The sequence below is a fragment of the Micromonospora profundi genome, from assembly GCF_011927785.1.
Taxonomy (GTDB): domain Bacteria; phylum Actinomycetota; class Actinomycetes; order Mycobacteriales; family Micromonosporaceae; genus Micromonospora; species Micromonospora profundi.
Genome location: NZ_JAATJK010000001.1, coordinates 2755856 through 2986541, shown reverse-complemented (window position 1 = coordinate 2986541; position 230686 = coordinate 2755856). Strand labels below are relative to the sequence as shown.

General features: G+C 70.4%; 204 protein-coding genes and 1 pseudogene (1 of these 205 only partly in view). 94 read left to right on the top strand and 111 right to left on the bottom strand.

All coding sequences use genetic code 11. The features are described from left to right. From F4558_RS13210 to F4558_RS13195, 4 genes are all read right to left on the bottom strand, one after another. Window positions 1–241, bottom strand: the 5' portion of a protein-coding gene (locus F4558_RS13210) for an ABC transporter permease (protein ID WP_167944316.1). Its footprint begins 2282 nt before the window's first position; the window shows 241 of its 2523 coding nt (coding positions 1–241); the start codon lies at window positions 239–241; its stop codon lies beyond the left edge, outside the window. Window positions 242–244: 3 nt separating this feature from the next. Continuing rightward, window positions 245–1018, bottom strand: a complete 774-nt coding sequence (locus F4558_RS13205; protein WP_053660855.1) for an ABC transporter ATP-binding protein — start codon at window positions 1016–1018, stop codon at window positions 245–247. 112 nt (window positions 1019–1130) lie between these two features. Next, window positions 1131–1790 (bottom strand): response regulator, encoded by a 660-nt coding sequence (locus F4558_RS13200; RefSeq protein WP_053660854.1) that lies wholly within the window; start codon window positions 1788–1790, stop codon window positions 1131–1133. Further along, complete coding sequence (locus tag F4558_RS13195) at window positions 1778–3070, bottom strand: sensor histidine kinase (RefSeq protein WP_082377727.1); 1293 nt, start codon at window positions 3068–3070, stop codon at window positions 1778–1780. The genes F4558_RS13200 and F4558_RS13195 overlap by 13 nt, the downstream gene beginning before the upstream one ends. A gap of 169 nt (window positions 3071–3239) precedes the next feature. Here F4558_RS13195 and F4558_RS13190 point away from each other — a divergent pair, with 169 nt between their 5' ends. From F4558_RS13190 to gdhA, 5 genes are all read left to right on the top strand, one after another. Beyond that, on the top strand, window positions 3240–3470 hold the full coding sequence (locus tag F4558_RS13190) for a hypothetical protein (protein WP_053660852.1): 231 nt from the start codon (window positions 3240–3242) through the stop codon (window positions 3468–3470). A gap of 123 nt (window positions 3471–3593) precedes the next feature. Then, window positions 3594–5450, top strand: a complete 1857-nt coding sequence (locus tag F4558_RS13185) for a methylmalonyl-CoA mutase family protein (RefSeq protein WP_167944314.1) — start codon at window positions 3594–3596, stop codon at window positions 5448–5450. Continuing rightward, a complete protein-coding gene (scpA, locus tag F4558_RS13180; protein WP_167944312.1) occupies window positions 5450–7675 on the top strand; it encodes a methylmalonyl-CoA mutase in 2226 nt (741 codons plus the stop codon). The genes F4558_RS13185 and scpA overlap by 1 nt, the downstream gene beginning before the upstream one ends. A gap of 11 nt (window positions 7676–7686) precedes the next feature. Continuing rightward, complete coding sequence (gene meaB, locus F4558_RS13175; protein WP_053660994.1) at window positions 7687–8694, top strand: methylmalonyl Co-A mutase-associated GTPase MeaB; 1008 nt, start codon at window positions 7687–7689, stop codon at window positions 8692–8694. Between the two features lie 282 nt (window positions 8695–8976). After that, window positions 8977–10323 carry an NADP-specific glutamate dehydrogenase gene (gdhA, locus tag F4558_RS13170; protein ID WP_053660848.1) on the top strand — a complete coding sequence of 449 codons (1347 nt, stop codon included), beginning with the start codon at window positions 8977–8979 and terminating at the stop codon, window positions 10321–10323. 79 nt (window positions 10324–10402) lie between these two features. Here the strand turns inward: gdhA and F4558_RS13165 are convergent, their stop codons facing one another. Next, entirely contained in the window at window positions 10403–12559 is a 2157-nt protein-coding gene (locus tag F4558_RS13165) for an MMPL family transporter (RefSeq protein WP_053660845.1), read from the bottom strand. Window positions 12560–12742: 183 nt separating this feature from the next. Continuing rightward, window positions 12743–13180, bottom strand: a complete 438-nt coding sequence (locus F4558_RS13160; RefSeq protein ID WP_197281671.1) for an acyl-CoA thioesterase — start codon at window positions 13178–13180, stop codon at window positions 12743–12745. A gap of 507 nt (window positions 13181–13687) precedes the next feature. Here F4558_RS13160 and F4558_RS13155 point away from each other — a divergent pair. Continuing rightward, window positions 13688–15010: a BTAD domain-containing putative transcriptional regulator gene (locus F4558_RS13155; protein ID WP_167944310.1), complete on the top strand. Its 1323-nt coding sequence runs from the start codon at window positions 13688–13690 to the stop codon at window positions 15008–15010. A gap of 109 nt (window positions 15011–15119) precedes the next feature. On the opposite strand, the gene F4558_RS13150 is transcribed toward F4558_RS13155, so the two are convergent. Next, on the bottom strand, window positions 15120–15695 hold the full coding sequence (locus tag F4558_RS13150; RefSeq protein WP_053660839.1) for a sigma-70 family RNA polymerase sigma factor: 576 nt from the start codon (window positions 15693–15695) through the stop codon (window positions 15120–15122). Window positions 15696–16021: 326 nt separating this feature from the next. Between F4558_RS13150 and F4558_RS32140 the strand changes: the two genes are divergently transcribed. After that, window positions 16022–17203 carry a cytochrome P450 family protein gene (locus tag F4558_RS32140; RefSeq protein WP_167944308.1) on the top strand — a complete coding sequence of 394 codons (1182 nt, stop codon included), beginning with the start codon at window positions 16022–16024 and terminating at the stop codon, window positions 17201–17203. Window positions 17204–17434: 231 nt separating this feature from the next. On the opposite strand, the gene F4558_RS13140 is transcribed toward F4558_RS32140, so the two are convergent. The 6 genes from F4558_RS13140 to F4558_RS13115 form a co-directional block, all read right to left on the bottom strand. Next, window positions 17435–18028: a sigma-70 family RNA polymerase sigma factor gene (locus tag F4558_RS13140; protein ID WP_167944306.1), complete on the bottom strand. Its 594-nt coding sequence runs from the start codon at window positions 18026–18028 to the stop codon at window positions 17435–17437. Window positions 18029–18172: 144 nt separating this feature from the next. Continuing rightward, window positions 18173–18841, bottom strand: a complete 669-nt coding sequence (locus tag F4558_RS13135; RefSeq protein ID WP_053660837.1) for an ABC transporter ATP-binding protein — start codon at window positions 18839–18841, stop codon at window positions 18173–18175. Further along, window positions 18838–19836, bottom strand: coding sequence for an ABC transporter ATP-binding protein (locus F4558_RS13130; protein WP_306271859.1), 999 nt, complete (start codon window positions 19834–19836; stop codon window positions 18838–18840). The genes F4558_RS13135 and F4558_RS13130 overlap by 4 nt, the downstream gene beginning before the upstream one ends. Beyond that, window positions 19833–20711, bottom strand: coding sequence for an ABC transporter permease (locus F4558_RS13125; RefSeq protein WP_053660835.1), 879 nt, complete (start codon window positions 20709–20711; stop codon window positions 19833–19835). Before F4558_RS13125 ends, F4558_RS13130 begins: the two co-directional genes overlap by 4 nt. Continuing rightward, window positions 20704–21723, bottom strand: a complete 1020-nt coding sequence (locus tag F4558_RS13120; RefSeq protein ID WP_231640236.1) for an ABC transporter permease — start codon at window positions 21721–21723, stop codon at window positions 20704–20706. Before F4558_RS13120 ends, F4558_RS13125 begins: the two co-directional genes overlap by 8 nt. Beyond that, entirely contained in the window at window positions 21693–23282 is a 1590-nt protein-coding gene (locus F4558_RS13115; RefSeq protein WP_053660834.1) for an ABC transporter substrate-binding protein, read from the bottom strand. Before F4558_RS13115 ends, F4558_RS13120 begins: the two co-directional genes overlap by 31 nt. Window positions 23283–24087: 805 nt before the next feature. On the opposite strand from F4558_RS13115, the gene F4558_RS13110 reads away from it, so the two are divergent. The 7 genes from F4558_RS13110 to F4558_RS31250 all read left to right on the top strand — a co-directional run bounded on the left by F4558_RS13110 (window position 24088) and on the right by F4558_RS31250 (window position 38118). Then, entirely contained in the window at window positions 24088–26967 is a 2880-nt protein-coding gene (locus F4558_RS13110; RefSeq protein ID WP_280844840.1) for an ATP-binding protein, read from the top strand. 151 nt (window positions 26968–27118) lie between these two features. Beyond that, the gene (locus tag F4558_RS13105; protein WP_167944302.1) at window positions 27119–28147 is read left to right on the top strand and encodes a hypothetical protein; all 1029 of its coding nucleotides are present in this window, start codon (window positions 27119–27121) and stop codon (window positions 28145–28147) included. Window positions 28148–28227: 80 nt separating this feature from the next. Then, window positions 28228–30567, top strand: a complete 2340-nt coding sequence (locus F4558_RS13100; protein WP_167944300.1) for a TOMM precursor leader peptide-binding protein — start codon at window positions 28228–28230, stop codon at window positions 30565–30567. 52 nt (window positions 30568–30619) lie between these two features. Next, window positions 30620–32074, top strand: coding sequence for a SagB/ThcOx family dehydrogenase (locus tag F4558_RS32135; protein ID WP_167944298.1), 1455 nt, complete (start codon window positions 30620–30622; stop codon window positions 32072–32074). Next, window positions 32071–32880 (top strand): HlyD family efflux transporter periplasmic adaptor subunit, encoded by an 810-nt coding sequence (locus F4558_RS13090; protein WP_167944296.1) that lies wholly within the window; start codon window positions 32071–32073, stop codon window positions 32878–32880. Before F4558_RS32135 ends, F4558_RS13090 begins: the two co-directional genes overlap by 4 nt. Continuing rightward, a complete protein-coding gene (locus tag F4558_RS13085) occupies window positions 32877–35060 on the top strand; it encodes an NHLP family bacteriocin export ABC transporter peptidase/permease/ATPase subunit (RefSeq protein WP_167944294.1) in 2184 nt (727 codons plus the stop codon). The genes F4558_RS13090 and F4558_RS13085 overlap by 4 nt, the downstream gene beginning before the upstream one ends. Window positions 35061–35085: 25 nt before the next feature. Beyond that, window positions 35086–38118, top strand: coding sequence for an ATP-binding cassette domain-containing protein (locus F4558_RS31250; protein ID WP_209273277.1), 3033 nt, complete (start codon window positions 35086–35088; stop codon window positions 38116–38118). A gap of 7 nt (window positions 38119–38125) precedes the next feature. Here the strand turns inward: F4558_RS31250 and F4558_RS13075 are convergent, their stop codons facing one another. After that, complete coding sequence (locus tag F4558_RS13075) at window positions 38126–38905, bottom strand: MerR family transcriptional regulator (protein ID WP_167944292.1); 780 nt, start codon at window positions 38903–38905, stop codon at window positions 38126–38128. 337 nt (window positions 38906–39242) lie between these two features. Here F4558_RS13075 and F4558_RS13070 point away from each other — a divergent pair, with 337 nt between their 5' ends. The 5 genes from F4558_RS13070 to F4558_RS13050 all read left to right on the top strand — a co-directional run bounded on the left by F4558_RS13070 (window position 39243) and on the right by F4558_RS13050 (window position 44836). Next, a complete protein-coding gene (locus F4558_RS13070; protein WP_167944290.1) occupies window positions 39243–39605 on the top strand; it encodes a hypothetical protein in 363 nt (120 codons plus the stop codon). A gap of 150 nt (window positions 39606–39755) precedes the next feature. Continuing rightward, window positions 39756–40130 carry a class IIb bacteriocin, lactobin A/cerein 7B family gene (locus tag F4558_RS13065; protein WP_167944288.1) on the top strand — a complete coding sequence of 125 codons (375 nt, stop codon included), beginning with the start codon at window positions 39756–39758 and terminating at the stop codon, window positions 40128–40130. A 27-nt stretch (window positions 40131–40157) separates the two neighbouring features. Further along, the gene (locus F4558_RS13060) at window positions 40158–41324 is read left to right on the top strand and encodes a YcaO-like family protein (RefSeq protein WP_167944286.1); all 1167 of its coding nucleotides are present in this window, start codon (window positions 40158–40160) and stop codon (window positions 41322–41324) included. Continuing rightward, entirely contained in the window at window positions 41317–42714 is a 1398-nt protein-coding gene (locus F4558_RS13055; protein ID WP_167944284.1) for a TfuA-like protein, read from the top strand. Before F4558_RS13060 ends, F4558_RS13055 begins: the two co-directional genes overlap by 8 nt. Before the next feature lie 10 nt (window positions 42715–42724). Further along, window positions 42725–44836, top strand: coding sequence for a B12-binding domain-containing radical SAM protein (locus F4558_RS13050; RefSeq protein WP_167944282.1), 2112 nt, complete (start codon window positions 42725–42727; stop codon window positions 44834–44836). Window positions 44837–44924: 88 nt separating this feature from the next. Here the strand turns inward: F4558_RS13050 and F4558_RS13045 are convergent, their stop codons facing one another. Further along, window positions 44925–45722, bottom strand: a complete 798-nt coding sequence (locus tag F4558_RS13045; protein ID WP_167944280.1) for a helix-turn-helix domain-containing protein — start codon at window positions 45720–45722, stop codon at window positions 44925–44927. A gap of 905 nt (window positions 45723–46627) precedes the next feature. On the opposite strand from F4558_RS13045, the gene F4558_RS13040 reads away from it, so the two are divergent. From F4558_RS13040 to F4558_RS13025, 4 genes are all read left to right on the top strand, one after another. Further along, entirely contained in the window at window positions 46628–47860 is a 1233-nt protein-coding gene (locus F4558_RS13040) for a low temperature requirement protein A (protein ID WP_167944278.1), read from the top strand. Window positions 47861–48049: 189 nt separating this feature from the next. After that, a complete protein-coding gene (locus tag F4558_RS13035) occupies window positions 48050–48349 on the top strand; it encodes an EthD family reductase (protein ID WP_167944276.1) in 300 nt (99 codons plus the stop codon). A gap of 58 nt (window positions 48350–48407) precedes the next feature. Further along, window positions 48408–48965, top strand: coding sequence for a hypothetical protein (locus F4558_RS13030; protein WP_167944274.1), 558 nt, complete (start codon window positions 48408–48410; stop codon window positions 48963–48965). Between the two features lies 1 nt (window position 48966). Next, entirely contained in the window at window positions 48967–50406 is a 1440-nt protein-coding gene (locus F4558_RS13025; RefSeq protein ID WP_167944272.1) for a dihydrolipoyl dehydrogenase family protein, read from the top strand. A 74-nt stretch (window positions 50407–50480) separates the two neighbouring features. Here F4558_RS13025 and F4558_RS13020 read toward each other — a convergent pair whose 3' ends face one another. Continuing rightward, on the bottom strand, window positions 50481–51089 hold the full coding sequence (locus F4558_RS13020; protein ID WP_053660677.1) for a TetR/AcrR family transcriptional regulator: 609 nt from the start codon (window positions 51087–51089) through the stop codon (window positions 50481–50483). Between the two features lie 224 nt (window positions 51090–51313). Between F4558_RS13020 and F4558_RS13015 the strand changes: the two genes are divergently transcribed. After that, window positions 51314–52057 carry an alpha/beta hydrolase gene (locus tag F4558_RS13015; RefSeq protein WP_245241314.1) on the top strand — a complete coding sequence of 248 codons (744 nt, stop codon included), beginning with the start codon at window positions 51314–51316 and terminating at the stop codon, window positions 52055–52057. 159 nt (window positions 52058–52216) lie between these two features. Here F4558_RS13015 and F4558_RS13010 read toward each other — a convergent pair whose 3' ends face one another. Both F4558_RS13010 and F4558_RS13005 read right to left on the bottom strand, forming a co-directional pair. After that, window positions 52217–52879: a response regulator transcription factor gene (locus F4558_RS13010; RefSeq protein ID WP_053660674.1), complete on the bottom strand. Its 663-nt coding sequence runs from the start codon at window positions 52877–52879 to the stop codon at window positions 52217–52219. Next, window positions 52876–54024: a sensor histidine kinase gene (locus tag F4558_RS13005; protein ID WP_167944270.1), complete on the bottom strand. Its 1149-nt coding sequence runs from the start codon at window positions 54022–54024 to the stop codon at window positions 52876–52878. Before F4558_RS13005 ends, F4558_RS13010 begins: the two co-directional genes overlap by 4 nt. 195 nt (window positions 54025–54219) lie before the next feature. Between F4558_RS13005 and F4558_RS13000 the strand changes: the two genes are divergently transcribed. The 5 genes from F4558_RS13000 (at window position 54220) to F4558_RS12980 (ending at window position 59975) form a co-directional block, all read left to right on the top strand. Further along, on the top strand, window positions 54220–54732 hold the full coding sequence (locus tag F4558_RS13000; protein ID WP_231640228.1) for an anthrone oxygenase family protein: 513 nt from the start codon (window positions 54220–54222) through the stop codon (window positions 54730–54732). Continuing rightward, entirely contained in the window at window positions 54729–55181 is a 453-nt protein-coding gene (locus tag F4558_RS12995; protein ID WP_167944268.1) for a hypothetical protein, read from the top strand. Before F4558_RS13000 ends, F4558_RS12995 begins: the two co-directional genes overlap by 4 nt. A gap of 293 nt (window positions 55182–55474) precedes the next feature. Continuing rightward, window positions 55475–56938, top strand: coding sequence for an endo-1,4-beta-xylanase (locus F4558_RS12990; RefSeq protein WP_167944266.1), 1464 nt, complete (start codon window positions 55475–55477; stop codon window positions 56936–56938). Between the two features lie 248 nt (window positions 56939–57186). Continuing rightward, the gene (locus F4558_RS12985; protein ID WP_167944264.1) at window positions 57187–58584 is read left to right on the top strand and encodes a family 43 glycosylhydrolase; all 1398 of its coding nucleotides are present in this window, start codon (window positions 57187–57189) and stop codon (window positions 58582–58584) included. A 14-nt stretch (window positions 58585–58598) separates the two neighbouring features. Beyond that, on the top strand, window positions 58599–59975 hold the full coding sequence (locus F4558_RS12980) for an AbfB domain-containing protein (protein WP_209273276.1): 1377 nt from the start codon (window positions 58599–58601) through the stop codon (window positions 59973–59975). 19 nt (window positions 59976–59994) lie between these two features. Here the strand turns inward: F4558_RS12980 and F4558_RS12975 are convergent, their stop codons facing one another. After that, a complete protein-coding gene (locus tag F4558_RS12975; protein WP_167944262.1) occupies window positions 59995–60435 on the bottom strand; it encodes a MerR family transcriptional regulator in 441 nt (146 codons plus the stop codon). 57 nt (window positions 60436–60492) lie between these two features. On the opposite strand from F4558_RS12975, the gene F4558_RS12970 reads away from it, so the two are divergent. After that, window positions 60493–61416 carry an oxidoreductase gene (locus F4558_RS12970; protein WP_167944260.1) on the top strand — a complete coding sequence of 308 codons (924 nt, stop codon included), beginning with the start codon at window positions 60493–60495 and terminating at the stop codon, window positions 61414–61416. A 69-nt stretch (window positions 61417–61485) separates the two neighbouring features. On the opposite strand, the gene F4558_RS12965 is transcribed toward F4558_RS12970, so the two are convergent. The 4 genes from F4558_RS12965 to F4558_RS12950 all read right to left on the bottom strand — a co-directional run bounded on the left by F4558_RS12965 (window position 61486) and on the right by F4558_RS12950 (window position 66212). After that, on the bottom strand, window positions 61486–62364 hold the full coding sequence (locus F4558_RS12965) for a fructosamine kinase family protein (protein ID WP_167944258.1): 879 nt from the start codon (window positions 62362–62364) through the stop codon (window positions 61486–61488). Window positions 62365–62639: 275 nt separating this feature from the next. After that, complete coding sequence (locus tag F4558_RS12960; protein ID WP_167944257.1) at window positions 62640–63818, bottom strand: DUF4241 domain-containing protein; 1179 nt, start codon at window positions 63816–63818, stop codon at window positions 62640–62642. 74 nt (window positions 63819–63892) lie between these two features. Continuing rightward, the gene (locus F4558_RS12955) at window positions 63893–65353 is read right to left on the bottom strand and encodes an alkaline phosphatase PhoX (protein ID WP_209273275.1); all 1461 of its coding nucleotides are present in this window, start codon (window positions 65351–65353) and stop codon (window positions 63893–63895) included. Between the two features lie 100 nt (window positions 65354–65453). Then, complete coding sequence (locus tag F4558_RS12950; RefSeq protein WP_167944253.1) at window positions 65454–66212, bottom strand: IclR family transcriptional regulator; 759 nt, start codon at window positions 66210–66212, stop codon at window positions 65454–65456. A 129-nt stretch (window positions 66213–66341) separates the two neighbouring features. On the opposite strand from F4558_RS12950, the gene F4558_RS12945 reads away from it, so the two are divergent. The 4 genes from F4558_RS12945 (at window position 66342) to F4558_RS12930 (ending at window position 71061) form a co-directional block, all read left to right on the top strand. Continuing rightward, window positions 66342–66548 (top strand): hypothetical protein, encoded by a 207-nt coding sequence (locus F4558_RS12945; RefSeq protein WP_167942851.1) that lies wholly within the window; start codon window positions 66342–66344, stop codon window positions 66546–66548. After that, entirely contained in the window at window positions 66545–67756 is a 1212-nt protein-coding gene (locus F4558_RS12940) for a fumarylacetoacetate hydrolase family protein (RefSeq protein WP_209273274.1), read from the top strand. The genes F4558_RS12945 and F4558_RS12940 overlap by 4 nt, the downstream gene beginning before the upstream one ends. Continuing rightward, entirely contained in the window at window positions 67753–69270 is a 1518-nt protein-coding gene (locus F4558_RS12935; protein WP_167944251.1) for an aldehyde dehydrogenase family protein, read from the top strand. Before F4558_RS12940 ends, F4558_RS12935 begins: the two co-directional genes overlap by 4 nt. 63 nt (window positions 69271–69333) lie before the next feature. Next, the gene (locus F4558_RS12930; RefSeq protein ID WP_167944249.1) at window positions 69334–71061 is read left to right on the top strand and encodes an IlvD/Edd family dehydratase; all 1728 of its coding nucleotides are present in this window, start codon (window positions 69334–69336) and stop codon (window positions 71059–71061) included. 104 nt (window positions 71062–71165) lie between these two features. On the opposite strand, the gene F4558_RS12925 is transcribed toward F4558_RS12930, so the two are convergent. The 3 genes from F4558_RS12925 to F4558_RS12915 all read right to left on the bottom strand — a co-directional run bounded on the left by F4558_RS12925 (window position 71166) and on the right by F4558_RS12915 (window position 73570). Next, window positions 71166–72416, bottom strand: a complete 1251-nt coding sequence (locus F4558_RS12925) for a cellulose binding domain-containing protein (protein WP_167944247.1) — start codon at window positions 72414–72416, stop codon at window positions 71166–71168. A gap of 212 nt (window positions 72417–72628) precedes the next feature. Then, on the bottom strand, window positions 72629–73237 hold the full coding sequence (locus tag F4558_RS12920) for a class I SAM-dependent DNA methyltransferase (protein WP_053652941.1): 609 nt from the start codon (window positions 73235–73237) through the stop codon (window positions 72629–72631). Between the two features lie 39 nt (window positions 73238–73276). Then, the gene (locus F4558_RS12915; RefSeq protein ID WP_053652940.1) at window positions 73277–73570 is read right to left on the bottom strand and encodes a helix-turn-helix domain-containing protein; all 294 of its coding nucleotides are present in this window, start codon (window positions 73568–73570) and stop codon (window positions 73277–73279) included. Window positions 73571–73648: 78 nt separating this feature from the next. On the opposite strand from F4558_RS12915, the gene map reads away from it, so the two are divergent. Further along, complete coding sequence (gene map / locus F4558_RS12910; RefSeq protein ID WP_167944245.1) at window positions 73649–74467, top strand: type I methionyl aminopeptidase; 819 nt, start codon at window positions 73649–73651, stop codon at window positions 74465–74467. 27 nt (window positions 74468–74494) lie between these two features. On the opposite strand, the gene F4558_RS12905 is transcribed toward map, so the two are convergent. Next, window positions 74495–75070, bottom strand: a complete 576-nt coding sequence (locus F4558_RS12905; RefSeq protein ID WP_167947428.1) for a carboxymuconolactone decarboxylase family protein — start codon at window positions 75068–75070, stop codon at window positions 74495–74497. Between the two features lie 262 nt (window positions 75071–75332). On the opposite strand from F4558_RS12905, the gene F4558_RS12900 reads away from it, so the two are divergent. Both F4558_RS12900 and F4558_RS12895 read left to right on the top strand, forming a co-directional pair. Continuing rightward, complete coding sequence (locus F4558_RS12900; protein ID WP_082377261.1) at window positions 75333–75923, top strand: hypothetical protein; 591 nt, start codon at window positions 75333–75335, stop codon at window positions 75921–75923. 58 nt (window positions 75924–75981) lie between these two features. Further along, a complete protein-coding gene (locus F4558_RS12895; protein ID WP_209273273.1) occupies window positions 75982–76515 on the top strand; it encodes a copper resistance CopC family protein in 534 nt (177 codons plus the stop codon). 21 nt (window positions 76516–76536) lie between these two features. Here the strand turns inward: F4558_RS12895 and F4558_RS12890 are convergent, their stop codons facing one another. The 4 genes from F4558_RS12890 to F4558_RS12875 form a co-directional block, all read right to left on the bottom strand. After that, a complete protein-coding gene (locus tag F4558_RS12890; protein ID WP_167944241.1) occupies window positions 76537–77586 on the bottom strand; it encodes a zinc-dependent alcohol dehydrogenase family protein in 1050 nt (349 codons plus the stop codon). Window positions 77587–77730: 144 nt separating this feature from the next. Beyond that, the gene (locus F4558_RS12885; protein WP_053652936.1) at window positions 77731–77976 is read right to left on the bottom strand and encodes a hypothetical protein; all 246 of its coding nucleotides are present in this window, start codon (window positions 77974–77976) and stop codon (window positions 77731–77733) included. Between the two features lie 11 nt (window positions 77977–77987). Beyond that, window positions 77988–79922 carry a hypothetical protein gene (locus tag F4558_RS12880; protein WP_157552281.1) on the bottom strand — a complete coding sequence of 645 codons (1935 nt, stop codon included), beginning with the start codon at window positions 79920–79922 and terminating at the stop codon, window positions 77988–77990. A gap of 444 nt (window positions 79923–80366) precedes the next feature. Continuing rightward, on the bottom strand, window positions 80367–82721 hold the full coding sequence (locus F4558_RS12875) for an AbfB domain-containing protein (protein WP_167944239.1): 2355 nt from the start codon (window positions 82719–82721) through the stop codon (window positions 80367–80369). A 262-nt stretch (window positions 82722–82983) separates the two neighbouring features. Here F4558_RS12875 and F4558_RS12870 point away from each other — a divergent pair, with 262 nt between their 5' ends. Then, window positions 82984–84000: a LacI family DNA-binding transcriptional regulator gene (locus tag F4558_RS12870; RefSeq protein ID WP_053652934.1), complete on the top strand. Its 1017-nt coding sequence runs from the start codon at window positions 82984–82986 to the stop codon at window positions 83998–84000. A gap of 75 nt (window positions 84001–84075) precedes the next feature. On the opposite strand, the gene F4558_RS12865 is transcribed toward F4558_RS12870, so the two are convergent. The 6 genes from F4558_RS12865 to F4558_RS12840 are packed head-to-tail and all read right to left on the bottom strand — an operon-like array spanning window position 84076 to window position 88906. Then, on the bottom strand, window positions 84076–84384 hold the full coding sequence (locus tag F4558_RS12865) for a DUF2470 domain-containing protein (protein WP_167944237.1): 309 nt from the start codon (window positions 84382–84384) through the stop codon (window positions 84076–84078). Further along, a complete protein-coding gene (locus tag F4558_RS31585; protein ID WP_245241313.1) occupies window positions 84381–85061 on the bottom strand; it encodes a biliverdin-producing heme oxygenase in 681 nt (226 codons plus the stop codon). Before F4558_RS31585 ends, F4558_RS12865 begins: the two co-directional genes overlap by 4 nt. Then, complete coding sequence (locus tag F4558_RS31580) at window positions 85058–85960, bottom strand: heme ABC transporter ATP-binding protein (protein WP_167944236.1); 903 nt, start codon at window positions 85958–85960, stop codon at window positions 85058–85060. The genes F4558_RS31585 and F4558_RS31580 overlap by 4 nt, the downstream gene beginning before the upstream one ends. Beyond that, entirely contained in the window at window positions 85957–87060 is a 1104-nt protein-coding gene (locus F4558_RS12850; protein ID WP_167944234.1) for a FecCD family ABC transporter permease, read from the bottom strand. The genes F4558_RS31580 and F4558_RS12850 overlap by 4 nt, the downstream gene beginning before the upstream one ends. Next, the gene (locus tag F4558_RS12845) at window positions 87057–88076 is read right to left on the bottom strand and encodes a heme/hemin ABC transporter substrate-binding protein (RefSeq protein WP_312877326.1); all 1020 of its coding nucleotides are present in this window, start codon (window positions 88074–88076) and stop codon (window positions 87057–87059) included. Before F4558_RS12845 ends, F4558_RS12850 begins: the two co-directional genes overlap by 4 nt. Beyond that, window positions 88073–88906 (bottom strand): neocarzinostatin apoprotein domain-containing protein, encoded by an 834-nt coding sequence (locus F4558_RS12840; RefSeq protein ID WP_167944232.1) that lies wholly within the window; start codon window positions 88904–88906, stop codon window positions 88073–88075. The genes F4558_RS12845 and F4558_RS12840 overlap by 4 nt, the downstream gene beginning before the upstream one ends. Window positions 88907–89090: 184 nt before the next feature. On the opposite strand from F4558_RS12840, the gene F4558_RS12835 reads away from it, so the two are divergent. The 3 genes from F4558_RS12835 to F4558_RS12825 all read left to right on the top strand — a co-directional run bounded on the left by F4558_RS12835 (window position 89091) and on the right by F4558_RS12825 (window position 92697). Beyond that, the gene (locus tag F4558_RS12835; RefSeq protein WP_167944231.1) at window positions 89091–90584 is read left to right on the top strand and encodes an HtaA domain-containing protein; all 1494 of its coding nucleotides are present in this window, start codon (window positions 89091–89093) and stop codon (window positions 90582–90584) included. 86 nt (window positions 90585–90670) lie between these two features. Next, window positions 90671–91768, top strand: coding sequence for a WxL protein peptidoglycan domain-containing protein (locus F4558_RS12830; RefSeq protein ID WP_167944230.1), 1098 nt, complete (start codon window positions 90671–90673; stop codon window positions 91766–91768). Further along, window positions 91765–92697, top strand: a complete 933-nt coding sequence (locus F4558_RS12825) for a hypothetical protein (protein WP_167944228.1) — start codon at window positions 91765–91767, stop codon at window positions 92695–92697. Before F4558_RS12830 ends, F4558_RS12825 begins: the two co-directional genes overlap by 4 nt. Here F4558_RS12825 and F4558_RS12820 read toward each other — a convergent pair. Continuing rightward, complete coding sequence (locus tag F4558_RS12820; RefSeq protein WP_167944226.1) at window positions 92687–93670, bottom strand: NAD(P)-dependent alcohol dehydrogenase; 984 nt, start codon at window positions 93668–93670, stop codon at window positions 92687–92689. The two genes, F4558_RS12825 and F4558_RS12820, sit on opposite strands and share 11 nt — an antisense overlap. Before the next feature lie 114 nt (window positions 93671–93784). On the opposite strand from F4558_RS12820, the gene F4558_RS12815 reads away from it, so the two are divergent. Continuing rightward, a complete protein-coding gene (locus F4558_RS12815; protein WP_167944224.1) occupies window positions 93785–94486 on the top strand; it encodes a TetR/AcrR family transcriptional regulator in 702 nt (233 codons plus the stop codon). A 63-nt stretch (window positions 94487–94549) separates the two neighbouring features. Here the strand turns inward: F4558_RS12815 and F4558_RS12810 are convergent, their stop codons facing one another. Both F4558_RS12810 and F4558_RS12805 read right to left on the bottom strand, forming a co-directional pair. Then, on the bottom strand, window positions 94550–95236 hold the full coding sequence (locus tag F4558_RS12810; protein ID WP_167944222.1) for an NADPH-dependent F420 reductase: 687 nt from the start codon (window positions 95234–95236) through the stop codon (window positions 94550–94552). A gap of 32 nt (window positions 95237–95268) precedes the next feature. Continuing rightward, complete coding sequence (locus F4558_RS12805; RefSeq protein ID WP_167944220.1) at window positions 95269–96300, bottom strand: LLM class flavin-dependent oxidoreductase; 1032 nt, start codon at window positions 96298–96300, stop codon at window positions 95269–95271. 98 nt (window positions 96301–96398) lie between these two features. On the opposite strand from F4558_RS12805, the gene F4558_RS12800 reads away from it, so the two are divergent. After that, entirely contained in the window at window positions 96399–96884 is a 486-nt protein-coding gene (locus tag F4558_RS12800; RefSeq protein ID WP_167944218.1) for a MarR family winged helix-turn-helix transcriptional regulator, read from the top strand. Between the two features lie 170 nt (window positions 96885–97054). Continuing rightward, a complete protein-coding gene (locus F4558_RS12795) occupies window positions 97055–97735 on the top strand; it encodes a VOC family protein (RefSeq protein WP_245241312.1) in 681 nt (226 codons plus the stop codon). A gap of 9 nt (window positions 97736–97744) precedes the next feature. On the opposite strand, the gene F4558_RS12790 is transcribed toward F4558_RS12795, so the two are convergent. Then, entirely contained in the window at window positions 97745–99322 is a 1578-nt protein-coding gene (locus tag F4558_RS12790; protein WP_167944216.1) for a DUF6194 family protein, read from the bottom strand. A gap of 55 nt (window positions 99323–99377) precedes the next feature. On the opposite strand from F4558_RS12790, the gene F4558_RS12785 reads away from it, so the two are divergent. From F4558_RS12785 to F4558_RS12765, 5 genes are all read left to right on the top strand, one after another. Further along, the gene (locus F4558_RS12785) at window positions 99378–100106 is read left to right on the top strand and encodes a TioE family transcriptional regulator (protein WP_167944214.1); all 729 of its coding nucleotides are present in this window, start codon (window positions 99378–99380) and stop codon (window positions 100104–100106) included. Between the two features lie 259 nt (window positions 100107–100365). Then, window positions 100366–101091, top strand: coding sequence for a DUF1275 family protein (locus tag F4558_RS12780; protein ID WP_053652920.1), 726 nt, complete (start codon window positions 100366–100368; stop codon window positions 101089–101091). Between the two features lie 145 nt (window positions 101092–101236). After that, window positions 101237–101662: a Fur family transcriptional regulator gene (locus F4558_RS12775; protein ID WP_053652919.1), complete on the top strand. Its 426-nt coding sequence runs from the start codon at window positions 101237–101239 to the stop codon at window positions 101660–101662. Between the two features lie 41 nt (window positions 101663–101703). Further along, a complete protein-coding gene (katG, locus tag F4558_RS12770) occupies window positions 101704–103980 on the top strand; it encodes a catalase/peroxidase HPI (protein ID WP_167944212.1) in 2277 nt (758 codons plus the stop codon). 161 nt (window positions 103981–104141) lie between these two features. Further along, a complete protein-coding gene (locus tag F4558_RS12765) occupies window positions 104142–104756 on the top strand; it encodes a dihydrofolate reductase family protein (protein ID WP_053652918.1) in 615 nt (204 codons plus the stop codon). 120 nt (window positions 104757–104876) lie between these two features. Here F4558_RS12765 and F4558_RS12760 read toward each other — a convergent pair whose 3' ends face one another. Then, window positions 104877–106241 (bottom strand): extracellular catalytic domain type 1 short-chain-length polyhydroxyalkanoate depolymerase, encoded by a 1365-nt coding sequence (locus F4558_RS12760; protein WP_167944210.1) that lies wholly within the window; start codon window positions 106239–106241, stop codon window positions 104877–104879. Between the two features lie 276 nt (window positions 106242–106517). Between F4558_RS12760 and F4558_RS12755 the strand changes: the two genes are divergently transcribed. Beyond that, window positions 106518–107534, top strand: coding sequence for a PaaX family transcriptional regulator (locus F4558_RS12755; RefSeq protein WP_167944208.1), 1017 nt, complete (start codon window positions 106518–106520; stop codon window positions 107532–107534). Between the two features lie 8 nt (window positions 107535–107542). Here F4558_RS12755 and F4558_RS12750 read toward each other — a convergent pair whose 3' ends face one another. From F4558_RS12750 to F4558_RS12740, 3 genes are all read right to left on the bottom strand, one after another. Further along, window positions 107543–107914, bottom strand: a complete 372-nt coding sequence (locus tag F4558_RS12750; RefSeq protein ID WP_167944206.1) for an ArsR/SmtB family transcription factor — start codon at window positions 107912–107914, stop codon at window positions 107543–107545. A 102-nt stretch (window positions 107915–108016) separates the two neighbouring features. Beyond that, window positions 108017–108340 (bottom strand): plasmid stabilization protein, encoded by a 324-nt coding sequence (locus F4558_RS12745; protein WP_167944204.1) that lies wholly within the window; start codon window positions 108338–108340, stop codon window positions 108017–108019. A 133-nt stretch (window positions 108341–108473) separates the two neighbouring features. Continuing rightward, on the bottom strand, window positions 108474–109499 hold the full coding sequence (locus tag F4558_RS12740; RefSeq protein ID WP_167944202.1) for a helix-turn-helix transcriptional regulator: 1026 nt from the start codon (window positions 109497–109499) through the stop codon (window positions 108474–108476). Window positions 109500–109562: 63 nt separating this feature from the next. On the opposite strand from F4558_RS12740, the gene F4558_RS12735 reads away from it, so the two are divergent. Beyond that, window positions 109563–110180, top strand: coding sequence for a DinB family protein (locus F4558_RS12735; protein ID WP_312877325.1), 618 nt, complete (start codon window positions 109563–109565; stop codon window positions 110178–110180). A 102-nt stretch (window positions 110181–110282) separates the two neighbouring features. On the opposite strand, the gene F4558_RS12730 is transcribed toward F4558_RS12735, so the two are convergent. The 6 genes from F4558_RS12730 to F4558_RS12705 form a co-directional block, all read right to left on the bottom strand. Beyond that, window positions 110283–111341, bottom strand: a complete 1059-nt coding sequence (locus F4558_RS12730) for a polysaccharide deacetylase family protein (RefSeq protein ID WP_167944200.1) — start codon at window positions 111339–111341, stop codon at window positions 110283–110285. A 564-nt stretch (window positions 111342–111905) separates the two neighbouring features. After that, window positions 111906–115124, bottom strand: a complete 3219-nt coding sequence (locus F4558_RS12725; protein ID WP_312877324.1) for an ATP-binding protein — start codon at window positions 115122–115124, stop codon at window positions 111906–111908. Further along, entirely contained in the window at window positions 115121–115825 is a 705-nt protein-coding gene (locus F4558_RS12720; protein WP_167944198.1) for a hypothetical protein, read from the bottom strand. The genes F4558_RS12725 and F4558_RS12720 overlap by 4 nt, the downstream gene beginning before the upstream one ends. Then, window positions 115822–116895, bottom strand: a complete 1074-nt coding sequence (locus F4558_RS12715; RefSeq protein ID WP_167944196.1) for an endonuclease domain-containing protein — start codon at window positions 116893–116895, stop codon at window positions 115822–115824. The genes F4558_RS12720 and F4558_RS12715 overlap by 4 nt, the downstream gene beginning before the upstream one ends. Before the next feature lie 150 nt (window positions 116896–117045). Next, the gene (locus F4558_RS12710; RefSeq protein WP_167944194.1) at window positions 117046–117921 is read right to left on the bottom strand and encodes an LLM class flavin-dependent oxidoreductase; all 876 of its coding nucleotides are present in this window, start codon (window positions 117919–117921) and stop codon (window positions 117046–117048) included. A 19-nt stretch (window positions 117922–117940) separates the two neighbouring features. Then, window positions 117941–118960, bottom strand: coding sequence for an aldo/keto reductase (locus F4558_RS12705; protein ID WP_053652907.1), 1020 nt, complete (start codon window positions 118958–118960; stop codon window positions 117941–117943). A 141-nt stretch (window positions 118961–119101) separates the two neighbouring features. On the opposite strand from F4558_RS12705, the gene F4558_RS12700 reads away from it, so the two are divergent. Beyond that, window positions 119102–119689, top strand: coding sequence for a TetR/AcrR family transcriptional regulator (locus F4558_RS12700; protein ID WP_370469132.1), 588 nt, complete (start codon window positions 119102–119104; stop codon window positions 119687–119689). Here F4558_RS12700 and F4558_RS12695 read toward each other — a convergent pair. The 3 genes from F4558_RS12695 to F4558_RS12685 all read right to left on the bottom strand — a co-directional run bounded on the left by F4558_RS12695 (window position 119679) and on the right by F4558_RS12685 (window position 122006). Beyond that, window positions 119679–120263, bottom strand: coding sequence for a hypothetical protein (locus tag F4558_RS12695; protein WP_053652905.1), 585 nt, complete (start codon window positions 120261–120263; stop codon window positions 119679–119681). The genes F4558_RS12700 and F4558_RS12695 overlap by 11 nt on opposite strands. Window positions 120264–120281: 18 nt before the next feature. After that, complete coding sequence (locus tag F4558_RS12690) at window positions 120282–121421, bottom strand: zinc-dependent alcohol dehydrogenase (protein WP_245241311.1); 1140 nt, start codon at window positions 121419–121421, stop codon at window positions 120282–120284. A 135-nt stretch (window positions 121422–121556) separates the two neighbouring features. Continuing rightward, entirely contained in the window at window positions 121557–122006 is a 450-nt protein-coding gene (locus F4558_RS12685; RefSeq protein ID WP_167944190.1) for a septum formation initiator, read from the bottom strand. 102 nt (window positions 122007–122108) lie between these two features. Here F4558_RS12685 and F4558_RS12680 point away from each other — a divergent pair, with 102 nt between their 5' ends. The 3 genes from F4558_RS12680 (at window position 122109) to F4558_RS12670 (ending at window position 124905) form a co-directional block, all read left to right on the top strand. Continuing rightward, window positions 122109–122804, top strand: a complete 696-nt coding sequence (locus F4558_RS12680) for a response regulator transcription factor (protein WP_053652902.1) — start codon at window positions 122109–122111, stop codon at window positions 122802–122804. Then, window positions 122801–124096 (top strand): HAMP domain-containing sensor histidine kinase, encoded by a 1296-nt coding sequence (locus F4558_RS12675; RefSeq protein ID WP_053652901.1) that lies wholly within the window; start codon window positions 122801–122803, stop codon window positions 124094–124096. The genes F4558_RS12680 and F4558_RS12675 overlap by 4 nt, the downstream gene beginning before the upstream one ends. 287 nt (window positions 124097–124383) lie before the next feature. Continuing rightward, window positions 124384–124905: a PepSY domain-containing protein gene (locus tag F4558_RS12670; protein WP_167944188.1), complete on the top strand. Its 522-nt coding sequence runs from the start codon at window positions 124384–124386 to the stop codon at window positions 124903–124905. Between the two features lie 60 nt (window positions 124906–124965). On the opposite strand, the gene F4558_RS12665 is transcribed toward F4558_RS12670, so the two are convergent. Beyond that, window positions 124966–126861 carry an ABC transporter ATP-binding protein gene (locus tag F4558_RS12665; RefSeq protein ID WP_167944186.1) on the bottom strand — a complete coding sequence of 632 codons (1896 nt, stop codon included), beginning with the start codon at window positions 126859–126861 and terminating at the stop codon, window positions 124966–124968. 97 nt (window positions 126862–126958) lie between these two features. Here F4558_RS12665 and F4558_RS31575 point away from each other — a divergent pair, with 97 nt between their 5' ends. Further along, window positions 126959–127642, top strand: coding sequence for a DUF5872 domain-containing protein (locus F4558_RS31575; protein ID WP_245241310.1), 684 nt, complete (start codon window positions 126959–126961; stop codon window positions 127640–127642). A 3-nt stretch (window positions 127643–127645) separates the two neighbouring features. Here F4558_RS31575 and trxA read toward each other — a convergent pair whose 3' ends face one another. From trxA to F4558_RS12640, 4 genes are all read right to left on the bottom strand, one after another. Beyond that, a complete protein-coding gene (gene trxA / locus F4558_RS12655) occupies window positions 127646–127993 on the bottom strand; it encodes a thioredoxin (protein ID WP_053652898.1) in 348 nt (115 codons plus the stop codon). Next, window positions 127963–128355, bottom strand: coding sequence for a MerR family transcriptional regulator (locus F4558_RS12650; protein ID WP_167944184.1), 393 nt, complete (start codon window positions 128353–128355; stop codon window positions 127963–127965). The genes trxA and F4558_RS12650 overlap by 31 nt, the downstream gene beginning before the upstream one ends. A gap of 140 nt (window positions 128356–128495) precedes the next feature. Next, window positions 128496–129698: a chitosanase gene (locus F4558_RS12645; RefSeq protein ID WP_167944182.1), complete on the bottom strand. Its 1203-nt coding sequence runs from the start codon at window positions 129696–129698 to the stop codon at window positions 128496–128498. Window positions 129699–129891: 193 nt separating this feature from the next. Further along, window positions 129892–131517 carry a glycoside hydrolase family 43 protein gene (locus F4558_RS12640; RefSeq protein ID WP_167944181.1) on the bottom strand — a complete coding sequence of 542 codons (1626 nt, stop codon included), beginning with the start codon at window positions 131515–131517 and terminating at the stop codon, window positions 129892–129894. A gap of 250 nt (window positions 131518–131767) precedes the next feature. Between F4558_RS12640 and F4558_RS12635 the strand changes: the two genes are divergently transcribed. The 5 genes from F4558_RS12635 (at window position 131768) to F4558_RS12615 (ending at window position 138350) form a co-directional block, all read left to right on the top strand. Then, window positions 131768–133063, top strand: coding sequence for an extracellular solute-binding protein (locus F4558_RS12635; protein ID WP_167944180.1), 1296 nt, complete (start codon window positions 131768–131770; stop codon window positions 133061–133063). Between the two features lie 52 nt (window positions 133064–133115). Then, window positions 133116–134114, top strand: a complete 999-nt coding sequence (locus F4558_RS12630; protein WP_167944178.1) for a carbohydrate ABC transporter permease — start codon at window positions 133116–133118, stop codon at window positions 134112–134114. After that, on the top strand, window positions 134111–134947 hold the full coding sequence (locus F4558_RS12625) for a carbohydrate ABC transporter permease (protein ID WP_082377255.1): 837 nt from the start codon (window positions 134111–134113) through the stop codon (window positions 134945–134947). The genes F4558_RS12630 and F4558_RS12625 overlap by 4 nt, the downstream gene beginning before the upstream one ends. Before the next feature lie 87 nt (window positions 134948–135034). Continuing rightward, entirely contained in the window at window positions 135035–136027 is a 993-nt protein-coding gene (locus tag F4558_RS12620; RefSeq protein ID WP_209273271.1) for a LacI family DNA-binding transcriptional regulator, read from the top strand. Window positions 136028–136289: 262 nt separating this feature from the next. After that, on the top strand, window positions 136290–138350 hold the full coding sequence (locus F4558_RS12615; protein ID WP_167944176.1) for a cellulose binding domain-containing protein: 2061 nt from the start codon (window positions 136290–136292) through the stop codon (window positions 138348–138350). Window positions 138351–138831: 481 nt separating this feature from the next. Here the strand turns inward: F4558_RS12615 and F4558_RS12610 are convergent, their stop codons facing one another. Continuing rightward, on the bottom strand, window positions 138832–139806 hold the full coding sequence (locus F4558_RS12610) for an endonuclease domain-containing protein (protein ID WP_167944174.1): 975 nt from the start codon (window positions 139804–139806) through the stop codon (window positions 138832–138834). Window positions 139807–140567: 761 nt separating this feature from the next. Further along, window positions 140568–143378 carry a M14 family zinc carboxypeptidase gene (locus F4558_RS12605; RefSeq protein WP_167944172.1) on the bottom strand — a complete coding sequence of 937 codons (2811 nt, stop codon included), beginning with the start codon at window positions 143376–143378 and terminating at the stop codon, window positions 140568–140570. 179 nt (window positions 143379–143557) lie between these two features. Here F4558_RS12605 and F4558_RS12600 point away from each other — a divergent pair, with 179 nt between their 5' ends. Continuing rightward, window positions 143558–143902 (top strand): effector-associated constant component EACC1, encoded by a 345-nt coding sequence (locus F4558_RS12600; protein ID WP_167944170.1) that lies wholly within the window; start codon window positions 143558–143560, stop codon window positions 143900–143902. 54 nt (window positions 143903–143956) lie between these two features. Here F4558_RS12600 and F4558_RS12595 read toward each other — a convergent pair whose 3' ends face one another. Continuing rightward, the gene (locus F4558_RS12595) at window positions 143957–145291 is read right to left on the bottom strand and encodes a glycoside hydrolase family 18 protein (RefSeq protein ID WP_167944168.1); all 1335 of its coding nucleotides are present in this window, start codon (window positions 145289–145291) and stop codon (window positions 143957–143959) included. Between the two features lie 145 nt (window positions 145292–145436). Between F4558_RS12595 and F4558_RS12590 the strand changes: the two genes are divergently transcribed. Next, window positions 145437–146321 carry a bile acid:sodium symporter family protein gene (locus F4558_RS12590; RefSeq protein ID WP_053652887.1) on the top strand — a complete coding sequence of 295 codons (885 nt, stop codon included), beginning with the start codon at window positions 145437–145439 and terminating at the stop codon, window positions 146319–146321. A 52-nt stretch (window positions 146322–146373) separates the two neighbouring features. Here F4558_RS12590 and F4558_RS12585 read toward each other — a convergent pair whose 3' ends face one another. Then, the gene (locus tag F4558_RS12585) at window positions 146374–146793 is read right to left on the bottom strand and encodes a PPOX class F420-dependent oxidoreductase (protein WP_053652886.1); all 420 of its coding nucleotides are present in this window, start codon (window positions 146791–146793) and stop codon (window positions 146374–146376) included. A 122-nt stretch (window positions 146794–146915) separates the two neighbouring features. Next, a complete protein-coding gene (locus F4558_RS12580; protein WP_167944166.1) occupies window positions 146916–147326 on the bottom strand; it encodes a VOC family protein in 411 nt (136 codons plus the stop codon). 127 nt (window positions 147327–147453) lie between these two features. On the opposite strand from F4558_RS12580, the gene F4558_RS12575 reads away from it, so the two are divergent. From F4558_RS12575 to F4558_RS12565, 3 genes are all read left to right on the top strand, one after another. Then, window positions 147454–148353, top strand: a complete 900-nt coding sequence (locus tag F4558_RS12575) for an NAD-dependent epimerase/dehydratase family protein (RefSeq protein ID WP_167944164.1) — start codon at window positions 147454–147456, stop codon at window positions 148351–148353. Window positions 148354–148632: 279 nt separating this feature from the next. Further along, window positions 148633–149811 (top strand): low temperature requirement protein A, encoded by a 1179-nt coding sequence (locus F4558_RS12570; protein WP_167944162.1) that lies wholly within the window; start codon window positions 148633–148635, stop codon window positions 149809–149811. A gap of 163 nt (window positions 149812–149974) precedes the next feature. Then, window positions 149975–150871 carry an acetyltransferase gene (locus F4558_RS12565; RefSeq protein ID WP_167944160.1) on the top strand — a complete coding sequence of 299 codons (897 nt, stop codon included), beginning with the start codon at window positions 149975–149977 and terminating at the stop codon, window positions 150869–150871. 72 nt (window positions 150872–150943) lie between these two features. On the opposite strand, the gene F4558_RS12560 is transcribed toward F4558_RS12565, so the two are convergent. Together F4558_RS12560 and F4558_RS12555 are read right to left on the bottom strand one after the other, a co-directional pair. Next, entirely contained in the window at window positions 150944–151468 is a 525-nt protein-coding gene (locus tag F4558_RS12560; RefSeq protein WP_167944158.1) for a DinB family protein, read from the bottom strand. A 99-nt stretch (window positions 151469–151567) separates the two neighbouring features. Next, window positions 151568–152329: an SDR family oxidoreductase gene (locus tag F4558_RS12555; protein ID WP_167944156.1), complete on the bottom strand. Its 762-nt coding sequence runs from the start codon at window positions 152327–152329 to the stop codon at window positions 151568–151570. 190 nt (window positions 152330–152519) lie between these two features. On the opposite strand from F4558_RS12555, the gene F4558_RS12550 reads away from it, so the two are divergent. Next, the gene (locus tag F4558_RS12550; RefSeq protein WP_167944154.1) at window positions 152520–153404 is read left to right on the top strand and encodes a helix-turn-helix transcriptional regulator; all 885 of its coding nucleotides are present in this window, start codon (window positions 152520–152522) and stop codon (window positions 153402–153404) included. 9 nt (window positions 153405–153413) lie between these two features. Here the strand turns inward: F4558_RS12550 and F4558_RS12545 are convergent, their stop codons facing one another. Then, window positions 153414–155294 (bottom strand): Xaa-Pro dipeptidyl-peptidase, encoded by a 1881-nt coding sequence (locus F4558_RS12545; protein ID WP_167944152.1) that lies wholly within the window; start codon window positions 155292–155294, stop codon window positions 153414–153416. A gap of 339 nt (window positions 155295–155633) precedes the next feature. On the opposite strand from F4558_RS12545, the gene F4558_RS12540 reads away from it, so the two are divergent. Next, the gene (locus F4558_RS12540) at window positions 155634–158978 is read left to right on the top strand and encodes a S8 family serine peptidase (protein ID WP_167944150.1); all 3345 of its coding nucleotides are present in this window, start codon (window positions 155634–155636) and stop codon (window positions 158976–158978) included. Window positions 158979–159037: 59 nt separating this feature from the next. On the opposite strand, the gene F4558_RS12535 is transcribed toward F4558_RS12540, so the two are convergent. The 3 genes from F4558_RS12535 to F4558_RS12525 form a co-directional block, all read right to left on the bottom strand. Beyond that, window positions 159038–159532: a DUF2231 domain-containing protein gene (locus F4558_RS12535; RefSeq protein ID WP_167944148.1), complete on the bottom strand. Its 495-nt coding sequence runs from the start codon at window positions 159530–159532 to the stop codon at window positions 159038–159040. 85 nt (window positions 159533–159617) lie between these two features. Continuing rightward, complete coding sequence (locus F4558_RS12530) at window positions 159618–160250, bottom strand: LysE family translocator (protein ID WP_306271777.1); 633 nt, start codon at window positions 160248–160250, stop codon at window positions 159618–159620. 2 nt (window positions 160251–160252) lie between these two features. Beyond that, on the bottom strand, window positions 160253–160999 hold the full coding sequence (locus tag F4558_RS12525) for a metallophosphoesterase (RefSeq protein WP_167944144.1): 747 nt from the start codon (window positions 160997–160999) through the stop codon (window positions 160253–160255). Between the two features lie 93 nt (window positions 161000–161092). Here F4558_RS12525 and F4558_RS12520 point away from each other — a divergent pair, with 93 nt between their 5' ends. Next, complete coding sequence (locus tag F4558_RS12520; RefSeq protein WP_167944143.1) at window positions 161093–161695, top strand: CGNR zinc finger domain-containing protein; 603 nt, start codon at window positions 161093–161095, stop codon at window positions 161693–161695. Between the two features lie 9 nt (window positions 161696–161704). Here the strand turns inward: F4558_RS12520 and F4558_RS32130 are convergent, their stop codons facing one another. The 7 genes from F4558_RS32130 to F4558_RS12485 form a co-directional block, all read right to left on the bottom strand. Further along, window positions 161705–162754, bottom strand: coding sequence for an SEC-C domain-containing protein (locus F4558_RS32130; protein ID WP_167944141.1), 1050 nt, complete (start codon window positions 162752–162754; stop codon window positions 161705–161707). Between the two features lie 393 nt (window positions 162755–163147). Next, the gene (locus tag F4558_RS12510) at window positions 163148–163984 is read right to left on the bottom strand and encodes an aldo/keto reductase (protein ID WP_167944139.1); all 837 of its coding nucleotides are present in this window, start codon (window positions 163982–163984) and stop codon (window positions 163148–163150) included. A gap of 71 nt (window positions 163985–164055) precedes the next feature. Beyond that, window positions 164056–165666 carry a hypothetical protein gene (locus F4558_RS12505; protein WP_167944137.1) on the bottom strand — a complete coding sequence of 537 codons (1611 nt, stop codon included), beginning with the start codon at window positions 165664–165666 and terminating at the stop codon, window positions 164056–164058. Between the two features lie 298 nt (window positions 165667–165964). Continuing rightward, on the bottom strand, window positions 165965–167866 hold the full coding sequence (locus F4558_RS12500; RefSeq protein WP_167944136.1) for a DUF2075 domain-containing protein: 1902 nt from the start codon (window positions 167864–167866) through the stop codon (window positions 165965–165967). 139 nt (window positions 167867–168005) lie between these two features. Continuing rightward, entirely contained in the window at window positions 168006–168341 is a 336-nt protein-coding gene (locus F4558_RS12495; protein WP_167944134.1) for a nucleotide pyrophosphohydrolase, read from the bottom strand. A gap of 63 nt (window positions 168342–168404) precedes the next feature. Further along, window positions 168405–168611: a DUF397 domain-containing protein gene (locus tag F4558_RS12490; protein WP_167944133.1), complete on the bottom strand. Its 207-nt coding sequence runs from the start codon at window positions 168609–168611 to the stop codon at window positions 168405–168407. Further along, on the bottom strand, window positions 168604–169491 hold the full coding sequence (locus F4558_RS12485; protein ID WP_167944131.1) for a helix-turn-helix domain-containing protein: 888 nt from the start codon (window positions 169489–169491) through the stop codon (window positions 168604–168606). The genes F4558_RS12490 and F4558_RS12485 overlap by 8 nt, the downstream gene beginning before the upstream one ends. Window positions 169492–169721: 230 nt before the next feature. On the opposite strand from F4558_RS12485, the gene F4558_RS12480 reads away from it, so the two are divergent. The 7 genes from F4558_RS12480 (at window position 169722) to F4558_RS12450 (ending at window position 172602) form a co-directional block, all read left to right on the top strand. After that, complete coding sequence (locus F4558_RS12480; protein WP_167944129.1) at window positions 169722–170024, top strand: DivIVA domain-containing protein; 303 nt, start codon at window positions 169722–169724, stop codon at window positions 170022–170024. Next, entirely contained in the window at window positions 170021–170272 is a 252-nt protein-coding gene (locus tag F4558_RS12475; protein ID WP_167944127.1) for a hypothetical protein, read from the top strand. The genes F4558_RS12480 and F4558_RS12475 overlap by 4 nt, the downstream gene beginning before the upstream one ends. A gap of 91 nt (window positions 170273–170363) precedes the next feature. Beyond that, window positions 170364–170786, top strand: a complete 423-nt coding sequence (locus tag F4558_RS12470) for a YbaB/EbfC family DNA-binding protein (RefSeq protein WP_167944125.1) — start codon at window positions 170364–170366, stop codon at window positions 170784–170786. After that, window positions 170783–171094, top strand: coding sequence for a WXG100 family type VII secretion target (locus tag F4558_RS12465; protein WP_167944123.1), 312 nt, complete (start codon window positions 170783–170785; stop codon window positions 171092–171094). Before F4558_RS12470 ends, F4558_RS12465 begins: the two co-directional genes overlap by 4 nt. 5 nt (window positions 171095–171099) lie before the next feature. Further along, the gene (locus F4558_RS12460; protein WP_167944121.1) at window positions 171100–171588 is read left to right on the top strand and encodes a WXG100-like domain-containing protein; all 489 of its coding nucleotides are present in this window, start codon (window positions 171100–171102) and stop codon (window positions 171586–171588) included. Further along, window positions 171581–172138, top strand: coding sequence for a hypothetical protein (locus tag F4558_RS12455; RefSeq protein WP_167944119.1), 558 nt, complete (start codon window positions 171581–171583; stop codon window positions 172136–172138). Before F4558_RS12460 ends, F4558_RS12455 begins: the two co-directional genes overlap by 8 nt. Before the next feature lie 2 nt (window positions 172139–172140). Beyond that, a complete protein-coding gene (locus tag F4558_RS12450; RefSeq protein ID WP_306271741.1) occupies window positions 172141–172602 on the top strand; it encodes a hypothetical protein in 462 nt (153 codons plus the stop codon). 56 nt (window positions 172603–172658) lie between these two features. On the opposite strand, the gene F4558_RS12445 is transcribed toward F4558_RS12450, so the two are convergent. Continuing rightward, the gene (locus tag F4558_RS12445) at window positions 172659–173003 is read right to left on the bottom strand and encodes a cupin domain-containing protein (protein ID WP_167944117.1); all 345 of its coding nucleotides are present in this window, start codon (window positions 173001–173003) and stop codon (window positions 172659–172661) included. Window positions 173004–173162: 159 nt separating this feature from the next. Here F4558_RS12445 and proA point away from each other — a divergent pair, with 159 nt between their 5' ends. Next, the gene (gene proA / locus F4558_RS12440) at window positions 173163–179114 is read left to right on the top strand and encodes an anti-phage protein ProA (protein WP_167944115.1); all 5952 of its coding nucleotides are present in this window, start codon (window positions 173163–173165) and stop codon (window positions 179112–179114) included. Window positions 179115–179156: 42 nt separating this feature from the next. On the opposite strand, the gene F4558_RS12435 is transcribed toward proA, so the two are convergent. The 8 genes from F4558_RS12435 to F4558_RS12400 form a co-directional block, all read right to left on the bottom strand. Continuing rightward, window positions 179157–179711 carry a Uma2 family endonuclease gene (locus tag F4558_RS12435; protein ID WP_245241309.1) on the bottom strand — a complete coding sequence of 185 codons (555 nt, stop codon included), beginning with the start codon at window positions 179709–179711 and terminating at the stop codon, window positions 179157–179159. Window positions 179712–179852: 141 nt separating this feature from the next. Continuing rightward, complete coding sequence (locus F4558_RS12430; RefSeq protein WP_167944113.1) at window positions 179853–180137, bottom strand: hypothetical protein; 285 nt, start codon at window positions 180135–180137, stop codon at window positions 179853–179855. A gap of 159 nt (window positions 180138–180296) precedes the next feature. Beyond that, the gene (locus F4558_RS12425; protein ID WP_209273270.1) at window positions 180297–180491 is read right to left on the bottom strand and encodes a DUF4926 domain-containing protein; all 195 of its coding nucleotides are present in this window, start codon (window positions 180489–180491) and stop codon (window positions 180297–180299) included. 14 nt (window positions 180492–180505) lie between these two features. Next, window positions 180506–180886: a hypothetical protein gene (locus tag F4558_RS12420; protein ID WP_209273269.1), complete on the bottom strand. Its 381-nt coding sequence runs from the start codon at window positions 180884–180886 to the stop codon at window positions 180506–180508. A gap of 65 nt (window positions 180887–180951) precedes the next feature. Beyond that, entirely contained in the window at window positions 180952–181344 is a 393-nt protein-coding gene (locus F4558_RS12415; RefSeq protein WP_167944109.1) for a hypothetical protein, read from the bottom strand. Then, entirely contained in the window at window positions 181341–182654 is a 1314-nt protein-coding gene (locus tag F4558_RS31240) for a WXG100 family type VII secretion target (RefSeq protein WP_209273268.1), read from the bottom strand. The genes F4558_RS12415 and F4558_RS31240 overlap by 4 nt, the downstream gene beginning before the upstream one ends. Further along, window positions 182651–182971, bottom strand: coding sequence for a type VII secretion target (locus F4558_RS12405; protein ID WP_167944107.1), 321 nt, complete (start codon window positions 182969–182971; stop codon window positions 182651–182653). Before F4558_RS12405 ends, F4558_RS31240 begins: the two co-directional genes overlap by 4 nt. Then, on the bottom strand, window positions 182958–183350 hold the full coding sequence (locus tag F4558_RS12400; RefSeq protein WP_167944105.1) for a YbaB/EbfC family nucleoid-associated protein: 393 nt from the start codon (window positions 183348–183350) through the stop codon (window positions 182958–182960). The genes F4558_RS12405 and F4558_RS12400 overlap by 14 nt, the downstream gene beginning before the upstream one ends. Window positions 183351–183519: 169 nt before the next feature. Here F4558_RS12400 and F4558_RS12395 point away from each other — a divergent pair, with 169 nt between their 5' ends. From F4558_RS12395 to F4558_RS12375, 5 genes are all read left to right on the top strand, one after another. After that, window positions 183520–185487, top strand: a complete 1968-nt coding sequence (locus F4558_RS12395) for a Na+/H+ antiporter NhaA (RefSeq protein WP_167944103.1) — start codon at window positions 183520–183522, stop codon at window positions 185485–185487. Between the two features lie 62 nt (window positions 185488–185549). Continuing rightward, window positions 185550–186530, top strand: a complete 981-nt coding sequence (locus tag F4558_RS12390; protein WP_167944101.1) for a helix-turn-helix transcriptional regulator — start codon at window positions 185550–185552, stop codon at window positions 186528–186530. 112 nt (window positions 186531–186642) lie between these two features. Further along, a complete protein-coding gene (locus tag F4558_RS12385) occupies window positions 186643–188418 on the top strand; it encodes an alpha/beta hydrolase (protein ID WP_167944099.1) in 1776 nt (591 codons plus the stop codon). Window positions 188419–188601: 183 nt separating this feature from the next. After that, window positions 188602–189825, top strand: coding sequence for an MFS transporter (locus F4558_RS12380; RefSeq protein ID WP_082377250.1), 1224 nt, complete (start codon window positions 188602–188604; stop codon window positions 189823–189825). A gap of 9 nt (window positions 189826–189834) precedes the next feature. Next, window positions 189835–191625, top strand: coding sequence for a gamma-glutamyltransferase family protein (locus tag F4558_RS12375; RefSeq protein WP_167944097.1), 1791 nt, complete (start codon window positions 189835–189837; stop codon window positions 191623–191625). Window positions 191626–191636: 11 nt separating this feature from the next. Here the strand turns inward: F4558_RS12375 and F4558_RS12370 are convergent, their stop codons facing one another. From F4558_RS12370 to F4558_RS12350, 5 genes are all read right to left on the bottom strand, one after another. After that, window positions 191637–193019: a carboxylesterase family protein gene (locus F4558_RS12370; RefSeq protein ID WP_167944095.1), complete on the bottom strand. Its 1383-nt coding sequence runs from the start codon at window positions 193017–193019 to the stop codon at window positions 191637–191639. A gap of 215 nt (window positions 193020–193234) precedes the next feature. Then, entirely contained in the window at window positions 193235–193861 is a 627-nt protein-coding gene (locus F4558_RS12365) for a response regulator transcription factor (RefSeq protein WP_053652850.1), read from the bottom strand. Continuing rightward, window positions 193858–195180 (bottom strand): sensor histidine kinase, encoded by a 1323-nt coding sequence (locus F4558_RS12360; RefSeq protein ID WP_167944093.1) that lies wholly within the window; start codon window positions 195178–195180, stop codon window positions 193858–193860. The genes F4558_RS12365 and F4558_RS12360 overlap by 4 nt, the downstream gene beginning before the upstream one ends. 4 nt (window positions 195181–195184) lie before the next feature. Then, window positions 195185–195631, bottom strand: coding sequence for an ABA4-like family protein (locus F4558_RS12355; RefSeq protein WP_053652849.1), 447 nt, complete (start codon window positions 195629–195631; stop codon window positions 195185–195187). After that, a complete protein-coding gene (locus F4558_RS12350; protein WP_167944091.1) occupies window positions 195628–196557 on the bottom strand; it encodes a hypothetical protein in 930 nt (309 codons plus the stop codon). The genes F4558_RS12355 and F4558_RS12350 overlap by 4 nt, the downstream gene beginning before the upstream one ends. 165 nt (window positions 196558–196722) lie before the next feature. Here F4558_RS12350 and F4558_RS12345 point away from each other — a divergent pair, with 165 nt between their 5' ends. Continuing rightward, window positions 196723–197475: a DUF8817 family protein gene (locus F4558_RS12345; protein ID WP_053652847.1), complete on the top strand. Its 753-nt coding sequence runs from the start codon at window positions 196723–196725 to the stop codon at window positions 197473–197475. Between the two features lie 61 nt (window positions 197476–197536). Here the strand turns inward: F4558_RS12345 and F4558_RS12340 are convergent, their stop codons facing one another. Both F4558_RS12340 and F4558_RS12335 read right to left on the bottom strand, forming a co-directional pair. Then, window positions 197537–199060 carry a TROVE domain-containing protein gene (locus F4558_RS12340; protein WP_167944089.1) on the bottom strand — a complete coding sequence of 508 codons (1524 nt, stop codon included), beginning with the start codon at window positions 199058–199060 and terminating at the stop codon, window positions 197537–197539. A gap of 858 nt (window positions 199061–199918) precedes the next feature. Beyond that, window positions 199919–200416 (bottom strand): YcxB family protein, encoded by a 498-nt coding sequence (locus F4558_RS12335; protein WP_053652845.1) that lies wholly within the window; start codon window positions 200414–200416, stop codon window positions 199919–199921. Between the two features lie 118 nt (window positions 200417–200534). On the opposite strand from F4558_RS12335, the gene F4558_RS12330 reads away from it, so the two are divergent. Both F4558_RS12330 and F4558_RS12325 read left to right on the top strand, forming a co-directional pair. Then, window positions 200535–200999: a winged helix DNA-binding protein gene (locus tag F4558_RS12330; RefSeq protein WP_053652844.1), complete on the top strand. Its 465-nt coding sequence runs from the start codon at window positions 200535–200537 to the stop codon at window positions 200997–200999. Window positions 201000–201157: 158 nt separating this feature from the next. Next, window positions 201158–202114, top strand: coding sequence for a LysR family transcriptional regulator (locus F4558_RS12325; protein WP_167944087.1), 957 nt, complete (start codon window positions 201158–201160; stop codon window positions 202112–202114). Here F4558_RS12325 and F4558_RS12320 read toward each other — a convergent pair. The 8 genes from F4558_RS12320 to F4558_RS12285 are packed head-to-tail and all read right to left on the bottom strand — an operon-like array spanning window position 202039 to window position 210456. Beyond that, window positions 202039–203277 (bottom strand): vWA domain-containing protein, encoded by a 1239-nt coding sequence (locus F4558_RS12320; RefSeq protein ID WP_167944085.1) that lies wholly within the window; start codon window positions 203275–203277, stop codon window positions 202039–202041. The two genes, F4558_RS12325 and F4558_RS12320, sit on opposite strands and share 76 nt — an antisense overlap. Further along, window positions 203274–204326: an SRPBCC family protein gene (locus F4558_RS12315; protein ID WP_053652842.1), complete on the bottom strand. Its 1053-nt coding sequence runs from the start codon at window positions 204324–204326 to the stop codon at window positions 203274–203276. The genes F4558_RS12320 and F4558_RS12315 overlap by 4 nt, the downstream gene beginning before the upstream one ends. Beyond that, a complete protein-coding gene (locus F4558_RS12310) occupies window positions 204323–205192 on the bottom strand; it encodes an AAA family ATPase (protein ID WP_167944083.1) in 870 nt (289 codons plus the stop codon). Before F4558_RS12310 ends, F4558_RS12315 begins: the two co-directional genes overlap by 4 nt. Further along, the gene (locus F4558_RS12305; protein ID WP_053652840.1) at window positions 205189–205764 is read right to left on the bottom strand and encodes a nucleotidyltransferase family protein; all 576 of its coding nucleotides are present in this window, start codon (window positions 205762–205764) and stop codon (window positions 205189–205191) included. Before F4558_RS12305 ends, F4558_RS12310 begins: the two co-directional genes overlap by 4 nt. Window positions 205765–205767: 3 nt before the next feature. Beyond that, a complete protein-coding gene (locus tag F4558_RS12300) occupies window positions 205768–206634 on the bottom strand; it encodes an XdhC family protein (RefSeq protein ID WP_053652839.1) in 867 nt (288 codons plus the stop codon). Window positions 206635–206645: 11 nt separating this feature from the next. Continuing rightward, window positions 206646–209036, bottom strand: coding sequence for an aerobic carbon-monoxide dehydrogenase large subunit (locus tag F4558_RS12295; RefSeq protein ID WP_053652838.1), 2391 nt, complete (start codon window positions 209034–209036; stop codon window positions 206646–206648). Further along, window positions 209033–209581: a (2Fe-2S)-binding protein gene (locus F4558_RS12290; protein WP_053652837.1), complete on the bottom strand. Its 549-nt coding sequence runs from the start codon at window positions 209579–209581 to the stop codon at window positions 209033–209035. Before F4558_RS12290 ends, F4558_RS12295 begins: the two co-directional genes overlap by 4 nt. Window positions 209582–209583: 2 nt before the next feature. Further along, the gene (locus F4558_RS12285; RefSeq protein WP_053652836.1) at window positions 209584–210456 is read right to left on the bottom strand and encodes an FAD binding domain-containing protein; all 873 of its coding nucleotides are present in this window, start codon (window positions 210454–210456) and stop codon (window positions 209584–209586) included. A 118-nt stretch (window positions 210457–210574) separates the two neighbouring features. On the opposite strand from F4558_RS12285, the gene F4558_RS12280 reads away from it, so the two are divergent. After that, window positions 210575–211651 (top strand): XdhC family protein, encoded by a 1077-nt coding sequence (locus tag F4558_RS12280; RefSeq protein ID WP_053652835.1) that lies wholly within the window; start codon window positions 210575–210577, stop codon window positions 211649–211651. Window positions 211652–211723: 72 nt separating this feature from the next. On the opposite strand, the gene F4558_RS12275 is transcribed toward F4558_RS12280, so the two are convergent. Both F4558_RS12275 and F4558_RS12270 read right to left on the bottom strand, forming a co-directional pair. Next, window positions 211724–212263, bottom strand: a complete 540-nt coding sequence (locus F4558_RS12275; protein WP_053652834.1) for a cupin domain-containing protein — start codon at window positions 212261–212263, stop codon at window positions 211724–211726. A gap of 284 nt (window positions 212264–212547) precedes the next feature. After that, window positions 212548–212829: a hypothetical protein gene (locus F4558_RS12270; RefSeq protein ID WP_157552273.1), complete on the bottom strand. Its 282-nt coding sequence runs from the start codon at window positions 212827–212829 to the stop codon at window positions 212548–212550. A gap of 127 nt (window positions 212830–212956) precedes the next feature. On the opposite strand from F4558_RS12270, the gene F4558_RS12265 reads away from it, so the two are divergent. From F4558_RS12265 to nrfD, 8 genes and pseudogenes are all read left to right on the top strand, one after another. Continuing rightward, window positions 212957–213184: a hypothetical protein gene (locus F4558_RS12265; RefSeq protein WP_157552271.1), complete on the top strand. Its 228-nt coding sequence runs from the start codon at window positions 212957–212959 to the stop codon at window positions 213182–213184. Window positions 213185–213311: 127 nt separating this feature from the next. Beyond that, complete coding sequence (locus tag F4558_RS12260; protein ID WP_053652832.1) at window positions 213312–214526, top strand: YcaO-like family protein; 1215 nt, start codon at window positions 213312–213314, stop codon at window positions 214524–214526. Window positions 214527–214556: 30 nt separating this feature from the next. Continuing rightward, complete coding sequence (locus tag F4558_RS12255; RefSeq protein WP_053652831.1) at window positions 214557–214763, top strand: hypothetical protein; 207 nt, start codon at window positions 214557–214559, stop codon at window positions 214761–214763. A gap of 8 nt (window positions 214764–214771) precedes the next feature. Next, window positions 214772–216013, top strand: coding sequence for an MFS transporter (locus F4558_RS12250; protein WP_053652830.1), 1242 nt, complete (start codon window positions 214772–214774; stop codon window positions 216011–216013). 176 nt (window positions 216014–216189) lie between these two features. After that, window positions 216190–216522, top strand: a complete 333-nt coding sequence (locus F4558_RS12245; RefSeq protein WP_053652829.1) for a hypothetical protein — start codon at window positions 216190–216192, stop codon at window positions 216520–216522. Window positions 216523–216616: 94 nt separating this feature from the next. Beyond that, window positions 216617–219865, top strand: a pseudogene (gene fdh, locus F4558_RS12240) (formate dehydrogenase); the annotation flags it as partial. A gap of 30 nt (window positions 219866–219895) precedes the next feature. After that, window positions 219896–220939 carry a 4Fe-4S dicluster domain-containing protein gene (locus tag F4558_RS12235; RefSeq protein ID WP_167944079.1) on the top strand — a complete coding sequence of 348 codons (1044 nt, stop codon included), beginning with the start codon at window positions 219896–219898 and terminating at the stop codon, window positions 220937–220939. Further along, window positions 220936–221994, top strand: a complete 1059-nt coding sequence (gene nrfD / locus F4558_RS12230) for an NrfD/PsrC family molybdoenzyme membrane anchor subunit (RefSeq protein ID WP_167944077.1) — start codon at window positions 220936–220938, stop codon at window positions 221992–221994. The genes F4558_RS12235 and nrfD overlap by 4 nt, the downstream gene beginning before the upstream one ends. Window positions 221995–222049: 55 nt before the next feature. On the opposite strand, the gene F4558_RS12225 is transcribed toward nrfD, so the two are convergent. From F4558_RS12225 to F4558_RS12190, 8 genes are all read right to left on the bottom strand, one after another. After that, complete coding sequence (locus F4558_RS12225) at window positions 222050–223606, bottom strand: OFA family MFS transporter (protein WP_167947412.1); 1557 nt, start codon at window positions 223604–223606, stop codon at window positions 222050–222052. Between the two features lie 492 nt (window positions 223607–224098). Next, a complete protein-coding gene (locus F4558_RS12220) occupies window positions 224099–225676 on the bottom strand; it encodes an MDR family MFS transporter (protein WP_053653701.1) in 1578 nt (525 codons plus the stop codon). 87 nt (window positions 225677–225763) lie between these two features. Continuing rightward, a complete protein-coding gene (locus tag F4558_RS12215; protein ID WP_167944075.1) occupies window positions 225764–226384 on the bottom strand; it encodes an acyl-CoA-like ligand-binding transcription factor in 621 nt (206 codons plus the stop codon). A 40-nt stretch (window positions 226385–226424) separates the two neighbouring features. After that, complete coding sequence (locus tag F4558_RS12210; protein WP_312877323.1) at window positions 226425–227267, bottom strand: alpha/beta fold hydrolase; 843 nt, start codon at window positions 227265–227267, stop codon at window positions 226425–226427. Continuing rightward, complete coding sequence (locus F4558_RS12205; protein WP_167944073.1) at window positions 227264–228136, bottom strand: SDR family oxidoreductase; 873 nt, start codon at window positions 228134–228136, stop codon at window positions 227264–227266. Before F4558_RS12205 ends, F4558_RS12210 begins: the two co-directional genes overlap by 4 nt. After that, entirely contained in the window at window positions 228126–229619 is a 1494-nt protein-coding gene (locus F4558_RS12200; RefSeq protein ID WP_167944071.1) for a flavin-containing monooxygenase, read from the bottom strand. The genes F4558_RS12205 and F4558_RS12200 overlap by 11 nt, the downstream gene beginning before the upstream one ends. Then, entirely contained in the window at window positions 229619–229918 is a 300-nt protein-coding gene (locus F4558_RS12195) for a DUF4873 domain-containing protein (RefSeq protein WP_167944069.1), read from the bottom strand. The genes F4558_RS12200 and F4558_RS12195 overlap by 1 nt, the downstream gene beginning before the upstream one ends. After that, on the bottom strand, window positions 229915–230643 hold the full coding sequence (locus F4558_RS12190) for a TetR family transcriptional regulator (protein ID WP_053653713.1): 729 nt from the start codon (window positions 230641–230643) through the stop codon (window positions 229915–229917). Before F4558_RS12190 ends, F4558_RS12195 begins: the two co-directional genes overlap by 4 nt. Window positions 230644–230686 lie beyond the last annotated feature (43 nt).

The window sequence follows — 230686 nt, the reverse complement described above, 5'->3', positions numbered from 1 at the left end:
GCAGCGGCACAGTGGTAGTGGTGGTCTGACCGTCGAGTTCCCGGCCCGTGATGCTGATCTCGCGTTGCGCGACCACGATGTCGGCGTCGGCGTACCGCTGGGGTGTGGGTTCGTAGCGCATTCCGGACTCGACGAGCAGGCCCATCGACATGAGGATCATGACGCCGACGGTGAGCGCGAGGAGGGTGGCGACCGCGCTTCCGATCCGGTGGCGCAGCATCCGTGCGGCCAGTCTCAGCATGGTTCAGCTCCCCTGCGTGGCGAGCTGACGGCGTCCGAGCAGCGCCAACTGCTCGGCGATCCGCTGCGCACCCGGCTGCGGCGTGTCGTGCACGATCCGGCCGTCGGCGAGGACCATCACCCGGTCGGCGTACGAGGCCGCCACCGGATCGTGGGTCACCATGATCACCGTCTGCTGTGTCTCGTCGACAACCGACCGCAACAGGGACAGCACCTCCGACGCGGTCTGCGTGTCCAACGCACCCGTCGGCTCGTCACAGAAGATCACCTCGGGGCGGGTCGCCAGCGCCCGGGCGATCGCCACCCGCTGCTGCTGCCCACCTGACAACTCGGCCGGACGGTGGTGCAACCGGTCGGCCAACCCGACCCGCCCGATCACCTGCTCGAGCCACGCGGGATCGGGACGGACGCCGGACAGCCGAAGAGGCAGCAGGATGTTCTCCTCGACGTTCAACGCACCGATCAGATTGAAAGCCTGGAAGACGAAACCGATCCGGCTGCGCCGCAGCTTCGTCAATTTCGTCTCCGACAGCCGCGACAATTCCTCGGCGCCGATCCACACCTGCCCGGAGGTGGGCCGGTCCAGGCCGGCAGCGGTCTGCAACAGGGTGCTCTTGCCGGAACCGGATGGTCCCATCACCGCCGTGAACGTGCCGCGGTGGAACTCCGCGTCGACGCCGGCGAGCGCGGTGACCGCCTGTGGGCCGGTGCCGTAGGTGCGGGTGAGTTGTCCGACGCGGACCGCCGTCTCGGCGGATCGTCCAACGTTGACGGCCATGAGTCTCAGCCTTTCCGTAATTCTCGACAGTTTCGAGTACACGGAAAAGCTATGGCGGCGGCCATCAATGAGCGATCCAGCGTGCGGGCCAACCGGGGTACAGCAGGCTGTACTACATCCGGCGCTGAGTGTCCTTCAGATACCGCAGGACCGCCGTCACCCGCCGGTCGGCGCGGTCGTCCGGTGCGAGGCCGAGCTTGGCGAAAATGCTGCGGATGTGCTTGTGCACTGCCCCTTCGGTGACGAACAGCCGCTCCGCGATCGCCGTGTTGCCCAGCCCTTCCGCCATCAGGGTGAGCACGTCACGTTCCCGTACGCTGAGCCGGCTCAGCGTGCTGTCGGAGCGGCTGCGGGCGAACAGTTGGGCGACGACCTCCGGGTCGATGGCAGTGCCGCCCCCGGCGACGCGGTGCAGCGCGCCCAGGAACTCCTCGACCCGGCCCACCCGCTCCTTGAGCAGATAGCCGAGCCGTACCGCACCCTCGGCGAGCAGGTCGGTGGCGAACGCCTGCTCCACGTACGCCGAAAGGACGAGCACCGCGAGGTCGGGGTGACGGCGTCGGGCCTCGACGGCGGCCACGATGCCCTCGTCGGTGTGGGTGGGCGGCATCCGGACGTCGACGATCGCCACGTCGGGCCGGAGTTCGTCCACAGCGGACAGGAACGTGTCCGGTGAGTCCGTGGTGGCGACCACGTCGAGCCCTTCGGCCCGCAGCAGCAGGGCCAGCCCTTCCCGCAGCAGGGCGTCGTCCTCGGCGATCACGATCCGCACGGCAGCTCCACGATTATCGTTGTCGGCCCACCGGGTGGGCTGGTCAGTGTGAACCGGCCGTCGTGAGCCTCGACCCGCCGGCGGATGCCGCTGATACCCGAGCCGTGGCCCTCGTCGGCACCGCCACGGCCATCGTCGGACACCGACAGGTGCAGCCGGCCGGCAGTAAGTCCGACGGTGACCGCCGCCGCGCTGGCACCGCTGTGCCGGGCGACGTTCGTCAACGCCTCCGCCACCACGAAGTACGCCGTCGCCTCGACCGACGCGGCGCATCGGCCCGGCAGGTCCACCTCCACGGTGCACGGCACGGCGGAGCCGGCAGCCAGGCCGTGCAGCGCACCGGCGAGCCCACGATCATCGAGCACCGGCGGCAGGATCCCGCGCACCACGGTACGGAGTTCCGCGAGCGCCAACTCGGCGGCGTCCTGCGCCCGGTCCAGCACCTGCGCCGCCTGCGCCGGGTCACGGGCAAGCGCGCGACGTGCCGCGCCGAGCAGCACGGTGACCGCGACCAACCGGTTCTGCGCTCCGTCGTGCAGGGACCGCTCGATGCGGCGCAGCTCGACCGCGTGCGCGTCGAGCGCTCCCGCGCGGGTGGCGGTCAGCTCGGCGATGCGCAGCGACATGTCGACGTCGCGCGGCGGCGCCAGCAACCGTCGCCCCGGCAGCGCCTGGAGGTCGGCCATCCGCGGACCGAGCGCGACGGCCACGGCGAGCCAGCCGACGCCGATCAACGCGACGACGAGCGCGTCGAGCAGCCCGTCGATGCGCCAGTAGATGAAGCCGGGGCCGCCCATGTCCGGCGGCAGCATCCAGAAGTAGAGCGGGAACAGGAAATTCTGTACGGCGGTGAGCGGCAACGACAGCCCCACAGCGCCCAGTACGAACCCGAACGTGCCGTGGAGGGCCACGAACGCGCACTCGCGGCGCACCCACGGGTCGCGCAAGGCGGCGCGCAGTCCGGTAGGAACCGGCGGCGGCATGGGCAGGTCGAACGCCCACCGCGACAGTCGGGCGCGTTCCCGGTCGGCGGCAGACCGCACGACCTTCAACACCGACGGGACCACCACGAAGCCGACGCCGACCACGCACGCGAGCGCCACCACTGACAACAGCAGGAACGCCGTCAGCGCCAGTATCGACGTACCGAGGCCACCGACGAGGTGCTCAAGAGCGTCGACAGATATCCGTACGCGCTCCCGGAGATATTGGCGCACCGCGTGCCCGCGCTCCGGTCCGGCCGGCCCCCGCACTGTGGAACCGGCGTCTTCGCCCTGCATGTGCGCACCTCCCCGGCAGAGACGATAGGCGACCGAATGCGGATCCGGCCTCGTCGGGGCGCATTGGTACAGCCTGCTGTACCTCGGTTGGCCTGGTGGCTGGATCGTCGCTGATTGATCTTCGGCATAGCGTTGCCATCAGTCGTCAACCACCACTGAGGGAGTAGTCATGACAGACCACAACCGCACCGCCCCTGTCGCGACCGGCAGCACGTCCGACAGCGCCGACCGGCGCAAGCTGCTGCGTCCCGTGCTGTGGCTGGTGCTGATCGTCAGCGCCGTCATCAACGCGACCATGTCGATCACGGGTCAGAACGTGTTCGTCGGTGGCGGTTTCGGACTGATCACCCTGGCCGCCGCTGTCGGGCTCGTCGTGCATCACTACCGGCACCGCGCGTAGGCCTGAAGGCCCGTAAGCAGGCACAACACCATCGTCAACCGTCGAAGGACGACCTCCCGGCGGCTCAGTTGATGTCGTCACACCTTCGGTGCGGTGGCGCCCGGCTGCCTCTACCATCCCGGCATGACGGTGCCGTCAGAGACGCTTCCCCTCGCTTCCGATTTCCCTGCCGCCACGCGTGAGCAGTGGCAACGGTTGGCGCTGGGGGTGCTGCGCAAAGCCGGGCTCGCCGGTGAGGACACCCCGGCCGACGCGGTCGAGGATCTGCTGGCCCACAGCGGCTACGACGACGTGACGTTGGCGCCGCTGTACGCGGGCGACGATCCGACGCCGATGCCCGGGCCCCCGGGGCTGTTCCCGTACACCAGGGGCGCCCGGGCGGCCGGCGCGGTGACGGCCGGGTGGGACCTCCGGCAGCGGCACGCCGACCCGGACCCGAAGGTCACCGCCGAGGCTGTCGTCGCGGACCTGGAGAACGGCGCCACCTCCCTGTGGCTGGTGCTCGGCGACGACGGCCTGCCGCCGGCCGGGTTGGCGGCCGTGCTGGACGGTGTCTACCTGGACCTGGCCGCTGTCGTGCTGGACGCCGGGGCCGCCGCGGTCGAGGCGGTGCCGGAGTGGTTCGCGTTGCTGAACCAGCGGCAGGTGCCGCAAGCCGAGGTGCGCGGCAACCTCGGTGTGGACCCGCTCGGGTGGCTGGCGCGCACCGGGCAGCGGTGGGAAGGCCCGGCGGACGAGTGGGCCCGCACCTGCGCCGCCGATTTCCCGGGGCTGCGGGCGCTGACTGTCGACGCGACGGCATTCCACGACGCGGGTGCCTCCGACGCGCAGGAACTCGGCTGCGCCGTCGCGACGGGCGTCGCCTACCTGCGGGATCTCACCGCGGCCGGGCTGGGCGTGCCGGCCGCGTTCGGCCAGCTGGAGTTCCGGTACGCGGCCACCGCCGACCAGTTCGCCACGATCGCGAAGCTGCGGGCGGCCCGCCGGCTGTGGGCACGGGTGGCGCAGGTGAGCGGCGTGCCGGAGCACGGCGCGCAACGCCAGCACGCCGTCACCTCCACGGCCATGATGACCGCCCGCGATCCGTGGGTGAACATGCTGCGCACCACGCTTGCCTGCTTCGCCGCTGGCGTGGGTGGCGCGGACGCCGTGACAGTGCAGCCGTTCGACCACTGCCTGGGACTGCCGGACGGCTTCGCCCGCCGGATCGCCCGCAACACCCAGTCGCTGCTGCTGGAGGAGGCGAACGTCGGTCGGGTGATCGACCCGGCCGGCGGCTCGTGGTACGTCGAGCGGTACACCGAGGAACTGGCCAGGGCAGCCTGGACGTGGTTCACCGAGATCGAGCGGGCTGGCGGGATGGCTGCGGCGCTGGACAGCGGCCTGGTCGCCGACCGGCTGGCCGCGACCTGGCAGCGGCGGGCCGACAACCTGGCGCACCGCCGGGACCCGCTGACCGGGGTCAGCGAGTTTCCCGACCTGGGGGAGCGGGTGCCGGCCCGCCCGCCCGCGCCGGCCCCGTCGGGTGGCGGGTTGCCCCGACGCCGGTACGCGCAGGCGTACGAGTCGCTGCGGGACCGCGCCGACGCCCACGCGACCGCCACGGAAACGCGGCCCGCTGTCTTCCTCGCCACGCTGGGGCCGGAGGCCGCGCACAACGCCCGCGCCGGGTTCGCCGCGAACCTCTTCGCCGCCGGTGGGATCGCGACCGTCCGGCCGCCGGTCGGGACCGACGATCCGGCCCGTCTGGCCGCCGAGTTCACCGCCAGCGGCGCCCGCGTGGCCTGCCTGTGCTCCACCGACCGGCTGTACGCGCAGTCGGCGGAGGCGGTGGCGCAGGCGCTGATCGACGCGGGCGCGGACCGGGTGTGGCTCGCCGGCAAACCGGCCGACCATTCCGGCGTGCACGGCTACCTGTACGCGGGCTGCGACGCGGTCGCGGTGCTGGAGACGACGCTTGACGACCTGGAGGTGGCGTGATGGGCGTGGGGATTCCCGACTTCTCCGAGGTCGAGTTGGGCGGGCCGGCCACCGCTGCCGACGCGGACCTGGGCCGGTGGCATGACGCGGTGCGCGCCGAGACCGGCAGCGACCCGCAGGAGCTGACCTGGCAGACGCCTGAGGGCATCGACGTCGCCCCGCTGCACACCGCTGCCGACCGGGACGGGCTGGACTTCCTCGGCACGTTCCCGGGCATCGCCCCGTACCTGCGGGGCCCGTACCCCACCATGTACACCACGCAGCCGTGGACCGTCCGCCAGTACGCGGGTTTCTCCACGGCGCAGGAGTCGAACGCGTTCTACCGGCGCAACCTGGCCGCCGGTCAGAAGGGGCTGTCGGTCGCCTTCGACCTGCCGACCCACCGCGGCTACGACTCCGACCACCCCCGGGTCGCCGGGGACGTGGGCATGGCCGGGGTGGCGATCGACTCCATCTACGACATGCGGCAGCTCTTCGACGGCATCCCACTGGACCGGATGAGCGTGTCGATGACCATGAACGGCGCGGTGCTGCCGGTGCTGGCGCTGTACATCGTCGCGGCCGAGGAGCAGGGGGTGGCGCCGGAGCAGCTCTCCGGCACCATCCAGAACGACATCCTCAAGGAGTTCATGGTCCGCAACACCTACATCTATCCGCCGCAGCCGTCGATGCGGATCATCTCCGACATCTTCGCCTTCACCTCCGAGCGGATGCCCCGGTTCAACTCGATCTCCATCTCCGGCTACCACATCCAGGAAGCCGGGGCGACCGCCGACCTGGAGCTCGCGTACACCCTCGCCGACGGCGTGGAGTACCTGCGGGCCGGGCGGGACGCCGGCCTGGACATCGACGCGTTCGCGCCCCGGCTGTCGTTCTTCTGGGCGATCGGGATGAACTTCTTCATGGAGGTGGCGAAGCTGCGGGCGGCGCGGCTGCTGTGGGCCCGCCTGGTCCGCGACTTCCAGCCGAAGAACCCGAAGTCGTTGAGCCTGCGGGCGCACAGCCAGACCTCCGGCTGGTCGCTCACCGCCCAGGACGTGTTCAACAACGCGGTACGCACCTGCGTCGAGGCGATGGCCGCCACCCAGGGGCACACCCAGTCCCTGCACACGAACGCGCTGGACGAGGCCCTGGCGTTGCCGACCGACTTCTCCGCGCGTATCGCCCGCAACACCCAGCTGCTGCTCCAGCAGGAGTCGGGCACCACGCGGGTCATCGACCCGTGGGGCGGCAGCGCCTACGTGGAGCGGCTCACCCACGATCTGGCCGCCCGCGCCTGGAAGCACATCCAGGAGGTGGAGGCCGCCGGTGGGATGGCCCGGGCCATCGACGAGGGCATCCCGAAGCTGCGGATCGAGGAGGCCGCCGCGCGTACGCAGGCGCGCATCGACTCCGGCCGGCAGCCCGTGATCGGCGTCAACAAGTACCGCCCGGACGCCGACGAGCCGATCGACGTCCTCAAGGTCGACAACCGGTCGGTACGCGCGCAGCAGATCGAGAAGCTGCGCAGGCTGCGCGAGGAGCGCGACGAGCAGACCTGCGTGGCGGCCCTGGACGCGTTGACCCGGGCGGCCGGTGCCGCGCTCGACGGCACGCGGGGGCCGGGCCTGGACGGCAACCTGCTCGCCCTGGCGGTGGACGCCGCGCGGGCGAAGGCAACGGTGGGGGAGATCTCCGACGCGATGGAGAAGGTGTACGGGCGGCACGCCGCGCAGATCCGTACCATCTCCGGCGTGTACCGGGACGAGGCCGGCGCTGTCTCGGCGATCGAGAGCGTCCGCGCCGCCACCGCGGAGTTCGCCGTCGCCGAGGGCCGCCAGCCCCGCATCCTGGTGGCCAAGATGGGCCAGGACGGCCACGACCGCGGCCAGAAGGTGATCGCCACGGCGTTCGCCGACCTGGGCTTCGACGTGGACGTGGGTCCGCTGTTCCAGACCCCCGCCGAGGTGGCCCGTCAGGCTGTCGAGGCCGACGTGCACATCGTCGGGGTGTCCAGCCTCGCCGCCGGGCACCTCACGCTGGTGCCGGCGCTGCGCGACGAACTGGCCGCGCTCGACCGCGACGACATTATGATCATCGTTGGTGGCGTGATCCCGCCGCAGGACTTCGACGCGTTGCGGGCGGCCGGCGCGGCGGCGATCTTCCCGCCCGGCACCGTGATCGCCGAGGCCGCGGCGGAGTTGCTCACCGAGCTGTCCCGGCGGCTCGGCCACCCGGGCGCGTGAGCGGCGCCGCGATGCGCACCCCGCCGGTCGACGCGTACGTCGACGGGGTGCGCGCGGGTTCGCGGGCGTGGATCGCGCGGGCCATCACCCTTGTCGAGTCGACCCGAGCCGACCACCGCAGGGCGGCGCAGGGGCTGTTGGCCGCGCTCACCCCGTACGCCGGGGGCGCCCGCCGGGTCGGCATCACCGGCGTGCCCGGGGTCGGCAAGTCCACGTTCATCGACGCGCTCGGCTGCCGGCTGACCGGCGACGGGCACCGGGTGGCGGTGCTCGCTGTCGACCCGTCGTCCACCCGCACCGGCGGGAGCATCCTCGGCGACAAGACCCGCATGGCCCGTCTCGCCGTCGACCCGGCCGCGTTCGTACGGCCCTCGCCGACGGCGGGCACGCTCGGTGGCGTCGCCAAGGCCACCCGGGAGGCGATAGTGGTGGTCGAGGCTGCCGGCTACGACGTGGTCCTGGTCGAGACCGTCGGCGTCGGCCAGTCCGAGACCACTGTCGCCGAGATGGTCGACTCGTTCCTGCTGCTCACCCTCGCCCGCACCGGCGACCAGTTGCAGGGCATCAAGAAGGGCGTGCTGGAACTCGCCGACGTCATCGCCGTCAACAAGGCCGACGGGCCGCACCAGACCGACGCACGCCGGGCCGCCCGGGAGTTGGCGGGCGCGTTGCGGCTGCTGCATACGCCCGAAAGCGGCTGGCAACCCCCGGTGGTCACGTGCAGCGCCCTGGAGGAGACCGGCCTCGACGAGCTGTGGCAGCAGATCCGCCACCACCAGGACACCTTGGCAGCGTCCGGCGAGCTGGCCGAGCGGCGACGACGTCAGCAGATCGGCTGGGTCTGGGCGATGGTGCGGGCCGAACTCCTCGACCGGCTCCGCAGCCATCCCACGGTGCGAGCCCTCACGCCGGAGATCGAACGCGACGTTCTCGCCGGGACCCTCACCCCGGCGGTCGCCGCCGAGCGGCTGCTGGCCGGGTTCGCCGATCCGACAGTCACACCGGACCTCGTCGACTGAACGGCAGGTCGCGGGGCACACCCGTCACCTGGGCAACCCGCGCAGCCGACGGTCTACCAGCAACTGGGAATGCCAGACTTGACGACGACGAAGCGCCGGCAGGGCAGGGTCAGAGAGTGGACCCGTCCTTCCGAGGCTTCCCGCTCAACGCGCCGAAGCAGTCGCGCCGGGGCAGGTCGTTGCTCACGCAACGGCGCTCTTGTCTCGGTCGTGCCGTGTGGGTGACTCGTGGGTCTCCGGGCGTGGGGCAAACCGGGCCATGGTCGCACATGAGGAGAAACAGTGCTGATACAGGACAAGCTCGAATCGATCTTCGCGTCCGTGGTGCGACGCAACCCTGGCGAGGGCGAGTTCCACCAGGCGGTGCGAGAGGTGCTCGACAGCGTGGCCCCGGCCCTGAAGAGGCATCCCGAGTACGCCGAAGCGAAGATCATCGAGCGGATCTGTGAACCGGAACGCCAGATCATCTTCCGGGTGCCGTGGGAGGACGATCGCGGTGAGGTCCACATCAACCGCGGCTTCCGGGTGGAGTTCAACAGCGCCCTCGGGCCGTACAAGGGTGGTCTCCGCTTCCACCCGTCGGTCTACCTGGGGATCGTGAAGTTCCTCGGCTTCGAACAACTGTTCAAGAACGCGCTGACAGGCATGCCGATCGGCGGTGGCAAGGGCGGGTCGGACTTCGACCCGAAGGGCCGCTCGGATCGGGAGGTGATGCGGTTCTGTCAGTCGTTCATGACCGAGTTGTACCGGCACATCGGCGAGTACACGGACGTGCCGGCAGGCGACATCGGAGTCGGTGGACGGGAGATCGGCTACCTGTTCGGGCAGTACAAGCGGATCACCAACCGGTACGAGTCCGCAGTGCTGACCGGTAAGGCCCTCAGCTACGGCGGCGCCCAGGTACGCCGTGAGGCCACCGGCTACGGCGCGGTGTTCTTCGCCGAGGAGATGCTGCGCGCTGACGGCGGCGACAGCCTCGACGGCAAGCGGGTGGTGGTCTCCGGCTCGGGCAACGTGGCGATCTACGCGATCGAAAAGGTGCACCAACTCGGCGGCACCGTTGTGGCGTGCTCGGACTCCTCCGGCTACATCCACGACCCGAAGGGAATCAACGTCGAGGTGCTCAAGCACCTCAAGGAGGTTCGCCGGGCACGGATCGACGAGTACGCCGAGGCGTATCCGCACGCCACGTTCGTCGCCGGCCGCCCGATCTGGGAAGTGCCCTGCCAGGTGGCGATCCCCTGCGCGACCCAGAACGAACTCACGGGCACCGACGCACTAAGCCTCATCGCGGGTGGCTGCACCACAGTGGTGGAGGGGGCCAACATGCCCACCACCCCGGAGGCGGTCCGGAACTTCACCGAGGCCGGCGTGCGGTTCGCTCCCGGCAAGGCGGCCAACGCCGGCGGAGTCGCGGCAAGCGCGCTGGAGATGCAGCAGAACGCCAGCCGCGACTCGTGGACCTTCGAGTATTCCGAGCAGCGGCTACGGGAGGTCATGCAGACCATCCACGCCCGCTGCCACGCCACCGCCGACGAGTACGGAATGCCCGGCAACTACGTCGCCGGCGCCAACATCGACGGCTTCCGGCTCGTCGCCGAGGCGATGCTCGCCCACGGCCTCATCTGAGGCGTCGACACGGCCGTACCCGGCGCGGCCCTTCACCGTCCCGAGGGCTGTTGCCCCCGGGACGGTGAAGGGCCCCGGATCAGCGGGCGTTCACCGGCTCCGGTGGACGGCTCGCCTCGGTCGCCGCATCCTCAGTAGCCAGCGCGTCGGGCATGACCCGGCCCCGCCCGAGGGTCGGCAGCAGCCGGTCCAGCCACCCCGGCAGCCACCAGTTGGCCTTACCGAAGAGCATCATGGTCGCCGGCACCAGGACGAGCCGGACGATAGTGGCGTCGAGGGCGACCGCCGTGGCCAGCCCCACACCGATCATCTTCGTGACGATGTCGGCGTTCGTCATGAACCCCGCGAACACCACCACCATGATCAACGCTGCGGCGGTGATGGTCCGCGCGGTGGCGGCCAGACCACGCACCACACTCTGGAACGGGTCGCCGGTGGCCAGCCACTCCTCCCTGATCCGGGAGAGCAGGAACACCTCGTAATCCATCGAGAGCCCGAACAGGACGGCGAAGAGCAGCAGCGGAACCCAGGTCGAGACCGGCACCGCTCGGTCGACACCGAGCAACTGGCTGCCCCAGCCCCACTGGAAGACCATTGTCAGCACCCCGTACGCGGCGGCGACGCTGAGCAGGTTGACCAGGGCTGCCTTGATCGGCACCAGGATGCTGCGGAACACCACTGTCAGCAGGATCAGCGACAGACCGACCACCACGCCGACCACCAGCCACAGCCGCTCGGCCAGCAGGTCGGCGATGTCGGCGAAGACCGCCGTGACCCCGGTGACCTCCGCGCCGTCCGGCAACACGTCCGCGCGGAGCTTGTCCACAAGCTCACTGGATCGCTCGTCCTGCGGGCTGAACGCCAACTGCACGGTCAGCACCGACGCCGTGGCATCGGGCGCCACAATCGGCTGCGAGACCCTAGCCACACCCGGCACCGCCTCGATCCTGTCCCGCAACGCCGGCAGGGAGCCCTGCGGCACCACTGTCAGGTCAACGGCCACCACGAGCGGGGCGTACGCGCCGGGCCCGAACTCGGCGGCGACGAGGTCGTACGCCCGCCGGACGGTGTTCTCGGTGGGCTGGCTGCCCGCGTCCTGGGGCCAGGTCCGCATTGTCAGTGCGGGGGCGCCGAGCAGAAGCAGCACCGCGAGGGCGAGCAGGGCCCAACCGGCGGGACGTCGTCCCACCCGTTGCGCCCAGCGGGCGGTCAGCGGCGGCCGCTGCCGCGGCTCGGCATCGACGACGCGCCGCCGACGACTCATGATCCGCCGGCCGCTCATCGCGCACAGCGCCGGCACCAGCGTGATAGCCGCCGTCATCACCGTCGCCACGACGATCGCCGTGGCGTACCCGTAGGTCCGGTACGCGGCGAGACCGGAGAAGACCAACCCGAACAGGGACAGCAGCACGACCGCACCGGCGACCAGGATGGACCGGCCTGCGGTGGCGGTGGCCCGGGCTGCCGCCGCCCGTGGCTCCAGACCGGCACGCAGCCCCTCGATGTGCCGGGTCACAAGCAGCAGGGCGTAGTCGATGCCGACACCCAGACCGACCATCGCGGCGGCGGTCGGCGCTGTGGTGCCGATGTTCGTGAGCGCGGCCAGCAGCAGGATTCCCGACGAGCCGATGCCGAGCCCGATCAGCGCCGCGATGATCGGCAGTCCGGCCGCCACCACCGAACCGAAGGCGATGATCAGGATGACGAGCGCGATCAGCACACCGACCAGTTCGCCAGTGTGGCTGCTGGGCTTTTCACCCTCCGGCACCTGACCCGCGTACTCCACCTGGAGGCCCGCGTCCCGCGCGGGCCCGGTGGCGGCACGCAGTTGGTCCATGGCGTCGGCATCGAGGTCGGTCACCGGCACTGTGTAGCGGACGTCGATGATCGCGGTGTCCCCGTCGGCGGAGGGCTGCGCCGGGCTGGCCAGGCCCACCTGGTCCACGCCGCGCAGCTCCCCGATCACCCGGTCCAGCAGCGCCGGATCCAGTTGGCCGCCGTCCGGGTCGTGCACCACCACCCGCGCCTCGGTGCCGGACAGGCTGGGGAACCGCTCCCGGAGCAGATCCGTGCCGGCCTGCGACGAGGTGCCGGGTACGTCGTAGTCGTCGCGGGGCGTGCCACCGACGGTGCCGGCCAACCCGAGGGCCAGCACCAGGACGGCGACCCAGGCGGAAACGGTCAGCCAGGGCCGCGCGGCGCACATGGCGCCGATCCGGTGAAGCGTCCGGTTCACCGGCGGAACCTTCCCGCGTCGGGCTTCAGAGCGCAGTCGCCTGCCAACATGTCCAGATTCGAAATCAACCGCATGCCATTGCCGACGGGCCACGCCCCGGCACGTTCACCAACCGGTCCACCGAATTCGCCGCCGCGCCGCCCGGCCCGGGCCAGCCACCGCTGAACGGGACCGTCGACAGCATCAACGCTGTTCGGTGAGCGGCAGGTCGACGATGGACGGTTCACGGAGAAACCTGCGCCAGACGGCGGCCGCGTTGTCGACGAGCTTGCGCTCGGTGAGATTCATCAGGCCGGTCAGGCTTGTCACCTCGGCGGCCACAGTGCCGTCGGAGCGGCGGATGGTCGACTGGACGACCTTGACGATCTTCGGCGACGGGTACTCGAAGCGCGTCTCGACGTCGATCTCGTCACCGAGCATGAGTTCGCGCCGGTACTTGATGGAGACGTCCAGTTCCACAGGCCCGAAGCCCGCCGCGGCGAGCTTCTTGACCGAGAGTCCCGCCTCGGCGAGTGCGGACCATCGGGCGTGTACGGCGTAGCTGAGGTACTGGGAGCCGCGAACATGCCCGTTCGAATCGATGTCGTCGCTGCGGATGATGATGTGTGTCGAGTGCGGCACAGGCGTCTCCATCGTCGGGGTGGCATCGAGTGAAGCCCTCTGACCTGTGCTGACGGGGGCGAGGCAGCAGGGTTCAATGGGGACGCCGTCGGGCCCGGCCTCGTCGTGCTGGTACGCGGCGGCCACCTGGGCGGTTCGCACCGCCGGGGGTTCAGCGGCCGAGTCGGGTTCGGCCGGCGCTACACTGGCCCAGCTTGAGCCGATGCGGCCCGTCCGATATGAGGTGGGTCAGGGCTCGCTTGTGCGGATCAGGGCTGGCCGGGTCCAACCGCGCCGAGTGCGGCGGACGAGGAGCAACATCGTGGTTGCCCTGGTCTGTGTCGCCCGCTGCCGTCCGGAACGCCAGTGTGCCGCCCTGGGGCGGTCGTGCGGCGGGCCGGGCAGCGGCTCAGAGCCGACAAGATGGATCGGCCCGGAAACGGGAACCAGGACGGTGCCGTCGGCAGGTCGTCGCCACTGAGGGCGACCTGTCGCAACGTGGGCGCCTACGAGCAGGAAGGTATATCAGTGGTTGACGACGGTGACCGATCTCCGCCGTTGCTGTTCGAGGTCCTCGGCCCGATCAGAGTGCGGCGTCACGGCCAGGAGCTCGACCTGGGCCCTCGTCAGCAGCGGTTGATCCTGGCTCTCCTGCTCGTCCGTGGCGGTCAGCCGGTGGGGACCGGGGAAGTGATCTCCATGTTGTGGGGCAGCAGCCCGCCGACGAGTGCCGTCAACATCGTCCATCGGTACGTGGGTGATCTGCGCCGTCTGTTCGAGCCGGACATCAGGCCCCGGGCGAGGGGGCGCTGGCTCGCTTCCGACGCTGCCGGATATCGCATACTCGTGGACGAGCAGAACCTTGATCTGTTGTCCTTTCGCCGGCTCGCGCTGGAGGCCCGTTCGGCGGTTGCCGCGGGGCGGCCCGATGCCGCGATGGTGGCCTACACCAAGGCGCTGGACCTGTGGCGGGGACCGTGTGCGGGCGCACCGGAGTTGCTGGCGGAGCAGTTCGAGGCGTTCAACGCTGTCGACCAGGAATGCACAGGGGTCGCCAGTGACGCCGCCGATCTGTCACTCCTGCTGGACGGCGGTCGTTCCCTCCTGTGCACGTTGCGACGCGTGGCAACGCACCACCTCTTCGACGAGCGGCTCCAGGCCAGACTGATGATGGTGCTGTCCGGCTCCGGTCAGCAGGCGGAGGCCATCGCCCGCTATCACCTGCTCCGCCGGAAGCTCCGGGAGGAGCTTGGAGTCGACCCTGGCCCCGAGCTTCAGTCGGCGTACCGCCGAGTGCTCCAGCAGAGCTCCCCGCAGGAGAACGAGGGACGTCAGCGGACCTCCACCCCGGAACGACATCGCGAGGTGGCTCCGCCCGATCGAGGGCTGCAATCCCGCTACGACGGTGTGACTCATACCGCGTCGATCACTGTGGGTGCCGAGGACATCGGCCCCAACGGGCACGTCCGCAGCTCGAGATATCTCGACTATGCGATCCGGGCCCGCTGGGCGGCGCTCGCCGATGCCGGTCTGTCGATCAAGGAGTTGGCGTCGGCTGGCGTGGGGCCTGTGGAGCTGGACGTGTCGATCAAGTTCCTGCGCGAGCTGGTTCTCGGTGACGAGATCGATGTCGTGACCCGTTTCGAATATCCTTCTCCGAAGATCGTTCGACTCGTCCAGTCACTGTTCCGGCGCTCCGACGGGGTGTTGGCTGCCATCGTGACGAGCGTTACCGGGCTCATGGACATCGCGGAACGGCGGTTGGTCGACAACGCCGCCGAGGTGTGGGCGGACTTCCTGCAAGACCTCGCCGTTGTCGATCTCGCCGATTCGGAACTCGACAAGGCGTGACGTGCGGGAGAGTTTACGTAGCGGTCAACGTTACGTCGTTTGACGCAAGAAACGACCACTGCGCCGATTTACCGTACGCGTCTGAAATCCCGCCCGCCAGATAGGTGATTCAACCTCGCAAAGCGTCACGGAGCAGCTTCATGGCGTAGTGCGCACGAGATTTGACCGTGCCTACGGGAATGTCGAGTTGCGCGGCGGTTTCCTCAAGGGAGTGCCCCTTCACGTGCAACTCGACGAGGACGGCTCGGTGGGACGAACTCAGCCGGGCGATTGCCTGCTGGAGCGTCAGCTTGGCGATCACCGTTTCCGCGGCCCCGTTCCCGGAACCGGCGGGTTCGGTGTCGAAGAGGGCGACCTCCGTCGGTCGCGACTGCCGCTTCCGGTAGGCGTCGATGGCCAGCCGGCGGCCCACGGTGAACAGCCACCGACGCTGCGACTCGGGCTCGGTCGGCACCGCGTCGATGCTGCGCCAGGCCCGCAGCATCGTCTCCTGGACCAGGTCCTCGGCGGTGTGGGCGGCGTCCGACGACACCAGGCCCCGCAGGAAACGCAGCAGGGCACGGCCGTTATTGCGGTGGATTTCCTGGAGGCAGCCCTCGGCGCGGCACGCTGGCGATTCCGCGTCGGTCGGCTCGCGCTCGCGGTCGAGCTTCTCGGCGCCCCTGATCGCAGTCGCGATGGTCATGGTGAGTCCCCCCCTAGCAGTTCCAGCGGTTCGGGGCGCAAGGCTATTGGGGGCTAGTGCAAATCTACTTAACTGCCAGTTACTTCGTTGTGAGTGGCCAGCGGGGCGCATTTTCAGTGCACGTGGCGGCTGTTCACTCACTATTCATGGATAGTTTCCGAGGCTGCCGAGATCGTTGTCCTGCCTGACGTGCGCCGGGCGAGAAAGTTCAGCAGCGGTCCACGGCTGGCCGGCGGCAGCCGCCTTGACGGATACCGGACCTGCCTGAACTCGTCGACGTCTACTACGTCGACACAGGTATGGAGTCTCAAACTCAGCAACCGTCGGTGCGGGAGCCCTTTCTGGGCTTCTTCCGGGGTGACGTGCACAGCGAACTGGCCGGATACCGTGAGCGACGGCCGGTCGCGCCGCTGCGACTGCCCGACGGACGGACCGGTTGGCTTCTGACCCGTTACGACGACGTGCGCGAGGCTCTGGCCGATCCCCGCCTCGTCAAGGACGGCCTGTTGTCCCCGCTCGGCTTCCGGCCGCAGCTGCCTCCCGACATCTACGCCGCTACCGCGCGGAACATGCTCACCGTGGACCCTCCGGACCACACCCGCCTGCGCCGACTGCTCCAGGGCGCTTTCACCGCCCGTCGTATCGAAGGTCTCACGCCTGCCATCACCGCCACCGCCGACCAGCTGATCGACGACCTCGCCACGCCGGGACCGCACGACCTCATTGAGGAATTCGCCCTCCCGCTCCCGATCACTGTCATTTCCGAGCTGCTCGGTGTCCCGGCGGAGGATCGGGGCAGCTTCATGGAGTCGGCGAGTGTCATCGTCGCGGGTCCGAGCCGCTTCCACGAGCTGCCGGGCGCCATGATCGGGATGATCGGCTACATCCGTGACCTGGTCGCCACCAAGCGCCGGCAGCCCGGCGACGATCTGACCTCAGCCCTGATCGCCGAGCGGGACGGTGGCGACCGGCTCACGGAGGACGAACTCGTCTCGACGGTGTACCTGCTGCTGCTTGCCGGATACGACACAACGGCGAACCTCATCGGAAACGCTGCCTGGCTGCTACTCGACGATCGCGCGCGGTGGGATGCGGTCCGCACGGACCCGGGCCGGTTGCCACAGGCCATCGAAGAGGCGCTGCGCCACGAGAGCCCCGTACAACTAGGGACCCACCGCCTGGCCGTCGAAGACGTCACGTACGGCGATCAGGTGATCCCGGCCGGATCGACTGTTCTGCTGTCCATCCTGGCCGCTCACCGTGACGGCAGGCAGTACGCCGAGCCCGGCGCATTCGAGCCGGCACGCGAGCGGAGCCCACACCTCGCCTTCGGCCACGGCATCCACCACTGCCTCGGCGCACCACTCGCCCGCCTGGAGGCACGGGTCGCCCTCACCACGCTGGTGTCGCGTATGCCTGAGCTGCGCCTGGTCGACGGGTTCACCCCCCGGTGGCGGGCCAGCGCGTTGATGCACGGGCTGGAGGATCTGCTCGTGACGTCGAGCTGAGGACCTGCGCTGACAGTGCTGCCCGCCGGGGAGTTCGTCACCTCACACCCGCGAACGGATGCCTCGAACCCGCGTCGGTCAGGGTATGCCCACGCTCCTTGCCATCGCGGCTGTCTGGACCCTGCGGACCGCAGGCTTCGTCTGGTGGCATTTCGTTGTCCGGCACCGGCGCCCGTAGCGTTTCAGACGAAGAGGTCTCGGCGGGAGCCGGCCGTGCGTGTCTGAGAGGCGTCACCGGCCGACCATGACGTCGGCCGGTGACGCGTCAGTCGGTGCATCCTCGACAAACGGTCGCGGGTAGATTGCCGGACGCGCCAGATCCGGATACATCCCTTGCAGCGCCCGAAGGGCGTAGTACGCGCGAGTCGTGATGGTGGCCGTGGAGACAGCGAGCGCGGCGGCGGCGTCGGCCACCGAGTAGCCGCGCAGGTAGATGAGGTCGATCACGACCCGGTGCTTGGGCATCAGCCGGCGTACGCCCTCGGTCACCACCATCGCGTTGACCACATGCTCGGCGTGGTCGTCGGTCACCGCGTCCTTCACCGCGGCAGCCCGGAGCGCTCCGGCCGGCCGGGGGCAGGCCCGAGCCGTGACGATGGTCCGCACCACGCCCAGTAGCCAGGCTCGGACGGTGTCCCTTGTTCCACTCAGGTTGTCCGGATGCCGCCACGCGTGGACCAGGGCTTCCTGCGCGATGTCCTCGGCCTCCGCGTGGTCGCGTGTCAGCTGGCCGGCGTACGCCAGGATCGCCCGGCCGTGTTTCTGCCAGATGCTCCTGACCAGAGCCTCGCCCGCCGCCTCGCGGTGGTCGGTGTGCCGCCTCATCGATGCCCTTCCTCTGCTGCGGCGCCGGCTGCGTGCGCGCCGCTACGCCCTCGTCGACATCGACGGTCAGGGAGGATCAGGATTCAGGTGGGCCGGCCGAAATATCGCTCTGCGTAATCCCTCAAGCGCTCGGAGTAACCCAGGTCACACGAGGCCGGACAGGTCGACGATCCGGTCGGCCCAGCGTTCCATCAGGGTCTGGTCGTGGGTGACGACCAGAACGCCTGCGCGCTGGGTCCGCTGGTAGTCGCTGATGACGGCGGCGACGTGCGCCTGCGTGGAGGCGTCGAGCATCGCCGTGGCCTCGTCGCAGAGCAGGTAGTCGGGACGGTGCACGAGGGCCCGGGCGAGGCAGGCGCGTTGCAGTTGCCCGTCGGACACCGCGTGCGGCCGCCGGCCGCGCAGGTCCGGGGTGAGGCCGACGAGGTCGGCGAGTTCGGCCACCCGTTCGCGGACCACCGGTTCGGGCGTACGGGTGGCGCGCAGCGGTTCGGCGATCAGGTCGGTGATGCTCAGTCGGGGGTCGGCGGCGGCGCGGGGGCTCTGGAAGAGGGCGGCGACGCGGGTCCGTACAGCGACCGGCACGGAGTAGCGGGCGGCGTCGACAGGGGTGCCGTCGATGCTGACCCGGCCGCGGTCCGGGCGGTGCAGGAGTGCCAGCACCCGGACCAGCGTCGACTTGCCACTGCCGGACGGGCCGCGGAGCCCTACCGTCTCGCCCCGGTCGATCCGCAGAGTGACGCTGTCGAGCACGACCTGACGGCCGTACCCGACTGTCACCTCGTCGGCGAGCAGGTGCTGCGCGCTTGTCACGTGACGGCTCCGGTGGGGATGGGGTGGTGGCAGGCGACAGTGCCACCGCCGGCGGCCGGTGTCGGTAGCGGCCGGGTCGCGCATTCGTCGGCGCGGCGTGGGCAGCGGGGTGCGAACGCGCATCCCGGGGGCAGTGCCGTGAGCATCGGCGGGTCGCCCGGCACCGGCCGGAAGGCCCGGTCCGGCAGGGCGTCGAGCAGCGCCGAGGCGTAGGGGTGGGCCGGTGCGGTGAACAGGCGGTCGGTGTCCCGGTGCTCCACGACGCGGCTGGCGTACATGACGGCGACGGTGTCGGCGACCCGGCGCGCGGCGGCCAGGTCGTGGGTGATGAGCACTACTGCCGCGCCGTTGTCGCAGCGGCGGCGCAGCAGGTCGAGGGTGTGGTCCACCAACGGCCGGTCCAGCCCGGTGGTGGGTTCGTCGGCGATGAGGAGCGACGGATCCGGTGCCAGCGCGAGCGCGGTGACCAGACGCTGTGCCATGCCGCCGGACAGTTCGTGGGGATAGCGGTCCAGGTCCGCCGGGTCGAGCCCGACGTCGGCCGCGAGCCGGTCGGCGTCCTGGCGGTCCCGGCCGTGCGCCCGCAGCGTCTCGGCGAGCAGCCGTCGCCCGGTGCGCACCGGGTTCAGGGCGGTGGCCGGGCTCTGCGGGACCAGGCCGACCCGTCGGCCGCGTACCTTGCGGGCCAGGTGGCGCTGGCCGCAGGTGACGAGGTCGACGGGGTCGGTGTCGTGCAGTACGGCGTGGCCGGTGACAGTGGCGTTGCCGGGCAGCAGACCGAGCAGGGCGTGGGCCAGGACGGACTTGCCGCAGCCGGACTCGCCGACGACGGCCAGCAGTTCGCCGGCCCGTACGGTGAGGCTGAGGTCGCTGACGGCGCGCACGGTCGCGTCGCGGAGCCGGAACTGGACGCCGAGACCGTCCACGGCGAGCAGTGGCCGACCGGCCACGTTGCGGGGCGGTGCCGGGGCGACGGCCGATTCGGTGGTGGTCACAGGTGCAGCTCCGCTCGGACCCGGGGATCGAGGCGGTCGCGCCAGCGGGCGGCGAGGACCGCGATGGCGAGGGTGACGACGACGATGACCGCACCCGGCGCCAGGCTTGCCCACCAGGCGCCGGTCAACAGCGACCCCTGACCGTCGTTGATCATGTTGCCCAGTGAGGCGAGGTGCGGCGGCAGGCCGAGGCCGAGGAACGACAGCGCGGTCTCGTGCCACACCGCGTGCGGGATCATGAGAGTGGTGGCCAGCGCGAGCCGGGGCAGGACATGCGGCAGCAGGTGCCGCAGCAGGACCCTGCGCCGGCTGGCGCCGCCGCTGATGGCGGCGTCGACGAACGGTCGGGTACGAAGGCTCAGCAGCTCGGATCGGACGATGCGGGCGGTGGAGAGCCAGTGGGTGAGGCCGACCGAGGCGATCACCGCTCCGAGGCTGGGACCCAGCATCGCGACGATGAAGATGCCCAGCAGCAGGTGCGGCATCGCGGCGATGGTGTCCACGATCCGCATCAGGACGCGATCGACAGGGCCGCCGAGCGTACCGGCGATCCCGCCGACCACGCCGCCGAGGACTGTGGCGACGAGCGCGGCGACCGCACCGACGAGCAGCGAGACCCGCAACCCGTAGACGGCCCGGTGTGCCACGTCCCGACCGAGGTCGTCGGTGCCCGCGAGGTGGGTCCAGGACGGCGCCAGCCGGGTCTGGTCCAGCGCCACAGCGCTCTGGTCGAGCGGCCAGACGAGCGGGGCCAGGAGCGAACCGGCGACGGCCACGAGCAGGATGAGACCGGCCGCAACGGCACCGGCCTGGCCCGGTCGCGGCCGGAACCGGGCCACCCGGAGCAGCGATGGTCGGGCAGCGAGGTCAGTCATCGAGTCGTACCCTCGGGTCGGCCGCGGCGTAGGCGAGGTCGGTCGCGAGATTCGCGGCCAGCACCACGGCGGTGGTGACGAGCGTGATCGCCGCCAACAGCGGGAAGTCGCTGCCCAGCGCGGCGGCGACCGTGACGGCACCCAGCCCCGGCAGCGAGAAGACGGTCTCGACAAGCACCGCGCCGCCGACCAGTTCCGGCAGGTGGGTGCCGACCAGGGTGAGGAACGGCAGCAACGCCGTCCGCAGCGCGTGTCCGAACAGCACGATCCGCCCGGGCAGCCCTCGCGCCCGCGCCGCGAGCACGTGGTCGTCGCGCAGGCTCTCCGCGACCGCGTCCCGGACGAACAGCACGAACCACGGCGCCTGGGACACCGCCAGCACGCCGACCGGCAGGATCAGGTGCCACGCCACGTCGGACCACGACGTACCGGTGGCGGCCACGTCGGTGAGCCCGCCGGCCGGCAACCATCCCAGGGCCAGCGCGAACACAGCGATCGCGGCCAGGCCCAGCCAGAAGACCGGCATCGACTGCACCGCGTAGGCGGCCGTCCGCAACGCCCTGTCGAACAACCCACCTCGCCGGTACGCGGCCAACGAGCCCAGCAGCAGGCTTCCGGCCAGGACAAGGGCCAGCGCCACGCCGATCAGCAGCAGTGTCCAGCCGGCCCGAGCGGCGAGCACCGAGGCGACCGGCTCGTGTCGGCTTGTCGACCAGCCCAGGTCGCCCTGCACCAGGTTGCCGATCCAGCGCAGGTACTGCACCGGCAGCGGATCGTCGACACCCCAGTTGGCGCGGATCTGCGCCAGGTTCTCCTCGCTTGTGGTGAAGGCCGCCGCGCCCGCGTACTGCTTGGCCGGGTCGATCGGCGACGCGGCGCCGAGGGCGAACATCCCGATGCTCGTCGCGAGGAGCACCGGCACGGCGACCAGGAGGCGACGCCGGACCACCGCCCCCGCACCCGCCAGTCGGCGGGAGCGGGTCACGAGCGGGTCCAGGTGTCGATGTTCCACCAGATGCTGTTTGCCACCCCGTGCTCGTGCGCCTCGACACGGGGAGTCACGCCCTGGACCGAGGCTTTCAGCACATAGGTGTGCCGCAGGTAGGTGAGGAACAGCCACGGTACGTCGGTTGCCAACTGCTGCTGGAACCGCGCGTACGCGGCCTTGCGGCGGGCCGGGTCGTACTGGTCGCGGCCGTCCTGCAGTGCCCGGTCCACCACCTCCGAGCGGTACGAGCCGGGGTTGAAGTAGCCCTGCCCCGCGAACCGCGAGCCGAACAGCTTGTACGAGACGAAGTCCGGGTCGTACGGCGTGCCGTACCCCATCAGCAGGGCGTCTGACTTCATCCGCGGGTCGATGGCGTCCCAGGTGAGCCCCGCCGGGGTGACCTCGATGCCGATCTTCTTCGCGTCGGCGGTCACCGCCAGGGCCAGGTCCTTGCGGAGCGTGTCGCTCGCCGGGTACATCAGCGTGAACCGGGCCGTCCGTCCGTCCTTGACGCGTACGCCGCCCGGGCCGGGGGTCCAGCCGGCCGCGTCGAGCAGCGCACCCGCTGCCGCCGTGTCGGCTGTCGGCTTGCCGATGATCGAGGGCTCGGCGAACTCGGAGGTCGGAGGGATCGGACCGAACGCCGGCTCGCCCGCGCCGCCGAGGATGCCGGACACCATCGCGGACCTGTCCACTGCCAGGTTGAGCGCCCGGCGGACCGCAGGGTCGGCAAGGACCGGGTTGCCCGACGGCAGCATCACGCCGCGGTAGTCGGCGGTCGGCACCCGCTGCACCTGGTACGCGGTATCGGTGTCGAAAACGGAAGCGAGCTTCGGTGGCAACTCGGCCGCGTCGAACTCGCCGGCACGCATCCGCTGGGCGCGTACGTTGTCGTCGGCGACGAAGGCGACAACCAAACGGTCGTTCGCCGGCCGGCCGCCGAAGTAGCGCTCGTTGGCCGTGAGCACCAGCCGGTCGCCAGGTGTCCAGGAGTCGACCCGGTAGGGCCCGGTTCCGACCGGCTTCCGGTTGAATCCGGCGGTGTTGATGTCCTGGCCGCTGAGCAGCTTGGCCGGCACGATGCCGAGGGTGAGCCGCTGGAGGAACGGCGCGTACGGGTAGCGCAGCCTGAACACGACAGTCGCCGGATCGGGTGCGGTCACCGACTCGACCATGTCCAGGTCGGAGCGCAGCGTCGAGTCGACCTTCGGATCGAGGACGGCCTGGTAGGTGAAGACGACGTCCTGTGCGCTCAACACCGTGCCGTCGTGGAACTGCACGCCGTCGCGCAGCTTCGCTGTCACTGTGCGCCCGTCGGCTGACAGCAGCGGCAGGTCGGTTGCCAGGCCGGCGACGAGCCGGTTGTCGGCGGCCCGGGCGACGAGGCCGTCGAAGATCAGCGAGGCGCCGTCGACGCCGTAGTTGAGCACCGGGTTCAACGCGTCCGGCTCGTCGGACGTCGCCACGACAAGCGTCGTGCCGCCGGATGAACCGTCGGGGGTGCTCGGGGCCGAGCAGCCGGCGAGGACGAGAGCCCCCGTGGCCGCGGTCGACGCCACGAGGCGCCGGAGGATCGGACGCATCCGGGTCACAGAAGGCTCCTGTGGTGTGGGAGATCATTAGGTGTCGGCGCAGCTCCGAGCGCCGCGACCTTTGTTGATCACGGTGACACAGTTGCAAGTCTTTGGCAATTACCACAGTCGTGCATCACAGTCGTGTGGTCGACGGTGACGGCACCGGCGCGTACGGGCAGTGACCCGGCGGTCGATGTGCCGAGATGCTCGAAGAAACGTGGGCACCTCGGCCGGCTCGGCGCTCCGATCGATTTCGTGAGCCGGCTACCTGCGGTTGTCCTTCAGCATCCCTCTTGGGTGCTGGTCGCCTCCGGATGCGATGCTCGCCCGTCGAGGATCGGCCGAGAGCAGCCAATTCTGATCCGGATCTTTGCCTGTCGCCGACGCGCCCTTGCGGAAGTCTTGCCGTAACGGCTCGGAGGGGTCAGGTGAAGGCACGATAGAGAATCGACCGCTTCGGCGTTCTTATAGGCGCTCATGGCTATTGACAGCATGGTGTGATTGGCCTTCGACGATCGTTCATCTGCCACAGGCTGAGGCGTCAAGGGGTCCCAGCGGCGGGCTCTACCTCGAAGGTGGGCTGGTCGGCCAGTGGGGTGGGGGTGATTTAGTGGCTTTCAGGGATATGGTTCCGTCCGTCGGGTGACCGGCACCTTCTTGCGGGTTGTGCTGCGATGTCGGAATGAACCCCTGCTCCCGGTGCCGCCTGGTCAAATAAGGGCTGGTCGCATCACCTAATTCGACATTGGACGATGCTCCGGTATAGTGCGGCCAATCCCCTTTTGACAGTGCCGGAAAGCGTCTGATCTGCGTGATGACACCTGGGCTGGGAAATGCGTCGAAAGACCCGCGCTTCGTAGGGCGGCGACAGCAGTTGGCGCGTATCGAGAGAGCCCAGGCCGCGGTGCTGAGCCACAGCCGGCAGATGGTCTGCGAGGTCGTCGGCGAGCCGGGCATCGGCAAGACCCGGTTCGTCCGCGAGGCTCTGGACCGGTGCGTCCCCACCGTCCCCTGGGCCATCGGGACCTGCGCGCCGGATGAGCGAGGCGTCCCCTTCCACGTGTTCCGGCACGCTTTCACCGAGGGGTACCCGCCTCGGCCCGGGTTGACTGCCCGGTCGTCCGCCAGGGAGGCCTGGCCGGAGCCCGCCGCCCCGGTGCCACCGGCGCAGGAACGGGCGTCGGACGCCCGCCGGTTCCGGACCTACCAGTTGGCCCGCCGGCTGATCGGAGTGGCCGCCCAGGACGGTCTGGTGCTGGTCCTCGACGACCTGCACTGGGCGGACGCACCCTCCGCCGGGCTGATCGCCCACCTGCTGCGGTATCCGGTGCCCGCCCCGCTGCTGCTCGTGCTCGTCTACCGCCCACGGCAGATGGCGACCCCGATGCCGTTCGGCCCACCGGATCCCGACGGACACGTCGACGCCGCACCGACCGCACACGACCGGATCGAACTCCGCCCCCTCGACCTCGCCGAGGTCGCACTTCTGCACCCCGACGTCGCCCAGCCGGAGCTGCGCGTCCGGTACGACCTGACCGGCGGCAACCCTGGTTACCTGGCGGCGTTGCCGGGCGGTCCCGACCCGGCCGGCACCGGCCCGAACCTCGAAGCGCCCGGCGCCCGACTGTCCGACACGGCGATGGCAGTGCTGCGGCGCGAGTGGGTGGCCCTGCCGCCCGTCGAGCTGGCCTGCCTGCGGGCCGGGGCGATCGTCGACACCCCCTTCGCCGCGGATCTGCTTGCCGAGGTCGCGCAGGTCCCGACGCCACTGGCGGTCGAGGCCGGCTGGCGGCTGGCCCGGCTCGACCTGATCCGCCGCGTCCCGGGCACCGGACGGTTCGCCTTCCGGCACCCGGTGCTGCGGATGGCGGTCGCCCAGGACACCGACCCGGCATGGCGGGTGGACGCCTGCGCGCGGGCGCTCACAGCGCTCGTCGATCGCGGCGCGCCACCTGCGGACCGGGCCCGCTACGCCGAGCGCCTGCTCGCCCTACCCAGCGGCCGCTGGGTCGAACGCTGCGTCGACGTGCTCTGTCGGGCCGCCGAGGAGATCCGCTGCGAGACACCGGACCTTGCCATCCGCTGGCTGCGGCTGGCGCTGCGGGCGCTGCGGCCTACGGCCGGTTCGGCGCAGCGTCGCCGCGAGGTGTCGCTCGTGCTGGCCCAGATCACCGGGGAGGCGGGCAACCTGGCCGAGAGCAGGGCCCTGCTCCAGGAGATCGTGCCGCTGTTTCCCGCCGACCCGCAGGGGCGACGGGCTCGGGTCGTAGCCCTCTGGGCGCGCGTGGAACGCCTGCTCGGCAACTACGCGGAGGCGGCGGCTATCAGCCGGCGCGAGCTGGCCGCCCTGCCGGCCGGCACCGGCCCCACCGGCGGCTACCGCCTCGCCGCCGAGATCGGCGCCGCCGGCATCCTGGCCGGCCGCCCCCTGCCCGGCCTCCCCGACACGCTCGGCGGCGACTCCGGTGGTTCCGGTGTGGACCGGGCCGGCCTGCTTGCCATCCGGAGCCTGGCCGCCGCGCACGATGGCGCGCTCGACGAGGCGCGGAGCCTGCTCGACGCCGGCGCCCGGATTGTCGACTCGCTGCCGGACCGGGACATGCGTGGCCACCCCGACTGCTTCACAGCGCTGGGCCTCACCGAGTTGTACCTCGAACAGCAGGCCGACGCGGCGCGGCACCTCGACCGAGGGCTGACCCTCGTCCGCGCCTCGCACCGCGACGACGGGCTGTGCCTGCTGCTGCTCGGTCGCAGTCAGGTGGCCTACCACGGCGGCCAACTCACCACAGCCATCGGCTTGGCCACCGAGGCGGGCATCGTCGCGCGGCGCATCGGCAGTCGCCACCTGCTGAGCTTCGCCCTGGCGTTCGAGGCGGAGGCGACGGCGTGGCGTGGTGGTCCTCGCGACGACGACAGAGCGGTGGCGCTGGCCCGCACCGCGGTCGGGATCGCCCCCGACATCGCCACCTGGTGCGGTCGTACCGCCGTGCTGGCGCTGGCGACCGCGGCACTGCTGTCGGGTGATCCCGCGACCTGTGCCGAGCTGGTGCACTCGGCCGGCGGCGACAACCGGCTGAGCCGGCTCCAGAGCACGCTCCGGCCGATGTGGTACGAGCTGCTGTGCGCCGCCGCGCTCGCCGGAGGTGACGTGGACGACGCGGAACGGCAGGCCCAGCGGGCGATGGCGGAGGCGGATCAGATCGGCCTCGCCGGGCAGCGGGGCTTCGCCGAGTCGGCGTACGGCGAGGTGCTGTTGGCCCGTGGTGAGATCGCGGCGGCGCTGCTGCATCTGGAGACGGCCGGCGACCTGTTCCGGGCCGGCGGAATGGTGCTCCGGCGCAGCCTCGCGCTCGCCTCCCTGGCCCGGGCGGCCGAAGCCGCGGACCAGGCTGGCACGGCGGCGCGCGCCCGCCGCCGTGCGCTGGAACTGGCCGCCTGGTGCGGGACGGAACGGGTCGGCCTGCGGCTGGCCCGCCCGGTCGGCCCACGCGAGGTCGCCGCCCTGACCGACCGGGAGTGGCACATCGCGCGGCTGGCGGCGACCGGGGCCACCAGCCGACTGATCGGGCGGCAGCTGAACATCAGCCCTCGCACCGTGGAGGCGCACCTGACCCGGATCTACCGCAAGGCGGGCGTCGCCTCCCGGTCGGCTCTGGTCGCCTGGGTCGCTCGGCTCGATGACACCGATCGGTGACCACGGCCCGGGCCGGATGACGTCGTTTCCTGCAACGCCGACGGGCCGTGCAGCACGAGGCCGCGCCGCCACCGGCCTGGCCCGTTGACCGCTCACATACTCGACTCCATCGGGCGCGATTCCCGTGCACCGGTGGTGGATGGAGGACGAGATGCTGGGCAGAAAATCCGTCAGGAGCCCGCGTATCCTCGCCGCGCCGGCGCCAGCGATGCCGTTCGCCACCGCTGCGGTGGCCGCGCTGCTCGTGTTGACCGGCTGTGGTGGCGAGCCGGTGGACGCGGCCACCCCGGTGCCCGACGGCTCGACCGCCTTCGGTCGGGACCGGGCAGCGTTGGTGCTCACCGCCTTCGACCAGGCCGACTCGGCCGCCTCGGTGGCCGGCGACGTCGAGGCGCTGAAAACCCAGGAGGTGCCCCCCGCGCTGGACCTCAGCATCGCCGCGGTCCGCCGGTCCGCCTACAACCAGCGCCCGCAACCGTCGTTCCAGCACATCAACCCGGCCTTCGCGGTGCCGCCCGGCGACCCGGCCTGCTTCCTTGCCACCGCCACCCTCAAGCTGGCCGGCTCCGAGCTCGCCCCCACCGACGTCAGCCAGTTCGTGCTCGACGCCGACGGCCACTGGAAGCTCAGCCACAACGTCCAGGTCACCCAACCGTCGCTGGTGGTCGCCCGCAGCATCGACGGCCGGCCGGCCACCGAGGGCGGCGAGGCCCTGGACGAGACCAGCCGCCGTGCCCTCGCCGCCGAGGTGTTCGCCCGCAGCATCGGATCCACGACCAGCAACAGGTCCCTCGTCGTGTCGAGCCCGTTGCTCGACGGCCAGTTCGCCGGCGGCTGGGAGGTCTACGGTCAGCAACTCGCCGGTGTCGGCGCGGCGGTCCAGCGCACCCTGGACAAGGCCGAGTGGTCGGACTGCGCGGTAGCGGTGCCGGCCGGCACGCTGACCTTCCTGACGATCCACGCCACCGACACGTTGCGCCCGGCGCCCGGCGGCCCGGCCACCGTCCAGTTGGTGCCGCAGAGCCCGGACCTCATCGCCACCGGCCACCGCGAGGCGGTGCGCGGGAAGTCGATCCGGGTCACCAGGGTGGAGACCTTCCTGTTGCTCGTACCGGCGCAGACCACCGGAGCCTCGGTGCTGGGGCTCAACGACACCGCGCTGGCAGTCACCCCTAGCTGACCGGACCGCCGGACGCCTCCGGCGTCGCCGACGGCAGAAACCTGTGGCATCACTCGGGATCGGGCCCGGGGACCACGACGATGGCAGTAGCCGTGATCGCCGGCGGTGCCGGCGGTGCCGCGGCCCGGCCACCAGGCTCGGGAGGAACCATGTGGCGTCCGCGCTTCCGATCGGACTACGTGCCGGTGCGGCTGCCCGACGGGCCGCTCGTGGTGCTGGGGGAGACCCGCAGCCTGCTCGTCGACGACCCGGTCGCCGCCGACCTGGCCGACCAGCTCGACGGCGCCGCGCCTCTTGCCGACGTGCTGGCCCGACTGGCCACCCGCCATCCGGTCGCCGCCGTCGCGGCAGCCCTCGCCCGGCTGCGCGACCACGGCCTGCTGGTGTCCGGTCCCGCGCACACCTCGCCGGCCGAGGCCGCCGGCTGGGACGCCCGGGGTGTTGCGCCCGAGGCCGGGCGGCGGTGGATGGCCGGAGGGCCGGTGACAATCGTCGACCTCGGGGCACCCCGGGCGGCCGAGACCGCCGACGCGCTGCGCGCACTCGGGCTCGCCGTGACGGTGGTCGGGCCGGACGACAGCGACCCGGGCGCCGCCCAGCTGCTGGTGCTGCCGTCGTCAATGCTCGACCCCCGGCTTGCCCCGATCAACGACAGGTACCTGGCCGCCGGCCGCCCGTGGACCCTCGCCCGGCCGCACGGCAACGTCGTTTTCCTCGGCCCGCACCTGGTGCCCGGCCGCACCGGCTGCTGGGCCTGCCTGCGGCAACGCTGGCAGGAAAACGAGCAGGTGAACGCGTACCTCGGCGGGCAGGACCTGGCCGGTGCGCTGCCGCAGCCCGGCCGGGCGGTCCTGCCCGGCCTGGCCACAATGGCCGCCGGGCTGCTCGCCGCCGAACTCGCCGTGCTGGCCGTGCGGGGAAGCTCGCCCCGCCTCACCGGCCGCATGGTCGCCCTGGACACCCGGGACCTGAGCACCGAGAGCCACCAACTGGTACGCCAGCCACAGTGCCCCGCCTGCGGCGACCCGGACCTCGTCGGCAAGGCCGAGCCACGCATAGATCTGCCACCCAGCGGCGCCCAACCCAGCCGCGCCGGGGAATCCCGCACCCGGGAACCCGCCGAGACGTACGCCGCGCTCGCCCACCACGTCAGCCGGTACCTGGGCGTGGTGAGCCGGCTGACCTCCCTGGAGGCGACCGACAACGGCGTCACGCACACCTACTCGGCCGGGCACAACTTCGCCCAACCCCGCCAGCTCGCCGCTCTGCGCCGCAACCTGCGCGGGCAGAGCGGCGGCAAGGGCCGGACCGACCTGCAGGCCCGGATGAGCGCCATCGGGGAGGCAGTGGAGCGCTACTGCGGGGTGTGGCGCGGCGACCGCCCGGTGCACCGGGCCACGTACCGGCAACTCGGTCCGGACCGCGCCGTGCACCTGCGGGAGTTGCTGCTGTTCTCCGAGCGCCAGTACGCCGACCGGGACCGGCTCAACCGCGACCTGGGGCACCTGCACCGCGTTCCCCGCCCGCTGCCGGACGACGTGGAACTGGACTGGACAACTGGCTGGTCACTGTCCCGGCAGGTGCCGCGCGAACTGCCCGCCGCGTACTGCTGGTACGGGCATCCGGAGCTGACCGGCCTCGGGGTGTGCTCGGCCGACTCGAACGGCTGCGCGGCCGGCGGAACCCTGTCCGAGGCGATCGTGCAGGGCTTCTGCGAACTCGTCGAACGCGACAGCGTGGCCCTGTGGTGGTACCACCGCTCGCGCATGCCGGGGGTGGACCTCGCCTCGTTCGGCGATCCGTGGACCGCCGCCTGCGTCGACCACCACGCCACCGCCCTGGGCCGCGAGCTGTGGGCCCTGGACCTGACCGCCGACCTCGGCGTACCCGCGTTCGCCGCGGTGTCCCGGCGTACCGACGGTGGGCCGGAGGACGTCCTGGTGGGCTTCGGCGCGCACCTTGACGCGCGGGTGGCGTTGACCAGGGCGCTCACCGAGGTGAACCAGTTCCTGCCCGCCGTCTCCGGGCCGACCTCCGCGCGCAACCGGTACGGCGTCGACGATCTGGACACCGAGCGCTGGTTCGGCGCCGTGCGGGTGGCCGACCAGCAGTGGCTGTCTCCCGACCCGAACCGGCCGCCGCGCACCGCCGCGGACCATCCGACGCTCACCACCGGCGACGTCGGGGACGACGTGCGGGAGTGCGTACGTCGCGCCGAGCGCGCCGGCCTGGAGGTGATCGTCGTCGACCAGTCCCGCCCCGATGTCGACCTGGCGGTGGTGAAGGTCGTCGTGCCCGGCCTGCGGCACTTCTGGCGTCGGCTCGGTCCGGGTCGGCTGTGGGACGCGCCGGCCCGCCTCGGCCGGAGTCCGCTGGCCGCCGACGAGACGTCGGCAAACCCGCTGAACGTCTTCTTCTAGCGAGAGGTGCGCAGATGACCACCGTGGTGGACCCGGTCGGTCGGCGACAGTCGTGAACGGCTCCGTCGGCGGTCCGCCGATCCAGGACGCGTACCGGCTGCGCCGCGACGCGGAACTGCGGCTCGGCGAGGACGGCTCGCTGACCCTGCGGCAGACCCGCTTCCAGCTCACCCTGGAGCGGCCCGGCATCGGCCGGCGGGCGCTGCTGCTGCGGCTCGCCGCCGACTGGGTGAGCGACGTCGAGGTCGGTCGACTGATCAGCGGGCTGGAGGGGGAGAACCGCGTGCTGCCGGCGCAGTTGCTGCTGCGTCGGCTGCTCGCCCACTCGTGGCTGGAGCGTCGCGTCCAGGCCGACGACCGGCCGCTGCTCGACCTGGTGCCCACCGGCCTGGGCCGGGGCAGCCTGCCGGACAGCCGCCCGCACACCCCGGGGGTCCGATACCGGCTCTCCCGCTTCGCCACCCTCCAGCACGAACGGGGCATGCTGGTGGCCTCGTCACCGCTGAGCAGCCTCACCGTCGGCTGCGCCGACGCCGCCGTCGGCGCGGTGCTTGCCGCCGCCGTGCCCGGTGTCGGACCCGACACTGTGGCCCGCACGCTCGGCGTGTCGCCGGAGGCCGCCGGCCGGGTGCTCGACGAGTTGGCCACCGCCCGGATCCTGGTCACCGCCGCCGAGTTCGAGGCGGAACGCGACGACGCGCCACTTGCCTACTGGTCGCCGGAGGAGTTGCGGCTGCACCACCGCTCCCGGGCCGGCCGGCACGCGCTGCCGGTGGGCGGCACCTACCGGATGCGGGGACGTTTCGCCCCGCAACCGCTGCGCCGCGCGTACGACGGAGGTCGGGCGGTCGAGCTGCCGCTGCCGGACCTGGCGACGATCGCCAAGGAGGACCCCGCGTTCAGTCAGGTCGTCGCGGACCGGCGCACAGTGCGCGACCACGACGACGCGGCGCCGCTGCCCCTGGACCGGCTGGCGGAGTTCCTGTACCGGTCGCAGCACACCACTGCCGTCGGGGAGGCCGGCGGGCAGGAGATCGGCCACCGCCCCTACCCGGGCGGCGGCGGGGTCTACGAGCTGGAGATCTATCCGCTGGTCGCCCGCTGCGCCGGGCTCGACCCGGGGCTCTACCACTACGACGCGGTAGGGCACCGGCTGGAGCCGGTCGCGGCCTGGGCGGCTGCCGCCGACCGGCTGCTGGCGTACGCCCGGGCGGCCGGCGCCATGCCCCGTCCGCCGCAGATCGTCCTGGTGGTCACCGCCCGGGTCCAGCGGCTCATGTGGAAGTACGAAGGGATGAGCTACGCCATGATTCTCAAGGACGCTGGTGTGCTGACCCAGCAGATGTATCTCGTCGCCACAGCCATGGGCCTGGCGCCGTGCGCCCTCGGCGCCGGGGACTCCCAGGCGTTCGCCGAGTTGTCCGGGCTCGACCCTCTGGTCGAGCCGAGCGTGGCCGACTTCCTGCTCGGTTCGCGATGCGCCGCCGCAGCGGGGGACCGGCCATGAAGTTCCGGCGGCAGGCGCTGCGCCAGTTGGAGGCGCCCGAGCAACTGGACCGGGCGGTGCGGCTGACCACGGTGCCGAACTGGCTGGCCACCACAGCGCTTGTCATAGTCGTCGTCGCCGCGGGCGTCTGGTCGGTGCGCACTGTCGTCCCGCGGACCGTCGAGGCGGCCGGCGTGCTGATCCACTCCAACGGGATCTCCGCACTCGACGCGCTCGACAGCGGTCAGGTCACGAAGGTGTGGGCGTCACCGCACCAGCGGGTGGCAAAGGGCACGCCCCTCTACAGCCTGCGCACCATGGACGGCAAGGTGCGTGTGGAGAACGCGCCGGGTGACGCGTACGTCGTTGCCTGGCTGGTCTCCGAGGGCGAGATCGTCACCCCGGGTACGCACCTGGCCGACCTGGAACGCCTCGACACCGCCGGGGACGCGTTGCAGGCCGTCGTCTACGCCCCCGCCGTGGCCGCGCCGCTGCTGCAACCCGGCGTACCCGTCGAGGTGGCCGCCGCTGCGGCGCCGCGCAACGTGTTCGGCACCCTGGCCGGCCAGGTCATCACTGTCGGCGCGTTCCCGGAGACGGAGGCTTCGCTGCGCGCCTTCCTGGGCACCGGGCCGGACGTCCGGCGGCTGCTGGCCGACGGCAGCGTGGTGCGGGTGACTGTCGCCCTGGAACCCGACCCGGCAGCCCTGGGCGGACTGCGTTGGACCAAGTCCCCGCCGCCGTTCCAGCTCAATTCGGCAAGCGAGGTCACCGCCTGGTTCACGGTGGACCAGGAGCACCCCATCGACTGGTTGCTGCGGCGATGAGCGCGCCGACGATCGCCGCCGCCGGCACACCGGAGCTGCCCAGGATCCGGCGTCGACGGGTCCGCACACCCACAGTCATCCAGATGGAGGCGGTGGAGTGCGGCGCCGCCGCGCTCGGGATCCTGCTCGCCCACCACGGTCGCCACGTGCCCCTGGAGGAGCTGCGCCGGGTGTGCGGAGTGAGCCGGGACGGCTCCACAGCGGCGACGGTCCTCAAGGGCGCCCGCCGGTACGGGATGGTGGCAAAGGGTTTCCAGATGGACCTGGGCGGCCTGGCCACCGTGGCGCTGCCGGCGGTGCTGTTCTGGCGCTTCGAGCACTTCGTGGTGCTGGAAGGGCTCGGCCGGAAGGTCCACATCAACGACCCGGCCACCGGTCCCCGCGCGGTGAGCTGGGAGGAGTTCGACGGCGCGTTCACCGGCATCGTCCTCACCATGCAGCCCGGTCCGGAGTTCCGGTCGGGCGGCACCCGTTACCGGCTGCTCCGGGCGCTGGCGCAGCGGTGGCGCGGTCCGGGTTCGGCCATCGCGCAGATGCTGCTGCTCGGGCTGCTGATCGCCGTGGTCGGTCTGACCATCCCGGTGATGGCCCAGGTGTTCGTCGACCGTGTGCTGTTGCAGGAGGATCGGGCCGCCCTCGCCGGTCTGGTGGCGGCGGTCGCTGTCGCCACAGTGCTGACCTTCCTGGCCAGCCTGCTCCAGCAGCGCCTGACCGTACGCGCGGAGACGGCGCTCGCCCTGAGCAGTGCCGCGCGGTTCTTCCGACATCTGCTGCGGCTGCCGCCGACCTTCTTCGACCAGCGGCAGGCCGCCGACCTCAGCCAGCGGGTCCGTGGCAACGAGGTGGTCGCCGAGGTGCTCACCCGCCGTGCGGCCACCACCGTTGTCGACACCGGGCTGGTGCTGGCGTACGGGGTGCTGCTCTGCCAGTACGACCTGCTGCTGGGACTGTGCGCCGTGGTCCTCGCTGGTCTGAACGTCAGCGTGCTGCGCTATGTCGCCTCGACCCGCTCGATCGCCGTCGCCGGGCTCCAGGCGGACCGCAGCAAGCTGGTGACGACCGTCTACACCACTGTCCAGATGATCGAGACGGTGAAGGCGGGCGGCGAGGAGGAACGCGCCGTGGCCCGGTTCGCGGCCCGCCATGCCACGGTCGCCAGCCGCCAGCAGCGGTTGGGGGTGCCCACGGCGGTGCTCTCCGTCCTGCCGGCGTTCCTCGCCTCGGGGACCGCCGCGGTGCTGCTGGGGCTCGGCAGCCGGCAGGTGGCGGCGGAGGCGATGAGCGTCGGCGTGCTGGTCGGCATGCAGAGCCTGGCCATCGCGATGAACCGACCGTTGGGCAACCTGACAGCGCTGGGCTCGCGCCTTCAGGACATGAGCGCCGACCTCAACCGGCTGCGTGACGTCGAGCAGTATCCGCTGCCGTCGGCCGAGGACCGACCTGCCGGACCGTTGGCGCCCATGGAGGGGCACCTGCGCATCGAGGAGGTCACCTTCGGCTACAACCCGCTGGGCCGTCCACTGCTGGAGAACTTCAGCCTTGACCTCCCGCCGGGTGCCCGGGTGGCGCTCGTCGGGCGCTCGGGCAGTGGCAAGTCGACTGTGGGTCGACTGGTCGCCGGGCTCTACCGCCCGTGGACCGGCCGGGTCACTGTCGACGGCGTCGAACGGACAGGGACCGACGACGGCCTGTGGGCGGCCACCGTCGCCATCGTGGACCAGGACCTGCGGCTGTTCGAGGGGACGGTCCGGGACAACGTCACGATGTGGGACCTGACGGTCGCGGACGAGGACGTCGTCACCGCGCTCACCGACGCGTGTCTGTACGACGAGGTGGCGGCCCGCCCGGGCGGCCTGGCCAGCCCGGTACGGGAGAACGCCCGCAACTTCTCCGGTGGGCAGCGGCAGCGGCTGGAAATCGCCCGCGCGCTCGTCCGCAACCCTCGGGTGCTGGTGCTCGACGAGGCCACAAGCGCGCTGGACGCCGAGACCGAACGCCGGATCGACATGCACCTGCGCCGTCGGGGGGCGACCTGCCTCATCGTGGCCCACCGCCTGTCCACGGTCCGCGACTGCGACCTGATCGTCGTGCTGGACGGCGGTCGGGAGGTGGAGCGCGGCACCCACGAGCAACTGGTCGCCCGGGACGGGGCGTACGCGCGCCTGGTCCGGGACCACTGACCCACGACGATCCGAGGAGACGCTGATGACCGACGCGGTGGAAGATCCCCCGGCCGGCGGCCTGATCGGCTTCTGCGGCGACGGCGTACGCCAGGTGTGTCGCCTGGACGGCCCGGTGGCGGGATGGTTGGTGACCGGCGGCGAGGCCGACCTGTTCGCGGTGCGCCGGGCCGGGATGAGCCCGTCGCGCCGCCACCATGTGGCCCGGCTGCCCGAGGGTGGCCTGGTGCCGACGTCCACGGCGATCGGCGCGTGGCAGTTGATCCTGGTGCCGCTGCCCGGCACGGAGCTGCGCGGGCTGCCCCGGCGGCACCTGTCCCTGCTGGAGCGACACGTCCGGCTCGATCGTCCGGTGGACGAGGGGCCGCCGTCGCGAGCGCGGACGGCCGCGACGGAGCTTGTCGCAGCGGTGGACCTCGTGCTGGTCACCATCGCGGATGCGTTGCGCCGGGGGCAGGCGCCCCGGGAGGCGTCCACCCTGCGCGGGCGCGAGATCGTGTCGCTGGCGCAGGGCAGCGCCCTCACCTCGACCGGCGGCGCCTGGTGGCTGCGCAGCGCGGGCGGGCAGCTGCGGCGCAACGACGGTGGCCCGGTGGAGATGTCGGGGGAACGGGAGCTGCTGCTGGTCGCCGAGCGGGACTGGGTGGTGGCCGAGTCGCCGTGCGCGGTGGAGAGCCACAGCAGCTGGGACCTGCTGGTCGGTGGTCAACTCCGGACGGCTGTCGACCAGCACGTGGCCCGGCTGCTGCGGATGGTGGAGTCCCGCATCGAGGAGGCCGACGCGGCCCTGCTGAGCGCTGTGGAGCGGCGGCGGCAGATCGACGCCGCTGTGCTCGCCGCGGCGGCCCGCCGGTCGATAGGTGTGATCGGTGCGGGTGGGGCGGTGCCGGTTCCGGATATCGAGACCGGCTTCGACAGGTACGGGCGGGCGGCCGCTGTGGTCCGGGTGGTCACCGAGGGGATGGGCGCGCCGGTGAACGAGCCGGCGGACCGCAGCCGCGCGCCGCTGTCCGACCGCGCTGCGGTGCACGCGGTGTCCCGGGCGTCCAGCCTGTTCCTGCGCGAGGTGCGGCTGCCGGAGCGGTGGTGGCGACGCGACCTGGGGCCGCTAGTCGGGTGGCGGGTCGGCGACGACCCGGAGCGGGCCGTCGCGGTGCCGCTGCTGTTCCGCCGGGGCCGCTACCACCACGTCGACCCGGACACCCGGGCGTACCGCCCTGTCGACGCCACGATGGCCGCGACGTACGCCGCCGAGGCGACCCAGGTGCAGGCGCCGCTGCCGCCCACCGCCCGGATGCGGCACCTGCTGCGGGCCGGGCTCGTCGGTGCGTCCCGCGACGTGCGGGGGCTGCTGTTCGCCGCCGCCTGCGTGGCAGTGTTGGGCCTCGGCGTGCCGTTGGCCACCGGCGAGGTGCTCGGCCAGTTGGCCCGCAAGGGCGAGGTGGACGGCCTGTTCGGGTTCCTCGCCCTGATGCTCAGCGCCGCTGTCGTCGCGGTGCTTGTCGGCGTGGTGCAGAACCTGCGGCTGCTGCGGTTGGACGGACGGTTGCAGTCCGGCGCGCAGTTGGCGATCTGGGACCGGCTCATGCGGCTGCCGGCCCGGTTCTTCACAGGGCGCAGCAGCGGTGAGATCGCCAACTCGATGCTGGGGATCTCGTTCGTCGGTGAGGCGCTGAGCGCGTTGCTGCCGCAGCTCGTCTCGGCCGGCGCGACAGTGCTTGTGGTCCTCGGCATGCTCCTGGTGGTCGAGCCCGTGCTCGGCCTGTGGGGAGCGGGGATCGTCGCGGTCACAATGCTGACCTTCGGTGCGTTCGCCGTGCTGATCGTCCGTCAGCAGCGGTCGGCGCTGCCGGCCGAGCACCGGGCGGCGGCGATGACCAACCAGTTGCTGGGCGGCATCATCAAGATCAAGTTGGCGTCCGCCGAAGCCCGCGCCCACGCCCGCTGGTCGGAGGTGGCCGCCACGGCCCGGGCGGCGCTGCAACGGGTCCGGCAGAGCCAGGCCGGCCTGGTCGCCTTCGCCACGGTGCTGCCGGTCGCCGGTCAGCTGGTCCTGTTCGCCGTGCTGATGGGGCCGCTCGCCGGCCGGGTAGCGCCGGCCGACTTCTTCATCCTCAACGTCGCCTTCGCCATGCTGCTCGGCGCGCTGCTCGTCCTGGTCTCGGGCGGGGTTGAGGTGATCGCTGCGGTGCCCCGGCTGGGCAGCCTGCGGGCGATCCTGCGCGCCGATCCCGAGGCGCGGCCGGACCGGGTGGACCCGGGCGAGCTGCGCGGCGAGGTGGCGCTGCGCCGGCTCACGTTCGCCTACCAGCCGGACGAGCCGCCGGTGCTCGTCGACATCGACCTGCACGTCCGCCCGGGCGAGTTCGTTGCCATCGTCGGACCGAGCGGCTGCGGAAAGTCCACACTGCTGCGGCTGCTGCTCGGCTTCGAACGCCAGCAGCAGGGCGCTGTGCTCTACGACGGCCAGGACCTCTCCGAACTCGACATCCACGCGGTCCGCCGGCAGTGTGGCGTGGTCCTGCAGGACGGCCAGCTCTTCGCCGGCTCGGTACGCGACAACATCTGCGGCGCCGGTAGCTTCCCGCTGGACCTGGTCTGGGAGGCGGCGCGGATGGCCGGCCTCGCCGACGACCTGGAGGCGCTGCCGATGGGGATGAGCACGATGGTGCCGTTCGGCGGTGGGACGCTGTCGGTCGGGCAGCGCCAGCGGGTGCTCATCGCCCGGGCGCTGGCGCCCCGACCCCGGATCATCTTCCTCGACGAGGCCACGAGCGCCCTGGACAACCGTACCCAGGAGGTGGTCACCCGCAGCACCGCCGCCCTGGCCGCGACCCGCTTGGTCATCGCCCACCGGCTGTCCACGGTCCGTGCGGCGGACACCATAGTGGTCCTCGACGCGGGCCGGATCGTTCAGCGGGGCACCTACGACGAGTTGATGGATCAACCCGAAGGGCTGTTCCACAGGTTGGCGCGGCGGCAACTGGTGGAGCAGCCGGAAACCTCCGACGCCGTGCTGGAGAGCCGGCAGCCGGACGGGCAGCCCGCGACGAGCTGACTGACGGTCAGCCGTTGTCGATGACCGAGCCGTCCTCCAGGCACACGTCCGCGTCGAGGTGGTTCTCCAGCAGCTCCGCGACGTGCGCCTCCGCCTGGTTCTCCACGGCGAGCCGGAACGCCTCGGCGAGCACGCTGACCACGCCCTGCGTCAGCAGCAGGGTTTCCCTGTCGAGGTCGGCCCAGGACGACCGGGCGCCGCTGCGTACGAGCTCCGGCGCCAGGGCCAGCAGCCGCGCGGTGACGGCGGCGACCAGCTCGTCGGCCACCGGCCGGAGGCTGTCCAGCACCTCGCTGAGGGTCTGCAACGCCGGCACCGTGCCCACCCGTACCCGGTGCAGGTCCAGGGCGGCGCGCAGCGGGCGTGGCCGTACGGTGCGGACCGTGCCGTCGGTGGTGCGTCCGATCACGCCGTGCCGGGTCAGCGCGTGGGCCAACGCGGGACGGTCGGCGGTCAGGCGTTGCAGCATCGCGGTCAGCCCGTCGGGCGCCTCGTCGCTGGGCCGGACCCCGAGCATCGCCTCGATGGAGACCAGGTTGAAGCCCTGCCGTTGCAGGGCGAGGATCGCGTCCAGCCGGCGGACGTGCGAGTCGTCGTAGAGCGCGGCCCGGCCGTGCCGTACCGGCGGCGGCAGCAACCGCCGCGCCTGGTGCGCGCGGATGTTGCGCGCCGACATCCCGACCTTGCGGGCGAGTTCCTCCACGCTGTACCCGGCCGGGCCGCCGGGCGTCGTCGTCACCTCGTCGATGGTCACGGTCGCCTCCGGGAGCACTCGGTGACGGAACATCCACCTCGTCGAACCGCCGTTGCGGTGAGCGGGTCGACGATCGCAGCGTATGTGCGAGAACCGGGTGGGTGACAGTCGAGGAATTACTACTTGTCGATGGTGACGTGAGTCATTAGAATCCTCGATCCGCCGTACGTCGCTGATTCCCAATTACCCGGCTTTCGCCGCAGCGCGACAGTTTCGCGGCCACATTCGATGAAATTCCCACTCGTTGGGTGGGCCGGATCGACAGGTGGCCCACGATGAAGCGAAATCGGCGGCCCGGAACCTCCCGCGCTGCCTGTCGCCGCCGCTTTGAAAGTCGCCGCCGGCGGCCGACCATCGAAGGGAGCAGGGCATGACACCTGTGGATCGGGCGGTCTTCGTGGCCGCGTACAGCCGGCTCGTCGCCGACGTCTGGGCCGACCCCGTCAAGGAGCAGGCGCTCGACCGGGACCCCCGGGCGTTCCTCGCCAGCTACGGACTCCAACTCCCCGACGACGTGCAGGTGCGGGTGGTCCGGGACGTCGCCGACACCGACCCTGACCTGGAGGTGCAGGTCGAGTCGTGGGAACGCGCGGGCGCCACCGGCACCTTCGTGCTCTTCGTGCCGTCGCTGTTGCCGGTGGCCCAGTCGGAGCTGGCCGAGGACGAGTTGGACAGCGTCGTGGCGGGCCTGGACCCCAGCTGCGCCTGCTGCTGCCCGTGCTGCTGCACCTGACACCGATGTCTGCCGCCTGCGGCCCGGCGCGGCAGATTCTGATGGCAGTCAGATGCAAATCCTTGATTGCCGAAGCTCGATCTTTCTAGCGTTCTCACCACGGCAATTAACCGACCGTCCCACAGCGATCCCCCGAGGAAGGACCGAACGATGAGCAACGACGACCAGGAATATGGCGCGAGGTTCGTGACCAAGTACTCGGAACTCGTCACCGCGGTGTGGCGCAGCGACGAGGAACTGCAACGCCTCCTCGCCGACCCGACCGGCTACGCGACCGCCGCAGGCCTGCCGGTGGCCGCCGGCGCCACTGTCGAGGTCGACCGCGCCCAGCCCGCCACGCTCTACACCAAGGAGCAGATCGTCGAGGACTGGGCCGGCACGCCCGGCCGGCACGTGCTGCACGTACCCGAGGTGCCGCTTGTCGACCTCAACGAGCTGACCGAGGCCGAGCTGGAGTCGGTCGCCGGTGGCGTCGCCCCGGTCGCCGACAACAACGTCAATATCATCGCCGTCCTCATCCTCTGACGTTCCCACCCCCCACCGGGAGCCTCGATGACTGACATGACCGAGACCATCGCGTTCCGATCCGGCACCTACCGGACGGCCACCGTGGAGCAGACCTGGGAACGGGTCGGTGGCATGCTCGACCGGTTCCGGATCACCCGGGTCGCCGACATCACCCGGCTCGACGAGATCGGCCTACCGGTGCACGTCGCCTACCGGCCGGTCGGAGCCACAATGGCGGTGAGCGTCGGCACCGGTGCCACGGCGACGCAGTCCCGGGTCAGCGCGGTGATGGAGAGCATCGAGTCCTGGCATGCCGAGAACCTCCGGCCGGGGACCGTCGTCCGGTCCCCGGCCGAGGCGCTCGACCTGCCGTACGACATCCGGTGGCTGCACCTGGCGGAACGGTCGCCCCTGACCTCCGCCGTCGAACTCGACTGGGTGGCCGGCCGTGGCCTGCTGACCGGCGCGCGGTGCCTGGTGCCCCGCGCCACAATCGAACTCGACTTCACCATCCGGCGTGGCTGGGACCGCGCCCTGTTCACCCCCAGCAGCAACGGACTTGCCACCGGCAACACCTTCGCCGAGGCCAGCCTGCACGCCCTGCTGGAGGTCGTCGAACGGGACTGCATCGCCCCGTACTGCACCTCGCCGCTGGACGAGCGCACCTACGCCGACCCGGGCACCGCCACGAACGCGATGACCCGCACCGTGCACGACGCGCTGGTGCGGGCCGGCTGCTGGGTGGAGGTCTGCGACATCACGAACGCCGTCGGCGTGCCCTGCTACGCCGCCTCGATCTGGTCGCCGGACCTGCCTGTCACATTCGGTGGCTTCGGCTGCCACCTGGACCCGGAGATCGCCGTCGGCCGGGCCATGTCGGAGGCTGCCCAGTCGCGGCTGGTAATGGTCTCCGGCGCCCGGGACGACATCGACGCCACCGCGTACCACGACGTCGGCGCACCCCCGGTGCCGCCGCCCACCGTCGACCGGCCCGTCCGGCCGGTCCGCCGGGACCCCCCGCCGGCCGGCGACGTGACCCAGGTGCTGCGCGAGCTGGCGGCGCGGGTGCAGCGGATCACCGGCGTCGAACCGTTCAGCGTCGACCTGACGCACGACGAGATCGGCATTCCGGTGAGCAAGGTGTTCGCCCCCGGCCTGCGGATGTTCGACGAGCGGGCCCTGAGTACCCGACCAGGAGTGCCCCGTGACTGACGTCGTCTTCATCGGCCCGAGCCTGCCGGCGGACGAGGTCGCCCGGCTGTTGCCCGACGCCGTGGTGCTGCCACCTGTCGCGCACGGCGACCTGCTCCGCCTGGACGTCGGCCCGGGCGACCGTGTCCTCGTCGTCGACGGGTTCTTCCTGCAACACCCGCCGGTACGCCACCGGGAGATCCTCGACCTGCTCGACAGTGGGGTGACAGTGGCCGGCGCGGCCAGCATGGGCGCGCTGCGCGCCGCCGAGCTGTGGCCGTTCGGGATGCGCGGCGTGGGCGAGGTGTTCCAGCTCTACCGCGACGGCGTTGTCACCGGCGACGACGAGGTGGCAGTGGTGCACGGCCCCGCCGAGGAGGGCCACCGCACGTTGAGCGAGCCGCTTGTCAACATCCGGGTGGCGCTGCGCCGCGCTGTCGCCGACGGGGTGCTCAGCGACGCCGAAGCCGCGCTGCTGCTGGACCTCGGCCGGGAATTGCCCTTCCGGCGGCGGTCGTACCGCGCGCTGGAGCGCACCGCGCCACCCGAGGCGGCGCCAGTGGTGGACCGTTTCCTGACCTGGCACCGGCGCGACCCCTCCGACGCCAAGGGCGCCGACGCGCGACTGCTGCTGTCGATGGCGGCGGACAACGCGCCCGAGCTGTGCCCGGCGCACGACGGCGACCAGCCGATCGACAACCTGCACACCCGCTTCATGGACAGCTGGCGATCACGGTTCGCCGGGGCGTCGGTCGGCGGGCAGTGGGTAAGCGACCGGGAAGCCGCGGCGGCGCTGATGCTGCTGCACCCCGAGACGCCGACCTGGCATCGACGCAGCGTGCTGGCCGGCCTGGCCGACGTCGACATCGCCGAGCCGACAGCCGAGGAGCGCGCCCACGAGGTGGCCCGCCAGCGAGGGCTGACCGCAGCGGCCTCCCACGGCTGGGACTGGCTCACCGACCGGGAGCGGGGTCTCGACGATCGCGAGGCGGTGCTGCGGATGCTGGTGCGGGCGTTCGGCACCACGCCGTACCGCAGCCTGGCACTGTGGATGGTCGCGGCGCCGCTGCGTACCCCGGCGCTGCTCGCGGCGGCACGGCACGTCGCCGCGACCGCCGCGTCGCTGAACGAGACAGTCGTTCCGCGTACGACGGGACACCGCCGTCCGGGTGCCCGGCTGCACTTCCGCACCGAGGTCATCGACGCGTGTTTCGCCAGCCTGTGGGGCTGCGACACGGACGGGCTGGAAGCGGCGGCGTGGGACCGGGGCTTCGTCGACCTGTCGGCGTTCCGGTACGCCGCCGAACCGTTCGTGGCGTACGTCAAGGCCTTCGGCGCCCCGCGGCTGCCGGCGGTGGCGCAGCGCGCGCAGGAGGAAAACCTTGCCGGTTCCGCGGCCAGGGTCAGCTGAGGAGGCGTCGATGAGCGGCACGGTGAAGGCGGCACTGATCTACCCCCCGCTTACCGATCCCACCTCGGGATACCACTCCCTGAACTATCTCGACTCGTACGCCCGGGCACAGGGACACCGACCCGCGGAGATCATCGACGCCAACATCGAGGCGTTCCACCACTCCTACACCCCTTCGGCGTACGAGTGGCTGCGGCGGGAACTGTCCCGCCTGTCGACCGACGACCTCAGCGGCCCGGACGCGCTGATGGCCCGGGCGAACCAGCTCGGCCTGCCCGACCCCGACCCGGAGCGGCTGCGCCGGTCGATCGGGGTGCTCCAGGATCCGACCCTGTTCTACGACTACGGGCACTACCAGGACGCCGTCGAGGGCGTGATCTCCTGGATGGACGCGCTCGGCGCCGTCGGGTTCCCGGGGCAGTTCCGCGCCGGCTTCAGGCTGCAACCACCGCCGATGATGTCCATCGGCTCGGTGGCCGCGCTTACCGACGAGGCGCTGCTCGCCCGCCTCAACAGGCCCTTCCAGCCGTACTACGAGGACGTGCTGATCCCCAGGCTCGCCGCCGGGGGAAACCAGGTGATCGGCATCAGCGCCACCTATCAGTGGCAGCTTCCGTTCGCGCTGTGGATCGCCCGACTCGTGCGGGCGGCCTGCCCGGACGTCTTCCTCGTCGCGGGCGGCACGGAGATCTCCGACGTCTGGAAATGCGCAAGCAAACCCGAGTACGTCTTCCAGGTGCTTGCCGACTTCGACGCGATAGTGGTCGGGGAGGGGGAGAGCGCGTACACGGAGGTGCTGGACGCCGTGGCGGCCGGAACCCTGCCGGCCGGGCACCCCAACGTCCGCCTGCACCCGAAGTACGGCCGACAGCGCCAGCTGCCCCTGCGCTACGAGCGCCTGGCGCAGGTGCCGGTCCCGGACTTCTCCGGCCTGCCCTGGGACCTCTACCTCAGCCCGGAGCGGTTCGTCTACTACTCGCCGACCCGGGGCTGCTACTGGAACAAGTGCACGTTCTGCGACTACGGCCTGAACACCGACGGCCCCACCAGCCCGTGGCGGCAGGACACCGTCGAGACGATGATCGCCGACGTCACCGAGCTGTCGAAGTTCGCCAAGTTCATCTACTTCTCGGTGGACGTGCTCGCTCCCGCGACCATCCTGCGCTTCGCCGAGCAGGCCGTCGAGCGGGGGCTGGACTTCCGCTGGGGCGCGGAGATCCGGCTGGAGAAGTACTGGTCGGAGGAGCGCTGCGAGCTGCTGCGGCGCAGCGGTTGCGTGGCCATCTCGGTCGGTTTCGAGTCCGGCAACCAGCGCATCCTCGACCTGATCGACAAGGGCACCAAGCCGGAGCAGGTACGGCGCACCATGACCGCGATGACAAAGGCCAACATCGGTGTGCAGATGATGGGCTTCACCGGCTTTCCCACCGAGACCCGCGAAGAGGCGCTGGACAGCATCACGTTCCTGCGCGACAACCCGGACCTGTGGACCCTCGGCGGCCTCGGTGACTTCATGCTGACCCCCGGTGCCATCGTCGCGAAGGAACCGGAGCGGTTCGGCATCACGAACGTGCGGCCGGTGGAGGGCTCGGACATCGTCCGGATCCTCCAGTACGACGAGCCGGTGACCGAGGCGGCGCAGGACGACGTCGCCAAGGCCAAGGCGGGCCTCAACCCCGGGCACTACCACCGGCCGTGGCTGGGCAGCACCGACACCCCGCACACGTTCTTCTACCACGACCGCTACGGCACAGCGGTGCGCGGCGTGCTCGCCAACGACCGGGTCCGGCACGACGGTGACGACGAGACCGAGTTCCTCGCCAACGGCACCTTCGTCGACCACGACGACGACCAGGTCCGCGAGGCGTACCGGCGGATCCGGTCCGACGAGCAGGACGGCGTCCCCGGCGACCTGCCGGCGGACCGGCACCTGTTCCGCCGGGCCGACGGCCAGGTGTACGCCCTTAACCGCAGCAGCCGGCTGTTCCTGGACCTGTTCACCGCACCGCTCACGCTCGCCGAGGCGCAGCGTCGGCTGTGGATCGTCGAACCGGCGGTCGCCGACCGGGTCTGGCGGACCTTCATCGAGCAGCGGCTGATCCGCAGGCATCTCCTCGTGTAGGGCTCGCGCGGGTCGCCGTCCGTGCGGGGCTCACGCGCCGGCCGGACACCGGGGAACCGGTGGCCGGCCGACGGGATGCCGTGGACGATCAGGCAGCGACCGGGTACCGCTGCGGCACCTGGCCGATCCGGGTCAGGGCTGCCCTGCGTACGTCGAGCAGGGCGAGCAGCACGGGTGGGTCGAGGGAGCGCATCGGCCGCAATGTGAGGTCGGCGTTCTCGATGACCGCCGAGTGCCCGACGTGGAGGGGGCCGACAGTGGCAGTGGCCAGGCCCACGCCGCGCAGCGACACCAACTCACCGGCCTGCTCTGGGCTCTCCCCGACGGAGTGGGCGAGCAGGTACCACGATCCCGGCGGGACCCTGTCGAGCAGGAACTGACCCGGCTCCGCTAGCACGGTGCAGCTCACCGGTCGGGCCTCCGGGATGCGTTCGGGGAACAGGCCGATGAAGGTGAGGCCGGGCCGGTTCGGATCGGCCGGGGTCACTGTGCCGCGGACGACGCCGGTGGCCCGCGTCGGGTCGAGGCCGGTCTCGGGCCGGATCTGCGGTGCGACGCCACGGAGCCTGCGGTAGGTGGTGGGGGAGAGCCCCACGCTTCGGGTGAACCGGGAACTGAAGGTGCCGACGCTTGTGTATCCCACCCGTAGGCTGATATCCGACACGTTGAACGACGTGGAGGTCAGCAGTTCCTTTGCCCGTTCCAGCCGTAGGGCCGACAGGAACCTGCCGGGGGACACGCCTGTCACGCGCTGGAAGATTCGCGAGAAGTGGAACTTGCTGAACATCGCGACGCGAGCCATGTCGTCGATGGTGATTTGTTCACCGAGATTGTCGTGCATGGTGGCGATGACGCGCTCGACGGCTTTTTCCGCAGAGTTACCCATGACCTCTTTACCTCCCCAGCTAAAGGTCGATGTCAGCGGCGTGAGAAAAGGCGAGCCAGTGGCGATTGCAGCCTGTCAATTCCACCGAAGGTCCGGTGGGACTGTCGGATTGCTGGCCCTGTTCCTCTGGGTGGAAAAGCGGCGCACTGCTGGTCCTTGAAGGGCCAAGTGCACAATCTTCCTCCCGTGGTAGCGCCGGGTGACGGAAAATGATGTTAGTTGCGGAGACCCCCGGCGGCAATAGCCTCTCCGGGAGGCCCGTGGACGGGACTCGCCGGGCGGGCGCTCCCGGCCGTCGTCACCCACGTTGAGCTGGGATTATGCCTCCGGGCATGCGAGGTGCGGTAGTTCAAACAGGGCAATTATTCGGAAAGAAGGAATTGGCGATTACCACTATCCGCAGATCTCTACGGAGCGTAACTGATGGCAGTTGTGGCGGCCGGCGGGAGCTTCCGCCGCAGAGGCGTCACCAGGCGACTGACCAGGGGTTTTGCCTAGTTACTGTGCGTGTTGGGAGCGCTCACCGTACGTTAAATCCGAATAGTTCCGCTACCAGCTAACTGCCCGGAATCCTCTGGCCGCATTCGGCGGCCACCTTTTTGGTGGCAGCGTTGTTGCTTCCCAGACAGGTGTGGCAGAATGGGCAAGCCGTCGCTGGGCGAGTTCGACGGAGTGTGAATGTGCGGCGCCTCCGGTATTTGGCGAGGCGCGGCGGCGACCCGCGCCGGTGGCCTGTCTTCGCAGGGCCTGATCCGGACCCTCAGGCGGCCGGTTGATCCTGCGGGGCCGAGGCGGCCGTGGCGTACGCCGAGCGCTTCACCTGCGACGAGGGCGTGCCCCGAAAGCCGACGCAACCCCCTGACAGCCAACTCGTTGGTGCGGCAGGGGGCGGACGGAGGCGGGCGATGGAGGCGGGGCGTTCCGAACTGCTGCGCCCACCTGCGAGCGCGGGCCGTGCGACGTTCCTGGAGCTCTTCTTCGATCTTGCCTTTGTTCTGGCCCTCAGCAGGGTCTCGCAACGATTCGCCGGCCTGAACGACGACACCGGCTGGGCGCTCGCCGCAGGGTTCGGTCGTACCCTGCTGCTGTTCCTGGCGCTCTGGTTGATCTGGTCGCACACCGCCTGGATCACCAGCCGCTATGAGCCAGAGCAGCCGGTCATCCAGGCGGTGGTGGTCGGCACCATGTTCGCCGGCCTGGTCATGGCTGTGGCGCTGCCACGCGCCATGGAGGAGCGGGCGCTGCCGTTCACTGTCGCGTACCTGATGGTGATGGTGGTGCGGCCGCTGGTGGTCGCCGCCGCGCTGCGTGGCCATCCGCGACGGATGGTGCCGCTCCGGCTGGCGGCGTGGTCGACGGCGAGCGCGCCGCTGTGGCTGGCCGGCGCGTTGGGCCCGGAACACCTTCGCACGCCGCTCTGGGCTGCCGCCCTCGCCGTCGACTACCTCGCGTGGGCCCTCGGCTGGCCCGTGCCGCGGCTCGGGGCCTCAGTGGTGGGACGTTGGCGGATCGCCGGTACGCATCTCGCCGACCGCTATCAGCAGATGTTTCTCATCGCGCTCGGTGAATCGATCCTGATCATTGGCGTGGTCTTCAGTGGCACGGACTACTCCGGGGAAAGAGCCGCCGCCTTCACTGTCGCCTTCGCCACCAGCGCGCTGCTCTGGCGGATCTACTTCCACCGCGCCGGTCTGCTGCTGACCGAGGCATTGGACCAGGCGGCCAGGCCCGGTCAACTGGGCGCGGCGTCGGAACGGACGCATTTGGTGATCGTTCTCAGCGTGCTCGTCAGCTCGGTCGGTTACGAGCTGGTCATCGACCATCCGTACGGGCCGCCGCAGGTCAGTTGGCTCCTCTTCGTGGTGGGCGGTCCGATGCTTTTCCTCGTCGCTCGTATGCGGCTGGATTACGAGATCTTCGGCCAGATTTTCCACCCCAAGGTGATCGGCTTCGTGGCTCTGTTGCTGGTGACGCCGGCGTTGGCCCGCTCGGAGCGGATGGTGGGGCTGAGCGTGGTGGCCGGAGTGCTGGCCCTTGTCGCGCTGCTCGACGCCCTGCGGAGCCGGGGACGGCCGGTGGAGCGCCCCGCCTCGCCGATCGGGCGGGAGGCGTCCGAGGGTCCCGTCAGCGAGGCGTGACGGCCCGGCCCCGCGCCGCGACCACCGTGTCCACGCGCTGTCGATGGAAGGCGGCCCGAACGGGCGACTGCCACGGTAGGTAGAACGATCGGTCTTGACGGTGGGGCGCCGCGCCAGTAGCGTACGGCGAGACAGAACGTTCGTTCCGCCGCTGGCGACAGTGCATAGAAAGCATCGAAGGAGAGGGCCATGCCCACCAAGATCACGCTGATCGTTGGCAATCCCGCGAACCCCGCCGAGTTCGAGAAGGTCTACGCCGATGTGCGTCGGGCCGCGGACGCGTTCCCGAAGCTCCAGCGGGTCGAATCGGCAAAGGTGTGGCCGAAGGAGGACGGCACGCCGACCCCTGCGTACCGGACGCTCGACCTCTACTTCGCCTCCTACGACGACGCGTCCGCCGCGGTCGCGACGCCCGCCGCCGGCGCCGTCTTCGGCGGGCTCCAGGGCGCTCAGGTGGAGATCACGGGGCTGTTCTCGGAGATCGAGTAGCCCCGTGCCACGCCACTCCCGTCGACGGCCGTTCGTTAAGTGATCTCGAGAGGATGACATGACCACCCTTGCCCCTTCCGGCGTCTCGACGACGGCGGACGCCCTGCGTCGCCTGTACTTCGGCCGCTTCGCGTTCGCCATCGTCTGGGCCGCCGTGACGTTCCCGCTCGCCAGGGACCTCACCCCGCTCACAGTGGCGCTGCTCGTGATCTACCCGCTGTTCGACGTGGCCGCCGCCGTCGTCGACGCCCGGTCCTCCCGGGCCACCGGAACACCCACCCTGTTGTACGTGAACGTCGCGATCAGCCTGCTCGCCGCCGTCGGCCTGGCCGTCGCGGGCACGTCCGGCATCCCGGCGGCCCTGCGTGTCTGGGGCGCCTGGGCGGTTGTGGCCGGCCTTGTGCAGTTGCTCGTGGCCGTCAGCCGACGCAAGATGGGTGGGCAGTGGCCGATGATCATCAGTGGTGGGATCTCCGTTCTCGCCGGCGGGTCGTTCATCGCCGCCGCCTCCGCGGACAACCCGGTGCTGACCAACGCGGTCGGCTACGCGATCCCCGGCGCCATCTTCTTTCTGATCTCCGCCATCCGCCTCAGCCGCGGTGCGAAGGGAAACTGACATGGACAACGCCACGTACGACGTCATCGTCATCGGCGCGGGGCCGGTCGGCGAGAACGTCGCCGACCGCGTCGTGCAGGGCGGCCTGACTGCCGCCATCGTCGAGCGGGAACTGGTCGGTGGTGAGTGTTCCTACTGGGCGTGCATGCCGACAAAGGCGTTGCTGCGCAGTCAGACCGCGCTCCAGGCGGCACGTCGGCTGCCTGGAGCCCGCGAGGCGGTGACGGGCGACCTGGACGTGGCCGCCGTGCTGCGCCGCCGCGACTCCTTCGCGTCGAACTGGAAGGACGACGGGCAGGTGTCCTGGCTCGACTCCGCGGGGATCGCGCTGTATCGCGGCCACGGACGGATCAGCTCCGACCGGGTCGTCGAGGTGAGCGGCAAGGAAGGTGTCACGATCTCGCTCACCGCTCGACACGCGGTCGTCGTCGCGACCGGAAGCGGCGCCCGGGTGCCGGACGTCCCCGGTCTGACCGAGGCGACGCCGTGGACCAGCCGTGAGGCGGCATCCGCGAGCGAGGTCCCCGGCCGGCTCGCCATCATCGGCGGGGGAGTGGTGGCCACGGAGATGGCTACCGCGTACGCCAGTTTCGGATCCACTGTGACGGTGCTGGTCCGCGACGGTGTGCTGCAACAGGCGGAGCCGTTCGTCGGCGAGCGGGTCACGCAGTCCCTGCGGGAAGCCGGCGTGACGGTACGTCTCGGTGTCGAGGCCACGTCGGTGAGCCGGGACGACGCCGGCACAGTGCACATCACGCTCACCGACGGCGAGCAGGTCGACGCCGACGAGGTCCTTGTTGCTGCCGGCCGTACGCCGAACACCCAGGACATCGGCCTGGACACGATCGGGCTGAAGCCCGGTGCCTGGCTCACCGTCGACGACACGCTGCGGGTCGTCGACGACGCCGGGGCGTTGGTCGGCGACGGCTGGCTGTACGCGGCCGGTGACGTCAACCGGCGCGTGCTGCTGACCCACCAGGGCAAGTACCAGGCCCGCGCGGTGGGCGACGTCATCGTGGCACGCGCCAAGGGCGAAGCGGTCGAGGACGGCCCGTGGGGCCGGCACGTCGCCACCGCCGACCAGCGCGCCGTGCCGCAGGTCGTCTTCACCGATCCGGAGGTCGCTTCCGTGGGGCTGACCGCAGCCGCCGCCGAGGCCGCCAGGCTGCGGGTTCGGGTCGTCGACTACGACCTGGCGGCCGTGGCGGGATCCGCGCTGCACGCCGACGGCTATCAGGGGCACGCCCGGATGGTCGTCGACGAGGACCGCAGCGTCATAGTGGGCTTCACCCTCGTCGGCCCGGACGTCGCGGAGCTGCTGCACGCGGCGACGATCGCCATCGTCGGCGAGGTTCCGCTGGACCGGCTGTGGCACGCCGTGCCCTCGTACCCGACGGTCAGCGAGGTCTGGCTGCGCCTGCTGGAGGCGTACGGCCGCTGACCTGAACCGTACCGATGGCCGGCCGTCCCGAACGGCCGGCCATCGCCGCTCTCGCCCCCGCTGTGGCCTGGAGGCTAGCGGTGTGACTGCGCCGATTGACGCTCGGAGTTGATGTCCAGAAGTCCCTCGACCCCGCGCAGGAACGTCTCCGACACCAACGCGGGGTCGAAGAGGCACCCGGCCGCCATTGCCCCGTCGCGGAGCATGACGAAGTGGCGCGCGGCAGGACCGGCCGTTTCCTCATGGACCTGCGCCATGAGCGCGGTGAGCGTGTCCAGGAACCACTGCCGGTGGCCGATGACCTCCTGGTGCACGGGATGGTTCGGGTCGGGATACTCCGCTGCGGCATTCAGGAACGCGCATCCGCGGAAGCCGGAGGACTGGATGCTCTCAGCGATCGAGCCGGCGATGGCCAGGAGAGCGCCGGCCGGCGACGGGTCGGCCGCGAGAGCCGCCTCGACCCTGCCGCGTTCCATCCCGTGGATCTCGCGCAGGTAGGCGAGGATGAGGTCGTCCTTGCTGGGGAAGTGCCGGTAGAAGGTGGCCCGGGTCACCTTCGCCTCCGCGATGATCCGGTCGACACCGACGGAGTGGATGCCCTCGGCGTAGAAGATCCTGGTCGCGGTGGCCAGGAGCCGGAGCCGCGCCTCGGAGGGCCGGGGTTCGGGTGCGCCGCGAGTCATGCACCCATCTTAGCGATAGAACGTTCGGTCTGAGCCGCTACACGATTGATGATCCACTCCGTTTCTGCGTCCCGCTGACAGCAGCCTTATCCGTGCTGAATATTGGAGGCTACGCCGCACCGGGGCCGGAAATGCGGGCCGGTGCGTGCTGCGGTGAATCGCCCGTCGACCGTCCTCGCCGACCCGTGTTCCCGGGCAGTGGGGCCTCTCGAAAGGACCGCCACATGAGCGTCGCTTCTGATATGTCCGGGCAGGGCAAGCCGACAATTGTTCTGGTCCATGGCGCATTCGCCGAATCGTCGAGTTGGAACGGCGTCATTGCCGACCTCAAGCGCCGGGGTTATCCGGTCCTGGCTGTCGCCAACCCGCTGCGCGGTGTGCAGAACGACGCGGCATACGTGCGCTCTGTGCTGGACACCGTGTCGGGGCCGGTCGTCATGGCCGCCCACTCGTACGGCGGAGTGGTGATGACCGAGGCCGCGGACGGCGTCTCCAAGGTCAAGGCACTGGTGTACGTCGCCAGTGTCAGCCCGGATACCGGCGAGAGCGTCGCCACGCTGGGGGCCAAGTTCGCCGTCAGTAAGCTCTTCGAGGCCATCAAGGGCGTGCCGTTCACCCTTCCCGACGGCAGCACGGGCATGGACCAGTACGTCGATCCGGCCAAGTTCCCCGAGGTCTTCGCCGCCGACGTGGACACCGGGACCGCCGAGGTGATGGCTGTCACGCAGCGACCGGCCTCGGCGGACGCCCAACAGGACGGCGTGACAAAGGCCGCGTGGAAGACCATCCCGTCCTGGACCCTCATCACCAAGCAGGACCAGGCCATCGCGCCGGACCTTCAGCGCTTCGTCGCCGAACGCGCCGGGTCCACTGTGGTCGAGGTCGAGGCGTCGCACGCGGTGGCGGTCTCCCAGCCCGGCGTCGTCGCAGACCTCATCGACACCGCCGCCAGCGCCACGGCGAGCTAGTCGACCGGTCCGGCCATTACGGGAATAGCGCCGGGCCCGTGATCGCCATTTCGCCGACGAATCGGCGGGAGTGCGCCGCTGACGGTGGTCTCCAAGGTCGCCACCGTTGGATTTCGTGTCGGCAATTAACAGCGGCGGACAATGCTGCCCGCCTCCGCGTCAGTTGTCACCCGGGCGGACAAGCCCGCTCTCGTACGCGATGACGACGAGTTGGGCGCGGTCGCGGGCGTTCAGCTTGTGCAGGAGGCGACTCACGTAGGTGCGGGCGGTGTCCGGGCTGAGATGCAGCGCCGCCCCGATCTCGACGTTCGACCGTCCGGTGCCGACCTGGGCGAGGACGTCGCGTTCCCGTCCGGTGAGGCCGGCGAGCCGCGTCGGATCCGCAACGGGGGAGCGGGCCGCCGCGGCGATCACCCGCCGGGTCACCGCCGGCGACAGCAGCGCGTCCCCGCCGGCCACCACGCGGACGGCGTCGCGCAGCGCGTCGGGCGGGGTGTCCTTGAGCAGGAAGCCGGAGGCGCCGGCGCGGATGGCCTCGAAGAGGTACTCGTCGTCGTCGAAGGTGGTGAGCATGACCACCCGGACGTCGGCAAGCGTCGGATCGGTGCGGATGCGCCGGGTGGCCTCGATACCGTCGCCGCCGGGCATCCGAACGTCCATCAGGACTACGTCGGGCCGCTGGTCGCGGGTGACCGCAACGGCGGCCCCGCCGTCCTGCGCCTCACCGACCACTGTGATGTCGGCGGCGCGCTCCAGCAGTGCACGAAGGCCCGTGCGCACCAGGTGCTGGTCGTCGACGAGGACGACACGTACGTCGCTCATGCGGCTGCCCCGGCCAGTGGCAGGCGGACCGAGACCCGGAAGCCGCCCCCGGCGACGTCGGCGGCGTCGAGGATTCCGCCGAGCAGGGCGACCCGCTCCGACATGCCCCGCAGCCCTTCACCGGGCTCGCCTGCCGCGCCGGTGGCGGATCCGCGGCCGTCGTCGACGATCTCCACGGACAGTCGGGCGGGCGTCGCCCGGATCGTCACAGTGACGCGGGTGGCCTGCGCGTGTCGCACCACGTTTGTCAGCGCCTCCTGCACGATCCGGTAGACAGTGCTGCCCACCACCGTGGGCAACGCGTCGACCGGGCCGTCGACGCGCAACTCGACCGGGAGCCCGCCGCGGCGGACGCCGTCGACGAGCGTGCCCAGCTGGGCGAAGCCGGGGGCCGGTGCGCGTGGTCCAGGCTCGCGACGCAGCGTACCCAGCGTCGCACGTAGTTCGGCCATGGCGCTGCCGCTCACCGACTGGATCGCGGCCAGGGCCGTGTCGACCTGCTCGGGCTCGGCGTCGGTGAGCGCCTCCCGCGCCACTGCGGACTGGAGGGTGATCACCGACATCGTGTGTCCGAGGGTGTCGTGCACCTCCCGGGCGATCCGGATCCGCTCCGCCTCGACCTCCCGGGCGGCCTCCCGTCGGCGCTCCTCGGCCGCCGCTGCCGCCTGCCGGGCCAGCGCCGCGCGCAGCGAACGCCGGTTGCGAACGGCGTCGCCGAGCGCGATGACGGCGAGCATCAGCGCCGCCTCGGAGCCCAGGCCGGCACCGATCACGACGGAGGTGTCGTCGCCCTCGACCAGCCGGGCGGCCACCGAAACGGCAAGCAGGCTTCCGCCGACGACGGCCGCCGGGACCACCCGGCCGCGTTCCGCGACCACGTAGAGGATGGCGGCGGCCGGGGCGGCCACGCCTACCGGCGGCAGATCCAGCGCGTAGTAGCCGAGGATGCCGGCGGCCGTCGCCAGCAGCGCGGGAACCGGCCAGCGCCGAGCCACAAGCAGCAGTACGGCCAACCCGACCCCGAAACCGCAGGCGATCACCGCGTGGGCGGCCGACGCGTCATCTGTCACGACCGCCGCCGTGATCAGGCCGAGGATGGCCACGGCCAGCAGCCATTCGGTACGGGTGGGTGGTGTGGCAGGCACGTCTGTGAGCCTAGGTCGGCGCTGGCCCGGGCCGCTGCCGTCCGCAGGCATCATCCCGCGCCCCGGCACGTACGTCGAGAAGCGACGCCAGTTCGCGCGTCTGCGCGGCAGACGACCCAGATGTGGCGACCTAGCGTCGACGGTGACATCACAGACCGTGCCCGCAGAGGGCGGAAACCAGGGAGAAGTGCTGCTGTGTCCCGTATCAAGCTGACGTGGATCGTCCTGATCGTGCTCGTCTGGACGGCGATGATGTCCTTTGGTGGGGTCGCCGCCGAGACCGTGATGCTCTACCCGAACGTCTTCGGCGACGCACCCGCCTCGCTGGACCGGGCCCGTGAGTTCCTGGTCGCGGGCGGCCCGAGTGACTACTTCCCGCCGCTGGGCGCCTCGGTGGTGCTGACCAGCCTCGCCGCGACCGTCCTCACCTGGCGCAACCGCCGGCTGCGCTGGTACGTCGCCGCTGCGGCAGCGGTCTTCATCGTCTGCGAGTTCCTGTTCTCGGTGGTGTTCTTCTGGCCGCGCAACGAGATCATGTTCGTCGACCCGGTCGGCACGCACTCGCCGGAGTACCTGCGCCAGGTCGCCGAGGAGTTCGTCGCCGGGCACTGGGTGCGCGTCGCTGGGGGAGCGGTGACTGCCGCGCTGGCGTTCACCGCGCTGCTGCGCTTCACCAGGGACACCGCACCGGCGCGGGTCGAGCGATGAGCCTCGGACGTCGTACCCTCGGCTTTTCCTGGCCTGCTCTGGTGGCGCTCGCCGCGCTGGCCGCGCCGCGGGTGGTCCTGCACGACCTGCACGTCGTGGAGGAAGGAAGCGTCGCCACAGTGCTGCTGGCGGTCGTACCGTCGATCTGTTGGGTGGCCGCCGTGTTGTGGCGGCGTCCGCCGCGTCCGTTCCTGACCGTTGTGGTCATCGGGGCGATCTATGGTGTCCTTCTCGCCGTCGGCCACCAGGTGCTGTGGAACCAGGCGTTCGACGGAGTCGCGCCGAGCCTCGGGGAGGTCGATCCCCGGGCGCAGGAAGGGATCCTGCGCGTGGCGGCGGTGTTCTCCAGCCTGGTCACCGGCGTGCTCGTCGGAGTGGTGACCGGGGCGGTGGCGGCGGCGCTGAGCCGGCTGCTGCCGCCGCGCTCGCACTCTGTGTGTGAGCGGTAACAGTGACGGTTCGGTGCCGTGGCGTTGATGGTGGGGCTTCGGATGGAGCGCAGCTTCAAGGCATAGGCAAGGGGCGATTCGTTACGTCTTGACGAACAACATGTTATCGCTCACTCTCGATGTCGAGGATGGCGCAGCTGTGGCTCACCGGGCGAGCCCGCTGGCACCTTCGAGCACGGCGTCCCCCAGGGCATGCGGACGTCACGTCACGATCCGGGCTCCGTCTCGGCGCGGGTTCCGCCGCGCCCGGCTCTGGCACACCACCACCGGTTCCGAGAGTGAGAAGGAACGACATGAAACCCCTGAGAACTCTGCTGTCGACGGCGACACTCGCCGTCGCCCTGACCGCGGGCATGGCGGTGGCCATGGCCCCCACCGCCAGCGCCGGGACAACCCTCAAACAGGCCGCCGCCGAGAAGGGCCGCTACTTCGGTGCGGCCGTCGCGACGGGCAAGCTCTCCGACAGCCAGTACGTCGGGATCCTGAACCGCGAGTTCAACAGTGTGGTGGCTGAGAATGAGATGAAGTGGGATGCCACCGAGCCGCAGCAGGGTCGGTTCAGCTATTCCGGTGGTGATCGTCTGGTCAGTCACGCGCAGGCCAATGGCATGAGTGTGCGGGGTCATGCGTTGTTGTGGCACCAGCAGCAGCCGGGTTGGGCGCAGGGCTTGTCGGGCAGCGCGTTGCGTAACGCGGCGATCAACCATGTGACGCAGGTGGCCACCTACTACCGGGGCAAGATCTATGCCTGGGATGTGGTGAATGAGGCGTTCGCCGATGGTGGCAGTGGTGGGCGGCGGGATTCGAATCTGCAGCGCACCGGTAACGACTGGATCGAGGCGGCGTTCCGGGCTGCGCGGGCCGCGGATCCGGGTGCGAAGTTGTGTTACAACGACTACAACACCGATGGGATCAACGCGAAGTCGACGGGTATCTACAACATGGTGCGGGACTTCAAGTCCCGTGGTGTGCCGATCGACTGCGTCGGTTTCCAGTCGCATCTGGGTACGACGTTGGCCGGTGACTACCAGGCCAACCTGCAACGCTTCGCTGACCTGGGCGTTGATGTGCAGATCACCGAGTTGGACGTGATGACCGGCTCCAACCAGGCCAACATCTTCGGCGCGGTCACCCGCGCCTGCCTGGCCGTCACCCGCTGCACCGGCATCACAGTCTGGGGCGTACGGGACAGCGACTCGTGGCGTGGCACTGACAACGCCCTGCTGTTCGACAGGTCGGGCAACAAGAAGGCGGCGTACGACTCCGTCCTCAACGCCCTCAACGCGGGCACCAACCCCACCACACCTCCGCCGGGCTCCCCTGTGGACACCAGCGCCTGGTACGTGCTGGTGAACCGCAACAGTGGCAGGGCGCTGGACGTGTACAACCGTGCCACGAACGACGGCGCGCGGATCACGCAGTGGTCCCGTAACGACGGCGCGTGGCAGCAGTGGCAGTTCGTCGACTCCGGCGGCGGCTACTACCGGCTGAAGTCCCGGCACTCCGGCAAGGTGCTCGACGTCTACAACTTCTCCACCGCCGACGGTGCGGCGATCGTGCAGTGGGGCGACGGCAACGGCACCAACCAGCAGTTCCGGATCGCCGAGTCCAGCGGCGGCTACGTGCGCCTGCTCAACCGCAACAGCGGCAAGGCGATCGAGGTGCAGGGCGCGTCCACCGCCGACGGCGGCAACATCGTGCAGTACGCCGACTGGGGTGGCAACAACCAGCAGTGGCAACTGGTCCGCATCGGGTAGCTCAGGCGCCCGGCCGACCACGCGCGAGGGCTGGGTGGCGATGGTTTACCGTCGCCGCCCAGCCCTCGTGGCGAAGGTGGACAGCAACTCGGCGCCCACCATGCGAGGTCTTGACAGCTATCTATGTGAGCGATAACACTGCGAGCCTGCGGGTGAAACACCTGCGAAATGCCGCCGTAACGGCCGTTGGACGGTGGCTACCTGTGCTCGCGGCCCCGGCCGGCGGCCCTCCGGAGGAAGGGGACCCCATGCCCTCGTTCCGTAACGGCCGGAGGCAGGTGGCCCGACTGACGGCGCTCGTCGTCGGCGCAACCCTGATCATCGTCGGCGTGACACAACAGGCTTTCGCGGCAGATCTCCCCACCGGCGCCCGGTCCCTGCAGTCGGTGAACGTGCCCGGCCAGTATCTGCGGCACGCCGACTACCTCGGCAGCATCGCCGCAGTGACATCAGGCAGTTCCACCCAGGCCCGCAGCGACGCGACAGTCACCGTGACCCCGGGTCTGGCAGGTGGCACCGGATGCGTCTCGTTCCAGGCGGCGAACGGCATGTGGCTGCGCCACCGCGACTACCGCATCCGGTTGGAGACCAACTCCGGCACGGCGACGTTCCTGGCTGATGCCACCTTCTGCGTACGGGAGGGCTCCGCCAGTGGTTCCGTGCGCCTCGAAGCGTTCAACTACCCGGGTCGGTTCATCCGCCACCGCGACTACCAGCTGTGGCTCGACCCGTCGACGACAAACCCGACCACGTTCGCCGAGGACAGCTCCTTCCGGGTCGTCACCCCGTGGATCGCCGGCCGCCGTAGCCCCGTCATCAAGGGCCTCTACGCCGACCCGAACATCGCCTTTCTCAACGGCCGCTACTACATCTACCCGACCACCGACGGGTACGAGGGCTGGAGCGGCAGCCGGTTCAAGGCGTTCTCGTCCACCGACCTGGTGAACTGGACCGACCACGGAACCATCCTCGACCTCGGGCCGCACGTCAGCTGGGCGGACGACCGCGCCTGGGCGCCGACGATCGCCTACCGCAACGATCGCTACTACTTCTACTTCAGCGCCGCCGCCAACATCGGCGTGGCAACCTCGACCAGCCCGACGGGCCCGTTCACCGACCCGCTCGGCCGACCGCTGGTCCCCGCCGGTCTCCGCAGCGGCCAGATGATCGACCCGCACGCCTTCACCGACACCGACGGTCAGTCCTACCTCTACTGGGGCAACGGCTCGGCCTACGCGGTCCGCCTGAACCCGGACATGACGTCCTTCGACCCGGCGCAGATCCGCACCTTCGGCCTGCCCAACTTCCGCGAGGCGCCGTTCGTCTTCAAGCGCGGCAGCACGTACTACCTGACGTACTCCGTCGACGACACCCGCTCGGAGAACTACCACGTCGAGTACGCCACAGGCACCACACCGTTCGGCCCCTGGACCCATCGCGGCACGATTCTCGCCAAGAACCTGAGCCTCGGCATCAGAGGCCCCGCGCACCAGTCGATCGTCAAGGCGCCGGACAGCGACACCTGGTACATCGCGTACCACCGCTTCGCCATTCCGGCGGGTAACGGCACCAACCGCGAGGTCACCATCGACCAGATGTGGTTCAACGCCGACGGCACCATCCGACCTGTCGCGCCCACCCTCTAGGAGACGACGCCCTCATGAGACTGACAGCCCGCTGGCGCGTCATCGCGTCCCTGATCGTGTCCTCCGCCGTGGTGGCCACGGCCCTGGTCGCCATGCCCGCACAGGCGGCGAACCCGATCGTGACCCGGTTCGCCGGCGACCCGTCGATGCTCGTCGCCAACAACCGCGTGTACATCTACGCCACCGACGACCAGGGCAACAGCGGCACCTACTGGGACTCCAACGCCTGGCGGGTCTACTCGTCGAGCAACCTCGTCGATTGGACCGACCACGGCGCGCCCTTCTCGGTGAGCGGATTCTCCTGGGCGACGCAGTACGCCTGGGCGCCGTCGGCCGTGCAGCGCAACGGTTACTACTACCTCTACCTGCCAGTCGACCGGACGAAGATCGGCGTGGCCCGCAGCACGTCGCCCACTGGCGGCTTCAGCGACCCCCGCGGCAGCTCGCTGGTGGAGCGTGGACGCGACGCCAACACCGGCGAGGAACCGATCGACCCGGCCGCCTTCGTCGACGACAACGGGCAGGCGTACCTGTATTTCGGTGGCGCCCGCGCGCCGAAGGTGGTCCGGCTCAACGCCGACATGATCTCGACCTCCGGCGGCGTCCAGAACCTCACGATCACCGGCACGGGCAGCAGCACCGCCTTCGGTGAGGCCGGATTCGTGCACAAGCGCAACGGTGTCTACTACTTCTCGTACTCGACCGGCTGGCCCGGCCAGATCGCGTACGCCACCGCGAGCAACCCCCTCGGCCCGTTCACCTACCGCGGGATCCTGCTGGACTACACGAACAACAGCACCAACCACCACTCGATAGCTGAGTACAACGGCCGCTGGTACATCGCGTATCACCGCAACGGGCTGCCGGGCAGCAACGACTTCCGGCGGTCCCTGGCGATGGACTACCTGAACTACAACAGCGACGGCACCATCGCGCGCGTCACCCAGACCAGCGTCGGCGTCGGTACGCCCACACTGCCGGTGAACCGCCTCCAGTCGTACAACTTCGCCGACCGTTACGTACGGCACGCCAGCTACGACGCCCGGATCGACGCGAACGTGAGCCCGGCGGCCGACGGCCAGTGGCGGATCGTGCCGGGCCTTGCCAACGCTTCAAGCGGCTATGTCTCGTTCGAGTCGGTGAACTTCCCGGGCTACTACCTCCGGCACTTCGACTACGACTTCTCACTGGCCCGCAACGAGGGCACCGCGCAGTTCGCCGCCGATGCCACATTCCGTCGGGTGGCCGGGCTGACCGACTCCGGGGCGGTGTCGTTCCAGTCGTACAACTTCCCGGACCGCTACATCCGGCACTGGGAGTACCTGTTGCGGTTAGACCAGATCACCAACGCGACCGGCCGCGCGGACGCCACCTTCCGCGTCACCAGCTGACGTCGGAGACCCCCGGGCGTCAGCCGACCTGGCGCCCGGGCCTTTCCGGCGCGGGCGGGGGTTCCTGTTGCCAGGGATCTCCGGTCGCGCCGGCCGCGAGGTGCCGCTCGTAGCTGGCCACCTTGGTGTCGACGAGGTCGAGGCAGTCGTGCAGCCGTGCGAGTTGCTCGGTGACGTGGCGCCTGTGGTCGCGCAGCAGTTCGAGCCGTTCGGCCTCGTTGCCGCTGCCCTCACGGACGAGCTGGGCCAGGCGGCTGATCGTGGTGAGGGGCATCCCGGTGGCCCGGAACTTCACGCAGTTCATAAGCCACTCGACGTCCCAGGCACTGTAGACACGCCGGCCGGCCCGGTCGCGTCGCACCTCGCCGGCCAGCAGACCCGCCCGCTCGTAGAGCCGCAGCGTGTGCACACTCAACCCGGTGCGCCGCGCCACCTGCCCGATGCTCAGGTCGTCCGTCACGCCGTCGACGGTAGTGGGTTGACCTAGACCTCGGTCTAGCACCTAGCGTCCCGGTCCATGACCAGCGACACGACCCACACCACGTTCGGTGCCCACAGCACGGCCGCGGACGTCCTCGCCGGGATCGACCTCACCGGCAGGACGGCTCTCGTCACGGGCGGCTACTCCGGCCTCGGCCTCGCCACGACCCGCGCGCTCGGTGCGGCAGGGGCCCGGGTGGTCGTCCCCGCCCGCCGGCCCGACGACGCGCGGCGCACGCTCACCGGTGTGGCCGGGGTCGAGGTCGACCACCTCGACCTGGGTGACCTCGCCTCCGTCCGGGCGTTCGCCGAGCGGTTCCTGCGAGACCATCAGGTGCTCGACATCCTGATCGCGGGCGCCGGGGTCATGGCCTGCCCGGAGACACGGGTCGGGCCGGGATGGGAAGCGCAGTTCGCGATCAACCACCTCGGCCACTATGCCCTCACGAACCTGCTGTGGCCCGCGCTCACGGCCGCCGGCACGGCCCGCGTCGTATCGGTCGCCTCCGGACGCAACCCGGCGTGGCACATCCGCTGGGACGACGTGCACTTCGAGCGCGGCTACGACAAGTGGGAGGCGTACACCCAGTCGAAGCTCGCGAACATCCTGTTCGCCCGCCACCTCGACCTGCTCGGCGAGCCGCACGGCGTCCGCGCCTTCTCGGTCAACCCCGGCTGGATCCTCACGCCCCTGCAACGGCACCTTGCCGTCGAGGAGATGGTCGCCGCCGGCTGGATCGACGCCGACGGCACTCCGGCGCCGGGCCTGTTCAAGACCGCCGAGCAGGGCGCGGCCACACAGGTCTGGGCCGCCACGTCACCCGATCTCGACGCGAACGGCGGCGACTACTGCGCGGACTGTCGCACCGTCGACGGCGAGTCCACCGACAGCAGCGCGGCGGCCCGCCTCTGGACGCTCTCGGCCCACCTGACCGGCCTGGACCTCGTCCACCGAGCCTGACCCGGCCGCCCGCTCGCATCCGCGCCACCGCGCGTCCATGCCTCGAGGGCGGCGCTGACAGTCCTGCGCTCAGGTTTGCGTACGGAACGGTGCGAGGGTCGCGCGGATCTGGTCGGCCGCGCCCCAGTCATCGTCGAACTGGGCCAGCACGGCGAGATGCTGCCGCAGTTGGACGATCGGCATACGGGCCCGCCAGTCGCTGTCGAGCGAGGTCAGTTCCGCGTACACGTCGAAGAAACGTTGCGCCTCGGGCGGGGGAGCGGTGGACCACACGTGGGCGAGGTCGACCTCGGCCCACATGTAGGACACGGCGGGGTCGATCAGCGCGGGCTGCCCGTCCGGCGTGGCCAGGATGTTCTGTGCCCACAGGTCACCGTGGGTCAGGCAGGCCGGCCGGTCGGGAAGCAGGTCGGGCAGCCGGTCGCAGAGCCGTTCCAGCGCCGCCCGGTAGCCGGGGTCGAGTGCCGCGTCGACGCGCGGCTGCCCGAGCCAGCGCAGCAACCGGTGCTGCGCGAAGAAGGCGAAGCCGTTGTCGTCCCAGGTGTTGATCTGGCGGCGGCGGCCCAGCCAGTTGTCGTGGTCCCAGCCGAAGCGCGGATGGATCGTGCTCAGGTGCATTCGGGCGAGCACGTGCGCGAGCTGCTCCCAGAAGTGCTCGCTGGGCGGCCTCGGCCGCAGCACGGACAGCACCAGCAGGTCCCGGTCGGCCAGGATCACCTCGGGTGTCGCCACGCCGCCGCGCTCGCGCAGGGCGGCCAACCCGTGCGCCTCCGTGACGAAGACGCCCTCGGCTGGTGCGTCGGCGAACGCCTTGACGAACACCGCAGGCGCGTCCCGGCGGGTGGCGATGCCGGCGAGCGCCGCGAGCCCACCCGTCACCGGCTCGACCGCCACGACGTCGCGCATCCCGGCCCGGTGCAGGCGTTCCAGCAGGATCTTCGAATCCATCGGGCCGCACTCTCCTTGGGGCCGGGGCGTTTGCCGGCCGATCCTAGGGGACGGTTGCGATCGCAGCGGCCTGGATCGATTTGTGTAGCGCGGGGCCGATCGGTCCGCTGAGCTTGGTGAGTTACTGGATGCGCTGCCAATCCGGACACTGAGCGCCGGCACCGTCCTGCGTGGGCTACTTGGGCAAGGTGCGCTGCGTTCGCCGTAGCATCGTCAGGCATCAGGGCTCGCGGCCAGAACCGGCTGACGTTTGTCGGCTCGCGAGCCCTCTCAGCTCAGTCGTCGTCCTCGTCGCTGTCGGTGGGGGACAGCAGCATGTCCGCGACAAAGCAGGTCACGCTCTCGGCAGCGTCATAGCCGATCCAGGTGGGGTAGGCACCGTCGCCCCAGCCGCTGGACCACACGACCATCGCTCCGGAGTCAATCGTGCGATGCCGGGGATCGATCAGGCCGTCGAGGGTCAGCCAGACGTCCTTCATACGCTCGCGGGCGTCCGCATCGACGAAGCAGGCCATTCCAGCGTCCACGCCGAACCCGAAGAACTCCCGATAGCCCAGATCGATCGGCTCCTGGCCATCGCGTAAGGCCAGTTCCCACCGCACGGTGGGCCGGTCGTTGACGTCAAGGCGGGCAGCGCACACCCGGCTGTGGCGCGGGTCGTCGAGGAAGGTGGCAAGGCTGATCGAGACCGGGTACGCGCCCGCTGGCACGCTGACGGTGAACGGCTCGGCGTCGAACTCCAGCGACGAGGGGTCGGCCGCCACCAGGCGGCCGGAGGTCAGGCGAAGCTCCCCGGCCTGATGAACCGACAGGTGAAGCCGCTTGTCGTGGATGTCGACGATGGCGCCGGAGACGAACAGCTCCGCAATGCCGTCGGGCCGCAGGGGACGGGGCGGTCGCCACGGCGCGCGGGTCTCCACGCGCACCGGCAGCTCGTGCTGGACGGCGTCGACAATCTCGGCGGATGCCTCCCCGGCGAGGCGCAACAGCTCGTTCCATTGGCCAAAAGCCGGGATGGGTAGCCGTGGTGGTCGCTGCTCCGACGTGGACTCCTGCCGGGCACCCCGGTCTCCGCGCGGCTCCACGATGTCGGTACGCATTCCGGAGTTGCTGTACGTCGTGGTCGTCCTGGCCGCAACGTGCGGATACTCGTACTTGCCCGCGTCGGCTGGGCCATCCCAGGTCCGGGCTTCGCGCAGGAACAGGTCGCCCTCGTCGGTGCCGCGCAGCAGGTGCCGAGACAGTTGCCTGTCAGCGGGGTCGAATCGAGTGATTCGGCAATACCCATCGCTCCAGGACAGGTCCATCACCGCACACAGCTGACCGTTGAGCAACAGCAGGACGGTGTACGGTTCGCCCACCGCGTCGCGTGCTTTCGCAGTGACCGACGTCAACGGGTTGACCACGCCGGCGTCCCACCCGTCGCAGTAGACAGCCTCAAGCCTCGCTGGCACGGCGGTGACCCTACCTGTCGCCTCGACCCGCGTCGTGGGGGCCAGGCCGATCGCCTGACCCCCACTGATGGGCGTCAGCCCAGGTACTTCTCCCACGGGCCGGTGATGGCGAGGGTGAGGCCGGGGTCCTGCATGTTGACGAAGAGCACCTTGCCGTCGGCGGTGAACGTCGGCCCGCAGAACTCGGAGTCGTTGAGCTGGTTGCGGGCGATCGCGTACGTCGGGCCGCCCGGAGTCGCGCTGAGCACGTGGGAGGCACCCGAGCCGTCCTCGGCGAGCACGAGGCTTCCCCACGGGGTGACTGTCACGTTGTCGGGGCCGTCGAAGGTGAGGTCGGTGTACTTGGCAGGCGTCCCCTCCTCCGAGGAGGTCTGGTGCGGGAAGTACGTCACCAGCTGGATGGTCTGGTCCCGGTAGTTGTAGAACCAGACCATGCCGTCGTGGGGAGCCGCGTCCGCAGGCAGGTCGCCCTCGTCCCAGGCGTAGGAGTTGACCACGTACACGCCCTCGTCGGTGCCCCACACGCCCTCGAACTTGCGGCCGCGGGTGACCTGGGCATCGGTGAACTGCTCGCGCACGGGCTTGTTCCGCGCGTCGCGGTCGGGCACCTCGATCCACCGTACGGGGAAGGGGCGGCCCAGCTGTGCGGAGGTCAGGTAGGCGACGTCCGGGAGCACCGAGCCGTCCTCCATGATGATCTGCATCGCGGCGAGGACACCGGCGTCCGGTGCGAGGCGGGTGAGCACGCCGGGCCCCAGCTTCACGCCGCGCGGCGCCGTCCAGCGGTAGAAGAGGCCGTTGGGCTCGTCGGCGTCCTCGGAGAGGTAGACCCTGGTGCGGTCCCTGTCGACCGCCAGGGCCTCGTGGGAGTAGCGGCCCAGGCATTTGATCGGCCTCGGGTCGGCGCTGCCGTCGGCCCACACTTCGAAGACGTAGCCGTGGTCCTTCTGGAAGACGCCGGACCGGCCGTCCTCACTCCACTTGTCCCCGGCCCGGTCTTCGGTCTCTTCGCAGGTGAGCCAGGTCCCCCAGGGGGTGGGGCCGCCAGCACAGTTGGCGACGGTGCCGGAGAGGGCGACGAACTCGCCCAGGTTGCGGCCGGCACGGTCCGTCTTGATCACGGTGCAACCACCGGCGTCGACGGCGCCCGGGTCGTACACAGTGCCCTTGACGTGCGGTACGCCGAACTCGGCGCCGGGGTCCATCTCGTGGTTCTGGATCAGGTGGTACCGGCCGTGACCGGCGTCGTAGACGGCCATGCCGTCGTGGTCGGCCGGGGTCAGGCCCTGGCCGTGGTCGAGCCGGGTGACCCCGGTGCGGGTGACCACCGTGTAGCTGAAGCCCTTGGGCAGGGCCAGGACGCCCTTGGGGTCGTCCACGAGCGGCGGGAACGGCACGCGGCCGGCCTTGACCGGCGGGTGAACCCGGGTCGGGCTGGCCTGCGCCAGCGACGGCAGTCCGCCGGCGACGGCGAGGCCCACGCCTGCGGCGGCACCGCCCGCGAGGAAGGTACGACGAGAGGAAGGCACGTGCATCAGCTCCTGGTCCGGTCATGTGCGACGGCTGACAGCCAACTCGCGCGGACCGACGACGACACGTCGCCGATGCGATCAACCGGTGACATCGGAGTGACGATCAGGAAGACGGAGGTGTGTAGCCGAGTTCACGCGAGATCTGGTTCGCGGTCTCCAACAGGAGGGGCAGGGCGCTCTTGAGCTGGTCGAGGCTCGCGATGACCTCGATGGCCGTCATCGAGGCGGCGGCGGTGACCTGCCCGCGCGAATCCCGGACCGGTGCGGCCACGCACATCACGTAGGCGTCGTGTTCGCCGTTGTCAGTGGCCCAGCCGCGTTCGCGGATGCCTGTGAGTTCGGCTTCGAGGGAGTCGTGGTCGGTGAGGGTGGTGTCGGTGAACCGCTCGAAGACGACGTGGGAGAGGAGGCGGTCGCGTTCCTCCGGTGGCAGGTAGGCCAGGATCGTCTTGCCGACGGCGCTCGCGTAGATCGACACGGCGCGCCCCACCCGGGACGGCAGCTTCACGGCGTCGAACGCCTGGCTGTCGACCTTGTCGATGTAGATGATCTCGTCGCCGGTCAGCTGTCCCAGGTGCACGGTGTGGCCGGTCTCGCGTTGCAACGCACGGAGGTGGGCCGCGGCGAACTGTCGTAGGTCCATCGAGCCGAGCGCGATCTCGGACAGCTCGATCACCCCGCTGCCGAGCACGTAGGTGCCCGCGCCGGTCCGGCGTACGAAGCGGGCCGCCTCCAGTGTCTGGAGGATCCGCAGAGCCGTGGACTTGTGGACGCCGAGCACGTCCGCTGCCTCGGTGAGCGACAGCGGTTGCTCCGCCGACCGGCGGATGAGGTCGATGGCGCGGCGAATTGATTGCGACAAGTTCCGGCTCCTCCCGCGACGGCCACACTCGCCGTCCTCGTTGCGTCATGTGCAATGTAATCCACGCGCTGCGCAATCACGGGTTGACACCGTTGCACATGGCGCTACGATCGTTGCAGATTGATCCCGGTGACTCCGACGCGCAACAGTGGAGAAACGGCGACACTGCCGCTCGGCACGACACCGTCCACCTTCCGATACCTGGAGATCATGGCGACGGATGTGCCCTGGCAACCCGAGATCACCAATGAACGGCTGGTCCTGACCGGCGCTGGCGACGTGCTCGTCCGCCCTCGGGTCGAGCGGCCCACCTGCGACCTGGAGACCGGCTCATGACGGTCCCGAAACCCCGAGGGCTGCCCGCTGAGGCGGACTGGTTCGGTTCCCCCACCGAGGCGCTGCCGGACGATGCCGACAACAGTGTCCTCGTCGGCCGGATCTGGGACCCGTCCGTCGACGGTCCGTCGACGGTGACAGTGCGCGGCGGCGAGGTCATCGACATCAGTCACCTGTTCCCGACCATCAGGGACGTCTGTGAGCTGCCGGACCCTGCCGCAACGGTGGCCGGGCTCGACGGGCCACGGGTTGGCGACTTCGGGGAGATCCTCGCCAATACCGGTGCCGCGTCCCCGGACCGTACCCGGCCCTGGTTGCTCGCCCCTGTCGACCTCCAGGCGCTCAAGGCCGCGGGTGTGACCTTCCCGGTCTCGCTCATCGAACGCGTCATCGAGGAGCGGGCACGGGGAGACGTGGCGGTGGCGGCGGACATCCGGCACCGCATGTCCGCCGACATCGGCACCGACCTGTCCAGCCTGGCACCGGGCTCGCCCGAGGCGGACCGGCTCAAGACCCTGCTTGTCGGCGAGGGCATCTGGAGCCAGTACCTGGAGGTGGGCATCGGGCCCGATGCCGAGATCTTCACCAAGGGGCAGATCCTCTCCGCCGTCGGCACCGCCGTCGCGGTCGGTGTGCTCGCCGCGTCGACCTGGAACAACCCGGAGCCCGAGGTCACGCTGATCGTCCAGTCCAGCGGCCGGGTCGTCGGCGCCACCCTCGGCAACGACGTGAACCTGCGCGACGTCGAGGGCCGCTCGGCGCTCCTGCTGCCCCTGGCGAAGGACAACAACGCGTCGTGCGCCCTCGGCCCCCTGATCCGCCTCTTCGACGAGCGGTTCGGCATGGACCACGTGCGTGAACTCGAGGTGGGTCTTGAGGTCTGCGGGGTCGACGGCTTCCGACTGGAGGCGGTCTCGGAGATGACGCGGATGTCGCGCGACCCGGAGGCGTTGGTACGCCAGCTGATCGGCCCGCACCACCGCTATCCCGACGGCGCCGCCCTGATGCTCGGCACCATGTTCGCGCCCATCCAGGACCGGGATCGCCCCGGCGAGGGCTTCACCCACAAGGTCGACGACATCGTACGGATCAGCTGCCCGTCGCTCGGCACCCTTGTCAATCGCGTGCGGCACGCGGAGGAGTGCGAGCCCTGGGAGTTCGGCGTCCGGGATCTCATGACCAACCTGGGAAAGAGAGGACTGCTGTGAACGTGGTCAGCACCGTCGATCCGCGCGACGGCCGACAGCGCGACACGGATCTCACCGAGACCGACGAGTCCCGGCTGGAGGCGATCGCCGACCAGGCGTACCGGGCGACGCAGTGGCTGTCCGACCTGGGACGGCTCGGCAGAGCGGGAATGCTTGACGCGATCGCCGCATCCCTGGAGTCCCACCGGGCGGCACTGATCGCCGCCGCCGAGGCGGAGACCGGGCTGAGCCACGCCCGACTCGACCAGGAACTCACCAGGGCGGCGTTGCAGTTCCGCCTGTTCGGCGACGTGCTGCGCGACGGAGCGTACGTCGAGGCGGCCATCGACCACGCTGCCGAGACGCCACTCGGGCCCGGCCCGGACCTGCGGCGCATGCTCGTACCGCTGGGGCCGGTCGCCGTCTTCGGGGCCAGCAACTTCCCGTTCGCGTTCTCGGTCGCCGGGGGCGACACCGCCGCCGCGCTCGCCGCGGGGTGTCCCACAGTCCTGAAGGCACACCCGTCGCACCCGCTCACATCGCACGCCTCCGCCGAGGCGATCGCGTCGGCGATCCGCGAGCTGGGCGGCCCCGACGGGGTGACCGGCACCGTCTACGGGGAGCAGGCAGGCCGTTTGCTGGTGCGCCATCCCGCGATGCGCGCTGTGGCACTGACCGGCTCTGTCGGTGCCGCCCGCGCCATCCAGGCGGCCATCGACGAACGCCCCGATCCCATTCCCTTGTACGCCGAGCTGAGCAGTGTGAACCCGATCGTCGTCCTGCCCGGCGCATCCGCGGACCGGGGGGACCAGATCGCCGAGGGCCTGTACGCCTCGTTCACCGGCTCGGGCGGTCAGCTGTGCACGAAACCCGGTCTGGCGTTCGTCCCGTCGGACCCGGGTGGCGCGCACCTTGTGGACGCGCTGCGGGACAGGGTCGCGGCCTCCGGCGGTGCGGTAGTGCTCAACGAGCGCATCCGGGACGCGTACGAGAACGGGGCGCGGGCGTTCGAGCGGGCCGGCGCGCACGTCTCGGCGCGGCCGACCGTCGATCCCGGTGCGGGCTTCACTGTCGCGCCGACGCTCCTGGAGGTCGACCTGCCCGGCCTGACGGCCGAGATCGCCGACGAATGTTTCGGTCCGCTCCTGGTCGTGGTCCGGTACGACGACGTCGCCGACCTAGACGCCGTGCTGGCGACCGTCGCGCCGTCGTTGACCGGCTCCATCCACCACGGGCCGGGCGACGACGCCGCTGTCGTACGCCGGATGGTCGACGTGCTCGCGGCCCGCTCCGGCCGCATCGTCTTCGACGGCTATCCCACAGGCGTGCGGGTGTCGTGGGCCCAGCACCACGGTGGGCTGTGGCCCTCGACGAATTCCGTGCACACCTCGGTGGGCGCCACCTCGATTCGGCGGTTCCTTCGTCCCCTCGCCTGGCAGAACGCCCCGGAATGGATCCTCCCCGAGGAGTTGCGGGACGGGTACACCGCGATCGCCCGGCGCGTCGACGGGAGGTTGGAGCCAGCGGCGACGTAGCCGCCGTACGGCTCCCACAGTCTGAGCCCGCTTCTGTTTCTCTCAACCCGGAGGGGTGCACCGATGTCGACCACAGATCGGCCGCTGCGCAGCGCGCAATGGTTCGGCGCCGAAGGCCGTAACGGGTTCGTCCACCGATCGTGGATGCGCAATCAGGGGTTCGCCGACGACGTCTTCGACGGTCGCCCGGTGATCGGCATCGCCACCACCTGGTCGGAGCTGACACCGTGCAACGCCCACCTGCGCGACCTGGCCGAATCGGTGAAGCGGGGCATCTGGGAGAGCGGCGGCCTGCCGCTGGAGTTTCCCGCGATGAGCCTGGGCGAGCCCCTCATGCGACCCACGACGATGCTCTACCGCAATCTGCTGGCCATGGAGTTGGAGGAGTTGGTCCGCGCCAACCCGCTCGACGGGGTGGTCCTGCTCTCCGGCTGCGACAAGACCACCCCCGGCCTGCTGATGGGTGCGGCGAGCGTCGACCTGCCGACCCTCATGCTGACCGGCGGGCCGATGCTCAACGGCAAGTTCCGCGGTCAGGACATCGGCTCGGGCACCGTCGTCTGGCAGTTCACCGAGGAGGTGCGGGCCGGCCGGATGACTGTTGCCGACTGCGCGGAGGCCGAGGTCGGCATGTCCCGCAGCCGGGGCCACTGCATGACGATGGGTACGGCCTCGACGATGGCCTGTGTGACCGAGGCGCTGGGCGTGCAGATGCCGGGGGCCGCCGCCGTACCGGCTGTCGATTCCCGCAGGTACGCGCTCGCGCACGCTGCCGGCCGCCGGATCGTCGCCATGGTCTCCGAGGACCAGCGGCTGTCCAGTGTGCTCACTCGGCAGGCGTTCGAGAACGCCATCCGGGTCAACGCGGCGATCGGCGGCTCCACGAACGCCGTCGTGCACCTGCTGGCGATCGCCGGGCGTCTCGGCGTCGCGCTGTCGCTGGAGGACTTCGACACACTCACGGCCGACGTGCCCATGATCGTCAACCTCATGCCGTCCGGGACGTACCTCATGGAGGATTTCGCCTATGCCGGCGGCGTGCCGGCGGTGATGGCGGAGATCGCCCCGCTGCTGCATCTCGACCACGTCACCGTCAGCGGACGGAGCGTGGCCGACAACATCGGCGGCGCCCGGTGCTGGAACCGGAACGTCATCGGCACCCTCGCGGAGCCGTTCCAGCCCGCCGGCTCGGGCACCGTGGTGCTGCGCGGGTCGCTCGCGCCGTCCGGGGCGGTGCTGAAGGTCTCCGCCGCCTCCGCGCACCTGCTCACGCACACCGGGCCGGCGCTCGTCTTCGACCGGATCGAGGAGTACGTCGTCGCCGCCGACGATCTGGACCTCGACGTCACGCCGGACACCGTGATCGTGGTCCGTAACGCCGGCCCACGCGGCTATCCCGGCTTTCCGGAGGTGGGAAACGTGCCGATGCCGCGACGGCTGCTCGCCGACGGCATCACGGACATGGTGCGGATCTCCGATGCCCGCATGAGCGGCACCGGGTACGGCACCTGCATCCTGCACGTGGCCCCGGAGGCGTCGGTGGGTGGCCCGCTGGCGCTGGTGCGTACCGGGGACCTGGTTCACGTCGACGCCTCCGCGCGGCGTCTGGATCTGCTTGTCGACGACGTGGAACTCGCCCGACGCCGGGCCGCGTGGCAGCCGCCACCGCTGACTGCCGACCGGGGCTGGACGCGGCTCTACAGCGAGCACGTCCTGCAAGCCGACAGGGGAGCTGACCTTGACTTCCTCGTCGGCGGCAGCGGCAGCGCCGTGCCCCGGCACTCGCACTGAGCCAGCCCGTCGACCCGCTGTGCGTGCGGGCCGGCGGCGAAAACACCTTCGGCGGGCCGGTGATCGGGCACCGGCCCGCCGAAGGGCTCACACATCTGTGGAATTCAGCTTCCGGTGCAGGTGGCGGTTGCGCCGCTGCCGTTTCCGGTGCCCTGGAACCCGAACGTGGCAGTCTGACCGGCGGCCAGCCGTCCGTTGTAGCTCTGGTTCGTGACGGTGACGGTGCCGCTGGTTCCGCTGGCGACGCCGTTCCACAGCGAGCTCACCGACGCGCCGCTCGGCAGGTTGAGGGTGACGCGCCAACCGCTGAGTGCGGCGGTTCCGGCGGTGACGGTGACGTTGGCGACGAATCCGCCGTTCCACTGGTCAGCGACGGCGTAGACAGCGGTGCAGGCGGGGCTGCCGGTCGGAGGCGGCGTGGTCGGAGGCGGTGTGGTGGGCGGGGGTGTGGTCGGTGGAGGCGTGGTGGGCGGGGGTGTGGTCGGCGGCGGTGTGGTGGGCGGCGGGTTGTCGCCGAGCGTCAGGTTCTTCTGCTGGACGGTCCACTGGGTACCGCACAGACCGCAGTTGGCGCCGACGAAGTTGGTGCCGGCGGTGGTGTCGCCCTTGAGGCGCCACTTGAGGTAGAGCACCGCCACGCGGCCGAACTCGCCGCCGTTGGTCTGGTCGTAGGTGCCGCCGTGCCCGACGTTCAGGTTGCCCATGAAGGCGGGCAGCCCGGCCGGGAGCTTGCCCCAGTCGTCAATGGCGTTGGGGTAGGCGATGTCGCTGGGGCCGCCGACGAAGTAGGCGATCGGCTTGGTCAGTCTCCGGAGCTGGTAGTCGTCGGCGTCGTTCAACAGGCCGCTGCTGAAGATGCCGGTCGTGGTGACCCGAGGGTCGCCGGAGACGGCGTACGCCTCCAGACCTCCGCAGGAGAAGCCCGCGACGGCGACTTTGGACGTGTCCAACCTGTTGAAGTACTTGCTGCCCTGCCGGGAGTTCTCCGCGACGGCCCAGTCGATGGACTGGGTGAGCATCTGGGAGTTGGTCGAGCCGGATCCGTTCGGAGCGCCGTTGGCGATGGCGAGGAAGCCGTGGGAGGCGATCTCCCGGAGGAAGTTGCCCTGGGAGAGGCCATTGGCCGAGCAGGCGCCGTTGCCCCACACGAGGATGGGGAGACGCTCGGACGGGAGTGTCTGCGGGCGGAAGATGGTGTGGTTGGCCAGGGTGGTCGACGTCTCGTAGTCGGCGGGGTAGGGCCCCGAGCCGCCGACGGCGGCATTGGCCGGTGTCGCGCCGAACGCCATGAACATCGAGGCGACCGGGACGATGAGTGCCGCCAGCCCCGCGCCGATCTTCGATCTCTTTCTCAATGGAACTCCTCCAGGGACGTGCTCCCTGCGCTGGCGGCGGCGATCGTGCGGGCACGCCTCGACCAGGGCGGTCGGCGCGGGCGCGGGCCGGGTGGATGTGGGCGGCGTCCACCATCCGGCTGCGATCCCCGCGGCGATCCGGCGGGAGCTGTGGGCAGTTGTTAACCCCAGTGTAACGAAAAGTGTCAATGTCTTCCCGGCTGGCCGCCTCGTCAGACGGCGACGGCAGCGATGGCGCCGTGCGGCCGGTGGCGGTCGTCGCCGGGCCGCCGCAGACGCTCGACCTCCGTGAAGCCGGCTCGCGCCAGTCGCGTGGAGACCTCGTCGAAAGGCCAGCGGTACGCCGTGACGACCTTGTGGTCGAAGGCGGCGACCTCCTCGGTGCCGCCGTCGAAGAGGCCGAGCACAAGCGTTCCGGAGGGCGAGATTGCTCGCCGGAACTCGGCGAGCACTCCGTCGAGGTCCGGCGGCGGCAGGTGGATCAACGAGTACCAGGCCAGGATGCCGGCCAGGCTGTGGTCGGCGGCGTCGAGGCTGTGCAGTGACCCCACGTGGTACCGACCGTCCGGATGGGTGGACCGCGCGTGGGCGATGAACTCGGGGACCAGGTCGACACCCGTCGCGTCGACGCCCAGCGAGCGGAGATGGTCGGTGAGGTGGCCGGGACCGCAGCCCAGGTCGAGCACCGGGCCGGGTCGGCCGGCCAGATGCCGCCCGATGAAGGCGAGGTCGTCGGGATCGACCTGCTCGCGGGTGCCGAACAGCCCGATGTACGCCTCGGCGGCTGACGCGTACGCCTGCCGGACCCGATCCAGGTTCACCGGACGACTATAGGAGACCGGCCCGACGTCGACCGGCTCCTAGCGGAGCACCTCGGCGGCCGGCAGCCAGGGCGACTGGCCGACGGGCATGTCGGCAAGCCAGGTGTCGGCCAGGTCGGCCAGCGGGACGTCGAGGGCCCGGCTGAGGCACACGACGGTGCCGAACGCCGGTGCGGGAAGCCGGCCCGCCTCGATCTTGCGCAGGGTCTCCGGGGAGATGCCGGCTGCCAGGGCCACCTCGACGAGGCTGCGGCTGCCCCGCGCGGCGCGGAGGGCGACTCCGAGGCGCTGACCCGCTGCGATCTGCTCGGCGGTGAGGGGTTGGCGAACCATGCCAGAAGGATAGCCCTCGGGGGAGTAGGCCGTCCGGCGTGGTATAAAAATACCGCAACCGGGAGAGGGAGATATGGCGTGATCGAACTCAAGTCCGCCGAGGAAATCCGCCAGATGGCGGTAGCCGGCCAGTTCGTCGGCGAGCTGCTCGCCGAGCTGAGCGGTGTCGCCGCCGTCGGCGTCAACCTGATGGACCTCGAACACCACGCCCGCCGCCGGATCGCCGAGCGCGGCGCCGAATCCTGCTACTGGGACTACGCACCCTCCTTCGGCCGCGGCCCGTTCCGCAACGTCTTGTGCCTGTCGGTGAACGACGCTGTGCTGCACGGCCTGCCGCACGACTACGTCCTGCGCGACGGCGACCTGCTCAGCATCGACATGGCGGTCGGCATCGACGGCTGGGTCGCCGACTCCGCGCTGTCGGTCATCGTGGGCACCCCCGACCCGGCCGACGAGAAGCTGATCGAGGCCACCGAGGTCGCACTGGAGGCCGGCATCGCCGCCGCCCAGCCCGGCGGTCGGCTCGGCGACATCTCCGCCGCGATCGGCGACGTCGCCCGCTCCTACGGCTACGGCGTCAACGCCGAGTTCGGCGGCCACGGCATCGGCCGGACCATGCACGAGGCCCCGCACGTGTCCAACGACGGCCGCGCCCGCCGTGGCCTGAAGCTCGCCCCAGGCCTCACCGTCGCCATCGAGCCCTGGTTCTGCCGCTCGACCGACAAGATCAAATTTGATGAGGACGGCTGGACGATCCGCTCCGCCGACGGCTCCCGTACCGCCCACTCGGAGCACACGGTGGCCATCACGACCACCGGCCCTCAGGTTTTGACTCGCCGCCCCACGCCCGACGCCACCTCGGGTGGCCCCACCGAACGGTCCGCCAGCGCGTCCTGACCCGCCGCCCGGACCCGGGCTCGACGCTCAGCTGACCGGGGCGGGCGGCGCCGCGGGAAGCGCCGACCCGTAGCCGACCTCGATGATCCGACGGGTGGTCTCGGCGTAGGCGTCCTGACCGACGGGTGCGAAGGTGCCGAGCCCGTCGACGTAGCGGTTGAACATGCAGAACGCCGCAGCGATCAGCACGGTGTCGTGGATCTCCAGGTCGGTGGCGCCCTCGGCGCGGGCGTCGGCGACCAGCTCGGAGGTGACGTTACGGCCGCTGATCTGAACCGCGCCGGCGATGCGCAGCAGCGCCCGCAGCTTCGCCGAGATCGGGGCGGTGTCGAGGTCCGCGCGCACCTTGTCGACGAGGTCCATGCCCTCGTCGAGCTGCGCCGCGGCGAACGCCGAGTGCGACGAGCAGCAGAACGTGCACTCGTTGCGCCCGGAGACGTACGCGGCGATCAGCTCCCGCTCGCCAGCGGGGAGCGAGTGCGGAGCGCGCAGCAGCACCTCGGCCAGCTCGTTGAGCGGCTTCGCCGTCTCCGGCCGGTACATCATCGGGCCGGTGATGCCGGGAAACTGCTTCTCGTCGACGCCGAGATCGATGTGCGCCATCGTCGTCATGCCCTTCCGCCGTCGTGACAGCCCCGACCACCTGGGCGGGGCGGCGTGACCGCCGCGCGACAATGCTCCCATCCGGCCGTCCGGGGAGCTTCTTTCATCGTGCTCTCTGTGACGCCACAGCAGCAGACTGTCACACGCCCGAGGCGGTTCGTGACGGCCCGGTAGCGCCAAGTGCGCAACCACGAAGAACAATCACTCTCCGTCAATGTCTAACGTGCTCCTTGAGATGACCAGCCACCTAGATGGAGTGCACATGAGCGTGGCCAAGGAAAGCACCGCACGTCCCGGACTTATCGGCGCGATCAACACAGCGCACCATCGCACGGTCCTCTGGTTGTACATGGCCGTCGTGCTCGCCCACTGGGCCGAGCACCTGGTGCAGGCGTACCAGATCTGGGCGCTGGGATGGGCCCGCCCGCAGGCGCGTGGCGTCCTGGGCATGCCCTACCCATGGCTGGTCAGCTCCGAGTGGCTGCACTACGGCTACGCGATCGTCATGCTGATCGGCTTGTTCCTCCTGCGCCCCGGGTTCGTGGGTCGGGCGAAGACATGGTGGACGGTCGCCCTGGCGATCCAGTTCTGGCATCACATCGAGCACCTGCTGCTGCTGTTGCAGGTCCAGATGGGCTTCCTGCTGCCCGGTGCGGCCGGCCCTAGCAGCCTCGTCCAGCTCGTCGTGCCCCGCGTCGAGCTGCACCTGTTCTACAACTCGGTCGTCTTCATCCCGATGCTCGTCGCGATGTACCTGCACCTGCGGCCGAATGATCATGAGTTGCAGCAGATGCAGTGCACCTGCGTACCCAGGGGCCAACGCCGGCTGACGCTCGCGTCGTCCGTCGGCTGAGCGGGCCGTCTTGTCCGCCGCGCGCCGTACCTTGGCGATCGCTACCGCTCTGGCCTCCGTGGGGATCGCCGCCGTCGTCTGGCTCTCCGTCCGCCAGTCGGACGCCGAACCGGCCCGGGTGCTGGCGGTGACCCCGGCCAGCGGCTCGGCCCTGGCGACCACACCGGACGCGGTCACAATGCGGCTCTCGACAAGTGCCGACCCGGTGCTGTCGCACATCACGGTGCGCGACAGCACCGGGAGCACCGTCAACGACGGACAGATCAGGGCGGCCGGGGAGAGCGGGCTACGTCAACCGGTCCGCGTCACACTGGCCGGCGACTACAGCGTCGCCTACCACATCACCTTCACCAACGGGCATGACGACAGCGGTGTGCTGCGGTTCAGCGTGGGCACCGGCACCGCACCTCTCGACACCGGCGAAATTCCCGAGGCCATTCTGGACAGTGAGGGGCATGCCCATGGCATCGACCCGTTCGGGGCCACCCTGCTGGTCGTCGACGGCATCGTGCTCGTGGTCGTCCTCGCCCTGCTGATGCGGCCCGGGCGTCGCCGTCCCGCCGTCCCGTCCGAGTCGATCGACCACGGTTAGACACCGGGCCCTGCGCGGTGCTCACCACGGGCGGATGAGACACATCCCGCCCGTGGTGGGCCTGTCCATCGTGGACAGCGCGTCCGGCACCTCGTCGAGGCCGATGGTGCGGGTGATCAGGTCAGCCGGGCGCAGCACACCGGCGGTGACGAGCCGCAGGAGCTCCGGGTAGGCGTGCGCGGCCATGCCGTGGCTGCCGAGCACCTCCAACTCGTACGCGATCACGAGTTCCATGGGCAGCGTGGGGCGGCCCTGGGCGGGGGGCAGAAGCCCGACCTGGATGTGACGCCCTCGACGCCGCAGGCTCTCGACCGACGCGGTGCACGTGGCGTGGCTGCCGAGGGCGTCGAGGGACAGGTGTGCTCCACCGCCGGTCACGTCCCGAACGGCGGCGGCCACCGCCGAGGGTCCGTCGAGGGCGCTGCCGTCCAGGCAGACGGTGGCCCCGAAGCGGCGGGCCAGGTCGAGTGCGCCGGGGGAGACGTCGATCGCCACCACCTGAGCACCGCAGGCCACGGCGATCATCACCGCGGACAGCCCCACGCCGCCGCACCCGTGCACCGCCACCCACTCGCCGGCCGCCACCCGCCCCTGGTGCACCACCGCGCGGAACGCCGTGGCGAACCGACAGCCGAGCGCCGCGGCGGCCGGGTAATCCAGCCCGTCGGGAAGGGGGATGAGGTTGACGTCGGCGTCGTGCACCGCCACGTACTCGGCGAATGACCCCCAGTGGGTGAAACCGGGCTGCGTCTGCCGTTCGCAGACCTGCTGCTGCCCGGCGAGGCAGGCCGGGCACCGCCCACACGCGCAGACGAAGGGCGCGGTGACCCGGTCGCCGGACCGCCAGCCGCGTACGCCCGCGCCGACCGCCGTGACCACACCGGCGAACTCGTGACCGGGTACGTGCGGCGGGCGGATGTCGGGATCGTGTCCCTGCCAACCGTGCCAGTCGCTGCGGCACAGCCCGGTCGCCTCGACCCGGATGACAGCGCCTCCGGGCGGCGGCACCGGGTCCGGGACGTCGCGGACCTCGGGGCGGGCACCGAACTCGTCGAAGATCACGGCACGCATGGCCGGTATCCTCACACGCCTGCTCATCGCCCGTCATGTCGATCGCGGACGCTCGGGCCTTAACCTCCGCTGCCGTCGGCGCCCCTTATGGCTGGCCCACTCGATGCAATGAGCGGCGTTCGGATCCGACTCTCTGTCTCGGCCCTACTTGTCAACGTCTTTCCTGCGCTGGTCTGCCAGGAGAGGATAGGGGATAGCATTCCGGCTGAGCTGCGCGGCGTCCTCCTCGCGGATCTTGTCCACTAACGCGTATACGATGGCGTTCAGCGCTATGTGTTCGGCTCTCGTGGTCACCACCGTCATACCGGCAATGTCACTGTCAGGCACCTCGGCACGTCGGACGACCAAGCGGCCGTCGCCCCACTCTTCAACTGCTGGATCGTCGCTCATTCGAACGCCTCCTACTGGGTCGGGCTACCGTTCTCGATCTCAAGGTCCGACTCTTTGCTCACCGCAGCGCGCTCAAGCATGTCGACGTAGTAGCGAGTCGCGTTCTGTCGCTGTCGCGCTAGAAATATCGCAAGGGTGAGCGATATGAGTGACAGGGAGAGCCAAACAGCGTCGGTGTGCACGACGTGGTCGCCGAAGGCAAGTGCCAGAGACACTTCCGAAGGAAGCTCTTTTGCGGAGTCGAGGACGTACATGAGTACGCCGGACAGGGAGAGCACCACGACCGACTGTAGCCCGAAGTAGGCTGTCAGCGAGGTGCGACCGACCCTTTCGTAGTCGAGCCCGCGACCGAGCGCGCCAGCGACGAACGCTGGGAGCGCCAGGACGAGCGCAGGCAGTCCCAGCGCCGACGCTGCACCGTCCATGCCAGCGCGCGTCAGAGTGAAGAACAGGATGATGACGGCCGTCAGGACCGCAAGCATGGCGGCGTTGCCAAGGACCCCCGGGGGCACCTCACGCAGATAGATTATCGATTTGAAGTTCCAGCGATCCAGTTCTTCTGGTGCGCTTGCTCGGAGATCGATTCTGCCGCCTTGCCTCCTGACGTAGAGGTGTGCGACCGAGCGTCCTTTTTCGTGGTGAAGCCTGACGTACTGCTGTCGATCGTTGAGTTTGAAGTTGCTCTGGCGTAGGGCGCGCCGGCTCTTGAGAGCCTCAAGGTGGTGGCTGAACACGTAGCATCCCGCAGGCGCGACCAGTTCGAAGTGATAACTGTCGGCCTGAAGGGCTCTGGTCATCGGAACATCCAAGGTGTACGGCGCCAGCCCCAATCTCGCTCTCAACTTCTCGTAGGAGCTGACGTGTATCCGCTCGGGAGAATACAGCGAGCTGTATCTTACGACGAGGTTCGTGGTCTCAGGTGCGGGAACTTCGACGATCACCACATAGCTTCGCGAAAGCGCTTTGCAGATGCCGACGATCTTGTCGCGCCATGCTGCCGAAATGTCGCCGCTCAAACTGCTGATGCGTGCGATTGAAGCGTCTACCTCGTCGACGCCACTTCTGGCCGTGTCGGCGGAGGTCCGTAACCTCCGTGGGCCCGCCGGCCTGCAAATTGCGACGATGGCCCTAGCCATTATTTCGTGATCGGACGGGCTCAGAATGGGCGGCCTCTTGCCGCCGGAAGTCTCCTGGTGGGCCAGAAGAAACAGGGACTGAATCGCCAGTGAGGTGAGCCCACGTGCCTCCCACTGGGAGAGAGCCGGAATCGTCTCGCCCTTGGAGCTGGCAGCGCTCACCAAGTCGAACAGCAGCCCTTTGCGTGCGGTGATCAACGGAATGAGGACTCGTGGGGCACGGATGCTCGACGGAACGGATTCTTGGTTTGACGTAGTCGATCGGGCATCTGGGTCCCGGGGGTCCACCTCTTGGCTACCAGGCGCGTTCGCGACACTGGCATCCTCAGTAGGGCCGGGGGTTACCGACGCCCCCCGCCCCTGCGGGCGAGGAATGTCGATGCGATACTGCAACGAGGTGTTGACCCGCCACATCCGTCCGGCCGGCTCTACTTCGTCATGCACGCGTGACAGTGATCGTGGTGGGTTAAGCAGTAGGTTTATGAAGCATGCGATGGCGTAGGAATCGTAATTGCGTGCGACGTATTTGGTGGCCTCTTCTATTTCTTCGCGGGTTGCCGGCTCGGCAACCGGCGGGCCGAGGGCCACTTCCGTCAGCTTGGGAGTCTCGCGAATCCGGATGACGAATGTCAGTGCCGCGAGGGCCAAGATGGCGAAAATGATGTGGACTGCCGTGTTTGCCCACGCCATGTCAACCAGGGCCACGTAGGTGAAGAGGAAGAGTAGTGCCGTCGCGACGAGGCTGCCCGCCCGCTTGCGCCCCAGTCCGAAAGAGTCCGGCTGGCGGACTGCTGGAAGCCTGATTCGCACGGAATCTCCTTCTAGCGTCGAAGGACCGCAAGCCTCGTGCACTCGCTGCCCTCTATGGCGTCTGGCGGATGTGCCGGCCTGTCAACCGCCGCAAGAGCCCTCCGAGCATACTTTCAAGTCTTAGCCGGATGTCAATGACTGTATGTGTTTTGCGCAGGTGCGTTCGGTGCCTCGTCGGCTCGGCTTCGCTTCAAGGTAGGGCTTTGGCAAGCTCAGGGATATGAATGCCGTGGCCACCTTGCAGATGTCTGCAATACGACACCGGCGTTGCTTGTGTTCTGCCGTGAAAGTGCGCTTCAGCGATGGCGTAGAGGGCGCAGACCGACCTCTTCCAGCTTGATTGACTTCTTGGATTGTCCTGAACGTTGGCGATCCGATGCACGGCCGCTGGCCAGCGATCCCGCCGGGGCCGGCCGCTGTGGCCGGCCCCGGCGGACACGCCGGTCAGGGTGCCCAGGGTGCGGCGATGTTCCAGGTGCTGTCGGCCGCCCACAGCGTTGGCGTGTTGTATGCGTCGCCCCCGGCACCGTTGCTGAGCCAGACCTCCGAGTTGTAGTGCCGCAGGTACTTGCCGCGGAAGTTGTACGACTCCAGCGAAACACCGCTGCCAGTCAGGCCCACCCGGGCGCACCAGGTGGCGTCCTGGCGCAGAAGGGCGGTCCCGTCGTTGGGGGAGTTGCGGACCCGGGATTCCTGGTGCCGCAGGAACTGACCGGGGAAGTTGACCGACTCGAACGAGTAGCAGGTGGCGTCGGCAAGGCCGGCCCGGATCGTGTACGTGGCGTCGTTCTTGAGCAGCGCCGAGCTGCCCGCCTCGACGACCTCGGTGAACGCCAGGCCGTTCTGGTGGCGCAGATAGCGGTTGGTGTAGCCGGGTGTGGTCACCTGCAACGATCGCCGGGCGTCGACAGGCAGCGCGACGGGCGCCGAGCTGCCGATCGACTTGGAGGCGTTGATGAGGGCGGTGTTTGCGGCGCGGACCCGGGCCTGATCCATCTTGACGACCTGCCGGTCGTAGGTGAGGAAGCCGTTCAGCTCGCCCTCCTGGTCGGTGATCTCGGTGTAGACGGTCGCACTGAGCCCTTTACCGATCATCAGGTTCTGGGTGCCCTGCACCAGCCCCACGTAGCGGTCGGTGAGCGCCGCCGACGTGGGTTGCCACTCGTACGCGAAGAACTGGCCGTTGGGGCTGTACTCGTGGCCCGGCGTGTGCAGGCCCAGGCCGCCGAACTCGCCGAGCACGGCGATGCGGCTACCCGACGGCGAGGGGGAGTCCGGCCCCAGGTAGACGTGCCAGTCGTCGATGTCGCCGTTGCCGGGGTTGCCCAGCGACTGGCAGCAGTTGTAGCCGCTGTGGGTGTTCACCAGTCGGGTCGGGTCCTGGTTCTTGATGTTCTGCCCGACCCGGCGGGTGTCGGCCAGGTTCCGCTCACCCCAACCCTCGTTGTACGCCGTGTAGGCGACGACCGCCGGGGAGCTGCGATGCTCGTCGACGATCTCCCGTGCCTCGGTCTCGAACTGCGCCTGCTGGGCGTCGGTGGCGTCGACGTTCTGCGCTGTCATCGACGGGATGTCCTGCCAGACGAGCAGGCCGAGGCGGTCGGCGTGGTAGAACCAGCGCTGTGGCTCGACCTTGATGTGTTTGCGCACCATGTTGAAGCCGAGGTCCTTGTGCTTCTGCAGGTCGAACGCGAGCGCGGCGTCGGTGGGTGCGGTGTACAGCCCGTCCGGCCAGAAGCCCTGGTCGAGGGTGCCGACCTGGAACACGAACTGACCGTTGAGCTTGGGGCGCAGCACCCCGTTCACAAGGCCCGTGGTGATCTCGCGCATGCCGAAGTAGTGCGTGGTGCGGTCGACCGTCGCGCCGCTGGCGTTGCGTAGCGTGACCCGCAGGTTGTAGAGGAACGGGTCGTCGGGGGACCAGCGTCGCGCGTTGGGCACCGGCACGCTGAACTCGCTGAATCCGCCGGTGGCCGAGCCGACCACAGTGGTGCCGTTCAGCGCCTCGGCGAGCACGCTGTGACCGCTGACGTCGCCTCGGGTGAACACCCGTACGCGCAATGTGTTGTTCGTGAGGTTCGGATAGACGTCGACGCTGCTGATCGACGCGGCGGGCACCGGCTCCATCCACACCGTCTGCCAGATGCCGGAGCTGGGTGTGTAGAAGATGCCGCTTGGTGTCTTGGTCTGCTTGCCGATCGCCGGGAGGCTGCCGTTCTGCCGGGTGTCGGTGGGGTCCCACACCTTGACGACGATCTCGTTCGAGCCGGCACGCAGCTGCGGTGTCACGTCGAAGCTGAAAGCGTCGTAGCCACCGGTGTGCGCCCCGACGCGTACGCCGTTGACCCAGACGGTGCTCTGCCAGTCGACCGCCCCGAAGTGCAGCAGTGTCCGCCGTCCCGCCCAGTTCGGCGGGACGGTGACCGTACGCCTGTAGAACAGGTAGTTGCGGTTGTCGTTGGCGGCCCGTTGGATCCCGGACAGGGCGCTCTCCACCGGGAAGGGGACGTTGACCCGCTCGGGCAGGGTGGTGCCGAACTGTGGGGCGTCGTCGGTGGCGGACTGGCGGAGCTGCCACTCGCCGTTGAGGTTGAGCCAGTCGGGCCGGGTCATCTGCGGTCGCGGATATTCCGGCAGCGGTGTGCCGACCAGCGCCTGACTGGTCCACGGGGTGGTGAGCGGGGGCGTCTTGGCCGGGGCGGCCTGCGCCGGTCCGGTGGGCGCGGCGAGTACGCCGGCGATCAGGGTGAGGACGAGCAGCAGGGGCAGGGCGGGGCGGATGTGGACTCGACGTGTCATGCCGTCTCCGGGGGACGAGTCGCCACGGGCGGTGCAGCTGGCCCGAAGCGCGCGGGCGGTGGGCATCCGGTGGTCGCTGGGCGGAGGTGGAGGATGTCGGCGGGAGTTCCAGCGGCGACCATCGGCAACATTATTGACACCCGTCGTTATCTATATAACGTTATAGAGGAGGGCGGCGGCCCGGTCAATCCTTGTTCGTCGATGCATACTCAGGTGTCCTCGCCGACCGCCATCCCAGGCGGCATCCGGAAAGGGTGAGTCGATGGGCGTCAGCCTCAAGGACATCGCCGAACGCGCCGGCGTCTCGCTGGCCACGGTCTCCAATGTGGTCAACGGATACCGGCCGGTGGGGGAGCGGACCCGGCAACGGGTGCAGCAGGCGGTCGACGAACTCGGCTACAGCCCCAACCTCAGCGCCCGGCACCTGCGTCGAGGGCGTACCGGCCTGATCGCCCTGGCCATCCCGGAACTGACGAACCCCTACTTCGCCGAACTCGCCGAGATCGCCATCCGGGAGGCGGCAGGCTTGGGCTACACACTTGTCATGGAGAACACCGCCGCGGACGGCGACGCGGAACGACTGCTCCTGGACGGCTCACGGCGGCAGACCATCGACGGCCTGATCCTCAGCCCGGTACGGGTCGGCCGCGCCGAGGTGCTCGACCGCAGGGCCGGCAACCCGCTGGTGCTCATCGGCGAGGGCGTCTACGACACGCCGTACGACCACATCGCCATCGACAACGTGGCCGCGAGCCACGCGGCGATCCGGCACCTGGTGGCCATCGGCCGTCGCCGGATAGCGTTCCTCGGAGCGCCACCCGGCGACGACAGGCAGTCCGCGCAGTTGCGCCTCCGCGGCTACCGGGAGGCCCTGGACGCCGCCGGTCTGCCGTTCCGCCCACAGTTGGTCGCCCGCACCGACGGGTTCGACCGGACAGAGGGCAGGCGCGCCATGGGCGACCTCCTCGCCCTCGACGAGCCGCCCGACGCGGTGTTCGGCTACAACGACCTGGTGGCGATCGGCGCGCTGCGCGCCCTGACCGAGGCCGGTCGCCGGGTGCCGGAGGACGTCGCGGTGATCGGCATCGACGACATCGAGGACGGGCGGTACGGCAACCCGACGCTCACCACAATCGCGCCGGACAAGGAGGCGATCGGCCGGCTCGCGGTGCGGCGCCTCGTCGCCCGGATCGAGGGCACGCCGGTGACGGGTCCGCTCACGGTGCAGACACCGTTCCGGCTGATCCGCCGCGAGAGCACCGGCGGACCGACCACCTGAACCCGCCCGTGCCCGCGCCCACCGCACCCGTCGGGCGGAGCGACAGCGCCGGTCCCGGTCGCCCGCGCCACGCTGTCAGCCGGCGGGGCGGGGCTCGATGCCGAGCTGTACGCAGGCCTCCTGGTACATCCGCACCACCTCACGGCGGATCTCGGCACGTTCGGTGAGCCGGTGGGCGAACGGGACCCGGACCGCCACCTCCACGCCGTCCACTGTGGCCACGAAGTCCACCCCGTCGGCGTCCAGGTCGGTGGTCCGAGCCCGGGTCGCCGTCGGACAGCCGCCGAGGGTGCGGCAGATCAGCAAGGTGTCCTCGGCGTGGTCGTCGTTCATGTGGCGACTGACCGCGGCGATCACGTCCGGGCCGAACGGCTGCCCGCTCATGCCGCAGCCGCCGTGGTGAGAGTGCCGCCGTCGGCCGGCGCGTGCCCGGCCAGCGCGGCGAAGACGTCGGTGTTGTGCTGGTACGCCACGAGGACCTCCGACAACAGCGCGTTCGCCGCCGCCTCGTCGAGCGGCAGCGCGTCCAACCGGGCGCGGTAGGCGTCCTTGTAGACCTTGGGGCGGGGGATGTCGTCGAAGCGGTAGAAGGCCACCCCCGCTCCGTCGAGGCCGTAGTGGCGGGCCACCGACCGTCCGATGTGCAGCCCGCCGGAGAGGTCGCCCAGGTAGCGGGTGTAGTGGTGGGCGATGAAGCGCTCCGGGGAGGCTGTGCAGACCGCGCGGATGCGGTCGACGTACGCGATGGTTGCCGGGGTCTGCGCGGCGCTGTCGGCCCAGTCGGGGCCGATCAGGTGTCGCAGATCGGCTTCGAGGGCGGGGAGCCGGATCAGCGCGTCGTCGACGAAGGGGCCGGCCAACGGATCGTCTCGCAACCGGTCACCGGCTGCCTCCAAGGCGGCGTAGATGGCGTGGTGCTGCACCACCAGCGCGGCGTATCCGGCGATGTCAAGCTCGCCGGCCAGCAGAGCGGAGACGTACCGCTGGGACTCGGCGGTCTCGTGGGCGTCCGCGCTGGCGGCCCGGACCCGGGCCGAGAACGGGGTTGTCATGTCACTCATGGTTGCTCCGAAGATACGTAGGGGTCGGTCGGCGGGTGCGCGGCGGGGCGGTGGCGGCGAGGTACGACGAGCGGCAGCTGGTTGCGGGGGTGCGGGACGACCTCGATGTCGTGCTGGTACACCTCGCTGAGCAGCGCGGCGGTGAGCACCTCGGCGGGTGGGCCGACGGCGCGGACCCGGCCCTCGCCGAGCAGCGTGACCACGTCCGCGTACGCGCCGGCCAGGGCCAGGTCGTGCAGCACGACGACGACGGCGTCACCGTCGGAGGCGCGGTCCCGGGCGATCCCCATCACCAACTCCTGGTGGTGCAGGTCGAGCGCGGCGGTCGGCTCGTCGAGCAGGAGCACGCCGGTACGCTGGGCCAGCACCCGGGCGAGCGCGGCGCGGGCCTGTTCACCGCCGGACAGCGACGGGTATGGCCGGGCGGCGAAGCGGGCCACATCGCACCGGCTCATGGCCTCGGCGACGATGGCGTCGTCCTGCTCCTCCTCGGGTCGGCCGGCCCACGGCGCCCGCCCCATCCGGACGGTCTCCTCGACGGTGAACGGGAAGCTCAGGGTGCTGCGCTGGGTCAGCACCGCCCGGCGCATCGCCAGTTCCACAGGTGACCACCCCCGCAGTGCCCGGCCGTCCACCTCGACAGTGCCGGCGGCGGGCAGGTCGCCGCTGATCGCGGCCAGCAGCGTGGACTTGCCGGCCCCGTTCGGCCCCACCAGGGCGTGCACCTCGCCAGCGCGCACCCGCAGGTCGACCTGATCCAGCACGGTCCGGCCGGCGCGTTGCACCCGCAGCCCCGCGACGTCGACGCGTACCTCCGAGGTGTGCGCGGGCGGCGGGGCAGCCCGCCCACGGCCGCGCAGTCGAAAACGTCCGGCGCCCGGCCGGTCGATCCGCGTCATCCCCACCCTCCGGACCGTTCCCGTGTGCGGCGCAGCAGCCAGAAGAACGCCGGTCCACCGACCACGGCCGTCAGCACGCCGAGGGGAAGTTCCTGGTGTTCGACGACAGTACGGGCGATGAGGTCGGCGACAACCACGACGATCGCCCCGCCGAGCGCGCTTGCCGGCAGCAGCACCCGGTGGCCCGGCCCGGCGACCATCCGCACCAGGTGCGGCACCACCAGGCCGACGAAGCTGATGATGCCCGTGAAGGCGACCGCAGCGGCGCCGAGTAGCGCGGTGACCACGATCATGCGGATCCGCAACCGCTCCACGTCGACGCCGAGGTGCCGGGCCGAGCGCTCGCCGAGGGCGAGCAGGTCGAGTCGGCGGGCGTCGGCGAGGGCGACGACCAGTCCGAGCGCCAGGCAGGGCGCGGCCAGCGCGACCGCCGACCAGCTGGCCTGGGCCAGGCTGCCGAGGTTCCAGAAGGCGATGGCCTGTACGCCGGACTCGTCGGCGGCGAACATCAGCAGCCCGATGGCCGCACCGGCGACCGCGTTGACCGCGACGCCGGTGAGCACCAGTGTCACCACCTCGGTCCGGCCGTTGGACCGGGCCAGCAGGTAGACGAGGTACGTGGTGGCGAGACCACCGGCGAACGCTGCCGCCGGCACTGTCCACGCGCCGAGGACGCTCACCCCGGCGACGATGGACAGCGCGGCGCCGAACGCGGCTCCGGCGGAGACGCCGATGACACCCGGCTCGGCAAGCGGGTTGCCGAAGACGCCCTGCATGATGGCACCGGCGGAACCGAGCGCAGCGCCGACAACGGCGGCGAGCACCACCCGGGGGAAGCGGACGATCCACAGCGCGTTCTCGCCCTGCGGAGCAGCCGGCAGGCTGCCGACATCCAGGCCGATCCGGTGCAGGATCGAGCCGAGCACCTCGGCCGGGGAGATCTGCACCTGCCCGCGACCCGCCGCTACCAGGGCGACCATCAACAGGGTGAGCGCGAGCGTGGCGAGCAGCAGCCGGCCCCGGCGGAGGTGCTTCCCGACAGGTCGTCGGAGTTCCGGCCGCGCGGCGGTGCCGGGTCGTCGGGTGTCCACATCGGTCACGACGTCGCTCCGCACATGTGCACGGCGCGGGCCAGCGCCTGGACGGCCTGCCCGGAGCGGGTGCCGAAGGTGAGCAGGACACCGTCGTCCATGTCGACGATCCGACGGGCGGCGCCGGCGGGGGTCTGCGCGACGCCGGGGAGTTTCAGCAACCCGTCGACACCGCCGACGGACGCCAGCCCACCGCTCATCACGAGGATCACGTCCGGCGCCGCGTTGATCAGCCCTTCGCTGGTCAGTGGCCGGAATTTCGACAGCCCTATCGCGCTGCCGGCGTCCTCGCCGCCGGCTGCCTCGATCATCGCGTCGGATCCGGCGCCCGCACCACCGATCAGGTACACACCGGCGGTGCCGCGCAGGTAGAGGAAGGCGATCCGGGGGGCGGTCCTTTCAGGTACGTCGCGTTGTGCCTGGGCGATCTCGTCTTCGACCCGGCTGACGAGTTGGGTCCCGGCCGGGGTGACGCCGAGCGCGGCGGCGACCGCGCGGACGTGCGCTCCCACCCCGGCGAGTGTCTGCTCGGCGTCGACCAGCACGACCGGGATCCCGGCGGCGCGGAACTGCTTCAGCGTCTCCGGCGGGCCGATGCTGTCGTCGGCAATGATCACGCTCGGGTTCAGGTCGAGGACCGCCTCGGCGGAGAGGTCGTGCCCGCCAGGTGTGACAACGGGTAGATGCGCGGCGGCGGGGAAGGTGGTGGCGGTGTCCCGGCCGATGACGTTGCCACCTAGGCCGAGGCTGAACACGATCTCCGCGATCGAGCCGTACAGGTTCACGGGCAGGATCCGGTCGGCGTTTGTAACAGTGGTGCGGACGCCGTCGGCGGAGGTGACGGTAACCGGCAGGGCGGGAACCGGGGCCGGGGTGAGCGGCTCGACGTCGGACTGGCCGACGGTGGCGGTCACCGGGCCGCAGGAGGCGACCGACGGGGCGGCGACGGTCTGCTCGGCGCAGCCGAACGCGGTGCCGGCGAGGAGGACGAGCAGGGCACAGGCGACGGCGGGGCGGCGGCTCACCGGGCCAGCTTCCGGCGGCGTCGGCGCAGTCCGATGAGGAGCGTCACGAGCAGGAGGGACGCGCCGAGCACTACCGGCCACCAGCGCCCGGCATCGAGGCTGGAAGCCGCACTGACCCGGGTGACCTGGGCTTCGGTGGGCGCGGTGCCGGCGGCCGGCGTGGTTCCGCCCGCGTCGGCCGGTACGCCGCCGGTCGTACCAGCGGAAGCGGCGGCCGACGGCAGGGTTGCGGTCGACGGCGCGGCGCCGGGGGTGCCGGTGCGGGGTGCCCCGGTGGCGGTACCGCTGCCGGTGGTGGGCGGTGCCGCGTTGCTGCGACTCGGCGCGGGGGCGGCGGCGAAGGTCACCGGCACCCGTACGTCCTGGGATCGGTCCGCGGGCCGGGTGTGGTCGGCGCGGGTGGCGACCACACACCGTCGGACGGTGCAGTCGACGTCGCCGATCGTCGGGGTGATCTTCACGGTGACCCGGAACGATCCGCCCGAGCCGTACGGCGTGGTGAGGTCTTCGGCGTAGGAGGGCGGGTCGGACGAGATCCAGTGCGAGGCGCCCAGGCTGCCACTGGTGTCGGCTCCGCCGCCGCAGGGTGTCGGCGTCTTGCCGGCGCCATTGTCGACGCAGTAGCCGACGTAGATGCCCTTTGTGGTGTCGTACCCACTGCCCGAGACGGTGACTGTCGCTCCGGCGCGGCTCACCCCGGTGCTCGGCGTAGCGGTGAGGGTCTGTCCTCCGGGGCCGCGGGCGGTGCCGGCGTACGCCGGCTGCGTACCCGCAATGACACTCACAGTGATCAGGGCGGCGGACAGAGCGGTGCGACGCAGGGCTCGCATCGGACTCCTCACATGATGGATCGCCTCGGAAGCGGGCATTAGGTTTGGCTAACCTAAGTTAGAAACACGCAGGTCACAAGGGGTTCTTCGGCTGAAGATCTTTTGGCCGAACGAGTGAGGGTGCCCTTAGTTAGGATTACCTAACCTTTGCGGGTCCGCAGTGCGCTCCGTGAAGGGAACAAACATGGTCCGATCCAGAGCCGGTGCCACCTGGCGCCGGTCGATGCGGTGGACGGCGGTCGTCGTCCTCGGCGCGTCGGCCGCCCTCGTCGGCACCGGCCCCGCCTCGGCGGCCGAGGCCGACATCACCGGCGGCAGCCTGACGTGGGGCTTCAAGTCGTCGTTCCGCAGTTATCTCAAGACCGGCAACGGCAATCCCCCGATCGCGGCGAGCGACGGCGCCACCATCAAGACCGACGGGACCTTCACCTTCCCGTCGGCCGGTGGCACCCACGACCCCGCCACCGGGGCGATCACCGCCAGGTACGGCGGGAAGATCGTCTTCTCTTATCCCGGGCACTTCTTCACCATCGCGCTGGCCAACCCGACGGTTGCCGTCTCCGGCGGCGCCTCGGAGCTGAAGGCCGATGTGGACCTGACCACCACGCAGGCCGAACCCGTGTCGGTCCGCCAGGCCACAATCGCCACAATCGCCGGCAATCCCGGCGGTAGCGGTGCCACGGTGACCGGCACGAACCTTGCGACCACGCTGACCGCGGCGGGTGCCAGCGCCTTCAACGGCTTCTACAGCGCCGGTGAGGCGCTCGATCCGCTGTCGTTCACCTTCAGCACGGGCGATGCAGAACCGGCTGCCCCGACGGTCACCGTCACCCCACCCGGCGGGCTCGACCCGAACGGGTCGACAATCACCGTGAAGGGCGGCGGATTCGACCCCGAGGCCAACAACGCCGCAGGCATTTACGTCTCCTTCGGACCCAAGGTCGCCGAGCACTGGGCCAACGCGGGAATCCTGCAAGCCACAAAATGGGTGAACAAGACCAACGAGCCGACCGACGCCCGGGACCGGCTCAACGCCGACGGTACGTTCAGCACCACCCTGTCGGTCAGCGCGGTCTACACCGCCCGTACCGGCGAGGAGGTCGACTGCACGGTCGTGCAGTGCTACGTGATCACCTTCGCTGCTCGCGGCTCGGCCGACCGCAGTCAGGACACCTTCACCCCGGTCACCTTCGCCGGCGGTGGTCCGGGCGGCGCGAACGCCAGTCAGCAGATCACCACCACAGTCACCGGCGGCCCGTTGACTCTCGGCGTGGCCGGCGACACTGTCGCCCTGCCCGCGGTGAGCAACGGCCAGGTGGCCAGCGGGGCGCTGCACGCCGCCACTGTGGCGGACCTGCGCGGCACCAACGCCGGGTGGAGCCTCGTCGGTCAGGTCTCCGACTTCACATCGGCCGGCGGCAGCATCGCCGCCGACAACCTGGGCTGGGTGCCGAGTGCCAGCGTGGTCGCCGACCCGCTTGGCGGTACGCCCGGCGTGGTCACGCCGGGTGCGGCCGCCGCACCCGGTGCCGGCCTGGGTGGGGCGCGGGCGCTCTGCACCTCGTCCACCGGTACGAGCAACGGCACCTTCACCTGCGGTGCCCAGCTCAACCTGGGGATCCCGGCGTCGGCCACGGCCGGCGACTACGCCGCGACCCTCACCCTGACCCTCTCCTAGGTCGGCGTCGACAACCGGCGGGGTGGGACCTCCCCGTCCCGCCCCACCGGTCCGACGCGCCTGTGAAAGCACCCGGAGCCGCACCCATGCACCTCGTCACCGCCGCCTCCCGGGCCTGCGCCGCGCTCGTCGCCGTGCTGGCCGCGACAGTCCCGGCCTCGCTCGCCGCCGCCGCACCGGCCACGCCGCCGCTCGCCTCCGTACCGAATCCGACTCCAGCCGCCGGCGGTTCGGTAGCGCGATGGGCGGTACAGCCGTCCAGCCCCGACGGGCCCACCGGACGCAACTACTTCATCTACGACCTCGCGCCCGGCAGCACGCTCACCGACCACCTCGGAGTCACAAACCTGAGCGACCGACCGCTCACCTTCGACGTGTACGCCACCGACGCCCACACCACTACCGACGGCGCGTTCGCCCTGCTCCCCGCCGACCGGGCCGCCGTGGACGTGGGCTCCTGGATGCACCTGGAGCGACGACGCTGGACGGTGCCGCCCGGCAAGCGGGCCGACATCCCGTTCCGACTCACCGTGCCGAAGAACGCCACCCCGGGCGACCACGCCGGAGGGATGATCGCCGCCCTGCGGCAGACCGGCACCTCCGCCGACGGCCAGCAGGTCCGGATGGACCAGCGGCTCGCCGCCCGGGTCTACCTGCGGGTGCCCGGGGAGGTGCGACCCGCCGTCGCCGTCGAGTCGGTCACGATGGAGTACGACAACCCCGTCAACCCTTTCGGCGGCGGCGACCTGACGGTCAGCTACCTGCTGCGTAACACCGGCAATGTTCGGGTCGGCGGAACGGGCTCGGTCGTCGTCGACGGGCCCTTCGGCTGGGAACTCGCCCGGACCGCCCCGGTGGACCTTCCGGAACTCCTGCCCGGCGCCACCTTCGCCGTGACCGAACGGATCACCGGTGTGCCACCGGCGCTGCGACTTGCCGCAACTGTGGACCTCGCTGCGACCACCACCGACACCGCGCTGCCTCCAGTGCTCCGCTCGGCGGGTGTCTGGGCGCCCCCGTGGCTGCTCATCGCCCTGCTCGCCGGGGCGGCCGGCTGGTTCGGCGTACGGCGGTGGCGGCCGTGGCGTCGTCGCTCCGGCGCGCGACCGACGCCGGTGGCCACCGCGTCGCGGGCCGCGAGCGCGACCGCGCCCGGCCCCGAACCGCTCAGCGGCACGCCGTGAGCCGTTTCGTCCTGCTCGCTGTCTCCGTCGTCGCCGCCCTGCTGGCATCCGCCGGGCCGGCTCCCAGCACCGACCGGCCGCCGGACGGACAACCCCGCGTGGCGCTGCCCGCCGGGACCTTCCGGGTGGGGGATCGCGTGCTTGTCGCACTGGACGGGTGGCCGGCCGGCGTGGTCCAGGTGGAGGTCTGCGGCAACGACGGCCGGCGGGGCGCACTCGACTGCGCGACGGACCGGGCCAGCGGCGGCCAGGTGCCCGCCACCGGCAACGCCCGGATGCCGGTGCTGCTCGCCGCGCCGCCGGTCGCCTGCCCCTGCCGGCTGCGCGTCCAGACCCCGAGCGGCGTGACCACCGCCTCAGTGGCACTGCCGTTGACAGGGGTGTCCGCGCCGGTCGCCAGCACGGCCGGGTCGCCGCCGGAGTTGGCACTCGCCGGTGTGCACGCTGTGGACGAGTCCGGGGTGGCCGGCTGGTTCGGTCTCCCTGGCGAACTGACAGTGCGGATCACCCTGCACAACCCGGGCCCCGTCGACGTCGTCGAGCCGCCGATCACGCTGCTCGCCGGCAGCCCCGGGCAGGTGCACACGATGGTGGCCGCCCCGCCCGTAGGCACCATCCCCGGCGGGCAGAGCCGTGAGTACGTCGTCCGAGTGCCGCTGAGCGCGACGACGCTCGGCCGGTACGAGGTGCACGGCCTGATCGAACCCGCCAGCGGGCCGCTGCCCTTCGTGGTGGCCACCGCCCGACACCCGTGGGGTCTGCTCGTGGTGCCGGCGGCGCTGCTCGTCCTGTTGTTGTTCAGCCTCCCGGGCCGACCTCGCGCGTCCGCCACGTCCAGCGCCACGCCGACCGGCACTTCCGTCGCGGGCACACCGGACCGGCGACGGGCATCGGCTGGTCGGGGGCGCCACCGGGGTGTCAGACGGTGATGACCACCTTGGCGCGGGCGTGTTCGCCTTCGAGGTACCGGATGGCGTCGGGCACCTCGTGGAGCTGATAGGTCCGGTCGACGACAGCCGTGAGGCGGCCGGCCTCGGCGTGGGCGCAAAGCGTGTCGAGGTGCTGCCGGCTGGGCGTCGTGGCGAGGGTGACGATGCGCTGCCGCACGAACGGTGCCAGCAGTCGTCCACGGGCGAGGAGCCAGACCGGCCCGAGGAGGCTGCTGCCGCGGTACACGCCTCCGCCGGAGAGCACAAGCGTCCCGGTCGCTGTCAGCGCCCGCCGCAGAGCACTGAGTGAACGGTTGCCGACCAGGTCGAGCACGACGTCGTACCGGCGACCGTCCCTTGTGAAGTCGTCGCGGGTGTAGTCGACGACGTGGTCGGCGCCGAGGCTGCGGACCAGGTCGACGTTGCGGGTGCTGCACACCCCTGTCACCGTCGCGCCGAGCGCCTTGGCCAGTTGGACGGCCAGGGTGCCGACGCCCCCGGAGGCTCCGTTGACGAGGACGCGGTGGCCGGGCTCGACACGTCCCACATCGGACAACCCCATGAGCGCTGTGACGCCTGCCAACGGCAGCGCGGCGGCCTGTTGCGGCGTGAGGTTCGCGGGGACCGGTGCGACGACGTTCGCGGGCACGCACACGTACTCGGCGAAGGCGCCGTTGGCGTCGCCGAGGTCACCGAAGACGGCGTCGCCGGGGCTGAACTGCCGGACGTTGGCGCCAACCGCCTCGACCCGGCCTGCGAAGTCGCGCCCACGGATGCGCGCCCGGGGCCGTGACCGGCCCATTGCCAGCCGTGCCATCAGTGGTTCGCCCCGCATGGCGTGCCAGTCGTACGCGTTGAGCGCTGCGGCCTCGACCCGCACGAGCACCTCGTCGGGGGCGGGCACCGGTGTGTCGACGTCCGCGAGCCGGAGTGTCTCCGGGGGGCCGTACCGGTCCTGGACGATCGCCTTCATCTCCGCCTCCTTCCAGGTGTACGGCGTACACCTCCTGGGAAACACTCTAGGTGTACGCCGTACACCAGTCAATGCGGTTATGGTTTCTACCGCTGCCGGAAGACGAGGACCGAGATGGCTGAGCAGGTGGAGACGCTGCGCCGGACGCCGCTGAGCAGGGATCGCATCCTGCGCGCCGCCGTCGCGCTCGCCGACGAGGCCGGCATCGAGTCCCTGAGCATGCGCAACCTCGCCAAGGATCTCGGCGTCGTGCCGATGGCCCTCTACAAGCACGTGGCCAACAAGGACGAGCTGCTCGACGGCATGATCGACGTGGTAGTCGCCGAGATCGACCCGCCGACGCCCGACGCCGAATGGAAGCAGACGGTCCGGGGGCGCATTCTGTCCGCGCGGCAGGCGCTGCTGCGCCACCCCTGGGCGCCGCTCGCCATCGACACGCGCAACATGGCGACGCCTGCAATCCTCGCGTACCTCGACTCGATGGTCGGCACGTTCCGGGCCGGCGGGTTCTCCGCCGACCTCACCCACCACGTCATGCACGCGATGGGCAGCCGCATCCTCGGCTTCAGCCAGGAGTTGTTCGACGACTCCCGGCGTGCCGGCCGGTCCGGCGCGATCGAGCCAGCACCGTCAGCAGCCCTGCCGCCGGAGGTCGCGGCCCGCTTCCCGCACCTCGCGGAGATCGCCACAGCGGCGTCGCACGACGACGGGTCGGTCGTCGGGCAGGGCTGCGACGACCAGTTCGAGTTCGAGTTCGCGCTGGACCTGCTGCTGGACGGCATCGAACGGCTGCACCGACAGGGCTGGACGTCGTAACGCCGCCCGCGCCGAGCCGGGACGGCCGCTGGCCGAGCGCGCTCAGGCGATGGAGGACGGCGCTCAGCGCGCCCGCGCCTCCGCGATGATCCGTCCCCGTTCCGACTCGGGGAAGCGGTCGAGCATGGCGCGTATCTCGTCGGCGCTCACGTTGGCGCCGAACAGTTCGCTACCCGGTTCGAGGCGTACGCCCTCGGCGAGGCCACCAGCGACGACCGGGTCGAAGCCCAGCGTGTCCACGAGGGAGGCGACCGTGGTGAGGTCGGCGGCGTCGTCGCCGGCGATGGCGATGGCCTTGCGGTCGGCCGCTCCCGCCGGCCGCGCCCCCTCCTCCAGGTCGTGGTAGCCCATGTGGTTGAACGCCTTGACGAGCCGCGAGCCGGACAGGAACGCCTGGACGGTCTCGCTGGACGAGGTGCCCGGGTCGGTGAGGTCGTCACGGATGCCGTCGACCTCCCACCAGTAGTTCATGGCGTCGACCACGAGCTTGCCTCGCAGCGCCTCGACGGGAAGGGCGCGGTACTTGCCAAGCGGGAGGGCGAGGACGACCAGGTCGGCGGCGGCCGCCGCGTCGACGGCTGTGGTGGCGACCGCTCCGGGCGTCAGCACCTCGACGGTGAGGGCGATCTTCTCCGGGTCGCCGGAGCCGGCGATGAGCACCCGGTAGCCGGCGGCGAGGGCGAGCCGGGCGATCACCGTGCCCACCTTGCCGGCGCCGAGCACAGCGAGGGTCTGGCCGTTGTCGTGCATGTCGTCCTCCGTTGTGCCGTCGAGCGGGCGGATCAGCTGGCCAGGATGTCGCGGACCATGGGGATCACCGTCGAGCCGTACAGTTCGACGGCCCGCATCCGGGCGCTCACCGGCTGCGCTCCCGCCGTGTAGATCAGGTCGAACCGGCCCACGCCGAGGCCGCGGATCGCAGCGGCCACCCGGCGGGCCACTGTCTGCGGCGAGCCGATGTAGAGGGAGCCGTGTTCCACCTCGGCGTCGAACTCGGCGCGGCGGATCGGCGGCCAGCCGCGCAGCGCGCCGATCCGGTTGCGCATGACCCGGTAGTGCGGCCAGTACAGCTCCTTGGCCTCTTCGTCGGTGTCGGCGATGAAGCCCGGCGAGTGCATCCCGACCGGGTGCGCGGTCGTGCCGAGTTGCTCCGCCGCCCGGCGGTAGAGGTCGGTGTAGGGCGCGAAGCGTTCGGGCGAGCCGCCGATGATGGCGAGCATCAGCGGCAGACCGTAGCGGGCGGTACGCACCACCGACTGCGGCGACCCGCCCACGCCGACCCAGGTGCTCAGGCGGCCCGACTCCGTCTTCGGGTAGACGTCGGCGTTGTCCAGTGGGGCACGCAGGGTGCCGCTCCAGGTGACCGGCTTCTCGTCCAGGAGCTTCACGAACAGCTCGATCTTCTCCTCGAACAGCGTGTCGTAGTCGCGCAGGTCGTAGCCGAAGAGGGGAAAGGACTCGGTGAACGAGCCCCGGCCCAGGATGACCTCGGCCCGGCCGTTCGACAGCGCGTCGACGGTGGCGAACCGCTGGAACACCCGGACGGGGTCGTCCGAACTCAGCACCGTCACGCCGGAGGCGAGCCGGATACGCGAGGTACGGGTGGCGATGCCGGCCAGCACGGTCTCCGGTGTCGACACCGAGTATTCCGGCCGGTGGTGCTCGCCGAGAGCGATGACGTCGACGCCCAACTCGTCCGCAAGCACCGCCTCGTCGACGACCTGCCGGATGGCGGCGGCGTGCGAGAGCGGCTTGCCGGAATCGTCCTCCGGTACGTCGCCGAAGGTGTCGAGCCCGAATTCGAGGTCAGACATCTGTGAACTCTCCCTTCGGCGGAGCCGTTGTCGACTCCCTGGTTGACGTGTCAACAGGTGCTAACTTTGCCATTGACACGTCAATTCCGGGGGAGCAGATGACGGAGGCCACACCCGAGCGGCGGCGCCAGCTACCGACCACTGACGAACTACGGATCTGGCGGAACTTCGTCGAGACGACCGCCGCGCTCAACTCCCAGCTCACGTCACGCCTCCAGGTCGAGTCCACGCTGTCACCGGGCGACTACGTCGTACTGCTCGCGCTGAGTGAGGCGCCGGACCAGCAGATGCGCTCCTCCGCACTCGCGTCCCACGTCGGGTGGGAGCGGAGCCGGCTCTCCCACCACCTGGGCCGGATGGAACGGCGCGGGCTCGTCAGCCGCCGCGAGTGCCCCACCGTTCCCCGAGGGTCGGAGGTGCGTCTCACGCCCAGCGGCGCGGAAGCCTTCCACCGGGCAACAGTCCCGCACCTGCGCGCCGTGCGTGACCTCTTCGTCGACGCTCTCACGCCGGACCAGCTCCGCGCTGCGGGCGAGATAGCGGCGGCGCTTCGCACGCACCTCGACGCGAGGCCCGAAGAGTGACCGCACGCCTCACTGAACGATAGGCAGGGTAGCCGCCGTCGAGGGCCGGCTCCGAAGATTCCACGGCCCGAAGCGACCGGGCCCCGCCCGCTCCGTCCCGTGGGCGGCCCGCCGGTTTCCGTCCCGGCGACCGGTCCGCCGTGGCGGGCCCGGCCCGCCGTGGGGTGCGCATGCGACACCGCCTACCGGGTACGCCGCTGCTCGACCCAGGGGAGGCCGCGATGTGCCCGAAGACCGCCCAGGCAGACGTGAGCGTGATGGCGAGCGTCGAGAGCATCGCCACGAAGCTTGAGGTGCTCGTCGTACCGGTGTCGGATGTCGACCGCGCGAAGGCGTTCTACGAACGCCTGGGATGGCGGCTCGACCGCACGCCGTCGGGCGTCGTCCAGTTCACCCCGCACGGCAGCGGCTGCTCGGTGCAGTTCGGCCCGGATCTCGCGGCGGCGGTGCCCGGCTCGTCAGTGGCGTACCTGGTCGTGTCCGACATCGCCGCCGCCCGCGACGCACTGGTCGCCGCGGGCGTCGAGGTGGGCGGCATCTTCCACGTCGGGCCGGACGGGCCGGTCGACGGAATCGATCCCGAGCGGCGCAGCTACGTCTCGCGGGCCTCGTTCCGCGACCCGGACGGCAACACCTGGCTGATGCAGGAGATCACGACAAGGCTGCCGGGGCGTGTCGAGGGCGGCTTGACGTCGTTCGGCTCGGTGAGCGACCTGGCGGGCGCGCTCCGGCGCGCGGCGGCCGCCCACGGCGAGCACGAGAAACGCACCGGTCAGCGGGACGACGACTGGCCCGACTGGTACGCGGCCTACATGGTGAGCGAGCAGTCGGGAGCCAGGCCGCCGGAGTGAGCCGCGCCGTCACCGCGCCCTGCGCGATGCGCGCTCGTGCCTGTCGACGGCTCGGGCGTGGGACACCGTGAGCAGTCGGTCGATCTCGGGCAGCATCTGCGGGCCGGGCATGACGATGCTTGCGAAACCGTGCAGCGCATAGCCGGGGTGCGGCACGACGGTGTCCAGCCTGGCGAAGTCGAAGCTGTCGCGGTGCGCCTCGAAGTCGCCGGGAGCGAAGCCGAACAGCCGCTCGAACTCGGCCCGGCCCAGCTCAAGGTTGAGCCGGAAGACGCCGGGTCGGTCGAGCTGCGAGGCTTCGTCGAAGCCGGGTACGTCGTGCTCGACGATCGTGGCGAACGGCTGGCGGCGGTCCGGGCCGACGTAGAAGAAGCGGTCGCCCCACGCGCCTTCCGGTGAGCCGTTCTCGGCTGTCGCGACGAACTGCTCGACGTCGGGCAACGCGAGAATCCGGTCGGCGAGCGTGGCAGGGTCGACGCCTGTCGGAATGTGCAGCACCCCGTCCGCGTGGGCGATCGTGGCCGCGTCGAGCGGGAAGTACCGGTAGTCGTGCGACCTCTTCTCGGCGGCCTCCACGTCGGCGGCGCGGACGTACCGGGGAAGGTCTGTTCCGTCCTGGAGTTTGCCCTCGTACGTCGAGGCGGGGGGCGCGTCGATGCCCAGCGTGGGGCTCGCGCCGAGGCTGCCGACGATCACCGCGTACCTGTCGCCGAGCAGCGCCCCGACGATCGCGCCGGCACCGAACCACTGCTGATCGGTCCCGGCCACTGTCATCGTGCCCGGGTCACGCTGGAGGTGCCTGTTGTGCGCGAAGACAAGCGTCGGCCCCCGGTGAGCCTCAACCTCCCGGATCGCGAGCAGGTTCTCGGCCATCAGCGCGTCCCGGACCTGTGCCAGGCGGGCGAAGCGGGCGTCCTGCGGGAGCGGCGCGGCGGCCTCGGCGTGGTAGCGCAGCAGGGCGAGCGTGCTTGTCGCCCACACCCGCGCCGCCTGCCAACCCTCGGGCCGCTGGGCTGCCCGCAGGTGCAGCTCGGTCAGCAGGTCGTCGGCGATCACCCGCAGCCGCTGGGCATCGGCGGATCGCCCGATCGACCTGCCCTGCTCCCAGATCGCGGCAGGGTCGCTCCACTGGGCGTCGGCACCGATCAGATCGTCGATCTCGGCGAACCGGTCCGAGCCGAGATAGTCACAGACCTGGGCGAGGTGCCGTCTCGGGCTCGGCGCGTGGTCCATCTCCAGCGGGGCGTCGAAGCCGTGGAACGTCAGGCGCTCGGAGGCCGGCCGGCCCGTGTTCCACTCCCGCATCCACAGCAGCAGGTCACGGTTGGCCGGGGCCGAGCCGAAACCGTGGCTGAACCCCTCGGCGAGCGCGCTGTCGAGCGTCACGCCTGCGTCGCCCCGGACGAAGTCGTCGGCGGTCAGCCCCGCCGCGCGGTCGCTCTCCAGTGCGATTGACCGGTAGCCGCGCTCGACAAGCGACGCGAAGACCTCGTTGCGTATCTGGAGGAAGGCGGATTCGCCGTGTGTGGGCTCGCCGAGCGCGAGCAGGTCCGGCGGTACGGCAGGCAGGTCCAGCGAGAACGTCATTCCATCAACCGTATCGTTGAACCACCCTTTGAAACTTTCGAGCGATCGAGCACTAATGACACAGGCAAAACCCTCAAACGCGGGGGTACGTCGACCGATCGACCTCGCGCGGACGTACGGCCTCTCCGCGCAGGCCGTACGCAACTACGAGCGAGACGGTGTCCTGCCGCCTGCGCAGCGCAGCCCGAGCGGCTACCGCCGGTTCACCGAGGCGCACGCCAAGGCGCTGGGCGCCTACCTCGCGCTCATCCCCGGCCACGGTTACGCGGCCGGTGGCGAGATCATGCGCGCGGTCAACCGGGGCGAGATCGACGCGGCGTTGCGGGTCATCGACCGGGGCCACGCCCTGTTGCAACGTGACCGGGAGACGCTGGACGCTGTCGAGGAGGCCGTTCCGCTTCTCGTCGGGGTCGAGCGCGGGCCGCAGGGCCGCGCAGCCGTGCCGATCAGCGTGCTGGCGCACCGGCTCGGCGTACGACCGGCGACAGTGCGCAAGTGGGAGCGCGCCGGACTTCTCCAGCCGGTGCGCGACCCGGTGACCGGCCACCGCCGCTACTCGCCGGACGACGTCCGCGACGCCGAACTCGCCCACCTGCTGCGCCGCGGTGGCTACCGCCTCGACCACATCGCGGGCGTGGTGCGTCAGGTGCGCGAGGCAGGCGGCACCGAACCGCTCGCCGCGTCACTGCGCCAGTGGCGGCACCGGCTCACCGAACGCGGCAGGGCGATGCTCACCGGCGCGGCCCGGCTCGCCGAATATCTCGACAGCGGCACCGGCACCTGACGTCGGTACGCCTGGTCGAACGGGACGTCAGCGTCGGGTGCTCGCCGACGCTGCCGGTCGCTCCCCGAGGCCAGGGCGATCAGCATCACGATCAGCGCCCAGGTGTGAGCCCGCCGGGAATGCCGACGGGGAAGGCGCACAGGCCGGTGAGAGTCAACCGCTTGTGGGCGGTGCGCGAAGCGGGCAAAAACTGACTCTCTGCTCTCTATGCTGCATTGGGTAAAGCGAGGTCGATACCTCACGGAACAGTGGAGAACCGATGGCCAGCACTGGATCTGGACAGCCAGCGCGCCCACCGGGCCAGGCCGATCCGCAGGATGCCTACGGCGAGTTCCGCTATCCGATTCTGGTCCTGGCGGTGACCACCACCACCGCCGGTTTCCTCGACTCCTTCGCGTTCCTCCGCTACGGCTCCTTCGTCGCCAACCAGTCCGGCAACGTCCTCTTCATCGGCGTCGGCGCGGCTGGCCGCCAACCGGCCTGGCCGGCCGCGTTGGCCTCGCTTGTGGCGTTCGGCATCGGGGCCGGGCTGGTGGCGCGACTGCGGGCGACAGGCACTGTCCGCACGTCGGCGGCCCGCGGCATCGCCGCCGTCGTGGTCGCCACCGCGGCGTGGTCGGCCGTCAACGTCCTGCTCGAGTACGGCCGCTCCGGCCCGCAGTCCCGGGCGGCGCTCGCTGCCCTCGGTGGCCTGGCCATGGGTTCCCTGGCGACCCTGTTCGTGCGCACGGCCGGGGTCGCCACCACCATCACGTACCAGTCGGGAACCGTCGCCAAGACCGGAGAGCGGATCGTCGGCTGGATCGCCGGCCCCGGAAACAGCCGGTCGCAGGCCCGGAAAGGTTCGCTGCTCGGCCTGCTGACGCTCGCCGCCTACGCCGTCGGCGGCGCGCTCGGCACGCTGGCGCAGCAGTGGCCCCTCTGGGTGCCGGTCTGGGCGACGCTGGTCCTGGCGGCTGTCGCGCTGGCGCTGCGCCGTCGCTGAGCACGGGCGGCTGGAGTTTCCCTCGATACGGCAATGCCGAGGTGCCCCTGCCGTAACCTGGGTGGCCGGTGATGTGGGGCAAGTCGGGCCGCCGCAGCCGGCCATAAACTTGATTTATTCCAAACTAGCGGGCTAAGGTCTGCACGTGACGTCCGACATCGAGGCCCAGCTGCGAGCGGTCTCGCTGCGCGTGACCCGGCCCCGGGTGGCCGTGCTCGCGGCGCTGCGGGATCACCCGCACGTCGACACCGACACGGTGATCGCGCTCGTCCGGGCGGACCACCCCACGATCTCGCATCAGGCGGTGTACGACGTGTTGCGCGCGCTTACCGACACCGGTCTGGTGCGCCGCATCCAACCGGCCCGAGCGACCGCCCGCTACGAGTCGCGGGTGGGGGACAACCACCACCATGTCGTGTGCCGCTCCTGCGGTGCGATCGCCGACGTCGAGTGCGCTGTCGGCCACGCTCCCTGTCTCACCGCCTCCAACGACCACGGTTTCGTGGTCGAGGAGGCGGAGGTCGTCTACTGGGGCGTCTGCCCCAGCTGCGCGACCGAACGCACCTCCTAGTGATCCGCCAGTTCGGAATCCGTCAGTTCGGAAGGAAGTACATGAGCGACACCCAGGACAACCGCCCTGTCAGCCCGCAGGGCGTGGACGAGAAGGCGGCCGCCGGCTGCCCCGTGGCGCACGACTCCGTGACCGCCCACGGCAGTGAGAGCGAGAACCCGGCGATCGACTCGCCGACCCCCAAGACCGGTGGTCGTCCGCGTTCCAACCGGGACTGGTGGCCCAACCAGCTCGACCTTTCGGTGCTGCACGCCCACTCGTCAAAGGGCAACCCGCTGGGAGAGGACTTCAGCTACGCCAAGGAGTTCGCCAGGCTCGACGTCGAGGCCCTCAAGCGGGACATCACCGAGGTCCTCACCACGTCGCAGGACTGGTGGCCGGCCGACTTCGGCCACTACGGCGGCCTGATGATCCGGATGAGCTGGCACGCCGCGGGCACCTACCGCATCGAGGACGGCCGCGGTGGCGCCGGCGACGGTGGCCAGCGGTTCGCCCCGCTCAACAGCTGGCCGGACAACGCCAACCTGGACAAGGCCCGCCGGCTGCTCTGGCCGGTCAAGCAGAAGTACGGCCAGAAGATCTCCTGGGCCGACCTGCTGGTGCTCGCCGGCAACGTGTCCCTGGAGTCGATGGGCTTCAAGACCTTCGGCTTCGGCTTCGGCCGTGAGGACGTCTGGGAGCCGGAGGAGATCTTCTGGGGTCCCGAGGACGCCTGGCTCGGCGACGAGCGCTACGCCTCCGAGAAGGAGATGGTGGCCGGCGTCGGCGCGACCGAGATGGGTCTGATCTACGTCAACCCGGAGGGCCCGCGCGGCAACGCCGACCCGCTGGCGGCGGCGCACTTCATCCGCGAGACGTTCCGCCGGATGGCGATGAACGACGAGGAGACCGTCGCCCTCATCGCCGGTGGCCACACCTTCGGCAAGACCCACGGCGCCGGTGTCGCCGACAACCACGTCGGCCCCGAGCCCGAGGGCGCCCCCCTGGAGGCGCAGGGCCTGGGCTGGCTGAGCACGTACGGCAGCGGCAAGGGCGGGGACACGATCACCAGCGGCCTCGAGGTGACCTGGACCGACCGTCCGACCGAGTGGAGCAACCGCTTCTTCGAGATCCTCTTCGGCTACGAGTGGGAGCTCACCACGAGCCCCGGCGGTGCGAAGCAGTGGGTCGCCAAGGACGCCGAGGCGATCATCCCGGACGCCCACGACCCGTCGAAGAAGCACAAGCCGACGATGCTCACGACCGACCTGTCGCTGCGCGTCGACCCGGCCTACGAGAAGATCTCGCGCCGCTTCCTGGAGAACCCCGACGAGTTCGCGCTGGCGTTCGCCAAGGCGTGGTACAAGCTGCTGCACCGTGACATGGGTCCGGTGGACCGCTTCCTCGGGCCGTGGGTTCCGGAGGCCCAGCTGTGGCAGGACCCGGTGCCGGCCGTCGACCACGAGCTCGTGGGTGACGCCGACATCGCGGCGCTCAAGGCGAAGGTGCTGGAGTCCGGCCTCACGACCGCCCAGCTGATCTCGACCGCGTGGGCCTCGGCCGCCACCTTCCGCTACACCGACAAGCGCGGTGGCGCCAACGGTGCCCGGATCCGCCTCGAGCCGCAGCGCAACTGGGAGGTCAACCAGCCGGAGCAGCTCGCGACGGTCCTGGAGACTCTGGAAGGCATCCAGCGGGACTTCAACTCCGCCGGTGGCGCGAAGATCTCGCTCGCGGACCTGATCGTGCTCGCCGGCTCGGCCGCTGTCGAGAAGGCGGCGCGCGACGCCGGTGTCGAGGTGACAGTGCCGTTCCGGCCGGGTCGCACCGACGCCACCCAGGAGCAGACCGACGTCGAGTCCTTCCGGGTTCTCGAGCCGCGCGCGGACGGGTTCCGCAACTACCTGCGCCCCGGCGAGAAGACCCAGCCGGAGGTGCTGCTCATCGACCGCGCCTACATGCTCAACCTGACCGCGCCCGAGATGACCGTCCTGGTCGGCGGCCTGCGCGCTCTCGGTAACAACGTGGGCGGTGCGCAGCACGGTGTCCTCACCGACCGGCCGGGCGTGCTCACCAACGACTTCTTCGCCAACCTGCTCTCCCCGGGCACCCGGTGGAAGGCGTCGGAGTCCGAGGAGCACGTGTACGAGATCCGGGACCTGGCGACCGACAAGGTGAAGTGGACCGCTACCGCTGTCGACCTCATCTTCGGCTCCAACTCCCAGCTGCGTGCCCTCGCCGAGGTCTACGCCAGCCAGGACGCGCGTGACAAGTTCGTGAACGACTTCGTCGCGGCCTGGACGAAGGTCATGGAGCTCGACAGGTTCGACGTGGCCTGATCACTGCCTCAACCGACGAGCCTCGGTCGATCCTCAGGGGATCGACCGGGGCTCGTTCGTCGTTGCGGCGCGCCGCCGTGACGGGGCCGTGGTGGACAGGCGAGTTTGGGATGCTGTGCCGGTCTACGTGCCGACATCACCCGACTCGAAGGAGCACCGCGATGGCGAAGGTCATCTCCACATTGTTCATCTCGGCCGACGGGGTGGCCGAGATCGACCCCGACTGGCATTTCCCCTACTTCGACGAGAACATGGGCCGTGCCGTCGGCGAGGACTACGACACCTCCGACGTGTTGCTCATCGGCCGCGAGACGTACGACAGTTTCGCCGGTGCCTGGCCCGACCGTGAGGCCGCGGGCGGGGAGGACGCCGGTTTCGCCAAGCAGCTCGGCGACGTCCGCAAGGTGGTCGTCTCGCGTCAGCCGCTGGAGTTCACCTGGCGCAACTCGGAACTCGTCCAGGGCGACCTGGTCGACGCGGTCACCGAGCTGAAGGCCGATGCCGGCATCAGGGGCATCCTCATCCCCGGTTCGATCTCCGTGGTGCAGCAGCTGCTCGCCGCCGGCCTCGTCGACGAGCTGCGCCTGCTTGTGCACCCGGTGGCGGCGCGCAAGGGTCGCCGGCTGTTCGACGAGGGCGAGACGCCGTACCACTTGAAGGTCACGGCGACCGAGGTCTTCCCGACCGGCGTGCTCCGCGTGATCTACGCGCCGACCGGGGCTCCCGCCCCTGTCGGCTACGACGAGGTCACCGACCAGGTCCCCAGCGGCGAATAGCCCGGCCGGGGCGAATGGTTTCGCTCCGCGCGGGACCGGCGCGTCGTGCCGGTCGGACCGCGACGGCCGGTACTCCGGGGATGTACGCCGGCCGACGCCACCCCCGGAGTACCGCCGTCCTCAGGCGAGTGTGCAGGACGCGCCGTTGAGGGTGAACGAGCTGGGCCGTGCGGTGTTACCTGTGTGCGTGGCCTGGAAGCCGATGGTGATCGATCCGTTGGCGGGGATTGTGGCGTTGTAGTTGAGGTTTCTGGCCGCCACCTGCCCCGAGGTGGGGGAGTAGGAGGCGTTCCAGCCGGAGGTGATGGTCTGCCCGCTCGGCAGAGCGAAGGCCAGGGACCAGCCGTTGATGGCGCTGCTGCCGCTGTTGGTGATGGTGATGTTCTCCGTCAGCCCGTTGTTCCAGGCGTTGACTGCCACTGTCACACCGCAGCCGCTGGCCGGCGGCGGGGTCGTCGGCGGCGGAGTCGTCGGGGGCGGGGTGGTCGGCGGCGGGGTCGTCGGGGGCGGGGTGGTCGGCGGCGGCGTGGTCGGAGGCGGCGTGGTCGGCGGGTTGGTCAGGCCGAAGAACGCGAGGGCGGCTGCGGCCATGCCGGCGCTGGGCAGGCTGTGCCCCGCGCCCTGGATGCTGTACGCCTCGACCTGGACGGTGCCGCCGCTGTCGGCGTACCGGCGGCGGTTCCAGTTGGCTTGCGGCGTGTCGGTGGAGGTGGGTGTCTGGCTGAGCCCGAACACGTTCGTCCACTGCTCGATCGTCTCCTGGAGCAGCGAGTACGGAACGAGCGTGTCGGCGGTGCCGTGCCACAACTGCACCCGGGGGCGAGGGCCGGAGTAGCCGGGGTACGCCTGGCGGACCGCGTCGCCCCACTGCTGCGGAGTGCGGTTCATGTTGCCGCCGGTGCACTGGCTGGCCCCGGGCGGGTAGTCCGCCGCGTTGGCGAAGCAGTTGAAGGGCACGCCCATGAAGGCGGCGCCGGCCTTGAACACGTCGGGGTAGAGCGCGAGCATGTGGTTGGTCATCATGCCGCCGGACGAACTGCCAGTGGCGTACACCCGGTTGGGGTCTCCGCCGTACTGCTGCTGCACGTAACGGATCATGGAGATGATCGACACCGGGTCGCTGCCGCCGCCACGGCGCTTGGCGGCGTCGGACCAGGTGTCGAAGCAGTTGCCGAACCCGGCCTGCTGGGTGGCGCTCGGGTAGATCACGACGTATCCGTACCGGTCGGCCAGGCTCGCGAACTCGCTGCCGGAGTAGAAGCCGGGGCCGGACCCGCCGCAGCCGTGCATGGCCACCACGATCGCCGGGTTGGCGGGGCGGTTGTCCGGCACGTAGACGTGCATGCGCATCCGGCCGGGGTTGTCGCCGAAGCTTGTCACCTCGGTCAGCGACGCGGCGTACGCGGGCTGGAACGCGGGGATCACCAGACCGATCGCGGCCACTGACGCAGTGAGGGCGAGCAGCAGTTTTCTTCTGATTCTCACGGGGGACGACTCCTTCGATCAGCTGTGCGGCTGAGGATCGGGCATGCGCGCTCGGATGGCGGGTGTGCCCAACTGCCCGCGGTGATCGCGCATCGCCTACAACGTGTGCTCGCCCTGTGCCCGGCTCGGTGCGGCATCGCAATGCAGATAGTGTCGTCTCCGGACCGAGAAGTGTCAATCGACGTACCTCGATCACGTGCAGGCCTCGGAATCCCCGGCCCGCCGCCGGTCCGTCTACAGTCGGTGGACCGTTCCTGAGCAGAGCCCGGAGTGCCTGTGACGAGTCCGTTCAACATCGAGGAGATCTATCCGGACGATGGGGAGCACTCGCTCCGGATGCCCCGGCGGCAGGCCGGCAGCTCACCGCAGGGCGTGGCGGTGACCCTGCTGGCGGACTACACGCTGCGGGCACGCGCCGCGCTCCCGTCCGCGGCCATCGTCGCGCTGCTCGCCGAGTCGGGCGTGACGACGGCCGGTGCCCGTGCCGCGATCAGCAGGCTGGCCCGTCGGGGAGTCCTGGAGGGCAGCCGGCAGGGACGACACAGCTCCTACCGGCTCACCCAGGCCGCCGCCATCAACCTCTCCGTCGGCGGACACTGGATCCTCACCTCCACCACCGCCGCCGAGCCCTGGGACGGATGCTGGACGACAGTCGCCTTCTCACTGCCCCAGGACCGCGGCACGCAACGAAGGGCCCTGCGGGGCCAGCTCCGCTGGCTGGGGTACGCGCCGCTGTACGACGGGCTGTGGATCTCCCCGTACGAGTTGACGCCGAGGGCCCAGGCGCGACTCGTACAGCTCACCCTGGGTGCCGTCACTGTGTTCCGTGGACGGCAGATCGCGCTCGACGCGGACAGCCAGCGCGCTCTCATCGACGCGTGGGACATCGACGCGATCAGCGGGCACTACGAGGAGTTCCTTCAGCGATGGGCGCCACTGGTGCCGCAGGTGCGATCCGGGGAGGTCGACGGCGCGGCGGCGGTGCGGGCGCGTACCGAAATCATGAACACCTACCGGCGCTTTCCCATCCTCGACCCGCAGTTGCCCCGGGACCTCCTGCCGACCGGTTGGCTCCGGCAGCCGGCCCGGGAGGTGTTCGCCGCCGTCTACGACGGTCTCGCCGACCCGGCGCAGCGGCACGTGCGTGCGGTCGTCGGGCGGTTCACCGACAGCGTGGATCCCGGCATCTCGGCGCACACCACAGCCGACCTGCTCGCCGGGGTGCATGGCGACGCGGGCTGGATCCCCCCGGCCCGACGCGAACCGCCCCCGCATCGGCGGACGGCTGTGTAGCGTCGGCGTCAGCGGGTCTTCTTCGTCGGCCGCTTGCGAGGCGGCGTCAGGAGGTCGGCGATCGCCGCGATCGCGGACGGCACGATGCGGTAGTACGCCCAGACGCCACGCTTCTCCCGCTCGATCAGGCCGGCCTCGGTGAGGATCCGCAGGTGATGGCTCACTGTCGGCTGGGACAGGTTGAGCGGCGCGGTCAGGTCGGTGACCGACGCTTCGCCCTCCGGCGCGGACTGGATCAGGCTGAGCAGCCGCAGGCGAGCCGGGTCGGCGAACGCTTTCAGCACGCCCGCGAGTCGCTCGGCATCGGCGCGCTTGATCGGCTCGCCAGCGAGCGGCGAGATGACAGGCATAGAAGTCTCTGCAGTTCCCACGTCATGCATCGTTCCACCAAGAGTCTCGCCAGACGGGCGGAACCGGACACTTCCCCGATCCAGTGTTGTCGGTATTCGGCCACCGTGAACCGATGTCACGACTAAGCCCCGCTATTTCGACAGCGCCCGCTCCAGCTCCGCCTTCGACATCGACGAGCGGCCCTTGATGCCGCGCTGCCGTGCCTCGTTGTACAACTGCTCCTTGGTGCGACCCTTGGCGCCGGTGTGCGAGCGCTTCCCACCGCGATGCCCGGACGACACGTCGGCCACTGATGACCGGCTCACCGTGCGGGCTTCGCCCGAGCGGGCCCTCTCCTTGTTCACCGTACGGGCGGCGATCTCCTTCGCCCGGCCGGTCGAGACGCCGCGCTTCTCCGCGCTCTCCTTGATGTGCTCGTACTGCCGTTCTCGCTTGGGGCTTGATCCTGCTGGCATCTGGTCCTCCCGCAGTCATCGTCGGGTGGGGACGCGGGTCGGCGCGTCACGGGCGTCACGCGCTCCCGGTTGTCGATGCCATGGTGCCCCCGCGTCCGAAGGATCAAACGGGTAGGCAACGGGCGATACGTCCTCAGGCGAGCGAAGTGCCGGCCGTGCGCTTCCGGTCGCCGACGGTCCTACACCGGGCCACCCCCCGGCCCGCGTCGGCGTAGCGGAGGGCGAGCCGGGCGAAGGCGTCGCTGAGCTCGGGCGGCCCGACCACCTCGATGTCGGCGTCGAACCTGCCGAGGGTCGCGGCCAACCCCGTCCACGACCAGGAGCTGGCCACGACGCGGCAGCGGCCCGGGCCGAGGTGCTCGACCACGCCGTCGCTGAGGTAGGGGGTGACGGCCTCGGCGGGAAGGTCGAGGATCACCTCCCCCCGGCACGGCCAACCGTCGTACCCCTGGAAGCGGCTGACGACGAAGGCGCTCACGTCCCCGCCGGGTAGTTCGCGGGGCGTGAAGCGAGGCCCGGTGGGCGTCCGCGGGCTGATCCGGTCGACCCGGAACGTCCTCCAGTCGTCGCGGTCGAGGTCCCAGGCCACGAGGTACCAGCGCCCACCCCAGGTGACGACGTGGTGGGGTTGCACCTGACGCGGCGGGATGTCGGTGCCGGGCGCCGGCGGGTGGGCCGGGGCGTAGTCGAAGCGCAGCACCTCGCGAGCGTGCACGGCTGTGCTGAGGGTCAGGAGTACGCCGCTGTCGGCCTGCGGCTTCGGTCGGCCCGACCGCTCGACGGCGCTGAGCTGCAGGGCCTCGATGCGGTGGCGCAGCCGCCCGGGCATGACCTGCCGGACGGTGGTCAGCGCACGCGCTGCCGCCTCCTCGATGCCGGCGCCGGCCGTGGTGGCGATCTGGAGTGCGACGGTGACGGCGATGGCCTGCTCGTCGTCGAAGAGCAGGGGCGGCAATCGGGTGCCCGCGCCGAGCCGGTACCCGCCCTCGGGGCCCTTGCTGGCCACTATGGGATAGCCGAGCTCGCGCAGGCGGTCGACGTCCCGACGGATGGTGCGCGGGCTGACGGCCAGCCGCTCTGCCAGCAGCGCGCCGGGCCAGTCCCGACGCGCCTGAAGGAGTGAGAGCAGCGACAGCAGTCGAGCTGAGGTCTTCGGCACAGCTTCCGATGATGTCAGGAGAAGAGGACACAACCTGACCGCTTCGGCTGCGATCGTCGTCTCGTGCCCGACACCGCGAACGACCGGAAGGACCTCGTCACCATGACCGCCACGACCACCCCGACCGCAGCCCTCGACCAGGAACGCGCCGAACTGCTCGACCAGCTCGCAGGCGCCCGTCTCGCCCTGATCAACACGACGCGCGACCTCACCGACGAGCAGGCCGGCGAGCGTCCCACGGTCAGCGCCCTGTGCCTGGGAGGTCTGATCAAACACGTCGCGTCAATGGAGGACACCTGGATGCGCTTCGTGGTCGAGGGCCCCTCGGCGATGAGCTACGAGCTGCCCGAGGGCGTCACCTGGGACGACATGACGGCCGGCGCCGCCCGGGAGTTTCCGCAGTGGGCGATCGACCACCAGAACGATCTGCGGATGCTGCCCGGCGACACGCTCGCCGGGGTCGTCGACCGCTACCGGCAGGTGGCCGACCGGAGTGCGGAGATCATCGCTGCCGTGCCCGACCTGTCGGCCCGGCAGCCGCTCCCGGAGGCGCCCTGGCACGAGCCGGGTACGGCGTACAGCGTGCGACGGGTGCTGGCGCACCTCATCGCCGAGACCGCCCAGCACGCCGGACACGCGGACATCCTGCGCGAGGCGCTCGACGGCCGGACGTCCTCGTGACGCCGGCTCTCGGCCACTGAGGATCGTGGCCCGACGACGGTAGCTCGATGAGGGGTCCTGCGGGGCGTCCGCCGCCCGCCCCGCAGGACCAGGGCCAGAAGGTCAGCCCGCGGTGCAGGAGCGGATCTGCGGTCGGGCGCTGCTGTTGCCGTTGAACATCGTGGTGAAGCCGAACGTGGCGCCGCTGCCGTTGGAGCGCACCGTCATGACGTTGCCGCTGCTGTCCCAGCTGGCGCTGCCGTTCCAGACGCTGGAAACCTTCTGCGGCGCGGTGAGGGCGACGACAACGGTCCAGGTGCCGGCACCGCTGACGGTCACCGACGTGTTGTACCTGTCACCCCAGACGTTCGTGGTGGTCGCCGCCGCCGTGCAGGTGCCGCCGGCCGGCGGTGGTGTCGTGCTGGGCGGTGGTGTCGTGCCGGGCGGCGGGGTGGTGCCGGGTGGGGGAGTGGTGCCGTCGGGCGCTACCGCGCGTCCGGTTGACGGCGAGATCATGCCGGGGCAGAGGTTGCGGCTCGTGAGGTTGGCCATGATCTGACCGATGGCGTCCCGGGTGTTCTGGATCCCGTCGTGCATGAGGATGACCTGGCCGGCCTGGAGGCGACTGGCGTTGGCCACGATCTGGCTGACGCTGGCACCGTTCCAGTCCTGGGAATCCACGTCCCAGATCACCTGTCGCATGCCGAGCGACGAGGCGACGGACTGGAGGGTCGAGTTGGTCTCGCCGTACGGGGGCCGGAACAGATTCGGCTGGACGCCGGTCGCGGACTGGATCGCAGAGTTGGTCTGGGACAGGTCGGACTGCATCTGCGACTGGCTCATCGAGGTCATGTGGGCGTGGTTCCAGCTGTGGTTGCCGATCCACATGCCGGCGGCCACCTGGGCCTGCGCCGCGGACCTGTTGTTCTGGACGTTCTGGCCGACGTTGAACATCGTGGCCCGTACGCCGTTGGCGCGCAGCACGTTCAGCAGCGCGCTGGTGCTGCCGGTCGGCCCGTCGTCGAAGGTGAGCCCGACGTAGCCGTTGCAGGTGGCGGCGCTGGACGGGGTGGCGGTGGCCGCGATGACGACGCCGCACGCCGCGACGGCCGTGGCGACGACGGACAGCAGGGCTCGGAGTCGTTTCGACCGTACGAGCGTCTGGACAGGGACAGTGCTCATCTGGTGCCCCTTCTACCGGGCCGGGTTGTGCGGTGGCGCGCGTACTCCGGCCGTCCGGGTGGTGGTGGGGAGACCGATCGAAACCCGACGAAGCGGGATCGCATCGACCGCAATGGATCGGAGTATTGCAGCGGGAATTCCGACGCGTCAACAACTTCCGGAAGCTCTCCGGAAGCGCTGGCAACCGTCCGTCCACCCGGGGCTCGACGTCATACGTGTACCTGGTCTCCGCAGGCAAAGGTCGATCATGGGGTCGGACGCGACCTCCGGATGCCGAGATCCGGAAATTCATCGGAACTATCGGCCTCGATTCGATCGCCTGACCATGTGCGCTGCGGGTCGGGGCATCACTGTGGGTGGCACCGACGGGGGCGGCGGCAACCGACCACGCCGCCACCCACCGGAGGTGGCGAGGCCCAACGGCAGCGGCAACAACTTCGGCGTCACCATCGGGGCCAACGGCCACTGGACCTGGCCGTCGGTCTCCTGTAGCGCGAGCTGACCCTCGTACTCTCGGATCGGCTCTGTGGCGCGGCGGCTCACGGCCGCCGCGCCACGCTGCCGTCACGGCCTGCCAGCGTGCGGATCACCCGCCGGGCGGGCGCGGGCGACGACCTCCTCGGGAGTCAGCGGCGCCTTCGGATGATGCGTGAGGCACAGCGGGGTGCGGACCTTGACGAACGAGAACCCCTCCCCGGCCACGTAGAACTCGCCGCTGCTCAACAGGCCGATGTCGGGCAGCCGTCCGCCCTTGGCCTCGGCCAACTGGCGAGCGGCGTCGATCTGCGCGGGCGCGTTGAGCAGCCCGAAGAACTGCGTCGTCGCGTTGCCGGAGATCTGGTTGTGCAGACCCTTGGGCGCCTGGGTGGCGAAGACCAACCCGAGCCCGTACTTGCGGGCCTGCGAGGCGAGCGCGATGGAGCTGGCCGTGCAGGCCGTGTTGCCGGTCGACGGGGCGAGCGTCTGTGCCTCGTCCATCACGAAGAGGCCGCCCAACGGACGGTCACCCGCCGGGTGCCGCTTGACCCAGGCGAAGAGCGCCATCTGCAACTGGTTGACGAAGCTCTGACGTTCCTGGTCGGAGGTGAGGCCGACGAAGCTGATGACCGAGACCCGTGCCCGCCGGCCCGGCGACGGCGTCAACAGCAACCCCGGGTCGGCCGGCGCGCCGATCCCGCCGAAGAGCGGGTCGGTGACCATCGCCGCCTTGAGCGTCTCGGCCAACTCCTGGGCGAGCTTGTCGGCCCGCGTCAGACGGCTGACCCCCTCGGGCAGCTCGGCGAGGAACTCGGTGAATCCGTGCAGGCCGACCATGCCGCTGCGCGCGTACGCCTGGAGGGCCTCGGTGAGCACGGCCTTGCCCTGCTGCGCCAGCTTGGTGGGCCGGTCGACGCCGGCCCGCGGCGCGAGGGCCTCCACGGCGGACCGGATCGCCTGGTCGAACTCGTCGGGCCACTCACGCAGCGATGTGAAGTCGGGCAGCGGTTGGAAACTCAGCGGCCGGCCGGCGGTGACCCGGGGCGTCCACACCACCACCTCGGTGTGGGCGAGATAGTCGTCGGCTCGCTCGGCGTCACCGGGGCTCCAGCCGCTCGGTGCCTCGGGCCACGCGTCGCCGAGCCGGGCGAGGTCGTTGTTGGGGTCGAGCACGATCGAGGAGACACCCTGCCGGGCGCACTCCTCGACGAGCCGGCGGATCAGCACGGTCTTACCGGAACCCGAGCCGGCGAACACGACGGCGTGCCGGCGCAGCGACTCCAGATCCACCGCGAACGGCTTGCCACCCTGGACGGTCCGCCCCAAGCCGATCGACCGCCCGTCGGCGACGACCGCCGGGTCGGGCGAATCGGTGGTGACCGGCGCGGTCGCGTCGGCCGTCGTCTCGTCGGTGCCGTCGTCGAGGTGCCCCTGCGGCGAACCTTCCGTGCTGGAGGCCGCGTGGTCAGCCCCCGGCAAGAACCTCCGGAACAGACCCGTGCCGCTGGCCGGGCGGCGGGTGAGCAGCCACTCCTGCAGGACCGCGGACGGCTCGCCCGCCAACACCCGCAGCGCCGCGAAGACCCGCAGGTCCGCCTCCGTCACCGCGCACCGAACGCCGCCGGCCGCGTCGAAGGCGGTCAACACCTCCGTCGTACGCTTGCCCGTCGGCCACGGGCCGTTACGCAGCAGCACCAGTCGCCGTTGCGGCAGGTCCCGGTCCAATCCGGCCATTGTGCACGCGGCCTTGACCCGCGCGGTGACCGCGATCGCGTTGGAGTGTGCGATGGCCCGGAAGCACCAGTGCGCCTCGTTCTCGGTCGCCTCGTCGAGCACCTCGATCAACCGCCCGTGCAGGGCGGGCTTGCGACTGGGCGGCGGATCGTACTTGTAGGCGGCACCCGTCGGCGCCTGCTCGGCGATCCAGGCGGCCAGCCCGGCCGCGAGCAATGGTGGCATCCGCTCGTCCTCGGTGGCCGCGGCGAGCGCGGCCGAAACGTCCGCCGCGTCGACCAGTTCGGCGAAGCGGGCGTCCAGTTCGCGCAGCTTCTGCTCGTCGGCGGCCTGGTCACTGGTCCGGCCGGGCACGACGGCCGGAGTCGCCGCCGTGTCGGCGCCGTCGATGAGCCGGTCGAGTTCGGTGACCTCGTCGCGGTCGCGGCACCAGGCGACGTGGCGGTCCACCCGCCGCAGCAAGGCGCGTGGTGTCAGGGTCGGCGCGTCGGCGAAGGCGGCGGGGTCGATCGGCCAGGTCGGGTGCGGCGGGACGAAGCGCGGTCCCGCGAACGCGTCGGTGAGCCGCTTGGCCACGATGGCCAGGCCGATCTCGGCAGTGGGTATCCGATCCGGCAGAGTCGCCTGCCGGAACCGGTCACTGACCGGCGTGGGCGCGCTGCGCGTCAGCAACTCCCAGGTGTCGGGCAGGCAGGAGACGACGACCAGTGTCCGACGGGTGACGTCACGGAGCTTGAGCAGGCCGTCGGCGATCGGCCCGACCACCCTCGCCTGGGCGTCCTCCAGCCCGGCGTGCTGTTCCCACAGGGAGGTGCTGCTCTGGGCGAACAGCGTGTCGAGCTGGTCCACGGCGATGACCGTCGGGTCCAACGTCAGGGCCATCAGCCGGGAGATGTCCTGCACGATCTGCTGCGGGGTCCGCAGCGCGGTGCTCAGCCCCCACGCCGCCCGCGCTTGCGGGTCGCCCGGCTCGGAGATCAGGTGGGCGTAACCCACGTCCTGCGCCTCGAAGTCGATGGCGCCGTGCAGGACCAGCGCCCGCGCGGTGTCCTGGCAGTCCCGTCCGACCTCCCGGTCACGGGTGCGCAGCCCTCGGATGAAGGTGTCAAGGTGTTCCCGGGTCACCGGCCGGGTCCCAGCGATCGCGTCCCGGACCTCGACCGGCAGGCCGAGTTGGGCGGTGAGCCGGCGCAGGAAGGTACGTAGCTGGGTGCCCCAGCCGATCGCGTCGCGACCCATGCCCTCCACCAGGGCCAGGGCGACGCTCTCCCAGAACGTCTTGCCGCTGACCATGTCCACCAGGAAGAAGTAGCCGCCGTCGCGCTGGACGCGTTCACGAACCGCGCCGAGCAGGTGCGTCTTGCCGGCGCCCGCGCGGCCCTGCATGGCCACCCCGAGCGGCACCGTCGTGTCGTCCGTGCGCGCCCGTCCCACCCCGCGCAGGATCTCCGCGACCACCTTCTCGTGCAACTCCGGGACGTTGTGCGGGCTGGCCCGCCAGACGTCGTCGGGGGTGACCGCCGGGTTGAGACTCACCGCCTCCAGGGCGGCGCGCTGCTCGTCGGAGATCACGCCGGGCCGATCGCCAGGGCGTGGTTGTCCTCGTTGCCGATCCGCACTGCCGCGGCGCGGTCGCGCGAGGTGAGCGACTTGGTGTTGGCCACCGGAATGATGCGGACGTCCTCCTGGCCGACCATCGCCCGCAACGTCGCGTCCAGGGCGGTCCGGTCGGTGTCGGCGAGCCGGTCCCGAATGTCGGCGAGGCCGACCCAGGCCCCCGGCGCCGCTGCCAGTTCCCGGTACGCCTCGCGCACCAGCGCCTGTACGTCAGCGGCGGCCGCATCCGGCGTGGCGGCGGGTTGTGGCGTGCTGACGGGGGGTTCCGGCGTGCTGGCGGCCGGACCCGCGCCGTCGGTTTGCTTGAAGAAGTCGCCGTGGCTGACCCGGAGCCGGTCCAGCGAGCGGTGCAGGTTGGCGAGGACGGTGAGCAGGGACCGCGTCGCCGAGCCCGCTCCCTTGGGCGGCGCGGCGGTGTGCAGCTGGCGGGCGACCCGCCAGCCCTCGTCGGTCAGCTCGTGGGCGAACGGCCGGTGCCCCCTGTCGGTCTCGACCAGGCCCAGGTCGATGAGCCGCTTGTTGTCCTTGCCGGTAAGGGAGAAGCCGGCCAGCTCACGTAGCTCGACGTTGGTGAGTCGGCGCGCCTCGACCATCAGCACCACGAGGGCGTTGATCTGGTTCGACGTCAGGCTCGGTACGTCCGCCGGGCTCGTCATGATGTCTCATCTCCAAGGGGATGCGTGCCGTCCGTGCGTCGGCGGGCCAGCAGACGACGGATCCCGTCGACCACCGCCGCTACGTCGGACAGCACCTGTTCATTGGTGAAGCGGAGCACGCTCAGCCCGAGCAGGTGCAGCCGAACGTCCCTCCGCCGATCGTTGGCGAAAGCGATTCGCCCTCGATGCTCCGGGCCGTCCACCTCGACCGCAAGACCTTCGGCGGGCCAAAAGAGATCCAGACGGTACGCCTCGCCGAGCGGATGCGGATCGAAGATCTGATTCCACCGCCGCCCACGCGCCCACCGGTGTGACGCGAGGGCGCGTTCGAGTGCCTGCTCGGCTGGGCTGTCGCCGCGTGGCACACCAGCGATCGGCGGCCAGGCCAGCAACGTGGGCTCCGGTGGGCCGACCACGTCGGGAATCCGACTGCTCGGGTCGGCCAGCTCGGCGAAGCGCGCCGGCACCGTCACCGGCACGGAACGGACCCGGTCCGCGTGCCGCATCGCGGTGCCGGTCAGCCACACCGTGAAGCCGCCGTGGCGCACCAGCCACTCGGCGGCGGCCACGAGCGTCCGTTCGGCGTCCGGGTCCAACTCGGGCACGGTGACGAGAAGGACGCACTCCGTGCGGTCGTACGCCTCGGCGATCACCCGGGCGAGCCCGGCGGCGCGTACCTCCGCCGGAAAGCGGAGCCGGTCGCCGGGCTGCCGGGCACCGCGTGTCGCGCGTTCGGCCAGGTCGATCAGGAACGGGCCGAAGTGCCGCGACCGGGCGGCGGTGCGGGCCGCCAGCGAGCGGGCCGCCGCCGCGCTCAGCTCGCCCTGACCGTCCAAGCCGGCCGCATCCGGCAACCAGTTGGGAAACATCGCGAGCGCCACGCTGTCCAACTGGTCGAGCAGGGTGCTCACCAGGTCACCCAGCGGACCCACGGCCACGGGCCGGTAGTGCACGACGGCCGGTGCGCCCGGGGGCAGCGGGTCGAGCGCTACCCGCAGCAGTTCGGGGTCGACGGCCGGCAGGTGGCTGACGCGTCGGGGCGGCGCCACGGCCCACCAGGTCGACGTCATCGGGCTGCGGCACCGTAATGCCGGCGGCTGCCCCCGTGCGTCCCGCAAGGCCCGACATCGGGCCGTGTGGGGTGCGCCATGCTGGCACCTTACGACAGTGATCGGCCCGGCCACCGTCCCGGGACACCACCTTCCGGTGAACTCCGGGTGCTAGCCGGCCGGGGTGATGAGCCGCTCGCTGACCCACTGCGCAACATGCGCGGGGTATGGCGCCGCCAGCCCCAGAACGATGTGCGAGAACCCGGCGCCCATCGCCGTGCGGATCGCCTCCAGGGTCGTGTCGGGCTCGTCGTAGGAGACCTGGAGGACCATGGATCGCCTGATCGACGCGGGGTCGCGACCGATCTCGGCGCAGTAGCGGTCCAACAGTGCGCTCCGGTGCACGGCGTCGTCGATGTCGCCGCCCGGGATGTTCCACAGGTCGGCGTGCTCGGCGACCACGCGCAGGACCGGCGCGGACCGTCCACCGATGAGGATCGGAGGGTGGGGACGCTGGACCGGCTTGGGGTTGCCGAAGGCGCCCGTGAGATCGACGTACGTGCCATGGAAGTCGAAAGGTTCCGCCTCGGTCCACAGGCGCCGGATGACGGTGCAGGCTTCCGCGAGGCTTCCCACCGAGTGGGCGAAGTCGTGGAAGGGCAACCCGTGCGCCGCGTACTCGCGCCGGGCCAGCGGATGACCGGGCCGTGAACCTCCGCCGATACCGAAGTCCAGCCGCCCGCCGGAGACCACGTCGACGGTCGTGGCGATTTTGGCGAGCATCGCGGGCGGCCGGAAGCGGTTGCTTGTCACCAGCAGACCGAGGCGCAGGCGCCGGGTCTGCGCGGCGAGGGCCGAGAGCAGTGTCCAGCCCTCGTACGTCGGCCCGCTGGGGTCGCCGGCGATCGGCATCAGGTGATCGAAGAGCCAGGCGTGCTCGATGTTCGGGATCGCGTCCGCCTCGCGCCAGACCCGCAGGACGTCCTGGTAGTCGACCTGCGACGGAGCGGTCATGATCCCGAACAGCGTTCGGTGTCCATGGTGCATGTGTGGCCTCCTCTCGGTGTCAGCGACGCCGCAGTGCCGGGTCGAGCAGGGCGGGCGGGGTGTCGAACTTCTCGTGGGCGGCCAGGTCGACGCCGGGAGCGACGATCGCATCGATGGCGTCGAGCACGTCGCCGGAAAGCACGGTGTCCGCCGCGGCGAGCTGGGAACGCAGATGGTCCGTGGTGCGGGGGCCGATGATCGCGCTGGTCACGGCCCGGTGCGCGGTGACGAAACCGAGCGCCAGCTGGATCATGGTGAGGCCGGCGTCGTCGGCGACCTTGGCCAGCTGCTCGACGGCGTTCATCCTGGCCTGGTTGGCCGGGATGCCGAGGTCGAAGCGTTCCGGCAGGATCGTCGAGCGGCTGGTGGTGATCTCCTGTCCGGCCCGGACCGCGCCGGACAGCCAGCCCGACGCCAGAGGGCTCCAGGCCAGCACGCCGAGGCCGTACTGCTCGGTGACCGGCAGGACGTGGGTCTCGATCCCGCGCTGGAGGATCGAGTAGCTGGGCTGCTCGGTGACGTACCGGCTGAGGTGGTGTTCCCGGGCGGCCCACTCGGCCTGCACGATGCGGTACGCGGGGAAGGTCGAGGAGCCGAAGTAGCGGATCTTGCCGGCCCGCTGGAGGTCGGTCAGAGCCGACAGGGTCTCCTCGTCGCTGGTGGTCGGGTCCCACCTGTGGATCTGGTAGAGGTCGACGTGGTCGACGCCGAGGCGCCGCAGGCTGTTGTCCAGCTCGGTGACCAGCCAGCGGCGTGAGCTGCCCTGATGGTTGCGCTCGTCGCCCATCGGCATGCCCGCCTTCGTGGCGAGCACGATGTCGTCGCGACGGCCGGCGATGGCCCTGCCGACCAGTTCCTCCGACTCGCCCAGGCTGTACCAGTCGGCGGTGTCGATGAGGTTGATGCCCGCCTCCAGGGCGGCGTCGACGATTGCTGTTGTCTCCTCCTGGGTGGTTCGTCCGATCTTGCCGAAGTTCATGGCGCCCAACGAGAGCGTGCTGACCTGGACGCCGGTGCGACCCAAGGTGCGGTATTGCATGACTGTTCCTCCATGTGGCAGGGGTGTGTTGGCCGCGGCCCACCTGATCTGGCAGACTGGGCAAGCGGAACCAGGTTCCGGTAACGAATATACGGAACCCGGTTCCGTTTGCCAAGTCGTAGTGACCGAAGGAGCGGCGCAGTGGCCGACATCGAGAGCGGATCAGCGCGTCCGGCACCCCGGAAACGGGCCGACGCGCGGCGCAATGAGGCGACCCTGCTGGACGCCGCCGCCTCGGCCTTCATCGCCTCCGGCGTCGACGTGCCCGTCCGCGAGATCGCCACCAGGGCCGGGGTCGGTGTGGGCACGATCTACCGGCACTTCCCGACGCGCGCCGACCTCATCGTGGCCGTCTACCGACACCAGGTCGAGGCGTGCGCCGAGGCCGGGCCCGCCCTGTTGGCAAGCAGCAGCACGCCGTACGCGGCGCTGACGCAGTGGATCGACCTCTTCGTCGACTTCCTCGTCACCAAGCACGGCCTCGCCGAGGCGTTGCAATCCGACAACGCCGCCTTCCAGACGCTGCACGCCTATTTCATCGACCGGCTGGTGCCCGTGTGTGCCGAACTGCTCTCCGCTGCCTCAGCGGCCGGCGAGATCCGCCCCGACGTGGGCGCCCTCGTACTGCTGCGGGGTGTAGGCAACCTCTGCATCGGCGCGGACGACCCCCGCTACGACGCCCGCCGCATGGTCGGCATCCTCATCGCCGGGCTGCGGGTTACCGGGTAGAGGACCGTCCGCGTCGGGCGAGCCCACGGAGGACCAGATAGGCGGCCCCTCCGGCCAGCACCCACGGCGCGGTGACGATGATCGGGTCGAGCGGGTGGTGCACCCGGTCCACGCGCTTGCCGCGCAGACGCGAGGAGAGCCCGTGCCGGGTGAACTCGCTCAGGACACCGGTCTCGGCCACCAGGTTGTCGGGGCGACGGGTCAGGAACGACGCGACAGTGCTCTCCGCAGCGTCCACCCGGTCCGCCGCGAGCAGGAGCAGCCAGTGCGCCGCTCGCCCCTCGCTGTACCGACGGTAGGAGTACCGGCGGATCACCCCGGAGAGCCCCTTGGGAGGGCACGAGGTGCCGAAGACCGGGGTGAGGAACTTGTGCTCGATCGACCTCTCCCGCGGCCACTTCTCGGGCTGCCGCTCGGGGAACTCCCAGTGCGCGCCGTTGAGGTTCGGATCGAACTGCTCCTTCGGCACCGAGGGCCGGTCCTTCGGGTCGAGGTCCACGCCCCACCCGGGGATACGGGCGCGCAGCTCGTCGCTGGATTCGGCCAGTTTCGGCTTGTCCGCTGTGTACGGCATGAAGGACTCCCGGTCGGGTCAGGCGGCGCTCGGAACGATAAGCGGCTTGATGCAGCCGTCGAGTTTGGCGGAGAAGATGTGGTATGCCTCGGCGACGTGCTCCAGCGGAATCCGGTGGGTGACGATGTCGCTGGGCTTGAGGTAGCCGTTGCGGACGTGCTCGAACAGGCGCGGCCACTGCCGCTTCACAGGGCACTGGTTCATCCGCAGGGTCAGCCCTTTGTTCATCGCGTCGCCGAACTTGACGGCGCTGAACATCGGCCCGTACGCGCCCATCACCGAGATCGTGCCGCCCTTGCGGACCGAGTCGATGGCCCAGTTCAACGCGATGGGGGAGCCGCCCTGCAACTTCAGTTTCGTGGCGGTGACGTGCTGGAGGAGGTTGCCGTCCGCCTCGGCCCCGACCGCGTCGATTGCCACGTCCGCGCCCAGGTGATCGGTGATCTTCTTCATGTGCACGACGATGTCGTCGTACTCGGCGAAGTTGTACGTCTCGGCGTGGGCGAACGACGCCGCCTTCTCCAACCGGTAGTCGAGGTGGTCGATGACGATGACCCGGCCGGCTCCCATCAACCAGGCCGACTTGGCTGCGTACAGCCCCACCGGACCGGCGCCGAAGACCACGACCACATCGCCCTCGACGATGTCGCCGAGCTGCGCGCCGAAATATCCGGTGGCGAGCGCGTCGGTGAGCAGGACGGCATCGTCGTCGTCCATCCACTCGGGAATCAGGCTGGGCCCGACGTCGGCGAACGGCACCCGGACGTACTCGGACTGGCCACCGTCATAGCCGCCGCACGTGTGCGAGTAACCGTAGATTCCGCCCACGGCGGTGGCGTTCGGGTTGACGTTGTGGCAGTTGCTGAACAGCCCTCGGGCGCAGAAGAAGCACGACCCGCAGTACACGTTGAACGGGACCATCACCCGGTCACCGCGCTTGACGTTGCGCACCGACGGCCCCACCTCGTCGACCACACCGACGAACTCGTGACCGAAGGTCATCCCGACCCGGGTGTCCGGCATCATCCCGTGGTAGAGGTGCAGATCCGAGCCACAGATCGCGGCCCGGGTCACCCGGACGATCGCGTCGTTGGGATGCTCGATGACCGGCCGGTCCTTCTCCTCGACGCGCACGCGGTACGGTCCGCGGTACACCATCGCTCGCATTCGTTGCCTCCCGGACCACCGTGCTCAAGGACGACCTGCCGTCCGCCGCACCGCGCTCCCTACCCTGGGCTTCCTGGGGTAAACCGGAGCATCCGGGGCGGTGACCCGGCGTCGAGGAGCGGCGGCTCAGTCGTCGGCGACGGCCACCGGCTCCGAGCCGATGCAGCGCACCTTCAGCTCGTGCTCGCCGCCCGGCCCCTCGAACGTGACCTCGACGTCGTCGTCCGGGCCCCGGTCCACGTCGCGGACCCGGAAACCCTGTGCGGGCGCCCAGGAGACGAGGCGTACCCCGTCGGCGCCGCACTCGGCCACCGCCGTGCCGCCCTCGGTGGCGAAGCCCCGGCGGAACCCGGGGCTGGCGGCCGGCGCGGCCGGGGTCGTGCCGGCCGCCGTCGTGCCGGTGGGCGTCGGCTCCGGGGAGGCGAGCGCCCGTTCGATCTCCGCCTCGCTGCGCACCCCGCCCGGAGTGCCGGTGATGCTCTCGCCCACCAGCCGGATCGCGCCCAACCCGATGAGGGTGGCCACGGCGGCGGTCGCCACCCACCCGGTGGCGACGAGAATCGAACGACGGCCCATCCTCTGACTATCCCCGATCCTCGGTTGTGGCCGGCACATCTGCACGTTAAGGCACTGCTAACGCCCGCCCCGGGCCCGGCCGCACCGGCTAGCCTGCCTGCTGTGGCCCGCCTGCTGCTCATCGAGGACGACCTGACGATCCGTACCCCATTGATCCGGGCTCTGCGGGAACGCGGGCACGCGGTGGCCGCGGCCTCGACCGCGATGGCCGGGCTGCGCGACGCCCTGGAGGACCGTCCCGACCTCGTCGTGCTCGACCTGGGGTTGCCCGACCTGGACGGGCGGGAGCTGCTGCGGATGCTGCGCGCGGTGAGTTCGGTTCCGGTCATCGTGGCCACCGCCCGCGACGACGAGACCGAGATCGTGCGGGTGCTCGACGCGGGCGCGGACGACTACGTGGTCAAGCCGTTCACGGCGGCGCAGCTCGACGCCCGCGTCCGGGCCGTTCTGCGGCGTGGCCCGACGGGCGGCGACACGCAGGACCCGGCGCTGGTTGTCGGTGGACTGCGCATCGACCCCCGGGCACGGCAGGTCACCCTCGACGGTGCGACAGTGGAGTTGACGCCCCGCGAGTTCGATTTGCTGCACCACCTCGCGGGACGGCCCGGCCAGGTGGTCACCAAACGTGAGCTGCTCACCGAGGTGTGGCAGATCCCGTACGGCGGCGCCGACAAGACCGTCGACGTGCACCTGTCGTGGTTGCGTCGCAAGCTTGGCGAGAGCGCCCAGCAGCCGCGCTACCTGCACACGGTGCGGGGCGTCGGTGTACGACTGGACGCGCCGGTGGCACAGCGGTGAGGGCACGCCTCGCGCTGCTTGTCGCGGCGGTCAGTGTGCTCACCCTCATCGCGTTCCTGGTGCCGCTGGCGTTGCTCGTGCGCACCGTCGCCGAGGACCGGGCGACAGTCCGGGCCACCGCCGACGCGCAGAGCCTCGTGCCCGTGGTCGGCACCGCCGACGCGGCCACCATCCGGGTCACCGTCGAGCAGCTCGCCGCCGAGTCCGGTCGGGAGGTGAGCGTCTTCCTGCCCGACGGCACTGTGCTCGGCGCTCCGGCGCCCCGTACGCCGGCGGTGGCCCTGGCGGCGCGCGGGCAGAGCCTCACGGGCGAGTCGGCGGCGGGGCGGGAGGTGGTCATCGCCGTGCAGGGCCGGGCCGACGGCACCGGGGTGATCCGCATCGTCGTGCCGAAACAGGAGCTGACCGCCGGGGTGACCCGGGCCTGGCTTGTGCTTGCCCTGCTCGGAGTGCTTCTGGTGCTGATCGGGCTGGCGGTCGCCGACCGGCTGGCCCGCACGCTGGTCCGGCCGATCAGCGAGCTGTCCGCCGTGTCGCACCGCCTCGCGAACGCCGAACTGGACGCCCGGGTCACGCCGGCCGGCCCGGCGGAGCTGCGCGAGGTCGCCGGCGCGCTCAACCATCTGGCCGCCCGGATCCAGGTCCTCCTGGTGCAGGAGCGTGAGCAGGTCGCCGACCTCTCGCACCGGCTACGCACACCGTTGACGGCGCTGCGGCTGGAGGCCGAGTCGTTGCGCGACCCGGACGACGCGGCCCGGATCACTGCCGCCGCCGACGGGCTCGAACGGGCGGTCACCGGGCTGATCCGGCAGGCCCGCTGGCGTACGCCGACGCCGGGCACCGCCGCCTCGGACGCCGCGGCCATCGTCGCCGACCGGGTCGCGTTCTGGTCGGTGCTGGCCGAGGACACCGGCCGGGCCGTCAGTCTCGACCTGACCCCCGGCCCGCTCCTCGTCGGTGTGCCCGCCGACGACCTGACGGCCGCCGTGGACGCCCTGCTCGGCAACGTCTTCGCGCACACGCCCGACGGGACGCCGTTCGCCGTCCGGCTGGCCGCCGAGGCGGGGGAGGTGCTGCTCACCGTCGCCGACGAGGGGCCGGGGATGGACGAGGGGCCGGGGATGCCGGCCGGCGCTGTCGAGCGGGGTGCCAGCTCGGCCGGGTCGACAGGTCTGGGCCTGGACATCGCCCGCCGCGCCGCGCAGGCCGGAGGCGGCCGGCTGGAGCTGCGTGCCGCTCCGGGAGGCGGGACGCAGGTGCTGCTGCGGCTCGGGCCGCAGCGAGAGGCATAGGCCGCCGTCGCCGCGCTGTACCGCCGTCCGGCAGCCGCCGCGCCGTCCGGCAGCCGCCGCGCCGTCCGGCAGCCGCCGCGCCGTCCGGCAGCCGCCGCGCCGTCCGGCAGCCGCCGCGCCGTCCGGCAGTCGGAGATCTTGGACAGTTTCCGTCAGGCACTGACGGAAACTGTCCAAGATCTACTGGGACGCCGCGGCTTAACCCGGTCTTATCGTCTGGACAGCGCGGTGCTATCCCGATCCGACCGATCCTCAGAGTCGACAACCGAGGAAAGGTGGACACCACGATGAAGCGCACCAATCTGCTTCTGGCGACGGTCAGCGGGTCGGCGGTGCTGGCGGTGGCCGGGGTCGCGCTCGGCGTCACCGCCGCGAACAACTCGCGGTCCGGGGGCACGACACTCGCCGCGGCAACCGTCGCCCCGACGGCCACTGACGACACCGCCACGCCCCCTCCGGGCACCAGCGGCACCCCATCGGGTACGCCGTCGGCGGGCTCTCCCTCGGCCAGCACCGCGCCGGCGGGCAGCGCGGTGGACGAGCAACGCGCTGGTGAGATCGCCCTCGCCAAGGCGGGCGGCGGCCAGATCGTCGAGGTCGAGGCCGAGGAGGAGAACGGCCGGCCGGTCTGGAGCGTCGAGATCGTCGCTGGCGACATCGAGCACGAGGTGGACGTCGACCGCGACAACGGCACTGTGGTCAAGGCCGAGCAGGAGCCGGTCGACGACGATGACGATGACGACGACGACGACGCCGATGACGACGACGCCGATGATGACGACGACGACAAGTCCGGCGACGACGACTGACACCACCTGCCGCCGCCCGTCACGGGATCACCGTGGCGGGCGGCAGCATGACAGCACTCCTCAGACGGTCGCGACGCGCTGCTGCGGCGCCTCCGGCTCGTCCTGGTCGAACTGGGTGCGATACAGATCCTGGTAGCGACCACCGGCGGCGAGCAGCTCACTGTGCCGCCCACGTTCCACGATGCGGCCGTCCTCGACGACGAGGATCTGGTCGGCCGCGCGGATTGTGGACAGCCGGTGTGCGATGACCACACTCGTCCGCCCGTCCAACGCCTCGGCGAGGGCCTCCTGGACGGCGGCCTCCGACGTGGAGTCCAGATGGGCCGTCGCCTCGTCGAGAATGACCACACGCGGGCGGGCCAGCAGTAGTCGCGCGATGGTGAGCCGTTGCCGTTCCCCGCCCGACAGGCGGTACCCCCGTTCACCGACGACAGTGTCGAGCCCGTCGGGCAGCGAACGGATCAGGGCCTCCAGCCGAGCCCGGCGCAGCGCGTCCCACATCTCCTCCTCCGTCGCGCCCGGCGCGGCGAACGCCAGGTTGGCGCGGATGCTCTCGTGGAACAGGTGCCCGTCCTGGGTCACCACGCCGAGAGCCGCCCGGATCGAATCCGACGACAGATCGCGTACGTCCACGTCGGCGAGGCGTACCGCGCCGTCCTCGACGTCGTACAGGCGGGGGACGAGTTGGGCGATCGTCGACTTGCCAGCCCCGGACGAGCCGACGAGAGCGACCATCTGGCCCGCCTCGGCGCGGAACGACACGCCATGCAGTACCTCCTCACCGCCGCGCGCATCGAGCTTCGCCACATCCTCCAGGGACGCCAGCGACACCTTCTCGGCCGACGGGTAGCCGAACCGTACCTCCTCGAACTCCACAGCGACCGGCCCGTCCGGCAGCGGACGGGCGTCGGGTTTGTCGAGGATCAGCGGCTTGAGGTCGAGAACCTCGAACACCCGCTCGAAGCTCACCAGCGCGCTCATCACCTCGACCCGGGCGCTCGCCAACGAGGTCAGCGGCGCGTAGAGGCGCGACAGCAGCAGCGCCAGCGCGACCACGGTGCCGGCGTCGAGGCTGCCCCGCAGCGCGTACACGCCGCCGAGCCCGTAGACGAGGGCCAGCGCCAGCGAGCCGACAACGGTGAGCGCGGTGATGAAGACCCACTGGAGCATTGCGGCGCGGATACCGATGTCGCGCACCCGCCGCGCCCGCGCCGCGAACTCGGCCGACTCCTCGGCCGGCCGCCCGTACAGCTTGACGAGCGTCGCGCCGGGCGCGGAGAAACGTTCGGTCATCCGGGTGCTCATTGCCGCGTTGTGCTCGGCCGCCTCGCGCTGCAACTGCGCGAGCCGCGAACCCATCCGCCGGGCCGGGAGCACGAAGATCGGCAGGAGTACGAGCGCCAGCAGCGTGATCTGCCACGAGAAGGTGAGCATCACCGCAAGCGTCAGGGCCAGGGTGACGGCGTTGCCGACGACGCCCGACAGGGTGTCGCTGAACGCCCGCTGCGCGCCGATCACGTCGTTGTTCAGGCGGCTGACAAGCGCGCCGGTACGGGTTCGGGTGAAGAACGCCACGGGCATGCGCTGGACGTGGTCGAAGACGGCTGTCCGCAGTTGGACGATCAGCCCTTCACCGATGCTTGCGGACAGGAACCGCGTCACCAGGCCGAGGCCGGCCTCGGCCAGGGCGATCACGGCGATCAGCGCGGCCAACCGGATCACGACGCCGCTGTCGGCGCCGTCGACGATCGCGTCCACCACCCGGCCGGCGAGCACCGGCGCGGCCACCGTGAGCACCGCTGTCACCACGCTCAACAGCAGGAACCTGACGATCAGTCGGCGGTGCGGTCGTGCGAACCTCCCGATGCGCTTCAGTGTGGCACGGGACAGCGGTCGTTCTTCCTGGGCGTTCATCGCGCGGTGCAGGGACGTCCACGCGGTAACTTCCATACTCATTCCGTACCTCCGCAAGGAGGCTAGAACCTCGTGTCCGGTTGAGGTCAACACGGCGTGCCGGAGGCATAGCCGGCGCGGTCCCGGGTAGCTGCGAGCCATGGCGCGGTACACGAAGCCCGAGCTCCGGGAGCAGATCAAGGAAGAGATCAAGGCATCCGACAAGGGCGGTAGGAAGGGCCAGTGGTCGGCTCGCAAGTCGCAGCTGCTCACGCAGGAGTACAAGCGGCGCGGCGGCGGATTCCTTGGCGAAAAGGACGAGCGGCAGAAGTCCCTCCAGCGCTGGGGCAACGAGAACTGGCAGACCAAGGAGGGCGACACCCGCGCCCGCCGGGGCGGTACGACAAGTCGGTACCTGCCCAAGCGTGCCTGGGACGAGCTGTCGGACAGTCAGATGCGCGCGACCGACACGAAGAAGCGTGAAGCGTCCCGCTCCGGCAGGCAGTACGTCGCCAACACCGGCCCGGCCAAGCGGGCGCGCAAGGACGCCACCAGCCCGGCCAAGCGGGCGCGCAAGGACGCCACCAGCCCGGCCAAGCAGGCGCGCAGGGACGTCACCGGCCCCGCCAAGCGGGCGCGCAGGGACTCCGCCGGCCCGGCCAAGCAGCCGCGAAAGGCTGCCCGGACGGGCGGCCGGATGTCGGAGATGCCTGTCGCCGAGGCGGCCAAGCTCGTTCGTGGCCTTGACACGCGCCAGCTCCGGGCGGCCCTGCGCACCGAACGTGACGGCAAGGGCCGCAAGACGCTCATCCAGCGGCTGGAGGCCGAACTCGGCAGGCGCTGACCGTCAGAGGCCGGCGTGCGTGGTCAGGGTCTGTCGCAGATAGGTCTTCGGCCTGGACCCGACGATCGAGCCGACGACCTCGCCGCGCCGGAACACCAGAAGCGTCGGCAGGGACATGACGGCGTAGGCGCGCGTGGTCCGGGGATTGTCGTCGCTGTTGAGCTTGGCCACCACCATCCGGTCGCCGAACTCTCCCGCCAGCTCGGCGAGACTCTTTTCGATCATCTTGCAGGGCGGGCACCAGTCCGCCCAGAAGTCGACCACCACTGGTCGTTCGCTGGCCAGGACCAGCTCGGCGAACGTGTCGTCGGTGACGGTGATCAGCGAGCCGACTGCCGTTTCCTGGGGCATGTTTCCTCCCGGTGGGCGATGGCGTGGGTGAGTTGGTCGTGCAACTGCCGGCGTACGTCGCCGAGCCGTTCGAGGTAGTCGTCGACCTCCGCGAGCTTGCGTCGCAGCACAAGCACCGAGTCCGGGCAGACGTCGCCGGAGGTGTTGCCCGCCCGCAGGCAGGCCACGAACGGGCGGACGTCGTCGAGGCCGAAACCCACGTCCAGCAGCGCCCGGATCTCCCGGACGACCCGCAGCTCCGCCTCGTCGTAGACGCGGTAGCCGTTTGCCGAGCGCTGCGGCCGTACCAACCCGTGCGCCTCGTAGTAGCGCAGCGTGCGGGTGCTCGTGCCGGCCCGTTCCGCCAGCTCGCCGATCAGCATCGCGACCTCCTCGACCAGCTCGTGGGGCCAACGCTAAACCTTGTCGCCAGCGTCAAGGCAAGACGTGTGCCCGGTCACGGCAAACAGCTCAGGGCGCCGCGAGGCGGCGCCCTGAGCGTCGTGCGAGTGCCGGTGGGGGTCTAGCCGATCCGGAACTGGTCGCCGTAGACAGCGAACACCAACGGGGTGTTCAGGTCGAAATTGCCGTTGTTGAGGAACACCCGCTGGGCCGTGTCGACGCGCGACGTGTCCGAGTGGGCGGCCTCCTTGCGCATCTCGATGACCCGCTCGTCGAGGAACGCGTTGAGCCAGGTCCGCTCGTCGCCACCCTGGGCCGGTGGCTTCGCGCGGGTGAGGGCGCGGCTGCGGATCTGACGCATGCCCTCGTACCCGTGCATCACCGCCGCGTCGTAGTAGGCGAACTGGCCGAGCGCCCGGACCTGGTCGTTCTTGCCGTCGCGTACCGACGGGTTGAAGTACACCCGGTCCCGCTCGGCCTCCTGCGCGGCCCGGAACGCCGAGTCGGTGGCCGCGGTCCGCCAGTCGCGGGGGAAGTTCGGGTCGAGGCCCGCGTGCGAGTCCGTGCCGTTGACGGCACGCAGAGCCGGCAGGTAAGCGGCAAGCACGTTGCCCGGCTTGGCGCGGGTGTACGCCTCGACCAGTTCGAGCATGTCGCCGGTACCGGAGCAGAACCCGATGATGCCGGCCGTGTAGCCCCGCCCGTCGCCGATGTCCTCGATGTAGGAGAACTGCGCGCGCCAGTCGAGGGAGGAGTTTTCCGCCGCCGAGACGAGTTGCATGGCGACGTCCTTCTTCGCCGGGTCGTCGAGGTTGACGCCCGTCGGCGTGGTGGGGGTGGGGGTGCCGCCACCGGGGAGCGTCCAGCGTTGGTTCGTGGTGCCCGAGCAGGTCCAGATCTGCAACCGAGTGCCGTTTGCCGTGTTGCGGTCGGTGACGTCGAGGCACTTGCCGGAGCCGGTGTTGACGAGCGCGCCGTTGCTTGCCGTCCACCTCTGGGCACCGGTGTTGTTGCAGTCGTACAGCTGCACCTTCGCGCCGTCGGCGCTCGACGCGGCGGTGACGTCCAGGCACTTGCCGAGCGCGCGGATGGAGTTGTCGGTGTTGCCGACCGTCCACGTCTGGGCTGCTGTGCCGTTGCAGTCGTAGAGCTGGATCGGCGTGCCGTTGGCCGTGTTGGCGGCGGCGACGTCGACGCACTTGCCGCCGAGGCCGGTGATCGGGCCGGCGGTCGCGGCGCTGGCTGACGGCAGGCCGTAGCCGACCGCCGCGACGCCGATCAGCAGCGCGCCCACGGCGTAGGCGGTTGTCCTCGTGCGCACCATGGTGCTCCTTGGGGGATGCAGCGGCGCACCGCGGGCCGGCCGGTGGCGTGTCGGCCCGGTGGACGTCGCAAGAATAAGGAAACTGTATTAACAGTTACCAGTACGTCGATGCGACGTCAAACGTTCAATCCGCCGGCCACGTTGCGGCGCCGACCGGGAGAAGGATCGCTTCCCCGGTCGGCACCCCCCGTCGTCAGTGCTCCTGATAGGTGGCCAGGTCGAAGTCGGCATACACGCCGTCGCCGCCGAGATCCTGCACCCAGAGGCCGAGGAACGCCCCGGTGAAGCCCCACGCCGCCGGCTCACCGTCGATGATCAGCGCCGCGTGCTCGTCGGACAGGATGGTCGCGTCCAGGTCGACGGGGAGCCGCTGCCAGCCGGCGCCGAGGTCGTAGTCGAAGCGCACCACCGGCCCGTCGAACACCGCGCGTAGGCCGACCCGGGTGACGCCGTCGACGTCGACGGTCAACTCCGGGTACGCGGTGCGCCGGCCGTTGTCGGAGCTGAGCAACTCCAGCACCGCGCGCCCGTCGTCGGCGCGGGTCAGGTAGAGGTGGTGCCAGTTCAGGGTGTTGTAGTAGGCGGTGATCCCGGCGAGCTGACGGTGGTCGATCGGGTCGAACTCGACAGTCGTCTCCAGCGAGCAGTGCGTGGCGCCGACGCGCCGTGCCACAAGGCTCGGGGTCTGACGCCCCACCGGCGACTGCCCCCCGTGAACCCGCAGGTGCGACGGGCGCGAGCGCAGGTCGACCCAGTCCGCGGTGGCCGGACGCCGCAGCGTCGACCAGCAATGACCCAGCTCGGGCTCGTCGAAGTGGTCGGTGGCGGGCTCCGCCGGCCACGGGTGCGGGGGCAGGTCGGGGGCGACGACCTGCTCCGCCGGAACACCTCCGGCCACCCGGGGCCAGCCACCCTCCGGCCACTCGACCCGCTGGATGGCGGTCTCGCGGCCCAACACGCAGTTGCCCAGCGGCGAGTAGGGACGACCCACCAGGTGCGCCAGATACCAACCGCCGTCCGGGGTGCGGACCAGGCTGCCGTGACCCGCCTTCTGCAACGGCAGATCGGGGCGGCCGACGGAGGTGAGCATCGGCCCGTCCGGGTCCACCTCGTACGGCCCGAACAGCTCCCGCGACCGCGCGACGGTGACCTGGTGCTCCCAGCTGGTGCCGCCCTCGGCGGTGATCAGCCAGTACCAGCCGTCGTGGCGGTAGAGGTGCGGGCCCTCGGTGACCCCCACCGACGTGCCCATGAACAGCATCCGGGGCCGCCCGACGAGACGGCGCGTGGCCCGGTCGTACTGCTGGATCTCGATGCCGCCGAAGCGGTCCCGGCCGGGTCGCCAGTCGGCGCTCATGCTCAGCAGCCACGTGGTGCCGTCGTCGTCGTGGAACAGCGCGGCGTCGAACCCACGGCCGTGCAGTTTCACCGGATCCGACCAGGGTCCGGCGATGTCGGGCGCGGTCACCAGGAAGTTCTGGGGGTCCCAGTAGCCGCTGGCGAAGCTGGCCACGTCGCTGTAAACGAGGTGAAACTCGCCGTCGTGGTACGTCAGGTCGGGCGCCCACACACCGTTGGAGTCGCCGCAGCCACGCAGGTCGAGCAGGCGGCGGTCGGTGATGATCCCGCCCAGGGTGCGCCAGTTGACGAGGTCGCGCGAGTGGTGCACGCGGACTCCCGGATACCACTCGAAGGTCGAGGTGGCCAGGTAGAAGTCGTCGCCGACGCGCAGGATCGACGGATCCGGGTGGAACCCGGCGAGGACGGGGTTGCGGATCGACCAGGCAGCGGTCGCCACGTCAGCGGTGTCGATCGACACGAGGGCTCCTCTGTGCGGGTTTATGAACTTCCGGAAATTATGCGGTACCAAGCCATAGGAAGTCTTCACTACGTTAGTCGGTCTTTTCCCGGCTGGACAGGGGTCTTGACCGCCGCCGAAACAGCTCGTAGCGTGCCGGCCATCGATCGGTAACACCGAAGAAGCATTGAAAGTTCCGGAGATCCAGGCCTGAACCGTGCCGGCCTGGCCGGCGTTTCCGCACCCTCAGTGAGTCCCGAAGGGATGGATCATGACCACCCACCTCACCCGCCGAACGCTGCTCGGCCTCGCCGGTGCCGGCGCCGGTGCCTACCTGCTCAGCGCGTGCAGCGGCGACGAAGCGTCGAGCGACCCGAACGCCCCGCAGACCATCAACTGGTGGCACATCCAGAACACCGAACCGATGCTGCCCGTGTGGGCCGCGCTGTCCGAGGAGTACAAGGCCGCGCACAGCAACGTCACGTTCACCATCCAGCCCCTGGAGAACGAGGCGTTCAAGGCCAAGCTCACCACCGCCACCCAGGCCGGCGACCCGCCGGACCTGTTCCAGTCCTGGGGTGGCGGCGTGCTCAAGCAGCAGGTGGACGCGGGCCTGGTCAAGGACCTCACCGACGACGTGAAGGACCTGGTCAGCGGCATCCTGCCCGCCGCCATGCAGCCGTACACGATCGACGGCAAGATCTACGGCATCCCGTTCGACATCGGCATGGTCGGGTTCTGGTACAACAAGGAACTCTTCACCCGCGCCGGCATCACCGAGACCCCCACCACCTGGAACGGCGTGCTCGACGCGGTCCGCAAGCTCAAGGCCGCAGGCATCACCCCGGTCGCGCTCGCCGGCAAGGACAAGTGGCCGGCCCACTTCTACTGGTCGTACCTGGCCATGCGCATCGGTGGTGTCGACGCGCTGCAGAAGGCCGTGGACAGCAAGAACTTCGACACCCCCGACCTGGTCGCCGCCGGTGAGCGGCTCAAGGAACTCGTCGACCTGCAGCCGTTCCAGAAGGGCTTCCTGGGCGCCGAGTACGGCTCGCCCGACGGCCAGGCCGCCACCATGGGCAACGGCAATGCCGGCATGGAGCTGATGGGGCAGTGGGCGCCGGCGGTGCAGGGGTCCAGCTCCACCAGCAAGAAGGGTCTCGGCGACAAGCTCGGCTTCTTCCCGTTCCCCGCCGTGGACGGCGGCAAGGGCGCCGCGACCGAGGTCTTCGGCGGCGGCAACGGCTTCGCGGTCGGCAAGGACGCTCCGGCGGCCACCATCGACTTCCTGAAGTTCCTGCTCAGCGTCGAGAACCAGAAGCGGTCCGCCCAGACCGGAGCCGTGCTGCCCACGGTCAAGGACGCCACCTCGGCCGTCAGCGACGCCAACAACAAGGTCGTCGCGGAGGCCCTGTCCAAGAACACCGGCTTCCAGCTCTACCTCGACCAGGCGTACGCGCCCGCACTCGGACAGCAGATCAACGACAGCGTCGCGGAGATCATCGCCGGCAAGAAGTCGCCGGCGGCGATCGTCAAGGACATCACGCAGGTGGCAAAGACCGTCTGATCGTGACCACCCATCCATCCGTAGCTGGCCGTAGAACCCGAGTGGAGCAGGCATGACCAGGCCATCGACCGTGTCGGACGACAGGCGCGGCGACACGGCGACCGACCCGCCGGCGTCGGGGCCGGGCACCGCGCGAAAGCGCGACCGCCAGCCCCGGCCCGGCCGGGGCACCGTCCTCGCTGTTTTCCTGGCGCCGGCCCTGGCGCTGTTCGTACTGCTGGTCCTCGCCCCCATCGTGGTGGCCGGCTACGCCAGTTTCTTCAAGTGGAACGGCTTTGGCCTGCCGGAGAACTTCATCGGGTTGGACAACTACACCCGCGCCTTCGGCGACCCGACGTTCCGCGGCGACCTGTGGCGTGGCCTGGTGCTGGTGGTGCTGTCCCTGGGCGTGCAGCTTCCTGTTGCGCTGGCCCTGGCCATGCTGCTCAACCAGCCACTTCGGGGGCGGGCCGTCTACCGGCTGATCCTCTTCGCACCGTACGTCCTCTCCGAGGTCACCACAGCCGTCCTGTTCACCCTGGTGTTCTCACCCAACCGAGGGCTCGGGGAGGGCGTCGCCCGGTGGCTGGGGGCCGACGCGGGCACCATCTTCGCCGACCCGGACACCGTGCTGTACGCCGTCTTCATGGTGGTGTCCTGGAAGTACTTCGGCCTCTACATGATGCTCTTCCTGGCAGCCCGGCAGGGCATCCCGAAGGAGCTGCACGAGGCGGCGGTGACCGACGGCGCCAGCGCCTGGCAGGCGTTCCGGCATGTCACCCTGCCCCTGCTCGGCCCGACGATCCGCATCAGCATCTTCCTGTCGGTCATCGGCACCATCCAACTGTTCGACATGGTGTGGGTGCTCACCGGCGGCGGGCCGATCCACTCCTCGGAGACGCTGGCCGTCACGATGTACCAGTTCGGCTTCCGGCGCTTCGAGGTCGGCTACGCGAGTGCCATCAGCATCACGATGTTCCTGCTGAGCCTCGTCTTCGCCCTGTTCTACCAACGCATCGTCCTGCGTCGTGACACGGCGGGCGCGATCACCACCCAGGGAGGCCAGCGATGACCGCCATGGCGAGCCGCGCCCAGCGGACCCGCAGCGTCGTGCTGCACCTCGTCTGCATCGCCGTCGGCGTGCTCATCGTCGTGCCGGTGTATTTCGGCGTGCTCGGCGGTTTCAAGGACAACGGCCAGTTGTCCAGCAACCCGCTGGGCTGGCCCGACCCGTGGGTGCCGAACTACCTGGAAATCCTGGGCAACGGGGTGTTCTGGCGGCAGCTCGGCAACAGTCTGCTCATCGCCGTGAGCAGCACCCTGATCGTCGTCGGCTCGGCGGCGATGGCCGCGTTCGTCTTCGCGCGCTACGCCTTCCGGGGCCGCGAGTTCCTGGTGACGTTGTTCGCGATCGGCCTCATGTTCCCGTTCGCGGTGGCCATCCTGCCGCTGTTCGTGCTGTTGCGTAGCGTCGGCCTGCTGGACAACCCGCTCGGTGTCATCCTGCCCCAGGCCGCCTTCGGGCTGCCGATCACCATCATCATCCTGCGCCAGTTCTTCCGGACCATCCCGGCCGAGGTCGAGGAGGCAGCCGTCCTCGACGGGTGCAGCGCCTTCGGTTTCTTCTGGCGGGTCCTGCTGCCGATGGCCCGTCCCGCCCTGGCCACCGTCTCCGTGCTGGCGATCGTGACCAGCTGGAACAACTTCATGCTGCCGCTGGTCGTCTTCAGCGACCAGAGTTGGTGGACCCTGCCCGTCGGGGTCCAGGCGTTCCAGGGCCAGTACGCCGACGACACCGCCCGGGTGCTCGCCTACGTCGTCCTGTCCATGCTTCCGGCACTGGGCTTCTACGCCGTGGCCGAACGGCAGCTCATCGGCGGCCTGACCGGCAGCGTCAAGGGGTGACCGCGAACCGCCGACCGATCTGAACCGTCCCGTCAGAGGAAGAAGGGGACCGTGGGCTCCGACAACGGCCGAAATGTCACAATCGCCATGATCGCACGTCTGGCCGGTGTCTCCGTGCCCACGGTCTCCCGGGTCATCAACGGCCGCTCCGACGTCGCACCCGGGACTCGGGAACGCGTCGAGGCGCTGCTCAACCACCACGGCTACCGACGCCGTACGCAGGCCCGGCGGACCGACGCCGCGCTCATCGACCTGGTCTTCAACGACCTCGACAGCCCCTGGGCAGTGGAGATCATCCGTGGGGTGGAGGACGTGGCCCTGAGCAGCGGCGTCGGCACCGTCGTCTCCGCCATCCACTGGCGCATCACGTCGGCCAAACAATGGCTGGACAACATGCGTACCCGGTCCACCGAGGGGGTCATCTTCGTGACCTCGATGGTGAACCCGCCGTTGCAGGCCGAACTGCGCCGGCTGCACCTCCCGGTGGTCATCATCGACCCCGCCGGTGTCGACCCGCAGGAGTCACCCACCATCGGCGCCACCAACTGGGCGGGCAGTCTGAGCGCCACCCAGTACCTGATCGGCCTCGGCCACCGCCGGATCGGCTTCATCGCCGGACCACCGCACCTGATGTGCAGCCGGGCCCGGATGGACGGCTACCGCGCCGCGCTCGGTGCCGCCGGCATCCCCGTCGACGAGGCCCTCATCCGACCTGGCAACTTCTATCACGAGGCCGGCTTCACCTCCGGTACGCACCTGCTGGCACTGCCCGACCCGCCCACCGCCATCTTCGCCTCCAGCGACCAGATGGCCCTCGGCGTCTACGAGGCCGTCCGTAAACGGGGCCTGCGGGTGCCCGACGACATCAGCGTGGTCGGCTTCGACGACCTGCCGGAGGTCCGCTGGTGCTCCCCGCCGCTGACGACGATCCGCCAGCCCCTGGCCGAGATGGGCATGCTGGCCGCACGGACCGTCCTGCGGCTCGCCAGCGGCGAGAAGACCGAGAGCCCGCGCATCGAACTCGCCACCGAGCTCGTCATCCGTGACAGCACCCGGCCACCCCGCCCGCCAGGAGCCTGATCGTCGTACGTCAGTCGAGGCGAGGCTGGCAGCCGCGTACCCCTTGAGATCGTCGATTCGGCCGTGACATTCTTGGCCGTCGATGAGCCGCGCGCGCGGGGCTGACCGCCGTCCATGGGCAGCCGGGACCAGCACAGGTCCCGGGGGACGGTGACACGAGCGATGGAGCGCCGGGAGCCATCCGTCCACGGGTCCGCCCGCCGCGCCGCACCCTGACCGGCGGGGCGACTCACTGTTCTGTCTCCGCGAAGGAACTCCGCCCATGCGTAAACCGAAAGCCCGCACGGCACTCCTGGTGAGCCTGGTGCTCGCCGCGGGAGCGCTCTCCGGCATCACAGCCTCCACCGCCAGCGCGGCGGCCGACCCGGTCGCCGTCACCGTGAACGCCCGCGCGGGGCTGGCCACCGTGCCCGACACGGCACTGGGTGTCAACCACGCCATCTGGGACCAGAACCTGGGTACGGCCGAGACGACCGACCTGTTGCGCGACGCCGGTGTGCAGATGATGCGCTACCCCGGCGGCTCGTACGCCGACATCTACCACTGGAAGGACCACACCGCCCCCGGCGGGTACGTGGCGCCGAACACCGACTTCGACACGTTCATGGCGGCGGTCAAGCGGGCCGGCGCGCAGCCGATGATCATCGCGAACTACGGCACCGGCACGCCTGCCGAGGCCGCCGACTGGGTGCGGTACGCCAACGTGACAAAGGGCTACGGCGCGCGGTACTGGACCGTAGGCAACGAGAACTACGGCAACGGGCACTACGGGTCGGCGTGGGAGGCCGACGACCACCCGGACAAGAGCGCGAGTCAGTACGCGCGCCTGGTCGTCGAGTACGCCGACGCGATGAAGGCGGTCGACCCGACCATCAAGGTCGGTGCGGTGCTGACGATGCCGGGCAACTGGCCGGACGGGATCACCGCAGGCAGCGACCCCGGGCCCTGGAACCAGACGGTGCTCTCCATCGCCGGCCCGAAGATCGACTTCGTGGACGTGCACTGGTACCCGGGAGGCACGGCCGCGGAGTCGTTGGCCCGGACCAGCCACCTTCCCGACGCGACGTACCTGCTCCGCGAGCAGCTTGCCCGGTACGCAGGCCCGAACGCCGGGCGCATCGGCATCAGCTTCACCGAGTTGAACGTCGACGCGGGCCGCACCACCCAGCCGGCCGCGCTGTTCCTTGCCGACGTCTACAGCGGGCTGCTGTCCAGCGGTGTCTTCACCGTCCAGTGGTGGAACGTGCACAACGGCATCGGCACGGTGTCGGAAGTGGCCGGCCAGACCGACTACGGCGACTTCGGGCTCCTGTCCAGCGGCGCCTGCACCGAAGACGGCTCGGTGTGTGAACCGCCGCTGAACACGCCGTTCGCGCCGTACCACGGGCTGACAATGATGAAGCTGTTCGCGAAGACAGGCGACCAGTTCGTCAGGGCCGGCACGGACGAGTCGCTCGTCAGCGCGCACGCGGTCCGCCGCGCCAACGGAGACCTCGCCGTGCTGCTGATCAACAAGGACCCGGACGCCGCGCACACGGTCACCATCGACTACGCCGGATTCACCCCGTCGACCGCCGCGCCGACGGTGTCCATACTCACCAACGGGGCGACGGGCATCACCACCAGCCAGTCCGGTTCCGCGACCAGTCGGACGCTGCCCGCGTACTCCCTGACCACGCTTGTGCTGCGCCCGGCCGGCGCGACCGCCGGACGGCCGTCAGCGCCGGGCCAACCCACCGCCAGTGGCATCACCGACCGCGCCGCGACGATCACCTGGCCGGCGGCCACGCCCGGCGGCAGCCCGATCGCCAAGTACGAGGTGTACCGGCAGAACGGTGCCGTCAGCGAGCAGCTCGGCGAGACGGCGGGCACCTCGTTCACTGTCGGCAACCTGGTGCCGGGCAGCAGGTACACGGTAAATGTGCTGGCCCGGGACACCGCCGGACGGGTCTCGTGGTCGTCACCGCCACTCACCTTCGCCACCGGCAGCCCGACGACGAGCGCCTGCACGGTCCGCTTCACCACGAACAACGACTGGGGCAACGGTTACATCGGGGGGGTCGAGATCACCAACAACGGGACGAAGCCGATCACCGGCTGGACGCTCACCTGGACCTGGCCGACCGGCTGGCAGCAGGTGAGCAGCGGCTGGAGCGCCACCTGGGAGCAGGTCGGCACGGCCGTGCGGGTCACCCCGACCGACGACAACCGGCAGATCGCCGCCGGGGCCAGCGTGAGTGCCGGCTTCGTCGGCGCGTACAGCGGCCCGAACGTACTGCCCACAGCGTTCAGCCTGAACGGCACCGTCTGCGCGAGCGGCTGACGCTGCGCCGTCGGGCTGGCGTCGTGCCGTCGGGCTGGCGTCGTGCCGTCGGACTGGAGCTGCCCCGACGGGCTGGCGTCGTGCCGTCGGGCTGGCGTCGTGCCGTCGGACTGGAGCTGCCCCGACGGGCTGGCGTCGTGCCGTCGGGCTGGCGCGCTGGCGCTGTGCCGTCGGGCTGGCGCCGTGCCGTCGGACTGGAGCTGCCCCGACGGGCTGGCGCTGTGCTGACGGGCTGACGCCGCGCCGTCCGGCTGGCCCGATCCTCGGGCCAGCCGGACGCGCCGTCAGTCGATCTGCCGGACGGCGGGCGTGGTCGACCCAGCTCGCCGCCGCCTGCGGGTCGGCGGCGAGCCGTCGGGTCCGCGCCGCCCTCACCTCGGCCGCTACCGACAGCGGCGACGGCCGGTAGACCGCTGAAACCGTCCGTCGATTGCAGATCTTGGACAGTTTCCGTCAGCTGGTAACGGAAACTGTCCAAGATCTACTCGTGTGCCGGGTCGCGGCGACGTGGGGTCGGAGTCCAACCGGCGGCCATGAGGGCGCGGCGGACCGTCGCGGCGACCTCGTCGGGGCGGGCGCGGACCAGCCAGGCCGGGAAGCGCAGGATCCGATCGCCGCTGGTCCAGACGTCGTTCTGCCGGCGCATGTCAGCCGCCCAATGCCGGGCGTCCATGTGGTGCGCACCGTCGACTTCAACCTGCACCCGCCATTCTCGCCAGTACGCGTCCAGCCAGCGGTTACGGCCCGCCTCGTCAACGCGATGTTCTTGAAGGTCTGGGGTGGGTAGGCGGTGTCGGCGGCACAGCCGCAGGAAATCGATCTCGGAGAGCGCCTGCGCGCCGCCCGCGATGTCGCTGACGGCCTGCCCGATCAGCCGCCGGCGAGGCGCCCGAGGGAGGACGTCGAGCACCGCCCGCAACTCCTCGGGCAGCACCCGGCGCTGCTGGCAGCCGGCGGCCAGCACCGCCTGCGCCTCATCCACGCCGGCCGCCCAGCCCGCCGCGTCCACAAGCGCTCTGGCCGTCGTGGTACGCGGTGGACGGGCGAGTTGACGATGAGACTCCGGCAGCACCGACGTGCGATGCACCAGCACCGCCGGCATGTCGATCGGAAGTCGACGCAAGGTGGTTCGCGCGGCACGGCGGTCTGCCGGCACCAGCACATGCAGTGGCTCCCGCCGCAGTCCCCGTACCCCGCCTTCCGCGGCGGCGGTCACCCCAGCCAGCACCGCCTCCGGCCCGGCAGCCAGCACCGCCACCCAAAGCTGTTGATCGCGGGTCAGTCGGCCGTTGCCGGTCAACAGGATCCCCCGGCAGACCGACCGCCACCGGCCGGAGCGAATCCGGCCCCGCACCTTCCCCTCGCTCAGCAGCCCGGAGACCTGCGCGGTCGTCAGGACGCCCGCCTGCTCGAAGGCGAGCCAGTCGAGTGCGTCGGCGTCATCGGCAGGCAGCATCCCGACAGCTTTCGCCGGCGGGCCGTCTCCACGCCACCAGATCTTGGACAGTTCCCGTCATTCGCCGTGCTGCCGCCCGCCGTGCTGCCGCCCGCCGTGCCGCCGGGCTGCCGTGCCGCCGGCCGCCGTGCCGTCGTGCCGGTCCGCCGATCCGCCGCCCTCGTGCCGGTCCGTCGGCCCGCCGCCCTCGTGCCGGTCCGCCGGTCCGCCGCCCTGCTGCCGGTTCGCTGGTCCGCCGTCGTGCCGCTGGGCTCAAGATCTTGGACAGTTTCCGTTACTTGCTAACGGAAACTGTCCAAGATCCTCGGAGTTGGCGCTGCCGTTGAGGGAGTGTGGGGAACTGGCGGGCGGACGCCCAGCGGGTGAAGCGTTCGATTAGGTCGGCCGGCGGGGCGGTCAGGTTGCTGGCGGCTTGTCCTGAAGCGTCCTCAGGTGGGCGAGCAGGGTCGCGCGGTCGAGTCGATCCGTGGTGAAAGGCGAGGCTTCGCGGGTGAGCAGGGCCGCGCGGTCGGACCGGTAGGTGGCGAAGACGGCGAGCGGGGCCAGGCGATGGCACACATCGTCGGTGTGTGGGACTCCGAGGATCCGCGAGGGCCAGCGCTGGCCTCCTGGCAGACCTGCGTCACCGAGGTCGCCCGGCGTCGTAGACCCCGCCAGATCCTCCGCACCACGCGACGACGACCCCCAGATCGCCCCAGAACGCGCAGAGGCGCCCGCCCCCAAGCCGCGAGGGGGACGGGCGCTTCGCGGTGCCGGTCCGGTCAGCCCACCACGGATCGCAGCGGCACCTGGGCGTCGCGCAGGGCGCGTACCAGGTCGGCGAGGAACGGGTGTTCGTCGACTTGGCGTCCCTCCGGGTTCGGGATCACGACGTACACCGAGCCGTTCTTCGCGGACGCCGTCGCGTCGGTGGTGAAGCGTTCGACGATCGCCTGGGCGCGCGGCAGGTCCGCCGCCGCGACCTGGATGGTGATGGGCCGCCACCCGCCGCCCAGGTCCGCCGCGACGGGCGCGGCGGCGGCGTTGGCCCGTGCCGGGTCGACCCCGGCCGAGCGCCGGGCGTCCGGCGTGGTCGCGCCCGCCGGGTAGAGCAGCGCGTTGGCCACCAGGTGCAGACCATTTTCGTTGTACGCCCGGAAGAGCGGGTTGAACGCGAACAGCACTGCCCGACCCGCGCCGGTCGGTTCGTCGACGACGGCTGCCGTGCCCTTGAGCGTGTCCGCGCCCACTGTGTAGCCGTTGGCCCAGAACGTGTCGCCCGTCGGATAGGTGAGCACGTTCGTTCCGGTGGTGCTGGGGTTGAGGATCGGGTCGCTGTTGTTGAACTCGAAGTCCTCGGCGGGACGGCCCAGGGCGACAGGGCTGTCGCGGTCGACGTCGACCCGCAGGTGCGAGCCGATCACCAGGTAGTCGGCAGGCTTGGGCTTTTCGGTCGTGGACGTGAGCCCGGCCGCGCGGGCCATCCGTGTGCCCTCGTTGCGCAGCCCGATGTAGGTGTGGCCCTGCGCGATCCAGTCGCGCAGGTTCGCCTGCCCGGTCGCGGTGAGCCCGCCGGTGGCGCTGCTGCCGTCGGGCACCAGCAGCACGGTACGGCCGGTGAACGCCTCGGTGTTGTCGTTGATGTCGGCGGTGGTGACCGGCTTCAGGTCGAGGCCCCACCGCTTGCCGAGAACGTACCGGGCCTCGCCGTGCGAACCGGACGTGGTGGAGATGCCGGTGCCCTGGAACAGCCCGACGTCGGGCAGTGTGAGCCGGGTGCCGGTGGGCCGTCCGGCCGGAGCCACTGTGACACCGAGCGACCGGGCCAGCTCGTCGACGCTCCGGCTCACCTTCGACGCCGCGATGGCCACTGTGTTCGTCGTCAGGTCCCGCACGAGGGGTACGCCGCGGTCGAGCAGGGTGAAGGTGAACTCGGCGGCGGCAGCCGAGTCCAGCTTGTACGTGTACGAGCCCCACGGCCACGCGAGCCCGGTCCGGCCGCCGGAGACCTTGCGGACGAGCTGCGCTTTGGGCCGTACGTTGTCGCCGGTGTAGAGGGTGGACACGCCCATCAGCAGCGGGTTGCTCCAGGAGGAGACGTCGTAGAAGTACGGGAACGGCACGTACGGGTCCTCGCCCATGATCGCCTGGATCCAGTGTTTCTGCGGCTGGTCCATCGGGATCCAGTACGCCCCCTGGGGCACTGTCACGTTGGTGGCGCTCCGGCCGCCGAAGATCCGGGCGTTCGGCACGCGGGTCGGCTTCTGCACCTCGTAGACCTCGACGTCCATCCGGCGCAGCCGTTCGACGAGCTGCCGGACATCGGCGAGCTGCCGGTCGGGCAGCAGGAAGTACGAGCGGATCGTGATGTCCGGCACCGGGAACTGGACCTCGTTGGTGGGCTGTACCACCTCGTTGGGCTCCAGCGTTCCCGCCCTGCCCTGGGCCAGCGCGTCGGTCCAGATGTCGAAGTAGCCGCTGAGCACCTCGCGCTTGTTGGCGGCGGCCCAGCCGAGCGTCGACCACTGGGTGTGGAACTGCTGCTGCACCCGGTCGGCGACAGCTGAAGCGCTGCCCTTCTCGTACGTCATGCCGGCCGCGCCGAAGCCGGTGGTCGGCACGGTGTCGCCGTAGCCCATGAAGAACATGTCGTACGTGGCGTAGTTGAAGTAGCACTCGGTCGTGACGGTGTCGTCGCAGGCGCCGTTGTAGCCGAAGCCGGCCTTGTTGGCCTCGCCGATCCGGTTGATCCAGTCCACGGCCTCCCCGGCGATCTCGTGGTGGATCGGGTCGGCGTTGGGCGGGAAGAAGTACTGCCTGCCACCCATCTCGTGGGCGTCGATGAACACCTGCGGCGGGTAGCGGCGCAGCAGTTCGAGCTTGCCGTCGGTCTCCTGCTGGGTGCGGGCGAACCAGTCCCGGTTCATGTCGAAGCCGAACTCGTTCTGCCGCCGGGTCGCGTCGCGGCCGTCCGGGTTCTGGGTCGGCACGATGATGGTGACCAGGTTGTCGTTGCGCTCGGCAACGTCGCAGGACAGGCCGGCGGCCAGTTCGTACAGCGTCTTGAGGGCGGCGTCGGTGCCGCTCTTCTCGCCGCCGTGCACGTTGGCGGTGACCCAGACGATGGCCGGGCTGTCCTTCGCCGTCTTGGCCGCCGTGCGCGCGCTGGTCCGGCGGGGATCCCGCAGGTCGCGTACGTCGTCGGCGATCTCACGCAGCGCGGCCGGCCGCACGTGGCGTTCGTTTGACACCACCGCGTACGGCAGCGGTTGCCCGAGCACGCTTGTGGCCATCACGCCCGTGACAACCCGGTCCGAGGCGTTGTCCACCGCCGCGAGGTAGCTGCGGACCTCGCCGTTGGTGACGACCCGCTCCTGGCCCACGCCGAGGGGGAAACCGAGCACGGCCTCCGGGGCCGGCACGGTGCTCAACCGCGCGCCCGGGTCGTTGCTGCACGGGGTGGGCCGGGCGCCGGCACCCGCGGCCGGTGTGCCGCCGAGCAGGGGAGTCATGCCGAGCAGGAGGGCGATGGTGGCGGCGCTCGCGAGCCGCCTCGGTGGGACCGACCGGAACGGGCGCATCGATGGGGCCATGTCTCGTGTTTCCCTTCTCGGGAACAGCCTCGCAGTGGCCGGAGCCTATGAAGCGTCGATACCGTGGTCAAGGTCCGATCGACTTCCGTGACTGCGTGGGATGCCGCTGTCCGGGCCGGCTGGCAGGATGGCGGGAGTGACGGGGCTGTGCCGATCACTCCGCTGCCGAGGAGGAGACGTTGCCGGATTCGTTCACACTCGCGCTGCACTCGGATCGTCCGGTGGCCGACGCGCAGCGGTCGCTGGCGTCCTGGTTGCGCGCCGACGACCGGCTGCACGGGACGGTGACCGCTGCCGCCGAGGAGGAGGCGTCTGTTCTGCTGGTGGCGGTCGGCGACGCTGGCGTGGCAATGGTGCTGGTCCAGGCGCTCGCCGGCTGGTTGACCCATCGCCGCGACGACGTGACTGTGACACTCAGCGGTCCGGCCGGGTGGTCGGCCGAGTTGGACGTACCCCGGGCTCGTGACATGGGCCAGGTGACGGCGCTCGTCGAGGCCGCAGTGCGCGCGGTGGCCGCCCGGTAGTCGACCCGCCGCCGGCCGGGAACCGGTCGGCGACGGGCCAGGAGCGCGGTACGCCTACCAGGTGGTCAGGCCGAGGCCGATCGTCTTGGTCAGCGTGGCGTTGTCGTCGTCGCCGTCCAGCGACCACATCATGGCGCCGGCCAGACCGGCCTGCCTGATGTAGAGCGTCTTCTGCAACACGACAGCCGGGTCGTCGTACGTCCAGAAGGTAGTGCCGTCGAACAGCCAGGCGTGCCCGGAGCGCAGGTCGCGGTGCACTGTGTAGCCCTTGCCGGCGAGGGTCTTGAGCTGCTTGTAGTCCTCGTAGCCAGCCTCGAAGGTGGCCGGCGCCGGGCCGGTGGCCGGCTGGAAGAGGCCGTTGCCGCCGCCGCTGACGCCGGTCCAACCCCTGCCGTAGTACGGGATGCCGAGGACGAGCTTGTTGCGGGGCGCGCCACGGGCGATCCAGCCGTCGATGGCCACCTCGGCGGAGAAGTCCGGGTTGTCCGGTGCACCCCGGGGTACGCGCAGCGCCGACTGCTGGTTGGTCACCGCGTCCCAGCCGCCGTGGAAGTCGTAGCCCTGCACTGTGGCGAAGTCCAGGTACTTGAAGATCTTGCGGCCCTCGTAGCCGGCGTCCATGGTGGCCGGGTTGGCCGGCAGGAACGCGGTCAGCGGGTGGTGCTTGCGGGTCGTGCGGCCGTACCCGTCGAGTTGCCTGCGGAACTCGGCGAGCAGCTTTGTGAAGTTCTCCCGGTCCTCAGGGCGAATGACGTTGCCGGGCTCTCCCTCCCAGTTGGGCCACTCCCAGTCGAGGTCGACGCCGTCGAAGACGCCTGCCGCGGCTCCCGGGCTGCCCGGCAGGTTGCCCTTGAGGTAGATGTCGATGCAGGACGCGACGAACGCCTTGCGGGAGGCGTCGGTGCGGGCGGCGTTGGAGAAGTACGTCGACCAGCTCCACCCGCCCAGCGAGATCAGCACCTTCAGTTCGGGGTGCTTGGCCTTCAGCTTGGCGAGCTGGCCGAAGTTGCCGTTGAGCGCCTGACCGGGGGCGTCGGCGACACCGTCGACGCTCTCCTCGGCGGGGACGGGTCGCTGGTAGTCGGCCCAGGCGTCGCCCTCGCCCGGCCCGCCGTCCACATAGCAGCGGCCGTCCTCGCTGACGTTGCCGAAGGCGTAGTTGACGTGGGTGAGGCGGCTCGCCGCCCCGGAGGTGTCGAGCTTCTTGACCGGGAAGGCGCGGCCGTAGATGCCCCACTGGGTGAAGTAGCCGACCCGGTGGAAGCCGGCGCGCTCGGGTTTGGCGCCCGTACCCGCACCTGCGCTCGCGGCGGTGGGCGGGGCGGCGGTGACGAGCAGGGTCGCCAGGGCGACGACTGCTGTGAGACGGCGGTGGCGCAACTGTCGCATCGGCACACTCCCACGAGGCATCAAGCAGAATTAGTTAAGATACTTATCTGATTGATGAAGTTAAGCCGATCACCGTCAACGGTCAAGAGCCGCCAGCCACATGGGGGATTGTGACGGCGTTACCCGGTGGTAACGATGTTGTGCCATGGACTCAGCCCTGACATTGATCGGCCTGCCCATCGCCCTCGGCATCATCATGCTCGGTCTGGGTCTCGGGCTGACCACTGAGGACTTCCGCAGGGTGGCCCAGCATCCGAGAGCCGCCGTCATCGCGCTGGTGTGCCAGGTGCTGGTGCTGCCGGCGATCTGCTTCGGCCTCGTCCTGGCCTTCGGCCTGGCGCCGGAACTGGCCGTCGGCATGATGCTGCTGGCCGCGTCCCCGGGCGGCACGACCGCCAACCTCTACAGCCACCTGTTCGGCGGGCACGTGGCCCTGAACATCACACTGACCGCCATCAACTCGGTGCTCGCCGCGTTCACCCTGCCGATCCTCGTCAACCTGTCGGCGGCGTACTTCCTGCCCGACGGGCGAAGCATCGGCCTGCAGTTCGACAAGGTCCTCCAGGTCTTCGCCATCGTGCTCGTCCCGGTCGCGATCGGCATGCTCATCCGGGCCCGGGTGCCGCAGGTAGCCGAGCGGCTGAACCGCCCGGTCCGGATCCTCTCCGTTGTCGTGCTCGTCGCGGTGATCGCCGGGGCCGTGCTCGGTGAACGCGAGAACATCGCCGACTACTTCGTCTCCGTCGGCCTCGCCGTCCTCGCGTTCAACCTGCTGAGCCTCGCTATCGGGTACGGGGTGCCGCGCCTTGCCGGGGTCGACCGGAGGGCAGCGACGGCTGCCGGGTTCGAGATCGGTATCCACAACAGCACACTGGCCATCACGATCGCCCTCAGCCCGGCACTGCTCGACAACGCCCAGATGGCGATCCCGGCAGCCGTCTACGGCATCGTCATGTTCTTCACCGCGGCGGCCTTCGGCTACCTGGTGACCCGCGTCGGCGCCCGCTCCACCAGCGCGGTGACGCCCTGACGGGCGTATCGCCGAGCAGACCGCCCGCGATGGGAACGAGCCCGAGCGGGCGTCAGCCGACCTGGTCGTTGTCCTTGAGCGCGCCCCAGCCGTGCCAGCGGTCGATCTCGATGAGGGCGCTGACCCGGTCGCGTTCCCGCCGCGGGTACGCGTCGCCCGTGTAGTGCCGCGCCAGCCTGTCGATGTCGGCGAGGCCCTCGTCCTCGCGCAGCTCGGCGACGTGCCCGATGACGCTGAGGTGGGTGTACCAACCGGCCTCGTCCAGCACGGTGAGGGAGACCCGGGGATCGTTGCGGATATGGCCCAGCCGGCGGCGGCTCGCGTCCATGTTGACCAGGATCCGTCCGTCGTCCCACAGGTACCAGGTGGCGGCGGACACCGGCTGACCACCGGCCTGAAGCGTCGTCATGACAGCCGGGTTCGGCTTCTTGAGCATGGCGATCGCGGTCTCGGGAAGCGGTGGCTTGGACATGAAGTCTCCTCCTCGCGTGAGCGTTACCCCTGCACGTTACGCATTCGGGGGCGCCGTGCACGCCGGGACGCGCGCCAACGGGCGGGTCGCCACGAGGTCGATCGAGCCGCCGCCGGGCACTCTCAGCGAAGCTCCTGGATGCGTACCATGTTGCCGGCCGGGTCCCGGAAGGCGCAGTCACGGATGCCGTACGGCTGCTCGGTGGGCTCCTGGACGACCTCGGCGTCGCGGGCCTGCACCTTCTCGAACGTGTCGTCGAGGTTGCGGGTGGCCAGCAGGATCCAGCCGTACGTGCCCTTGGCCATCATCTCGCTGATCATGCGCCGCTCGTCCTCGGTGAGGCCGGGGTCCGCTGTCGGCGGCGCCAGGAGGATCGACGTGTCGGGCTGCCCGGCAGGGCCGACGGTGATCCACCGCATGGTGCCCTGCCCGACGTCGGTGCGGACCTCGAAGCCGAGCACGTCGCGGTAGAAGGCCAGCGACTCCTCGGGGTCGACGTGGGGAAGAACTGTCGTGTGAATGGTGATGTCCATGACGATGATGCTAGGGACGGCGCACCGTCGCGTACTTCTCGATTCCTGACCGATCCGGCGAACGGGGCCGGCGTCGCACGGGTGGGCCGGGTACCCGGAGCCGCGCCCCGCTGGAGAGGATGGGTGCATGAGTGATCCCATACTCCCCAGGCGCGTCGTCGTCACCGGCGCCACCGGCAAGCTCGGCCGTGCCGTGGTAACGCACCTGCGCGCCGTGGGCGTCGACGTGCTGGCGGTGGACCGTGCCGGCGGACGCGACCCGCGCGACGTGGACGGCGAGTTCCTCCTCGTCGACCTCACCGACTACGGCCAGGTGGTGGAGGCGTTCACCGGGGGCGCCGACGAGCACTCCGGCGGCGTCGAGGCCATCGTGCACCTCGCGGCGGTACCCGCCCCCGGGCTGATGTCCAACGCGACCACGTTCGCCAACAACTCCGCCGCCACGTACAACGTGTTCGCCGCAGCCAGGGCCGCCGGCATCAGACATGTGGTGTGGGCGTCGAGCGAGACGGTGCTCGGGTTGCCGTTCGACACGCCGCCGCCGTACGCCCCCGTCGACGAGGAGTACGCGTCACGGCCGGAGTCGACGTACTCGCTGAACAAGGCCCTTGAGGAGGAGATGGCGCGGCACTTCTGCCGCTGGGACCTGGAGCTGGTCATGGTGGGCCTGCGGTTCTCCAACGTGATGGACGTCGAGGACTACGCGGCGTTCCCGTCGTTCGACGCCGACCCGCGGGCGCGGCGGTGGAACCTGTGGGGCTACATCGACGCCCGCGACGGCGCGCAGGCGGTCGAACGGGCGCTCGCCCACGACCGGCCCGGCGCCGACGTGTTCATCATCGCCAACGCCGACACCGTCATGACCAGGTCCAGCGCCAGCCTCATGGCCGAGGTCTACCCGGGAGTCGAGATCCGCCGGGAGTTGGGCGAGCACGAGACGCTTCTCAGCATCGACAAGGCCCGCCGGGTCCTGGGCTTCGAGCCCCGGCACTCGTGGCGCAACCATGTGGACCCGTCCGGTCGTTGAGCCCGTGCCCGTCGGGTCGGGCCATGGCCATCCCAGCCGCGCCTGACCCGGCCGCCGCCGGATCCGCGATAACTCGCGGGAGCCCGCGAAGATCGGGATAAAGTGCCTCAACAGGTACGGGGTGGACCGGTCGGCGGGGAGGCTCGGGCGATGGCATCGGCGCAGGCCAGCTCATTCGCCGGATGTGTCGGCACGCCCGTGCCGGTGACCCCTGACCGGCTGAGCTGACCACGTGCGGGGACCAACCTGCCGGCCGCCGGGCCGGGCACGAGCATGCTGATGCCCTCGTGGTCGCGCGGGCTGGCCGACAGCCGCAGCCCGCGTAGCGCGACAGTCCTGGAACTGCTCGTCGACGTCGTCTACGTCTTCGCGCTCGCGCGCCTGGCGGGCCGCGTCGCCGACGACCTGACCATCGTCCGGCACGCACTGCTGTCGGAGGCGGGTCAGACGCTGCTGTTCTTCACGGCGATGTGGATGATCTGGTTTCTCAACGCCGTCATGTCCAGCACCTACGATCCCCGCCGCACCGACATCCAGGTCATCCTGCTGGCGACGATGTTCGGCACGCTGGTGCTGGCGGTCAGCCTGCCGCAGGCGTTCGGCCAGCGGGGTCTGATCTTCGCCTGCACGTACGTCATCATCCAGGTGGGCCGGCCGCTCTATCTCACGCTGGCGCAGTGGGGGCATCCGCGAGGGAAACTTCCCGCCCGGGTACTGACCTGGTACACGGTCTCCGCCGTGCTGTGGATCGGCGGCGCCATCAGCGGGGGCTTCGGGCGTGGGGTCTTCTGGACCATCGCCCTCGCCATCGAGCTCGTCGGCTCCGCCATCCACTGGCCGGTGCCCCGCCTCGGCACGAAACGACCACGGAACCCGTTCGGGATCTCCGAGGCGCACCTGGCGGAGCGGTACAACCAGTTCTTCATGATCGCGTTGGCCGAGGTGGTGCTGGAGACGGGGCTCGCGGTGAGTTTCCCAGGCTTCTCGACCGGGCGGACCATCACTCTCGTCGCCGCCTTCGTGACGGTAGTGGCGTTCTGGCGGCTGTACTTCTACCACCTGGCCCCGGGGCAGGCCGCGGACTCGAACGCGCTGCGCCTGGCCCGGTCGTCGGGCTTCAGTCTGATGCTCATCGTCGCAGGCATCATCTGCACAGCGGTGGGGTTCGGGCAGGTCATCCACGACCCGCACCCGCCGATCGACTGGGCGCTGGTGGTCATCATCTGCGGCGGCCCGGTGCTGTTCCTGATCGGGCGCGCCTATCTGGAGCGATCTTCGATGCGGCCGCGCTGCCGGGTGCTGCCGATCGGCGTGCTGGTGCTGGTCGTGGCTACCCTGCCCCTGCTCTTCCTCCCGCCGGTCGCCGTGGCCGCCATCTCGGGGCTGATCCTGGTCGGGATCGCCGTCGCCGACGGGTATATCCACGGGCGCGGCTCGCAGACCAACCCGACGTTGTAGCCGACGCCGCGTGCCTTGTGACCGGCGAGCACGTCGGGTAACTTCTCGGGCACGCCGTCGAGCCCGAGAGGAGGTCAGAACAATGTCCGATGTTCTGCGCCCTCTCCGCGTTCCGGCGTCCACGCGGATCTGACCGGGGCGCGCGCTTTCCGGAGGACCTGCCATGACCGACCTGGTCATCCGCCCGCTCGTCGCGGGCGAGGAAGAATTGTTCGACTCCATGCCCGACCCGTTGCCGCAGTTGCGCAAGATCGCGTACGCCGACGGCATCGCCGCCGGCGGCTACCGACCCGAGAACACCTGGGTCGCCCTGCGCGCCGGCCAGGTGGTCGGTAGGGCGGCCTGGCTGCTCCCGCCCGGGGCCGTCGGCGCTCCCTGGCTGGACCGGTTCGACCTGGTCGCCGAGCCGGAGGTGGGGGCCGCGCTGCTGCGCGCCGCCCACGAGGCACTCGGAGGTCCGGGCGTCTACTACGCCGCACTCCCGGCGCACTGGAGGCGTCGACCCGAGGTGCTGGCAGTGGTCAGCGCCCCGATGGAGGCCGCCCGACTGGCAGGGCTTGTCGAGCGCGGAGAGCGGCTGCGGTGCTCCTGGACAGGCACGCCGCTGCCGACGACCTCCGGGCGGTACACGTTCCGCAGGCCACTCGACAAAGCGGAGATCAACACCTTGGTCGCGCGGATCGCCGAGCCGGACGTGCTGACCGGGGTGGAGACCGCGCAGGGGGTCGGCGGAGTCGACCTGGCCACGGACCCCCTTGCCTGGCTGGGGGATTCGACCGAGCAGTGGCGGGTCGGGGTGGCCGACGGTGAGCCGGTGGGCCTGGTCAGGCCGACCGGCGACGCCTGCTTCCCCCTCATCGCCTACCTCGGCCTGCTCGACGACGCCGTCCGGGGTGAGTTGCTGGTCGAGGCGGTCCGGTTGCTGGCCGAGGACGGTGCCCGGGAGGTGATCGCCGACGTGGACGCCCACCGGGTCGCGGTGCTGGCCGAGTTGGAACGGACAGGCTTCCGGCAGGTCCGCTCGCGGGTGACATTCACGCCGGCGGCCGAACAGGAGTAGACGGTCGGGGTGCGCCTACCACCAGGGCGCACCCCTTCCGGTGCCGAGGGCCGTCAGTGGCGGGCCGGGTGGCTATTCGCGTGCGTGGCGCAGCAGGCGGAGCTGGCCGATCTCAGCGGCGTTCTTCATGAGCTCGGCGTTCACCCAGGCGATCATGTGGGCGACGGTGTGTGCCGGGTCGCCCTGCCACGGAAACGGCGCGATGCCGTCAAGGTCGGCGTCGTCGAGCCGCGCCAACACCTCCAACCATTCGGTGCGGAGGTCCCGCAGCCAGGCCACCGCCTTGTCGCCGTCACCGGGCCAGCCGATCTCGGCACGTTCCCGTGGCGGACGCCCCTGGGCGTGGTCGAGGGCGACAGTCCACCACCAGCCGATGTGCCAGGTGAGCCACCCGATCGTCGGGACGGGGATCGGGTCGGGCTCGGCGTCCGCCCAGTCCGGTGCCCATCCGCCGTCGTCCGCCGGGCGTACCGTCCAGCAGTGCGCGGCCGGCTCCCAGAGGAAGTCTGCCGGCTCCAGCCGTTCCAGGTGGTATTCGAACAGCGACCAGGTCAGGTCGAACTGCCACTGCAGGACGTCACGACGGGATACCGGCACCCGACGACCGTGCCATATACCCACATTCCCGGTCGAGCGGGTTTGGCGACCCGTGCGGCGCGAGTTGGCGGCAGACGCCGGTGGCGATCCAGTCGGGCGTCAGCGTTCGCGACCGGGAAGCATCGTCAGGGCCTTCGAGCGCTGCGCGACGAGGTCGGCGTAGGTGCCGTCGCGCTCGGCCCAACGGTGCATGAGAACGCCCTTCACGAGGATTTCGTGCGGGGTGGGGTTCGCCGAGAGCAGTTGCATGACCTCGGTGGCGAAGTCGTCGAGCGGCAGCGCGTGGGGGTTCACCTTCTCCTGCCCGGCTGTCGCGACGGCCGGGGGGACGAGTTCGACGACGTCGACACCGGTGCCGTCGAGTTGTGCGCGCAGCGCCTCGGAGTAGGCGTGCACCGCGGCCTTCGAAGCGGCGTAGCTGGGCATGGGCGGGAACGGCAGGAAGGCGATGCCGGAGGTGACGGTGATGAAGCTGCCGGCACCCCGACCGACCAGATGCTGAGTGAAGGCGTCGATGACCCGGATGGTGCCGACCAGGTTGGTGTCGATCGTCGCCTCCGCCGTCGGAAAGTGCGCGGAGTCGCGAAGGTCTTCCATGAGCATGACACCCGACATCGTCACCACCGTGTCCAGTTCGGGGTAACGGGCGAGCACGGCGTCCCGGGCAAAGCCGACAGAAGCGCCGTCGGTGACGTCGACGTCGAACGTGCCGAAACCTTCCGCGGCGAGCTCCGAGAGGGCCTCGGGGCTACGACCGCCAACGGCTACGGTGCTGCCCGTTGCGGCGAACCGCCGGGCCAGTTCTCGCCCGATACCCGAGGTGCCGCCGACGATGAAAACTGTGCGGTTGGAGAGATCCACGAGATCTTCCCTTCGATCCAGAGGGCGCCGACGCGTGAACTCGCGGGCGCAAACAGTGATGCCCGCTGTCCTTTCCGAACAGGGCGATAGCAAGTCTTGACGGAGCCCGCCGGAGGTGGCAGGGCCCCCTTTTTCCCAGGTCCCAGCAGGGCCCCCTCTGCGGCACGCGCACCGCATTACCGTGGTGACCATGAGGGAAGAGGAGTCGGGTGACGGCCACCGGCTGGGCAGCTACCTTCGGGCCCGGCGCGAATTGGTCTCACCGTCGCAGGTAGGGCTGCCGACCGGCGGCAGGCGCCGCGTGCCCGGCCTGCGACGCGAGGAAGTCGCCCTGCTCGCCGGGATCAGCCCCGACTACTACCTGCGGCTGGAACGGGGCCGGGACAAGAACCCCTCACCGCAGGTCCTCGAATCGCTCGCGCGCGTCCTGCAGCTCGACGACATCGAGCGGACGTATCTGCTCGACCTCGCGGCGGCGCGTCCCAGGGCGCCGCGCCGCAAGCGGTCCGAGCACGTACCAGCGCGGGTGTACGAACTGCTTGCCCACCTTCAGATCCCCGCGTTCGTCGAAGGACGCGCCTTCGACGTCCTGGCCTCCAACCCGATGGCCATGGCGCTCTCCCCGCGCCTGCAGCCTGGTCAGAACCGGCTGCGGTCGCTCCTCCTCGATCCGGAGGAACGAGCCTTCCACCAGGACTGGACGCAGGCCACCGCCGACTTCATCGCCGCCCTTCGCACCACCGTCGGTGACGACATCGACAACCCCCGTTTCGTCGAGCTGGTGGGCGAACTCGCGCTGTCCAGTCAGCGGTTCCGTACCCTGTGGGCCCGCCACGATGTCCGCAGCCTCGACGGGGGCACGACGACGGTGCACCACCCCGTCGTCGGTGAACTACGCCTCCACCGGGACAAACTCCCCATCGGTGACGTCATCCTCGTCGTCTACTACCCCGACAAGGACAGCGACAGCGACGAGAAACTGCAGCTCCTTGCCGCACTCGCACATTCCGAGACCCCCGACGACCACACCCGGGTGGGGAGGCCCGACGCGTCGTCGAACCGCCCCACCCGTTGACGGAGCCGATCAGAAGCCGAGTGCGCCCCGCCCGCCGACCACCGGCAGCCGCAGCTCACTGTCGTTCGGCGCGACCCGCAGCCGGGTGCCGCCCAGCGGCAGCAGCGTGTACTCCTGGTCACTGGAGAAGACGACCACGCCGATCCGGTGGCCGGCCGGGAACACGTAGTCCTTCGGCTCCATCGTCCACCGGTAGTCGTACAGCTTGCCCTGCTTGACAGGCTTGGTGCGCTCGGCGCTCTTGCGGTTCTGCGGGTCCATCCAACCCCGTGTCACCACCGTCGGCGCCGCTGTCGAACCCTCCGGACCGTAGTCCACCAGGTACGCGGTCAGGTTCGCGTCCGGCTTGTTGTCGATGGCCATCCGCAGCCGCATCTCGGGGCGACCGGAGATGCGCACGCTCTGGGTCAGCGCGGGGGAGCGGTACACGAGCCGGTTGGCGCTTGCCGCGTCCGGGTTGGCTACCAGGGTGTCCGGGCCGATGGTCCGGCCCTCGTCGACGAAGCTCTGCTCGACCTTCGCCTTCGGTGGCTTGCCAGTGGTGAGCGCTCCCGGGGCGGTGGCGTCGTCGGCGGCGAACCGCAGCCCGACCTCACGCGCCGCCGGGTCGGGCCAGTTGGCGTACGTGGTGTAGGCGCGGTCCTCGCGCTGCAGCACGGCGGTCGGCTCGTCCATGATCCCGTTGCGGACGTTCCACAGCCAGAAGTCGAACCAGCGGTTCTCGGTCTGCTTGTAGGTCCACGTCCGACCGTCGGGCAGGGTCACCGAGGCGCTGCTGCCCGGGCCGCCGTGCCCGCCCTGGTGCAGCCAGATCTTGCGCGGTACGTCGCGTTTGGCGAGCTGGTCCCACCAGCCGGCGAAGTGTCCGGTCTTGACGTTCCAGTCGTTGAGGCCGTGCACGACGAAGACGCTGGCCTTGACGTTGCGGGCGTCGTAGTAGTCGCGCTCCTGCCAGAACTTCGAGTAGTCACCGGTCACCCGGTCCTGCTCCGCGGTGATCTTTGCGATCTCGTCGGCGCAGGGTCCCTCGGCCCGTGCCTGCCCGGCCGTGTACTGGGCCAGGACGTCGAGGTCCTCGCCCTGGTAGGTGCCGGGCGCGACGACCAGACCGTTGGCCCGGTAGTAGTCGTACCAGCTGCTGATCGCCGAGACCGGCACGATGGTCTTCAGACCCTTGACGCCGGTGGTCGCCACCTGGTTCGGAAGCGTTCCGTTGTAGGAGACGCCGGTCATGCCCACCGCGCCGGTGGTCCAGCCGGCCGTGACCGGGGCGCCGCTCGCGTCGTACCCCTTGGCCCGCCCGTTGAGCCAGTCGATGACGGCCTTGGTGCCGAGCGTCTCGGCCTGGTCGCCGCTGGTCGGGCAGCCTTCCGAGTCGCCGGTGCCGACGCTCTGACCGAGCACCACGGCGTACCCGCGCGGGACGTAGTAGTCGTCAAGCGAGCCGGGCAGGTTGGCCTTCGCCTCGGCCCGCTGGACGCCCATGTCGAGCGCCCGACGCCCCGACCTGTCGGTGAGGCCGTTCTGCGGCAGGTCGTCGACAAGCACGCTCGGGTATGGCACGTCGCCCCAGGTGCCCTTGCGGTACGGGCTGTGCTCGAAGATGACAGGCACCTTGAAGCCCTGCGTGGCGGTCTCCCGGGGTCGGGAGATGTCGATGGCCACCCGGTCGGGGCGACCGTCGTGGTCGGTGTCCACCGGGGTCTGGACGTACACCCGCTCCTCGATGGCGTCGGCAAGCGAGAACACCGGCTGGGTCATGCCGTCGGCGACGACGATGCCGGTGGGTGCGGTCACTGCGGTTGGGGCCGCCGCTGCCGGTGCCGCGCTGAGGATCAGCGCGCCGGACACGCCGACGCTGAGTAGTGCCAGATGACGGGGTCGACGCATGCGCGTCTCCCTTCGGTTGGGCTGGTTGCCGGGTCGCGGCGGGGCCAACGTCGAAGATCCATTCGTCGTCATGCTAGGTCCGGGGCGACGTTCCGTCGATCCCGTCGGGCGGCGTCGTGGGTGAACACGTCCGCGTGGGACGGCCGGTTCCGTGTCCCGATCGGGGGTGGTAATCGAACCGACATCGAACCGTGTACGGCGGCGACACATGGCCGAATCCCTTGCCAGGTGGGCGAAGAAAAGACGTCTTCCAGGGGCTCCGAAGATCACGTGCACGTGCATATGATCTTGCGCGACGCGCCGAAAAGGCACGTTTGTCCACATGAGACAGGGAGCAGGATGCTCAAGAGAACGCGGTGGCTACTGGCCGTCGCCGTCACGGCCACGGCGCTGACCGCCCTACCGGGCGGCACCGCCACTGCCAGCCCCGACGGGCCCAGCCGACCCAGTGCGCCCGACACCGCAGCCGACCGAAAAACACACACCGTCACCTTGCTCACCGGGGACGTGGTGACCGTACGGGCCACCGGATCGGGATGCCCGCACGCCACTGTGCAACCCGCCGACCCCAACTCGGTCATCCACCAGACCTGCGGACCGGACGGCCACCTGCACGTCATCCCCGCCCGCGTCGCGTCCCAGGTCGGCCCGGTCCTCGACCCCGACCTCTTCGACGTCACAGTGCTGATCGCCGACGGGTACGACGACCAGAACACCACGGAACTGCCGCTCATCGTGCAGCCCGCCACCGCCTCCGCCCGGGTGGCCGCGCTCGGCGACGTGCTGGCGCTGCCCAGCATCGGCGCGGTCGCCGGCCGCGTACCCAAGAAGAGCCCGACCACAGCGAAGCTCGCCACCAACTCGCTGCTCGCCGGCGCGAAGAAGGTCTGGCTCGACCGCAAGGTCCGCGCCACCGCGCTGACCGGCGCCGGCAAGCCCGCCGGCCTCGACCGCAACCTGGCGCAGATCGCCGCGCCTGATGCCTGGAAGGCCGGCTACACCGGCAAGGGCGTCCGCGTCGCGGTGCTCGACACCGGAGCCGACTTCACCCACCCCGACCTGGCCGGCCGCGTCGTCGACCGGGCCGACTTCACCGCCGAGGGCGGCGACGCCGTCGACCACAACGGCCACGGTACGCACGTCGCGTCGACGATCGCCGGCACCGGCGCGGCCTCCAACGGCCAGCGTCGCGGCGTCGCGCCGGCCGCCAACCTGGTCATCGGCAAGGTCCTCGACGACCACGGCTCCGGCGAGGACTCCGGCATCATCGCCGGCATGGAGTGGGCCGCCGCCCGCGCCGACGTGGTCAACATGAGCCTCGGCGGAAGCTATCCGGACGACGGCAGCGACCCGCTCTCGCTCGCCGTCGACGCGCTGAGCAAGCAGACCGGGGCGCTGTTCGTGATCGCCTCCGGCAACAGCGGTGGCGCGATCTCCTCACCCGGCTCCGCCGCCAGCGCCCTGACCGTCGGCGCTGTCGACCGGGACGACCGGCTCGCCGACTTCTCCAGCCGTGGCCCGCTTGTCACCAGCCGCGTGGCCAAGCCGGAGCTTGTCGCGCCCGGTGTCGACATCGTGGCCGCCCGCGCGGCCGGCACCAACCTCCAGGACCCGATCGACAAGTTCTACGAGGGCAGCACCGGCACCTCGATGGCCGCCCCGCACGTGGCGGGCGCGGCCGCCCTGCTCGCCCAGCGGCACCCGGACTGGACGGGGGAGCGGCTCAAGGCGGCGCTCGTCGGTGCGGCCGACCCGCTGACCGGCGTCGACCCGTACGCCGTCGGAGCCGGCCGGCTCAACGCGGCCCGCGCCCTCGGCGGCCCGACCAGCGACCAGCCGGTGGTCAACCTCGGCACGTTCGCGTACCCGCAGTCGGGTACCAGCGAGACGAAGCTGACCTGGACCGGCGACGCCTCCCCGGCGACGACCCACCTCGACCTCGACGTGTCGATCGTCAACCACGACGGCCAGGCCGTGCCACGCGGCGCGGTGTCGCTGTCGACGAGCCGGGTGACGCTCAAGCGCGGCAGCACCGCCAACGCGACAGTGCGGATCAACCGCGCGGCGCTTGCCGCGCGACCCGGCTTCTACCTGGCCACCGTCACCGCCCGCGGCCCCGGACGCAAACTGGCGTCGACCACCCCGGTCAGCTTCTACGTCGAGCAGCCCAGCTACGACCTGACGATCCACACCAAGCCGCTGCCCGACCTCTCCGAGGGCGCGGAGAGCTGGATCAACGTCCTGGTCGCCAACCTCACCGACCCGCTCCTCTACTACGGTGGGCCCAGCGGCGTACCCGGTGAGACCTTCACCGTCCGGGTGCCCGCCGGCCGGTACGCGATCCTCGGCTCGTCCGCCGCCTACTACGTCGACAGCGACGTGCTGGAGTCGACGCTCGTGGGCGAGTCCGACCTGAACGTGACGGGCCCACGTAGCGTGACGCTGGACCCGGCGCGGGCCAAGCCGGTGACGGCGACTGTCGACGGGGTCGCCACCACGCCGACGCGCGTCGACTTCACCATCCTCCAGACCGCGCCGAACGGCCAGGCCTGGTGGAGTCAGGTCAACGGATACGGGGCCGCGACGAGCGTCCGCACCTCCCCGTTGCCGAAGCCCAGCGTCGGATCGCGGCGCGGTTGGGCGGCCGTCAACCTCAACTCGCCCGCGGGCACGGCCATGCCGTACCGCTACAACCTGGTGCACGAGTATCCCGATGGCGTGCCGGGCGACCCCGCCTACCGGGTGAGCAGAGCCGAGCAGGCCCGCCTGGCCCGCATCGACCAGCGCTTCCACCAGATGGACTCGCCGGGAATGGTCACCCAGCTGATCCGGACCGGCTTCACAGCCGAAGGGCTGGGCGTGACCCAGACCCACGAGGGCAACCTGCCGCCGTACCGCACCGACTACCTGTCGCCGGAGATCGTCTGGGCCGACGAGGGTGTCTACGGTGGACTGTCGGCCCAGGAGGCGCCTCGCCGCTACCAGCCGGGCAGCCGGCAGTCGAAGATCTGGGCGCGGCAGCCGCTGCACTCCGGCTGGTACGACGACCCGGCCGACAACGGCTGGACCTGCGCCACGCCTCCGTCACGGACCCGGGGCAACCTGCACATCGACCTGGTGTCGTTGACCGACCAGCACCAGCGCGCCGACTGCCTGCAGAACAACGCGATCGGGGTGAAGCGCAACCTGTCGCTGTACCGCAACGGCACACTCGTCGAGAAGCGGGACCTGCCGTACGCCGACATCACCGTCGGGCAGCAGGCCGCCGACTACCGGATGACCCTCGACGTCGACACGAGCCTGATCCTGCCGATCTCCACGAAGGTCTCCACCTCGTGGACGTTCCGATCCGCCGGCCCGGACGGGACCGGGAGCGTGCCGTTGCCGCTGTTCGCTGTCGACTACGCGCTGCCGATGGACACCGCCAACCATCCCACCGGCGGCACCGCCGAGTTCGCCGTCCGCCAGGCGCACGGCGTCAAGGCGCAGAAGGTGACCTCGTTCCAAGTGTGGACCTCCACCGACGACGGCGTCACCTGGAAAACGGCCCGGGTCACCCGCAGCGGGGACACCTACCGGGCCCAGCTGCCCCGGGCCGGCACCGTCTCGCTGCGGGTGAAGGCAGACGGCGACAGCGGTAGCGGCATCGACCAGACCATCATCCGGGCGTACGCCGCGGGCTGACGGTCAACACGGTGGTGCGGTCCGCTTCAACAGGGCCGCACCACCGTTGTCCGGGCCGATCACTGGCCCTCCCAGACCGCCTTCGCGCCAGAGTCCCCGGTACGGATCACGTAGTACACGGCGACACCTGCGGCCACCAGCGACAACACCTGCAACGCCACAGTGAGCGCCCGGCCCTGGCGCGTGTCCGCGCTCCCTTCGGCGGTTCGCGGCGCGACGAACCGGACCAGGGCCAGGGCCACGATCGCCAGACCGATGCTCGCCCACAGCGTGAAGTCGCCGAACTCCTGGTGTGCCTCCAGCTTCGGCAGGAACTCGGGGGTGACCCGGTTGGCCGACCGCATGCGGTCGAAGAAGGCGTCACCGGAGAGCTTCGCCAGCAGCGCGGACAGCGGTGCCCCCACGGCCAGCAACCCCAGCACCCAGCGGGTGTGCGGGCGGATCGGCGGGACGAACGCGTACCCGACCGTGAGGAGGGCCAGCAGCGGTACGAACACGACAGCGGCGTGCAGCACGAGAGGGTGGGCGGGAAGGCCCATGAACTCCTCGAACATCGGCGACTCCTCCGGTGACAACGGATCTCGATGATCCAGACAGGGACGCTAACGGTACCCGCCGGACGCGTCACCCAGGATCGCCTCAGGTCACCGCAGCCCGTACGCCGAGGCCGAGCAGGATCACCCCGGTCAGCCGGTCCAGCACGCGCCGGACGGCGGCCGTCCGGAGCAGCCGGCCGGCGGCGCCGGAGACGACAGTCCACCCGGCCAGCCAACAGGTGTGCAGCGCGGAGTGCGCTGTGGCGAGGAGCAGCATGGGCACCAGGACGGGACGGCCCGGTTCGAGGAACTGCGGTGCGAGGGTGAGATAGATGGCGGCGGCCTTGGGATTCAGGACGTTGCCCAGCAGCCCCTGGAGGTAGGGGTGGTCCACCCGCCACGGCAGTCGGCGCGTGCGGGCCGGCGGTGACGTGGTCGACGGGGAGCGCCGGGCCGCGGAGAACAGCATCCACAGCCCGAGCCCGACCAGGTAGGCAGCACCGAGGAGCTTGACGATCCAGAACGCCTGAGCCGACCGGAGCACCAGCGCGGCCAGGCCGACGGCGGCAAGTGTGGCGTGCAGGTAGAGCCCTGTGACAGTACCCAGGATCACCCACCACCCCTGCCGCCGACCGCCGGTGGCGACCCGCGAGACGACAAGCGTCAGGCTCGCACCAGGTGTGGCGGTTATCGGCGCGACGGCGACCAGGAAGCCGAGCACTGCCACGCCGCGCACGCTCAGACCACCACCCGGTAGTGGGTGGTGAAGAGGCCGCTGTCGTCGTACACGTGGAACGCGACGCCGGGCGGCTGGGTCTGGGTGGTCAGCGGCCGGTCGCCCTCCCATGGCATCCGCAGTGTGGAGACCACACCCGGCGCGATCCGCAGTGGACGGTCGGCGAACGTGCTCGCGGCGGCCGTGTGGAAATGCCCGGTCAGCACGGCGACGACCTGAGGGTGGGCGGCGACCAGGGCGGCCAGGGGATCGGCCTGCAGCAACCGCATCGCGTCGATGACCGGATGGTGCAGCACGACCGGCGGGTGGTGCAGGGCGACGAACGTCGGCGCTCCCGCCGGCACCGAAGCCAACTCGTCGGCGAGCCATGCCAGAGTCTCGTCGTCCAGGTGGCCGTGGTCCTCGCCGGGCACGGACGAGTCGGCCAGGAGGAACACCGCGCCGGCCACGTCGTGCCGGGCGTTGATCGGGCCGGTGCCGCCGCCGTCGTCCCCGAGCAGACCCTTGCGGTACGCGGCACGCACGTCGTGGTTGCCGGGGCACATCAGGACCGGCAGGGGAGAGTCGAAGAGTCTCGCGGCGGTCTCGTACTCGGACACCTCCCCGTGATCGGCGATGTCCCCGGTGATCAGGATCGCGTCGACCGGTCGCGGCAGGGCGTGCAGGTGGTCCATGACCCGGACGGCCCGCTCCGCCGATCGGAGGTGCCCGTCGAGGTGGGTGTCACTAAGGTGCGCGATGAACAACACGACTGCCCCCTAATGCATTAAGAATGCGTCAACCATTAGGGACGCTACACTTGGCGACACCGGCCACACAAGCCGCCTACGGGAGAGGCACCGATGTCCGCACAGCTCGCGCTCGCCCTGGTCAGCACGATCCGGCACGACGGCAACGGAGGCGTCGCCGACGACCTCGCCGACGTCGCCGGCCTGACCGCCTGGCTCCGCGAGCACGCCGAACCACTGCGCGAGTACGTCGCCAGGTGCGACACCTCCCGCGTTGAGGTCGACGAGCGGACCCGCCTCGACGTGGTCGCCGTGCGCCGCGCCGCCCGTACCCTGTTCGCCGTCGCCGTCCGACCGGGCCCACCGAGCCGAGCCGAGTCCACCTCGCTGCTCTCCCCGCCGGAGGCTGTCGACCGGCTCAACCAGGCCGCCGCGACGGTGCCCGTCCGGCCCGTACTGACCTGGGAGCAGGAGGGCACACCGGTGCTGGCCTGGCACGGCGAGGCGACAGAGCCCCGGCTGGCACTCCCGGCAGGGCTGGCCCGGGCCGTCATCGAGTTCCTCGCCGGTGCGACCCGCGAGCAGTTGCGCGCCTGCCCCGCGCCCCGCTGCGTGCGCTACTTCGTCAAGGACCACCCGCGTCAGGAGTGGTGCAAGCCCTCCTGCGGCAACCGGGCCCGCGTGGCCCGCCACTACCAGCGACACACCGGGAGGTAGCCGGCGCGCTCAGCCGCGGGACCGCGGCAGGCAGTCCTTCTTGTACTTGAGGCCCGAACCGCACCAGCAGGCGTCGTTGCGCTCCGGCGGCCAGGGGATCCGCGCCGCCGGCCGGGCCGCCAACTCCCGCGCGTAGCCGGCTCGGACCTCCCCGTCGGCCGGGTCGCTGTCCTTCCGGCCGGCGAAGCCGTCCAGCCCGTCGACAGTCGCTCTGAGCACCACCAGCCCGACCTGGCCGGCGTCGGCAAGCCGCACCAGCTCCTTCTCCAGCCGCGCCCGGTGTGCGTCCCAGTCCGGCCCGTACACCTCGGTCAGCTCCGCGTGTGTGGAGAGCAGCCGGTCGAACTCGGCCCGGGGCCAGAAGATCAGATCCGGTTCACCGCCGCCCCGTTCCCCCGCCCGGCGGACGAGCTGAGCCTCCACGCGGTCCGCCAGATCGTCGTGCCGGTCGTGCGGCAGGTTGAGATTCCGGCGGACCCGGTGGCGCTGCTGCAACAGGAAGAACAGGACCCCGGGCGACTCGGGCGGCCCCACCTCCACCGCAGGCTCGACGGCGGTGATCGCCTGCGCCGACGCACCGGCGGCGGTCGCCCGCTCGCCGAGCAGAGTGTCGACCGCCTCGCTCAGCCACCTTTCGGCGATCGCCGAACGGCCGGCGGCGTCCAACGCCGCACTCACGTACGCGGGGGCATCGGGTTGTACGAGCAGCAACGGGCGCAGCGCGGTCAGCTCCGCTATCGCCTCGTCGTCCCGGCCGCCGGCCTGCAACAGGGCCCGTGCCCGCAGCGCCCGGGCGAAGCCGGCCCGGGGGTCATCACCAGTCGGGTACGCCGCCAGGGCGCTGTCGGCGTACCGGAGGGCGGCATCCGGCCTCGCCCGGATCTCCGCGATCTCGGCGGCGAGCGTCAGCGCGTCCCCGGCGTCGTCCGGATCCTCCAGCCTGCCCTGCTGCACCGCCTCGGCGATGTCGGCGGCGACACCGAGCGGATTGGCCGTGCCGAGCGCAGAGCGGCGAAGTTCGGCGAGGTCAGCCCTGGTGAGTACATCTTTCGTCGACACGGCTTCACGCTACGTCGGGGTGCCCCGGACCGTCGGCAGATCACCCGTTACGCCCAAGCGTGCGCGTCGCGCGTCGGGCCGTGCGCGTCGCGCGTCGGGCCGTGCGCGTCGCGCGTCGGGCCGTGCGCGTCGCGCGTCGGCCCGTGCGCGTCGCGCGTCGCGCGTCGCCCTGCGCGGTGCGCCTCGCCCCGCGCGCGTCGACCGGGTCGTGATCGTCGGGTGGGTTCTCTCGGCTGGCGGCGGTCCTGCCAACGAGCGTGATGACTCAGAGGAATATTGATACCTCCCAGTCATCACGCTCCTCATGGCATCCGCCCCACCCAGACATCACATTCGGTAATTGCCCAGCCGCATCCATCGGCCAACCGCACAGTGAGCGCTGCGGCGTTTCGCTCAGAACTCCTCGTACACCGCCGGGTCCTGGTCAGCGAGACGCCCGTCGGGGCGGCCCAGCGCCGTGATGGCCTCGACCTCCGCGTCGCTGAGCTTGATGCCGAAGACGTCCAGGTTCTCCGCCTGCCGCTGCGGGGAGGCGGCCTTGGGCAGCGGGATCACCTGGCGGGCCAGGTGCCAGGCGAGAATGGCCTGCGCCGGGCTGATGCCGTGTGCGGACGCGATGTCCACGACCGTCGGGTGCTGCTGCACGTCGTTGCCATGGCCCAACGGGCTCCACGCCTGCACGAGGATCCCCTGCGCCCGGTGATAGTCGATCGCCTGCTGCTGCGGGAAGTACGGATGCACCTCGATCTGGTTGACCAGCGGGGCGACCCCGGTCTCGGCCACCAGGCGGTCGATGTGCTCGGGCAGGAAGTTGGACAGACCGATGTTCCGGACCAGGCCACGCTCGCGGGCTTCGATCAGTGCTCGCCACGCCTGCACGTACAGGCCGACCTTCGGGTTGGGCCAGTGGATGAGATACAGGTCGATCCGGTCGAGGCCCGTGCGGAACACACTCTCCTCGATGGTGGTCAGCGCCTCGTCGAAGCGGTGGTGCCGCCCCGGCAGCTTCGAGGTCACGACCAACTCGTCCCGCACGTCGCCCGCCGAACGGGCGGCCCGACCCACCGCACCCTCGTTCTCGTAGTTCACCGCCGAGTCGATCAACCGGTAGCCCGCCCGGATCGCCTGACCGATCGCGTCGACCCCCGCCGAGCCGTTCAGCTGGTACGTGCCGAGTCCGATCGCCGGCAACGACGTGCCGTCACCAGCCGTCAGATGGGGAATCGCCATGGTTGGTCCGCCTTTCGTCGCCCGTGCCTGGACCCTACCGGCACGAGCCGCACGTTCCGGCGAAGGACCGATCAGCTAGCGGCGATGGCCTCCCTCGTCGGGGACTCACCGATCAGCAGAGGGTCGGTACGCCGCTCGCTTTCGGGCAGATCCATCGCTGCGGCCAGGAGATTGCCGAGACGCTGGGCGTCGTCCAGCCCTTTCCCCTTGCCCGCCCAGTCGTCGAAGGTGAGCCTGATGTTCTCGTCCGTGGTGATGACGTCCAGAACGGGGCCGCGCTTGTCGCGCTCGCGGAACCGTACGTAGCGAATCTCCGAGAGCGGGAACTCGCGCTCGATCGTGCCCTGCTTGCGCACGGCATTCTGCGCGGAGATGAAGAAGCGCTCGGGTGTCACTCCAAGGTAGGCGTCCTCGCCGACGAGGCGGTCGAGGTTGACATCGGCGATGGCCAGCAAGGGCTCCCCGCCGGGCACGATCCAACGGAGGATCCGCAGCAGTTCGTCCGGCACAGCATCACTGAACACCGTGACTGGCGGATCCAGTGGTGCAGGTTGCGTGTGAGCACGGTTGCGGAGGGCCGCTACCCGCTCGGCCAACGCCTCAGCCATGCGGACGCTGTCGCGGATGCTCTGACGCTTGGCCGTGAACGGCAGACTGCGTTCAGCCGGGAGTTCGGCGATCAAGCGACACTGACGTTCGAGGTCGGCGAGAAGATTCGACACCTCGTCCATGGCTGAGGTGTGCTCGCGCTGAGTGTCAGCGACCAACTCGGCCAGAAGTCGCTCGTTTTCGGCAGCGTCCGCCTCGTCGCGGCTGATGTGACCGGCGCGCAGCACCTGAGAGCGATACCAGGACCACTCCGCCATGAGCATGCCGTGCGTGTCGGCGAGAATCTGCTCGATGTTCTTCTGGATGTGGGCGCGACGGCTCTGCCCGTCGGTGTCGAGTGCCTTGATGTGCCCGCGGACGAGGGACCGGAAGAGGAGCCGCTGTTTGCGGAGATCTGCGTCCCTGGTGGCGATGGAGGCGAAGATGTGGTCGTTGACAGTGCCCGCCGCCTGGGACTCTCGTACCGCACGCATCGTCGTCTCGTGCAGGCCGAGAAGTGTCGTCCACTGATCCTCGTGCAGCGCTTGGAGAACGTCACGGGTGAGTTGGACGTTCTCGTCGATACGACGCGAGATCGACGCCAACTGCACCTGTAGGGCCAGGAGCGCGGCGGCCGGCCCGAGGGCGGAGAGTATGGATGCGGTCTGCGCCCCTGTCACGGGCGCCCAGCGCACGGAGGCGGCGATCTTTCCGTTGCTCGTGACGAGCGACCCCAGGTTCCAGCCGCCCGACGTCATCGGTTGCGCGGTCTTGAGTGCCTGCAGAGTCTCGGGTGCCAGACGCACCAGCCCTTGCACGGTGGTCAGACCCTGAGCACCCTGTGCCGCCAGATTGGCGATGCCGGAGGCCATCGCGAGTTTGTCGGTCAGGCCCTGGTTTGCTTGGGAGCTCATCATCCCGAAAGGGATCAGGTCCAAGCCGACGGGCGGCTGGTCGGCGAAGAGTACGGCCACGCCCGGCTCGATCTCGACCAGGCTGACCACCGGGTCCTCGCCATGCGGCACAGTGGTATCGGGGCCGTGATCAGCTGGTACGGAGAGTTCGTTCTCGGATCCGTCGGCCTCAGGCGCCATCCCACATCCTTCATGATCGGCAACGGGAGCAAACAATACGTGTCAATGCGGTCACCCCGGGTCAACCGGAGCGACACCTCATGCCGCAAAGTGTCCAGACGCTAGTGGCTGAACAGGTCTAGTGCGCCGAGATCGGCGGCTGCGGGCGGTCAGATCCGTATCCAGGCTGGTAAGACAAGGCGATATCCCTTGTACCGCCGGCCGAACAGCACTGCCACTGGCTACGACAGTTCCACCATGCGCAACTTCGACGCCGTGGCGGGGGATCCCGGCCATCCCGTGAGCACAGCCGGGGAGATCAGCTGAGGTCGCCGGTCGCCTCGTAGACCGTCTCGACCGGACGGACCACCTTGACCAGTGAGGCGAGGTACTCCCGTGTCTCGGGATCAGTGGAGTAGACGATCGTGCCCTGCATTCCGCGGGTCAAGAGGACCTTGTAGGTGTTGCGGATCAGCAGTTCCGCTTCGGCATCGCTGACCGACTTGCGATTCCGAAACGCCGGATCCTTCGACTCCTCGCGTCGCGCGACCAGACGCCCCTCCCGAGCCACAAGGTCCGGCCCCATGATGACGCCCGACCAGTCGTACTCGAAGCCCTGCGCGGTGTAGACGCAGCCCACCTGGCCGAAGCCGTTCGGGTCGGTGGCCCAGAACGCGCTGCCTGGTGCTTCCCCGACGCTGCGGTCGCTCTTGACGTTCCAGGGGCGAGACCAGCCGCCGACCTGCACGTCCGGTACCAGGGTGTCGTCCGGGCGTGGATCGCTCCAGGGCCAGCAGTACCCGGCGGACATCCGCGCCGTCACGCCGGCCGCCTGCTTTCCGGCGAGGAAGGCTTCCAACTCCTCGGGCGACTCCGCGAGACCCAGGTCGACCCTCCCGTCGCCGGTCCAGATCGTCGGCTCGCCGCCGTCGAGGCCGAGCAGGTCAACAACCCATCGCTCGTACGCTTCGCTGCCGCCGCAGCGGAACTGGCTGTGCAGCGACACCACCTCGACATCAAGGTTGAGCTGCTTCGCGTACGACGAGATGACGTCGACGTTGCCCAGCTCGCCGGGCTTCACCACCTGGTGCTCATCGAGCAGAAAGACCGGAACCCGGGCGACGGCGATGAGTTCGTCGATCTGCGGACGAGCTTTGTCGCGCTTCGCTTTCGGGGTGTACCGGTTGACAGAGGTCTCCCGGATGCGGTGCGCTTCGTCGCAGATCAGCACGTCCAGACCGTTACGCTCGGCGGACATGAAGCTGTTGAAGTAGCCGAACAGGTTCTTCAATCGGGTCGAGCCCTTGCCAGCGTATCGTCGCAAGGTCTGTGTGAACGACCGCGAGCCCGTTGCGTGCATAACGGAACGGTTCTGGCGTGCCAACTCGCCCAGCACCGACAGCGCGATCACGCTCTTGCCGCTACCGGGCCCACCGGAGACGACCACTACCGATTTGCGATCCGCCGATCGGGCACGCTCGACAGCGTGCAGAACCAACTCGTACGCCACGCGTTGATCGTCCAGCAATGTGAAATGCGATCGATCCTTCAGCTCCTGCGCGGCGTACCTCAGGAGGTGCCGGCTCGGCCGGACGGTGCTGGTGAGAAAACGGTCGGCGGCGTTAGCGCCTGATTTCGGGGCGAGATGCTTACGCAGGTAAGCGAGGAACTGACCCCGCCGCTGCTTTGTGAAGATCCGACTCTGCTCGGTTGCCGGGCGGTCGAACAGGTCGCTGATGTCGCGATCGACGGCGTTGTGCAGGTACGCCACGCCGAGCACCGGATTCCGGTGCTCGGCGAGAATTCCGAGAAAGTCGGTGAGGTACTCGCAGTAACCCTCGACCTGGACGCCCGGATGCAGTCTCGGGCCTCGCGCGTGCTCCACTGCCACAAGGTTCTCAGCGCCGTCGTACGTCTCGGCGTAGGACCACTGCTTCAACTCCACGACGACGTAGGAGTCCTCGGCCGTTCGCGGGTCGACGCCGGCGAGCACCACGTCGACCCGCTTGCTGGTCAGTGGAAGCTGGTATTCGACCAGCATCTCGACCTGGCCCAGACCGGCGTCAGCGAGATCCTGCCCCAGCACCCCGAGGCTGCGCGACCACGCGCGGCGTTCTGCCGGGCTCACGTTCCGACCGATCTGCTCCACGATCCGGTCTTCAAGAACGCCGCTGCCAACCAGGCGCAGCAGACCATCGGCGGACGTACGGAACGCTGACAACACTTGCCCCCGGGCAGCACGAAGTGATCGTGCGCATGGGGGCGTGTCCGGTAATCACCGGAAGCCCGTCGTGACGCGCTTCTACGGCAAGGACTGTAGCGAAGAGATCAACTCAACGCCATGCCGACATTGGCCCTTCCTATCGCTTTACCGCCGAACCGCGAGCCTGGTCCACCGGGTAGCGGCGGGCTGAATCCTCCAGCTTGGTCAGGGCCGCCTCTATCAGATCGACGCCGAGCACATCGGCCAGCCGGGTCAGGTAGATCATCACGTCGCCCATCTCGGCTTTCACCCGGCTACCGGCGTTCGGGTCGGACATAACAACCGCGGACTGCTCAGGTGTCAGCCACTGGAATTCGGCAATCAGTTCGCCCACCTCGCCCGCGAGGGCCATGGCCAGGTTCTTGGGCGTGTGGAACTGCTGCCAGTCCCGCTCTTCTGCGAACGCCCGGACGCGACTCGTCAATTCATCCATGACCTGAAGCATCGCAGGCGCCGTATCCTCGGCTGGCAGCGTGCCAGGAGCGCCGATGTGCACTCAGAAGCCGGGGAGAGCAGCAGACTTGACCGCCGCTGTGAACAGTTGCCAGCTGGATCGATCGAAGCGGAGTGCCGGCCCTTCGGTGTTCTTCGAATCGCGGACAGCGACCACATCGGGGAGGGTGGTAGCGACCTCGACACACGCGCCGCCGTTGTCGCCGCTGCGGGTGCTCTTGCGCCAGACGGCGCCGGTCAGGTCAGTCATGCCGCATCTCCCCGGAAATCCTCTTGATCATGTCCTTCGATTCTGCCTCGCCGAGGGCCATTGCATCCAGCCCTCTCCAGACCCGCTCGTAAGCGGCCAACTCTTCGGGCTTGTCGAGGTAGAGCGCACCGGTCAGCGACTCGCTGTAGATGACCGACGGCTCCGGGGCTGTTCTACCGCCTTTGGTCGCGGGGAAGTCGAGGATCATGAAGGTGCCAGCGACCGCGCCGGGCTGTGGTCCCGCCGCCAATGGCAGCACTCGGACTGACACGTTCGGTGCCTCCGATAGTTCGACCAGACGGTCGAGTTGAGCGGTCATGACGCTCGGGCCACCGACCGTTCGTCGAAGTACAGCTTCGGACAGCACCGACTCCAGCCGTGGCGCCGCCGGGAGCCGCCGGGTGAGGAGTGCTTGCCGCTGGATCCTCACCTGGACGGCGCGCTCCCGCTCCTCGTCACTGAGCATCCGGCCAAGCCGGAACAGCGAGTCGGCATAACCCTTGGTCTGCAGGATGCCAGGGATCAGGGACTCGTCGAAGCCTCTGAGCCGGGAGGCGGCGGATTCGAGCCCCACGTACAGCTCGAACCAGTTCGGCACCGCGTCGCCGTACGCGTGCCACCAGCCCTTCGACTTCGTCTCGGCGGCGAGCCCGCGCATCGCGTCGGTCATCTCGGGTGACACCCCGTACAGCTCGCACATGGCCTTGACGTCGAGGACCCGGACCGAGCCTTGGCCACATTCGAGGCGCCAGATCTTCTGCCGGCTGTACTCGAGGGCCTCTGCAGCGGCGTCGAGCGTCACTCCGGCCTCGTTGCGGAACTGCCGAAGCAGCCGGCCGAGTTGCCGACGCGGGACTGTCGATCCGATGTCGTCGGGCATCTACACACTCCCTGGTTCCATCACGCAACACTGCGTGACCTGCTCCTGCAACTCCTACGGGTTTCAGCAAAGAAAGTCAATGCATAACAGCGAAATCGCGGCATGGAACGTTGCATTTCTACTGCGGAGTGTCGCAGACTGATCACAGCGCGGCGGCTGTTTGGTCCCCCCGAACGGCCGCCGTGCTTCCCCGAACACCTCCGCCCTGCGCGCCGGGAAGGCAGGCAGACATGAGCGCCAGAAACCAGCGACCAGAGCCGGCGAGCGGTGGTACGACGTACCGCTCCGGCGCGTACACCAGTCTGTTGCCGTGGCAGGTGCGTGAGCGCCGCTTCGCGCCGACCGGGCTCGGACGTCGCGGTTTGAACCCCGACGACGTGTACGCCTTCCTCGACCGGGTCGCGGGCGACATGGCCGCCGTCTACGCCGCTCTCGCCGAGAGTCGCCTCGAAACCGCCCGGATCAAGCACGCGCTGCGCCGCTGGCAGACCGAGCAGGCCCGCGCTCGCAACGACCGGGACCGCAACCGATGAGCCAGCGGTACGTCATCCACCTGCCCGTCGTGGCCGCCGACCTGCCTGCCGCGCAGCGCCTGGCCCGGGTGGTCGGTCGCTGGATGCTTGTACTGCCGATGGCGGACCCGGGGGAGACCACTGTCTCCGAAGAGGACGCGCAGTTCCTGCGCCACCGGGTGTTCTGCGATCTACGTCTGCCGGGCGGTCGACGTTGCCTCCTGCGCGACGGGCACGACGGTGAGTGCTCGCGCCGCCTGCGCCGGTGACCGGATCGGTTCGGTGCAACGCTAGGTCAGCGTCCATGGGGCGCTTCGGCGGGTCATCACGGATGGTGTTCGGCTGGTATTTTTCGGTGCTGTGCCGAACGATGCTCACCTGACCGGTCTGGACGCTCTGCTCAGCGAGACGCGACAGGCCCTGGAGGCGGCGCGTTCCCGCACCTCGGGCGAGGCGCCGGCCGACGACGAACAGCCCGTCGGTCACGGCGAGGCGCTCGACGGCCAGGTTCGGGCGGCGGTTCGCGGCGGGCGCGTCGACGAGCTGACTGTCGACCCGAGGCTGATGCGGTTGCCGGCGCAGGATCTGATGGAGCATGTCAGGGCGGCGGTCAACGCGGCGCTCGACGACCTCGGCAGTCACCAGCCCGAGCTTCCTGCCGTGGAACTCGACAGCCTGGCCGGAGGGCTCCAGGAGGTGCAGGACCGTTCGTTGCGACAGATGGCCCAGATGAACGAGGCACTTCAGGACGTCGTCGCACTGCTGAGGACACCACGACGGTGAGGCCCCTGGATGTCGACTCGGAGCAGCTGCGGCTGGCGGCCGGCGGCGTGCAGCGGGCGGGTGAGCGCCTTGAGCAGCAGTGGCAGCGGCTGCGCGCGACAGCGGACGGCATGGGTGACATCTTCGGCGGTGACGACGTGGGTGGGCTGATCGGCGCGTCGTACCAGGCGGCCCAGCAGATCGCCGAGCAGTCGATCACGTCGGTGGTCGCGGCCTTCGCCGGTTTCGGCGACGGGCTCGCCAAGATGGGTACGGCGTACGACGAGGTCGAGTCGCGTAACGCTGCCCTCTTCGACAGGTTCAACTGAAGCCGATGGGCATTCAGATCCCCGGCGAGCTGTCTGGACTGCTGAACGAACTCGGCTATGTGTGGCCGGAGAGCGACGAGGAACGGCTCTTCGAGCTCGCTCAGGCGTGGATCGCGTTCGGCGCCGAGGCGGATGCCGCAGCGACCGACGCCACCGCGGCCGTCGCGCTGCTCGCCGGCAACGACGGCAGCGCGCTGGAAGCCTTCCGCGGCCAGTGGTCGGACTCCGACTCCGCTGCCGCCGTACTCCAGGATCTCGGCTTCGGTGCCCGTGCGGTGGGCGCCGCCCTGCTGGTCTGCGCCCTCGTCGTCCTCGCACTGAAGATCAACGTCATTGTGCAGCTCACCCTGCTGGCCATCTCGATCGCGCAGGCCATCGCCACGGCGGCCCCGACGTTCGGTGCGTCCCTGTTGGAGATTCCGGTCTTCAAGAAGTTGGTCGACATCGCCATCGACTTCCTGATCGGCCAGGCACTGGAGGCGATCCTTGGGTAGGCGCGGCCGCAAGGGCGCAGACGACGCCGCCTCCGGAATCATCGCGAAGGCCGCCTCGGCCGCGATGCGCGAGGCCAAGGAGGTGGGGCCGAAGGCTGCCGACGACGCCGCCGAGGCCGCCCGACGGGCGGTCCCCGGCCCGGCCGGCAAGATTCCGCTCAAGCCGCCGAACTCGCGACACAACCTCGACAGCATCCGCCCCAAGAACCCCAGCAAAGAGGTCAACACTGTGGTTCTGCCCGGGACCGACGTGGCCAAGGACCTCGACGACATCGCCGCCGGCCGCGCGAAATGGGATCCGGACCGCCAACGGTACGAGGTGAACGGCCGCACGTACGCCGTGGAGCCGAGCGGCACTGTCTTTCCCGAGGCGGGGCCGGGACTCGAACAGCTCAGCCGAGCCGAGTACGGCGCGCTCAAGGAGTACATTGCCGCTGGTGGCGACATCGAGAGGGCCAAGGCGGCAATGGCCCGGAACCCGTTCCTGACCGAGGCCGCGCAGGAGCGCGCGCTCGACGTGTTCCGCCATCACAAGAGCTACCGGGGGTAGAGGTGCAGTACCAGATCCACTTCGAGGCCGAGTTGCCCGCCGACGCGCTGCGCCGGCACCTGCAACAGGACTACGGCATCGCCCCCGAGGCCGTGTACGTCGGCCGGATCGAGGACCGGGCCGTGGACGACCCCCGGCCGGTGGCCATGTTCACCCCGCCCGACGAGGACGAGGAGTTTGGCTGGATCCTCACCGGCGACACCGAACTCGCCGACGCCACCGGCCGCAACGAGCGGGATCTCGCCATCAGCCTGGCGCGTACCTTCGGGGTGCGGGCACTTGTGGACGACGGCAGCGTCTATCCCGACCGGTGGCTGCTTGTCAGCTCCGACGGAAGCAGCGGCCGGGTGATGACCGACGAGGACGCCGCCGCCGACGGCGACCTGCGGATCGTGTACGCGCTGGAGCCGATTCCCGGGGAACCGCAGCTCGCCGTGGTGCCACCGCCGGAGTGGGCGCGCTAGTAGAGCCAGTGTCGAGGCCGGTGCCAGGGTATGAGCTGCTGACGACCTCGACCGCCCTACTCGGCTCGCCGCCCCGGAGCGCGCGAGCCGTATGCCGGTCCGAACACCACAAGCAACGCCAGGTCCTCGGTCACCTCGTCGAAACGGTGCTCCTCGCCAGCCGGCACGAAGATCACCGACCCCGGGCCAACGTCGGCCGTGCCGTCCGGGGTCACGATCCGGGCGCGACCGGCGGTGACCACGTAGATCTCGTCCTCGGTGTGCGGGCTCTGATCGTCGAGACCGCCCGCCGGGATGCAGTACGTTCCCACCGACAGGTCCGGCACACTCAGGTGCTCGACCCAGTCGTTGGCAGCCCCGGCGGGTGCGGTCCACCGGCCCGCGCCTTCGATGATCAGCATGGCGGAAGCCTAGAGCCTACATCGACGTCGGTGCCAGGCTTCGAGCTTGATCAACGACCTTCGCGTGGGGGAGGTCGATAGAAGCCCGTGGGCCAGCTCGGCCGTGGGCGGTGCCCGCTAGGCTGGCCCTCGCTGGTCTCGCCACCTGGAGAATCGCCCATGTCCGACAGCGTGTTCGCGCAGTTCACCGCCGACGACGACCAGCTCGCCGTCGGGCTGCTCGTGCAGCCGGCGATCAACGCCGCCCTGGTGCACAACCGCGTGCCGTTGGTCCGGCACCTCACGCTCACCAACCGCAGCTCGGTGCCGTTGACCGACGTGACGCTGACGCTGGAGTTGCGCGGCCCGGACGGCGCGTTGACCGAGCCGTGGTCCCGTACGGTCACCACACCTCTGCGGCCCGGTGCGAGCACGAGTTGGGACGACTTCCGGGACTTCACGCCCGACCGTGGCCTGCTCTACCGCACTGGTGAGGCGTTCCCTGTCGACTACAGCCTCACCGTCGAGGCGGCCGACAACGCGCTGACGCTCGTTGCTCCATCAAAGGTGTTGGCGCACAACGAGTGGTTCAACAGCCCCGCCCTGTACGACACTCTGGCGGCCTTCGTGCAGCCGAACACCCGTGCGGTGGACGCGGTCCTGCGGGCTGCCGCGCAGATCCTGCTGGCACGGACGGGCTCCGGCTCGCTACAGGGCTACCAGGACGGCGCGGAGCGGGCGTCGCTGATCGCCGCCGCCGTGTACGAGGCGCTGCGGCAGTTGGAGATCAGCTACCAGATCGTGCCGGCATCGTTCGAGAACAGCGGGCAGAAGGTCCGTACGACCGCCGCGGTGCTGGACGGGCGGATGGGCAACTGCCTCGACCTGTCGGTCACGTACGCCGCGTGCCTGGAGGCGGCGGGGCTGCGCCCGCTCATCTTCATTACCAAGGGCCACGCCTTCGGCGGCTTCCTGCTGGAGGAGGAACGGCTGGGCTCGACTGCGGTGACCGAGAGCAACCTGCTGATCTCGATGGTCGACTCCGGCCGGGCGGTGCCGGTGGAGCTGACCCGTGTCGGACCGGGCGACCAGACCGCGACGTTCACCGAGGCGGTACGGGCCGGGTTGGGCCACTTCCGGGTCGAGAGCCATCTCCTGCACGGCGTCGTCGACGTACACCTGGCGCACCGTTCGGGGATCCGGCCGTTGCCGTCGGCCGACGAACTGGTGGCGGCCGCCCCGGCGGACGCCGAGGCGACGCCGAAGATCAGCGCGTCCCTCGACCTTCCGCCCGGCGTCGCGGCGGCGAAGTTGCGGCAGCTCGCCGACGACGGCGACGAGGTGGCGCAGCAGTCCGACGGCTCGCCGGCCCGCATCCAGCAGTGGAAGAAGTCGCTGCTCGACCTGAGTCTGCGCAACCCGCTGCTAAACCTGCCCAAGCGGGGCCGTGGCTTGGACCTGCACGTGCCGGCGGGCGCGTTGCCGCTGCTGGACGACCTGATCCACGACGGCAAGCAGGTGCAGATCATTCCCCAGGACGACATCAGCCGGGTCCAGGAGTTGGCGGGGGCGCGCCGGGCGCAGGAACTCGACGCGGAGATCCTGACCAAGGAGCTGCGTACCGACCGGCGGGTGTACGGCGGGGTCACCGAAGCGCGCTACAAGACGGTGATGCGCACGCTGCAGCGCGAGGCGCGCACGATGGAGCAGGAGACCGGCAGCAACTACCTCTACCTGACCATCGGCACGCTCGTGCACACAAAGAGCACCGGGGCTGAGGCGTACGCGCCGCTGTTCCTGCTGCCGGTGCGTATCGAGGGCGGCAGCGGCCGCCGCCCGTACGCGATGGTCATCGACGGCACCGAGGTCGCCATCCCCAACCACTGCCTTGTCGAGTGGCTGCGGGTCAAGCACAGCGTCCGGATCCCGGAGCTTGAGCAGCCGGTCCTCGACGAGAACGGCATCGACATCGCCAAGACCCTGGCTGCGATCAACACCGGCCTCGTCGACAACCGGCTCAACTACCGCATCGACGAGACGGCAAGCCTGCGGCTGTTGCAGTTCTCCACGTTCCAGATGTGGCGGGACCTCACCGACCACTGGCCCCGGTTCATGGAGAACCCGGTGGTGCGGCACCTTGTCGAGTCGTCCGGCGCCACGTTCGACGACCCGGCCCGCCCGGACGACGCCGAGGTGCTTGTCGACGAGGCGGACCTGCACCTGCCGATCCCCGCCGACGGCTCACAGATGCAGGCCATTGTGCGTGCCGAGCGTGGCCACTCGTTCGTCCTGGAGGGTCCGCCCGGCACCGGCAAGTCGCAGACCATCACCAACATGATCGCCCGCGCGGTCGCGTCCGGCCGGTCGGTGCTGTTCGTCGCCGAGAAGCAGGCAGCGCTGGAGGTGGTGAAGCGTCGGCTCAAGCAGATCGGCCTCGGCCCGTTCGCGCTGGACCTGCACGGGCGCAAGCAGTCCCTCAACGCCATCCGCCAACAGCTCCGCGACGCCCTCGACCAGCACGACCAGGACGGCGACGGCACGTGGACGGCAGTGGAGACGGCCTACCGCACGCGCCTCGCCCCGCTGACCGAGTACCCGGTCCAGGTGCACACCCCCAACCCCGCCGGGATGTCGCTCTGGTCGGCCTACGAGCAGACCCTGGCGTACGGGGAGGGACCGGTCGCCCCGATCCCGGTGAGCTATCTGCACGCGCCCGCCGACGCACGCGCCCGGGTCGAGACGACACTGCGGGAGTTCCCGGCGGCGGCACGCTCGGCCCGGGTGCGGGCTGCGCATCCCTGGGCGCTCAGTGGCTGCCGCACCCTCGACGGGCTGCACGGCGCCGCCGTCACCGAGATCGCCGCCGAGTTGGAAACCCTGCGGGCCGACCTCGCCGCCCACCCGTACCTGATGGATCTGCTGCGGACGTTGCCCGCCCCGGAGGCCGTCGGCGAGCTGACGGCGGCCGCGTGGCTCGCCGTACGCCGAATGCTGCCGGACCGGCAGACCACAGCGCGGGCCGCCGACCGGCAGTGGGACGACGGCGTCAGCCGGCTTCAGGCGGACCTGGCGGCCTTCCGGCAGGGGTTCGCCGGTGAGCTCGCGAGTTTCCGCGCGGACGTCTTCGCGCGGCCCGAGTTGACGGCCTGGCACGCCGAGGCGCAGGAGGTGGCGAAGCGGCTGTTCGGCAAACGCAAACGTCGGCAGGCCATCGTGGACCGGCTCGCGGTCCACCTGGTCGCCGGTGCGACGCTCGACGCCGACCAGGTGGAGGTGGCAGTCGGTCGGCTCGTCGCCGCCCAGGCGCAGGTCGCCGCGCTCCACGAGCGGGCTGCGGCGCTTGGTGGGCTGCGGCTACCGGCGTGGCAGCCCACCGACCCGGACGCGCAGGAACGGCTCGCGGAGGCGGTCGAGGCGACCCGGACCGGCCGGGCGCTCCTGGCCCGGCACCCGCGGGCCTGGGAGCTGTTCGACAGCGGGTTCACCGAGGTCGGCGCGGCCCTGCTCGACCGGGTCGTCTCCCGGTGGCGGGCCTGGCGTGGGGTGCTGCGGTCGGCCGGGCCGGAGCTGACCCTGTGGGCGGCCGGCACGCACTGGGTCGACGCCTGGCAGCGCGACGGCGCGGTGTGGCTGCACGAACTGCGGGCCGAGGAGCTGTTTCCGCTGCGCCGATGGGCCACCGTCCTGGGCCACGCCGACGTGCTCGCCTCTGCCGGCCTCACCGACTTCCGGGACCAGCTGCTCCGCGCCGAGTTGCCCGCCGGGGTCGCCGAGGAGGTCTACCGCCGGGGTGTCGCCGCCGCGTCCCTCGCCGAGCGGGTGCGGACGAACGGGTTTCAGTACTTCGACCCGGAACTGCACGACGACGAGATCAGCCAGTTCGAGGCCGCCGCCAGTGAGCTGCGGTCCGCGCTGCCAACGCAGTTGCCTGCCGTGCTGGTCCGTCGCCGGCCCTTCAGCCCCACCGACCGTCGGGGCCGTTTCGCCGACTTCGCCGCCGAGCTTCGCCGCAAGCGAGGTGGGCGGTCCTTCCGGGAGTTGTTCGAGCAGTACCCGGACGCGGTGCTCGCACTGACCCCGTGCGTGCTGGTCAGCCCCGCGTCGGCGGCGAACTTCCTGGCACCGGGCAGCCAACGCTTCGACCTCGTCATCTTCGACGAGGCGTCGCAGATCCGCGTGGCCGAGGCGATCGGCGCGATGGGTCGGGGCAGCGCCGTGGTGGTGGTCGGCGACTCCCGGCAGATGCCGCCCAGCAGCATCATGCAGGCCAGCCACACCACCGACGAGATCGACGAGGGCGACGGCCCGGTGCCGGAGGACCTGGAGAGCATCCTCAGCGAGGCCGTCGAATCGGGGCTGCCGCAGCGCTGGCTGTCCTGGCACTACCGCAGCCACGACGAGTCACTTATCGCCTTCTCCAACCGCTACTACTACGACAACAAGCTCTCCAGCCTCCCGTCGCCCGGCGCCAGCAGCACCGCGGGCGTCACCTGGCAGCGCGTCGACGGCCAGTACGACAGGGGCGGCGCACGGACCAACGAGGTCGAGGCGCGGGCGATCCTCGCCGACATCACCCGTCGCCTGCACGACCCGGCCACCGCCACCCGGTCGATCGGCGTGGTCACCTTCAACATCCAGCAACGTGACCTCATCCTCAACCTGCTGGAGGAGAGCACCGACCCGGTCATCCGCGAGCAGCTCTCCGGGGCCGTCCCGGAGCCGATCTTCGTGAAGAACCTGGAGAACGTGCAGGGCGACGAGCGGGACGTCGTCCTGTTCTCCCTCGCCTTCTCCACCAACCCGGAAACCGGCCAGCTCCCGCTGAACTTCGGCCCGCTCAGCCAGGCCGGCGGCGAGCGGCGGCTCAACGTGGCCATCACCCGCGCCCGCCGCCAGGTCGTCCTCTACTCGTCGTTCGACCCCTCGGACATCGACCTGTCCCGCACCTCCGCGCTTGGCACACAGCACCTGCGGGCGTACTGCGAACTGGCCGCCGCCGGCGCGGACCGCCTGGGCGACCTGACCGCCGACCGCACCGAGCGGCGCAGCCGCATCCGCGACGAGGTGGCTGCGGCGCTGCGCGAGCGCGGCCACGAGGTCCGCACGTCACACGGCCTCTCCGACTTCACAGTCGACATCGCCGTACGCAAGCCGGGCTCGCCCCGATGGCAGGTCGCTGTCATGCTCGACGGCCCGGACTGGAGTTCCCGGCCGACGGTGGCCGACCGGGACTCCGCACCCACCCTGCTCCGGTCGATCATGGGCTGGCCGGAGGTGGTCCGGTTCTGGCTCCCGGCGTGGATCCACGACCGGTCGGCCATGCTCGACCGGGTCGACGAGGCCGTCACCCGCGCCGAGACCCCCGCGACCGTCGAGCCGTCAACAGCCGCACCCCCACACGGGGACGTCGAGTTGCCGCAACCACGCCAGGCACCAGACGCCGAGCCGCCCCACCCGGCGCCAGCCGCCGAGTCACCGCCGCCACTCGCGACCGAGGAAGAACCACCCCCGGCTGCGGCGCCCGCGCCCGTCACCGCACTCGCCACCGCGCCGGCCGCCGACACCATCAAGGTCAGCCCATTCGTTCCGTACACCCCGACGCCGCTCGGCGACCAGGCCGACCTCGACCTGCTCGCCACCGACCAGCGCGTACGCGCCCTCATGCGCGACGCGCTGCGCGACATCATCGACGCCGAAGGTCCCGTCGAGCAGCACCGGCTCGCCCGGCTGGCCCTCGCCCGCTTCGGGTTCCTGCGCACACGCGAGGACCGGCGCACAGCAGTGCTGGCGCTCGTTGACTCCCGCCGGCTGCACACCCACCCGACCCTGGGCCGGTATGCCTGGCCGGAAGGCGTCGACCCGCAGACGTACCGCGCGTACCGGGTCACCCAGGCGAGCAACGACCGCGCGTTCGAGGAGGTGCCACCGGAGGAGGTGGCCAACGCTCTCGTGCACGTGCTCCAGGGCGTACCGGCCATGGACGAGGAGCGGCTGCTGCGCGCCGGCCTGGAACGGCTCGGCTACCGGCGACGTACCGAAAAAATCGACAAGCTCCTCCGGTACGGCCTGCACGTAGCGGTAACCAGCGGTCGCCTCCGCCACGACTCGGCCGGTCGCCTCACCCTGGCCTGACACACAGCGTTACGACTGGGTGCCCTTCACTGTCGAAGCGCGTCAGCTCAGCCCGTGCTCGTCCAAGCTCGTGTTGAGGACCCACGCCAGGGGCATGGTCGCGCGGGCGACGTACTGATCGCTCTCCAGGCGGTTCATGGTGACCGTCTGTGCTGAATCCTGGTCGACCACCCAGTATTGGGGAATCCCGGCGGCAGCGTATTCGCTGCGCTTGGTCACCGTGTCGACGCCTTCGGAGCCGGGCGAAACGATCTCGACCACGAGGAGCACGTCGGCCACCGGCAACCAGACACCGTCTGCCTGAGCCTTGCTCCACACGACCAGATCAGGGATGCGTCCACCGACACCGCCGTCCCGACCCGGGATGCGTAGCCCGACAGCTTGAGCAACATGGTCCGCCGGAACGCCGCCTTGGGCGAGCCACACCATGAGCCGGGTCGCGATGATCGCGTGGGCGTATCCCGGCGGCGGCATGATCGAGACGACTCCCTCGGGGCTGATTTCGTACCGATGGTTCTCGTCTGCGGCCATCATTGCCGTGAGGTCATCGAGCGTCACGACAGGGGGCATGTACCTGCCAACCGCCTCTGAGCTCATGGGCGCATCGTACCGGTTCGTCGCTGCTCCCTCGTCGTGGTGGCGCGCTGTGGCGTGCACCTTCCGGCGCGTGCGATGCGGTCCGATGCGCGACGCAGTCGGCTCACGTGAGTCCGCGCCCGGCCACCGCTGGAGCTTTCGTTAGGTGACGAGACGGTAGTCGGGGATGCCGCGGTTGCGCTCCTCGGTCGGCTCGCCCGTTGACCATGCGGTGACTCCGTCGGGGATGAGAGCCCGGGAGACGTAAATTCCCTCAAGGCAGGTGTCGCACCAGAACGAGACGTAGCCGTGCTCGGCGACGGGCGGTGCGATGAAGATGATGCGTAGGGTCCGGTGATCGCAGTTCGGGCAGGCGAGGCTCGATGTCGCCGGTAGCTCGCGGTAGACGATGTCGTACGCCGTGAGCCACTCATCGAACGTGGCCATCAGCGGCCTCCTTCCGGCCTGACGGAGTGGTTCGTCCACCACTGTTCTGCCACCGGAGGATGCCCGGCAGTTGGCGATGTCTGCTCCGAGGTTCACGACGGTGAATGCTCGCGATACCTACACCCTGGCCAGGTACGGCCAAGCCGGTGGCACAGTGACTCAGCCGTTGCGGCGCATTATCTGATCGGGCCGGAGCGTGACCAAGGCGACGGTACGACCATCGGCGTCGGCGAACTCGACCTCGTACGCGGTCGAAGGGACGCCGAAGATGTGAGCGACGGTTCCTGCTGCTCCCGCAGGGAGTTGTTTTCCCGGAACGGCTTCGCGGAGCTCAACCACGTCGTACAGCTCCACCACGTCATCCTTCCTCACCCCGACCTGCGCGGTACGCATTGACCCGCCACGCCGTCGGACCACGAGCCGGCAGTTCCAGGGAAACCCGCGGTGTAGGTCGCCTCCACCAACTCCTGAAGATGGCGAAGGACGCTCGCCTTCTGTTCGGTCTCCGGAAGTTGCTGTTGTCCGGCAGCGACCAGACCACTCCGCCATTGGTCGACGATCTCCCGCTGAGCCGATGCAGGTAGTTCCTCGACCCAGAGCGACCCGAGGTTGTTGTCGACAATCTCCTGGAGGTGTTCGGCCGCCCGCCGGTCGGCGAGGCGCGGGATCACGAACTCCAGCGTCCAGTCGAACAGCCCGCCTGTCGTGGTCCAGTCGACACCGGGTCGCAGCACGATGATTCCAGCCATTACTTCCCCACGATGAATTCCCGCGGACCCTGCCCTCGGGCCTCGCCGTCTTCGGCGACGGTGCGTCAGTGGTATCCGAGAACCCGTGTTGCTTCCTCGCCGGCCAGCCGGAGCTGCTCTCCGCGAAGATCGGGCACCTGGTAATCATTGCTGCGCACCGTCTGAAGAAAGTCCGTGGGCAGACGCACGTGGTAGGTGGCGAGATAGAAGCGGAGATCGTCGCGCCACAACCATTCCCCGTCAGTCAGCACCGACGCGCCCCCGATGAGATGTCGACCGCTACCGAGGACGTCGATCTCGGCACCCATGACGTCGATGAGCCCATGCCCATGGCGTAAGTAATCCTCAACCCGGAGGGCGTCGGGGAGCGGCTTCGAGTCCACGTGCGCGTGGATGCTCTCCACATAGACCTCGTCCTGGCTGGGTCCCAATTCTCGAAAGAACCCCACAGTCTTCATCGGTGCCCCCTTGCTCGCGGTACGAAGACCTCCCAGGAACCGCCACGCTCGACGACTGGGGGCTGGGGCTCTGCGGCCCATCGCTGGGTCCCCACGCGGGCCGTAGGCGCGAGCACGCTGACTCCGAGTTCGTCGGCCACCCGTTGACCGAGTGGTACGGCGTCGAGGTCGGACTTGACGGTGCCGGCATAGCAGGAGACCAGCCGGAGCGGGCCGCCGTCGTAGGCGGGATTTTCTCGGACGGCGGCGGCGATCTGCGCCGCGTCGGTGGCGTTGCCGTCCATGTGCGCCCCGCCTGCTGAAACCTTCCCGGGGACGAAGTATCCCTCGTCGGTGCCGTGAACGATGACGTCATGGTGTCCGTCCAGCGGTCGCACTTTATCAAGGTTTCGCATCGTCAGACCGTCGTAGCCGATGGCCGTCGATCGGTCGGAGTGATAGATCGGGTCACCAGCGGAGAGGTACGAATCGGGGGGCCGGCTCGGCGGCAGAGGGTGGTCCCTCGGGTCAGCCCAGTCACGTCGCTGTCCCATCCGGTTGGCGGGCCCAAACCGTGTGAGTCGTCCGAGCGCCTGCTTGAGCTTGTCGATGAGGTCGGCGAGCCGGCGGATCTGCGGCATCAGCCGTCTCAGGCTGGCCAGCAGTGCCCGCAACATCCGCGCGATCCGCGCCCCCCACGACGCAACTGTCGTGGTGACCTGCTCCACGACCAGCGGTGTGGCCAGGCCGCCGGTGGCGACGAGTTCCGCGGCGTACACGATGAGGCGGGAGACGCAGGTGGCGATGGCATCGCGGACGAGGAGCCGGACGGCGGCGACGAGGCCGGCGGCGCCTTCGGTGATCGCGGCCATGGTGTCGGCGCCCAGCGCGAGCCCGGTGATGGCCTGCTGTTGTTCGGCGGCCCAGGCGCGGTAGGCGGGGCCGGCGCTGCCGCCCCAGGTGGCGACGTCGGTGCGGACGGCGCGGGCGAGGGTGGCAGCCTCGTCGCGCAGTGACGCGGAGACGTTGCGCCAGGTTTGGGCGTGGGCGGTGATCTGCGCCGGGTCGCCGGCGAGCCAGTCGAGGGCTTCACTGAGCGGCTTGACGTGTTCGATGAGCCAGGCGATGCCGTACTGGAGCAGGTTGCCGACGGGGTCGCTGACGAAGGCGAGGGCGTCGAGGCCGGCGCTGACCACGCCGAGACTGCCGTCGATCCAGTTGCCGGTGCGGACGCCCTGCGCGATGAGTTCGATGTCCTCGCAGATCCACACGCCCGCCCAGGCGCTGGGCGGGGTGTGCGCTGGGGCGGCGACGAGCGGGTTGGACGTCACCGGCGTTGCCGCACCTCGTCGAGGTGTTGCTTGGCCCGGTCGTCGGAGCCTCGGTAGCTGTCGGCGCCGGTGCGTAGCCTGCCGGCGGTGTCCCGCACCGATCCGGCGGCGGTGGTGATGCCGTCGACGAGGGTCCGTTGCAGGCCGTCGAGCATCATCGGCATCATCGCGCAGAGTTGACCGTAGGCGTCGGTGCCCAACCGGACGTGCTGGCCGGCCTGCTGGGCGGTGTCGAGGCCGCCGGCGCAGCGGTCGAGGCGTGCGGCGTGTGCGGTCAGGTCGGCCGGGTCGACCTGGATGCCGTCACCGGCGGGCATCGTCTCGCCAGTCGTCAGCTGTCAGCCGACTGCGGTATGAGTCGATGGCGGCGCTCGCGTCGTCGCCGAGGGCGGCTGTGGTCACGGCGGTGAGCTGTGTGAGCAGGTCTGCTCGGGCCGCTTGGGCGGTCGCCAGGATCTGCTGGGCGGTGCTCACGGCCGGATGGTCCCGGACACGTTCGTCGAGCCGCAGGTCGATCAGCAGGCCAGTCGAGTCGACAGTGACCTCCACCGTCCGGTCAGGGCTGCGGGCGGTGCCGGTCAGACCCTGGATCGTGCCCGCCAGTGTCTGTGCCCGTCGTGCCCGTTCGGCGAGCGACGACTCCCACTCGTCGAGCCGGCGTCCGGCCGCGTCGAGCGCAGCGTCGTCCGCCCACATGTCGACCCTCCCCAGGGGACCACTGCCGGCGGCGGCCGGCGAGATCACCGGTACGCTACCAACCGGTGGCGCTGCGTGCGTGCCCCGATTGCCGGGCCGGGCGGTACGGGCGGCAACACAGTCGCCCCAATCCGAGCCGGGTGGCGACCAATTCGGGGAGGATCATTCCGTGACGAGCAGCAACCCGCGCCGGGGATGGTCCGACCGGACCACCTGGGAGGGCCGTTTCAACGCCCCGCTGCGCGCCTTCCTGCACACCGAGACCGGCGGCGCGCGGGTGGTGGTGGTCGCCGCGTTGGCGGCTCTGGTGTGGGCCAACCTGCACGCGTCGTCATACGAGTCGCTGTGGAGCACGTCCTTCTCCGTCCAGTTCGGCGACTGGCGCGTGGCACACGACCTGCGGTTCTGGGTCAACAGCGGCCTCATGACGTTCTTCTTCCTGGTCGTCGGGTTGGAGCTGCGCCGGGAGTTCGACATCGGCGAGCTGCGGGAGCGTCGGCGGCTGGCGTTGCCGATGCTGGCCGGGATCGCCGGCATGCTGGTGCCGGTCGGCATCTATCTCGCGATCACCGCGGGGCACACGAGCGCCGCGGGGTGGGGTGCGGTGATGGCCACGGACACCGCGCTGGCGCTCGGCGCGCTGGCCGTCTTCGGGCCGCGCTTCTCGGACCGGTTGCGGGGCTTCCTGCTGACGGTCTCCGTCATCGACGACCTGGTCGCGATCGCGGTGCTGGCGATCGCGTACCCACACCATCCGTCGCCGACGGCGCTGCTCGTGGCGGCGGCGATCTTCGGCGTGGTCCTGCTTGTCCGGGCGTTGGGCGTGCGGTTCGGGCCGGTCTTCGCGCTGCTGGGAGTGGCGGCCTGGGTCGCGGTGTCGGAGTCCGGTGTCGACCCGGTCGTGGTGGGCCTGGTCATGGGGTTGCTGACCTACGCCTACGCCCCCGGTCGCACCGAGTTGGAGCAGGCGAGCGACCAGTTCCGTCTCTTCCGCGAACAACCCACCCCGCAGCTCGCCCGCATGGCCCAGGCCCGGCTCAACTCGACGCTGTCGCCGAACGAGCGGTTGCAGACCCTCTACCATCCGCTGGCGAGCTACCTGGTGGTGCCGCTCTTCGCGCTGGCGAACGTCGGGATCGTGATCGATGGCGAGCTTCTGGCCGCTGCGGTGACCTCGCCGGTCACGATCGGCGTCGTGGCGGCGTACATCGTCGGCAAGCCGGTCGGGATCGTGGTCACCTCGTGGCTGGTGACGCGGCTGAGCGGCAACCGGTTGCGGCCACCGGTCGGCTGGGTCGCGGTCACCGGGGTGGGCACCATCTCGGGCATCGGCTTCACAGTCGCCCTGCTGATCGCCACCCATGCCCTCAGCGGCCCGGCCCTGGACGAGGCGAAGCTCGGCATCCTCGTCTCGACGATCGGCGCGTCCGTCATCACCTGGTTGGTGTTCCGCTTCGCCGCGCGGCTGCCGCCGGCGCGGCGCGCGCGGGCGCTGCTGGGCGTCACCGAGGGGATCGTCGACCTGATGCTTCCGGTCGATCCGGAGCGCGACCACGTTCGCGGGTCGGACGATGCGCCGGTGACGGTCGTGGAGTACGGGGACTTCGAGTGCCCCTACTGCGGGCAGGCCGAGCCGGTGGTGCGGGACCTGCTGGAGGCCTTCGCCAACGTCCGGTACGTCTGGCGGCACCTGCCGCTGACCGATGTCCACCCGCGTGCCCAGCTCGCCGCCGAGGCGGCCGAGGCGGCGGGCGAGCAGGGCGCGTTCTGGGAGATGCACGATCTGCTTCTCACACACCAGGGCGCGCTGGACGCCCCCGACGTGCTCGGCTACGCCGACCAGCTCGGCCTTGACCTCGACCGGTTCCGCGAGCACATGGCCGAGCGGAGGGGCGTCGACCGCATCGCCGAGGACGTCGACTCCGCCGATCTCAGTGGGGTCACCGGAACCCCTACCTTCTTCGTCAACGGTCGGCGCCATCACGGCGCGTACGACATGGTGGCGCTCTCGGCGGCGGTTCAGGCGGCGTTCGCCAGCGCGAAGCTCCGCCCCGAGTACCACCGGAAACCCGAGGGCGAAGATTCCAAGGACGAACGCTCCGAGGACGAAGGTTCCAAGGACGAACCCGCCAGCTGACCGTAAGGGCGGTGCCCGGCTGTGTGGGCTGCCGTAACAGGGGAGCTCTACGATCCCCGGGCATGCGGACCGAACCCGCCGGCATGCCCTCTGCCCCTGACGTCGGGTCGCTTCCGCTTCCGCCGGGCGCCGCCGACGTGTATCAGGACCTGTTGCGGGTCGCGCCCGTGGCGCAGCGGGAGTTCCTGTCCACGGTGGCCCCTCAGGCCGGCCCGGCCCTCGCGGGGCTGGTGAGCATCGGTGCGGTGCACCGCGACGCCGCCGGCGTGCTGCACGTCCGGCCGCCGCGCAGCGCCCTGGAGAGTTGGGCCGCGCAGCGGGAGATGGAGGCCGCTCGGGCACGTGCCGCCGCGGAGACGCTGTCCGGGCTCTACACGGCCGTCCACGGAACGGGGGCGGCGTTCGTCGAGGTCATCGAGGGCAAGCACGCCGTACGGGAGCTGTTCCGCCAGTTGCAGGCCGGTGCCCGCACCGAGGTACGGGGTCTGGAGCGCGGGCCGTACCTGCGCGACACCGCCCGGGTCCCGGAAGAGGTGCAGTACGACGCGCTGCGACGCGGCCTGCGCTACCGCTGCGTCTACGAGGGTGAGCTGCTGCACGACGAGGCGATGCTTGCGGCGGTGCGGGACGCCGTCGCCGCCGGGGAGCAGGCGCGGGTCTTCCCGGAGCTTCCGCTGAAGATGATGCTCACCGACGCCGACAGTGGCCTCGTCGTCCTGCCTCGCGGCGACGACGCCGACGCGATGCTTGTGCACCGCTCCCGCCTGCTGGATGGGCTCTCCGAGTTGTTCGAGGTGTTCTGGCGGCTCGGCGCGCCCATCCACGCCACCACCGACGCCGCCCAGCCGGCCGCCGAACCGACGGCCGCCACGCAACGGCTCCTCGCGTTGCTCACCGCCGGCCTGACCGACGAAGCCATCGCCCGTGACCTCGGCGTCAGCAACCGTACGGTGCACCGCCGGGTCAGTCGCCTACAGGAGTTGCTCGGCGCGCGGAGCCGGTTCCAACTCGGCGTGCAGGCAAGCCGCCGTGGCTGGCTGTGATTGGCCGGATCATGCCATGGCCGGTCTTCGTCACGCCGGAACCGTAGCGGCGAAACACTTCTGGCCCAGGGTGAAGGTCGTTCGAGCATCCGCTCCAGGAGAGGACGGGACGATGCCCCATCCCACGACCGGGTCGCGCCGCTCACGCCGGCCGGCCGCCCTGCTCACCGCGACGCTTGTCGCCGCCGTCCTGACCAGCGGTACGGCCGTGACGCCGGCCGCCGCGGCAACGGTGACCGAGCCGGACACCGCCGCCCTGGCCGCGTCACTGACCAACCAGCGCCTCTCCTGGGAGCCGTGCGGGTTGGACGGCGTCAGCCCCGAGGACGTCGCCGACCTGCGCCTGGCGTGCGCGACGGTCACCGTCCCGCGCGACTGGCACAACCCGCGCGACGGGCAGACGATCCAGGTACGCGTCAGCCGCACCGTCGCCTCCAGCAGTGACCGCAAGGGCATCCTGCTCGTCAACCCGGGTGGCCCCGGTGGCAGTGGCCTGTCGCTGGCGCCGTACGTGGCGCAGTCCGCGCCGACGCTCGCCGAGCACTACGACGTGATCGGGTTCGACCCGCGCGGCGTCGGGCAGAGCACCCCGCTGCTGTGCCGGGTTACCTATCGCGACACCGACGTCACGAACGACCAGATCACCCAGGCCAACGTGGCCGGCTGCCGCAGCACCGAGCTGACGAGGTACATCACCACCGAGCAGACCACGTACGACATGGACTTCATCCGGGTGCTGCTGGGGGAGCGGAAGCTCAACTACCTCGGCTACTCGTACGGCACCTGGCTGGGCACCTGGTACGCGGCGACGTTCGGCAGCCGTACAGGCCGGATGGTGCTCGACTCGGTGGCCGCCGCCGGCTCGCCCACGTTGCAGGAGACGTGGGACCTGCAACCGTTCACCCGTGACCGGGCGTTCCAGGAGCAGTTGATGCCGTACATGGCCCGTCACGACGACCTGTACGGCAGGGGCACCGACCCGATGAAGATCCGGGAGATGTTCGAGCGGGCAGGTGGCACCCGCGTCGGCATGGGCCCGTTCATGTTCGGCTGGTTCATTCTCGGCGCCCTCTACGACACCCAGAACTACCCGACCGCGGCGGCGGCCGTGAACACGGTCATCCAGTACTACGAGGAGTGGAACGGCTGGACGCCCGAGCAGATCCTCGCCGCCGCCACCGCGAAGCTGCTCGTCGCACCGGGGATAACCGCCGACGACCGCGCCTACATCGAGCAGGCGCGGGTCACCGCCGAGGCCGCGCTGAAGACCCAGCGTGACCGCAGCCGGCTCGCGCAGGGCACCGCCGAGTACACGTACGACATCGACTACGTCTTCGAGGTGATCCGCTGCCAGGACGGGCAGTGGAACGACAGCATCGGGCACTGGAACGCGTTCAGCCGCCGCCTCACCCGCGACGCCCCGCTTGTCGCCCCGTACCTGCAGAACCCGCCGGCCTGCGCGTACTGGCCGACGAGCAACCGGATGCCCAAGTTCGACAAGAAGACGTTCCCCAAGGTGCTGATGTTGCAGGACGAGCTCGACGTCGCCACGGCGTACGAGGGCGCGCTGGCGGCCTCGAAGAAGCTGCCCGGTGCGTCGATGATCAGCGTCGACAACGAGGGCAGCCACGGTGTCTTCCCGTACTACACGCCGTGCGTGGACGACCCGGTGTACGCGTACCTGCTCGACGGCCGGCTGCCCGCCGAGCGGTACACCGGGTGTCAGGCGGTGCCGCTGCCGGGCGAGACGGCCGTCTTCGAAGTGGGCGGCAAGCTGACCGGCAAGGGAACGGTGCGCACCCGACTGATCACCGATGACATGCGGGAAGCGAACCGCATGCTCAAGCGCATGTTGCGGACCGAGCCGGGACCCTCGTACCCGGAGTGACGGCGTGTCGTGTGCGGGCGGCGACCGGCCGCCCGCACATCCGCCACCTGATGAGGGCGTTTAAGGGCTTTGACCGCACCCCCACCAAGGTCGACACCCATGCTGTACGCGGGGTCGGTCGCCACGGTGCGGGGATGTGGGCGGCGGTCCCGCCGTGATGGCCGAGCCCCGAAGGGACTGACCATGTCCAACGCCAGCCACACCGAAGGTGCGATTTCCCGGCCCAGTTCCACCTCCGGGGCGGTGCGCGTCGCATTCGCGTTCTGGATCACCCTGGTGGGGACCACGGTGCCGACGCCGCTCTACCCGATCTACGAGATGGAGTTCGGCTTCTCGTCGTTGACGGTGACAGTGGTCTACGCGCTGTACGCGCTCGGCGTGGTCGTGGGCCTGCTGCTCTTCGGACGGCTCGCCGACCAGATCGGCCGCCGCCCGGTCATCCTCGCCGCGCTCGTCCTCTCGGTCGTCGCCGACGCGGTCTTCCTGGGCGCCGTGGACCTCGCGATGATCGTGATCGGTCGGGTGCTCGCCGGTCTGTCCGCCGCGCTGGTGATCGGAGCGGGGACGGCGGCGCTGACCGAGCTGATCAGCCCACGCCACCCGAGACGGGCCGGCACCGTGGCGATCTTCGCGAACCTGGGTGGTCTCGCCGCCGGCACCCTGTTGGCGGGGATCGTCTCGGACGTCGCCCCCGATCCGCTGCGGGTGCCCTGGGCCATCGTGCTCATCCTGGCGATCGTCGCGATCGTCCTGATGATCGGAGTGCCCGAGACGGTGCCGCACCGCTCGCCGCTGAACCTGCGGCCGCAACGGCTGCACGTACCGCCGGAGATCCGTGGCGAATTCGTCCGTTCCGCGCTCACCGCGGGCGCCGGCTTCGCGGCGCTGGGCGTGCTCACGGCGGTGAGCGGACTGTTCCTCGGCATGGAGCTACACAAGACCTCGCACACCCTGGCCGCGCTCGTCGTGTTCGTGGCGTTCACCGGCGCCGCGTTCGGGCAACTCCTGACCCGGGTGCTGCCCTCCCGCGCCGCACTGGTCGCCGCCTGCGCCGGCCTGATCGTGGGGGCCGCCCTCATCGGGCTCAGCATGTCTATGGTGCTGCTGCTCCCGTTGTTCCTCGGCGCGGCGGTCAACGGGGTGGCCTCCGGGGTCGCGGTGGGCGACGGCATCGCCACCATCACGGTGAAGGCCCCGCACGAGCACCAGAGTGCGACGGTGTCGACCTTCTTCGCCATCCTGTTCACCATGCTGGGCGTGCCGGCGGTCGCGGTCGGCCTGCTCGCCCAGGCGATCGGCCTACGGACGGCCGCCGAGATCTTCAGCGCGGTCGTGGCGTTGCTCGCGCTCGTCGTACTTGTCACGCTGGTCCGCGACGGTTCCGGCCGGGGCCGCGGAGACGAGTGAGGTGTTGCCATGACGTTCACCACCAGGCCGACGCTGCGGGGAACCTTCGGCATGGTGTCCTCGACGCACTGGCTCGCCAGCCAGGCCGCCATGGGAATGCTGGAACGCGGGGGGAACGCCTTCGACGCGGCGGTCACCGCCGGGTTCGTGCTGCACGTCGTGGAACCGCACCTCAACGGACCCGGCGGCGAGGTGCCGGCCATCGTGGCCACCGCCCAGGACCCGACCCCGAAGGTGCTGTGCGGGCAGGGTCCGGCGCCGGCAGGTGCCACCATCGCGCACTTCCGGTCCCTCGGGATGGACCTCATCCCCGGCGCCGGTCCACTCGCGGCGGCCGTGCCCGGCGCCGTCGACGCCTGGCTCCTGCTGCTGCGCGAGCACGGCACGCTCACTCTCGCCGAGGTGTTGGAGCCGGCGATCGACTACGCCGACGCCGGCCACCCGCTGGTGGGCAGGGTCGTCGACACGGTGACGGCCGTCCGGTCGCTGTTCGAGGAGCACTGGCCGACGTCCGCCCAGCTCTGGCTGCGCGACGGCCGGCCACCGACGGCGGGGGAGCTGTTCGCCAACCCGGCGTACGCGCGGACCCTGCGGCGACTGGTCCAGGCCGGGCTTGCGGCCGGCGGCGACCGGGAGGCCCAGATCGAGGCCGCGCGACGAGCCTGGGGTACGGGGTTCGTGGCCGACGAGATCGACAGGTTCAGCCGCAGGCCGTTCCAGGATTCCAGCGGGCGCCCTCACGCCGGACTCGTCACCGGCGACGACATGGCCGCCTACTCGGCCACCTGGGAGGAGCCGGTGACCCTCGACTGGCACGGCTACTCGGTGGCGAAGACAAGCTTCTGGGGGCAGGGCCCGGTGCTGCTGGAGACGCTGGCCGTCCTCGACGCCCTCGGCGACCCCGGCGCGTACGACCCGGCGACCGCGGCCGGCATCCACGCCCAGGTCGAGGCGCTCAAGCTCGCCTTCGCCGACCGTGAGGCGTGGTACGGCGACGGCGCGGACGTGCCGGCCAAGGCGCTGCTCTCCCGGGAGTACGCGCGAGAGCGGGCAGCCCTGATCGGCGACCGGGCATCGTGGGAGTTGCGGCCGGGGCGCCCCGACGGGGCGCAGCCCCGCCTGCCGGCGCACGTCCGGGCCGGTGCCGTCCGGAGCGCGGACCGGTCGGATGCCACGACCGGCGAGCCGACGGTGCAGTCGGACGGGGTGACCCGGGGCGACACCTGCCACGTGGACGTTGTCGACCGCTGGGGCAACATGATCTCCGCTACCCCGAGCGGCGGCTGGTTGCAGAGTTCGCCGACGATCCCGGAGCTGGGCTTCCCGTTGGGCACCCGACTGCAGATGTTCTGGCTGGAGGATGGTCTCGCCTCGTCGCTCGCACCGGGCCGGCGACCTCGCACCACGTTGAGCCCGACGATGGTCCACCGCGACGGGCAGCCGGTGCTGGCCTGCGGCACCCCCGGCGGCGACCAGCAGGACCAGTGGCAGCTGCCGTTCCTGCTGCGCCACCTCGTCGGCGGCCAGACCCTCCAGGAGGCCATCGACGCGCCAGCGTTCCACACGGTCGGGCTGCCGGAGTCGTTCTATCCGCGCGACATGGAACCCGGCGTCCTGGTGGTGGAGGACCGGCTCGACGACGCGACGGTGGCGGCGCTGCGGGCGTACGGGCACGAGGTGCGGGTCTCCGACGCGTGGAGCCTCGGTCGTCTCTGCGCGGTGAGCCGCGACCCGGCCACCGGTGTGCTCGCGGCCGGCGCGAACCCGCGAGGCATGCAGGGGTACGCCTGCGGTCGCTAGAGGGCTCGGCGTTACCCGAAGCGCTGGATACGCCCGGCCCGCCCCTCGTACTGCGGCCAACCCCGCGCTGTCAACGCCTGCGCGCCGCCGGCGGCGAACGCCAGCCAGGCCGCGCGCAGTGGGCCACCACGTGCGGCCACCTCGGCCCAGGTCTGCCCGGCGAGCATCGGCGCCTGCGCCCAGTCGGCCTCGTCGCCGAAGAGCAGCGGAAGGTCGCTGCAGTGGCAGGCGTAGTACGGCGAGGTCGGGGTGGGCCCGTCGATGCGGTACGCGAAGACCCGCGCGCCCGCCTGCGCCAACTGCCTGCCGAACCGCAGGGTGGGCCGGGTGAAGACCGAGCGGGTCGCGAACCGGATGGCAGCGTTCTCCACGGCCCTGCCCACAAGCGGCAGGTGCCGGGAGAGCGGGCCGCCGGCGAGGAAGTAGGCGATCTCGCGGTGGGTGGTGCCGAGCACCACCTCAAGGCCGGGAGCGCCCGCGCGCCAGGCGGCCCGCCAACCCGGCACGTCCGGCAGGGGAGACACACCGGCCACCGGCTGGTACGCCGGGGCGAGCCCGAATCCGCTGCGCGCGGCCACGTCCCGCTCGGCCAGCTGCTGCGCGGCGACGATCTCCGCGAGAGGCGCCTCCCGTGGGTCGCGTCCGAGCCGGGCCAGGAAGCGGTCGGCGACCCGGCCGGCCGCGCGCTCGCCGGCCAGCCCGATACCCAGCGGTGGACTCTGCAACACCGCCCGACGGAACAGCTGTCGGGCCTGCGCCACCCCGAGCAGGCAGGCGACCGAGTGGGCGCCCGACGACTGCCCCACAAGTGTCACGTTCTCCGGGTCGCCGCCCAGGTCGGCCGCGTTGTCGCGGACCCAGCGCAGCGCCTCGATCTGGTCCAGCAGACCCAGGTTGCCGGGGGAGATGCCCGGCGCCCGCAGGTAGCCGAGCGCCCCGAGCCGATAGTTGACGCTCACCACGACCACGTCGCCCTCGCGGGCGAGCCGGTCGGTGCGGTAGCGGTCCCAGGAGCCCGCGCCGGAACGGTACGAGCCACCGTGCAGCCAGACAAGCACCGGCCGCGCGGCGCGGTCGGCCGCCGGGGTGACGACGGTCAGGTTCAGGCAGTCCTCCGACTGCACGCCCACCTCGCACCAGCCGCCGGCTGTCGTGGCCCGGGCCGGAGGTTGAGGGCTCACGGCACCGTGTTCCCGCGCGTCACGGACCCCCGACCACTGCCGCTCCGGCACGGGTGCCGCGAAACGGTCGGCGGTGGCGTACCGGACGCCCCGCAGGACCGTGAGCCCGTCCGCTCGCTGGCCGCGCAGCGTGCCCCCGCGCACTGTGACCAGCACGTCCGTTCCAGCCGTCGCCGCGTCCGGGACACCTCGGAGGACCGGCTCCGACGTCACTGCCGATCCCGCCGCTCGGACGTCACTGTCACTCCGCCCTTCGGACGTCACTGCCCAGGCCCCGCCTCTCGTGGACGCCGCCCGCCGCCCGCGCGGTGGCGACGAGCAACGTGACGCGACAGCCACGGTAATCCGCCGCCCGTACGCCCGGAGCGTGGCGTCGTCGCCACGAGACGCATGTCATTCGTCCGTGGCGATCCGTCGGCCGCCGAGCCTCAGCGGCCGCTGGCGAACAGTGCCAGGCGTACCCGATTGGGGCTGTCGGTCTTGGTCATGAGGCTCGTGATGTGAGTCTTGACCGTGGTGACGCCGATGTGCAGCCGTTCGGCGATCTCGGCGTTGGTGAGGCCCTCGGCGACCAGGGCGAGGACGTCCTGCTCGCGGGCGGTCAGACCGTGCACCGGTCGCGGCGTCCCGACGCGGGCGTGCACGGCGCGCTGGACGAGGCGTTGCAGCACCTCCGGGCTGAACGGGCTGTCACCCGTGGCGGCGCGGCGGATGCCGTCCAGCAGCTCGGTCGGAGGTGCGTCCTTGAGCAGGAACCCGCAGGCGCCGGCCGTGAGGGCGGGGTAGAGGTGGTCGTCGTCGCCGAACGTGGTCAGCACCAGTACGCGGGCGGCGGGTCGTTCGGCGAGGATGCGGGTGGTAGCGGTGATCCCGTCGACGCCCGGCATGCGCAGGTCCATGACGACGACGTCGGGGACGAGCCGCGCGGCGAGGGCTACCGCGTCCCGGCCGTTGTCGGCCTCGCCGACCACCTCGATGTCGGGCTGCGCCTCGCACAGCATGCGCAGGCCCGCACGGATGAGGTGCTGGTCGTCGACGAGCAGGACACGGATCATGCCGGCTCCCGCTCTGACGAAGGCTCTGGCGAGGGCTCTGGAGTGGGCGACCCGTGCGGCGTCGCGCGGTCCCGGGGCACCGATCCGGCAAGCGTCAGGGCGCCGGATGCGTCGGCCAGGTGCGGGAGGACGGCGCGTACCCGCCACCCCGTTTCGGTGGCCCCCACCTCAAGACGGCCACCGAGGACGTCGACGCGCTCCCGCATGCCGGTGATGCCGTGCCCGCCGCCGCCAGGCACCACCGGCGGCCGGCCGCCGCGCTCACCGCTGGCCGGCACCAGCCCGCGCCCGCCGCCGTGGCCGTCGTCGGTGACCTCCCAGTGCACTGTGCCGTCCCGGACGGCGACCGTCAGGTGGGCCAGCGCGGCCGGGCCAGCGTGGCGGGCCACGTTGGTGAGCGCCTCCTGGGTCAGCCGCAGCACCGCCAGGCCCCGCACCGCGTCGAGCGCGCCGACGGCAGGGTCGATGTCGGCCTGCACGGTGATGCCCGCCCGACGGGCCCGGTCCACTGTCGCGCCGAGCGCCGCCGGGAGCGCCGACGGGTCGATAGCGGTAAGCGCCGCGTCACCGCGTACCCCGTCGGGATCGCGCAGCACCGCGACCAGCCGGCGCAGCTCCGACAGGGCCGCGGTGCCCGTGCCGTGCACGTCGTCGAACACCTCCTCCACCCGGGGGTCCAGGTCGGTGAGCACGTGCCGGGCCACGCCGACGCGCAGCACCATCGACGCCACGTGGTGCGCGACGACGTCGTGCAGTTCGCGGGCGATGGCGCTGCGCTCGTCGGCGCGCGCCGCCCGGCTCTCCGACTCGTGCCGGCGCTGCTCCTCCGCCGCCCGCTCCACCGCCTGCCGGCTGAGCTCCCTGTTGGTGCGGATGACAAGCCCGAGGAGCACCGGCACGCCGACCTCCAGGGCCAGCCCGACGACGCCGGAGGCCACTCTGTCGAACGGGTCGCCGATCGAGTCGGTCAGGTCGACAGCGGCCAGCGCCACGGCGGCCAACCAGATGGTGCGGGATCGGCGTGCCCGCATGGTGACCTCGAGCAGCGCCCAACTCGCGCCCACCTGGTTGATCATGATGTCGTCGACCAGGCAGATGGCGACCGCCAGCAGCGCGGCCTGCGCCGCCAGGTTGAGCACCGGCCGACGGTGCAGCAGCAGGCCGACCGTGAACGCGGCCACCGCGAGGATCCACTGTGTCCTCGTCGGCGGGTGACCGGCCTGCGTGCCGAAGACCAGGTAGCCCACCCCGCTGAGGTTGAGCAGCACCATCCGCACGAGCGTGTCCCGCGCGTCGAACAGTCGCCGCTCCCACGTCACCGGATCAGCCTAGGTGCTGTGGTGCGGCGGCACGAGGGTCCGGCCAGCGGGTCCGCACGCCCAGGTAGGCGGCCAGGCCGAGCGGCCCGAGCAGGATGGTCAGCACCAGCACCGGAGCCATGACCAGCGCCGGCACCCCCCGTTCCCGGCTGTCCAGCCACGCCCAGCGACCCACGAACAGATCGAACGCGATCATGTGTGCCCAGGCCGCCGCCGCGCCGTCGTTGGTGCCCAGCAGGTCGCGTATCCCGTCCACTGTCGGTGCGGCCACGGCCGGCAGCACCTCCCCGAGCGCCGGGATCACCAGCAGCCCGTAGATCACCACGACCGGCAGCACGATCAGCGGCGAGCCGATGATCCGGGCGGTCCACGACCAGCGCGGCAGCACGATCATCAGCGCCCAGAACGGCGCGGCCACCGCGAACGTCACTGTGAACAGCGTCGCGGTCATGCGGCCAACGTCAATTCCGTGCGGCGTCCGCGCGCCAGCACCCGGCCGGCGGCGGTAGCGGTCGCGACCACCAGGGCGGCCACGGCGGCCAGCGTGAGGGCGTCCGGGCGCAGCAGCGGCTGCCCGCGCAGGGCCTGCCAGGTCAACAGCAACGTGAGTACGCCGTACGCCGCGCCCGCGACGACCAGCAGCCGGGCACGGGTCCGTTCGTCCAGCCGCCTGCCGAGGAACCGGCTCAGCAGGATGGCCAGGATCGGCAGCGCCTGCAGGGCGTGCAGGCCCACGAAGTGCCCGATCCGCAGGTCGCCCCCGGTGGTGCTCCAGCCGACCAGCGGCAGGCCCGCACCGCCGTCGGGCACGCCCACGCTGTGCGCGCCGCTGATCCCCTCGATCCCCGGGTCCTGGACGGATAGCGTCATCGGCACCGCCACCAGCATGCCCAGCAGCGACAGGCCGAGCCCCCAACTGATGGCAGTCGCGGCGACCCGGTCCGGAATCCGTCGTATCAGCACCACGATCCCGATGATGACGTGCGCGACGAACAGCACCATGATCGACGCGCCCATCGCCGCGAAGATGATCCCGTTCAATGGGGTGGTGCCGTTGAAGTGGCTCGTCGTACCCCGTGCCACCTGCACGACGATCAGCGCTGTCTCGATCACCGCCATCGCGACGATGACCGTTGCCGCCCGCTCCGCGACCCGGATCCGGCGCGGCAGCAGGGAGAGCATCCAGGCAAGCGTCGTCCCGTACAGCACGAACGACACCGCGAACTTGAACGGCTTGAGCCAGATCGGCGAGCCGGTGAGGACCCGCGAGTCGACGACGATGCCGACCGCGCAGACGACGGCGAGCGCCGCCATCGAGGCGACGAGGAGCATGAGTGGGCGGTGCCAGTGCGCCGCCCGACGAAGTTCGAATCTCATGCCTGTAGATGCTTCTGGCTGGGCTGGTCGCCCGCGTCCGACCGGGAGCCCCGCCTGCGGCCGGCGGTCGGAGCGCCGCCTCCTCCCTAGGTAGGAGACGAAAGGCGCGCGACGCCTCGTCGGCGCTGGCACAATGGCCGGCCTGTCTACGGGATCGGAAGTGGCATGACGACCATCGAGGAACGCGTCCAGCCCAACGAGACCACAGTGCCGCTGCTGCACTGCGTGTCACCGGAGGCGACACTGGCGTTCTGGCGCGCGCTCGGCTTCGACGTGACCTACGAGCAGACCAGACCGTACGTGTACCTGGCCTTCGCCTGGAGTGGGTTCCAACTGCACTACGGCTCCGCGCCGAAGGACCTGGACCCGACGAAGGAGACCACCGGCGGCTGCCTCGTGATGGTGGACGAGGTCGCGCCGTACCACGCGGCGTTCACCGAGGCGATGCGTCGCACGTACGGCAAGGTGCTGGTCAAGGGCCTGCCCCGGATGACCCGCTACCGTGCCGGCGCGTCGCGGTTCACCATCTTCGACCCGTCGGGAAACTCCATCGTCTTCATCCAGCGCGACGAGCCGCAGGATCTGGAGTACGGCGGGTCGAAGGAGTTGCAAGGGCTGACCCGAGTGCTCGACAACGCGCGGATCCTGCGCGAGTTCAAGATGGACGACCGGGCGGCCTACCGGGCGCTGGACTCGGGGATGCGACGGCGGGCCGAGGACGCGCCGGTGGTCGAACAGGCGAAGGCGCTCGCCGGGCTGATCGAACTGTCAGTCGCGCTGGGCAAGACCGATCGGGTGCCCGAATGGGGAGCCCGGCTGCGCGAGCTCACGTTGACCGAGCCGGAGCGTACGCAGGTCAGCAGCTACGTCGCCGACCCGGTCCTGCTCGAACCGTGGTGGCGGCCCGAGGCGACCTGATGCCCGACGACCGGAGGCCGTGACCGGCGGCCTGACCGGCGAGGTATCGGCACCCCGCCGGTCAGAAGGGCCACTGGTCGCGGGACCCGGCCTCGATGAGCGGGATCATCGCGAACGCGGCGTCGGACAGGCCTCCGAAGGTGTGCCGGTTGTCGACGGTCGGCGTGTGCCCGGCCCGGTATCCGGCCAGGTTCCACGTGTACACGGGCACCTGTGCGGGCACCGCCGCCGCGACGTCCGCCCTGCCGTGCCAGTGAGCCTGCTCGTCGGTGAGGATGACCACCCGGTCATGCCGGTCGTAGTGCTCCCGTACCGCATTCTCGGTCTCCGTCCCCATGCCGAGGAAGTAGCCGTCGTCCTTGAACCGGCGCACCGCCGCCAGCACCGACTCACCCGCCACCGACGGGAACACCCGGCTGGCATTGGAGAACGACACCACAGTGGCAGCCTGCGCCCGTGCGGCCAACGCGAGGCCGAACACCGTGGCGGCGTCCCAGAAGCGCAGCGTGCCGTCCTTGCTGAACGGACTCTGCATCGAACCGGACGTGTCGATGAGGATCAGGGTCCGTCCGTCCAGGGCCGGCACGTTCACCAGGGCGTGCTGCAACGCGGTCTCCAGCGGGTACGCCCACCGCAGGCTCGGCGCGGCGTTGAACGCCGACAGGAAACGCATCGGCAGCACCCGTGAGCCGGCGACCTGGCCCGGGTCGGCGAGCCTGGCCGCCACCGTCTGCGCGACAGCGTCACTGACGCCGGCCTGGTCGAAGTTGCGCAGGTTTCGCAGCAGCGCCAGGTAGCCCATGTTCGGGATGATCGACTCCCACGCCGCGTCGTCCAGCGCGCTCTGTCGCCACCCGGCCAGGGCTTCCCACGTCATACCGGCCGCGCCCAGCACCGTCGGATCGGTGACCTCCCTGCGCTGCTCGACAGGCAGCGCCATGAGCGCGTGCCGCGCCGCCAGCATCCCGAGCGACGCCGGCAGCGGATTGTCCCGCCCGTGCCGGCGGTCCAGCGCGTGCCGGAACAGGTCGCCCTGCCGCTCGTCCCTCGCCGTGGGGTGGGTCAGGTCGATGACGTCGCCGAACCGCACCGGGTTTCCGACGGAGTCGTACTTGAGCAGGCTCCGCTCGGTGTACAGCCGCACCGCCGCGTCGGCGATGCCCCGCTTCACCGGCTTGGACAGGGTCCGGCCGTGGCGGGCCAGCCAGTACGCCAGAGCCTCGCCCGGCTCGTCCGCACGCTGCAACGCGGCGTCCACGACCGCCCGCGAACCCGGCACACCTGCGGCGACCTGGGCCCGGGCGCCCTCCAGGGCCGCCACCACGGACGCCGAGCGCATCATCGCGCCGGTCCGCAGCCACGGTACGAAGCGGGCGAACCAGTCGACATCGGCGACGGCGACGGTGGCGACGAGGTTCCGGAAACGGGCGTCCCGATCAGTGGCGCCCTCGTAGAAGGTGTCCTCGCCGACCATGTTCGACACACCGAGTAGGAACAGTTCGAGGCGCGGCTCACGGGTGAACGCGGGCGCACCCTCGGCGGTCACCGACCGGAGGCGGCGCGGTTTGAGGTTGAACTTGGCCATGACGTCCCCCACGTCAGTCGGCCGGGGAGCGCCACCGCACCACACACCCGAGATCAGAGTCGGCCACGGACAAGTCCGCCGTTCTGTCCGTTGAACCATCCACCAGAAGGTGTCGGGGGAGTCGAACCCCCATCTGCGGATCCGAAGTAACCGTTGCCTGCGCACCGGGTGTGTGGCGTGGTCGCGCTCCCCGAAATCGAGGTCTGTCACTGCTTCGTCGGGGCCTGAAACCCTCCGGAGGTGACAGTTGTTGCGCACCGGGAGGTGCGGTCACGACCGTAGCCGTGGCGGCGGCAGCCGGGCAACGGAGTTTGCGATCTTGTGATTGACAAAAGTGGTCACACCGCACGTCCGAGATCAAGTGTGGACACGGTTTTGCGGGTTCGAACCGCGGGCCCTTACCGGGCCTTTACCAGAAGTAGCCGTGTCCGTCGCACCGGCCGTGCGGCGTGAGCGCGCCTCCCGAGATCGAAGCGGCGACGGCGACCGGCCCTTGCGGGCCAAGGTGACCTGGGCCGCTGGTCGACACCACCCGAAGTGGCGGTGGGATTCGAACCCACGTCTCCCCTTTGAGAGAGGAAGTAGCCGTTGCCTGCGCACCGGGAGGTGCCCCACGACGTTAGACCGGCGCATCCGCGCCGGCAAGCCCATTCGGAGCGCCCGCGAACCCCTGAGCCTCGCCCTGCCGGGTCAGCCGCGATTGGCGGGGACGCCTACTCTCTCCGCCATGGGAGCAATCAAGCCGTGGCATCTGGTCCTCCTGTCCCTCTGCTGCCTCGTTCCGACAGCGGTGGCGATCGTCGGGGGCGTCTGGGCGCTTCGTCGACGTCGTACCCCTCGCTGAAGCCGCTCAGCGTCTCAGCGGGGCTGGAGCAGCCCACGGTCGGTCATGAAGGCCCGCAACGTCTCGTCGTCATCGGCGGTCATCAGACGGCGGGGGATCACCGTCGCCGGCATCCTGTCGACGTACACGATCCAGAACTCCGGGGTGTCCGTCACCTCGGTGACCCCGTCCCAGGCGATGCCGCCGGACTCCGAGCCGCTGCGCATCATGATGTTGTCGTCGGTGATGTCGTAGGCGCCCTCGACGGCGTAGCGACCGGAGCGGCGTCGGGCGCGCCAGCGCACCCACGGCGCGTACAGCATCGACAGCACGCCAGCCACGACAAGCGTCAGGTACAGCGACGAGAACCGGTCGCCCCCGGCGAAGCCCCGCGAGACGACGAAAGCGATCACCCCGACCGCCACCAGCACTGCGCCGATATAGCTGAACCGGCGCAGCCGGACACCGCTCAGCGCGGCGGCCACGCGGCCCGGGTACGCGGGATCGGCTGGGACGTCGAAACGAATGTGCACGCCAGAACGATAGTGCCCCCACCCGCTCCGGGGCCGCACCCCGCTGCCATGCGCTTGAGCTGAACCCTGGTTGAGGTTCTACGTTCGTCGTGACCGATCACCGCGGGAGGCGCATCTCATGACGATGCAGCAGTTGTCCGACGTCGAGCTCGCGCGCCAACCTGCCGCCTACTGGACAGGCGTCGCCTACGAAGCTCTCATCGCCTTCACCCGTGCCCGGCACGCCGAGCACGGCTTCACGCAGCCCCAGTTCTGGCTGCTGCGCAACCTCTCCGCGAACGACCTTCTGCCGCAGGGCGGCGGGATGACCATCGCCGAACTCCGCCAGGCGATGAGCTCGTATCTCCGGGCCGAAGACGATCTGGACGCCGAAGCGGAGGTTCTGCTGGAGCGCGGGTGGCTGGTCCGTGACGACGAGGGAAGGCTGCGGATCACCGAAGCGGGGGAAGAGGCTCGCGTCACTCTCGCGCTGCACGCGCCGGCCGTCCGGGCCCGCATCCACGAGGGCATCGATGACGCGGACTACGTAACGACCCTCAAGGTGCTCCGACAGATGATCCGGAACACCGGCGGCTCGGCGTAGTGACCTCCAACCGCCGCTGCCGGTGTCACCCTGCCACCAGGCCCGAACGTTACGACGGCCCGGTGACGCAGGGTGGCGGTGGGACGCCTCAGCGGGCATGATCGTGGTTCGTCTCGACGGAGAGCCGAACCACGCATGGCGGGGAGGTGGGTGCGGCGATGACCCCGACGCAGCTGCGCGCGTACGTCGCCGTGGTCCGGCTGGGGTCCGTCAAGCAGGCCGCCGCCGAGTTGGAGGTCTCCGAGTCGGCCGTCTCCCTGCACGTCGCGCAGTTGCGCAAGGAGTTTGGCGACAAGCTGTTCACCAAGACGGCGGCGGGGCTGGCGTTCACGCCGGGCGGGCTCCGGCTGGCCAGCCGCGCGGCGGAGCTGCTGGGCCTTCAGGACCGCACGATGCTCGAGGTGAGCGCCGCGAAGCGCGGCCGTCGGCTGTTGCGGGTGGCGGCGTCCAACCTGTTCGCCGAGTTCGCCGCGCCGGGGCTCATCGAGTTGTTCGCGAAGCGGGCCGCCGACCTCGACGTCGAGTTGAGTGTGCGCGACCCGGGCACATTCGAGTCACTGTTGCTGACCCGGGCCGTGGACATCGCTGTCGGGCCACGGCCGCTTGTCGTCGACGACGCCATCACCTGCCGGCCGGTGATGAACTACCGGCTGGTGCTTGTCGTCGGCCCGGACCATCCGCTGGCCGGTGTATCGGCGTCCCCGGGGCAGTTGCGGGAGCAGACCTGGCTGCTCGGCCCGTCGGCTGCCACCGACCTGGGCGCGGTTCCGGCGCTGCTGCGTCGGCTGGCTGTGCCCGACGACCGGCAGCAGATCTTCCAGAGTCACGCTGCGGCGCTGGGGGAGGCCAAACGGGGCAGGGGCGTCGCACCGGCGCTCGCTTTCACCGTCGCGCCCGACGTGCGCGACGGTCAGCTCAACCTGGTGATGGGGACACACGCGACGGTCGAGGCGGTCTGGTATTCGCAGGTGCTCACCAGCCCCGGTCCGATGTCGGCCGCCGCCGAACTGTCGCGGTTCTCGTCGACACCCCGGGCGATTCAGGCGATGATGCGCGGCGCGGGTGTCAGCGTGGGCCACTTCAAGCCGTCGGTGCACGTGACACTCTGGAGCTGACGGGCGACGACGAGCAAATCCTGGAACGTACCGGCCGGCAGCATCCGATCGCAGTAGGGCAGCGCCGCGGCCATGCCCGCCGTCCGGGGAGCGAACCCGGGCGCGCCGGCCCGGGGATTCAACCAGACGATCCGGTACGCGCGGCGGCGCAGCCGGGCCATCACGGCGGCGAGTTCGTCGGGCGGGTCGCTGTCCCAGCCGTCCGAGCCGATCACCACAACGGCCCCGCGAACGACGTCCGCCCGCTGGCTGGTGAGCAGGGCGCGCAGGTTCGTGGCGATGCGGGTGCCGCCGTACCGGTCGGTCACGGCCACGCTTGCCTGCGCGACCGCCTCGGCCGCCGAGCTGTGCCGCAGCACCACAGTGAGCCGGGTCAGCGTCGTCGCGAACGCGAACACCTCCGCCTCGGCGACCACCGCGAAAGCCCGCATCAGATGCAGGTACGCGGTGGCCTGCGCCCGCATCGACTCACTGACGTCGCAGAGCAGCACGACCCGACGGGGTCGCCGTACCGCCCGTTCGCGGACGACCTCGACGGGCTCCCACCCGGTCCGGCGAGCCCTGTTGATGGTGGCCCGTAGCGCGATGCGCCCCCCTGCCGCGCTGACGGCGTGCCGTCTCGTGCGCCGGGTCGGCCAGCCGACGATGGCTTCACGCAGCGCCTCACCGAGCATCGTGACCTGTGCGGCGTTCAAGTCGTCGAACGGCCTCTCGGCGAGCCCGGCGAGGGCGCTGGGTCGCCGCTCGGGCAGCCGCAGCGCGCTGTCCGACTCCGGCGCGTCGGCGACGGCGGGCGGCAGCGTCGCCCACGGCAGGCCACCGCCAGGCCCGTCGTCGGCGGTGCTCGTCGGCACCGGCACGTGGACGTCGTCGCGGTCTCCCGCAGGCGTCGCGGACCGGTCCGGTGGTGGCAGCGGCGGAGCGTCCTCGAAGACCGCCGCGAAGACGCTGTCGAATGCTGTCAGGTCCGCGTGCCGCCGGACCAGGCTGACCCGGGCGGTCCAGTAGAGCGTGGACATGTCCCCGGGCGGGCTGGCATCGAGAGCCCGGACGAAGTCGTCGACCTCGGTGAGTCCTGCCGCAACGCCGGCGTGCCGCAGCCGGCCCGCGAACGCTACGGCGAACGCCGCGCGGTCGACCCCGCGCAGCAGGCCGGGGCTCACCGCCGCGCGACGAGCCAGGCGATCACCGCGCCGACCGCGACGAGACCGACGACAGCGGGTACGAGTCGCTTGGTGATCGATCCGCCCGCGAGGCTGAGCAGGTCGAGCGCCTCCGGTTCGGCAGCCGGCGCGGTGCGCCCGTCGACGGCCGACGGCCTGCCCTGTGCCGGCCCGGGGGTGGGGTGCCCCATGACGGCCCGCTCGTCCGTCGACGGGTCGGCGGGGGACGGCTCGCCGGCCGACGGGTCGGCGAGCGGCGACGGCTCGGCGGGAGCCTCGGTGATCGGGGACGCGGTGATCGCTGTCGGCTCGATCGGCGACGGCGCGATCGGGGACGGGTCGATCGGGGAGGGCGCGACGGCGGCCGTGGCGGGGGTGGTGTCGACCGCAGTGGCGGACGCGGCCGGGGACAGTTCGGGTGCCTCCGGCGCGATGGGGGCGGACGCGGCGGGATCGTCCCCGCTTCGCGCCGCCGGTACGGCCGCGGCGTCGCCTCCGGCGCCCCGCACTTCAGCGACGGTCGGCGGAGCTGAGACGGTCTGCGGCGCTGAGACGGTCGGCTCGTCCGCGGCTGCCGGTGCCGCTACGGCGGTCGGCGTCGTCTGCTCGGCTGCCAGCTTCGCCTCCAGGTTGGCGACGAACTGGGCCAGCAGTTTGCCCGACACCTCCTTGATCATGCCGCTGCCGAACTGGGCCAGCTTCCCCGAGATCTTCAGGTCGGTGTCGACGCTCACCAGCGTACGGTCGCCGTCGGGCCGGAGTCGGGCGGTGACAAGCGCGGACGCGTTCCCGGTCGACCGGGCGTCGCGGCCCTTGGCGTCGATCACCCCGCGGTACGCGGCGTCGTCCTTCTCGACGAACTGCGCGGTGCCCGCGAACTCCGAGATGACAGGCCCTACCTTGACCTTCACCTTGCCCCGGTAGACCTCACCGTCGACGCCTGTCAACTGTGCGCCCGGCAGGCAGGGCGCGATCCCCGCCAGGTCGGTGAGCACCGCCCACGCCCTGTCGATCGGAACGGCGACAGTGAACTCGTTGGTGATCTTCATGGTTGGCTCTCCTGGTAGGCGCCGAGCGCGGCGGCGACCACTGCGCGGTCGTCGGGGGTCTTGGCGATGGTGCCGATGGTGTGCGCGACGTCGTCGGCGGCCAGGTCGGCGGCACCGAGCACGGACAGCGCGGCCACCCAGTCGATGGCCTCGGCCATCCCGGGCGCCTTCTCCAACTCCCGGCCGCGTACGTCGCCGACGAACTGGACGGCCGCACGGATCAGCGGTTCGGTGGCACCCGGCACCGCCCGGCGGACGATCTCCACGGCGCGGGCCGGTTCGGGGAATTCGATCCAGTGGTAGAGGCAGCGGCGGCGCAGCGCGTCGTGCAGCTCGCGGCTCCGGTTGGAGGTGAGCACCACGACCGGCGGCGTGCGGGCGGTGAACGTACCGAGTTCGGGGATGGTGATGCCGGCCTCGCCGAGGAACTCGAACAGCAGCGCCTCGAACTCGTCGTCGGCGCGGTCGATCTCGTCGATCAGCAGCACCGGAGGGACCGGCCCCCGGTGGCGTAAGGCCCGCAGGATCGGCCGTTCCTGGAGGTATTCGGCGCTGAACAGGTCCGCGTCGGTGAGTCGGGCGTGCTGTGCCTCGGCGAGCCGGATCGCCAGCAGTTGTCGCTGGTAGTTCCACTCGTAGAGCGCCTCACCGGCGGTCAGCCCCTCGTAGCACTGCAACCGGATCAGCGGCGTCTCCAACGCCCTGGCCAGCGCCTTCGCGGCGGCGGTCTTGCCGACGCCCGGCTCGCCCTCCAGCAGCAGCGGCCGACCGAGCCGCAACGCCAGGAAGAGGGCCATCGCCATGCCGTCGTCGACCAGGTAGTCGACGGCGTCGAGGCGGTGCCGGACGGTCAGCGCGTCCTTCATGCCTCGCCCGCCAGCAGGCGCTCGTAGTCCGCGCGGGTGTCCACGTCGATCGGCACCGGCCCGTCGACGGGCACCTCGGTCACCGGGTGGCGGCCGGAGTGCAGTAGCTTCCACACGGCCTTGTCGCCGTGCAGGTCGTACAGCTCGGGAATGACCTCGCGGGCGAAGCGGAACGGATGGCCCAACCCGTCGACGTACCGGCAGACGGCAAGCGGGGTGGCGGCCGTGGCGACCCGGCGGACGTCGGCGGCGCGGACGCCGGGCTGGTCGCCGAGGAGCAGCACGAGCGCGTCGGCGCGCGGGTCCACAGCCCGTGCGGCGGTGCTGACCGAGGACCCGCAACCGCTGCTGAACTCCGGGTTCTCGACGACCTGGCAGCCGGTGAGGTCGACCCGGTCGCGCACCTCGCCCGCCGCGCCGCCGAGGGTGACGAGCAACTGGTCGAAGCCGCACGAGCGAGCCAGGTCGAGGGTGGCGTCGAGCAGTGTCCGCCCCCGGTACGGCAGCAGTTGCTTCGCCTCGCCGAGCCGCACCGATGCCCCCGCGGCGAGCACCAGGCCGGTCAGGAACACGGGTTACGCCGCCGTGTAGGTCGCGAGGCAGCCGGCGCAGCAGAACCAGACGTCCTGACCGTCGACCCGGGCGTGCGGGGTGTCCGGCCCGATCAGAACTGTCATCCCGCACACCGGGTCGACGGACTGCTCGGGCCTGGTGACGACCGCGCCCGCGGCCGGGCGCAGGCCGTCCACCCGGATGGCACGGACCACCTCGGACAGGATGGACAGCGCGATCTCCTGCGGCGTGTGCGCGCCGATGTCGAGGCCGGCGGGCGAGTGGACGAGGGCGCGTTCGGCGTCGCTCAACTCCAGCTCGTCGAGCACGGCCGCGCCGCGCTTGTGGCTGGCGACAAGCGCCACGAACCCCACGCCCGCGTCGAGGGCCGCCCGGATGGCGTCCTGCTCGCCCCTGCCCAGCCCGGCCACCACGACCGCCGTGCAGCCGGCGTAGTCCTCGGAGGTCACGACGTCGAAGTCGAGGAACCGGGCGAGGGTCGCCACCGCGTCACTGATCGGTGTGGCACCGACAACGCGCAGCGCCGGCGCGGGCAGCCTCGGCTGGAGGAAGATCTCGATCGCGCCGCCGGAGTGGCACGGGTTGACCACCACCCGCGCCCCCGGCGCCTCGGGAAACGGCGCCGATTCCTCCGGCAGCACCCGCAGCAGCACGGCGGTGCCGTCGCGCAGGGCGTCCAGGGCAGCCGCCCGCACCGAACCCTCGGCGCACACCCCACCCACGAAGCCCTCGATCGAACCGTCCGAGCGGATCACCGCGGCGTCGCCCGGCCGGGCCGACGTCGGCTCCTGCGCGCGGACCACTGTGGCGTGCACGAACGGCTCCCGAGTGACTGTCAACTCCTGGGCCCGCTCCGCGATGGTGGTCATCGTCGGCCCTCTCAGATCGGCGGCCGGGCCTGGCCGCGCATCGCGTCCCAGACCCGCGACGGCGTCAGCGGCATGTCGGCGTGGCGTACGCCGAAGGGCTTCAAGGCGTCGATGACGGCGTTGACGATCGCCGGCGGCGAACCGACAGTTGCCGACTCGCCCACGCCCTTCGCGCCGATCGGGTGATGGGGCGACGGGGTGACGGTGAAGCCGGTCTCCCAGTCGGGCACTTCCAGCGACGTCGGGATCAGGTAGTCCATCAGGGATGCGCCGAGACAGTTGCCGTCCTCGTCGAACGCGATCATCTCCATGAGGGCCATGCCGACGCCGTCGGTGAGCCCGCCGTGCACCTGCCCCTCGATGATCATCGGGTTGATCCGGGTGCCGCAGTCGTCGACAGCGATGAACCGTCGCACCGTCACCTGCGCGGTGCCCGGGTCGATGTCCACCACGCAGATGTACGCGCCGTGCGGGTAGGTCAGGTTCGACGGGTTGTAGCAGATCTGCGCCTCCAGCCCGCCCTCGATGCCCTCGGGCAGGTCACCAGCGCCGTGCGCGCGCATGGCGATGTCCTGGATCGTGACGGACCTGCCCGGGTCACCGGCGACGTGGAACGACCCCTTGTCCCACTCCAGGTCCGCCACCGAGACCTCAAGCATCGCGGAGGCGATGATCCGGGCCTTGTCGCGGACCTTGCGGGCCACCAGGGCCGCCGCCGCACCCGACACGGGCGTGGAGCGGCTGCCGTACGTGCCGAGGCCGAACGGGGTGTTGTCGGTGTCGCCGTGCAGCACCTCGATGTCGGCCGGCGGAATCCCGATCTCCTCGGCGATGATCTGCGCGAACGTCGTCTCGTGCCCCTGACCCTGCGACTGCACGCTGAGGCGTACCACGGCCTTTCCGGTCGGGTGGACGCGCAGCTCGCAGCCGTCGGCCATGCCCAGTCCGAGAATGTCCATGTTCTTGCGCGGCCCGGCGCCGACGGCCTCGGTGAAGAACGCGATGCCGATGCCCATCAGCTCGCCGCGGGCGCGCTTTTCCGCCTGCTCGCGGCGCAACTCGTCGTAGCCGGCCATGTCCATCGCCAGCCGCATCGTCGGCTCGTAGTTGCCCGAGTCGTACACCCAGCCGGTCTTCGTCGTGTACGGGAACTGCTCCGGCTGGATGAAGTTCTTCAACCGCAGCTCGGCCGGGTCCATGCCCAGCTCGTCGGCGAGGCAGTCGACGATCCGCTCGACAAGGTAGACGGCCTCGGTGATCCGGAACGAGCAGGCGTACGCGACGCCGCCGGGCGCCTTGTTGGTGAAGACCGCTGTCATCTTGCAGTACGCGGCCTCGATGTCGTAGCTGCCGGTGAACACCCCGAAGAAGCCGGCCGGGTACTTCACGGGCGCCGCGGTGCCGTTGAACGCGCCGTGGTCGGCAAGCACATTGGTGCGGATGCCGAGGATCCGGCCGTCGCGGGTCGCCGCGATCTCGCCGCGCATGATGTAGTCGCGGGCGAAGCCGGTGCTGATGAGATTCTCCGACCGGTCCTCCATCCACTTCACCGGCTTGCCGGTGACGATCGAGGCGACGATCGCGCAGACGTACCCGGGGTAGATCGGCACCTTGTTGCCGAACCCGCCGCCGATGTCCGGCGCGATCACCTGGATCTTGTGTTCGGGCAGGCCAGCCACGATGGCGTAGAGGGTGCGGTGCGCGTGCGGCGCCTGGGTGGTCGACCACAGCCGCAGCTTGCCCTCGACGGCGTCGTAGTCGGCGACCGCACCGCACGTCTCCATCGGCGCCGGGTGCACCCGGGGGTAGACGAGGTCCTGGCTGACCACGACGTCGGCGCGGGCGAAGACCGCCTCGGTGGCCGCCTCGTCGCCGGTCTCCCAGTCGAAGCAGTGGTTGTTCGTCTTGCCTTCCAGGTCGTCCCGGATCAGCGGCGCGTCCGGCTCCAACGCGCGGCGGGCGTCGATCACCGGCTCCAGGATGTCGTACTCGACGTCGATCAGCTCCAGCGCGTCGCGCGCCAGATAGCGGTCGTCGGCAACGACGAACGCGACCTCCTGACCCTGGAAACGCACCTTGTCGGTGGCGAGGACCGCCTGCACGTCGTTGGAGAGCGTGGGCATCCAGGCAAGGTTCTGCTGCGCCAGCGCGGCGCCGGTCACCACAGCGCGCACCCCGGGCGACGCCTCGGCGGCACTCGTGTCGATGCTGACGATGCGCGCGTGTGCCACCGGCGACCGGAGGATCGCCAGGTGCAGCATGCCGGGCAGTTGGACGTCGTCGACGTACCGGCCGCGCCCGCGCAGGAACCTCGGGTCCTCCTTGCGCAGCATCCGGCCGTACCCGACGGGTTTCTGGTCGTTGTCGTGGAACGTGTCCACGCGCTCGTGCACGGTGGTCATGCGACGGCCTCCGCGGGCTGGCCGGCGTTGTCGATCTCGCCGGCCTCGGTCGATTCGGTGGTCTCGGTGACAGTGGCTGCGGCCTGCGCCTCGGCCACGGCGGCCCAGCGGACCGAGCGGACGATCGTGGCGTACCCCGTGCACCTGCAGATCTGACCCGAGATGGCCTCTCGGATCTCCGTCTCGCTCGGGTCGGGGTTGCGGTCGAGCAGCGCCCGTGCGGTCATCATCATCCCCGGCGTGCAGAAGCCGCACTGCAGGCCGTGGCACTGCATGAAGCCTTCCTGGACCGGGTCGAGCTGGGCGCCCTTGGCGAGACCCTCGACGGTACGCACCTGGTGGCCGCCGGCCATCGCCGCGAGCACGGTGCACGACTTCACCGGCTCGCCGTCGAGCCAGACCACGCAGGTGCCGCAGTTGCTGGTGTCGCAGCCCCAGTGCGTGCCGGTCAGACCCAGCACGTCCCGCAGGAAGTGCACCAGCAGCAGCCGGGCCTCGATCTCCCGGGTGACCTCGACGTCGTTGACGGTCATGGTGACCTGCATGCTCAGCTCCTCGCCCGTTCCACGGCCCGGCGCAGGGTCCGCCTGGTCAGCTCGACGGCCAGATGCCGCTTGTAGTCGGCACTGCCGCGCTGGTCGGTCACCGGGTCGCAGCTGCGCGCCGCGATCGCCCCGGCCTGCTCGTAGAGGGCCTCCGAGGGCTCCTGCCCGCGCAGCGCGGCGGAGATCTCCGGGATTCCCGTCGTGTTGGGACCGACCGCCGCGAGTCCGACCCGGGCGTCGGCGATCACGCCGCCGTCGAGCCACACGGCAGCGCCGGCCGACACCACGGCCCAGTCGCCGGCCCTGCGCTCCACCTTGGCGTACGCGCTGCCGCAGCCCGGCCGCACCGGTAGCCGTACCTCGACGAGCATCTCGCCGTCGGCGACGGCGGTCTCGTACGGCCCGACATGGAACTCCTCCATCGACACGACCCGCTCCGCGCCGCCCGGACCGCGGATCACGCACCGCGCGTCAAGCGTCGTGCAGACCGCCGAGAGGTCCTCGGAGGGGTCGGCCTGGCAGAGCGAGCCGCCCAGCGTGCCCCTGTTGCGCACCACCGGATCGGCGATCACCCGTTCCGCGTCGGCGAAGATGGGGAACGCCGCCGCCAGCACCTGAGAGTCGAGCAACTCCCGGTGCCGGGTGAGCGCGCCGATCCGCACCTCGTCCGGGCCGGACTCGATGTAGCCCAGCTCGCCGTGCAGGTCGTTGATGTCGATCAGATAGTCGAAGTTGGCCAGCCGAAGCTTCATCATCGGCAGCAGGCTGTGCCCGCCGGCGATCAGGCGGGCTGTGCTGCCCAAACGCTCCAACAGGCTGATCGCATGGTCCACACTGGTGGCTCGCTCGTACTCGAACGGTGCCGGTACCTGCATGTCGTACCTCCGCAGTCCGGTGCAATCTGAGGCCGGCGGTGGTCAAAGTCAACGGCGACCTAAGCAGTTGCTTAGGTCGCCGTTGACGGTGCCGCAGGCCCTCGCGGATGGTGCGGCCATGCGGGACATCGCCGACGGGCTGACGGACTGGCGCACTCGTGGCGTCGCGTTCGCCGTCGCGACAGTCGTCCGGACATGGCAGTCGGCACCTCGGCCTCCGGGCGCGGCCATGGCGGTCTCCGCCGATGGCGAGGCGCTGGGCAGCATCTCGGGCGGCTGCGTCGAGGCCGCCGTGTACGACCTCTGCCGCACCGCCATCGAGACCGGGACGGCCCACACCGCGACCTACGGTGTCAGCGACGACGACGCGTTCGACGTCGGTCTGACCTGCGGCGGCACCATCCAGGTGCTCGTGCAGCCGGACGTCGCGTTGACCGAGCCCGACGAGGTGCTGGCAGCGATTCGCGACGGCCGTCCGGTCGCCACCGCGACGATGGAGAACGCGCAACTCGTGATCTGGCCCGATCGGATCGCGGGCAGCCTGGGCGCACCCGACCTGGACGACGCGGCGGCTCGACAGGCGGCCGGGATGCTCGCCCTCGGCACCACCGGCACGCTTCACCTTGGACGGCAGGGCGAACAGCGCGGCGACGACGTGAGCGTGTTCGTCCAGTCGTACGTGCCGCCGCCCCGGATGATCATCTTCGGGGCGATCGACTTCGCCGCCGCGATGGCCCGGATGGGCACCTTCCTCGGTTACCACGTGACGGTCTGCGACGCCCGACCCGTGTTCGCCACCCGCTCGCGTTTCCCGGCCGCCGATGACCTCGTCGTCCAGTGGCCGCACAAGTACCTGGAGTCGACGACCATCGACGACCGCACGGTGCTCTGCGTCCTGACCCACGACCCCAAGTTCGACGTGCCGCTGCTCCAGGTCGCCCTGCTCACACCTGCCCGCTACATCGGCGTGATGGGCAGCCGCCGTGCACACGACGACCGGATGCGCCGGCTGCGCGAGGCGGGTGTGGGCGAGGGCGCGTTGGCCCGGCTCTGCTCGCCGATCGGCCTGGACCTGGGTGCGCGGACGCCGGAGGAGACGGCGGTGGCGATCGCCGCCGAGATCACCGCGCGGGCCTGGGGCGGTTCAGGTCGCCCGCTCAGCGAACTCGACACCCCGATCCACCACGCCGCCTGACCTGACGCGGCTCCGCCGGCATTCGCGGTGTGCGGACCTGCCTGTCGCGCAACGGTCGCCGGTCCGCCGCGCTCACGCCCAGTCGTCGCCGCTGGGCATCAGGATCATCTGGTGGGCGTCCAGGGCGTCCGCCATCGCGGCGAACCTCTCGGCTGTCCATTCCGCAGGCGGATTGCCCGACGGGTCGGGATCGTCGGCGAAGTCGAGAAAGAACTGCTCGGCTCCGGCCGGCGTGTAGAAGACCATGAGCCGGGCCGGCTCGTCGCTCAGGTTCTTGAACGCGTGGCGGGTGAGGCGCGGAACGTAGACGAAGTCACCGGGCCCGGCGTCGAAGGTGCCCGCACCGTTGATGAACCGGAATTTGCCGGACTCGATGTAGAACGCCTCGTCCTCCGCACCGTGGGCGTGCGGGATGTTGCCGAAGCCGGGCGCGACGTCCATCGACATGAGGCTGAGCTTGCCATCGGTTTGGTCCCCGGTGACCTTGACCAGGGTCGACTCGTTGCCACCGTTGACCAGCTTGGGGATTCCCTCGTCCCGACGTACCACGAAGCCGTTCGCCGCCGTCCATAGTGGACTGCCGGGATCCGGCACTGGACGCTGTTGATTCATGCCGCACACACCTTTGCACGTCTATTTTCGGACGGGGACTCCCGGACCTTGTCGGCGGGCGTCCGCCGCGGCGTCGAATTCCGGATTGTTGATCGCGGTTTGCGATTTCCGGCGCCATGGACAAAGCTAGCGCCGCAGTCGCACGTGATTCAACAAGACGTATGCGAAAAAGGCGTGAGTAGCCACACGACGGGTGAATTGAACTTCCGTGCGGCTCGTCCGTCTCAAACTGCCGATTCGCCGCCGGTGGTGGGTCGGCGAGCCGTCACCCGGTGCCCTGACGGCTACTTGGCCCTGCCCCACGGGAAATAGAAGTCGTCACTGTCGGCGAGCCACCAGTAGTACTCGGGAGCCTCGTGGTTCCTGAGCGCGACACGCGTCACCGCGGCCGACGCCGTCCGGATCCGCTCGACCGCCGACCCGGAGTCGACAAGGCGCTCCCTCAGCGTCGTGAGGAAATCGCCGGACATCACGAAGTCGTCGATGACGAAGATACTGCCGTCCTTGTAGAGTCCAGGACGGCCTTGGGAATCGTGACGATCCATTTCGTCGTCGTGAAATAACACGCGCGTTGACCGGCGTGCTGCCCAACGGCCTCGACTTTCCGGAGCGGCCGCACTCTCCGTCCTGCCGGCTCTGCTCGGCGCGGGCGCCACGGGCCAGCGGAGCAGGCCTCCCGAAACGGTGATTCCGATGAGGTGGGACGCCGAGTGGTACCGGGAGAACAAGGCGACGGCATGGGCGGTGGCGCTGCTGACGGTCGGCTGGATCCCGGTGGTCCCGCAGGGGGTCATGCCGCCCGCACGGCGGTGGGGCTGGGCATGGTCGCTGTGGGCGTTGCGATGCTGCTCACGGGCCTGGTGTTGTGGGACCGCCGACCCCAGCCAGGTGGTCGGCGGTGACGGCGGATGTGGTGGCTGAGGCTGGCTCCGTGCCCCTGCTGACAGCGTGGTCATTTGGCTCTGCCCCACGGGCTCGCTACCACCGTTGACATCAGGGCAACTCGCTGACACAGTTCGGGCCGGTGAATAGTCCCGGGGAGGCCGCGGTGCCGTTCCGATCCGTGCCCGCGGAGTACGCCCTCGCGACAGCCTCGACTGAGATCAAGCGGCTCGGCCTCACGGCGCGGGCGGTGGCCCTCGGCCCGGCCGCATCACCGACCATGCGCGTCACGCTGTTCCGGGACGGAGCACTGGTCGCCGTGGGTGTGGGAAAGGGAGCGGGTCCCCAGGGCGCGGCGAGCGCGTACTTCGAGGCCCTGGAGCGCCATCTCATGTCTGCCCGCGACAACCGTCGATGGAACGCGGACGCCACGAGGCTGCTGCCGGCGAACGTCGTGGCCGGACAGTCTGCCCTGGATGCCGACCTGGTCGTACAGCGGTGGGCGGCGGAGTTTCCGGACTCTGTCGCGGCGTGTGCCCCCTACGGCGAGGTCCGTTATCCCACATTTCTCGCCGATCCGCGCTACTACCGGTGGCCGGTGGCGGGGGACGACGTCCGGCCGTACCGCAGTCTGCTGCGGTACTCGTCCAGCCTGGGCACCGCGGCCGGCGTCGATTTGGAAGAGGCCGTCTATCACGGCCTCTGCGAGCTGATCGAACACGACGGGCTCGGGCAGGCACTGCTGCGTTGGTATGTCGCCGGCGTCGCGGACGTCGACCTCGTGCCGGTCGGGGATCTGCCGGACGGGTTGCGTTCACTGCATGCAGAGGCCGTACGGGCGGCCGGCGCACCCGTACACCTGCTCGACGTCACCACCGACCTGGATGTGCCGGTTTACCTGGCGGCCAGCCCGACGGCCGCCGGCGAGCCGACCCGGCTCGGGGCCGGCGCTTCGCTCTGGGCCACCGACGCCGCGGCGCGCGCCCTCAGCGAGCTGATCCAGGTCTCTGCGCTCTCCTCACCCGCCGCCGGCTCGCCTGCGGTCCAGCGTCTGGCGGCCTGGCCGGCACTGCAACGATGTGCCCTGATGCCACTCGACAAGTTGCTCTCCGGGCCGGTGCGGGCGGTGCCGCTACGCGCGGACGTAGCCGGCGACGGCAGCCCGGGGTGGGGGCTGGAGCACATCCGGCGGGCTCTGGTCCGTCACGGCATCGGCTACCACGTGTGCGAGGTCGCCCCGGTCGACTCACCGATCGCGGTAGCCACCACGATCGCCCCCGGGCTGGAGCGCTTCAGCCTGGTGCGGCATGGGATGCCCGTCGTCCCGACCGGGCGGGGGTGGCACCTGTGGCCGTCGCCGGACCTGGCGACCATCAGCTGACCACATCCGGTCCGAACGAGATGAGGAAATATGTCTACTGAGGAGAAGTTCTTCCACCCCGGCGCCGAGAACGGTGAACTGATGGCTCGATCCGGCAGCCCCGGTGGCGGCACTCTCTGCTTCCACCCGGGTGACGAGGAGGGTGCGTCGATGACTCGCCTCGCCGACGATCTGGCGGCGGACCTGCACCTCGCACTGACCAGCATCGACGATCGGCAACTCGCACTGCTGGCCTGAAGCAGGCGGTGGCGCAGCGCATCGAGACAGCCGGCGTCAACGGACGCCGGCTGTTCCACCGCGACTTCTCCTACTGGTACCTCGCCCGATCGATCTCGGTCGCCGGGACCGCTGCCAGTGCCGTCGCCCTGCCACTGCTGGTCTACCGCACGAGCGCCTCCCCGATGCTGACCGCGGCGGTGGTCGGCCTCGAAGCCCTGCCGTACCTGCTGTTCGGGTTGTTCGCCGGCGCTGCCGCCGACCGCCTGCGGCGTAAGCGCATGATGATCATCGCGGACGTGTGCTGCGCACTGCTGCTCGCCACCGTGCCGGTCGCCGCGTTGTTCGATGTGCTTGCCCCCTGGTACCTGCTCGTCGTGGCATTCGGCGTGGGTTGCGGTTTCTGCTGGTTCGACGCCGCGGCGTGGGGCGCCTTCGTGCGAATCGTCGGCAAGCCGGGGGTCACCCGGGCGAACAGTCTCATCTGGTCCACCGAGATCGTGCTGGAAATCGCCGCGCCCGCCACCGCCGGGCTACTTGCCGCTATCACCGATCCCACCCTGGTGCTGGCCTTCGACGCCGCCACCTACCTGGTGTCCGCCGCGCTGCTCGCCCAGATCCGCACTGGGTTGGATCCGGGGCCGACGGTGGCCCGCCGGGTGCGGGCCGAGATCGCCGAAGGACTGCGCCACCTCTGGCGGACGCGGGTCCTGCGGACGCTGACCGCTGCCGGTTTCGGGCTCAACGTCGCCGCCGGCGGCGTGCTGGGTCTGCTCATCGTCCACGCCGACGAGGTGCTCGATCTGAGCCCGGAGGACCAGCGCCTGGGTCTGCTCTACGCGGCCGTCGCGGTCGGCTCACTGGTGGCCGCCGTCATCCTGCCCAGGGCCAGCCGGTGGGCCGGCCAGGGAACGCTGTCCATCACGGGGCTCGTCATCTTCGTCGCGGCCCTCATCGGCTTGGCCGGCACATCGGTGTTCGCCCTGGCGGCGGCGTGGTGGGCCATCTGGGCCGTGGCGCGTCTGACCGTGAACGCGAACGGAATCACTGTGCGCCAACTGCTCACACCCGATGCGTTGCAGGGCCGCGTCAACACCACCGGGCGCATGCTGGCCTGGGGCGGCACTCCGTTCGGCGCCCTGACCGGAGGGCTGGCCGCAGACACCTACGGAGTCCGGGTCGCATACCTGGTGCTGGCTGTGCCCGTCGTGCTCAGCCTCGCTCTGGTCATCGCCTCACCGGTGCGTGGCCTGCGCATCGCGGTCGACTAGCGCCTCGTCGTGCCGGCGCGAGGTTCTCAACTTCCTCACAGTTGCGTGGTCGCGGAGCGTTCGTTCGCACGAGCCCGTCGGTCCGCACGGCCGGCAGCCGACGGTGGCGATCCAGCGCGAAGACAGCGATCTTTGGCAGCCCCTGTCACTGGCCACCAGACGCTACGGTCTGCCGCATGGAATCCGTGGACCTCGTCCTGGCCGCCGTCGCTGCCGGGGCAAACCTCGCCGTCGCCGCCGTGCTGCTCGCCAGGAGCCGTGGCGGCACGGCGGTGCCCCGGATCTTCGGCCGCCCGCAGCCCTCACCGCGCCTGCGGGCCGCGATGCACACCTGCCTGGGGCTGGGGATGGGCGTCGGTTGGCTCCTCGAGGACGTCTTTCCGCCCCGCTCCCTGGGTGACACGGTGCTGTTCTACGTGGTGACGATCCTGCTGGCGACCGCTGTCGTCACCGGTCTGCTTGCGGCCTTCCGGTATCCGCGCTCCGTCCGTGACAAGGCCGCCAGCTAGGAGGTATGACTCTCGTGATCCCGCTGCGACCCGGCCGGCACTCGACTAGCGTCAGGTTGTTCGCATATGCGGGATTGGCCGGGAAGGTGCTGCGATGGGGGTGCGCCGCTGGATCGAGCGCTGGCCGCTCTATCGCCAGCTCACCGGCACCGACCCGCTCGGTCGGGGTGCCGCGGCCAAATCCGCCCGTTCACTGTCGCTTACCGCCCGCACGGAGACCGCCGACTCGATGGCCCGGTCCGTGTGCCCGTACTGCGCTGTGGGTTGTGGTCAGCGGGTGTTCGTCAAGGACGGGCGGGTCAGTCAGATCGAGGGTGATCCGGACAGCCCGATCTCGCGAGGTCGGCTCTGCCCGAAAGGCTCGGCGAGCAAGAGTCTCGTGACGAGCCCGCTGCGGCCGACGAAGGTCCGCTACCGGCGGCCGTACGGCACCGAGTGGGAGGACCTCGACCTCGACACGGCGCTGAACATGATCGCCGATCGGATCTTGGCAGCCCGGGACGAGACCTGGGAGGACGTCGACGACGAGGGCCGGCCACTCAACCGGACGCTCGGGATCTCCAGCCTGGGCGGGGCGACGCTGGACAACGAGGAGAACTACCTCATCAAGAAGTTGTTCACCGCGATGGGGGCGCTCCAGATCGAGAACCAGGCGCGTATTTGACACTCCGCCACCGTCCCCGGTCTGGGGGCCAGCTTCGGTCGTGGCGGCGCCACCCAGTTCCAGCAGGACCTGTCGAACTCCGACATGATCGTCATTCAGGGTTCGAACATGGCCGAGGCGCATCCTGTGGGTTTCCAGTGGGTGATGGAGGCCAAGCGTCGTGGTGCGAAGGTGTTCCACGTCGATCCGCGGTTCACGCGGACCAGTGCGGTGGCGGACAGCTACCTGCCGATCCGGGCGGGTACGGACATCGCGTTGCTGGGTGGGGTGGTGCGCTACATCCTGGAGAACGAGCTGGACTTCCGGGAGTACGTCGTCGCCTACACCAACGCCGCGACGATCGTGACCGAGGAGTACCGCGACACCGAGGACCTGCACGGCCTCTTCTCCGGCTTCAACGAGGAGACCGCCAGCTACGACCAGACCAGCTGGCAGTACGAGGGGAACGAGGACAACGGCTCCACCCATGACACCGAGAGGCAGCGGGAGACCGCGGCGGGGTTGGAACACGAGTCGCACGGCGCCCAGGTGGGCGGGCAGACCCAGCGCGACGAGACGTTGCAGCATCCGCGCTGCGTGTACCAGATCCTGAAACGGCACTACGCGCGCTACACGCCGGAGATGGTGGAGCGGGTCTGCGGCATCCCGCAGGAGAGATTCCTCGAACTCGCCCAGGCGTGGACGGCGAACTCGGGCCGGGAGCGGACGAGCATGCTCGTCTACTCGGTCGGGTGGACGCAGCACAGCGTCGGTGTGCAGTACATCCGGACCGGCGCGATCATCCAGCTGTTGCTGGGCAACATGGGTCGCCCGGGTGGTGGGGTGATGGCGCTGCGCGGTCACGCCAGCATCCAGGGCTCCACCGACATTCCGACGTTGTTCAACCTGCTGCCGGGCTACCTTCCGATGCCGCACCACGCCGATCACCCGACCTTCGACGAGTGGGTGAACAGCATCCGCCACCCGGGGCAGAAGGGCTTCTGGGACAACGCCCGCGCCTACGGGGTGAACCTGCTCAAGGCGTACTGGGGGGACGCGGCCACCGCCGAGAACGACTACTGCTACGGCTACCTGCCGCGGATGACCGGCGATCACGGCACGTACCAGCAGGTGTTGAACATGATCGACGGGAAGATCAAGGGCTATTTCCTGCTGGGTCAGAACCCGGCGGTCGGCTCGGCGCACGGGCGGGCGCAGCGGCTCGGCATGGCGAATCTGGACTGGCTTGTGGTCCGGGATCTGTTCATGATCGAGAGTGCGGCGTTCTGGCAGAACGGTCCCGAGGTGGCCACCGGCGAGATCGTCCCGGAGGAGTGCCGTACCGAGGTGTTCTTCCTGCCCGCCGCCTCGCACGTGGAGAAGGAGGGCACGTTCACCCAGACGCAGCGCCTGTTGCAGTGGCGCGAGAAGGCCGTCGAGCCGCCAGGCGACGCCCGCTCCGAGCTGTGGTTCTTCTACCACCTCGGCCGCATCATCCGGGAACGCCTGGCACAGTCGACCCGTCCCCGCGACCGGGCGCTGCTCGACCTCAACTGGAACTACCCCACGCACGGCCCGAACGCCGAGCCGAGCGCCGAAGCCGTGCTGTACGAGATCAACGGGTACGAGGTGGCGAGCGGCCGACCGTTGTCGAGCTTCACCGAGATGACCGACGACGGCAGCACCGCCGGCGGCTGCTGGATCTACACGGGCGTGTACGCCGACGGCGTCAACCAGGCCGCCCGCCGCAAACCCGGTGCCGAGCAGTCCTTGGTCGCCCCGGAGTGGGGTTGGGCGTGGCCGGCGAACCGGCGGATCCTCTACAACCGTGCCTCCGCCGACCCCGACGGCAGACCGTGGAGCGAACGCAAGAAGTACGTCTGGTGGGACCCGGACAAGGGCGAATGGACCGGCTACGACGTGCCGGACTTCGAGAAGACCAAACCGCCGTCATACCGGCCGCCGCCGAACACCTCGGGCGTGGCGGGCATCGCCGGCGACGACCCGTTCGTCCTTCAGGGCGACGGCAAGGGCTGGCTGTACGCGCCCAGCGGCGTCCTCGACGGGCCGCTGCCGACGCACTACGAGCCTGTCGAGTCGCCGGTGCGCAACCCGCTGTACCGGCAGCAGGCCAACCCGACCCGCAAGGTCTACACACACCCGATCAACACGCTCAACCCGAGCCCGCCCGAGGAGCACAGCGACGTCTTCCCGTACGTCTTCACTGTCAGCCGGCTCACCGAACACCACACCGCCGGCGGGATGAGTCGTACGGTGCCGCACCTCGCCGAGTTGCAGCCGGAGATGTTCGTCGAGGTGTCGCCCGAGTTGGCGGCCCTGCGCGGGCTGAGCCACCTGGGTTGGGCACACCTGGTCACCACCCGCGCGGCCATCGAGGCGAAGGTCCTGGTGACCGACCGCGTCACCCCGCTGCGCGTGGACGGGCGGATCATCCACCAGGTGTGGCTGCCGTACCACTTCGGGTTCGAGGGTCTGGTCACCGGCGACTCGGCAAACGACCTGTTCGGCATCACCCTCGACCCCAACGTCCTCATCCAGGAGAGCAAGGTCGGCACCTGCGACGTACGGCCCGGACGACGCCCCGACGGGCAGGCCCTGTTGGACCTCGTCTTCGACTACCGGCGGCGGTCAGGGGACCTGAGCCACCGCTACCCGCCGTTGGTCACGACCGACGTCGCCGACAGCAGCAGCGACCAGGAGGCCTGACCGATGCCCCACGCCAACGCCCTGTACGGGCCGCTCGACCCGGCGCCCGACGCCGGCTACGAGGACGCGCCGCCGCGGATGGGGTTCTTCACCGACACGAGCGTGTGCATCGGGTGCAAGGCGTGCGAGGTGGCGTGCAAGGAGTGGAACCTCGTCCCGGAGAGCGGCCTGGACCTGCTGGGCATGTCGTACGACAACACCGGGGCGCTGACCGCGAACTCGTGGCGACACGTCGCGTTCATCGAGCAGCCCCGCTCGGCAGGCTGGGCGACCCCGGCGTTCGAAGGCGACCCGGACGGGCCGACTGTCAGCCCGGTCACGGCGGCGGTCGGCGCGCGTACCACTGTCGACACCGGCACGAACCCGGGCCTGCCGCCCGGATCGCCCGGCGCGGCGGCGCGGATGGCGGGCGGTCCGGAGTTTCTGGGGATGCCGGGTGCGCAGCCGCCGGGTCGGGGCACGGGCGCGGAGGGGCGTACGGATTTCCGCTGGTTGATGATGTCGGATGTGTGTAAGCACTGCACGCATGCGGCTTGTTTGGATGTCTGTCCTACGGGTTCGTTGTTTCGGACCGAGTTCGGGACGGTGGTGGTGCAGGAGGACATCTGTAATGGGTGTGGGTACTGCATTTCGGCGTGTCCGTATGGGGTGATCGATCAGCGTAGGGGTGATGGTCGGGCGTGGAAGTGCACGCTGTGTTATGACCGGTTGGGTGCGGGGATGACGCCGGCGTGTGCGCAGGCGTGTCCGACGGAGTCGATCCAGTACGGGCCGTTGGATGAGTTGCGGGAGCGGGCTGCTGTGCGGGTGGCGACGTTGCATGAGCGGGGGGTGTCCGAGGCGCGGTTGTACGGGCATGACCCGAACGATGGTGTGGGTGGTGATGGGGCGTTCTTTTTGTTGTTGGATGAGCCGGAGGTGTATGGGTTGCCGCCGGATCCGGTGGTGACGACGCGGGATCTGCCGGCGATGTGGAAACGCGCAGGCCTCGCCGCACTGACGATGGCCGCCGTCACGGCCGTCGCATTCCTCGGCAGGCGACCATGACCGGCGCGACGCCACCGAACGAGCCCGTCGGCTCCCGGTTCCGCGAGTTCCAGACCCGACTAGACAGGCGCGAGGGCGGGGGCGGACGTGGGCGCGGCGACGGCGGCGAGCAGCTCACGGTGCCGCCGGCCGACTTCAGCTCCTACTACGGCCGACCGGTACTCAAACCGCCGGTGTGGAAGTACGACATCGCCGGCTACCTGTTCACCGGCGGCCTCGCCGCCGGAGGCGCGCTCATCGGAGCTGGCGCACAACTGACCGGGCGCCCCGAGCTGCGCGCTGTCGGCCGGTGGACGGCCCTCGGGGGCGTCGTCGCCAGCACGTACCTGCTGATTCACGACCTTGGCCGGCCGGGCCGGTTCCACCACATGCTCCGGGTCGCCAAGCTGACCTCGCCCATGTCGGTGGGCACCTGGATCCTCGCCGGGTTCGGGCCACTGGCCGGCGTGGCAGCGGTCGCCGAACTCGCGCACCGGCTCCCACCGCACGGCGTGCTCGGTCTTGCCCGCAGGCTGGCACCTCCTGTCGGCAACGCCGCCGGCCTGGCCGCCGCAGTCACCGCGCCGGCACTGGCCACGTACACCGGGGTGCTGCTCGCCGACACCGCAGTGCCGTCCTGGCATGAGGCGTACCCGTCGCTGCCGTTCGTCTTCGCCGGCAGCGCGCTCGCTGCCGCGTCGGGGGTCGGCCTGATAGCGGCGCCGGCCACCCAGACCGCGCCGCTGCGGCGACTCGCACTCGCCGCCGCCGCCGTCGAGTTCGCCGGCGGCCACCGGCTGGAGCGGATGGGGCTGGTCGGCGAGCCCTACACGCGCGGGCGCAGTGGCCGCCTGGTCAAGGCCGGTCGGGTGCTGCTCGCCGTCGGTACCGCAGCGGCGCTGGTCAGCCGCCGCAGCCGATTCCTGGCCGCGGTCTCCGGCGCGGTCCTGGTGGCCTCGTCGGCCGCCACCCGGTTCGGTGTCTTCGAGGCCGGCAAGGTGTCGGCGCGAGATCCGAAGTACACGGTCGTGCCCCAGCGCGAACGCCTCGACGAGACGTCGACGACCCGGCTCTGAGCAGTGGGAAGGCACCCCCTCGGGGTGCCTTCCCTGTTGTCCGGGTATGACCGCGTCAGCCGGTGAACAGCTTCGCGGCGGTGATGGCGGTCTGGACGATGCCGTACCCGAGGAGAAACGCCACGAGCAGCCACGACAACCAGAGCCGCCCGGTCTGGGCACCCACGTGCTCGGGCACCGGAGGGTTGCTCTGCGGGCCGAGGGCGACCGGTTCGGTGACGCTTGCCTTCGCCACGGGCGACGCCGACCCCCGGTCCGGCTCGTGGAACCGCTCGGGCACCGGACGGACCAGCAGGTTGGCGATGAAGCCGATGGCGAGGATGCCGACCATTGTGAACAGCGCCGGCCGGTACGCCGACGCCGTGAGCGTGCCGGGCTTGCCCTGCGTGTCGAGGATGCCGTTGACGATAAGCGGACCGGCGACGCCCGCAGCTGACCAGGCGGTCAGCAGCCGGCCGTGGATGGCGCCGACCTGGAAGGTGCCGAAGAGGTCGCGCAGGTACGCGGGCATGGTGGCGAACCCGCCGCCGTAGAAGGAGATGATCGCGGCGGCGATCAGCACGAAGACGGCGGTCGCGGAGTGCCCCGCCACGGCGAGCAGCGTGTACAGCACCATGCCGAGGCCGAGGTAGACCATGTAGATGGGCTTGCGGCCGATGAGGTCGGACGTCGTCGACCAGACGAACCGCCCGGCCATGTTGAACAGCGACAGCACACCCACGAAGCCAGCTGCCGCCGACACCGAGACGGCAGTGGTCCCGTTGTCCCGGAAGAAGTCCTGGATCATCGGGCTGGCCTGTTCCAGGATGCCGATGCCCGCCGTGACGTTGCAGAACAGCACGATCCACAGCAGCCAGAACGCCCGCGTACGCACGGCGCTCGTCGCGGACACGCTCGCCCTCGTCACCAGCGGCCGGCTGGCGACGCTCGCGGGGTCGAACCCGGCGGGCCGCCAGTCCGGCGCGGGAACCCGGACGTTGAACGGGCCGAACATCATGATCACGAAGTAGCCGATGCCGAACGTGACGAAGAGCGCCACGAGGGCGCTTCCCGACGCCACGGCACCCGGGTTGTCCGGGTTGTAGCCGGAGTCGTAGAGGGAGAGCAGTTGCCGCGCGAGCGGGCCGGCGACAAGGGCGCCGCCGCCGAACCCCATGATGGCCAGCCCGGTGGCGAGACCTGGCCGGTCCGGGAACCACTTGATCAGGGTCGAGACGGGCGAGATGTATCCGATGCCGAGTCCGATACCGCCGATGACGCCGTACCCGAGGTAGAGGAGCCAGAGTTGCTGGGTCGCGATGCCGAGCGCGCCTACCAGGAACCCGGTGGCCCAGAAGCAGGCGGAGGCGAACATGGCCCGGCGCGGTCCGTTGCGCTCCACCCAGCGGCCACCCACGGCGGCGGACGACCCCAGCATGACGATGGCGATGCTGAAGATCGCCCCGATCGCCGTCTGGCTGGTGTCGAAGTGCGCGATGAGGGAGTTCTTGTAGACGCTTGTGGCGTAGACCTGCCCGATGCAGACATGTACGGCCAGCGCCGCCGTCGGGATGAGCCAGCGGCTGTATCCCGGGGGAGCGACGGTGTGCCGAGGGTTGAATACCGACAGCATGGACATCGTCCGCGCCTCCTGCGGCTGAGTAGGCCGGCGGCGGTGCAGGGCTGTCCGTCCCGGTGCTCGACCGAGCGCCGCCCGATTGGCGGCCCCGTGCACGCCTGCGTCAGCCGTTGGCCGGCTGCATTCTCACGTTACGTGGCGGTCGGTTCGTGGCTTGTCGTTACCGCGAAACGCGAGACGTCGGCCCGCCAGCGGAGGGGACCGGTATCAGCTCGTGTCCTTTGCTCTGCTTCAACCGGCGCAACAGTCACCGGCCCAAAGTGTTGCGTGGGTTGAAGCAGAGCAAAGGCGGCAGAGAAGGGGCCCGCGCGCCGCCTGCCCCGCCCGCACGCCGCCTGCCCGCCCCGTCCGCACGCTGCCCGCCGGCACCCTCGCACGCCGCCCGCCCGCACCTCGCAAGCCCGCCCGCACCCCTGCTCGCCCGTCCGGGCGGACGCAGAACGGGGGCGGGCCGTTCGGCCCGCCCCCTCACTGTGGTGGTACGGCTCAGTGAACCGCGGCCTTCGCGGCCGCCTCCTCCTGGGCGCGTCGTTCGTCGCCGCTGAGGGTGTGCAGCGGCTTTTCCTTGATGAACAGCACGACGATCAACGCGACCAGCGCGATCGGCGCACCGACCAGGAAGAGGTCGGCGGTCGCGATGCCGTACACGTCCTGGATGATGAGTCGCACCGGCTCGGGCAGGGTGGACAGGTCGGGCACCTCGGCGGTGCCGCCGCCCGTCGCCGCCGGGCCGAGTCGCTCGGTCGTCAGCGAGGTCACCCGGCTCGCCAGGACCGCGCCGAGCGCGCTGACGCCGATGGCGCCGCCCATGCTGCGGAAGAACGTCAGCACGGAGGTCGCGGCGCCGAGCTCGTGGGCGGGGACGTCGTTCTGCGCGGCGAGCACGAGGTTCTGCATGAGCATGCCGACGCCGACGCCCAGCACGGCCATGTAGATCGACAGGACGCCGACGCTGGTCTGGGCGTCGATGGTGCCCAAAAGCGCCATCCCGACGGTCATCACCGCGGCGCCGGCCACCAGATAGGCCTTCCACCGGCCGTACTTCGTGATGAGCTGGCCGGCCACCGTCGACGACACGAGCAGACCGAAGATCATCGGGAGGCTCATCAGGCCCGCGACGGTCGGCGACTTGCCCAGCGAGATCTGGAAGTACTGCGACAGGAAGACCGTGCCGCCGAACATCGCGACACCGACCAGCACGCTGGCGATCGTGGTCAGCGAGACCGTGCGACTGCGGAAGATCGTCAGCGGGATGATCGGTTCCGCCGCCCGCGACTCGACGAACACCGCCAATCCCAGCAGGGCCAGGCCGCCGATGACCATCAGCGCCGTCCAGCCGGATGCCCAGTCGAACTTGTTGCCGGCCAGGGACGACCAGATCAGCAGCGTGGAGACACCCGAGGTGATGAGCAGAGCACCCAGCCAGTCGATCGTGACCTTGCGGCGGACGACCGGGAGGTGCAGGGTCCGCTGTAGCAGGGCGATGGAGATGATGCTGAACGGGACGCCGATGAGGAAGCACCAGCGCCAGCCCAGCCATGACGTGTCGACGAGAACCCCACCGATCAGCGGACCGGCGATGGTGCCGACGCCGAAGACCGCGCCGAAGATGCCGGCGTAGCGGCCCAGCTCACGCGGCGGGATCATGGCCGCCATGACGATCATGGCCAGCGCCGTCATGCCGCCGGCGCCGATGCCCTGGACGACACGGCTGACAAGCAGCACCTCGACGTTCGGTGTGAAGCCCGCGATGAGGGAACCCACCACGAACAATCCGAGCGAGAGTTGGATCAGCAGCTTCTTGCTGTACAGGTCGGCCATCTTGCCCCAGAGCGGCACCGTCGCCGTCATGGCGAGCAGTTCGCTGGTGACGATCCAGGTGTAGACGGTCTGACTGCCGTTCAGATCGGCGATGATCCGCGGCAGGGCGTTTGCCACCACCGTGGAGGCGAGGATGGACACGAACATGCCGACCATCAGCCCGGATAGGGCCTGGAGAACCTCCCGACGCGACATGCGCGTGCCGACGGCGGCGGTGTCGGTGGGCGGGATGGTGCTGGTCATTGACGCTCCCTTGTCGGGTGTGCACAGGGTGCTGTGGGCCTCGGGCGGGATGCGACGAGGCTGAACGTGGTCAGGAGAGGGCTGGGGTCAGCCTCGGGGTGGCGGATCGGGCAGGCCGGCGGAGATGCCGGCGAACGCCTCGTCCACCAGCTCGGCGAGCGGCGGTGTCCCGTCGTCGGCGGCCCAGCGCATCGTCGCGCAATGGAAGGCGGCACCGGCCACGGCGGTGACCAGCGGCGGGTACGGGTGCTCGGGACCAACACCGAGGCGGGCGGCGATGACCGAGACCATGGCCCGCTCGGTGGCGACGTTGCCCGCGATCAGCCGGGGCAGCAGGGTTGGGTTCTCGGTGATGACAGTCAGCCGCAGCCGCCACAGCTCCCGGTCGGCCTGTATGGGGCCGATCGCCTCGTCGAGGGCGAGGCGGACGGCCCGTAGCGCCGGCACCTGCGCGGGAACGGTGGCCAGCCGCGCCACGACCCGGCTGCCGTCGAGCGCCGGATCGTCGGTGATCGCCTCGTCCTTGCAGGCGAAGTAGTTGAAGAACGTCCGCGAGGAGACGTCGGCGGCCTCGCTGATCTCCTCCACCGTCACGTGCTCCAGGCCACGTTCGGCGACCAGCCGTAGCGCCGCGGCGGTCAGCGCGGCCCGCGTCTGCGCCTTCTTGCGGTCCCGTCGCCCGGTGGTCACGCGGTCGGTGTCGGTCACCCGGCGAGGCTAGAAGCAAACCTGCAGAGCCTGCAAGTTTTTATTTTGTGAAGTGATTTTCGTGACCCTGGTCGCCAGCCGGCAACCGACGTCGTACGGCGCCGGTGGTCTCCAGGATCAACTCGGCCACCAGGTCCGGGTCATCGCTCATCGGTACGTGTCCGCAGCCGGGCAGCGTCACCACCCGGGCAGCCGGCAGCCCGGCCCGGGCGCGTTCGGCCTGGTGGACGCCGAAGATGCGGTCGCACTCGCCCCAGCCGATTGTCACCGGCGCCGCCGCGTCGGCGAGCCGTACACCATCGAACCGGTAGTCGCGGGCGGCCCGGGCCACGGCGGTGAAGCCGAGGCCGCGCCGCAGGGCGAGCGCGTCGCCCAACGCGCGGTCGGCGTCCAGCAGCGTCGGGCGGGCCACAAGCGACCCGAAGCACATCGCCCGCAGGTACGACGAGCGCAGCGCGACCCGCATGAGTGGAGTGGGCAGGTACGAGTTGACCCGCAGGAGCCGGAGGATGGTCAGTGCCCGGCGGCACTCGGCAGGCGTGAAGAAACCGGCGGGGGAGAAGGCAGTTGCGGAGGCGACGACCCCGCTGGCGGCAAGCTCCAGGCTGATCGCCCCACCGAGGCTGTAACCGGCCACGTGCGGACGATCGAGCCCCCACTCGGTCAGGACGGGCAGCATCGCGGCGACGGTGGCGGCCATGTCGGCGGGCATCCCGGTGCCGGGCATCGGGGAGTTACCGAAGCCGGGCAGGTCCAGCGCGATCACCTCGTGGTGGGCGGCGAGCCTGTCGAACACCGGCTCCCACGCCTGGTGGCGGTGGCCGATGCCGTGGATGAGCACGAGCGGCTCACCGCTGCCCCCACGACGGACGTGAACGCTCACGACCGGCCTCCCACCGACGTCCTGCCGAAGGAGCGTCCGAGCTGGCGGACCTCGTCCTCCATCTGGCCGACCATCGTCCGGCCCCCGAAACGGGAGATCAAGGCGTCCGAGAAGCTGCTCAGCACCACCGGTCGCAGCGCCTGCACCAGGGCGAGCGACCGTGGCACGTACACCTTGCGTTTGCGGCGCTCGATGCCGCGCAGCAGGGCGTCGGCGCACTGCTCGACCGGGACGACGGTGGACAGCGGCCACGGCAGCCGGCTCAGTGTGGCGCGGAACGACGCCAGGTCGTCGCGGATGTCGCGGACCAGGTCGGTGTCGATCCAGATCGGATGTGCCGTGCCGACGGTGACGCCTCGTGCCCGGGTCTCCAGGCGCAGCACGTTTGCGAACTGCTCCACGCCCGCCTTGGACGCGCAGTAGGCGGCCATGCCGGGCATGGCCGCGAAGGCGGCGGCCGACGAGATGATCAGGACGTGACCACGGGCGGCGGTGACGTGTGGCAGGGCCGCGCTGACAGTGCGGATCGCGCCGCAGAGGTTCACCTCGACGGTACGCACCAACGCGTCGACAGGCCCGACCGCCACGGTGCCCAGGTTCGCGATCCCCGCGTTGGCGACGACCACGTCGATGCCGCCGAAACGGTCCACCGTGGAGGCGACCGCCTCGTCCAGCGCCGCCTGGTCGGTGACGTCGCACTCGTACCAGTGGGCGTCGAGGTCGGCGCTGAGCTGCCGGAGCCGCTCGCCCTCCAGGCCCACGAGGGCGACCTGCGCGCCCCGGGCGACGGCGTCGCGGGCCAGCTGCGCCCCGATGCCGCGTGCCGCGCCGGTGATGAGCAGAGTCCTGCCCGCCAGGTCATACCGCATCGGCGTGCTCCCGTTCCGGTTCGTTGGGTGTGGTGTCGGCCGGAATGATCCGGTGGTCGGCGGGGCGGAACCGGCGCAGCCGCAGCCGGAAGCCGGTGGCGAAGCCCGGCCAGATGGTGGTGTTGCGGCCGGTGGCGTCGAGATACCAGCTCGAACAGCCGGTCTGCCACACGGTCCCGGTCATCTTCCGGTCGACCCGCTGCGTCCAGCGTCGTTGCGCCTGCGGGGTCGGCTCGATGGACTGGACGCCTCTGGCCCGCATGTGCCGCAGTGCGGCGAGCATCAGGCGCAGCTGCGCCTCGATCATCAGCACCACCGAGGTGTGCCCGAGCCCGGTGTTGGGGCCGAGCAGGAAGAACAGGTTGGGGAAGCCGGCGACTGTGGTGCCCCGGTACGCGTGCATGCTGGGGGTCCAGGCATCGCCAAGGTTGCGCCCGTCCCGCCCGTGGATGAGCCGTACGACGGGGGAGTCGGTGACGTGGAAGCCGGTGCCGAGGATGATCGTGTCCGCCCTGTGGTGCACACCGTCGGCGGTGACCAGGCCGTCGGGCAGGATCCGGGTGATGCCCGCCGTGACCACGTCGACGTTCGGGCGGGTGAGCGACGGCCAGTAGTCGTTGGAGATCAGCACCCGTTTGCAGCCCATCGCGTACCGGGGGGTGAGCTTGTCCCGCAGGGTCGGGTCGCTGACCTGACGTCGCAGCGTCCGCAGGGACAGCCGCGAGGCGAGGCGGTTGACCGTCGGGTGCAGGAAACCAAGGCCCATGACCTCGCGTACCAGATAGAGCCAGGCTCGCGCGGCCCGCTGCGCGCCGGGCACGGTGCGGAACGCGGCCTGCTCGACCCGGCTGATGCGGCGCGAGCGCCTGGGCATGATCCAGGCGGGGGACCGCTGGAACAGCGTCAGCCTCTCGACGGCCGGCTGGATCTGCGGCACGAACTGGACCGCCGACGCGCCGGTGCCGATGACCGCGACGCGGCGACCGCTCAGGTCGTGGTCGTGCCGCCAGCGCGCGGAGTGGAAGACCGTGCCGGCGAAGTCGTCAATGCCCGGCAGGTCGGGGACGGCGGGTTCGCTGAGCGGGCCGGCCGCGCAGATGAGGACGCGGGCGCTGTGGTCGCCCCCGGAGGTCCGCAGCAGCCAGCGCTGGCGCTGCTCGTCCCAGCGCGCGTCGAGGACCTCGTGACGCAGACGTACCTTCGGGCGTATCCCGAAGCGGTCGACGCAGTCGCGCAGGTAGTCCCAGATCTCCGGCTGGCTGGAGAACGTGTTCGACCAGCGTGGGTTGGGGGCGAAGGAGAAGGAGTAGAGGTGCGACGGCACGTCGCAGGCGCAGCCGGGGTAGGTGTTGTCCCGCCAGGTGCCGCCGACGTCGTCACCGCGGTCGAAGACGAGATAGTCGGTGAAGCCGGCCCGTTGCAGGGCGATGGCAGCCCCCAGGCCGCCGAAGCCGGCGCCGACGATCGCGATGTCTGTCTCCATCACTCCTCCGCGGTCTCGCACTCGGTGCCCGGCTCGCCCGGAGGCGGCCAGGGCGGCTCGCCCACGCCGGTGACCCGTACGCCGCCCCAGGGGTCGATCTCGGCCAGTCGGGCGGGTCGTGCCCGGTCGGCGATGCGCAGCGCGACGTCGCGCCGGCCGGAGCGCAGGAGCCTCGCCACCGTCGGGTCGGGCTCGATCCGTCCACCCCAGTGGTAGCGGCCGTCGACCGGCTCCCACCGTCCACTGAGGTGCGCCCGGACCGGAGTGCCCGCGACGGTCGCCGGCCCGTGGTAGCTCACTGCTCGATCCGTTCGTGGGCGCGGGTCAGTTCGTGTGGCAGGTCGGCGCTGGCCCGGACTCCCTCGATCCCGCTCCACAGCAGGGTGGTCAGGTAGTCGGTGAGCGCTGCCCGCCTGATCGGCTGGCCGTGCGTGGTCCACCAGTCGCCGACCGCCTGCACGAACCCCACCAGGCCGTACGCCCAGGGTTCGGCCGGGCCGGCGTCGAGGCCCAGCGCGCGCAGGCGGTCGCCGATCACCCGGGCCAGGCCGGCCGCGACCTGCCGGCTGGTGCCGGCGACGACCTGGTGGATGCCGGGCTGGCCGGACTGGCGCATCAGGAACCGGTAGAGGGTGGGCTGTGACTCGATCACCCCGAGGTACGCGTCGATCGTCGCCCGGACGAGGTCGCGTTCCTCTCGGACCTCGTCGATCGCGGGCGCGATGGCGTCGACGACCCGGCCCGCCACCACCTCGCTCACCGCGACCCAGAGCTGCGACTTGTCGGCGAAGTAGCGGTAGAGGACCGGCTTGCTGACGCCGGCCATGGCGGCCACCTGGTCCATGTCGACGTCCGGCCCGTGTCGCAACAGGGCCTGCACGGCCGCGCCGATCAGTGCCTGCCGGCGCTGCTCACGGTGGTCGGCCCAGCGGTCCCGACGGCCGTTGGTCTTCGCCTTCGGGACACCCTCGGAGGCCACCGTCGGCGGGTCGGATCCATTGACATCCTTGCGCGGCGCTTGCATGCTACCACTCGTAACAGTTACCGGTCGTCACGTCAATATGGAG

Coding starts and splice junctions, on each gene's coding strand:
- F4558_RS12965 (WP_167944258.1), bottom strand. CDS start 62,364: ATGGATTCGAAGATCCTGCTGGAACGCCTGCACCGGGCCGGGATGCGC.
- F4558_RS13035 (WP_167944276.1), top strand. CDS start 48,050: ATGCCCACCAAGATCACGCTGATCGTTGGCAATCCCGCGAACCCCGCC.
- nrfD (WP_167944077.1), top strand. CDS start 220,936: ATGACCGGCGCGACGCCACCGAACGAGCCCGTCGGCTCCCGGTTCCGC.
- F4558_RS12715 (WP_167944196.1), bottom strand. CDS start 116,895: ATGACGTCGACCTGGTGGGCCGTGGCGCCGCCCCGACGCGTCAGCCAC.
- F4558_RS12480 (WP_167944129.1), top strand. CDS start 169,722: ATGAGCGCCAGAAACCAGCGACCAGAGCCGGCGAGCGGTGGTACGACG.
- F4558_RS31585 (WP_245241313.1), bottom strand. CDS start 85,061: ATGAGTGACATGACAACCCCGTTCTCGGCCCGGGTCCGGGCCGCCAGC.
- F4558_RS31575 (WP_245241310.1), top strand. CDS start 126,959: ATGGCGCGGTACACGAAGCCCGAGCTCCGGGAGCAGATCAAGGAAGAG.
- F4558_RS12400 (WP_167944105.1), bottom strand. CDS start 183,350: ATGTGGGCGGACGACGCTGCGCTCGACGCGGCCGGACGCCGGCTCGAC.
- F4558_RS12805 (WP_167944220.1), bottom strand. CDS start 96,300: ATGTCTGACCTCGAATTCGGGCTCGACACCTTCGGCGACGTACCGGAG.
- F4558_RS12570 (WP_167944162.1), top strand. CDS start 148,633: ATGCCCTCGTGGTCGCGCGGGCTGGCCGACAGCCGCAGCCCGCGTAGC.
- F4558_RS12430 (WP_167944113.1), bottom strand. CDS start 180,137: ATGGCCACGTTCGATGAGTGGCTCACGGCGTACGACATCGTCTACCGC.
- F4558_RS12405 (WP_167944107.1), bottom strand. CDS start 182,971: ATGCCCGCCGGTGACGGCATCCAGGTCGACCCGGCCGACCTGACCGCA.
- scpA (WP_167944312.1), top strand. CDS start 5,450: ATGGGCGTGGGGATTCCCGACTTCTCCGAGGTCGAGTTGGGCGGGCCG.
- F4558_RS12830 (WP_167944230.1), top strand. CDS start 90,671: ATGCACCTCGTCACCGCCGCCTCCCGGGCCTGCGCCGCGCTCGTCGCC.
- F4558_RS12390 (WP_167944101.1), top strand. CDS start 185,550: ATGCGGACCGAACCCGCCGGCATGCCCTCTGCCCCTGACGTCGGGTCG.
- F4558_RS13115 (WP_053660834.1), bottom strand. CDS start 23,282: ATGCGTCCGATCCTCCGGCGCCTCGTGGCGTCGACCGCGGCCACGGGG.
- F4558_RS12220 (WP_053653701.1), bottom strand. CDS start 225,676: ATGACCAGCACCATCCCGCCCACCGACACCGCCGCCGTCGGCACGCGC.
- F4558_RS12585 (WP_053652886.1), bottom strand. CDS start 146,793: ATGTCCAAGCCACCGCTTCCCGAGACCGCGATCGCCATGCTCAAGAAG.
- F4558_RS12905 (WP_167947428.1), bottom strand. CDS start 75,070: ATGGCGCACATCGATCTCGGCGTCGACGAGAAGCAGTTTCCCGGCATC.
- F4558_RS13100 (WP_167944300.1), top strand. CDS start 28,228: ATGGCAGTAGCCGTGATCGCCGGCGGTGCCGGCGGTGCCGCGGCCCGG.
- F4558_RS13070 (WP_167944290.1), top strand. CDS start 39,243: ATGACACCTGTGGATCGGGCGGTCTTCGTGGCCGCGTACAGCCGGCTC.
- F4558_RS12720 (WP_167944198.1), bottom strand. CDS start 115,825: ATGACGAGCCCGGCGGACGTACCGAGCCTGACGTCGAACCAGATCAAC.
- F4558_RS12835 (WP_167944231.1), top strand. CDS start 89,091: ATGGTCCGATCCAGAGCCGGTGCCACCTGGCGCCGGTCGATGCGGTGG.
- F4558_RS12545 (WP_167944152.1), bottom strand. CDS start 155,294: ATGCGTCGACCCCGTCATCTGGCACTACTCAGCGTCGGCGTGTCCGGC.
- F4558_RS12495 (WP_167944134.1), bottom strand. CDS start 168,341: ATGGATGAATTGACGAGTCGCGTCCGGGCGTTCGCAGAAGAGCGGGAC.
- F4558_RS13075 (WP_167944292.1), bottom strand. CDS start 38,905: ATGTTCCGTCACCGAGTGCTCCCGGAGGCGACCGTGACCATCGACGAG.
- F4558_RS12820 (WP_167944226.1), bottom strand. CDS start 93,670: ATGAAGGCGATCGTCCAGGACCGGTACGGCCCCCCGGAGACACTCCGG.
- F4558_RS12645 (WP_167944182.1), bottom strand. CDS start 129,698: ATGGTGCGCACGAGGACAACCGCCTACGCCGTGGGCGCGCTGCTGATC.
- F4558_RS13110 (WP_280844840.1), top strand. CDS start 24,088: ATGACACCTGGGCTGGGAAATGCGTCGAAAGACCCGCGCTTCGTAGGG.
- F4558_RS12475 (WP_167944127.1), top strand. CDS start 170,021: ATGAGCCAGCGGTACGTCATCCACCTGCCCGTCGTGGCCGCCGACCTG.
- F4558_RS12350 (WP_167944091.1), bottom strand. CDS start 196,557: ATGAGATTCGAACTTCGTCGGGCGGCGCACTGGCACCGCCCACTCATG.
- F4558_RS12345 (WP_053652847.1), top strand. CDS start 196,723: ATGACGACCATCGAGGAACGCGTCCAGCCCAACGAGACCACAGTGCCG.
- F4558_RS12795 (WP_245241312.1), top strand. CDS start 97,055: ATGCGACACCGCCTACCGGGTACGCCGCTGCTCGACCCAGGGGAGGCC.
- F4558_RS12435 (WP_245241309.1), bottom strand. CDS start 179,711: ATGAGCTCAGAGGCGGTTGGCAGGTACATGCCCCCTGTCGTGACGCTC.
- F4558_RS13040 (WP_167944278.1), top strand. CDS start 46,628: ATGGAGGCGGGGCGTTCCGAACTGCTGCGCCCACCTGCGAGCGCGGGC.
- F4558_RS13010 (WP_053660674.1), bottom strand. CDS start 52,879: ATGAGCGACGTACGTGTCGTCCTCGTCGACGACCAGCACCTGGTGCGC.
- F4558_RS12690 (WP_245241311.1), bottom strand. CDS start 121,421: ATGGTGTACCGCGGACCGTACCGCGTGCGCGTCGAGGAGAAGGACCGG.
- F4558_RS13045 (WP_167944280.1), bottom strand. CDS start 45,722: ATGGGTAACTCTGCGGAAAAAGCCGTCGAGCGCGTCATCGCCACCATG.
- F4558_RS13085 (WP_167944294.1), top strand. CDS start 32,877: ATGAGCGCGCCGACGATCGCCGCCGCCGGCACACCGGAGCTGCCCAGG.
- F4558_RS12540 (WP_167944150.1), top strand. CDS start 155,634: ATGCTCAAGAGAACGCGGTGGCTACTGGCCGTCGCCGTCACGGCCACG.
- F4558_RS12790 (WP_167944216.1), bottom strand. CDS start 99,322: ATGACGTTCTCGCTGGACCTGCCTGCCGTACCGCCGGACCTGCTCGCG.
- F4558_RS12875 (WP_167944239.1), bottom strand. CDS start 82,721: ATGACACGTCGAGTCCACATCCGCCCCGCCCTGCCCCTGCTGCTCGTC.
- F4558_RS12550 (WP_167944154.1), top strand. CDS start 152,520: ATGAGGGAAGAGGAGTCGGGTGACGGCCACCGGCTGGGCAGCTACCTT.
- F4558_RS13030 (WP_167944274.1), top strand. CDS start 48,408: ATGACCACCCTTGCCCCTTCCGGCGTCTCGACGACGGCGGACGCCCTG.
- F4558_RS12280 (WP_053652835.1), top strand. CDS start 210,575: ATGCGGGACATCGCCGACGGGCTGACGGACTGGCGCACTCGTGGCGTC.
- F4558_RS12750 (WP_167944206.1), bottom strand. CDS start 107,914: ATGCATGACGTGGGAACTGCAGAGACTTCTATGCCTGTCATCTCGCCG.
- F4558_RS12685 (WP_167944190.1), bottom strand. CDS start 122,006: ATGGGCCGTCGTTCGATTCTCGTCGCCACCGGGTGGGTGGCGACCGCC.
- F4558_RS12510 (WP_167944139.1), bottom strand. CDS start 163,984: ATGGCGATTCCCCATCTGACGGCTGGTGACGGCACGTCGTTGCCGGCG.
- F4558_RS12915 (WP_053652940.1), bottom strand. CDS start 73,570: ATGGTTCGCCAACCCCTCACCGCCGAGCAGATCGCAGCGGGTCAGCGC.
- F4558_RS12605 (WP_167944172.1), bottom strand. CDS start 143,378: ATGGCCCCATCGATGCGCCCGTTCCGGTCGGTCCCACCGAGGCGGCTC.
- F4558_RS12520 (WP_167944143.1), top strand. CDS start 161,093: ATGTCCGCACAGCTCGCGCTCGCCCTGGTCAGCACGATCCGGCACGAC.
- F4558_RS12355 (WP_053652849.1), bottom strand. CDS start 195,631: ATGACCGCGACGCTGTTCACAGTGACGTTCGCGGTGGCCGCGCCGTTC.
- F4558_RS12340 (WP_167944089.1), bottom strand. CDS start 199,060: ATGGCCAAGTTCAACCTCAAACCGCGCCGCCTCCGGTCGGTGACCGCC.
- F4558_RS12815 (WP_167944224.1), top strand. CDS start 93,785: ATGGCTGAGCAGGTGGAGACGCTGCGCCGGACGCCGCTGAGCAGGGAT.
- F4558_RS12610 (WP_167944174.1), bottom strand. CDS start 139,806: ATGCTGCCTGCCGATGACGCCGACGCACTCGACTGGCTCGCCTTCGAG.
- F4558_RS31250 (WP_209273277.1), top strand. CDS start 35,086: ATGACCGACGCGGTGGAAGATCCCCCGGCCGGCGGCCTGATCGGCTTC.
- F4558_RS13105 (WP_167944302.1), top strand. CDS start 27,119: ATGCTGGGCAGAAAATCCGTCAGGAGCCCGCGTATCCTCGCCGCGCCG.
- F4558_RS12575 (WP_167944164.1), top strand. CDS start 147,454: ATGAGTGATCCCATACTCCCCAGGCGCGTCGTCGTCACCGGCGCCACC.
- F4558_RS12190 (WP_053653713.1), bottom strand. CDS start 230,643: ATGCAAGCGCCGCGCAAGGATGTCAATGGATCCGACCCGCCGACGGTG.
- F4558_RS12365 (WP_053652850.1), bottom strand. CDS start 193,861: ATGATCCGTGTCCTGCTCGTCGACGACCAGCACCTCATCCGTGCGGGC.
- F4558_RS12765 (WP_053652918.1), top strand. CDS start 104,142: ATGGCGAAGGTCATCTCCACATTGTTCATCTCGGCCGACGGGGTGGCC.
- F4558_RS12780 (WP_053652920.1), top strand. CDS start 100,366: ATGGCCAGCACTGGATCTGGACAGCCAGCGCGCCCACCGGGCCAGGCC.
- F4558_RS12285 (WP_053652836.1), bottom strand. CDS start 210,456: ATGCAGGTACCGGCACCGTTCGAGTACGAGCGAGCCACCAGTGTGGAC.
- F4558_RS12990 (WP_167944266.1), top strand. CDS start 55,475: ATGAAACCCCTGAGAACTCTGCTGTCGACGGCGACACTCGCCGTCGCC.
- meaB (WP_053660994.1), top strand. CDS start 7,687: ATGCGCACCCCGCCGGTCGACGCGTACGTCGACGGGGTGCGCGCGGGT.
- F4558_RS12665 (WP_167944186.1), bottom strand. CDS start 126,861: ATGAGTATGGAAGTTACCGCGTGGACGTCCCTGCACCGCGCGATGAAC.
- F4558_RS12505 (WP_167944137.1), bottom strand. CDS start 165,666: ATGGCGCCTGAGGCCGACGGATCCGAGAACGAACTCTCCGTACCAGCT.
- F4558_RS12625 (WP_082377255.1), top strand. CDS start 134,111: ATGACCGCCATGGCGAGCCGCGCCCAGCGGACCCGCAGCGTCGTGCTG.
- F4558_RS12380 (WP_082377250.1), top strand. CDS start 188,602: ATGTCCAACGCCAGCCACACCGAAGGTGCGATTTCCCGGCCCAGTTCC.
- F4558_RS12200 (WP_167944071.1), bottom strand. CDS start 229,619: ATGGAGACAGACATCGCGATCGTCGGCGCCGGCTTCGGCGGCCTGGGG.
- katG (WP_167944212.1), top strand. CDS start 101,704: ATGAGCGACACCCAGGACAACCGCCCTGTCAGCCCGCAGGGCGTGGAC.
- F4558_RS12630 (WP_167944178.1), top strand. CDS start 133,116: ATGACCAGGCCATCGACCGTGTCGGACGACAGGCGCGGCGACACGGCG.
- F4558_RS13065 (WP_167944288.1), top strand. CDS start 39,756: ATGAGCAACGACGACCAGGAATATGGCGCGAGGTTCGTGACCAAGTAC.
- F4558_RS12290 (WP_053652837.1), bottom strand. CDS start 209,581: ATGCAGGTCACCATGACCGTCAACGACGTCGAGGTCACCCGGGAGATC.
- F4558_RS13205 (WP_053660855.1), bottom strand. CDS start 1,018: ATGGCCGTCAACGTTGGACGATCCGCCGAGACGGCGGTCCGCGTCGGA.
- F4558_RS12485 (WP_167944131.1), bottom strand. CDS start 169,491: ATGCCCGACGACATCGGATCGACAGTCCCGCGTCGGCAACTCGGCCGG.
- F4558_RS12255 (WP_053652831.1), top strand. CDS start 214,557: ATGTCTACTGAGGAGAAGTTCTTCCACCCCGGCGCCGAGAACGGTGAA.
- F4558_RS12650 (WP_167944184.1), bottom strand. CDS start 128,355: ATGCTGATCGGCGAGCTGGCGGAACGGGCCGGCACGAGCACCCGCACG.
- F4558_RS12420 (WP_209273269.1), bottom strand. CDS start 180,886: ATGGCTGGAATCATCGTGCTGCGACCCGGTGTCGACTGGACCACGACA.
- F4558_RS12900 (WP_082377261.1), top strand. CDS start 75,333: ATGAGCGTGGCCAAGGAAAGCACCGCACGTCCCGGACTTATCGGCGCG.
- F4558_RS13140 (WP_167944306.1), bottom strand. CDS start 18,028: ATGAGGCGGCACACCGACCACCGCGAGGCGGCGGGCGAGGCTCTGGTC.
- F4558_RS12225 (WP_167947412.1), bottom strand. CDS start 223,606: ATGCTGTCGGTATTCAACCCTCGGCACACCGTCGCTCCCCCGGGATAC.
- F4558_RS12445 (WP_167944117.1), bottom strand. CDS start 173,003: ATGCTGATCATCGAAGGCGCGGGCCGGTGGACCGCACCCGCCGGGGCT.
- F4558_RS12315 (WP_053652842.1), bottom strand. CDS start 204,326: ATGAAGATCACCAACGAGTTCACTGTCGCCGTTCCGATCGACAGGGCG.
- F4558_RS12810 (WP_167944222.1), bottom strand. CDS start 95,236: ATGCACGACAACGGCCAGACCCTCGCTGTGCTCGGCGCCGGCAAGGTG.
- F4558_RS12565 (WP_167944160.1), top strand. CDS start 149,975: ATGACCGACCTGGTCATCCGCCCGCTCGTCGCGGGCGAGGAAGAATTG.
- F4558_RS12670 (WP_167944188.1), top strand. CDS start 124,384: ATGAAGCGCACCAATCTGCTTCTGGCGACGGTCAGCGGGTCGGCGGTG.
- F4558_RS12840 (WP_167944232.1), bottom strand. CDS start 88,906: ATGCGAGCCCTGCGTCGCACCGCTCTGTCCGCCGCCCTGATCACTGTG.
- F4558_RS13195 (WP_082377727.1), bottom strand. CDS start 3,070: ATGCAGGGCGAAGACGCCGGTTCCACAGTGCGGGGGCCGGCCGGACCG.
- F4558_RS12325 (WP_167944087.1), top strand. CDS start 201,158: ATGACCCCGACGCAGCTGCGCGCGTACGTCGCCGTGGTCCGGCTGGGG.
- F4558_RS12870 (WP_053652934.1), top strand. CDS start 82,984: ATGGGCGTCAGCCTCAAGGACATCGCCGAACGCGCCGGCGTCTCGCTG.
- F4558_RS12595 (WP_167944168.1), bottom strand. CDS start 145,291: ATGCGACAGTTGCGCCACCGCCGTCTCACAGCAGTCGTCGCCCTGGCG.
- F4558_RS12695 (WP_053652905.1), bottom strand. CDS start 120,263: ATGCCGTACACAGCGGACAAGCCGAAACTGGCCGAATCCAGCGACGAG.
- F4558_RS12890 (WP_167944241.1), bottom strand. CDS start 77,586: ATGCGTGCCGTGATCTTCGACGAGTTCGGTGCCCGCCCCGAGGTCCGC.
- F4558_RS13125 (WP_053660835.1), bottom strand. CDS start 20,711: ATGACTGACCTCGCTGCCCGACCATCGCTGCTCCGGGTGGCCCGGTTC.
- F4558_RS12490 (WP_167944133.1), bottom strand. CDS start 168,611: ATGACTGACCTGACCGGCGCCGTCTGGCGCAAGAGCACCCGCAGCGGC.
- F4558_RS12985 (WP_167944264.1), top strand. CDS start 57,187: ATGCCCTCGTTCCGTAACGGCCGGAGGCAGGTGGCCCGACTGACGGCG.
- F4558_RS12330 (WP_053652844.1), top strand. CDS start 200,535: ATGACGATGCAGCAGTTGTCCGACGTCGAGCTCGCGCGCCAACCTGCC.
- F4558_RS13020 (WP_053660677.1), bottom strand. CDS start 51,089: ATGACTCGCGGCGCACCCGAACCCCGGCCCTCCGAGGCGCGGCTCCGG.
- F4558_RS13015 (WP_245241314.1), top strand. CDS start 51,314: ATGAGCGTCGCTTCTGATATGTCCGGGCAGGGCAAGCCGACAATTGTT.
- F4558_RS12590 (WP_053652887.1), top strand. CDS start 145,437: ATGGACTCAGCCCTGACATTGATCGGCCTGCCCATCGCCCTCGGCATC.
- F4558_RS12885 (WP_053652936.1), bottom strand. CDS start 77,976: ATGAGCGACGATCCAGCAGTTGAAGAGTGGGGCGACGGCCGCTTGGTC.
- F4558_RS12310 (WP_167944083.1), bottom strand. CDS start 205,192: ATGAAGGACGCGCTGACCGTCCGGCACCGCCTCGACGCCGTCGACTAC.
- F4558_RS12970 (WP_167944260.1), top strand. CDS start 60,493: ATGACCAGCGACACGACCCACACCACGTTCGGTGCCCACAGCACGGCC.
- F4558_RS12615 (WP_167944176.1), top strand. CDS start 136,290: ATGCGTAAACCGAAAGCCCGCACGGCACTCCTGGTGAGCCTGGTGCTC.
- F4558_RS12620 (WP_209273271.1), top strand. CDS start 135,035: ATGATCGCACGTCTGGCCGGTGTCTCCGTGCCCACGGTCTCCCGGGTC.
- F4558_RS12265 (WP_157552271.1), top strand. CDS start 212,957: ATGAGGTGGGACGCCGAGTGGTACCGGGAGAACAAGGCGACGGCATGG.
- F4558_RS12275 (WP_053652834.1), bottom strand. CDS start 212,263: ATGAATCAACAGCGTCCAGTGCCGGATCCCGGCAGTCCACTATGGACG.
- F4558_RS13150 (WP_053660839.1), bottom strand. CDS start 15,695: ATGACCATCGCGACTGCGATCAGGGGCGCCGAGAAGCTCGACCGCGAG.
- F4558_RS12460 (WP_167944121.1), top strand. CDS start 171,100: ATGGGCATTCAGATCCCCGGCGAGCTGTCTGGACTGCTGAACGAACTC.
- F4558_RS12995 (WP_167944268.1), top strand. CDS start 54,729: ATGAGCCTCGGACGTCGTACCCTCGGCTTTTCCTGGCCTGCTCTGGTG.
- F4558_RS12710 (WP_167944194.1), bottom strand. CDS start 117,921: ATGCACCATGGACACCGAACGCTGTTCGGGATCATGACCGCTCCGTCG.
- F4558_RS31580 (WP_167944236.1), bottom strand. CDS start 85,960: ATGACGCGGATCGACCGGCCGGGCGCCGGACGTTTTCGACTGCGCGGC.
- F4558_RS12235 (WP_167944079.1), top strand. CDS start 219,896: ATGCCCCACGCCAACGCCCTGTACGGGCCGCTCGACCCGGCGCCCGAC.
- F4558_RS12245 (WP_053652829.1), top strand. CDS start 216,190: ATGGAATCCGTGGACCTCGTCCTGGCCGCCGTCGCTGCCGGGGCAAAC.
- F4558_RS12415 (WP_167944109.1), bottom strand. CDS start 181,344: ATGAAGACTGTGGGGTTCTTTCGAGAATTGGGACCCAGCCAGGACGAG.
- F4558_RS12745 (WP_167944204.1), bottom strand. CDS start 108,340: ATGCCAGCAGGATCAAGCCCCAAGCGAGAACGGCAGTACGAGCACATC.
- F4558_RS12205 (WP_167944073.1), bottom strand. CDS start 228,136: ATGCGGTATGACCTGGCGGGCAGGACTCTGCTCATCACCGGCGCGGCA.
- F4558_RS12730 (WP_167944200.1), bottom strand. CDS start 111,341: ATGAGCACTGTCCCTGTCCAGACGCTCGTACGGTCGAAACGACTCCGA.
- F4558_RS12535 (WP_167944148.1), bottom strand. CDS start 159,532: ATGTTCGAGGAGTTCATGGGCCTTCCCGCCCACCCTCTCGTGCTGCAC.
- F4558_RS13060 (WP_167944286.1), top strand. CDS start 40,158: ATGACTGACATGACCGAGACCATCGCGTTCCGATCCGGCACCTACCGG.
- F4558_RS12930 (WP_167944249.1), top strand. CDS start 69,334: ATGTCGACCACAGATCGGCCGCTGCGCAGCGCGCAATGGTTCGGCGCC.
- F4558_RS13050 (WP_167944282.1), top strand. CDS start 42,725: ATGAGCGGCACGGTGAAGGCGGCACTGATCTACCCCCCGCTTACCGAT.
- proA (WP_167944115.1), top strand. CDS start 173,163: ATGTCCGACAGCGTGTTCGCGCAGTTCACCGCCGACGACGACCAGCTC.
- F4558_RS12580 (WP_167944166.1), bottom strand. CDS start 147,326: ATGGACATCACCATTCACACGACAGTTCTTCCCCACGTCGACCCCGAG.
- trxA (WP_053652898.1), bottom strand. CDS start 127,993: ATGCCCCAGGAAACGGCAGTCGGCTCGCTGATCACCGTCACCGACGAC.
- F4558_RS12705 (WP_053652907.1), bottom strand. CDS start 118,960: ATGCAATACCGCACCTTGGGTCGCACCGGCGTCCAGGTCAGCACGCTC.
- F4558_RS13185 (WP_167944314.1), top strand. CDS start 3,594: ATGACGGTGCCGTCAGAGACGCTTCCCCTCGCTTCCGATTTCCCTGCC.
- F4558_RS12955 (WP_209273275.1), bottom strand. CDS start 65,353: ATGCACGTGCCTTCCTCTCGTCGTACCTTCCTCGCGGGCGGTGCCGCC.
- F4558_RS12980 (WP_209273276.1), top strand. CDS start 58,599: ATGAGACTGACAGCCCGCTGGCGCGTCATCGCGTCCCTGATCGTGTCC.
- F4558_RS13190 (WP_053660852.1), top strand. CDS start 3,240: ATGACAGACCACAACCGCACCGCCCCTGTCGCGACCGGCAGCACGTCC.
- F4558_RS13090 (WP_167944296.1), top strand. CDS start 32,071: ATGAAGTTCCGGCGGCAGGCGCTGCGCCAGTTGGAGGCGCCCGAGCAA.
- F4558_RS12300 (WP_053652839.1), bottom strand. CDS start 206,634: ATGACCACCATCGCGGAGCGGGCCCAGGAGTTGACAGTCACTCGGGAG.
- F4558_RS12635 (WP_167944180.1), top strand. CDS start 131,768: ATGACCACCCACCTCACCCGCCGAACGCTGCTCGGCCTCGCCGGTGCC.
- F4558_RS12385 (WP_167944099.1), top strand. CDS start 186,643: ATGCCCCATCCCACGACCGGGTCGCGCCGCTCACGCCGGCCGGCCGCC.
- F4558_RS12785 (WP_167944214.1), top strand. CDS start 99,378: ATGACACAGGCAAAACCCTCAAACGCGGGGGTACGTCGACCGATCGAC.
- F4558_RS12375 (WP_167944097.1), top strand. CDS start 189,835: ATGACGTTCACCACCAGGCCGACGCTGCGGGGAACCTTCGGCATGGTG.
- F4558_RS12940 (WP_209273274.1), top strand. CDS start 66,545: ATGACGGTCCCGAAACCCCGAGGGCTGCCCGCTGAGGCGGACTGGTTC.
- F4558_RS12865 (WP_167944237.1), bottom strand. CDS start 84,384: ATGAGCGGGCAGCCGTTCGGCCCGGACGTGATCGCCGCGGTCAGTCGC.
- F4558_RS12800 (WP_167944218.1), top strand. CDS start 96,399: ATGACGGAGGCCACACCCGAGCGGCGGCGCCAGCTACCGACCACTGAC.
- F4558_RS13025 (WP_167944272.1), top strand. CDS start 48,967: ATGGACAACGCCACGTACGACGTCATCGTCATCGGCGCGGGGCCGGTC.
- F4558_RS12295 (WP_053652838.1), bottom strand. CDS start 209,036: ATGACCACCGTGCACGAGCGCGTGGACACGTTCCACGACAACGACCAG.